The 226476-nt window shown below is 70.8% G+C and carries 199 protein-coding genes, 1 tRNA gene and 6 pseudogenes (1 of these 206 only partly in view); 113 read left to right on the top strand and 93 right to left on the bottom strand.

Going from position 1 to position 226476, the window contains the following annotated elements:
- Window positions 1-1206 carry the 5' portion of a 30S ribosomal protein S1 gene (rpsA, locus tag MFF21_RS08520; protein ID WP_238310717.1) on the bottom strand. Its footprint begins 510 nt before the window's first position, so 1206 of the gene's 1716 nt are visible here — the first part of the coding sequence; the start codon lies at window positions 1204-1206; its stop codon lies off the left edge, out of view.
- A gap of 360 nt (window positions 1207-1566) precedes the next feature.
- Between rpsA and MFF21_RS08515 the strand changes: the two genes are divergently transcribed.
- On the top strand, window positions 1567-2478 hold the full coding sequence (locus tag MFF21_RS08515; protein ID WP_238310716.1) for a UDP-3-O-acyl-N-acetylglucosamine deacetylase: 912 nt from the start codon (window positions 1567-1569) through the stop codon (window positions 2476-2478).
- A gap of 16 nt (window positions 2479-2494) precedes the next feature.
- Here MFF21_RS08515 and MFF21_RS08510 read toward each other — a convergent pair whose 3' ends face one another.
- From MFF21_RS08510 to MFF21_RS08495, 4 genes are all read right to left on the bottom strand, one after another.
- On the bottom strand, window positions 2495-3049 hold the full coding sequence (locus MFF21_RS08510; protein WP_238310715.1) for a cupin domain-containing protein: 555 nt from the start codon (window positions 3047-3049) through the stop codon (window positions 2495-2497).
- Between the two features lie 88 nt (window positions 3050-3137).
- Window positions 3138-4094 (bottom strand): ABC transporter substrate-binding protein, encoded by a 957-nt coding sequence (locus MFF21_RS08505; protein ID WP_238310714.1) that lies wholly within the window; start codon window positions 4092-4094, stop codon window positions 3138-3140.
- Window positions 4094-5197 carry an LLM class flavin-dependent oxidoreductase gene (locus tag MFF21_RS08500; protein WP_238310713.1) on the bottom strand — a complete coding sequence of 368 codons (1104 nt, stop codon included), beginning with the start codon at window positions 5195-5197 and terminating at the stop codon, window positions 4094-4096. The genes MFF21_RS08505 and MFF21_RS08500 overlap by 1 nt, the downstream gene beginning before the upstream one ends.
- 9 nt (window positions 5198-5206) lie before the next feature.
- Window positions 5207-6358 (bottom strand): acyl-CoA dehydrogenase family protein, encoded by a 1152-nt coding sequence (locus tag MFF21_RS08495; protein WP_238310712.1) that lies wholly within the window; start codon window positions 6356-6358, stop codon window positions 5207-5209.
- A gap of 302 nt (window positions 6359-6660) precedes the next feature.
- Here MFF21_RS08495 and MFF21_RS08490 point away from each other — a divergent pair, with 302 nt between their 5' ends.
- Window positions 6661-8055: an FAD/NAD(P)-binding protein gene (locus MFF21_RS08490; protein ID WP_238310711.1), complete on the top strand. Its 1395-nt coding sequence runs from the start codon at window positions 6661-6663 to the stop codon at window positions 8053-8055.
- 15 nt (window positions 8056-8070) lie between these two features.
- Here the strand turns inward: MFF21_RS08490 and MFF21_RS08485 are convergent, their stop codons facing one another.
- On the bottom strand, window positions 8071-8754 hold the full coding sequence (locus tag MFF21_RS08485; protein ID WP_238310710.1) for a GntR family transcriptional regulator: 684 nt from the start codon (window positions 8752-8754) through the stop codon (window positions 8071-8073).
- A gap of 257 nt (window positions 8755-9011) precedes the next feature.
- On the opposite strand from MFF21_RS08485, the gene dctP reads away from it, so the two are divergent.
- The 3 genes from dctP to MFF21_RS08470 are packed head-to-tail and all read left to right on the top strand — an operon-like array spanning window position 9012 to window position 12063.
- Window positions 9012-10034, top strand: coding sequence for a TRAP transporter substrate-binding protein DctP (dctP, locus tag MFF21_RS08480; protein ID WP_238310709.1), 1023 nt, complete (start codon window positions 9012-9014; stop codon window positions 10032-10034).
- A complete protein-coding gene (locus tag MFF21_RS08475) occupies window positions 10031-10714 on the top strand; it encodes a TRAP transporter small permease (protein ID WP_238310708.1) in 684 nt (227 codons plus the stop codon). The genes dctP and MFF21_RS08475 overlap by 4 nt, the downstream gene beginning before the upstream one ends.
- Entirely contained in the window at window positions 10711-12063 is a 1353-nt protein-coding gene (locus MFF21_RS08470) for a TRAP transporter large permease (RefSeq protein ID WP_238310707.1), read from the top strand. The genes MFF21_RS08475 and MFF21_RS08470 overlap by 4 nt, the downstream gene beginning before the upstream one ends.
- Window positions 12064-12146: 83 nt before the next feature.
- Here the strand turns inward: MFF21_RS08470 and madM are convergent, their stop codons facing one another.
- Together madM and madL are read right to left on the bottom strand one after the other, a co-directional pair.
- Entirely contained in the window at window positions 12147-12914 is a 768-nt protein-coding gene (gene madM / locus MFF21_RS08465) for a malonate transporter subunit MadM (protein WP_238310915.1), read from the bottom strand.
- Between the two features lie 17 nt (window positions 12915-12931).
- On the bottom strand, window positions 12932-13399 hold the full coding sequence (gene madL / locus MFF21_RS08460) for a malonate transporter subunit MadL (RefSeq protein ID WP_238310706.1): 468 nt from the start codon (window positions 13397-13399) through the stop codon (window positions 12932-12934).
- Window positions 13400-13643: 244 nt separating this feature from the next.
- Here madL and mdcA point away from each other — a divergent pair, with 244 nt between their 5' ends.
- The 8 genes from mdcA (at window position 13644) to MFF21_RS08420 (ending at window position 22558) form a co-directional block, all read left to right on the top strand.
- Window positions 13644-15290 carry a malonate decarboxylase subunit alpha gene (gene mdcA / locus MFF21_RS08455; protein ID WP_238310705.1) on the top strand — a complete coding sequence of 549 codons (1647 nt, stop codon included), beginning with the start codon at window positions 13644-13646 and terminating at the stop codon, window positions 15288-15290.
- A gap of 52 nt (window positions 15291-15342) precedes the next feature.
- Entirely contained in the window at window positions 15343-15651 is a 309-nt protein-coding gene (gene mdcC, locus MFF21_RS08450) for a malonate decarboxylase acyl carrier protein (protein ID WP_238310704.1), read from the top strand.
- Between the two features lies 1 nt (window position 15652).
- Window positions 15653-16570 carry a biotin-independent malonate decarboxylase subunit beta gene (locus MFF21_RS08445; protein WP_238310703.1) on the top strand — a complete coding sequence of 306 codons (918 nt, stop codon included), beginning with the start codon at window positions 15653-15655 and terminating at the stop codon, window positions 16568-16570.
- Window positions 16557-17273, top strand: coding sequence for a biotin-independent malonate decarboxylase subunit gamma (gene mdcE / locus MFF21_RS08440; protein WP_238310702.1), 717 nt, complete (start codon window positions 16557-16559; stop codon window positions 17271-17273). Before MFF21_RS08445 ends, mdcE begins: the two co-directional genes overlap by 14 nt.
- Entirely contained in the window at window positions 17266-17937 is a 672-nt protein-coding gene (gene mdcG, locus MFF21_RS08435; RefSeq protein WP_238310701.1) for a malonate decarboxylase holo-[acyl-carrier-protein] synthase, read from the top strand. Before mdcE ends, mdcG begins: the two co-directional genes overlap by 8 nt.
- Complete coding sequence (gene mdcB, locus MFF21_RS08430) at window positions 17934-18803, top strand: triphosphoribosyl-dephospho-CoA synthase MdcB (protein ID WP_238310700.1); 870 nt, start codon at window positions 17934-17936, stop codon at window positions 18801-18803. Before mdcG ends, mdcB begins: the two co-directional genes overlap by 4 nt.
- A complete protein-coding gene (locus MFF21_RS08425) occupies window positions 18800-19735 on the top strand; it encodes an acyltransferase domain-containing protein (protein ID WP_238310699.1) in 936 nt (311 codons plus the stop codon). Before mdcB ends, MFF21_RS08425 begins: the two co-directional genes overlap by 4 nt.
- A 291-nt stretch (window positions 19736-20026) precedes the next feature.
- Window positions 20027-22558 (top strand): TonB-dependent receptor family protein, encoded by a 2532-nt coding sequence (locus tag MFF21_RS08420; protein WP_238310698.1) that lies wholly within the window; start codon window positions 20027-20029, stop codon window positions 22556-22558.
- A gap of 236 nt (window positions 22559-22794) precedes the next feature.
- On the opposite strand, the gene hfq is transcribed toward MFF21_RS08420, so the two are convergent.
- From hfq to dusB, 7 genes are all read right to left on the bottom strand, one after another.
- Complete coding sequence (gene hfq / locus MFF21_RS08415; protein ID WP_003600267.1) at window positions 22795-23049, bottom strand: RNA chaperone Hfq; 255 nt, start codon at window positions 23047-23049, stop codon at window positions 22795-22797.
- A gap of 185 nt (window positions 23050-23234) precedes the next feature.
- Window positions 23235-24605 carry a nitrogen assimilation response regulator NtrX gene (ntrX, locus tag MFF21_RS08410; protein WP_238310697.1) on the bottom strand — a complete coding sequence of 457 codons (1371 nt, stop codon included), beginning with the start codon at window positions 24603-24605 and terminating at the stop codon, window positions 23235-23237.
- Complete coding sequence (locus MFF21_RS08405) at window positions 24602-26956, bottom strand: sensor histidine kinase NtrY-like (RefSeq protein ID WP_238310696.1); 2355 nt, start codon at window positions 26954-26956, stop codon at window positions 24602-24604. The genes ntrX and MFF21_RS08405 overlap by 4 nt, the downstream gene beginning before the upstream one ends.
- Before the next feature lie 75 nt (window positions 26957-27031).
- Window positions 27032-28672, bottom strand: coding sequence for a DEAD/DEAH box helicase (locus MFF21_RS08400; protein WP_238310695.1), 1641 nt, complete (start codon window positions 28670-28672; stop codon window positions 27032-27034).
- A 78-nt stretch (window positions 28673-28750) separates the two neighbouring features.
- Window positions 28751-30214, bottom strand: coding sequence for a nitrogen regulation protein NR(I) (ntrC, locus tag MFF21_RS08395; protein WP_238310694.1), 1464 nt, complete (start codon window positions 30212-30214; stop codon window positions 28751-28753).
- A 25-nt stretch (window positions 30215-30239) separates the two neighbouring features.
- Window positions 30240-31379, bottom strand: coding sequence for a two-component system sensor histidine kinase NtrB (locus MFF21_RS08390; RefSeq protein WP_238310693.1), 1140 nt, complete (start codon window positions 31377-31379; stop codon window positions 30240-30242).
- The gene (gene dusB, locus MFF21_RS08385; RefSeq protein WP_238310692.1) at window positions 31376-32449 is read right to left on the bottom strand and encodes a tRNA dihydrouridine synthase DusB; all 1074 of its coding nucleotides are present in this window, start codon (window positions 32447-32449) and stop codon (window positions 31376-31378) included. Before dusB ends, MFF21_RS08390 begins: the two co-directional genes overlap by 4 nt.
- A 127-nt stretch (window positions 32450-32576) precedes the next feature.
- Between dusB and MFF21_RS08380 the strand changes: the two genes are divergently transcribed.
- Together MFF21_RS08380 and MFF21_RS08375 are read left to right on the top strand one after the other, a co-directional pair.
- Window positions 32577-33872 carry a bifunctional 2-C-methyl-D-erythritol 4-phosphate cytidylyltransferase/2-C-methyl-D-erythritol 2,4-cyclodiphosphate synthase gene (locus MFF21_RS08380; RefSeq protein WP_238310691.1) on the top strand — a complete coding sequence of 432 codons (1296 nt, stop codon included), beginning with the start codon at window positions 32577-32579 and terminating at the stop codon, window positions 33870-33872.
- Window positions 33869-34375: a CinA family protein gene (locus tag MFF21_RS08375; RefSeq protein WP_238310690.1), complete on the top strand. Its 507-nt coding sequence runs from the start codon at window positions 33869-33871 to the stop codon at window positions 34373-34375. The genes MFF21_RS08380 and MFF21_RS08375 overlap by 4 nt, the downstream gene beginning before the upstream one ends.
- Window positions 34376-34414: 39 nt before the next feature.
- On the opposite strand, the gene aqpZ is transcribed toward MFF21_RS08375, so the two are convergent.
- Window positions 34415-35149 carry an aquaporin Z gene (gene aqpZ, locus MFF21_RS08370; protein WP_238310689.1) on the bottom strand — a complete coding sequence of 245 codons (735 nt, stop codon included), beginning with the start codon at window positions 35147-35149 and terminating at the stop codon, window positions 34415-34417.
- 367 nt (window positions 35150-35516) lie between these two features.
- Between aqpZ and MFF21_RS08365 the strand changes: the two genes are divergently transcribed.
- Window positions 35517-36035: a DapH/DapD/GlmU-related protein gene (locus MFF21_RS08365; protein ID WP_238310688.1), complete on the top strand. Its 519-nt coding sequence runs from the start codon at window positions 35517-35519 to the stop codon at window positions 36033-36035.
- A 120-nt stretch (window positions 36036-36155) separates the two neighbouring features.
- On the opposite strand, the gene MFF21_RS08360 is transcribed toward MFF21_RS08365, so the two are convergent.
- From MFF21_RS08360 to MFF21_RS08350, 3 genes are all read right to left on the bottom strand, one after another.
- Window positions 36156-36614 (bottom strand): type II toxin-antitoxin system RatA family toxin, encoded by a 459-nt coding sequence (locus tag MFF21_RS08360; protein ID WP_238310687.1) that lies wholly within the window; start codon window positions 36612-36614, stop codon window positions 36156-36158.
- Window positions 36615-36620: 6 nt separating this feature from the next.
- On the bottom strand, window positions 36621-37622 hold the full coding sequence (gene lipA, locus MFF21_RS08355; protein ID WP_238310686.1) for a lipoyl synthase: 1002 nt from the start codon (window positions 37620-37622) through the stop codon (window positions 36621-36623).
- A 132-nt stretch (window positions 37623-37754) separates the two neighbouring features.
- Window positions 37755-38552: a cell wall hydrolase gene (locus tag MFF21_RS08350; protein ID WP_238310685.1), complete on the bottom strand. Its 798-nt coding sequence runs from the start codon at window positions 38550-38552 to the stop codon at window positions 37755-37757.
- Between the two features lie 265 nt (window positions 38553-38817).
- Here MFF21_RS08350 and MFF21_RS08345 point away from each other — a divergent pair, with 265 nt between their 5' ends.
- A complete protein-coding gene (locus tag MFF21_RS08345) occupies window positions 38818-39024 on the top strand; it encodes a hypothetical protein (RefSeq protein WP_238310684.1) in 207 nt (68 codons plus the stop codon).
- 100 nt (window positions 39025-39124) lie between these two features.
- Here the strand turns inward: MFF21_RS08345 and glyA are convergent, their stop codons facing one another.
- Window positions 39125-40429, bottom strand: a complete 1305-nt coding sequence (gene glyA, locus MFF21_RS08340; RefSeq protein WP_238310683.1) for a serine hydroxymethyltransferase — start codon at window positions 40427-40429, stop codon at window positions 39125-39127.
- Between the two features lie 348 nt (window positions 40430-40777).
- Between glyA and MFF21_RS08335 the strand changes: the two genes are divergently transcribed.
- Window positions 40778-42124 carry an L-serine ammonia-lyase gene (locus MFF21_RS08335; RefSeq protein WP_238310682.1) on the top strand — a complete coding sequence of 449 codons (1347 nt, stop codon included), beginning with the start codon at window positions 40778-40780 and terminating at the stop codon, window positions 42122-42124.
- A 55-nt stretch (window positions 42125-42179) separates the two neighbouring features.
- On the opposite strand, the gene MFF21_RS08330 is transcribed toward MFF21_RS08335, so the two are convergent.
- The 5 genes from MFF21_RS08330 to MFF21_RS08310 all read right to left on the bottom strand — a co-directional run bounded on the left by MFF21_RS08330 (window position 42180) and on the right by MFF21_RS08310 (window position 48855).
- Window positions 42180-42272 (bottom strand) — tRNA-Sec (locus MFF21_RS08330).
- Window positions 42273-42342: 70 nt separating this feature from the next.
- Complete coding sequence (gene selA / locus MFF21_RS08325; RefSeq protein WP_238310681.1) at window positions 42343-43743, bottom strand: L-seryl-tRNA(Sec) selenium transferase; 1401 nt, start codon at window positions 43741-43743, stop codon at window positions 42343-42345.
- 79 nt (window positions 43744-43822) lie between these two features.
- Window positions 43823-44737 (bottom strand): MBL fold metallo-hydrolase, encoded by a 915-nt coding sequence (locus tag MFF21_RS08320; RefSeq protein WP_238310680.1) that lies wholly within the window; start codon window positions 44735-44737, stop codon window positions 43823-43825.
- 198 nt (window positions 44738-44935) lie between these two features.
- On the bottom strand, window positions 44936-46126 hold the full coding sequence (locus MFF21_RS08315) for a L,D-transpeptidase family protein (protein ID WP_238310679.1): 1191 nt from the start codon (window positions 46124-46126) through the stop codon (window positions 44936-44938).
- Window positions 46127-46251: 125 nt separating this feature from the next.
- A complete protein-coding gene (locus tag MFF21_RS08310) occupies window positions 46252-48855 on the bottom strand; it encodes an ABC transporter ATP-binding protein (RefSeq protein WP_238310678.1) in 2604 nt (867 codons plus the stop codon).
- A gap of 317 nt (window positions 48856-49172) precedes the next feature.
- Between MFF21_RS08310 and MFF21_RS08305 the strand changes: the two genes are divergently transcribed.
- From MFF21_RS08305 to MFF21_RS08285, 5 genes and pseudogenes are all read left to right on the top strand, one after another.
- Complete coding sequence (locus MFF21_RS08305) at window positions 49173-50282, top strand: hypothetical protein (protein ID WP_238310677.1); 1110 nt, start codon at window positions 49173-49175, stop codon at window positions 50280-50282.
- Between the two features lie 146 nt (window positions 50283-50428).
- A complete protein-coding gene (locus tag MFF21_RS08300) occupies window positions 50429-51271 on the top strand; it encodes a class II glutamine amidotransferase (RefSeq protein ID WP_238310676.1) in 843 nt (280 codons plus the stop codon).
- Window positions 51272-51404: 133 nt separating this feature from the next.
- Complete coding sequence (locus tag MFF21_RS08295; protein WP_238310675.1) at window positions 51405-52145, top strand: sigma-70 family RNA polymerase sigma factor; 741 nt, start codon at window positions 51405-51407, stop codon at window positions 52143-52145.
- A 255-nt stretch (window positions 52146-52400) separates the two neighbouring features.
- Window positions 52401-52814: a DUF1236 domain-containing protein gene (locus tag MFF21_RS08290; protein ID WP_238310674.1), complete on the top strand. Its 414-nt coding sequence runs from the start codon at window positions 52401-52403 to the stop codon at window positions 52812-52814.
- A 251-nt stretch (window positions 52815-53065) separates the two neighbouring features.
- Window positions 53066-53338 (top strand): annotated as a pseudogene (locus tag MFF21_RS08285) (hypothetical protein); the annotation flags it as partial.
- A 37-nt stretch (window positions 53339-53375) separates the two neighbouring features.
- Here MFF21_RS08285 and mscL read toward each other — a convergent pair.
- The 3 genes from mscL to MFF21_RS08270 form a co-directional block, all read right to left on the bottom strand.
- On the bottom strand, window positions 53376-53801 hold the full coding sequence (mscL, locus tag MFF21_RS08280) for a large conductance mechanosensitive channel protein MscL (RefSeq protein WP_238310673.1): 426 nt from the start codon (window positions 53799-53801) through the stop codon (window positions 53376-53378).
- A gap of 134 nt (window positions 53802-53935) precedes the next feature.
- Complete coding sequence (locus tag MFF21_RS08275; protein ID WP_238310672.1) at window positions 53936-54478, bottom strand: diguanylate cyclase; 543 nt, start codon at window positions 54476-54478, stop codon at window positions 53936-53938.
- Between the two features lie 547 nt (window positions 54479-55025).
- On the bottom strand, window positions 55026-56342 hold the full coding sequence (locus MFF21_RS08270; RefSeq protein WP_373324963.1) for a L,D-transpeptidase family protein: 1317 nt from the start codon (window positions 56340-56342) through the stop codon (window positions 55026-55028).
- 278 nt (window positions 56343-56620) lie between these two features.
- Between MFF21_RS08270 and MFF21_RS08265 the strand changes: the two genes are divergently transcribed.
- From MFF21_RS08265 to MFF21_RS08245, 5 genes are all read left to right on the top strand, one after another.
- Window positions 56621-56992, top strand: coding sequence for a hypothetical protein (locus MFF21_RS08265; protein ID WP_238310671.1), 372 nt, complete (start codon window positions 56621-56623; stop codon window positions 56990-56992).
- A 44-nt stretch (window positions 56993-57036) separates the two neighbouring features.
- Window positions 57037-58023 (top strand): copper chaperone PCu(A)C domain-containing protein, encoded by a 987-nt coding sequence (locus MFF21_RS08260; protein WP_238310670.1) that lies wholly within the window; start codon window positions 57037-57039, stop codon window positions 58021-58023.
- A gap of 90 nt (window positions 58024-58113) precedes the next feature.
- A complete protein-coding gene (locus MFF21_RS08255) occupies window positions 58114-59115 on the top strand; it encodes an alginate O-acetyltransferase AlgX-related protein (protein ID WP_238310669.1) in 1002 nt (333 codons plus the stop codon).
- A gap of 203 nt (window positions 59116-59318) precedes the next feature.
- Window positions 59319-61178: an ATP-binding protein gene (locus tag MFF21_RS08250; RefSeq protein WP_373324961.1), complete on the top strand. Its 1860-nt coding sequence runs from the start codon at window positions 59319-59321 to the stop codon at window positions 61176-61178.
- Window positions 61179-61202: 24 nt separating this feature from the next.
- On the top strand, window positions 61203-62918 hold the full coding sequence (locus tag MFF21_RS08245; protein WP_238310668.1) for a putative bifunctional diguanylate cyclase/phosphodiesterase: 1716 nt from the start codon (window positions 61203-61205) through the stop codon (window positions 62916-62918).
- 10 nt (window positions 62919-62928) lie between these two features.
- On the opposite strand, the gene MFF21_RS08240 is transcribed toward MFF21_RS08245, so the two are convergent.
- The 3 genes and pseudogenes from MFF21_RS08240 to MFF21_RS08230 all read right to left on the bottom strand — a co-directional run.
- A complete protein-coding gene (locus MFF21_RS08240) occupies window positions 62929-65349 on the bottom strand; it encodes a penicillin-binding protein 1A (RefSeq protein ID WP_238310667.1) in 2421 nt (806 codons plus the stop codon).
- A gap of 162 nt (window positions 65350-65511) precedes the next feature.
- The gene (locus MFF21_RS08235) at window positions 65512-66801 is read right to left on the bottom strand and encodes an N-acetylmuramoyl-L-alanine amidase (RefSeq protein WP_238310666.1); all 1290 of its coding nucleotides are present in this window, start codon (window positions 66799-66801) and stop codon (window positions 65512-65514) included.
- A 112-nt stretch (window positions 66802-66913) separates the two neighbouring features.
- Window positions 66914-67102, bottom strand: a pseudogene (locus MFF21_RS08230) (chromate transporter); the annotation flags it as partial.
- A 565-nt stretch (window positions 67103-67667) separates the two neighbouring features.
- On the opposite strand from MFF21_RS08230, the gene MFF21_RS08225 reads away from it, so the two are divergent.
- Together MFF21_RS08225 and MFF21_RS08220 are read left to right on the top strand one after the other, a co-directional pair.
- Window positions 67668-70625, top strand: coding sequence for an Rne/Rng family ribonuclease (locus tag MFF21_RS08225; RefSeq protein WP_238310665.1), 2958 nt, complete (start codon window positions 67668-67670; stop codon window positions 70623-70625).
- A 410-nt stretch (window positions 70626-71035) separates the two neighbouring features.
- A complete protein-coding gene (locus tag MFF21_RS08220; RefSeq protein WP_238310664.1) occupies window positions 71036-72334 on the top strand; it encodes a methyl-accepting chemotaxis protein in 1299 nt (432 codons plus the stop codon).
- Window positions 72335-72396: 62 nt separating this feature from the next.
- Here the strand turns inward: MFF21_RS08220 and MFF21_RS08215 are convergent, their stop codons facing one another.
- Window positions 72397-73503, bottom strand: coding sequence for a pyridoxal phosphate-dependent aminotransferase (locus MFF21_RS08215; protein WP_238310912.1), 1107 nt, complete (start codon window positions 73501-73503; stop codon window positions 72397-72399).
- A 288-nt stretch (window positions 73504-73791) separates the two neighbouring features.
- Between MFF21_RS08215 and MFF21_RS08210 the strand changes: the two genes are divergently transcribed.
- The 6 genes from MFF21_RS08210 to MFF21_RS08185 all read left to right on the top strand — a co-directional run bounded on the left by MFF21_RS08210 (window position 73792) and on the right by MFF21_RS08185 (window position 80709).
- Window positions 73792-74598, top strand: coding sequence for a DsbA family protein (locus tag MFF21_RS08210; RefSeq protein WP_238310663.1), 807 nt, complete (start codon window positions 73792-73794; stop codon window positions 74596-74598).
- A 107-nt stretch (window positions 74599-74705) separates the two neighbouring features.
- Entirely contained in the window at window positions 74706-75176 is a 471-nt protein-coding gene (gene aroQ, locus MFF21_RS08205; protein WP_238310662.1) for a type II 3-dehydroquinate dehydratase, read from the top strand.
- A 7-nt stretch (window positions 75177-75183) separates the two neighbouring features.
- The gene (gene accB, locus MFF21_RS08200; RefSeq protein ID WP_238310661.1) at window positions 75184-75660 is read left to right on the top strand and encodes an acetyl-CoA carboxylase biotin carboxyl carrier protein; all 477 of its coding nucleotides are present in this window, start codon (window positions 75184-75186) and stop codon (window positions 75658-75660) included.
- Between the two features lie 10 nt (window positions 75661-75670).
- Window positions 75671-77023 carry an acetyl-CoA carboxylase biotin carboxylase subunit gene (gene accC / locus MFF21_RS08195; protein ID WP_238310660.1) on the top strand — a complete coding sequence of 451 codons (1353 nt, stop codon included), beginning with the start codon at window positions 75671-75673 and terminating at the stop codon, window positions 77021-77023.
- Window positions 77024-77386: 363 nt separating this feature from the next.
- Window positions 77387-79516, top strand: coding sequence for a carbohydrate porin (locus MFF21_RS08190; RefSeq protein WP_238310911.1), 2130 nt, complete (start codon window positions 77387-77389; stop codon window positions 79514-79516).
- Window positions 79517-79650: 134 nt separating this feature from the next.
- On the top strand, window positions 79651-80709 hold the full coding sequence (locus tag MFF21_RS08185; RefSeq protein ID WP_238310659.1) for a GGDEF domain-containing protein: 1059 nt from the start codon (window positions 79651-79653) through the stop codon (window positions 80707-80709).
- A gap of 85 nt (window positions 80710-80794) precedes the next feature.
- Here the strand turns inward: MFF21_RS08185 and MFF21_RS08180 are convergent, their stop codons facing one another.
- The gene (locus MFF21_RS08180; protein WP_238310658.1) at window positions 80795-81175 is read right to left on the bottom strand and encodes a HesB/IscA family protein; all 381 of its coding nucleotides are present in this window, start codon (window positions 81173-81175) and stop codon (window positions 80795-80797) included.
- A 179-nt stretch (window positions 81176-81354) separates the two neighbouring features.
- Here MFF21_RS08180 and MFF21_RS08175 point away from each other — a divergent pair, with 179 nt between their 5' ends.
- Window positions 81355-81924, top strand: a complete 570-nt coding sequence (locus tag MFF21_RS08175) for a Uma2 family endonuclease (RefSeq protein ID WP_238310657.1) — start codon at window positions 81355-81357, stop codon at window positions 81922-81924.
- Window positions 81925-81928: 4 nt separating this feature from the next.
- Here the strand turns inward: MFF21_RS08175 and MFF21_RS08170 are convergent, their stop codons facing one another.
- From MFF21_RS08170 to MFF21_RS08140, 7 genes are all read right to left on the bottom strand, one after another.
- The gene (locus MFF21_RS08170) at window positions 81929-82312 is read right to left on the bottom strand and encodes an SUF system Fe-S cluster assembly protein (protein WP_238310656.1); all 384 of its coding nucleotides are present in this window, start codon (window positions 82310-82312) and stop codon (window positions 81929-81931) included.
- 56 nt (window positions 82313-82368) lie between these two features.
- Complete coding sequence (locus MFF21_RS08165; RefSeq protein WP_238310655.1) at window positions 82369-83613, bottom strand: cysteine desulfurase; 1245 nt, start codon at window positions 83611-83613, stop codon at window positions 82369-82371.
- The gene (locus MFF21_RS08160; RefSeq protein ID WP_238310654.1) at window positions 83610-84065 is read right to left on the bottom strand and encodes an endonuclease domain-containing protein; all 456 of its coding nucleotides are present in this window, start codon (window positions 84063-84065) and stop codon (window positions 83610-83612) included. Before MFF21_RS08160 ends, MFF21_RS08165 begins: the two co-directional genes overlap by 4 nt.
- Window positions 84066-84229: 164 nt before the next feature.
- Entirely contained in the window at window positions 84230-85552 is a 1323-nt protein-coding gene (locus MFF21_RS08155; RefSeq protein ID WP_238310653.1) for a SufB/SufD family protein, read from the bottom strand.
- Window positions 85552-86304: a Fe-S cluster assembly ATPase SufC gene (sufC, locus tag MFF21_RS08150; protein WP_238310652.1), complete on the bottom strand. Its 753-nt coding sequence runs from the start codon at window positions 86302-86304 to the stop codon at window positions 85552-85554. The genes MFF21_RS08155 and sufC overlap by 1 nt, the downstream gene beginning before the upstream one ends.
- A 219-nt stretch (window positions 86305-86523) precedes the next feature.
- Window positions 86524-87993 carry a Fe-S cluster assembly protein SufB gene (sufB, locus tag MFF21_RS08145; protein ID WP_238310651.1) on the bottom strand — a complete coding sequence of 490 codons (1470 nt, stop codon included), beginning with the start codon at window positions 87991-87993 and terminating at the stop codon, window positions 86524-86526.
- Window positions 87994-88064: 71 nt separating this feature from the next.
- Window positions 88065-89237 carry a cysteine desulfurase family protein gene (locus MFF21_RS08140; protein WP_238310650.1) on the bottom strand — a complete coding sequence of 391 codons (1173 nt, stop codon included), beginning with the start codon at window positions 89235-89237 and terminating at the stop codon, window positions 88065-88067.
- A 296-nt stretch (window positions 89238-89533) separates the two neighbouring features.
- Here MFF21_RS08140 and MFF21_RS08135 point away from each other — a divergent pair, with 296 nt between their 5' ends.
- Window positions 89534-90190 (top strand): alpha/beta hydrolase, encoded by a 657-nt coding sequence (locus MFF21_RS08135; protein WP_238310649.1) that lies wholly within the window; start codon window positions 89534-89536, stop codon window positions 90188-90190.
- Window positions 90191-90281: 91 nt separating this feature from the next.
- Here the strand turns inward: MFF21_RS08135 and MFF21_RS08130 are convergent, their stop codons facing one another.
- A complete protein-coding gene (locus MFF21_RS08130; RefSeq protein ID WP_238310910.1) occupies window positions 90282-92111 on the bottom strand; it encodes a tetratricopeptide repeat protein in 1830 nt (609 codons plus the stop codon).
- Between the two features lie 481 nt (window positions 92112-92592).
- On the opposite strand from MFF21_RS08130, the gene MFF21_RS08125 reads away from it, so the two are divergent.
- Complete coding sequence (locus MFF21_RS08125; RefSeq protein ID WP_238310648.1) at window positions 92593-94281, top strand: methyl-accepting chemotaxis protein; 1689 nt, start codon at window positions 92593-92595, stop codon at window positions 94279-94281.
- 84 nt (window positions 94282-94365) lie between these two features.
- Here MFF21_RS08125 and MFF21_RS08120 read toward each other — a convergent pair whose 3' ends face one another.
- Complete coding sequence (locus MFF21_RS08120) at window positions 94366-96039, bottom strand: electron transfer flavoprotein-ubiquinone oxidoreductase (RefSeq protein WP_238310647.1); 1674 nt, start codon at window positions 96037-96039, stop codon at window positions 94366-94368.
- A gap of 197 nt (window positions 96040-96236) precedes the next feature.
- Here MFF21_RS08120 and MFF21_RS08115 point away from each other — a divergent pair, with 197 nt between their 5' ends.
- From MFF21_RS08115 to MFF21_RS08100, 4 genes are all read left to right on the top strand, one after another.
- Window positions 96237-96704: an NUDIX hydrolase gene (locus tag MFF21_RS08115; protein WP_238310646.1), complete on the top strand. Its 468-nt coding sequence runs from the start codon at window positions 96237-96239 to the stop codon at window positions 96702-96704.
- Complete coding sequence (locus tag MFF21_RS08110) at window positions 96701-97585, top strand: uracil-DNA glycosylase (protein WP_373324959.1); 885 nt, start codon at window positions 96701-96703, stop codon at window positions 97583-97585. Before MFF21_RS08115 ends, MFF21_RS08110 begins: the two co-directional genes overlap by 4 nt.
- Window positions 97586-97699: 114 nt before the next feature.
- Window positions 97700-98605, top strand: a complete 906-nt coding sequence (gene ypfJ / locus MFF21_RS08105; protein WP_238310644.1) for a KPN_02809 family neutral zinc metallopeptidase — start codon at window positions 97700-97702, stop codon at window positions 98603-98605.
- Between the two features lie 95 nt (window positions 98606-98700).
- Entirely contained in the window at window positions 98701-100026 is a 1326-nt protein-coding gene (locus tag MFF21_RS08100; protein ID WP_238310643.1) for an O-antigen ligase family protein, read from the top strand.
- Between the two features lie 3 nt (window positions 100027-100029).
- On the opposite strand, the gene MFF21_RS08095 is transcribed toward MFF21_RS08100, so the two are convergent.
- Window positions 100030-100452 carry an acyl-CoA thioesterase gene (locus MFF21_RS08095; protein WP_238310642.1) on the bottom strand — a complete coding sequence of 141 codons (423 nt, stop codon included), beginning with the start codon at window positions 100450-100452 and terminating at the stop codon, window positions 100030-100032.
- 228 nt (window positions 100453-100680) lie between these two features.
- On the opposite strand from MFF21_RS08095, the gene MFF21_RS08090 reads away from it, so the two are divergent.
- The 14 genes from MFF21_RS08090 to MFF21_RS08030 all read left to right on the top strand — a co-directional run bounded on the left by MFF21_RS08090 (window position 100681) and on the right by MFF21_RS08030 (window position 115241).
- Window positions 100681-101343, top strand: a complete 663-nt coding sequence (locus tag MFF21_RS08090) for a transglutaminase-like cysteine peptidase (protein WP_238310641.1) — start codon at window positions 100681-100683, stop codon at window positions 101341-101343.
- Window positions 101344-101486: 143 nt separating this feature from the next.
- Window positions 101487-101822: a hypothetical protein gene (locus MFF21_RS08085; RefSeq protein ID WP_238310640.1), complete on the top strand. Its 336-nt coding sequence runs from the start codon at window positions 101487-101489 to the stop codon at window positions 101820-101822.
- A gap of 351 nt (window positions 101823-102173) precedes the next feature.
- A complete protein-coding gene (locus tag MFF21_RS08080) occupies window positions 102174-102941 on the top strand; it encodes a Bax inhibitor-1/YccA family protein (protein ID WP_238310639.1) in 768 nt (255 codons plus the stop codon).
- A 206-nt stretch (window positions 102942-103147) separates the two neighbouring features.
- Window positions 103148-104743 carry a S10 family peptidase gene (locus MFF21_RS08075; RefSeq protein ID WP_238310638.1) on the top strand — a complete coding sequence of 532 codons (1596 nt, stop codon included), beginning with the start codon at window positions 103148-103150 and terminating at the stop codon, window positions 104741-104743.
- A gap of 65 nt (window positions 104744-104808) precedes the next feature.
- Window positions 104809-105135 (top strand): hypothetical protein, encoded by a 327-nt coding sequence (locus tag MFF21_RS08070; protein ID WP_238310909.1) that lies wholly within the window; start codon window positions 104809-104811, stop codon window positions 105133-105135.
- 75 nt (window positions 105136-105210) lie between these two features.
- Complete coding sequence (locus MFF21_RS08065; protein WP_373324957.1) at window positions 105211-105777, top strand: DUF4142 domain-containing protein; 567 nt, start codon at window positions 105211-105213, stop codon at window positions 105775-105777.
- Between the two features lie 165 nt (window positions 105778-105942).
- On the top strand, window positions 105943-107064 hold the full coding sequence (locus MFF21_RS08060; RefSeq protein ID WP_238310637.1) for a carboxylate-amine ligase: 1122 nt from the start codon (window positions 105943-105945) through the stop codon (window positions 107062-107064).
- Between the two features lie 545 nt (window positions 107065-107609).
- Window positions 107610-108467, top strand: a complete 858-nt coding sequence (locus tag MFF21_RS08055; protein WP_238310636.1) for an FAD binding domain-containing protein — start codon at window positions 107610-107612, stop codon at window positions 108465-108467.
- A gap of 12 nt (window positions 108468-108479) precedes the next feature.
- Window positions 108480-109022, top strand: a complete 543-nt coding sequence (locus tag MFF21_RS08050; RefSeq protein ID WP_238310635.1) for a (2Fe-2S)-binding protein — start codon at window positions 108480-108482, stop codon at window positions 109020-109022.
- Window positions 109023-109024: 2 nt separating this feature from the next.
- Window positions 109025-111412: an aerobic carbon-monoxide dehydrogenase large subunit gene (gene cutA, locus MFF21_RS08045; protein ID WP_238310634.1), complete on the top strand. Its 2388-nt coding sequence runs from the start codon at window positions 109025-109027 to the stop codon at window positions 111410-111412.
- A gap of 204 nt (window positions 111413-111616) precedes the next feature.
- The gene (locus MFF21_RS08040) at window positions 111617-112702 is read left to right on the top strand and encodes a BMP family ABC transporter substrate-binding protein (RefSeq protein ID WP_238310632.1); all 1086 of its coding nucleotides are present in this window, start codon (window positions 111617-111619) and stop codon (window positions 112700-112702) included.
- A gap of 76 nt (window positions 112703-112778) precedes the next feature.
- The gene (locus MFF21_RS23970; RefSeq protein ID WP_283206512.1) at window positions 112779-112910 is read left to right on the top strand and encodes a hypothetical protein; all 132 of its coding nucleotides are present in this window, start codon (window positions 112779-112781) and stop codon (window positions 112908-112910) included.
- Between the two features lie 389 nt (window positions 112911-113299).
- Window positions 113300-114199 carry a hypothetical protein gene (locus MFF21_RS08035; protein WP_238310631.1) on the top strand — a complete coding sequence of 300 codons (900 nt, stop codon included), beginning with the start codon at window positions 113300-113302 and terminating at the stop codon, window positions 114197-114199.
- Window positions 114200-114383: 184 nt separating this feature from the next.
- Complete coding sequence (locus MFF21_RS08030; protein WP_238310630.1) at window positions 114384-115241, top strand: IclR family transcriptional regulator; 858 nt, start codon at window positions 114384-114386, stop codon at window positions 115239-115241.
- Between the two features lie 116 nt (window positions 115242-115357).
- Here MFF21_RS08030 and MFF21_RS08025 read toward each other — a convergent pair whose 3' ends face one another.
- The 5 genes from MFF21_RS08025 to MFF21_RS08005 form a co-directional block, all read right to left on the bottom strand.
- Window positions 115358-116173 carry a creatininase family protein gene (locus tag MFF21_RS08025; protein WP_238310629.1) on the bottom strand — a complete coding sequence of 272 codons (816 nt, stop codon included), beginning with the start codon at window positions 116171-116173 and terminating at the stop codon, window positions 115358-115360.
- Window positions 116166-116768 carry an SRPBCC family protein gene (locus tag MFF21_RS08020; RefSeq protein ID WP_238310628.1) on the bottom strand — a complete coding sequence of 201 codons (603 nt, stop codon included), beginning with the start codon at window positions 116766-116768 and terminating at the stop codon, window positions 116166-116168. Before MFF21_RS08020 ends, MFF21_RS08025 begins: the two co-directional genes overlap by 8 nt.
- 75 nt (window positions 116769-116843) lie before the next feature.
- Window positions 116844-118736 carry a hydantoinase B/oxoprolinase family protein gene (locus MFF21_RS08015; RefSeq protein ID WP_238310627.1) on the bottom strand — a complete coding sequence of 631 codons (1893 nt, stop codon included), beginning with the start codon at window positions 118734-118736 and terminating at the stop codon, window positions 116844-116846.
- A gap of 11 nt (window positions 118737-118747) precedes the next feature.
- On the bottom strand, window positions 118748-120799 hold the full coding sequence (locus MFF21_RS08010; RefSeq protein WP_238310626.1) for a hydantoinase/oxoprolinase family protein: 2052 nt from the start codon (window positions 120797-120799) through the stop codon (window positions 118748-118750).
- Between the two features lie 260 nt (window positions 120800-121059).
- Complete coding sequence (locus tag MFF21_RS08005) at window positions 121060-121245, bottom strand: hypothetical protein (protein ID WP_238310625.1); 186 nt, start codon at window positions 121243-121245, stop codon at window positions 121060-121062.
- Between the two features lie 249 nt (window positions 121246-121494).
- Between MFF21_RS08005 and MFF21_RS08000 the strand changes: the two genes are divergently transcribed.
- The 5 genes from MFF21_RS08000 to MFF21_RS07980 all read left to right on the top strand — a co-directional run bounded on the left by MFF21_RS08000 (window position 121495) and on the right by MFF21_RS07980 (window position 126853).
- Window positions 121495-123696, top strand: coding sequence for a transglycosylase domain-containing protein (locus tag MFF21_RS08000; protein ID WP_238310624.1), 2202 nt, complete (start codon window positions 121495-121497; stop codon window positions 123694-123696).
- A 238-nt stretch (window positions 123697-123934) separates the two neighbouring features.
- A complete protein-coding gene (locus MFF21_RS07995) occupies window positions 123935-125038 on the top strand; it encodes an adenylate/guanylate cyclase domain-containing protein (protein ID WP_238310623.1) in 1104 nt (367 codons plus the stop codon).
- A 66-nt stretch (window positions 125039-125104) separates the two neighbouring features.
- Window positions 125105-125326, top strand: coding sequence for a hypothetical protein (locus tag MFF21_RS07990; RefSeq protein WP_238310622.1), 222 nt, complete (start codon window positions 125105-125107; stop codon window positions 125324-125326).
- 146 nt (window positions 125327-125472) lie between these two features.
- Entirely contained in the window at window positions 125473-126372 is a 900-nt protein-coding gene (locus MFF21_RS07985) for a ParA family protein (protein WP_238310621.1), read from the top strand.
- Window positions 126362-126853: a hypothetical protein gene (locus MFF21_RS07980; protein WP_238310620.1), complete on the top strand. Its 492-nt coding sequence runs from the start codon at window positions 126362-126364 to the stop codon at window positions 126851-126853. Before MFF21_RS07985 ends, MFF21_RS07980 begins: the two co-directional genes overlap by 11 nt.
- A gap of 170 nt (window positions 126854-127023) precedes the next feature.
- Here MFF21_RS07980 and groL read toward each other — a convergent pair whose 3' ends face one another.
- Window positions 127024-128664: a chaperonin GroEL gene (groL, locus tag MFF21_RS07975; RefSeq protein ID WP_238310619.1), complete on the bottom strand. Its 1641-nt coding sequence runs from the start codon at window positions 128662-128664 to the stop codon at window positions 127024-127026.
- A gap of 79 nt (window positions 128665-128743) precedes the next feature.
- Window positions 128744-129034 carry a co-chaperone GroES gene (gene groES / locus MFF21_RS07970; protein WP_012457015.1) on the bottom strand — a complete coding sequence of 97 codons (291 nt, stop codon included), beginning with the start codon at window positions 129032-129034 and terminating at the stop codon, window positions 128744-128746.
- A gap of 220 nt (window positions 129035-129254) precedes the next feature.
- Between groES and MFF21_RS07965 the strand changes: the two genes are divergently transcribed.
- Window positions 129255-130259: a magnesium transporter CorA family protein gene (locus MFF21_RS07965; protein WP_238310618.1), complete on the top strand. Its 1005-nt coding sequence runs from the start codon at window positions 129255-129257 to the stop codon at window positions 130257-130259.
- Between the two features lie 118 nt (window positions 130260-130377).
- The gene (locus MFF21_RS07960; protein WP_238310907.1) at window positions 130378-131709 is read left to right on the top strand and encodes a Gfo/Idh/MocA family protein; all 1332 of its coding nucleotides are present in this window, start codon (window positions 130378-130380) and stop codon (window positions 131707-131709) included.
- Window positions 131710-131724: 15 nt separating this feature from the next.
- Here MFF21_RS07960 and MFF21_RS07955 read toward each other — a convergent pair whose 3' ends face one another.
- Together MFF21_RS07955 and MFF21_RS07950 are read right to left on the bottom strand one after the other, a co-directional pair.
- On the bottom strand, window positions 131725-131868 hold the full coding sequence (locus MFF21_RS07955; protein ID WP_238310617.1) for a hypothetical protein: 144 nt from the start codon (window positions 131866-131868) through the stop codon (window positions 131725-131727).
- A 157-nt stretch (window positions 131869-132025) separates the two neighbouring features.
- Window positions 132026-132352, bottom strand: coding sequence for an ACR/YggU family protein (locus tag MFF21_RS07950; RefSeq protein ID WP_238310616.1), 327 nt, complete (start codon window positions 132350-132352; stop codon window positions 132026-132028).
- A gap of 138 nt (window positions 132353-132490) precedes the next feature.
- On the opposite strand from MFF21_RS07950, the pseudogene MFF21_RS07945 reads away from it, so the two are divergent.
- Window positions 132491-133857 (top strand): annotated as a pseudogene (locus MFF21_RS07945) (cytochrome P450).
- An 87-nt stretch (window positions 133858-133944) separates the two neighbouring features.
- On the opposite strand, the gene minE reads toward MFF21_RS07945, so the two are convergent.
- The 3 genes from minE to minC (MFF21_RS07930) are packed head-to-tail and all read right to left on the bottom strand — an operon-like array spanning window position 133945 to window position 135722.
- Window positions 133945-134217, bottom strand: coding sequence for a cell division topological specificity factor MinE (gene minE / locus MFF21_RS07940; RefSeq protein ID WP_238310615.1), 273 nt, complete (start codon window positions 134215-134217; stop codon window positions 133945-133947).
- Window positions 134214-135029, bottom strand: a complete 816-nt coding sequence (minD, locus tag MFF21_RS07935) for a septum site-determining protein MinD (protein WP_238310614.1) — start codon at window positions 135027-135029, stop codon at window positions 134214-134216. The genes minE and minD overlap by 4 nt, the downstream gene beginning before the upstream one ends.
- A 12-nt stretch (window positions 135030-135041) precedes the next feature.
- Window positions 135042-135722: a septum site-determining protein MinC gene (gene minC / locus MFF21_RS07930; RefSeq protein WP_238310613.1), complete on the bottom strand. Its 681-nt coding sequence runs from the start codon at window positions 135720-135722 to the stop codon at window positions 135042-135044.
- Between the two features lie 408 nt (window positions 135723-136130).
- Between minC (MFF21_RS07930) and MFF21_RS07925 the strand changes: the two genes are divergently transcribed.
- Complete coding sequence (locus tag MFF21_RS07925) at window positions 136131-136331, top strand: hypothetical protein (RefSeq protein WP_238310612.1); 201 nt, start codon at window positions 136131-136133, stop codon at window positions 136329-136331.
- The gene (locus MFF21_RS07920; protein ID WP_238310611.1) at window positions 136328-136522 is read left to right on the top strand and encodes a hypothetical protein; all 195 of its coding nucleotides are present in this window, start codon (window positions 136328-136330) and stop codon (window positions 136520-136522) included. Before MFF21_RS07925 ends, MFF21_RS07920 begins: the two co-directional genes overlap by 4 nt.
- A 30-nt stretch (window positions 136523-136552) precedes the next feature.
- On the opposite strand, the gene minC (MFF21_RS07915) is transcribed toward MFF21_RS07920, so the two are convergent.
- Window positions 136553-137224, bottom strand: coding sequence for a septum site-determining protein MinC (minC, locus tag MFF21_RS07915; protein ID WP_238310906.1), 672 nt, complete (start codon window positions 137222-137224; stop codon window positions 136553-136555).
- A gap of 325 nt (window positions 137225-137549) precedes the next feature.
- Between minC (MFF21_RS07915) and MFF21_RS07910 the strand changes: the two genes are divergently transcribed.
- The 3 genes from MFF21_RS07910 (at window position 137550) to typA (ending at window position 140439) form a co-directional block, all read left to right on the top strand.
- Complete coding sequence (locus tag MFF21_RS07910; RefSeq protein ID WP_373324955.1) at window positions 137550-137915, top strand: antitoxin Xre/MbcA/ParS toxin-binding domain-containing protein; 366 nt, start codon at window positions 137550-137552, stop codon at window positions 137913-137915.
- Window positions 137881-138420: an RES family NAD+ phosphorylase gene (locus MFF21_RS07905; RefSeq protein WP_373324972.1), complete on the top strand. Its 540-nt coding sequence runs from the start codon at window positions 137881-137883 to the stop codon at window positions 138418-138420. Before MFF21_RS07910 ends, MFF21_RS07905 begins: the two co-directional genes overlap by 35 nt.
- Before the next feature lie 192 nt (window positions 138421-138612).
- On the top strand, window positions 138613-140439 hold the full coding sequence (gene typA, locus MFF21_RS07900) for a translational GTPase TypA (protein ID WP_238310608.1): 1827 nt from the start codon (window positions 138613-138615) through the stop codon (window positions 140437-140439).
- Between the two features lie 73 nt (window positions 140440-140512).
- Here typA and MFF21_RS07895 read toward each other — a convergent pair whose 3' ends face one another.
- Entirely contained in the window at window positions 140513-140734 is a 222-nt protein-coding gene (locus MFF21_RS07895) for a hypothetical protein (RefSeq protein WP_238310607.1), read from the bottom strand.
- A gap of 432 nt (window positions 140735-141166) precedes the next feature.
- Here MFF21_RS07895 and MFF21_RS07890 point away from each other — a divergent pair, with 432 nt between their 5' ends.
- Window positions 141167-141739, top strand: coding sequence for a fasciclin domain-containing protein (locus MFF21_RS07890; RefSeq protein WP_238310606.1), 573 nt, complete (start codon window positions 141167-141169; stop codon window positions 141737-141739).
- A 79-nt stretch (window positions 141740-141818) separates the two neighbouring features.
- Here the strand turns inward: MFF21_RS07890 and MFF21_RS07885 are convergent, their stop codons facing one another.
- Both MFF21_RS07885 and MFF21_RS07880 read right to left on the bottom strand, forming a co-directional pair.
- Window positions 141819-142514 (bottom strand): anti-sigma factor, encoded by a 696-nt coding sequence (locus MFF21_RS07885; protein ID WP_238310605.1) that lies wholly within the window; start codon window positions 142512-142514, stop codon window positions 141819-141821.
- Window positions 142511-143062: a sigma-70 family RNA polymerase sigma factor gene (locus tag MFF21_RS07880; RefSeq protein WP_238310604.1), complete on the bottom strand. Its 552-nt coding sequence runs from the start codon at window positions 143060-143062 to the stop codon at window positions 142511-142513. The genes MFF21_RS07885 and MFF21_RS07880 overlap by 4 nt, the downstream gene beginning before the upstream one ends.
- 407 nt (window positions 143063-143469) lie before the next feature.
- Between MFF21_RS07880 and MFF21_RS07875 the strand changes: the two genes are divergently transcribed.
- Window positions 143470-144444, top strand: a complete 975-nt coding sequence (locus MFF21_RS07875; RefSeq protein WP_238310603.1) for a S1C family serine protease — start codon at window positions 143470-143472, stop codon at window positions 144442-144444.
- Window positions 144445-144475: 31 nt separating this feature from the next.
- Complete coding sequence (gene trmFO, locus MFF21_RS07870; protein WP_238310602.1) at window positions 144476-145894, top strand: methylenetetrahydrofolate--tRNA-(uracil(54)-C(5))-methyltransferase (FADH(2)-oxidizing) TrmFO; 1419 nt, start codon at window positions 144476-144478, stop codon at window positions 145892-145894.
- 6 nt (window positions 145895-145900) lie between these two features.
- On the opposite strand, the gene MFF21_RS07865 is transcribed toward trmFO, so the two are convergent.
- The 7 genes from MFF21_RS07865 to yajC all read right to left on the bottom strand — a co-directional run bounded on the left by MFF21_RS07865 (window position 145901) and on the right by yajC (window position 152948).
- Entirely contained in the window at window positions 145901-146443 is a 543-nt protein-coding gene (locus MFF21_RS07865) for a GNAT family N-acetyltransferase (RefSeq protein ID WP_238310601.1), read from the bottom strand.
- A gap of 133 nt (window positions 146444-146576) precedes the next feature.
- Complete coding sequence (locus tag MFF21_RS07860; RefSeq protein ID WP_238310600.1) at window positions 146577-148319, bottom strand: L-lactate permease; 1743 nt, start codon at window positions 148317-148319, stop codon at window positions 146577-146579.
- A gap of 201 nt (window positions 148320-148520) precedes the next feature.
- Window positions 148521-149405 (bottom strand): phytoene/squalene synthase family protein, encoded by an 885-nt coding sequence (locus tag MFF21_RS07855; RefSeq protein ID WP_238310599.1) that lies wholly within the window; start codon window positions 149403-149405, stop codon window positions 148521-148523.
- A 10-nt stretch (window positions 149406-149415) separates the two neighbouring features.
- Window positions 149416-149802: an Mth938-like domain-containing protein gene (locus MFF21_RS07850; protein WP_238310598.1), complete on the bottom strand. Its 387-nt coding sequence runs from the start codon at window positions 149800-149802 to the stop codon at window positions 149416-149418.
- A 117-nt stretch (window positions 149803-149919) separates the two neighbouring features.
- Window positions 149920-150858, bottom strand: a complete 939-nt coding sequence (gene secF, locus MFF21_RS07845; RefSeq protein WP_238310597.1) for a protein translocase subunit SecF — start codon at window positions 150856-150858, stop codon at window positions 149920-149922.
- 85 nt (window positions 150859-150943) lie between these two features.
- Window positions 150944-152545, bottom strand: a complete 1602-nt coding sequence (gene secD, locus MFF21_RS07840) for a protein translocase subunit SecD (protein ID WP_238310596.1) — start codon at window positions 152543-152545, stop codon at window positions 150944-150946.
- A 67-nt stretch (window positions 152546-152612) separates the two neighbouring features.
- On the bottom strand, window positions 152613-152948 hold the full coding sequence (yajC, locus tag MFF21_RS07835; RefSeq protein ID WP_238310595.1) for a preprotein translocase subunit YajC: 336 nt from the start codon (window positions 152946-152948) through the stop codon (window positions 152613-152615).
- 205 nt (window positions 152949-153153) lie between these two features.
- Here yajC and MFF21_RS07830 point away from each other — a divergent pair, with 205 nt between their 5' ends.
- Window positions 153154-154026 carry an ATP-binding protein gene (locus MFF21_RS07830; RefSeq protein WP_238310594.1) on the top strand — a complete coding sequence of 291 codons (873 nt, stop codon included), beginning with the start codon at window positions 153154-153156 and terminating at the stop codon, window positions 154024-154026.
- A gap of 33 nt (window positions 154027-154059) precedes the next feature.
- Window positions 154060-154569 (top strand): YidB family protein, encoded by a 510-nt coding sequence (locus MFF21_RS07825; protein ID WP_373324954.1) that lies wholly within the window; start codon window positions 154060-154062, stop codon window positions 154567-154569.
- A gap of 70 nt (window positions 154570-154639) precedes the next feature.
- Here MFF21_RS07825 and MFF21_RS07820 read toward each other — a convergent pair whose 3' ends face one another.
- Together MFF21_RS07820 and MFF21_RS07815 are read right to left on the bottom strand one after the other, a co-directional pair.
- Complete coding sequence (locus MFF21_RS07820) at window positions 154640-155896, bottom strand: murein hydrolase activator EnvC family protein (protein WP_238310592.1); 1257 nt, start codon at window positions 155894-155896, stop codon at window positions 154640-154642.
- A 186-nt stretch (window positions 155897-156082) separates the two neighbouring features.
- Window positions 156083-156739 carry a protein-L-isoaspartate O-methyltransferase family protein gene (locus MFF21_RS07815; RefSeq protein WP_238310591.1) on the bottom strand — a complete coding sequence of 219 codons (657 nt, stop codon included), beginning with the start codon at window positions 156737-156739 and terminating at the stop codon, window positions 156083-156085.
- Window positions 156740-156933: 194 nt separating this feature from the next.
- Between MFF21_RS07815 and MFF21_RS07810 the strand changes: the two genes are divergently transcribed.
- Window positions 156934-157149 carry a hypothetical protein gene (locus MFF21_RS07810; RefSeq protein WP_238310590.1) on the top strand — a complete coding sequence of 72 codons (216 nt, stop codon included), beginning with the start codon at window positions 156934-156936 and terminating at the stop codon, window positions 157147-157149.
- A 19-nt stretch (window positions 157150-157168) separates the two neighbouring features.
- Here the strand turns inward: MFF21_RS07810 and cutA (MFF21_RS07805) are convergent, their stop codons facing one another.
- Entirely contained in the window at window positions 157169-157489 is a 321-nt protein-coding gene (gene cutA, locus MFF21_RS07805) for a divalent-cation tolerance protein CutA (protein WP_238310589.1), read from the bottom strand.
- Between the two features lie 117 nt (window positions 157490-157606).
- Here cutA (MFF21_RS07805) and MFF21_RS07800 point away from each other — a divergent pair, with 117 nt between their 5' ends.
- Window positions 157607-158374: an NAD kinase gene (locus tag MFF21_RS07800; protein WP_238310588.1), complete on the top strand. Its 768-nt coding sequence runs from the start codon at window positions 157607-157609 to the stop codon at window positions 158372-158374.
- A 10-nt stretch (window positions 158375-158384) separates the two neighbouring features.
- Here the strand turns inward: MFF21_RS07800 and MFF21_RS07795 are convergent, their stop codons facing one another.
- Window positions 158385-160013 (bottom strand): DUF2336 domain-containing protein, encoded by a 1629-nt coding sequence (locus tag MFF21_RS07795; protein WP_238310587.1) that lies wholly within the window; start codon window positions 160011-160013, stop codon window positions 158385-158387.
- Complete coding sequence (locus MFF21_RS07790; RefSeq protein WP_238310586.1) at window positions 160010-161146, bottom strand: transglycosylase SLT domain-containing protein; 1137 nt, start codon at window positions 161144-161146, stop codon at window positions 160010-160012. The genes MFF21_RS07795 and MFF21_RS07790 overlap by 4 nt, the downstream gene beginning before the upstream one ends.
- 128 nt (window positions 161147-161274) lie before the next feature.
- Here MFF21_RS07790 and MFF21_RS07785 point away from each other — a divergent pair, with 128 nt between their 5' ends.
- Complete coding sequence (locus tag MFF21_RS07785; RefSeq protein WP_238310585.1) at window positions 161275-161931, top strand: aldolase/citrate lyase family protein; 657 nt, start codon at window positions 161275-161277, stop codon at window positions 161929-161931.
- A gap of 189 nt (window positions 161932-162120) precedes the next feature.
- Here the strand turns inward: MFF21_RS07785 and MFF21_RS07780 are convergent, their stop codons facing one another.
- From MFF21_RS07780 to MFF21_RS07770, 3 genes are all read right to left on the bottom strand, one after another.
- On the bottom strand, window positions 162121-163812 hold the full coding sequence (locus tag MFF21_RS07780) for a methyl-accepting chemotaxis protein (protein WP_238310584.1): 1692 nt from the start codon (window positions 163810-163812) through the stop codon (window positions 162121-162123).
- A 349-nt stretch (window positions 163813-164161) separates the two neighbouring features.
- On the bottom strand, window positions 164162-164770 hold the full coding sequence (locus MFF21_RS07775) for a flavin reductase family protein (RefSeq protein ID WP_238310583.1): 609 nt from the start codon (window positions 164768-164770) through the stop codon (window positions 164162-164164).
- Window positions 164771-164791: 21 nt separating this feature from the next.
- Window positions 164792-165355, bottom strand: a complete 564-nt coding sequence (locus MFF21_RS07770) for a nitroreductase family protein (protein WP_238310582.1) — start codon at window positions 165353-165355, stop codon at window positions 164792-164794.
- Window positions 165356-165528: 173 nt separating this feature from the next.
- Here MFF21_RS07770 and MFF21_RS07765 point away from each other — a divergent pair, with 173 nt between their 5' ends.
- Window positions 165529-166497, top strand: a complete 969-nt coding sequence (locus MFF21_RS07765; RefSeq protein ID WP_238310581.1) for an RgsD C-terminal domain-containing protein — start codon at window positions 165529-165531, stop codon at window positions 166495-166497.
- 8 nt (window positions 166498-166505) lie between these two features.
- Window positions 166506-166913, top strand: coding sequence for a hypothetical protein (locus tag MFF21_RS07760; RefSeq protein WP_238310580.1), 408 nt, complete (start codon window positions 166506-166508; stop codon window positions 166911-166913).
- Here the strand turns inward: MFF21_RS07760 and MFF21_RS07755 are convergent.
- Together MFF21_RS07755 and MFF21_RS23965 are read right to left on the bottom strand one after the other, a co-directional pair.
- Window positions 166879-167787: a DMT family transporter gene (locus MFF21_RS07755; RefSeq protein WP_238310579.1), complete on the bottom strand. Its 909-nt coding sequence runs from the start codon at window positions 167785-167787 to the stop codon at window positions 166879-166881. The genes MFF21_RS07760 and MFF21_RS07755 overlap by 35 nt on opposite strands.
- A 26-nt stretch (window positions 167788-167813) precedes the next feature.
- Entirely contained in the window at window positions 167814-167939 is a 126-nt protein-coding gene (locus MFF21_RS23965) for a hypothetical protein (RefSeq protein ID WP_276518048.1), read from the bottom strand.
- Window positions 167940-168062: 123 nt separating this feature from the next.
- Between MFF21_RS23965 and MFF21_RS07750 the strand changes: the two genes are divergently transcribed.
- Entirely contained in the window at window positions 168063-169547 is a 1485-nt protein-coding gene (locus MFF21_RS07750) for an aminotransferase-like domain-containing protein (protein ID WP_238310578.1), read from the top strand.
- Window positions 169548-169563: 16 nt separating this feature from the next.
- On the opposite strand, the gene thrS is transcribed toward MFF21_RS07750, so the two are convergent.
- From thrS to MFF21_RS07720, 6 genes are all read right to left on the bottom strand, one after another.
- Window positions 169564-171591, bottom strand: a complete 2028-nt coding sequence (gene thrS, locus MFF21_RS07745) for a threonine--tRNA ligase (protein ID WP_238310577.1) — start codon at window positions 171589-171591, stop codon at window positions 169564-169566.
- Between the two features lie 177 nt (window positions 171592-171768).
- A complete protein-coding gene (locus tag MFF21_RS07740) occupies window positions 171769-172875 on the bottom strand; it encodes a DUF4167 domain-containing protein (RefSeq protein WP_238310576.1) in 1107 nt (368 codons plus the stop codon).
- Between the two features lie 430 nt (window positions 172876-173305).
- Window positions 173306-174196, bottom strand: a complete 891-nt coding sequence (gene prmC / locus MFF21_RS07735; RefSeq protein ID WP_238310575.1) for a peptide chain release factor N(5)-glutamine methyltransferase — start codon at window positions 174194-174196, stop codon at window positions 173306-173308.
- Window positions 174197-174209: 13 nt separating this feature from the next.
- Entirely contained in the window at window positions 174210-175295 is a 1086-nt protein-coding gene (gene prfA / locus MFF21_RS07730) for a peptide chain release factor 1 (RefSeq protein WP_238310574.1), read from the bottom strand.
- A 122-nt stretch (window positions 175296-175417) separates the two neighbouring features.
- Window positions 175418-177682 carry a phosphoenolpyruvate--protein phosphotransferase gene (gene ptsP / locus MFF21_RS07725; protein ID WP_238310573.1) on the bottom strand — a complete coding sequence of 755 codons (2265 nt, stop codon included), beginning with the start codon at window positions 177680-177682 and terminating at the stop codon, window positions 175418-175420.
- Between the two features lie 73 nt (window positions 177683-177755).
- Entirely contained in the window at window positions 177756-178991 is a 1236-nt protein-coding gene (locus MFF21_RS07720; RefSeq protein ID WP_238310572.1) for an aspartate kinase, read from the bottom strand.
- A gap of 178 nt (window positions 178992-179169) precedes the next feature.
- On the opposite strand from MFF21_RS07720, the gene ubiG reads away from it, so the two are divergent.
- The 3 genes from ubiG (at window position 179170) to MFF21_RS07705 (ending at window position 181600) form a co-directional block, all read left to right on the top strand.
- Window positions 179170-179904, top strand: a complete 735-nt coding sequence (gene ubiG / locus MFF21_RS07715) for a bifunctional 2-polyprenyl-6-hydroxyphenol methylase/3-demethylubiquinol 3-O-methyltransferase UbiG (protein WP_238310571.1) — start codon at window positions 179170-179172, stop codon at window positions 179902-179904.
- Between the two features lie 65 nt (window positions 179905-179969).
- The gene (locus MFF21_RS07710; RefSeq protein WP_238310570.1) at window positions 179970-180542 is read left to right on the top strand and encodes a YbhB/YbcL family Raf kinase inhibitor-like protein; all 573 of its coding nucleotides are present in this window, start codon (window positions 179970-179972) and stop codon (window positions 180540-180542) included.
- A gap of 77 nt (window positions 180543-180619) precedes the next feature.
- Complete coding sequence (locus tag MFF21_RS07705; protein WP_238310569.1) at window positions 180620-181600, top strand: NADPH:quinone oxidoreductase family protein; 981 nt, start codon at window positions 180620-180622, stop codon at window positions 181598-181600.
- Here the strand turns inward: MFF21_RS07705 and ruvC are convergent, their stop codons facing one another.
- A complete protein-coding gene (gene ruvC / locus MFF21_RS07700) occupies window positions 181601-182173 on the bottom strand; it encodes a crossover junction endodeoxyribonuclease RuvC (protein ID WP_238310568.1) in 573 nt (190 codons plus the stop codon). It abuts the gene before it with no gap.
- A 168-nt stretch (window positions 182174-182341) separates the two neighbouring features.
- Window positions 182342-182806: a DUF2852 domain-containing protein gene (locus tag MFF21_RS07695; protein WP_238310567.1), complete on the bottom strand. Its 465-nt coding sequence runs from the start codon at window positions 182804-182806 to the stop codon at window positions 182342-182344.
- Between the two features lie 270 nt (window positions 182807-183076).
- On the opposite strand from MFF21_RS07695, the gene MFF21_RS07690 reads away from it, so the two are divergent.
- Window positions 183077-183427, top strand: a complete 351-nt coding sequence (locus tag MFF21_RS07690; protein ID WP_238310566.1) for a DUF6883 domain-containing protein — start codon at window positions 183077-183079, stop codon at window positions 183425-183427.
- A 52-nt stretch (window positions 183428-183479) separates the two neighbouring features.
- On the opposite strand, the gene MFF21_RS07685 is transcribed toward MFF21_RS07690, so the two are convergent.
- Window positions 183480-184142, bottom strand: coding sequence for a TetR/AcrR family transcriptional regulator (locus MFF21_RS07685; RefSeq protein ID WP_238310565.1), 663 nt, complete (start codon window positions 184140-184142; stop codon window positions 183480-183482).
- A 208-nt stretch (window positions 184143-184350) separates the two neighbouring features.
- Here MFF21_RS07685 and zigA point away from each other — a divergent pair, with 208 nt between their 5' ends.
- Both zigA and MFF21_RS07675 read left to right on the top strand, forming a co-directional pair.
- Window positions 184351-185571, top strand: coding sequence for a zinc metallochaperone GTPase ZigA (zigA, locus tag MFF21_RS07680; RefSeq protein WP_238310564.1), 1221 nt, complete (start codon window positions 184351-184353; stop codon window positions 185569-185571).
- A complete protein-coding gene (locus MFF21_RS07675) occupies window positions 185568-185870 on the top strand; it encodes a hypothetical protein (RefSeq protein WP_238310563.1) in 303 nt (100 codons plus the stop codon). The genes zigA and MFF21_RS07675 overlap by 4 nt, the downstream gene beginning before the upstream one ends.
- A gap of 9 nt (window positions 185871-185879) precedes the next feature.
- On the opposite strand, the gene glpK is transcribed toward MFF21_RS07675, so the two are convergent.
- The 3 genes from glpK to MFF21_RS07660 are packed head-to-tail and all read right to left on the bottom strand — an operon-like array spanning window position 185880 to window position 189670.
- On the bottom strand, window positions 185880-187382 hold the full coding sequence (glpK, locus tag MFF21_RS07670; RefSeq protein WP_238310562.1) for a glycerol kinase GlpK: 1503 nt from the start codon (window positions 187380-187382) through the stop codon (window positions 185880-185882).
- Window positions 187383-187427: 45 nt separating this feature from the next.
- Window positions 187428-188930 (bottom strand): glycerol-3-phosphate dehydrogenase, encoded by a 1503-nt coding sequence (glpD, locus tag MFF21_RS07665; protein ID WP_238310561.1) that lies wholly within the window; start codon window positions 188928-188930, stop codon window positions 187428-187430.
- A 26-nt stretch (window positions 188931-188956) separates the two neighbouring features.
- Window positions 188957-189670: a sulfate transporter family protein gene (locus MFF21_RS07660; RefSeq protein ID WP_238310560.1), complete on the bottom strand. Its 714-nt coding sequence runs from the start codon at window positions 189668-189670 to the stop codon at window positions 188957-188959.
- Between the two features lie 135 nt (window positions 189671-189805).
- Between MFF21_RS07660 and MFF21_RS07655 the strand changes: the two genes are divergently transcribed.
- The 3 genes from MFF21_RS07655 to MFF21_RS07645 all read left to right on the top strand — a co-directional run bounded on the left by MFF21_RS07655 (window position 189806) and on the right by MFF21_RS07645 (window position 192897).
- Window positions 189806-190747: a Kelch repeat-containing protein gene (locus MFF21_RS07655; RefSeq protein WP_238310559.1), complete on the top strand. Its 942-nt coding sequence runs from the start codon at window positions 189806-189808 to the stop codon at window positions 190745-190747.
- A 94-nt stretch (window positions 190748-190841) separates the two neighbouring features.
- Entirely contained in the window at window positions 190842-192170 is a 1329-nt protein-coding gene (locus MFF21_RS07650) for a flavin monoamine oxidase family protein (RefSeq protein WP_238310558.1), read from the top strand.
- A gap of 91 nt (window positions 192171-192261) precedes the next feature.
- Complete coding sequence (locus MFF21_RS07645; protein WP_238310904.1) at window positions 192262-192897, top strand: Crp/Fnr family transcriptional regulator; 636 nt, start codon at window positions 192262-192264, stop codon at window positions 192895-192897.
- Window positions 192898-192969: 72 nt separating this feature from the next.
- On the opposite strand, the gene MFF21_RS07640 is transcribed toward MFF21_RS07645, so the two are convergent.
- The 3 genes from MFF21_RS07640 to MFF21_RS07630 form a co-directional block, all read right to left on the bottom strand.
- A complete protein-coding gene (locus MFF21_RS07640) occupies window positions 192970-193392 on the bottom strand; it encodes a cupin domain-containing protein (RefSeq protein WP_238310557.1) in 423 nt (140 codons plus the stop codon).
- Between the two features lie 90 nt (window positions 193393-193482).
- Complete coding sequence (locus tag MFF21_RS07635) at window positions 193483-194646, bottom strand: complex I NDUFA9 subunit family protein (RefSeq protein WP_238310556.1); 1164 nt, start codon at window positions 194644-194646, stop codon at window positions 193483-193485.
- A 79-nt stretch (window positions 194647-194725) separates the two neighbouring features.
- A complete protein-coding gene (locus tag MFF21_RS07630; RefSeq protein WP_238310555.1) occupies window positions 194726-195454 on the bottom strand; it encodes an esterase/lipase family protein in 729 nt (242 codons plus the stop codon).
- Between the two features lie 83 nt (window positions 195455-195537).
- Between MFF21_RS07630 and MFF21_RS07625 the strand changes: the two genes are divergently transcribed.
- From MFF21_RS07625 to MFF21_RS07605, 4 genes and pseudogenes are all read left to right on the top strand, one after another.
- On the top strand, window positions 195538-196770 hold the full coding sequence (locus tag MFF21_RS07625) for an MFS transporter (RefSeq protein WP_238310554.1): 1233 nt from the start codon (window positions 195538-195540) through the stop codon (window positions 196768-196770).
- 234 nt (window positions 196771-197004) lie between these two features.
- Window positions 197005-197112 (top strand): annotated as a pseudogene (locus MFF21_RS07615) (type II toxin-antitoxin system PemK/MazF family toxin); the annotation flags it as partial.
- Window positions 197113-197213: 101 nt separating this feature from the next.
- Window positions 197214-199427, top strand: a complete 2214-nt coding sequence (locus MFF21_RS07610; RefSeq protein WP_238310552.1) for a primosomal protein N' — start codon at window positions 197214-197216, stop codon at window positions 199425-199427.
- A gap of 55 nt (window positions 199428-199482) precedes the next feature.
- Entirely contained in the window at window positions 199483-199842 is a 360-nt protein-coding gene (locus MFF21_RS07605; protein ID WP_238310551.1) for a SpoIIAA family protein, read from the top strand.
- Between the two features lie 33 nt (window positions 199843-199875).
- Here MFF21_RS07605 and MFF21_RS07600 read toward each other — a convergent pair whose 3' ends face one another.
- Window positions 199876-200271: a hypothetical protein gene (locus MFF21_RS07600; protein WP_238310550.1), complete on the bottom strand. Its 396-nt coding sequence runs from the start codon at window positions 200269-200271 to the stop codon at window positions 199876-199878.
- A gap of 422 nt (window positions 200272-200693) precedes the next feature.
- Between MFF21_RS07600 and MFF21_RS07595 the strand changes: the two genes are divergently transcribed.
- The 19 genes and pseudogenes from MFF21_RS07595 to MFF21_RS07505 all read left to right on the top strand — a co-directional run bounded on the left by MFF21_RS07595 (window position 200694) and on the right by MFF21_RS07505 (window position 225496).
- Window positions 200694-201587, top strand: a complete 894-nt coding sequence (locus MFF21_RS07595; protein WP_238310549.1) for an SMP-30/gluconolactonase/LRE family protein — start codon at window positions 200694-200696, stop codon at window positions 201585-201587.
- A gap of 55 nt (window positions 201588-201642) precedes the next feature.
- Window positions 201643-201935, top strand: a pseudogene (locus tag MFF21_RS07590) (trehalase-like domain-containing protein); the annotation flags it as partial.
- Window positions 201936-202706: 771 nt separating this feature from the next.
- A complete protein-coding gene (locus MFF21_RS07585; RefSeq protein WP_238310548.1) occupies window positions 202707-207677 on the top strand; it encodes a glycosyltransferase in 4971 nt (1656 codons plus the stop codon).
- A 731-nt stretch (window positions 207678-208408) separates the two neighbouring features.
- Window positions 208409-209146, top strand: a complete 738-nt coding sequence (locus MFF21_RS07580; protein ID WP_238310547.1) for a hypothetical protein — start codon at window positions 208409-208411, stop codon at window positions 209144-209146.
- A complete protein-coding gene (locus MFF21_RS07575; protein ID WP_238310546.1) occupies window positions 209115-211181 on the top strand; it encodes a glycosyltransferase family 4 protein in 2067 nt (688 codons plus the stop codon). Before MFF21_RS07580 ends, MFF21_RS07575 begins: the two co-directional genes overlap by 32 nt.
- A 39-nt stretch (window positions 211182-211220) precedes the next feature.
- Window positions 211221-212204: a GDP-mannose 4,6-dehydratase gene (gene gmd / locus MFF21_RS07570; protein ID WP_238310545.1), complete on the top strand. Its 984-nt coding sequence runs from the start codon at window positions 211221-211223 to the stop codon at window positions 212202-212204.
- A gap of 16 nt (window positions 212205-212220) precedes the next feature.
- A complete protein-coding gene (locus tag MFF21_RS07565; RefSeq protein ID WP_283206511.1) occupies window positions 212221-213204 on the top strand; it encodes a GDP-mannose 4,6-dehydratase in 984 nt (327 codons plus the stop codon).
- 415 nt (window positions 213205-213619) lie between these two features.
- Window positions 213620-214279 (top strand): cytochrome c3 family protein, encoded by a 660-nt coding sequence (locus tag MFF21_RS07560; protein ID WP_238310543.1) that lies wholly within the window; start codon window positions 213620-213622, stop codon window positions 214277-214279.
- On the top strand, window positions 214267-217086 hold the full coding sequence (locus MFF21_RS07555; RefSeq protein WP_238310542.1) for a 4Fe-4S dicluster domain-containing protein: 2820 nt from the start codon (window positions 214267-214269) through the stop codon (window positions 217084-217086). The genes MFF21_RS07560 and MFF21_RS07555 overlap by 13 nt, the downstream gene beginning before the upstream one ends.
- Complete coding sequence (gene nrfD, locus MFF21_RS07550; protein ID WP_238310541.1) at window positions 217083-218441, top strand: NrfD/PsrC family molybdoenzyme membrane anchor subunit; 1359 nt, start codon at window positions 217083-217085, stop codon at window positions 218439-218441. Before MFF21_RS07555 ends, nrfD begins: the two co-directional genes overlap by 4 nt.
- Window positions 218438-218953, top strand: a complete 516-nt coding sequence (locus tag MFF21_RS07545) for a DUF3341 domain-containing protein (RefSeq protein WP_238310540.1) — start codon at window positions 218438-218440, stop codon at window positions 218951-218953. The genes nrfD and MFF21_RS07545 overlap by 4 nt, the downstream gene beginning before the upstream one ends.
- Window positions 218950-219483: a c-type cytochrome gene (locus MFF21_RS07540; RefSeq protein WP_238310539.1), complete on the top strand. Its 534-nt coding sequence runs from the start codon at window positions 218950-218952 to the stop codon at window positions 219481-219483. Before MFF21_RS07545 ends, MFF21_RS07540 begins: the two co-directional genes overlap by 4 nt.
- The gene (locus MFF21_RS07535; protein ID WP_238310538.1) at window positions 219480-220436 is read left to right on the top strand and encodes a hypothetical protein; all 957 of its coding nucleotides are present in this window, start codon (window positions 219480-219482) and stop codon (window positions 220434-220436) included. Before MFF21_RS07540 ends, MFF21_RS07535 begins: the two co-directional genes overlap by 4 nt.
- Window positions 220429-220932 carry a hypothetical protein gene (locus MFF21_RS07530; RefSeq protein ID WP_238310537.1) on the top strand — a complete coding sequence of 168 codons (504 nt, stop codon included), beginning with the start codon at window positions 220429-220431 and terminating at the stop codon, window positions 220930-220932. Before MFF21_RS07535 ends, MFF21_RS07530 begins: the two co-directional genes overlap by 8 nt.
- Entirely contained in the window at window positions 220929-222002 is a 1074-nt protein-coding gene (coxB, locus tag MFF21_RS07525; RefSeq protein ID WP_238310536.1) for a cytochrome c oxidase subunit II, read from the top strand. Before MFF21_RS07530 ends, coxB begins: the two co-directional genes overlap by 4 nt.
- A 109-nt stretch (window positions 222003-222111) precedes the next feature.
- Window positions 222112-223809, top strand: coding sequence for a cytochrome c oxidase subunit I (gene ctaD / locus MFF21_RS07520; protein WP_238310535.1), 1698 nt, complete (start codon window positions 222112-222114; stop codon window positions 223807-223809).
- Complete coding sequence (locus MFF21_RS07515) at window positions 223806-224474, top strand: cytochrome c oxidase subunit 3 (protein ID WP_238310534.1); 669 nt, start codon at window positions 223806-223808, stop codon at window positions 224472-224474. The genes ctaD and MFF21_RS07515 overlap by 4 nt, the downstream gene beginning before the upstream one ends.
- On the top strand, window positions 224471-224773 hold the full coding sequence (locus MFF21_RS07510; RefSeq protein ID WP_238310533.1) for a cytochrome C oxidase subunit IV family protein: 303 nt from the start codon (window positions 224471-224473) through the stop codon (window positions 224771-224773). The genes MFF21_RS07515 and MFF21_RS07510 overlap by 4 nt, the downstream gene beginning before the upstream one ends.
- 96 nt (window positions 224774-224869) lie before the next feature.
- Entirely contained in the window at window positions 224870-225496 is a 627-nt protein-coding gene (locus MFF21_RS07505; RefSeq protein ID WP_238310532.1) for a hypothetical protein, read from the top strand.
- 92 nt (window positions 225497-225588) lie between these two features.
- On the opposite strand, the pseudogene MFF21_RS07500 reads toward MFF21_RS07505, so the two are convergent.
- Window positions 225589-226343: pseudogene (locus MFF21_RS07500) on the bottom strand (IS5 family transposase).
- Between the last annotated feature and the right edge of the window lie 133 nt (window positions 226344-226476).

Genomic DNA, 226476 nt, shown 5'->3' with positions numbered 1-226476 from the left:
CATGCCGTCGACATCGCCCTCGAGGCCGATGAACAGGCCGAACTCGGTCTTGTTCTTGACCTCGCCCTCGACCTCGGAGCCGACCGGGTGCTTCTCGGCGAAGGCATCCCAGGGGTTCTGCAGGGTCTGCTTGAGGCCGAGCGAGATGCGGCGCTTGACCGGATCGACTTCCAGGATCTGCACCTCGACCTCCTGGGAGGTGGAGACGATCTTGCCCGGATGGACGTTCTTCTTGGTCCAGCTCATCTCGGAGACGTGGATCAGGCCCTCGATCCCCGGCTCCAGCTCCACGAAGGCGCCGTAATCGGTGATGTTGGTCACGCGGCCCTTGAGCTTGGCGCCCTCGGGGTAGCGCTGGGCGATGCCCTCCCACGGATCGGCCAGCAGCTGCTTGATGCCGAGCGAGATGCGGTGGGTCTCGTGGTTGATCTTGATGATCTTGACCTTGACCGTCTGGCCGATGGTCACGACCTCGGACGGATGGTTCACGCGGCGCCACGCCATGTCGGTGACGTGCAGCAGGCCGTCGATGCCGCCGAGGTCCACGAACGCACCGTACTCGGTGATGTTCTTGACCACGCCGTCGATGACCTGGCCCTCTTCGAGGTTGGCCACCAGCTCGGAGCGCTGCTCGGCGCGGCTCTCCTCGAGCACGGTCCGGCGCGAGACGACGATGTTGCCGCGGCGGCGATCCATCTTGAGGATCTGGAAGGGCTGCGGGGTGCCGAGCAGCGGGGTCACGTCCCGCACCGGGCGGATGTCCACCTGGGAGCGCGGCAGGAACGCCACGGCGCCGTCGAGATCGACGGTGTAGCCGCCCTTGACCTGGTTGAAGATGGTGCCGGTGACGCGCTCGTTGGCCTCGAAGGCCTTCTCGAGCTTCACCCAGCTCTCCTCGCGGCGGGCCTTGTCGCGCGAGATGACGGCTTCGCCGAGCGCGTTCTCGATGCGGTCGACATAGACCTCGACCTCATCGCCGACCTTGAGCTCGCCTTCGCGGCCCGGGCCGGTGAATTCCTTGAGGGCGACGCGGCCCTCCGTCTTGGCGCCGATATCGATGACGGCGACGTCCTTCTCGATCCCGACGACGGTGCCCTTGACGACCGAGCCCTCGGTGATCTCGTGCTGGAGGAAGGACTCCTCGAGCAGCGCCGCGAAATCCTCGCGGCTCGGCGCGCCGTCGCGCACGTTCAGACCAGCTGACATTCTCTCTCCTGAAAGGCCTCTCCTCGAGGCCGGCGCCGGCGGTTCGCGTTGCGGACCGCCCTCTCCACCGCCGCCCGGGGGATGTGCTCCCATCCAGGCTCACCCCCGCATCCGGGGGGCCGACGCATGTGACACGATGGTCGAGGGCTCTTCTCGCGCCAGCCGGGATGCACGACCCGCAGGATGACGCAACAAGCGAGCGTGCCATAACCGATTGTGCCGATTGAAGCAACGCTGCGCTGCAGCGCTCGCCTCGGCCTGCGTCTTCCGCTATCGCCTCGTCCGTCCCGAAAGCCGGCCCTCCCCCGTCGGGACGAGGCTCCCGGGCCGGCCGGGCCCCCTCCCCCGGTGCGACCGCCCATGACCCCAGACTCAGGCTCCGCATCCCCGGCGGCGTCCCGGACGACCGCCCAGGCGACCTCTCAGGCGACCCTGGCGCGGCCCTTCGCCCTGTCGGGCCGGGGCCTGCATACCGGCGCCCGCGCCACGGTGCGGGTCTCCCCGGCGCCGGCGGGCCACGGCATCCTGTTCCGCCGCCAATTGAAGGGCGGGCGCAGCGCCGAGGTGCCGGCCCTGTGGCCTTTCCGGGTGTCGCAGCCGCTCTGCACCGCGATCCAGCGCGACGGCGTCCTCGTGCGCACGATCGAGCACCTGATGGCCTCGCTCAGCGCGCTCCGGATCGACAACGCCCTCGTCGAGATCGACGCGGAGGAACTGCCGATCTTCGACGGCAGCGCCGTGCCCTGGTGCACGGCGATCCGGGAGGCCGGCCGGGTGGCCCAGGAGGCGCCGCGGCGCCGGATCCGCGTGCGGCGCCCCGTCGCCGTCGCGGACGGGCGGCGGCGCCTGAGCATCGCTCCCGGCGAGGGCCTGTTCGTGAGCGGCCACGTCGCCCTCGCCCATTTCGGGCCGCTCGACTGGGCCGGCCCCGTCACGCCGGAGAGTTTCGTGGCCGAGCTCGCGCCCTCGCGCAGCTTCGGCCGCTACCTGCGGGCCATGGCCGGGCGCGCCTACGGCACGGTGACGCGAAAACCCTTCCTGCGGGGCTGCGGCCCGCATTCCGCGGCGCTGCTGCTGCGCGGCCGCGTCATCGGCGGGATGCGGCTGCCGGCCGAGCCGGTGCGCCACCGCCTCCTCGGCGTGGTCGGCGACCTGGCGCTGGCCGGCCACCCGATCGAGGGCCGGGTCGAGGCCGCCCATACCGGCCACGAGCTCAACCACGCCCTCCTGGCCAAGCTGATGGCCGACGAGGGCGCCTGGGAGCTGGTCTGAGGCCGGCTCCGTCCGATCAGGGGTGCCGGTGGATCGGGTCGACCCAGTAGACCGATTCCGGCCGCTCCACCGGATCGACATCGGGCAGGTTCACCACCACCGCCTCGTTGTCCGAGCGCACCAGCACGCAATGCAGGGGCTCGTCGGTGGAGGCGTTGATCTCCTGGTGGGGCACGTAGGGCGGCACGAAGATGAAGTCGCCCGGCCCCGCCTCGGCCACGTATTCGAGGCGGTCGCCCCAGCGCATCCGGGCCTTGCCCGACACGATGTAGATCACGCTCTCCAGGGCGCCGTGATGGTGCACGCCGGTCTTGGCGTCGGGCTCGATCGCCACCGTGCCGGCCCAGATCTTCTGGGCGCCGACCCGGGCGGCGTTGATCGCCGCCTGCCGGTACATGCCCGGGGTCTGGGCGGTGTTGGGGTCGAGCTTGTCCCCGGGGATCACGCGCACGCCGTCATGCTTCCAGCGCCCGGCCTCGGCCCCGTGGTCGTGGTGCCCATGCGCATGGCCGTGCTCATGCCCGTGGTCCGGGTCGTGCGGGTGGGCGTGATCGCCGTCGACGTCGTGCATCGCGAAACATCCTCGTGCGGGCGCATCGATCGAGGCGGCACTGGACACCGCCGCCGGGCAAAAGTCGATGCGGGGTGAAGGCAAGCCCTCAGCGCGTGGCCGGCTCGGGCTTCAGGTCCTGCGCGCTCAGGAGCGCGGCGTCGAAGATCGCCGCCGCCTGGGGCGCCCGCGCCTTCGGGATCAGGCCGTTGCGGACATAGAGGTCGATGGTGCGCTGCTCGTCGGCGATCACCTCGGCGTCGATCGGCACGGCGCGGTACTGCGCCCGGCCGAACCAGCGCAGGGGCACCGCCTCGGGCAGGCCGATCAGCCTCGACCAGACCGCGGCATAGGGCTTCGGGTCGGCGAGCGCCCAGTCCCGGGCCCGGGCGAGGCGGCGCCCGAAATCGGCGAGCAGGGCGCGCTTGGCCTTGAGCGCCCCGTCATGGGCCACGGCGAAGCTGAGGCCGGGGGTGATGCCGTTGCCGTCGCGCACCACGCGGGCGAGGCCGGCGAGCTCGGCGGTCGAGGTGTAGGGCTCCCAGGTCGCCCAGGCATCGACCCCGCCCGAGGCGAGGGCGATCTTGGCATCCGCCGGCGGCAGGAAGGAGAGGGTCACGCTGTCGGCGGGCAGGCCGGCCTCCTCCAGGGCGGCGAGGACGATCTGGTGGCCGATCGAGCCGCGATTGGTGGCGATCCGCTTGCCCTTGAGGTCGGCGACGCCGCGGATCGGCGAATCCGGCGGGACCAGGATGGCGAGGCCGTCCTGCCGGTTGCGATAGGCGGCGAAGGCCTTGAGCGGCACGCCCGCGGCGGCGGCGAAGGTGAAGGGCGCGTCCCCCACCCCGCCCGCGTCGATCGCCCCCGCATTGAGGGCTTCGAGCAGCGGGGCGGCGGCGGGGAACTCGCTCCATTCGAGCCGGTAGGGCAGGCCGTCGAGGACGCCCGCCGCCTCCATCAGGGCGCGGGCATTGCCCCGCTGGTCGCCGACCCGGAGGACGTCCTCGGCGCGGGCGGGTCCGGCCGCCAGCAGCAGCGCCAGGGCGAGGAGGGACATGAGGCGCATCAGGCGGCGTCCGCGGTCGCGCCCCGGCGGGCGAGCAGGGCCTTGAAGGCGGGGATCAGGGTGCGGCCGTAATCCAGCGCGTCCTCCAGCGGGTCGAAGCCGCGGATCAGGAAGGTGCGCACCCCGAGATCGTGATAGTCGAGCAGCGCCTCCGCGACCTGTTCCGGCGTGCCGACCAGCGCGGTCGAGTTGCCCGAGGCGCCGGTCTCGGCGGCGATCGCCGTGTAGAGGCGCTTGTCGAGGCGCGACCCCTGGGCCGCCGCCTCGAGCAGGCGGCGCGAGCCCTCGTTCTCCGGCCGGGCCGCCGGGCCGAGCCCCCGCGCCGCCCGCAGGGCGCGGGTGCGCGCCAGGATCGCCTCCGCCCGCGCCCAAGCCGCGGCCTCGGTCTCCGCCAGGATCGGCCGGAACGAGAGGCTGAAGCGAGGCCGCCGCCCGTGCGGGGCCGCCGCCGCCCGCACCCGGGCGATCAGTTCGCGGACCTGCGCCAGGGTCTCGCCCCAGAGGGCGTAGGTGTCGGCGTGCCGCCCGGCGATCTCCAGGGCCGCCGGCGAGGCGCCGCCGAAATAGACGGGGATGCCGTCCGGATGCACCGGCTTCACCTCGGAGAAGCCGCCCGCGATCCGGTAGTGCCGGCCGGCATAGTCGAAGGGCTCCGCTGCGCTCCAGACCCGGCGGGCGATGTCGAGGAACTCGCCCGTGCGGGCGTAGCGTTCGTCCTTGGTCAGGTGGTCGCCGTCCCGGGCAAGATCGCGGTCGTCGCCGCCGCTGATCGCGTGGAGGGCGACGCGCCCGCCGGTGAGCTGGTCCAGGGTCGCGAACTGGCGCGCCGCGACGGTCGGGGCGGTGAAGCCGGTCCGGTGGGCGATCATCAGGCCGATGCGCTCCGTCACCGCGGCGATCTGCGCGGAGAGCAGCAGGGCGTCGGGGGCGTCGGCGTAGAAGGCGACGAGGATGCGGTCGAAGCCGCCCCATTCATGGGCCTGGGCGAGGAGCCTGAGATAGTCGCGGTCGATCGCCGGCCCGTCCGGCGGATGCGTCTCCGAGACGTAGCGCGGGGCGGCGAAGCCGATGAACTCGATGGCGTCGGGCGGGAGCAGGGGCATGGCGGCCTCCTATCGTGCGGCGGGAGCGAGGGCGGCGCGCCCGGCCTGGACGCGGACGGCATCGCCCTGCGGCCAGTGGATGCGGGCGCAGAGCACGTCGCGCAGGTGGCGTTCGAGGGGGTTCTTCCGGGACAGGCCCGGATTGCCGGCGAATTCCGCCGCCCGCTGCACCACGGCGATGGCGTTCTCGCTGGCCGTGACCTTCACGAAGCCGGATTCCTCGGGCGTCGGCGGCGTGCCGGCATCGACCGCGGCGGAGAGGCCGGCAACGAGGCGCGCATTGACGAAGAGCAGCCGCTCGTTCTCCCCGGCGGCCTCCTGGAAGCGCGGCAGGCTCGCCAGCGGCGCGCCGAGGCTGCCCGGGGCGCGCGCGCGCAGGAAGCCGAGGAACCAGGCCTGGGCGGCGCGGGCGACCCCGTCATAGACGGCGGCCAGGAGGGCGGCGTTCCAGGCCTGCTGCGCGGCGGCCGGCGCCCGCCAGCCCTCCGGCGCGCGCAGGTCGACGGCATGGTCGGCGGGCAGCGCGACGTTCTCCAGCACCACGTCGTGGCTGCCGCTCGCCCGCAGACCGAGATGGTCCCAGGTCTCCTCGATCCGCACGCCCGGCGCGGCGAGCGGCACCAGGAAGTTGCCGAGCCGCGGCTCGGCCTCGTCGGTGCGGGCGAAGACGAGGCCGTAGGCGAGCCCCGGGCTCCCGGTGGAGTAGATCTTGCGGCCCGACAGCGACCAGCCGCCGGGCACGCGCCGCGCCACGGTCTCCGGCAGGCCGCCCCGGGCCGGCGTGCCGAGCTCCGGCTCGACCCGGAGTGCGTTGATCAGCGCCCCCTCCTCCACCGCGGCGCGGCCCACGGCGTCGGCGAGGGGCCGGGGCCAGGATTCCGCCCCGTGGATCAGGCCGTGCTGGATGAACTGCATCGCCAGGACGAGGCCGGTCGAGGGATCGCCCCGGGCGATGGTGCCGACCACCCGCGCCGCCTCGCCGAGGCCCGCCCCCGCCCCGCCGAGGCGGCGCGGCACGGTGAGCCCCGGGAGCCCGGCCGCGCGCAGGGCGGCCAGGTTCTCGTGGGAGAAGCGGCCCGTACGGTCGGCCTCCCCGGCGCGGGCGGCGAAGGCGCGGGCGAGGGTCTCGGCGGGGTCGGCGAGGGGCGGGACGGCGTTCATCGGGCGCGACGAGGCGGCCTCTGGCGAGGGGATCGGGGACGGCGCAGATGCTCCGGCCAGAGGCGGCCAGGGTCAAGAGAAGTGTTCTTTTTAGTGGACGAATTTCAGAGAAGGTTTTCTACGACCACGCGCGTTTACAGAGAAATTCCTTCGTCTTTCAGAATGTGGTTGTCTTTCCGAAGGGTTTGCACGGAAGCGATCGGACGGTTCTTGTTCGATTTATAGAACGGCGTTACGGTTGAGGGATGGGTCGGGGCCGTCGCGCCGCCGGCCGTTCGTCTGACGTGAGGATGGTTGTCGAGATGACCGCGAAGGAGCGCGCGCTCCCCATCGCCGTGATTGGGGCGGGGTTCAGTGGCACCATGGCCGCGATCCACCTGCTCGAGGCCCTGCCCCGGGACCGCCCGGTGCTGCTCTGCGAGCGCGCCGGCACCTTCGGCCGCGGCCTCGCCTACGGCACGCAGGCCCCGGCCCATCTCCTCAACCTGCGCGCCGCCAACATGAGCGCCTATCCGGACCGGCCGCGGCATTTCGAGGAATGGCTGGCGGCACTGGCCGCGGGGCCGGACGCGGAGGACGCCGCGACCGTGCAGGCGACGCCGGCCGGCACCTTCGCCCCGCGCGGGCTCTACGGCCGCTACCTGACCGAGCTGCTGCGGCGGGCGGTGACGGAGGACGGGGCGCCCCGGCTCCATCTCGTCAACGACGCGGTGGTCGATCTCGCCCCGGCGTCCCACGGCTACGATCTGCGCACCGAGGGCGGCCAGGTCCACAAAGTCGCCGGGGCGGTGCTCGCCATGGGCAATCTCGCCGGCTCCGGCGGCCCGGAGAGCCGGCATCGGGCCGATCCCTGGGATCCGGAGAGCTTCGGCCGCCTGCATCCCGAGCGCCCGGTCCTGATCGTCGGCACCAGCCTGACCATGGTCGACGCGGTGGCGACCTTGCGCGGGCGCGGCTTTCCCGGCCCGGTCGTGGCCCTCTCCCGCCGGGGGCTGCTGCCGAACGTCCACGCCCCCGCCGCCCCCTGGCCGGTGCCGAATCTCGGGGCGCGCGACCTCGCCTCCCTCACCCGCCTGACCCGGCGGATCCGGGCCGAGGTGGCGCAGGCCCGCGCCGCGGGGCTCGACTGGCGCGGCGTGATCGATTCCCTGCGCCCCGTGACCGACTTCGTCTGGCGCAGCCTGCCCCCGGTGGAGCGGGCCCGCTTCCTGCGCCACCTCCGCCCCTTCTGGGACGTGCACCGCCACCGCATCGCCCCGCCCGCGGCGGAGGCGATCGCCCGGGAGGTCGCGGCCGGGCGCCTCAGCGTGCGGGCGGGCCGGATCCTGTCGATCCGCGACGCGGCGGACGAGGCCGTGGTGACCCTGCAGCCGCGGGGCCGGGCCGGCACGGAGGAGCTCGCGGTCCAGAGCATCCTCGACGCCACCGGCTTCGGCCGGATCGGGCAGACGCAGGACGTGCTGCTGCGCCGTCTCATCGCCCGCGGCCTGGTACGGCCCGGCCCGTTCGACCTCGGCCTCGACGCCTCGCCGGATTTCGCCGCCCTCGGGACCCGCTCGGCCCGGCGGCTCTGGACGCTGGGGCCGCTCCTGCGCGGCGTGCTGTGGGAATGCATCGCCGTGCCCGACATCCGCAACGAGGCGGCCGACCTCGCCGGTCTGGTCGCCGCCGAGTTGCGGCCGGTGCGGGCGGCCTGAGCCGCCGCCGTCCCGTCAGACCTCCGGCAGCGAGCCGGTATGCTCGGCGATGTAGCGGCCGAGGGCGCTGGCGGCGTTGAGCATGTGGGCGCGCATGCGCCGCGCCGCCCGCTCGCCGTCGCCCTCCGCCATCGCCGCCAGGATCTCGCCGTGCTCGGCCCTCGAGATGTGGATGCGGCCGTCCTGGCGCAGCTGCGTCCGCCGGAAGGCCGAGAGCCGGGAGCGGATGCCGAGCGCCTGTTCCGCCAGGAAGCCGTTATGCGTCGCCTTGTAGAGCGTCGCGTGGAAGGTGAGGTTGAAGGCGTCGTAGGCGTCGTAATCGCCCGCCGCGACCAGGGCGGCCGAGGATTCGTGCAATTCGATCAGGCGGCTGCGCTCCAGCACCGTCATGCGGTGGGTGGCGAGCCGGGTGCACATCGCCTCGATCTCGGCGGTGGTCTCGAACATCTCGGCGATGCGCTCCGGCGTCATCCGCGTGACGACGGCGCCCTTGCGCGGGCGCAGCTCCACCAGCCCGCTATAGGCGAGCTGGCGCAACGCCTCCCGCACGGGCGTGCGCGAGGCGCCGTAGCGGTCGCCGAGCTCCTGCTCGTCGAGCGCCGTGCCGGCGGCGAGGCTGCCCGAGGCGATGGCGTCGGTCAGCGCATTGCGGATCCGGTCCGAGAGGAGCTCGCGCTCCTCGACCCCCTGCTCCTCCATCGCGTCTCCTCCCCGGCGTCCCGCCGCGAAATCAGCGGCCGGCGCCCTCCAACGTCAAGCTTGCTGCGGGCCGCCGGTCGTGCCCGCGGCCGCGGAACGGCGGGGCGGGGACGAGAACCGGATACGGAATCGCGCCTGATCGGTTTTCGCGTATACGATAATGAAAAATGATGCTTGAAAAAATACGAAACTGCGAAAAAATGCGAGAACCGAATCAATTTTCAGCGCGCAGACGCTGATATTCGGGAGGAGACGCTATGTTGATCCACCGCCGCCACCTTCTCGCGGCCGGTCTGGCCGCCCCTGCCCTGCTCAAGCTGGGCCTCGGCTCCGCCCGCGCGGCGACCACGCTGAAGATCTCGCACCAGTTTCCCGGCGGCTCGGCCGAGGAGGGCGATTTCCGCGACCGCATGTGCCGGAAATTCGCCGCCGCCCTCAAGGAGCGCTCCGGCGGCGCCCTCGACCTGCAGGTCTATCCCGGCTCCTCGCTGATGAAGACCAACGCGCAGTTCAGCGCCATCCGCAAGGGCGCCCTCGACATGACGCTCTACCCCTCGCCCTATGCCGGCGGCGAGGTGCCGGAGATGAATATCGGGCTGATGCCGGCCCTCGTCCCCTCCTACGCCCAGGCGGTGGCCTGGAAGAATGCGCCGGTGGGCCGCAAGCTGGTCGAGATCCTCGACGCCAAGGGCGTCATCCTGGTCTCCTGGGTCTGGCAGGCCGGCGGCGTGGCGAGCCGCGAGCGCCCGCTGCTCACCCCGGACGACGCCAAGGGCATGAAGGTCCGCGGCGGCTCCCGCGAGATGGACCTGATGATGAAGCAGGCCGGCGCGGCGACCCTCTCCCTGCCCTCCAACGAATCCTACGCCGCCATGCAGACCGGCGCCTGCGACGCGGTGCTGACCTCCTCCACCAGCCTGATCTCGTTCCGCCTGGAGGAGATCTCGAAGGCCCTGACCTCGGGGCGGGAGCGCTCCTACTGGTTCATGCTCGAGCCGATCATGATGTCGAAGATCGTGTTCTCCGGCCTGCCCAAGGACCAGCAGGACCTGATCATGGCGGTGGGCGCGGAGCTGGAGCCCTTCGGCCAGGACGGGGCCAAGGCCGACGACAGCAAGGTCGAGGAGGTGTTCGCCAAGGCCGGGGCCAAGGTCGTGCACATGGACGAGGCGACGCTGGGCAAATGGCGCGACATCGCCCGCGAGACCGCCTGGAAGGACTTCGCCAACAAGAACGCGAGCTGCGCCGAGCTCCTGAAACTCGCGGAGAAGGTCGCGTGAGCCACGCCTTCGATGCGGCCTCGGCCGCCGCCGAGCGGCCCGCGGCCGAGGTGCCGCGGATCCCCGGCCCCCTCGGCGTGATCGACCGGGCCACCCGCCGGCTCAACCACGCCATCCTGGTCTGCGGCGGCCTCGCCCTCGTCGGGGCCTGCCTCGTGCTCAGCTACTCGGTGCTGATCCGCTACGTCCTGCACGAGCCGACCGAGTGGCAGGACGAGACGGCGGTGTTCCTGATCGTGGGCGCGACCTTCCTCTCGGCGGCCGGGGTCCAGGCCAAGCGCGGGCACGTCGCCATCGAGGCGCTGACCGGGCTGCTGCCGGCCGCCGCCAACCGGATCCGGCTGCTCCTGGTCGACCTGGTCAGCCTCGCCTTCGTGGCCTTCTTCGCCTGGAAGAGCTGGAGCCTGTTCCACGAGGCCTGGGTCGACGGCCAGATCTCGCAATCGACCTGGGGGCCGCCGCTCTTCATTCCCTATCTGCTGATGGCGGCGGGCATGACCCTGCTCGGCCTGCAATTCGTCCTGCAGATCGCCGAGGCCCTGCTCTACGGGCCGGCCAGCGCCGGCCGGGCGCAGCCGAAGATCGGCATGGGCGCCGATCTCAACACGAACCGCGACGACGTCGCCCCCCTCGATCCCCACGCGCCCCCTTCGGCCCGCACCCCGGGAGCACCTCGATGAGCACCGCCGCGATCGGCTTCCTCTATGCCGGGGCGACGCTCACGGCGATGCTGTCGGGCATCCCCATCGCCTTTGCGCTCGGCTTCGTGGCGCTCGCCTTCATGTATGCGTTCATGCCCGCCGCCTCCCTCGATACGGTGGCGCAGAACGTCTACGAGGAGATGGCCTCGATCACCCTGCTCTCGATCCCGCTTTTCATCCTGAAGGGCGCCGCGATCGGGCGGAGCCGGGCCGGCCAGGACCTCTACTCGGCCATGCATGCCTGGATGCACCGCATCCCGGGGGGCCTCGGCATCGCCAACGTCTTCGCCTGCGCCCTGTTCGCGGCCATGGCGGGCTCCTCGCCGGCCACCTGCTCGGCCATCGGCTCGGCCGGCATCCCGGAGATGCGCAAGCGCGGCTACTCGCCGGGCTTCGCCGCCGGCATCATCGCGGCGGGCGGGACGCTGGGCATCCTGCTGCCGCCCTCGATCACCATGATCCTCTACGCGGTCGCGGCCGAGCAGTCGCTGGGGCGCCTGTTCCTCGCCGGAATCGGGCCGGGCTTCCTGCTGGTGGCGCTCTTCGCCGGCTGGTCGGTGTTCCGCTTCCGCTCGGAATTCGCGGCGGCCAAGCGGGCCTATGAGCGGGACGGCACGCAGCACCCGATCCTGAAGGAGGAGGCCTACAGCATGCGGGAGCGTTTCTCGACGCTGCCGCGGGTGCTGCCCTTCGTGATCCTGCTCACCGGCGTCATGGTCGCGCTCTATGGCGGTTACGCCACCCCGTCCGAGACGGCGGGCCTCGGCGGCCTCCTCGCCCTGGCGCTCATCGCGGTCATCTACGGTGTCTGGCGCTTCCGCGACCTCGACCCGATCCTGACCGCGACGCTCAGGGAATCGACCATGCTGATGCTGATCATCGGCATGTCGCTCCTCTACGCCTACGTGATGAGCTACCTCCACATCAGCCAGGCGGCGGCCCAGGCCATCGTGGCGATGCAGCTCTCGCCCTGGCTGCTCCTCGCCACCATCCTGGCGCTGGTGATCGCCCTGGGCTTCTTCCTGCCGCCGGTCTCGATCATCCTGATGACGGCGCCGATCATCCTGCCGCCGCTCAAGGCCGCCGGGTTCGACCTCGTCTGGTTCGGCGTGGTGATGACGATCACCATGGAGATGGGCCTGATCCACCCGCCGGTGGGGCTCAACATCTTCGTCATCAAGAACATCGCCCCGGACATCCCGCTCAAGGACATCATCTGGGGCACCCTGCCCTTCGTGATCCTGATGGGGATCGCGATCGTGCTGCTCTGCCTGGTGCCGGGCATCGCCCTCTGGCTGCCCGACCAGCTCCTGCCCTCGACCCGCTGAGCCGGACCGCGATGACGACGCCCCGCCGCGCCCCGATCCGATCGGAGGCGCGGCGGGTTTTTTCGGGTCCGCCGGGCGCGCCCTCAGCCCCCGACCAGGGCGCGCACCGTCAGGAAGAAGAGCGAGGGGCCGACGAGGCAGCCGATGCCGGTGTGGAAGGTGGCGGTGAGCGCCCCGTAGGGCACGAGCCGCGGGTCGGTGGCCGCGAGCCCGCCGGCCACCCCGCTCACCGTGCCCATCAGCCCACCATAGGCCATGGCCGAGCGCGGGTTGTCGAGGCCGATGAGGCGGGCGACCAGCGGCGTGCCGACCATCACCATCACCGCCTTGGTGACGCCGGTGGCGATGGAGAGCGCCATCACCGTCGAATCCGCCCCGATCGCCGCGCCGGTGACCGGGCCGACGATGTAGGTGACCGCGCCTGCGCCGATCGTCGTGATCGAGACCGCGTCGTGATAGCCGAAGGCGACCGCCGTGAGCGCCCCGACCACGAAGGGCAGCAGCGTGCCCAGCGCCAGGGCGAGGACGCCGAGCAGGCCGGCGCGGCGCGCCTCGACCACGTCCACCTCGAAGGCGGTGGCCACGATGGCGAAGTCGCGCAGCATCGCCCCGCCCATCAGGCCGATCCCGGCCAGGGCCGGGAGGTCGGCGACGCCCTTCTTGCCGCCCGTCTGGAGGCCGGCGAAATAGGCCAGGACCAGCCCGAGCACGATGGCGATGGCCGAGCCGTGCACCCGGCCCGCGGTGAGCCGCCTGGCGAGAACGTTCGAGAACAGCATCAGCGCGCCGACGACGGCGAAGGCCGCCACCAGGCTCTGCTCGACGAAGACGTGCTCGATGCCGTGCCAGATCGAAAGGTCCATGGCGCTCACCCCCTGCGGTCGTTGGCGATGACGGGGCCGGCGGCCGGAGCCGGCTCCGGCTCGCCGCCGATTACGGCGCCGCCGTGCCGGGCCTCGGCGCTCCAGCGGTCGTCCTCGGGCCGGCGCCCGATCCGGCTGATCAGGGCGACGCAGGCGAAGCACAGCACCAGCGAGCCCGTGGCGGCGATGATCACGATCGGGCCGCCGCTCACCGCGGCGACCACGTTCTGCTGCGCGGCCATCGCCACGACGATGGGGATGTACATGCTGGCCCAGAACTCGACGCCGGTGACGACGCCCTTGCCGAGACGGTCGTGCGTCTTGAGCCAGACCCGGGCGGCGATGAGCAGGATCATGGCCAGGCCGACGCCGCCGACATTGGCCTTCACGTGGAGCGCGGCCCCGAGCAGGTCGCCGAGATACACGCCGATCAGCGTGCAGGCCGCGAGCAGGGCGACACCGAGGATGGTCATGCCCGGCCCCCCCGCGCGGGGACGGCCCGCGCATCGGCGACAGGCTGGCGGAGAGGGGGCGCTGCGGCAGGGCGCATCGGACGATTCCTTCCTGTTTCGCCGTTATGGATCGGCTTCGTTGTCAGTATGCAGAATATTGACAAATCCGCAAACAAGAATACCAGTATCGGTCATGATGGCGATAACGGATACGTGATCTGCCATTCTCCGCCGATGCGGATACGGACGGGCGAAGGAAGCTTCCATGAGCGACTGGCGCGGGGAGAAACGGGCCCGGGAGGAGCGGATCGCGGCGGGCCGCCCCCACGCGACGGGCAAGGTCGTGGCCGCCGGGGCCGTGATCGACCTGCTCGAAGCGGTGCTGCGCCCCGGCGACCGGGTCTGCCTGGAGGGCGACAACCAGAAGCAGGCGGATTGCCTCGCCCGCGGGCTGGCGGCCTGCGACCCGGCCAAGATCCACGACCTGCACATGGTCCAGTCGGGCATCGTGCTGCCCGAGCATCTCGACGTGTTCGAGACGGGCATCGCCCGGCGCCTCGACTATTCCTATTCCGGCCCCCAGGGCGGGCGGATCGCGAGGATGCTCTATGGCGGGCAGATCGAGCTCGGCGCGGTGCACACCTATCTGGAGCTCTTCGCCCGCTACTTCGTCGACCTGACGCCCAACGTCGCCCTGATCGCCGGCGTCTCCGCCGACCGGGAGGGCAACCTGTATACGGGGCCGAATACCGAGGACACGCCGACGGTGGTGGAGGCGACCGCCTTCAAGAACGGCGTCGTGATCGCGCAGGTCAACGAGATCGTCGAGCGCGTGCCCCGGGTCGACATCCCCGGCGACCGGGTCGACTTCGTGGTCGCGGCCGACAAGCCCTTCTACGTGGAGCCGCTCTTCACCCGCGATCCCGCGGCGATGACCGAGACGCAGATCCTGATGGCCATGATGGCGATCAAGGGGATCTACGCCGAATACGGCATCCGCCGGCTCAACCACGGCATCGGCTTCGGCACGGCGGCGATCGAATTGCTGCTGCCGACCTATGGCGAGCGCCTCGGCCTGAAGGGAAAGATCGCCACCCACTGGGCGCTCAACCCGCACCCGACCCTGATCCCGGCGATCGAATCGGGCTGGGTCTCCCAGGTGCATTGCTTCGGCTCGGAAGTCGGCATGGACCGCTACATCCGCGAGCGGCCGGACGTGTTCTTCACCGGGGCGGACGGGTCCCTGCGCTCGAACCGCGCCTTCTGCCAGACCGCCGGCCTCTATGCCTGCGACCTCTTCATCGGCTCGACCCTGCAGATCGACCTGATGGGCCATTCCTCCACCGTCACGCAGAACCGGGTGGCCGGCTTCGGCGGCGCGCCGAACATGGGCTCGGACCCGCATGGCCGCCGCCATCCCTCCGACACCTGGATGAAGGCGGGCCGCGAGGCGCAGGGTGGCGGCGACCCGCTGCTGATGCGCGGGCGCAAGCTCGTGGTGCAGCTGGTCGAGACCTTCGGCGACAAGCTGGTCCCGACCTTCGTCGAGCGCCTCGACGCGATGGAGCTCGCGAAGAAGACCGGGCTCGAGCTCGCCCCCGTCATGGTCTATGCCGACGACGTCACCCACATCGTCACCGAGGAGGGCATCGCCAACCTCCTGCTCTGCCGCGACGCGGGCGAGCGCGAGCAGGCGATCCGCGGGGTGGCGGGCTATACCGAGATCGGCCGGGGCCGCGACCGGGCCAAGGTCGAGGCGCTGCGGTCCCGCGGCATCGTGCGCCGGCCGGAGGATCTCGGCATCGAGCCCCTCGACGCCGACCGCTCCCTGCTCGCCGCCAAGTCGATCAAGGACCTCGTGCACTGGTCGGGCGGCCTCTACGACCCGCCCGCGAAGTTCCGGAACTGGTGAGCCCGCCGCCTCCCCGTGCGGGGGAGGCGCGCCGGTCCCCGCGGAGATCCCCATGGAATCCCTGACCTTCCGCCACACCACGAAGACGCCGCTGCCCGGCTCGGTGCCGCACGCCATCACCGGCGTGGTCGCCTCCGGCAATCTGGAGATCCTGCTGGAGCGGGTGCTGCCGCCCGATGCCTGCGAGGTCGTGATCGAGACCCCGATCGCCGGCTACGGCGCGGTCTGGGAGGCGGTGGTGGCCGATTTCGTGGCCCGGACCCAGCCCGGCGGCCTGCGCATCAGCATCAATGACGGGGGCGCGCGCCCCGACACCGTGTCCCTGCGCCTGCTCCAGGGCGCCCGGCTGATGGAGGCCTGACATGGCCGCGAGCACCGATCCGAGCGCCCTGAGCTGGTACGAGGCGAGCGCCCGCCAGCGCGTCGCGGCGCTCACCGATCCCGGCAGCTTCGCCGAGATCCTCGGGCCGACCGAGCGGCGCATGAGCCCGCACCTGCCCCTCTTCGACCTGCCGCGGGCCTTCGACGACGGCATCGTGGTCGGCCGCGCCGCCCTCGCCGGCAAGCCGGTCCTCGTCGCCGCGCAGGAGGGCCGCTTCATGGGCGGCGCCTTCGGCGAGGTGCACGGCGCCAAGCTGATCGGGCTTCTCCGCGCGGCGTTGAGCGTGAAGCCCGCCGCCGTGCTGATCCTGTTCGACACCGGCGGCGTGCGCCTGCAGGAGGCCAATGCCGGCGAGACCGCCATTGCCGAGGCCATGCGGGCGATCGTGGCGGTGCGCGCCGCCGGCATCCCGGTGATCGGCCTGATCGGCGGCCGCGCCGGCTGCTACGGCGGCGGCGGCCTCATCGCCGGGACCTGCTCGCGGCTCGCCGTCTCCGAGAGCGGGCGCATCTCGGTCTCCGGGCCGGAGGTGATCGAGACCAACAGGGGCGCCGAGGAGTTCGATTCCCGCGACCGGGCGCTGGTCTGGCGCACCATGGGCGGCAAGCACCGCCGTCTCATCGGCGGGGCCGACGCCTTCGCCGAGGACAGCGTCGCCGCCTTCCGCGCCGCCGCCCTCGATCTGATCGCCCGCGCCCCCGCCTTCGACCTCGACACGCTGGAGGCCGAGCAGGCGCGGCTCGAAGCCCGGGTGGCGCGCTTCGGCGATTGCCGCGACGCCACGGAGGTCTGGGCGCGCCTCGGCGTCAACGATCCCGATGCCGTGCCGGCCATGACCGCAGCCGCCTTCGCGCAGACCGTGGCCCGCGTGCAGGAGGCCGACCATGACGCTCGCTGAGATCCTCGCGGCCCTCTTTCCCGAGGGCCATGCGGTGGTGGTCGCGGACGGCCTCGTCACGGGCCGCGGGCCCTTCGACGGGGCCGAGGCTGTGATCGTCGGCATCGACGGCGACACGCCCCTGGGCGTCGAGGGCGCGCTGGCGCTCTCCCGCGCCGTGCTCGACGCGGTGCGGGCCGGGGGCGGCGCGCCGATCCTGGTTCTGGTCGATTCCGACAGCCAGCGCATGAGCCGGCGCGACGAGCTGCTCGGCCTCAACGAATGCCTCGCCCATCTCGCCAAGGCGCTGCTGCTGGCCGACCGCTCCGGCCATCCGACCTTCGGCCTGATCTATGGCCACTCGGCCGCCGGCGCCTTCATCGCCACCGCCCTGGCCACCCGCGTGCTCGCCGCCCTGCCCGGGGCCAATCCGAGCGTGATGGATCTGCCTTCCGTCGCCCGGGTCACCAAGCTGCCGCTGGAGACGCTGGAGAACATGGCGAAGTCGACCCCGGTCTTCGCGCCGGGCCTCGACAACATGGTCGCCACCGGTGCCGTGCATGCGGTGCTCGATCCCGGCCAGCCCCTGGCGCCGCAGATCCGCACCCTGCTCGCGGATCTGCCCCGGGACGACATCCGCGACCGGCTCGGGGCCGAGCGGGGCGGGCGCCCCGTGGCGGAGGCGGTCGCCGCGCAGGTGGCGCGCGAGGCGCGGGGTGGCTGAGGCGCCGGCCTGCCGGCGCCACGACCTGGTCCGGGTCGTGCCGGCGGCCTGGGACGACCTCCTGCGCGCCCGGCCCGATCTCCACGGATCGGACCTCCTCGCCGGATGGGCGGAAGCGGGGCATCCGCTGATCGTGCGGCGCTACCATCCCGGCGAGGCGCGGGACGCGGTGCCCCTCGGCCTGCCGCTGCCTCCGTCCGCGGGCAAGCGCCGGATCGGCCTCGCCCTGCCGGTGGCGGTTCTGGCGCCCTGCCCGGCCCCGGAGCTCGCGGGGGTGACGGAGGTGGCGCCGGCCGCCTGGCGGGGCGCGCTCGCGGATCTCCTGCGGCTCGGCGAGCGCTTCGGGTTGAGGCCGCGCCCCTTCGGCAGCCTGCTCTGGCAGGCCCTGACTGGCCTGCCCTATCTGAGCGACGCCTCGGATCTCGACCTGCTCTGGCCCGTTTCCGGCCCGGTGCCGCCGGGCTTCCTCGCCGGCCTGTCCGCTTTGGCCGAGACGGCGCCGATGCGCCTCGACGGCGAGATCGTCTTCCCGGACGGCGCCGGGGTGCAGTGGCGCGAGCTTCTCCCGGGCACCGGCGAGGCGATCCTCAAATTCCTCGACCGGCTGGAACTGAGGCGTGTCGACGCCCTGCTGGCCACCGCCTCGGAGGAGCGGGCGGCATGAATGCGGCCCTCCCCCTCCGTTCTGTCCCTCCCCGCCCCCTGCCCTGCCGGGCAGAGGCCATCGCGGCGCAGGCGGTGGCGGCCTTGCGGCTCGAAGTCGCCACCTATCCGAAGCCCGGCCTCGTCAGCCACGTCGACAGCGGCAGCCACGACGACATGGACGCGGCGACCTTCGCCGCGAGCGCGGCGGCGTTGGAACCCTTCTTCGCGGATCTGGCCCGGGCCGGCGCGGAGGGGCGCGACATGGACCATCTGCGCGGAATCGGGCTCGCGGCGGAGGCCGCCATGCGGGCGGCGACGGGGGGCGTGAACACCCATCGCGGCGCGATCTTCGGCCTCGGCCTCCTCGTCTCCGCCGCCGGGGCGCTCGGGGCCGGGGCGAAGCCGCTCCCGCCGGGGTCGCTCGGGGCGCATGTCCGGGCGCGGCACGCGAAAAAGATCCTCGACGGGCCGGTGCTGCTGCATGCGCCGGGGGCCCGGGCGCGGCGGCGCCACGGCGTCGGCGGCGCGCCGGCGGAGGCGGCGGCGGGCTTTCCGACGCTCTATCGCGTCGGCCTGCCGGCCCTGCGGCGCGGCGCGCGGCTGCGGCCCGGCGACGCCGAGGCGGCCCGGGTCGAGGCCTGCCTCGCCCTGGTCGCGGCCCTGGAGGACACCAACCTGCTCCATCGCGGGGGCGCGGACGGCTATCGCTTCGCCCGGGCCGCGGCGGCCGCCTTCCTCGCCGGCGGCGGGGTGGGGCAGGCCGGCTGGCGCGGGGCGGCGGAAATGCTGCACCATGCCTTCGTCGCCCGCCGGCTGAGCCCGGGCGGGGCGGCGGACCTGCTGGCGATGAGCCTGTTCGTGCAGGGCCTCGAGGCCGCGGCATGACCCTGGCCGTGCTGCTCTCGGGCCAGGGCGGCCAGCATCCGGGCATGTTCGACCTCACGGCGGACCTGCCGGCGGCGCAGGCGGTGTTCCAGGCGGCCCGGCCGCTCCTCGGCGGCACCGACCCGCGCGACCTGGTGAAGGCCGCCGGCGCCGACCTGCATGGCAACCGCACCGGCCAGATCCTGTGCTGCGTCGCGGCGCTTGCCGGCTGGGCGCTGGTCGCCTCCGCGAAGCCCGGCCGCGCGGTGGTGGCCGGCTACAGCATCGGCGATCTCGCCGCCTGGGGCGTCGCCGGGCGGCTGGCGCCGGAGGATATCCTGCGCCTCGCGGCCGCCCGGGCCGAGGCGATGGATGCGGCCTCCGGCGAAGGCTTCGGCCTCGCGGGCATCCGCGGCCTCCGGCTCGACGCCCTCGAAGCTCTGGCGGCCCGGCATGGCGGCCATCTCGCGATCCGGAACGCAATCGACAGTGGTGTCGTCGGCGGGGCCCGGGCGGCCCTCGAAACGCTCTGCACGGAGGCGATCCAGGCCGGGGCGCAGCGCGCCGTGGTGCTGCCGGTGCACACCCCCTCGCACACGCCCCGGCTCGCGGCGGCGGCGGACGCGTTCCGCGCGGCGCTCGCGGAGGCGACGCCGCTGCGGCCGCCGCCGGGGGCGCCGCGGCTGATCGCCGGGCTCGACGGAGCGGCGGTGTTCGATGCCGCGGCCGGGCGGGACAAGCTCGCGGACCAGATCGCCCGGACCATCGACTGGGCGGCCTGCCTCGACGCCTGCCGGGAATTCGGCGCCGAGACGGTGCTCGAGCTGGGGCCGGGCCACGCCCTGGCGACCATGGCCCGGGATGCCCTCCCCGGCGCCCAGGTCCACGCCCTCGACGACTTCCGTTCCGCGGAGGGCCTCGTCCGCTGGGTCGCGGGCCGGGCGCAGGCCTGACCCACCGGAGATCCGGCGCCCGGCTTCGCAGGGGCAAGGGCCGGTGTTTCAACCCTCACACGAGATTGCCGAATGATCCCGAAATCCTTGCCGTATGCTCCCGTATGCCCTTGATATCTATGGCATAAATGTGACTTGACCGCCACGCGCGCGGACAACCTTCGCCGCGCCCGGCCGCGGAGGCCGAAATCCAAGCGTGACCATATTGTGCCGCACGGCCGAGTTGCGTCAGACAGGCCGAGGACAGCCGGAACAACAACGGCAACAACGAATCTCTTGGGTCGGGAATCTATGCGCGCGCTCCGTCGCAGCCTCATCGCCTCCGTTGCGCTCGTGCCGGGGGCTGCCCTGGCGCAGCCGGCCACAACGCTCGACGAGATCAGCGTCGTCGCGACCACCCCGGTCGGCGTGGCCGGCGCCGGCCTCGGGCCGCGCCTGGCGTCCGCCACCCAGCTCCCCACGGTGGCCGAGCCGCGGCTGCGCGGGGGCGCCCAGCCGCTCTACAAGATCCCGAGCACCGTCGAGACGGTGACGGCGGCCGATCTGGAGTTCGACCGGGCCACCTTCAACACCATCGAGACGCTCGGCCGGCGCGTGCCCGGCCTCAACCTCTCGGACTCGCAGGGCAACAACAACCGCATCGACATCAACTATCGCGGCTTCCAGGCCTCGCCGGTCACCGGCGTGCCGCAGGGGCTGGCCGTCTACCAGAACGGCGTGCGCATCAACGAGGCCTTCGGCGACACGGTCAATCTCGACCTGATCCCGCAGGTCGCGATCCAGCGCATCGACGTCGTCACCGGCAACCCGGTCTTCGGCCTCAACGCCCTGGGCGGCGCCATCAACATCCAGATGAAGAACGGCTTCACCTGGCAGGGCACCGAGATCTCGGCCCTGGGCGGCTCGGACGGCCGCATCGCCGGCTCGCTCCAGTACGGCACCATGATCGGCCCGTGGAGCTTCTACTTCGCCGGCGAGGGCCTGAACGACCGCGGCTGGCGCTACCAGAGCCCGAGCACGATCGGCCGCGTCTATGCCGATCTCGGCTACCGGACGCTCGACTCCGAGTTCCACCTCGTCGGCCAGCTCGCGCGTACCTATTTCGGCGCCGCCGCGGCCACGCCGGTCGACTTCACGCATACCGACGACCGGGCGATCTTCACCTACCCGCAGACCACCACCACGCAGCTGGGCACGATCCAGCTCACCGGCCGCGTCGACATCTCCCCGACCTGGGATCTCGCCGGCAACGCCTATTTCCGCCGCTTCAGCCAGAACTACGTCGACGGCAACGACGGCAACTTCGAGAATTGCAGCACGCGTTCGAGCTTCCGCGGGCGCCTCTGCTTCGAGGATGACGGCTTCGCCCCGGCCCCGGGCCAGTCGCAGCTCGACTTCCGGAACCAGTTCCTGATGCTCGGCCGCGGCACCGCCGCCAACGGCATCCCGTTCACGGCGGGCGTGCCCTACGGCACCATCGACATCACCAAGACCGAGGCGACCGGCTATGGCGGCTCGCTCCAGGCGGCCAACCGCGACAAGGTCTTCGGCTTCAACAACAGCTTCGTGGTCGGCGGCTCGATCGACGTCGCCAATTACAGCTTCAAGTCGTCGAGCACCCTCGGGGTGATCAATCCCGACCTGGCGGTGACCACCGATCCGAACAACCCCTATTACGGGTTCGTCCCGGGGCTGGGCACGCAGTTCCTGCGGACCGCCGCCGCCCTCGGCATCGCGCCGAGCTCGGTCCAGGGCTCCAACCTCTATATGGGCCTCTACACCTCCGACACGATCGACCTGACGGACGCCCTCTCGCTCACCGCCGGGGCGCGCCTCAACTTCGCGCGCATCTCCAGCGAGGATCAGACCGGCTTCTCGCCGGACGTGACGGGCACGCATTACTTCAACAAGATCAACCCGCTCGCGGGCCTGACCTACCGCTTCGCCCCCGAGCTGGCGCTCTACGGCGGCTATTCCGAATCGAACCGCGCCCCGACCCCGCTGGAGCTCGCCTGCGCCAATCCCGACCGGCCCTGCCTGCTGCCGAACTCCCTGGTCGCCGATCCGCCGCTCAAGCAGGTCACCGCCCAGACCTACGAGGTCGGCTTCCGCGGCTCGCTGGCGAACTTCTACGACGGCGGCCTGGTGAACTATAAGATCGGCGCCTTCCGCACCGACCTGACCAACGACATCCTGCAGCTCGCCACCCCCGGCAACGCGGCCCGCGGCTACTTCGTCAACGTTCCCGCCACCCGCCGCCAGGGGGTCGAGGTCAGCGCCGAGTACGTGTCCGACTGGCTGACGGTCTACGCGAACTACGCGCTGATCGATGCCACCTTCCGGTTCAACGGCACGCTCTCCTCGCCGAACAACCCGCTCTCGGACGACGGCGCCATCTTCGTCGTGCCGGGCAACAAGGTGCCGCTGATCCCGGATCACCAGTTCAAGGTCGGCTTCGACGTCGAGGTGCTGCCGCATTGGCGCGTCGGCATGGCCCTCCAGGCCTTCTCCTCGGCCTATTACCGGGGCGACGAGTCGAACCTGAACCCCAAGCTGCCCGCCTATTACGTGCTGAACCTGAACACGAGCTACCAGGTCAACAAGAACCTCCAGCTGTTCGGCTACGTGACCAACCTGACCAACAACCGCTACGCGACGTTCGGCACCTTCGCCGAGGCCGGTGCAGTGGCCGGCAACTACGTGATCAACGACCCGCGCACCACGACGCTGGCGCAGCCGCTCTCGGTCTATGGCGGCTTCCGCTACGCCTTCGACGTGCCGCCGCCCGCCCCGCCGGTGGAGCCGCTGGTCCGCAAGTTCTGAGAAACGGGCGCCGGCGAACCCGGCGCCTGCCACGACCCTCCGCCCGCGCGGCTCGTCTGATGGCGGGCCGCGCGTTTGCGTTTCGAGGGGGCTTCGGGTGGCGCGGCGCGTGACGGGCGGGATGGCCGCGCCGGGGGGGCGCTCGCCCGCCCGCAAAGTTTCGCCGCCGCACCTTCCCGGAGAGAGGGTGCTGGCGGCGTGTTTTCAGGTCCGGCGATATGCGCCCGGCGGGCGCCTCAGGCCTTCTCGGGGGCGGTCTCGTCCGGCTCGAAGAGCTGAACCGGATGGCCCGGCATGATTGTCGAGATCGCGTGCTTGTAGACGAGCTGCGAATGGCCGTCCCGGCGCAAAAGCACGCAGAAGTTGTCGAACCAGGTCACAACGCCCTGGAGCTTAACGCCGTTGACGAGGAAGATCGTCAGCGGGATCTTGTTCTTGCGAACATGGTTCAGGAACGTGTCCTGCAGGTTCTGAGCGCGTTCGCCCGCCATTTCTTGTTATCCTTGCACCAGCCGCCCGCCGGATCTGGCGGGTTCTTGTCGATGGCGTTTCGAAGTCCCGTGTCCGCACCGTTTCGTCGGGCGTGACTCCCCAGCCGTCGACATTACACGGCGAAGCCCCGCGCGATGCAAGAGCCCGGCCGTGACGCTTCGGCCCGGCTCTCGCCGATTCTTCCTCAGGAGCCGATGCCGAGGGACTTCAGCTTCCTGTGGAGGGCGGAGCGCTCCATGCCGATGAACTCGGCCGTGCGGGAGATGTTGCCGGAGAAGCGGGCGATCTGCGCGATCAGGTACTCGCGCTCGAAGATCTCCCGGGCCTCGCGGAGCGCCAGGCTCATCAGCTTCTCGCCGCCCGCGCCGGTCGGCGTGGTCGGAACCAGCGCGCCGATCTCGGTCGGCAGCATCTCCGAGGTGACCTCCTGCTCCGGGTCGGTCTGGGTCAGGATCATCAGCCGCTCGACGTTGTTGCGCAGCTGGCGGACGTTGCCGGGCCAGTCGTGCGACTGGAGCACCGCCATGGCGTCCTCGGCGATGCGCCGCCGCGGCAGGCCCGTGGCCGCCGAGATCTGGTCCATGAAGAAGGCGAGCAGCTCCGGCACGTCCTCCCGGCGCTCGGCCAGGGAGGGCACGCGGATCGGCACCACCGAGAGGCGGTGGAACAGGTCCTCGCGGAAGCGGCCGCCGGCGATCTCCTCCGCGAGGTCGCGGGAGGAGGAGGAGATGATGCGCACGTCCACATGCACCCGCGTGGTGCCGCCGACGCGCTGGAAGTTCTGGTCGACGAGGACGCGCAGGATCCGGCTCTGCGTCTCCCGCGGCATGTCCGCGACCTCGTCGATGTAGAGGGTGCCGCCATGGGCCTCCTCCAGGGCGCCGACCCGGCGGGCCCGGCCCTCCCCGGCCTCGACGCCGAACAGCTCCGCCTCCATCGTCTCCGGCGTGATCGTCGCCGCGTTGATGACGACGAAGGGGCCGCTCGCCCGGGCGGAGGCGGCGTGCAGGGTGCGCGCGGACAGCTCCTTGCCCGAGCCCGGCGCGCCCGAGACCATGACGCGGGCATTGGTCGGGGCCACCCGCTCGATGGTCTGGCGCAGCTGGTTCATGGCCACGGAACCGCCGACGAGGCGGCTCGCCTGACCGGAGCGGGTCTTGAGGTCGCGCACCTCGCGCTTGAGGCGGGAGGCCTCCAGCGCCCGCTCGGCCACCAGGATCAGCCGGTCGGCCTTGAACGGCTTCTCGATGAAGTCGTAGGCGCCTGCCTTGATGGCCGAGACCGCGGTCTCGATGTTGCCGTGGCCGGAGATCATCACCACCGGCAGGTCCGGATGGCCCGCCTTGATCAGGTCGAGCACCTGCAGGCCGTCGAGGCGCGAGCCCTGCAGCCAGATGTCGAGGAAGACGAGATGCGGCCGTCGCGACTCGATCGCCGCCAGCGCCTCGTCCGAGCCGCTGGCCGTGCGGCAGCGATGGCCCTCGTCGTCGAGGATGCCGGCCACGAGGTCGCGGATGTCCGCCTCGTCGTCGACGATGAGGATATCGGCGCTCATGGCTGCATCTCCGCGACGCGTGGCGAACCCATGCTCTCGCTCTCCCTGTCCTTGTCCGTCGTATTCTTGTCGAGCGAGGCGGCGGCCGCTTTGGCCTCCGCCGCCGGGGCATGCCCGATCTCGCGCGGAACCCGCATGCGAACCTGTCCCCCCCGTCCTTCAGGGTTGTCGTTCAACTCGATGCCGCCGCCGTGCTCTTCGAGCACCTTGCTGACGATGGCGAGGCCGAGGCCCGTACCGCCTTCGCGCGTCGTCATATAGGGCTCCAGCAGGCGCTGACGCCCTTCCTGGGGAAATCCCTTGCCGTTGTCGGTGACTTCGATCACCGCGAAGTCGCCATCGACGAGAAGCCGGAGGGCGACGCGGCCCTTCTCGCCGCTTTCCGCGAGCAGGGCCTCCACGGCCTGCACCGCCTCGACGGCGTTCTTCAGAATGTTGGTGAGCGCCTGGCTGAGCAGCCGCACGTCGAAGGCCGCCTCGACCTTTTCCGCGCCCTCCGGCCCCTCCGACGAGAACGGGAAGTCCAGCTCGGGATGCGCCATGCGGAGCATGAACAGGTTCTGCTTGGCGATCTCGGTGAGGTCCTGGCGCGTGATCGCCGGCTTGGGCATGCGCGCGAAGGACGAGAACTCGTCGACCATGCGCTTGATCTCGTCGACCTGGCGCACGATCGTCGCCGTGCACTGATCGAAGACTTCCTTGTCCGCGGTGATGACCTTCCCGTACTTGCGCCGGATCCGCTCGGCCGAGAGCTGGATCGGGGTGAGCGGGTTCTTGATCTCGTGGGCGATGCGGCGGGCCACGTCCGCCCAGGCGGAGGTGCGCTGGGCCGAGACGAGGTCGGTGATGTCGTCCAGCGTCACCACGAAGCCGCGGGCGGCCCCCTGCGCCTGCTCGCTCGTCACCCGCACGGCGATGGTGCGTTCGCGCCCGCCCCGGGTCAGCTGGATCTGCTGCTGGAGCGCGCGCTGGCGCCCCTCCCCCTCCGGCAGCAGCGGCGCGAGCTCCGGCACCGCGGCGGTGAGCGGCATGCCGACGAGCGTCTCGGAGGCGAGCCCGAGGGTCCGCTCGGCGGAGGGGTTGGCGATGGTGATGAGGCCGCCGGCATCCACGCCGATCACCCCCGGCGAGACGCCGGAGAGCACGGCCTCCGTGAAGCGGCGGCGGCGGTCGATCAGCTCGCTCGCGGCGGTGAGGCCGTCATGCTGGCGGCGCAGCTCCTGCGTCATCTTGTTGAAGCTCTCGCCGAGATGGGCGAGGTCGCCATCCGTCTTCCGGGCCGGGACCTGGGCGTAGAAGTTGCCCGAGGCGACCTGGTCGGCGGCGTTGATCAGGCGGCGGATCGGGGCGACGAAGCGGTTGGCGAAGTTGAGCCCGAACCAGACCGCCGAGAGCAGGGCGATCAGCGAGATCAGCACGAAGACCGAGGCGAAGGCGATCTGGATCGAGCGGCGCAGGGAATCGTAGGTCAGGTACTCGGCCGCCGCCGCCCGCGACACGCCGGGGAAGTCGATGGCGAGCTGGCTCACCTCCCGCTGCACCAGCAGCACGGCGTTGTCGTAGGCCGGCATGCGCAGCAGGGCGGCGAAGACCCGGCCCTCGGTCGGCAGCAGGCAGATCGGGTCGCTCGACTTCGCCGCATCCTCGAAGGCCGCCGCCGAGGGCAGCCGCGTCTGCTTGAGGACGTCGATATTGGCCCGCGCCACCACCTCGTTGGGGCCGCGCATGATCTTGGCGATGGGCAGGCCCAGGGCCGTGGCGCGGGTGGTGAGGAAGTTCTCGAACCAGTCCCGGTTCACGTCGAAATTCGGCCGCGCCCGCGTCAGGTCGTCCGTGAGGATGCGGATCTCCCGGGCGAGGGACTGGCACTGGTTCTCCTGATAGGCGTCGGCCACCTCCACGGATTTCAGCACCACGTCGCGCACCCGGTCGGTGAAGCCGAGGGACAGGCCCCGGTCGATCGTCACCGAGGCGACGATGGCGAGCAGGATGGTCGGCAGGATCGCGATTAGGCTGAACAGGCCGACGATGCGGCTGTGCAGCCGCGCCACCGTGGCATTGGCCTTGCGGGCATGCAGGAAGACCCGCGCCTCCCAGGCGATCACCACGACCAGCCCGAGCACCACGGCGGCGTTGATGGCGAGCAGGGTGACGCCCATGGTCGGCGTCGGCGTCACCTTGATGAGGCCGGCCAGGATCAGGAAGGTGATCGTGGCCGAGACCAGCGCCATGCCGACCATCGCCGCACCGGCCCAGCCCGGGCCGCGCGGGTTGGGGCGCGTCGTGGCCGTGGCGCCCGGCCCCTGCGGGCCGGAGGCGGTCGGCTCCTTGTTCTGTTCTTGCGACGGCATGGCTGATGCGGGGCCACAACAGTGTGGCGAAATTAATACGAATCCGGTCGCGGGGGCTCCGGAGCGGCGGTCCTGTCAGGCGGCGAGGCCGCCCCAGCGGCGCAGGTCGCGGAAGCGGCGGCCATCGGCGAAGCGGACGGTGACGCTCTCCGAGAGCCGGCCGGCCGCGGCGATCTGCAGGGCGGCGGGGCGCTCGAGTTCGTCGAAGCGGGCCAGCGCGTCGGATACGCGCATCGGCACCGGCTCGGCGCCGCCGAAGGCCCGCCACCATTGCACCGCCTTCTCCCTGGCATGGCCCGAATGCTCAAGCCCGATCTCGATCCGGCAGCCGCCGCTCCGCCAGCGGAACACGGCTTCCAGACGGTCGGGCCCGCTGCCCCCGGGGCCGTGGGCGAGGTGCCAGGATTCGACGGGCCACCAGGGCGCGGCCGTCTCCGACAGGATCGGCAGGGCGTCCTCCGCGCTCGCCTCGTGGGGCGGCGCCCCGTCCTCCTCGGCTTCCGGCTCGACCCAGCAGGCCTCGCAGGTGCTGGCATTCAGCGCGATCAGGGCGCCGCAGCCGGGGCAGGGCTTGGCCCGGCTCAGGCCCGGCGCGGCGGCCCCCAGGGTGACGGAGCGGGCGGTCACCGCGTCCACCGGGCCGTGCATGCGCACGAGCCCGGCATAGTCGAGCACGATCGCGTCGGCCTTGCCGGGCGCGCGGCGCAGGGCGCGGCCGACCTGCTGCACGTAGAGGCCGGCGGATTGGGTCGGGCGCAGCAGGGCGACCAGATCGACCTCCGGCACGTTGAAGCCGGTGGTGAGCACCCCGACGGAGGCGAGGCAGCGGATCCGGCCGGCCCGGAAGGCCGCGACGACGCGGTCGCGCTCCCGCCGGTTCATGTCCCCGGTCACGGTCTCGCAGGAAAAGCCCTCCGCCCGCACCGCGTCGCGCACGGCGGCGGCATGGGCGAGCCCCGCGCAGAAGGCGAGCCAGGCCCGCCGCTCCCGGCCGTATTCCGCCATCTCCGCGACCGCGGCCCGGGTGACCCAGTCCTTGTTGACCGCGGCCTCCAGCGCCGAGGGCACGTAGTCGCCCCCGCGCTTGGGCACGCCGGTCACGTCGAGGGCAGTCGCCGTCGCCTTGCAGACGAGGGGCGCGAGATAGCCCTGGTGGATCAGGTCGCCGACCGCGGCCTCGTACACGATCCGCTCGAAGAGCTTCCCCTCCCCCTCGTCGAGCCGGCCGGAATCGAGGCGGTAGGGCGTGGCGGTGAAGCCGACGACGCGCAGCGCCGGGTTGCGCCGCCGGGCCGCGGCGAGGAAGCGGCCGTAGCCGGTCTCGGCCGAGCGCGGCACCAGATGGGCCTCGTCGATGATGACGGCGTCGAAGGGCGCGAGCGTCTCCATCCGGTCGCGCACCGACTGGATGGAGCAGACCAGGATCTGGGCCTGCCCCTCGCGCCGTCCGAGGCCGGCGGAATAGATGCCCGCCGGGGCGTGGGGCCAATAGGCCATGAGCTCGGCGTGGTTCTGCGCGACGAGCTCGCGCACATGGGTGACGACGCAGAGCCGCGCATCCGGCGCGCCCTCCAGCCATTCCCGGATCAGGGCGGCGATGACCAGGGCCTTGCCGGCCCCGGTCGGCAGCACGACGAGTCCCGGTCCCCCGCCCTCGGACCAGTGCCGGTCGAGGGCGTCCAGGGCGGCGCGCTGATAGTCACGGAGGCGGAGCATGGGCCGCGCCTCTAGCGCGGCCGGGGCGAGGAGAACAGAGGGGGATCGGAGGAGGCTGGGATCCCTCCCCCGTCGCGGTCAGCGGGAGGTGCGGAAGACCTGCAGGTCGAGGTCGCGCACCTTCTTGCGCAGGGTGTTGCGGTTGACCCCGAGCAGCTCCGCGGCGCGGATCTGGTTGCCGCGGGTGGCGGCCAGGGCCGCGCCGATCAGCGGGCCTTCGATCTCCCGCAGGATCCGGTGATAGAGGCCGGGCGGCGGCAGGGTGTCCCGGTAGCCCGAGAAATAATCGGCGAGGTGACGCTCGACGGCGCCCGACAGGGTCTCGCTCTCCCCCCCGGCCTTGCGGCCCCCCGCCGCCGTGGCGGCCTGGGGCTGGGCCAGCGGCAGGGTGTCGAGTTCCGCCTCGATGACCGGGCCGGTGATGGTCTCCTGCGGATAGAGCGCCGCGAGCCGCCGCACCAGGTTCTCGAGCTCGCGTACGTTGCCGGGCCAGCGGTAGCGCTTCAGCCGCTCCATGGCGTCGCCGTCGAGGGTCTTGCGGGTCAGGCCCTCGCGCTCGACCAGCACGAAGAAGTGGCGCACCAGGTCGGGCACGTCCTCGGCCCGCTCGCGCAGGGCCGGCAGGCGCAGGGGCACCACGTTGAGGCGGAAGAACAGGTCCTCGCGGAAGATGCCCTGCTGGATCGAGACCCGTAGGTCCTTGTTGGTCGCCGCGATGATGCGGACATTGGTCTTGATCGGCACGCGGCCGCCGACGGTGGTGTACTCGCCCTGCTGCAGCACGCGCAGGAGGCGGGTCTGCGCCTCCATCGGCATGTCGCCGATCTCGTCGAGGAAGAGCGTCCCGCCCTCCGCCTGCTCGAAGCGGCCGGCCGAGCGCTGGAGCGCGCCGGTGAAGGCGCCCTTCTCGTGGCCGAACAGCTCCGATTCGATCAGGTCGCGGGGGATCGCGGCCATGTTGACCGGCACGAAGGGGCCGGAGCGGCGGCGGCCGTAATCGTGCAGCGCGCGGGCCACCAGCTCCTTGCCGGTGCCGGATTCGCCGGTGATCATCACGGTGAGGTCGGTCGGCATCAGCCGGGCCAGCGCCCGGTAGATTTCCTGCATGGCCGGCGAGCGGCCGACCAGGGGGATGTCCTCGTTCTCCGGGCCGGCGCCGGGCGGGGGGGCGCCGCGGGGGCGGGAGAGGGCGCGGCCGACGATCGCCGTCAGCTCCTTCAGGTCGAAGGGCTTGGGCAGGTACTCGTAGGCGCCCCGCTCCGAGGCGCGGATCGCGGTCATGAAGGTGTTCTGCGCGCTCATCACGATGATCGGCAGCTCCGGCCGCACCCGCTTGATGCGGGGCAGCAGGTCGAACACGTTCTCGTCGGGCATCATCACGTCGGTGATGACGAGGTCCCCCTCTCCCTGCGCGACCCAGCGCCAGAGCGTGGCGCAGTTGCCGGTGGAGCGGACCTCGTAGCCCGCTCGCGAGAGGGCCTGATTGAGGACCGTGCGGATCGCGGCGTCGTCGTCCGCGACGATGATGTGGCCGTTCGGCATGACGCTTGACTCGGGGCTCCGGGGATCACGGATCCACGCTGGACTCGCGCCCGTCTCGGGCGCTCGACATGGGCAGGAGGATGCGGAAGGCGGTTCGGCGGGGGGCGGGATCGCATTCGACGATCCCGCCGTGGTCGCCGACGATCTTGGCCACCAAAGCAAGACCGAGGCCGGTCCCCTGTGCCTTGGTGGTGACGAAGGGGTCGAACAGGTCCGGCAGCAGATCGGGCGGGATGCCCGGGCCGTTGTCCCGCACCGCCACCTCGATCGGCAGGCTGACGCGCTCGCGCGAGCCGGGCACCTGCAGGCGCAGGCCCGTGCGGAAGGCCGTCGAGAGGGTGATCTCGCCGTCGACCGCGTCCGCGCCGATCGCTTCGGTGGCGTTCTTCACGAGGTTGAGAATCACCTGGATCAGCTGGTCGCGGTTGCCGAGCACCGGCGGCAGGGAGGGATCGTAGTTCTCGACGAAGCGGATGTGACGGGCGAAGCCCGACTGGGCCGAGCGCTTCACCTGGTCGAGCACCCCGTGCACGTTGACCGCCCCGCGCTCGACCGGGCGCTCCTCGCCGAACAGCTCCATGCGCTCGACGATGCGCACGATCCGGTCGGATTCGTCGCAGATCAGCCGGGTGAGGATGCGGTCCTCCTCCTCGCCGGACTGCTCGAGGAGCTGGGCGGCGCCGCGGATGCCGGCGAGCGGGTTCTTGATCTCGTGGGCCAGCATGGCGCCGAGGGCGATCATCGAGCGGGCCGCGCCGCGATGGGTGAGCTGCCGGTTCATCTTGTCGGCGATGGTGCGCTCCTGGAGCATCAGCACCACCGATTCGTCCTCGTCCCGCAGGGGGGTGGCGAAGACGTCGACGCTGCGCTCCTGGCCGGAGCGCGGCTGGGTCAGCTCGACCCGGTACTCCGCCACGCTGGAGCGGCGGCGGCGCACCTCGGCGACCAGGGCGATGATCGGCGAGGAGAAGGGGATGATGTCGCGCAGGCGTCCCCGCCGCATCAGCCGGGCCGAGGCGTCGAAGAACAGCTCCGCGGCGTGGTTGACCCGCAGGATGCGCTCGTCCGGGCCGATGGTGAGCACCGGCAGCGGCAGCGCGTTGAGCACGGCTTCCGCCGCGGGCTGGTCGCCCCAGGGGGGCGCCCCCTCGTCCGTCTCGTTCATGCGGCCTCGACGAGCGGCGTGCCGGCCGCGGTTTCGGCCCGGCCGTGCCGGGGTTCCAGGAAGGCGCGCCGCAGGAGCGCGCGGGCGAGCGCCGGATCGGTGGTGGTGAGGAGCCGCTGCCGCTCCTCGGGCGCCAGGGCGCCGGGGCCGGCCGCCTCGACATAGGCGGCCAGATGCTTGCGGGCGTGGCGCACGCCCATGGCGGCCCCGTAGAGGGCGATCAGCCCCTCGTAATGCTCGGTGGCGAGATCCGCCCGCTCGGCCCGGGACAGGACCCGCTCCGGCCGGCCGGCCAGGGCGTCGGCGAGGGCCCCGACGAGCCAGGGGCGGCCCACGGCGGCCCGGCCGACCATCACCCCGGCCGCGCCGGAGGCGGCGAGGCAGGCGCGGGCTTCCGCGGTCGCGCCGATATCGCCGTTGGCGAAGACGGGGATGCGCACGGCCTCGACCACGGCGCGGATCGCGCCCCAATCGGCCCGGCCCTTGTAGAATTGCTGGCGGGTGCGGCCATGGACGGTGACCGCGTTCAGGCCCAGGCCCTCGGCCCGGCGGGCGAGCGCGGGGGCGTTGAGGCTGGCCTGGTCCCAGCCCAGCCGCATCTTCACCGTGACGGGCACGTTGACAGCCGCCCGCACGGCGGCGAGGAGACGCGCCGCGTGGTCGAGGTCGCGCATCAGGGCCGAGCCCGCCTCCCCGCCGGTGACGGTCTTGGCCGGGCAGCCCATGTTGATGTCGATCACGTCGGCGCCGTTGTCGACCGCCAGCCGGGCGGCCTGTGCCATCGGCTCGGGGGCGCAGCCGGCGAGCTGGACGATGTGGGGGAAGACCCCGGCGCCCTCCGCCCGCAGCCGCGATTCCGCCTCGCCGCGGGCGAACTCGGCCGCGGCCACCATCTCGGAGACCACGGCGCTCGCCCCGAGGCGGCGGGCGATGCGCCGCATGTGCAGGTCGGTGACGCCCGAGAGCGGGGCGAGCAGGACGACCGGCGCGGCGCCAGGCGCCGCATCCGGGCTCGCCCCCTCGGCCCGTCCCGCGCCCCCGACGACGCTCAAATAATGGTCAGCGATCATTCTGCACAATAAATAGCCAAAGCGGAGCCGGACGCAAGCGCTTCGTTCGTTTGCCTTCGCGTCATCCCGAGCCTAAGAGCGCGGCACCTGGACCGTCCCTGTTATTTTTGCAATTCGAGGCTTCGTCATGTCCGAGCGCGCCGCGAGGCCGGAGATTGCCGCGGTGGTGGTGGCGGCGGGCAAGGGCGTGCGCATCGGCGGCGACGTGCCCAAGCAGTATCGCCGGGTCGGCGGCCGGGCCGTGCTGACGCGGACGCTGGCGGCTCTGGCCCGGCATCCGGGCATCGCCCGGATCCAGCCGGTGATCGCGCCGGACGCCGCCGCCTTCTACGCGGAATGCCTGGAGGATCTCGATTCGGCCGCCCGCGGGAAGCTCGCGGAGCCGGTGCCCGGCGGCGCCACGCGCCAGGGCTCGGTCCGGGCCGGGCTGGAGGCGCTGGCCGCGGCGGGCGCCCCGGATCTCGTGCTCGTGCACGACGCCGCCCGCCCCTATGTCGACGAGGCCCTGATCGACCGGGCCGTGGCGGCGGGACGCGATCACGGCGCCGCGGTGCCGGGCGTGGCCGTCTCGGACACGATCAAGCTCGTGGAGGACGTGGCGCCGGGCATCGGCCGCGTCCACGAGACGCCGGCCCGGGAGCGGCTGCGCGCGGTGCAGACCCCGCAGAGCTTCCGCTTCGCCCCCCTGATCGAGGCCCATCGCCGGGCGCAGGCCGAGGGCCATGACGGCTTCACCGATGACGGGGCGCTGGCGGAATGGGCCGGCCTGCCGGTGGTCGTGTTCGAGGGGGATGCCCGCAACCGCAAGATCACCCAGGCCGCGGACCTGATCGACGCGGACCGGACTTTCTCCGGCCCCGCCGGCGGGGTATCTGATACGGCGATGACTGCTTACGTGACCCGCCTCGGCACCGGCTTCGACGTCCACGCCTTCACGGAGGGCGACCATGTCTGGCTCGGCGGCGTGAGGATTCCCGCCGATCGCGGCGTGCTCGCCCATTCCGACGGGGATGTGGCGCTCCACGCCCTGACCGACGCCCTGCTCGGCGCCATCGCCGACGGCGATATCGGCACCCATTTCCCGCCCTCCGACGAGAAATGGCGCGGCGCCGCCTCCGACCAGTTCCTGGCCCATGCCTGCTCGCTGGTGCGGGCCCGCGGCGGCAAGATCGACCATCTCGACATCACCGTGCTCGCCGAGGCGCCGCGCATCGGCCAGCACCGGGAGGCGATCCGCGCCCGCATCGCCGCGATCGCCGGTGTGCCGCTCACCGCGGTCTCGATCAAGGCGACCACCACGGAGAAGCTCGGCTTCGTCGGCCGGGCCGAGGGGCTCGCCGCCCAGGCCGCCGCCACTGTGCGCCTGCCGGAGGAATGCCCGCCCCTCGACGACGCGGCGGAGACGGCCGCGCGCCGCGCGTGATCGCCGACGCCGCCCTACTCGCCCGCGCCGAGGCGCTGGTGCGGGCCTACGGGGCGGCGGGAAAGACGCTCGCGACGGCGGAATCCTGCACGGGCGGCCTCGTGGCCGGGCTGATCACCGCCGTGCCGGGTTCCTCCGCCGTGCTGGAGCGCGGCTTCGTCACCTATTCGAACGAAGCCAAGGCCGAATCGATCGGCGTGCCGATGGCGCTCATCGTGGCCCATGGCGCGGTGAGCGAGCCCGTGGCCCGCGCCATGGCGGAGGGGGCGCTCGCCGCCTCCCGCGCCGATCTCGCGGTCGCGGTCACCGGCATTGCCGGCCCGGGCGGGGGCAGCACGGAGAAGCCGGTCGGCCTCGTGCATTTCGGGCTCGCCGTCCGGGACGGGACGACGCGCCACGTGGCGCGCCGGTTCGGGGATCCCGGGCGCGGCGAGATCCGCCGGCTCTCGGTCGAGCAGGCGCTGGCGCTGCTCGAGGACGCCCTCGCCGGCGAGGGCGCCTGACCCGCGCTCCGGTCGCAAGGTCAGGCGCGGGACATCCTCTCAGACGGCGTGCTCCTTGATCGGGGCTTCGAGGGCGATGGCCGGCTCGTAGAGCCACTTGGCCAGGGCCCCCGCGACGACCGCGCCGAGGATCGGGGCGAGCCAGAACAGCCAGAGCTGCACAACGTACTCTCCTCCGGCAAAGAAGGCCGTCCCGGTGCTGCGGGCCGGATTGACCGAGGTGTTGGTGACCGGGATCGAGATCAGGTGGATCAGCACCAGGGCGAAGCCGATGGGAATGCCGGCAAAGCCCACCGCCGCCCCCTTCGAGGTCGTCCCGATGATGATGAACAGGAAGAAGAAGGTCAGCAGGAACTCGGTCAGGAAGCAGGCCGCCAGCTCGTACTGGCCGGGGCTCAGGGCGCCGTAGCCGTTCGAGGCGAAGCCGTTGGGCTGCCAGCCCGCCTTCCCGGAGGCGATCAGGAAGAGGATGCCGGCGCCGAGAATCGCGCCGAGGACCTGCGCGACGATGTAGGGCAGGACGTGCCGGTTGGCGCAGCGGCCCGCGGACCACAGCCCCAGCGTGACCGCGGGATTGAAGTGTCCGCCGGAGATGTGGCCCACGGCATAGGCCATGGTCAGGACGGTCAGGCCGAAGGCCAGGGCGACGCCGAGAAATCCGATGCCGAGGGTCGGGTAGGCGGCCGACAGGACGGCGGCGCCACAGCCGCCGAAGGTCAGCCAGAAGGTTCCGAAGAACTCGGCTGCGGCCCGTTTCTGCGTATCGTGATCCATGATGGCCTCCAACTCTTGTCAGGTGCGTCGTCGGGGCGCGCCAGTTCTTGGAGGAAGAGCCTTCGGGCGGACGAAATCAAGGTCCTTGCAGACCATCGCCGATGCGGAGCGGTCGCCCGGTTTCCGTCCGGCGGCGCGCCCCGCGAAGCCCCGGCAGCTCCTGCGAACGCATGGGCGATGGCATGGGGAGGAAGGTAGGTCCTTGATCGCACAATACTTCTGGTTTTCCGGCGTGATTTTTGCTGATAAAAAGCGAGGACTCCAAGGCATTCGCGCGTACGCAACCGAGGCTATTATGCTTTTTTAAATACAACTATAGATTATGTTCGCTGCTAGAGGGCATTTGATCATGAGACCAGCTTTCGAGATGCTGAAATATCTTCTGGTCTGTGTGGCTAATGCCATCCCGCGCTTTCATGCGCTGGATTATATGCGTGTGTTCCTCTACCGGCTGGCCGGGTTGTCGATCGATCGGGAGACGCGCATTTCCGGCCCGTTGATCCTCGAATTCAGCTTCAGGCGGCCAACGCTGCGGCAAATCGCAATCGGCAGGGATTGCTTCATCGGGTATCACTGCCGCATATCTGCCTCGAAGGCGCAGGTGTTCATCGGAAATCGATGCAATATCGGGCCCAATGTCTCGATCGATACGGCCGGGCATTGGTTCAATCACGAGCTCAATAAAAGAAATTCCTATCACAAGCCGGTCACGATCTCCGACAACGTCTGGATCGGGGCCGGATGCAAGATCCTTCCCGGCGTGTCCATCGGAGAGAATTCGGTGATCGGTGCCGGCTCGGTCGTCGCCAAGGACATCGAGAGCAACGTGCTCGCGGCCGGCGTTCCCGCCAAGCGCATCAAGGTTCTGGAAGAATTCGCGGTTTAGGCCCCGGCGGTCGAAGGGCCGGAGGCCGGGCCATCGCCGCGGCAGGTCGACCCCGATGGATGCGCTGAGGCTGCGCCTCGCGCCGTGGTCCTCGCCCCTTCCGGCGAGGGGCAGGAGGCCTCAGGCCGGCACGCCGTACATGCGGTCGGCGCGGCTCTCGAAGGCGTCGGTGAACTTGCGGAACGCCTTGTCGAACATCTTCCCCATCAGGAGCCCGAGGGCGAAGCTCTTGAACTCGTAGGTGATGAAGAAGTCGATGTCGCAGCCGCCCTTGGCCCCGGGGCGGAAGCCCCAGCGATTCTCGAGATGCCGGAACGGCCCGTCGATATACTCGGCGGTGATCTTCAGGTTGGCCCGGTCGAGGGTGACCCGGGTGGTGAAGCGCTCGCGGATCGCCTTGTAGCCGACGCCCATCTCGGCGACCGCCACCTGCGTCCCGTTCGGCCCCTCCTGCCGGCGCAGCACGCGCAGGGATTCGCAGAGCGGCAGGAATTCCGGATAGCGCTCGATATCCGCGACCAGATCGTACATCTGCTCGGGCGTGTGGCGGACGTGCTTGGTGATGCGGAAGGACGGCATCGGGGTTCAGGCGCCTGCGAGGGGCGCGGCCCCGTGCTTGGCGAGGCGCGCCGCCTGCAGGCGGGCGAAATCCTCGCCCGCATGGTGCGACGAGCGGGTCAGGGGCGTCGCCGAGACCAGGAGGAAGCCCTTGGCATAGGCGGTCGTCTCGTAGGCCTTGAACTCGTCGGGCGGCACGAAGCGCACGACCTCGTGGTGCTTGCGGGTCGGCTGCAGGTACTGACCGATGGTCAGGAAGTCCACATCCGCCGAGCGCAGATCATCCATGAGTTGCACGACCTCGTTCCGCTCCTCGCCGAGACCGACCATGATGCCGGACTTGGTGAAGATGGTCGGATCGAGCTCCTTCACCCGCTGCAGGAGCCGCACGGAGTGGAAGTAGCGGGCCCCCGGCCGCACGGTGACGTACTTGCCCGGCACCGTCTCCAGGTTGTGGTTGAACACGTCGGGCCGCGCCTCGACCACCCGCTCCAGGGCGCCCTTCTTGCGCAGGAAGTCGGGGGTCAGGATCTCGACCGTGGTGCCGGGGCTCGTCGCGCGGATCGCGCGGATGGTGCGGAAGAAATGCTCCGCGCCGCCATCGGCCAGGTCGTCCCGGTCGACGGAGGTGACGACGACGTGGTGCAGGCCGAGCTTGGCCACGGCGTCGGCGACCTTCTGCGGCTCGTCGCCATCGAGCCCCTCGGGCAGGCCGGTGCGCACGTTGCAGAAGGCGCAGGCCCGCGTGCAGGTGTCGCCCATGATCATGAAGGTGGCGTGCCGCTTCTCCCAGCACTCGCCGATATTCGGGCAGCCCGCCTCCTCGCAGACCGTGACGAGCTTGTTCGCGCGCACGATCTCCTTGGTCTCGGCCCAGAGCTTCGAGCCCGGCGCCTTCACCCGGATCCAGTCCGGCTTGCGCTGGATCGGCGTGTCGGGGCGGTGCGCCTTCTCCGGATGACGCGGCCGCGCCGCCTCCGGCAGCCGGGTGCGGGTGTCGTTGTTGAGGAGGTCGAGGACGACGGCCATGGCTCTCGGGGCGCTCAGGCGGGGCGATCCGCGCCAGCCAGCACGAACCGGATCGGTCACCCTTGACTTAAGGCGCCCGGCGCCGGCCCGCAAACCCGCGCGGGGAACGGCCGCGACAGAACGCGGCCGCCGTCAGCCCCACTGCTCGTCGGCGACGCGGCAGATGTTGCGGGCGGGGTCGACCGTGGCGTGCCGGGCGTGGGCGCTGCCGGGCGCGGAGGCGTAGCGCGTGGGCACGCGGGCGGGCAGCGCCGGGGCCTGCGCGACCGCGACCGGCGCGGCCACCGGGGCGAGGCCGGGGGCCTTCGGGGTGCTCGGCACGAGGGCCGCGTCGGAGAGCGCGGCGACCTGGAGCGGCACCAGGGAGCCGGTGGCGGTGCGCACCACGGCATGGGGGATGGGGGCGGGCAGGTAACCCTCGCGGTCGCTCTTCTCGTAGAAGGCGTTGCCGCCGGCCTGCGCCACGTAATGCATGTTGTCGTAGGGGTAGCTGCGCCCGGCGGTGTGGAAGTGCAGGGCCTGGCCGACGCCGGAATGGCGCTGGCCGGAGAGCAGCGCGTCGGCCACCTTCTCGATGCGCGGACGGTCCTGGTCGCGGACCGCGCGGTTGAGCACGCCGGTGGCGAACTGGCGCTTCTGGCCGACCACCTCGCAGACGCTGCCCGGATATTTCGGCGAATCGAGGCGGTTCATCACCACCGTGCCGACGGCGAGCAGGCCCTCTTCGTCGCTCCGGTTCGATTCGAAGTACATCGCCCGGGCGAGGCACTCCTTATCCGCCCTGGTCGGCGCGGCGACGACCTTGGCGTTGGGGGCGATGGAGCCGGTGGTCATCTCCTGCGGGCGCAGAACGCCGCATCCGCCGAGTCCGGGGCCCGCCGTCAGCGTGGCCAGGACGATGCCGGTTTGGATGCGTCGGTCGAACCGCATGCAGGCTCCTCAGCGATTGTCCCGGGACGGCCCCGGAACCCCAGGGTGCAACGGCTAAGGTCGAAGCGCAAAGGAACCGTTAAGCCTGACCTTCGATTCCAAAATGTGTGTGACTTTTCGCACACGGTCCCGGCCGCGCGCCCGAGGGGTCAACCGGTGAGGGCGGTCGACCCCCGAAAAACACCGGTCTGCCGGATCCGTGGGACGGACTTCCGGGTTCCTTCGAACGGCGCCGTCCTTCGGCGCAGGCGGGAAGGGAGCGGTCATGTCGGACAGCACGGCGATGATGGACGAACGTCTGCGCGACGAGGCCTCCAAGGCCGGGCGCGAGGCGCTGGAAGCGGCCCTTCAGCGCTTCAGCCGCGAGGAGCGCGAGGCCTTCTGGAACGCCATCGGCCTCTATTACTCGGGCCGCCGCCACCCGGGCGCCGGCGAGAGGCCGGCCGAGAGCGTGGCGGTGGTGGCCGCCTGATCCCCGGATCGATGGCGGCCCTGCGATTCCGGTTCCGAAACGGCGAAGGCCGCGGGTCCTGCGATCCGCGGCCTTCGCGCGTTGGCTTGTGAGGTCGGGCTCAGCCGTAGACCGGGAAGCGGTCGGTCAGCGCGTGGACCTGCTCCTTGACCTTGGCCTCGATCGCGGCGTCGCCGCCCTCGCCCTTCTCGGCCAGCCCGTTCAGCACCTCGACGATGAAGCCGCCGACCTGCTTGAACTCGGCCACGCCGAAGCCGCGGGTGGTGCTCGCCGGGGTGCCCAGGCGGATGCCCGAGGTGATGGTCGGCTTCTGCGGGTCGAAGGGCACGCCGTTCTTGTTGCAGGTGATGTGGGCGCGCGACAGCGCGGCCTCGGCCGCCTTGCCGGTCAGGCCCTTCCGCTGCAGGTCGACCAGCATCAGGTGGTTGTCGGTGCCGCCCGAGGTGATGTCGTAGCCGCCCGAGATGATGGTGTCGGCGAGCGCCTTGGCGTTGTCGATCACCTGCTTGGCGTAGACCTTGAACTCCGGCGTCAGGGCCTCGCCGAAGGCCACGGCCTTGGCGGCGATGACGTGCATGAGCGGGCCGCCCTGCAGGCCGGGGAAGATCGCCGAGTTGAACTTCTTGGCCAGCGCCTCGTCGTTCGTGAGGATCATGCCGCCGCGCGGGCCGCGCAGGGTCTTGTGCGTCGTCGTGGTGGCGACGTGGGCATGGGGGAACGGCGAGGGATGCAGGCCCGCCGCGACGAGGCCGGCGAAGTGGGCCATGTCGACGAAGAAGTAGGCGCCGACGGAATCGGCGATCTCACGGAACTTGGCGAAGTCCCAGTGGCGCGGATAGCCCGAGCCGCCGGCGATGATCACCTTCGGCTTGTGCTCCTGGGCGAGGCGCTCGACCTGCTCCATGTCGATGCGCTGGTCCTCCCGGCGCACGGTGTAGGAGACCGGCTTGAACCACTTGCCCGAGACGTTCGGCGGGGCGCCGTGGGTGAGGTGGCCACCGGCGGCGAGGTCGAGGCCGAGGAAGGTGTCGCCGGGCTGCATCAGGGCCATGAACACGCCCTGGTTGGCCTGGGAGCCGGAATTCGGCTGCACGTTGGCGAACTCGCAGCCGAACAGCCGCTTGGCGCGGTCGATGGCGAGGTTCTCGGCGATGTCCACGAACTGGCAGCCGCCGTAGTAGCGCCGGCCCGGATAGCCTTCGGCGTACTTGTTGGTGAGCACCGAACCCTGGGCTTCCAGCACCGCGCGGGAGACGATGTTCTCCGAGGCGATCAGCTCGATCTCGTGCTGCTGCCGGCCGAGCTCCTGCTCCAGCGCCTTGGCGAGCTCGGGATCGGTCTCGGTGACGTGGGCGGAGAAGAAGCGGTTGGTGGCGGAATGGGCGGTGGCGGTGCCGGCGCTCATGGGATGGGCCTCATTGGTCTGTTTATACGGGCTGACGCACCCGTTCGGTCCCGTCGGCGTATACGGGGGGCGTTCCGCGCGAGTCGTACACGCTCGCGGGAGACAGGCCAACCGCATGTGATTTTGGGCTTGTATTCAAAAAAATTCAGGTACTAGGCAGAGGCCGCCCCGGCCTCGGCCCGCCGAAACCCTTGGTCCGGGCCCGGTTCCTGCGTTCCGCCCCGATCGGGAGCGCGCCTTGCGGGTACCCCGGCTGCGGGGATCTCGAAGGGGCGTTCGCCGGTCGTCGCGTCGCAGGGCCGCATCCCGCGGCTCTGAATCCGTCCGTTCGAAAGCGCGTTCTACCCGATGATCAGCACGTTCGATCTGTTCAAGATCGGGATCGGCCCGTCGAGCTCGCACACCGTCGGGCCCATGGTCGCCGCGCGCCGGTTCCGCGAGGCGATCCTCGCGCGCGGCGGCGTCGCCCGCGTGAGCGCGGAGATCCACGGGTCCCTCGCCTGGACCGGGCGCGGCCACGGCACCGACGTGGCGATCCTCCTGGGGCTGCTCGGCCACGATCCGGCGACGATCGACCCGGACCTGACCACCCCGCTCGCCGCCGATCTGCGACGCACCGGCGATCTCGGCATTCCCGGCCTCGTCTTCGACGCCGAGCGCGATCTCGTCTTCAACTACAGCGAGGTGCTGCCGCTCCATACCAACGGCATGCGCTTCCGCGCCTACGACGCGGCGGGGGCGCTTCTGGAGGAGCAGGTCCGCTACTCGATCGGGGGCGGCTTCGTCGTCGCCGACACCGCCGCCGCGGACGCGCCGGCGGTGGTGCCGGACTTCGCCTTCGGCTCCGCCCGCGAGCTCCTCGACCTGACGCTCCGCACGGGGCTCACCATCCCGCAGATCCAGTTCGCCAACGAGCTGAGCCTGCGCAGCTCCCCCGAGATCGAGGCGGGGCTCGACGCGATCCGCGACGCGATGTTCGCCTGCATCGAGCGCGGCCTGCGGATGGAGGGCGAGCTGCCCGGCGGCCTGAAGGTGCGGCGGAGGGCCCGGCGCCTGCACGAGTCCCTCGAGGCGGCGAAGCTCTCGAACAGCCGCCCCGCCCACGAGATCATGGACTGGATCAGCCTGTTCGCCCTCGCCGTGAACGAGGAGAATGCCTCAGGCGGCCGGGTGGTGACCGCGCCGACCAACGGCGCGGCCGGCATCATCCCGGCGGTGCTGCGCTACGCCCGCGACTTCTGCCCCGGCTGGAGCGATGCCCGCGGCCGGGACTTCCTGCTCACCGCGGCGGCGATCGGCAGCCTCATCAAGGCCCGCGCCTCGATCTCGGGGGCCGAGGTCGGCTGCCAGGGCGAGGTCGGCTCGGCCGCCGCCATGGCCGCGGCCGGCCTCACCGCGGCGCTGGGGGGCTCGGCCTTCCAGATCGAGAATGCCGCCGAGATCGCCATGGAGCACCATCTCGGCATGACCTGCGACCCGATCGCCGGACTGGTCCAGGTGCCCTGCATCGAGCGCAACGCCTTCGGGGCCAACAAGGCGGTGGTGGCGGCCTCCCTGGCGCTGCGCGGGGACGGCGAGCACCGGGTGACCCTCGACGAGGTCATCGAGACCATGCGTCAGACCGGCCTCGACATGCAGTCGAAGTACAAGGAGACCTCGCTCGGCGGCCTCGCGGTCAACGTCGCGGCCTGCTGACGGCCTCTGTTCCGAGGGCGGGGGAAATCCTGCCGAGGGGGCCGTGGCGGGACCCTGGCGGAAGCGGATGGGAATCGAACCCACCCAACGCTGTTGGCGTTGCGCTGGTTTTGAAGACCAGGGGGGCCACCAGACCCCGTTCGCCTCCGCCGCCGGTGATAGCAAAGGCCGGCGGCCCGCAACAGATCCCCGGGCTGCGGCACGATTTCTTCCCGCGATCAGGCGTTCAGCGCGTCGAGGGAGGCGAGGAGGCCGGCCTCGTCCTCGAGCGTCCGCAGGTCGAGGCGCAGGGCTCCCTCGCTGATCCGGCCGATCACCGGCACGGGCAGGGCGCGCAGGGCGGCGGCCATGCGCTTGAGCCAGGCCCCCTCACCCTTGCGGCCCGACCCCTCCGGCGGGCGCAGGGCCAGGCAGGCGCTGGGCAGGGTCTCGACCGGCAGCGCCCCGGAGCCGATCTGGCTCATGCAGGGCTCGACGCCGATCGCGGCCCGGCCGGCGAGCCTCGCGGCGATTTCCGGCGCGAGCCGCTCCGCCTGGGCGAGGATGGCCGCCCGCTCGCGGGTGAGCAGGCGCAGGGCCGGCAGGCGCTCGTGCAGGCGCTCGGGATGCAGGTAGAGCCGCAGCACCGCGGCGAGCGCCGCATAGGTCATCTTGTCGACCCGGAGCGCGCGCTTGAGCGGGTTCTTGCGCACCTTGGCGACGAGATCGGCCCGCCCGGCCACGATCCCGCATTGCACGGCGCCGAGGAGCTTGTCCCCGGAGAAGGTGACGAGGTCGGAATGCGCCAGCACCGCGCGTACCGTCGGCTCGGGGGGCAGGCCGTAGGCGGAAAAGTCGATCAGGTTGCCGCTGCCGAGATCGACGGCGAAGGGCACGCCCCGCTCCGCGCAGAGCGTCGCCAGGGCCGCCTCCTCCACTTCTGCGGTGAAGCCGTGGATGGCGTAGTTGCTCTGATGCACCTTCATGACGAGGCCGGTCCGTTCGCCGATCGCCTCCGCATAGTCCTTGAGATGCGTGCGGTTGGTGGTGCCGACCTCCCGCAGCCGGCAGCCGGCCCGGGCCATCACGTCGGGCACCCGGAAGGAGCCGCCGATCTCGACGAGTTCGCCCCGGGACACGATCACCTCTTTGCGCAGGGCGAGGGCGTTGAGGACGAGGAGCACGGCGGCGGCGTTGTTGTTGACGACGACGGCGGCTTCGGCGCCGGTCAGGCGGCAGATCAGCGCCTCGACATGGTCGTCGCGCTCGCCGCGCTCGCCCCGGGCCAGGTCGAATTCGAGGTTCGAGGCCTGCAGCATCACCGCCGCGACCGCCTCCGCCGCCTCCGGCGGCAGGGGGGCGCGGCCGAGATTGGTGTGCAGCACCGTTCCCGTGAGGTTGAAGACCGGGCGCAGCGAGGGCGCGTTCTCGGCTTCGAGGAGCCCCTGCGCCCGGGCGAGCAGGGGAGCGGCCTCCGCGGCCGGCGCCGCCCTGCCCTCCCGGATCGCGGCGAGCACCGCCCGCAGGGCATGGGTGAGCGCCTGGCGGCCGTAGCGCTCGGCCAGGGGCGCGGCGGCCTCGGTGAGGAGCCGCTCGACGGAGGGCGGGCGGAGGGGGCGGGGCGGCGCGGGCGCGGTCATGGCCGCGATCTAGGGCATCGGCGCGGGAAGGGGGACCGGCTTGTCGGGGCAAGCCGGTGCGGAACGCGCTTCCCGGGCCTCAGGCGCTGTGGGCGAGGGTCAGCTGCGGGCGCAGGGCACGGCTGGCGGCGGGGGCGGCCCGGCTGGCGCCGAGCTCGACGCATTGCCGCTCCCGGGCGATGAAGGCGGTCGGCATGGCCGCCTGCATCTCGGCCTCGACCGCGCGCAGCTGCGCGTCGCTGTGGGCCGGGTGGAGGTGGATGATCGCGAGCGCCTTCGCGTCGGCGGCCTTGGCGAGCTCCACGCCCTTCTGCCAGGTGGAGTGACCCCAGCCGCAGCAGCGGGGATACTCGCTCTCGGTGAACATGCCGTCATAGACGAGGAGGTCCGCCCCCTCGACGAAGGCGCGCAGGCTCGGATCCGGCCAGGGGTCGGTGTGCTCGATGTCGCTGATGACGCAGAGGCGCTTGCCCGCATGCTCGAAGCGGTAGCCGACCGAGCCCTGCGGATGGTTCAGCAGGATGGTGTCGACCCGCGACCCGTCCGCGAAGACCAGGGGCTCGCCGGCCTTGAAGCCGTGATGCTCGAGGCGGCAGGGCAGCACGTCGAGGGTGATCGGGAAGAGCGGCGGCGCGAACATGCGGCCGAGCGCCTCGCCGGCGCAGGCGCCGTCGAGATTGCCGCAATAGGTGCGGATGGTGCGGCCCGCATCGAAGACGGCCGGCTTGAAGAAGGGCAGGCCGGCGGTGTGATCGAGATGCAGGTGGCTGAACAGCAGGTCGATGTCCTGCGGCAGCGGCCCGGTGCATTCCCGGCCGAAGGCGCCCAGCCCCGAGCCCGCATCGAGCACGAACAGGCGCTCGCCGCAGCGGATCTCCAGGCAGGGGGTGTTGCCGCCGAACTCGACGGTGTCCGGACCGCTGACCGGCGTGGAGCCGCGCACGCCCCAGAAACGAAGGACAAGGGCGTCGTCCGAAGAAGGGTGAGAAACCATATCCGATACCAGTCGCCCGGCCGCGAGGCCGCGAGCGTTCTTCGTGTCGCGCCGGTGTCGTCGCATCTCAACAGGAATGCGGTTCGACAAGGTAACGGGCGCGAAGTGTACAGTGAGGATGTGGGAGCCGCCTATGCCCGTTCGTGTGCGTGCACGCACACGGCGTTTTGAAGGCAGGGCCCTGGAACCGGACGCATCTCACCGTTGCGCCACCTGCGCGACATGCGGGGCCGCCTCGATCGGCTCGAAGGCGGGGGCGTCGTTGTCCAGGCTGGCGCGCAGGATCCGCGGCCAGGATTCGGCATAGCGCGTGGCCAGGGGGGCGAAGGCCGGGGCCGGCGCCTCCCAAGCCGAGACGAAGCCGGCGATTCGAGTGGCCTGCGCGGAGAGCGGGCTGCCGGGTGCGATCGCCGCCGCCCAGACCGCCTCGGGCAGGGGCGCCGGCGGGGCCGGCCGGCGCCTAGCCGGGATCACGATCACCTCCTGGCCGGCATAGGCGAGCGCTTCCGGGCGGCTGATGTCGCCGACGGGCACGCCCCTGGCGATCAGCGAGGCCCAGAACGGATGCTGCCCGCCATCGGAATAGGTGGTGCGCACGGCCGCCGAGCCGTCCTCGACGAGGCTCGCGATCTTCGCCTCCTCGCTCTTGTGGTGGGCGACGGCCTCCGCTTCCTTGGCCGGATCCTTCGAGGGGGCGAAGGCGTAGCGGCCGGCCGCCACGCTCACCACCGGCTCCTCGCCCGTGGCCTCGAAGCGGTCCGAGCCTTCCTTGAGCTGGCGCCAGAAGCCGATGTTGGGATCGGTGCGGTAGCGGGCCATGTTGGCCGCGCTCATGCGGAAGGGAAAGGACTGGAACTGGAAGGCGGTCTGCCCGCCGGCGAAGGCGTCCCGGGCGATGGCGAACAACTCGCCGGCGACCTTGTCGGTCATGGCGAAGCAGCCCATCGACGAGCAGATGCCGTGCACCATCACCGCCGAGCCGGTGCCGCCATGGGCCCTGTCGTAGGCGTTGGGATAGCCGATGTCGAAGGAGAGATAGTAGCGGGAATGCGGGTTCATCTGGCTTTTGGCCACGGTGTAGAACCCTTCCGGCGTCTGCCGGTCGCCCGAGCGGGTCTTGGGGCCGAGCTGCCCCGACCAGCGGCAGATCGGATAGGTCTTCACGTGGACGAAGCGGCCATTGCCGGCCTTCTTCCAGACCTCGATCTCCGATTCCTTCTTGTAGGCGCGCAGGAGCAGCGGCGCCGCCGGCGTCGTGTCCCTGGCCGCCATCAGGGCGAGGGTCGGGCCGGGAATCGGGGCGAGCGCCTTGTCGGGCTCGGCGCGGGCCGGAAGCGCCCCGGCGAGGAGGATCGCCAAGACGGAGAAGGCGACAAACCGAGGGAGCATGCACCGCCCGGATACAGAACGGCCCTGCGCCGAATCGCAGGGCCGGCCGCCGCACGGCGGAAGATTGACCGGATGCTCCTGCTTTTGGGCGGTTTTGAGAAGAGGGCCGGCGAAGGACAGGCCCCTCAGCCGGCTTCCGCCATGGCCGCCTCCGCCGCGTCCGGCACCAGCGCGTTGCGCTCCACCCGCAGCACGGCGTCGAAGGGGGCGCCGGTCTCCAGGCTCGCGGCATCCGGCAGGCAGACGATCAGGCCGAGCCCGGCCCGCAGGGCGCGCAGCCGCGCGATCCGGTCGCGGATCTCCTCGGCGTTGCGCGCGTCGAGGCTCAGGCCCACCACCAGGATGTCCGGCCGGCGCACGAGGCAGCGCACCAGGTCGATCGCCACGCGCTCCCGGGGGCCCAGCGTCCCCTCGCCCGCCGAGGCGCGGCCGCCCGGGCCGGTGCCCGTCGCACCGGGATCGACCCGGGTCGCGAGCCCGAGCCGGTAGACGGTGGGCTCCAGCCCCTGCTCGGCCAGCACCCGGCGCACCAGGGCGCGCACCCGCTGCTCGGCCCCCGCCTCGCCTTGGGTCACGCGACCGAACAGCAGGTTGTCCTCCAGGCTCGCCGCCGCCGTGAGCCGCGCGGGATCGTAGAACTCGACCTTGGCCCGGAAGCGCGGCGGCAGCAGAGCGGCGAAGGAGCGGCGGGCGGCCACGATGCGCTCCTCCAGCGCCTCGTCGATCAGGCCGAAGCGGTGGCGGGTCTCGCTGTAGCGCAGGGCGAGCCCGATCAGCCGCTCGCGGTCGCGCTGGCCCGCGGGGCCGCGCCGCCAGGAGCGGGCATCGGGCTGGCGGGCCACGAGATCCTCGAAGAAGCCGCGTTCCTGCGCCGGGAACAGGGAGAAGGCGTCGAAGAGAGGATGGTCGTCCGGCAGGTCGGCGAAGATCTCGACGGTGGAGCGGGCGACCTGCAGGCCGATCTCGGCCATGGGCGCGGTCAGCCCCTCCGCCTCCAGCACCGCGCGCAGATAGGGATGGGCGGCGAGGTTCGCTTGCGCGAAGGCGGGGCCGAGGGCTTCGCCGAAGAGGATGTTCTCGCCGACATTGGCCTGCCGGTTGTAGCGAGCCGGATCAAAGGGTTCGACGAGACGCGCCATGCCCTCGGCTTCGAGGCGGTCGCGCACGGCTTGGCGGGCGGCCACGATCGCCGCCGCGGCTGCCGGCTCGTCCTCGGGATCGATCGGCGCCTCCAGGCCGCGGGCATAGACGAAGGCGTCGAGCCCGGTGAGCTTCAGGATGGCGATGCGGTCGGCGAGCCCCGAGGCCTCGCGGTCGCCGCTGCGGGCGCCGTAGAGCAGGTTCTGGCGCAGCGTCCCCTCGATCAGGATCGCCTCCTGCCCGGCGAAGGCGATGCGGCGGGCCCGCTCCGCCGGGTCGAGGCTGCGCAGGTCGATGCCGCCGTAGGAGACGGTGCCCGCGGTCGGCTCGATCTGCCCGGCGAGCACCGCCGCCAGCGCCCGGGCGCCCCCGCCCCGGCTGCCGACGATGGCGACATGGGCGGGCATCGGCAGCGTGGCGTCGATCCCGGCCAGCCGCTCGCCGCTGCCGGGATCGTAGGCGCCGACACCGGCGGCGGTGAGGCTGCCCGTCTTCGGGAAGGGAGCGGTGCGCCGCCCGTTCATGGGCAGGCGGCGGGTCTCGAGCCCGTCGAGGATGCGGGCGATGGCCGTCAGCAGGGGCGCGGCCTCCCGGCGGGCGAGCCAGAGGCGGAGCGCCAGGGCGAGGAGCGCGGCGGCGATGGCCGCGGCGCCCGCCGCCGCGGCGAGCTCCCCGGGGAGCACCGCCTCGCCCTGGCCCGAGGCATCCTCCCGCCAGAGGGCGGTGGCCACGAGGATCGCCGGCAGGAGGACGACCAGGGCGAGCGCCGGGGCGCGGGCATAGGCCAGCCCGGCCTCCGCCCGCTCCACCGTGGCCCGGTCGGCCAGCGCCCGCAGGCCGAGGCGGCGGCGCTCGAAGGCGGCCGCGCCGTGGGCCCGCACCGCCGGCATGCGCCGGATCAGGTCGCCGAGCCCCTCCTCCGCCGCCTGCGCCTCCCGGCGGCGCAGGGCGCCCCGCGCCCCGGCCCGGCGCAGAACCAGGATGCGCGCCAGCCCCGCCGCGAGGAGGGCGGCGAAGACCACCGGCACCAGCCGGGGCGCGGCGAGCTCGCCCAGCACCACGGCCAGCGTCAGCCCGGCCAGCGACATCGCCGGCAGCAGGATCCCGACCGCCGCGATCCCGCCCATGGCGGCGAGCGCCCGGCCGACGAGGTCGGGCAGCGCCCGCACGTCCTCCCGCGCCGCCGCCGGCGAGCGCAGGATCGCCTCCGCCGCCTTGGCGCGCAGGCGCAGGGTGGCCCGGGTCTGGGCCTCGAAGCAGAGCAGGGAGACGAACCAGCCGAGCCCGGCCACGGCGATCGCCGTGCCTGCGATCCCGCCGAGCGCCGCGAGCTGCAGGTCGGACGGGCTGAGCAGGACGCCGTCGAACAGGGTGAGCCGGCGCTCGGCAAAGCCCTCGGGCAGCGGCAGGACGAGCTTCAGGAAGGCGAGCCGGCCCGTGCCGTCCTGGGTCAGGGCGTCGACGAGGTCGCGCAGGCAGAACAGGGCGAGGGCCGCGAGCGGCCCGCCGAGGCCGACGGAGAGCCCGACCGCGGCCGCGTGATGCGCCGGCGCGGCGCGCCAGGCGAAGAGGGCCGGGTCACGTTCCATGGTGGGCCGGTCCGGTCGGCCGGGCGGGGCGATGGCCAGTCATGCGGGGCCGGCCTTAGACGATCGGCCGAGCCCCGTGAAGCGCGTCCCGGCACATGCCGGACGCCCGGGCCGAATGGCCCGCCCGCTCTGGATCGCGCGGCCGTGACAGGCTACCGCTCGTCGGCCGGAGGCCGCGCGGGCCGTCCGGGACCCGCGACGGATCGGAACCGAGGGTTGGGAAGCCCGGTCGCATCGATGTTGCCCCCGCTCTCGCCTCTCATCGCCTGTCCCGGCCGGGGATCCGGCCCGGACCCCTCGTTCGGGGAGCGGATGCCATGAGCCGGCCCCGCGACGCCCGCGGCTTCTTCCTCGATCCGGCCCGGCTGCCCGCCGTCGCCCTCGTCTTCGGGGTGGGCGCCCTGGCCGCGGTCTTCCTCGGGCTCGGGATCCAGCGGGCGGCGATCGCCTATCTCGGCGCTTGGGCCTGCCTGCTGGCGCTGCCGGTCGGGGCGCTGCCCGTCGTCGTCATGATCGAGCGGCTCGACCTGTGGCGGCCGCAGCCGGAGACGGCCCTGCTCGAGACCCTGCGCGGCCTGCTCACGGCGATGCCGGTGGTGGCCCTGCTGGCGCTGCCGGTGCTGATCGCCTCGCCCCTCCTCTATCCCTGGGCGCGGGGCGCCATGCCGGAGACGGTGCCGGGCTGGTACGCGCCGCCCTTCGTCCTCCTGCGGGTGCTCCTCGTCTTCTCGGTCTGGACGGTTCTCGCCTTCGTCTTCGCCAAGCGGGCGGATGCGCCCTTCGGCCGCGGCGGCGGCCTGGACGATGCCCGCGCCGCGATCGGCCTCGGCCTGCACCTCGCCGCGGGGACCCTGGTGGCGGGCGACCTCATCCTCTCGGTCTCGGCCCGGTCCCACGGCCTGCTCTCGGGCCTGCTGCTGATGGCGGCCTGGAGCAGCGTGGCGCTGGCGGCGGCGATCGTCGTCGCGCCGCCCGATGTCGGCCCGTCCCGGCGGCGGCACAACCGGCTCACCCCCCTCGTGGTGCTGCTCGGCGTCTGGGCCCTCCTGCATGCCGTCCAGTACCTGCTGGCGGGCGACCGGCCCGGGGACACCGCCTGGTATCTCGCCCGGATCGGCTCGGCGGGTTTGGCCTGGAGCGTGTTCTCCGGGCTTCTGGTTCTGATGGGCGCCGTGCTGACCCTGGCGCCGGGGGAGAACCGCACCCGGCTGTTCGCCGCCTTCGTGCTCCTCGCCCATGCCCTGGAGATGTTCTGGTTCGTCACCCCGTCGCTCCGCGGCAGCTTCCGCCTCACCCTCGGGGACCTGCTCGTGCTCGCCGGTCTGTCGAGCCTAGCCCTCGGCCTGACTCTCGTCGGACGCCGGCTCCTGCCCGCCCGGGCGCCGGACCCGCGCGAGGCCCCCCGGCCCCGCCGGCGCGGCCCCTAGGGACGGCGCCCGACCGCGCCGGGCCGGCGGTCCCTGGATGCGCGGGCGCGGGACGCCCGCGGAACTGGTTTCCCGCCGGAGCCTTGGCTATCGTCCCCGCCCCTCTCCACCCTCCCCGCGACACCCGCAGCCTTCAGAAGATCCCGATGTGCGAACTGCTCGGCATGAGCGCGAACGTGCCCACCGACATCCGCTTCTCCTTCGCGGCGCTCGCCCGGCGCGGCGGCGAGACCGGGCCGCATGCCGATGGCTGGGGCATCACCTTCTACGAGGGCCATGGCAGCCGCTCGTTCCACGACGCGGAGCCGAGCGCGAAATCGGAACTCGCCAAACTCCTGCGCAACTACCCGATCAAGAGCCTCATCGTGGTCGCGCATGTGCGCAAGGCCAATCGCGGCCGGGTGAGCCTGGAGAACACCCATCCCTTCAGCCGCGAGCTCTGGGGCCGGCCCTGGACCTTCGCCCATAACGGCCAGCTCAAGGGCGTGAAGAAGCTGCCCCTCGGGCGGTTCGAGCCCATCGGCACCACGGACAGCGAGCACGCCTTCTGCTGGATGCTCTCGCAGCTCCAGGCGCGCTGGCCGCGCCGGCCGCGGGCCGCCCAGATCGAGGCGGCGGTGGCGGACATGGCCCGCGCGCTCGGGGCGATGGGGGTGTTCAACATGCTGCTCTCGGACGGCGCCACCCTCTACGCGCATTGCGGCAAGCGCCTGTGCTACCTCACCCGCCGGGCCCCCTTCGGCACGGCCACCCTGATCGACGAGGATTGGCGGGTCGATTTCGCCCAGGAGACCACGGAGACCGACGTGGTCACCGTGATCGCGACCCGGGCGCTCACCCGGGACGAGACCTGGACGGAGCTCGCCCGCGGCGACACCCTGGTTCTCACCGAGGGGGCGGTGCGCCTGCTGCCCGCCGAGGCCGCGCCCCGGCTCCGGGCGGCCCCGCCCCCCTGCGACGGATCGTCGGCGCGCCCTGGACAAGTGTGACGCAGAATACAAGCTTGTCCTTAATTCGCGGGCTCGGGATGCACCGCCGGACACGATGCGCTACAACACAAATCAATTGTGTCCGCGCCCCATGCCCGGCGTGCCATTGATCGACGAACCGTTCAGAGCCGTCATGCGCAACGATACCGACGCCACGCTGGCCCGTCCCCCGGATGCCGAGGGGGGCCGCCCCGGCCTCACCGCCAATATCCGCACCCATCTCGGCGACCATCTGCGCACGGTCTACGAGACGCTGGGCACGGACGAGAGCGCCACGGCCCGTTTCGCCGAGCTGATCGAGAAGCTCGAGGCCGCGCTGCGGGCGGAGGGACAGCGGGTCGATCCCGATTTCCGCAACGGCCTGCTCGCCGCCGTTCCGTCCCTGCGCGCCTTCGCCCTGTCGCTGACCTCGAACCCCGCCCGCTCCGACGACCTCGTGCAGGACACGCTGCTGAAGGGCTGGCAGCACCGTGCCCGCTTCCAGCCCGGCACCAACCTGAATGCCTGGCTGTTCACGATCCTGCGCAACATCTTCTACTCGGATCACCGCAAGCGCGTGCGCGAGGTCGAGGACCAGGACGGCTCCTACGCCGCCCGGCTGGCCACCGCCCCGCATCAGGGCGACCGGCTCGACGTGGAGGACCTGCAATCCGCCCTCGCCAAGCTGCCGCCGGACCAGCGCGAGGCCCTGGTGCTCGTGGGGGCCGAGGGCGTCTCCTACGAGGAGGCGGCGACCATCATGGGGTGCAAGGTCGGCACGGTGAAGAGCCGCGTCAGCCGCGCCCGCGGCCGCCTCGCCGAGCTGCTGGGCTACGACGAGGAGGACCTCGCCTCCGACCGCTTCATCCAGTCGGCCATGCCGAAGGAGGCGTGAGCCTCCGGGCCTTCCTCCCAAGTCCGGAGGGCGGCCCCTTGGAATGGAGTTTCGAACGGCCGCGCCGTCATGCCGGCCGTTCGCTGTTTTCCGAAAAGATTCTTTTGCCACGACGCCGCTGCGGGGATCGGCCGCGCTTTCTCATCTTTTTTCGCATCCCTTTCCGGACCTCGGGCGTTACCGCGCCGAACCCCACCGTGCCGCGCGGCGTCTTGCCGGCACCTTGGACGACACGAGATCAAGGAGATGCGCTCCATGAAGATGAAGACCCTTCTCGCGGCTTCGGCCCTCGCCCTCGCCCTGCCGATGACCGCCCAGGCTCAGGGCACCCTGCGCGGTGCCGAACAGGGCGCCCGGGACGGCGCGGATGCGGCCGGCCCGGTGGGTGCGATCGTCGGCGGTGCCGTCGGCGCGGCGACGGGTACGGTCGGCGGCATTCTCGGCGTCGACGACCGTCCCCGCTTCCGCTCCTACGTGCGCGAGCGCAACGTCCGCTCCTACGACTATGACGGCCGCGTCGCCGTCGGCTCGACCCTGCCCGATTCCGGCGTGACCTATTACGACGTGCCCTCCGAGTACCGCGTCGCCCGCGGCACCCGCTACACTGTGGTCAACGACCGCCCGGTTCTGGTGGACGGCCGTCACCGCATCATCGAGGTGATCGAGTAAGTCTCGCGCCCTCCCGGCCGGTCTTCGGGCCGGCCCTTTTGGAAAGCCCCGGCCCCGCGCCGGGGCTTTTTCGTTGCGGGTGCCGCGCCGCACGGAAAACCTCGCGCTGTCGCGGCACGTGTTCGTGGCGGCCGGTCTTCGGCGCAGCTAGTGTTCACCGAAGGACATTTCTCGCGGATCCTGCGAAACGCATCGCGGGGTAAGGCCGTTGAAAGGTCCGGAAGGATGACCGCGATCACGAGACTTCTGCCATGACCAGCAGCGACCCGAACTTCGACCCGGATCACCGGCAGGACACCACCCTTCCCGAGCCCGTGCGCGATCATCTCGGCCAGCAACTGCGCGCCGTCTATCCCGTGGCCTCGCAGCAGCCGAAATTCCTCGGCGACGAGGAGACCGTGCCCGAGGTCTTCGTGCCGCAGCTCGAACGGCTGGAGACCCGGCTCAAGACCCACGAGGAGGGCACCGAGGCGGTGGGCCAGGCCCTCGACCGGATCCTCGACGCCTTCGGGGTCGCCCAGGAGACGGCCCCGAAGGCGGGGACGACCCCGCCGGGGCAGCCTACGCCGCGGGCCGCTTCGCCAGGAGATCCCGGATCTCCGTGAGCAGCTTCACGTCCGGCGGGACCTCGGCGGGGACGGGCTTGGCCTCCTCCTTCGACTTCAGCGTGTTCATCGCCCGGATCACCAGGAAGAGCACGAAGGCGACGATGGTGAAGTTGACGGCGAGCGTCAGGAACTGGCCATAGCCGACCACGGCGCCCTGCTTCTTGGCATCCGCATAGGCGAGCCCGGTCTGAACCTTGGACGAGAGCGGGATGTAGTAGTTCGAGAAGTCGAGGCCGCCGGTGACCGCGCCGATAATCGGCATGATCACGTCCTGAACCAGGGAATTGACGATCGCGCCGAAGGCGGCGCCGATGATCACGCCGACCGCGAGGTCGACGACATTGCCCCTCAGGGCGAATTTCTTGAATTCCTCCAGCATCCCCGCCTCTCCGATCCCCCCTCGACTCGATGAGGCGGATGGTGGCGGCGGCGGAAAGCCGGCGCAATCCTTCCGTGTGCCGCGCCGCCGCGCCTGTCCACGGCCAATTGCTTGGGGGGCGTGTCGGCGTTCGCTCAGTGCAGCCCGGGCCGTTGCCGGAGGGCCGCCCGCTCGCGCTCCCGCTCGATCTCGATCCGCAGCATGTCGACCAGGACCTTCAGGCGGAAGCCGCCGGCCTGCGCGAAGGTCTGCCGCAGCAGGGCGCAGAGCTCGCCGGCCGTCTCCAGGGGATCGCTCGTCCGCGGCTCGACCACGCCGAGGGGATTCTCGGTGATGTCGAGGAGGGTGCCGAAGCCGCGCAGGGAGCCGTCCGCCTGGCGGGCGACCTGGCCCCGGTCGAGCAGCCGCCGCACCGCCCCGCAGGGAAGCGCCACGCGGAAGGAGAGCGAGAAGTCGCCGCCCTCCCGGCCGGCCGCCAGGATCGCCGGGACGATCCGGTCCCGGTCGGCGGGATGCACGCGGACGATGGAGGCCTCGAGGGGCAGCGAGCGGCCGGCCAGGGCCGCATCCCCCATCAGCAGCGCCGCCGCCCCGTCGTCGAGCACCACCTCGCCCGCGCTCACGTTCCAGTCCCAGGTGCCGACGAAGCCGGCCGCGGTCAGGGCCGCGGAGAGCATGGTTCGGGGGGGAGCGCTGGATGACGGCATGGTTTCAAGAGACCCCTCTCCTGACGATGCAATCAAGGGTAGTGCATTGCTGGCGAACGGCAATATCGCCACCGCTGCGGGAAACAGGGTTGACGACTCCGCGTGTATACACGGCGGGAATTGCTTGCCCGCGTCTCCTTCGGGAAGGTGATGTCAGGTTCGTCCGGTAAACGGCCGGCCGTGTTCTCTCATCCGCCCCAGCATTGGCGGGGATCATCGGCGATCCGGATAGAAAACAGCCGGCCTCTTGTCGGCGCGCCCTGCTCAGAGCGGCCAGTCGCTCGCCGCATCGAAGGCGATCCGGGCCACCAGGGCCGCCACCACGATCGCCAGGATCAGGGAGGGCATGCCCCGGTCGTTCTCGGGAAGGCGCTTGCGCAATCTGCTCTCCGGCGTCGGGGTCTACGGGAATCAACGTGCCGCACGCCCCCCTGATCCCGGTCCCGAGGCACGAAAAAGGCGGCGGGATCGCTCCCGCCGCCCGAAACGCCGTGCCGGACGAGACCGGGTGCCGTGCTCAGTTCTCGCCGTCCTCGAACTGCTCGAAGCGCTCGGGCTGGGTCGCGGCGGCGCTCGCCACCGGGGTCGGCGCCTCGATGGTCGAGGGCACGTTCACGCCGTCGCGCTTGTAGATGTCGTCGCGGAACTGCACCGTGCCGTCCGGGGTCGCCCAGGCGGTGATGTAGGTCCAGTAGACCGGCACGGGCTGGGCGAGGGTCGCGTCGATGCGCTGGCCGCTCTCCACCGCCTGCTCGACGCGGTTGCGGTCCCAGCCGGGCGTGTCCTTGAGCAGCCAGGTGATGTATTCGCGCACGTTCTGCACGCGCACGCAGCCCGAGGAGATGAAGCGGAAGTCGTCGCCGAACACGCCGCGGGAATTCGTGTCGTGCATGAACACGCCGTAGGGGTTCGGGATGTTGATGCGCACGACGCCCATCGAGTTGAAGTCGGCGCCCGAATCCTGGCGGTACATGTACCGGGTGCCCTCGTCCGAGAACCAGTTCACGGACTTGGGCGAGATCTCCTGACCATTGGCGAAGATGCGGATCTTGTTGTCCGTGAGGTAGTTCGGATCCTTCTGCATCTTCGGGATGAGGTCCTTCTTCACGATGGAAGCCGGGACCGTCCAGGTCGGATTGAAATTGATCTGCGTCGCCTTGGTGTTCATGATCGGCGACTGGCGGTCGATCTTGCCGACGCCCGCGGCGTGCAGCGTCACCACCTGGCCGTTCTCCACCGTCTGCACCAGGGCGGCGGGGATGTTGGTGATGACGAAGCGCTGGCCGAGATTGCCCGAATAGGAGCGCAGGCGGATCACGTTGGTCTCGAGCTGGCGCAGGCGCACATCGGCCGGCACGTTCATGGCCGCCTGGGTGGCCGGGCTCATCTGGCCGGTCTGGGACAGGCCGTGGCGGGCCTGGAAGCGCTTCACGCCGGCCGCGACGTAGGAATCGTAGATGCCCGACTCGCCCGCCGTGGCGTCGAGGTCGCCGGTGACGATCAGGCGCTGGCGCACGGCGGCCACCGCCGGGCCCTTGGCGCCGATGCGCAGGCGGTCCGCGCCGGTGACCGGGCGCCAGCCGCCCCGGGCGACGATGTCGCGGTAGCGCTGCGCCATCGCCTCCGTCGCCTCGATGGTCTGGGGCGAGAGGATCGGGGTCGAGGAGCGGTGCACCTGCATGGTCGCCGGCGAGGCGTAGTCCTGCGCCCACTCCGCCTGCGCGTAGCCGGGATCGCGCGCCAGCGCCGGGGCGGTCATCAGCGTCGCGCCGGCAAGCGCGAGGGCGAGCACGCGATTCTTGGAAGAGCGGGGGGGGAGCGCCTGGTGCAGCATCGATCCGTTGCTCTGAAAACAGGGGGCGGTCGGACGGGGCCGATACAGTCCTCGGCCAATCCACATGTCGCCGTTGTTGCGGTCTGCGGTTAAGAAGCCATGTCCTTCCGGGCCATATTGTGGCGTGGGCGTGTTCCAGCGCACGCGATGACGGGCGGGGTCCCCGTCCCCGCGCCGGATGCGGCCGGAGCGCCACAGGCGCGGGGCCTCCCGCTGTACCTCCGGAGGCGCGGGAAGCCGCTTCCCCTCGCCCGGCGGGCGCTCTAAGGCTCGCAGCCATGGCGAGGCGGAACCAGGGCGGTCGAAGCGGCGCGCAGGGCCTGCGCGGCCCCGTCGCCGTGCTCGCGCTCTACGCCCTGGTGCTCCAGGGGCTGCTCGGCGGCATCGCCGCGCTTCCGCTCGCCGCGAAGGCGGCGATGCTCTGCGCACCGGCCGCGCCGGTCGAGGTGCCGGACGGGCGGGGCGCCCCCCATCAGCATGCCGGCTGCTGCAGCCTCGCCGCGCCGTCCCCGGCCGGCCCGCCCCCCGCCCCGCCGGATGCGGCCCGGCTTCTGGCCGCGCGTCCTGTCGACTGGGACCGGGCCGCCGCCCCGGCCGTTCCCCCCTCGCCCGTCACCCGCGCCAGGGCCCGCGCGCCGCCGGACGCTTGAGCCGATCGCCCTCCCCCCGATCCCTCACGTCACGGAAACCTTCGATGACCCATTTCGCCACCCGGGCCTCCCTCGGCCTCGCGCTCGGCCTCACCGTCGGCCTGTCCGCTTCCGCCGCCTCGGCCCATGCCGTGCTCGAGCGCAAGGAGGCCTCCCCCAACGCGTCCTATCGCGGCGTCGTCCAGATCATGCATGGCTGCGACGGCAAGCCGACCACCCGGGTCAGCGTCACCATCCCGGAGGGGGTGATCGGCGCCAAGCCCATGCCCAAGCCCGGCTGGACGCTGGCCACCCGCACCGGGGCCTATGCCAAGAGCTACCCGTCCTTCCACGGCATGGTTTCCGAGGGCGTGAAGACGATCACCTGGAGCGGCGGCAGCCTGCCCGACGACCAGGTCGACGAGTTCACCTTCTTCGCCCGCGTCTCCGACGCCTTCGCCCCCGGTGCCACGGTCTATTTCCCCATCGAGCAGGATTGCGCGGAGGGCGGCGGCTACCGCTGGAGCGAGATCCCGGCCGAGGGCCAGGACGCCCATGCCCTGAAATCGCCGGCGCCGGCCGTGCGCATCGTCGCCGCCGCCCAGAAGGGGGCGCCCGCGGCGGCCGCTCCGGCGGTGAAGGCCGGCTCTCTGTCGATCGAGGCGCCGTGGCTGCGGGCGACGCCGGGCGGCGCGAAGGTCGCGGGCGGCTACGTCACGGTCCGCAACACCGGCACCGAGCCCGATACCCTGACCGGGGCCTCGATCCCGCAGGCCGGACGGGCGGAGATCCACACCATGTCGACCGAGGGCGGCGTGATGAAGATGGCGCCGGTGGAGGGCGGTCTCGCCCTCGCCCCCGGGGCGAGCGTGGCCCTGGCGCCGGGGGGGCTCCACCTGATGTTCCTCGATCTGAAGCAGGGGCTGAAGGCGGGCGAGACGGTGTCGGGCACCCTCACCTTCGCCAAGGCCGGCACCGTGCCGGTCACCTTCACCGTCGCCCCCATCGGCGCACAGGCGCCGGCCGGGGCCGAGCAGGGCCACCAGCACTGAGGCCTTCCCCGGTCGCGGTGCGGCCGAGCCCGGCGCCGGGCCGAGGCCCCAGGCCGGTGCCAGGACGGCGCGGGGGCGATAAGACGGCGCATGACCGCGCCCTCGCCGCCCCCGCCGGACGATCCCCTCGAAGCCCATCCGGATGTGCATGCCGGACGGGACGGCTGGCTGTTCCTCACCGGGGGCAGCAACCGCGTCCTCGAGCAGTTCGGCCCCGACGGCTTTCCCCGGGCGCGGCTCTGGGAATGGCGGCGCCGGCTCGTCGAGCGCGTCCGGCTCTGCGCCGCGCTCGGCATCCGCTACGCCCATGCGGTGGCGCCGGAGAAGCTGACGGTTCTGCCCGAGTTGACGGCGGGGCTGCCCTACGATCCGAGGCGCGCGCCGGTGCGGCGCCTCGCCCGCTGGCTGCACCTGTCCCCGGCCCGCGGGGCCTGGATTGACCTCCTCGGCGCCCTGCGGGCGGCCCGCTCCGGCCCCGACCTCTATCTGCGGACCGACACGCACTGGACCTTCGCCGGCTGCGAGGTCGCCTACGAGGCGATCCTGCGCCATCTCGGCGTCCCGCCCCGGCGCGACATCGCGCGGCGGCGCATCCCCGAATCCGTCCCCCATTTCGCCGGGGATCTCGGATCGAAATTCTCCCGGCCCCGTGCCGAGACGGCGCTCGGCACCCGCTTCGTCTCGCAGGCCCGGCGCGTCCACGCCAACGCCTTCCTGCTCGGCTTCGAGGCGAGCGGTGCGGTGCGTGACGCCCATCTCGGGGCGCTGGCCGTGTTCCGCAACGAGGATCCTGCGGCCGACCCGCGCCGCCTGGTGCTGTTCGGCGATTCCTATTGCCAGCACAGCGCGATGAGCCCGGTCGCGACCCTGACCCCTTTCCTCGCCGACAGCTTCCGCGAGGTGCATTTCCTGTGGTCGCCCAGCATCGACTGGGATTACGTGCGCGCGGTGCGGCCCGACTTCGTGATCGGCGAGATCGCGGAGCGTTTCATGATCGAGGTGCCGCCCCGGAACGCGCCCATCGAGCGGCTCGCGGCGATGGCGGCGGCCCGCAAGGCCGAGGAGGCGGCAGGACGCGTCCTGCCCGTCTGAAGGCGCGATCGGCGGTATTTCAGTCATCCTGACCGGTTGTGAAGCAAATTGCGCGCGAAACGACTTGCGACGTCAATTGTGCCGACCTTGTTTTGTCTGTTTTCGGAAAGCGTTTACGATCTTCCTTCGCTCCGGCTTAAGGCGCCTCTGCCAGCCTCCTGACATTCGATGTGGACGTCGGTCGGGGGACCTTGACGATGCCGTTGGGCGAGACATTGCCGGACCCGGCCTTTCAGGCGGCTTCGATCGGGAGCGTGATCTCGATCAAGGGCTCGGCGGTGACGGTGGCGATCGGCATCGACGGGCGCCCGGGCGCGCCTCGGGTCACGGTCGGCAGCTTCGTGGGCGTGTGCGCCGGCTCGGCCTATCTCGTCGGCATCGTCACCACGCTCGCCGCCGAGCTTGCGGCGGGCACCGCCCGGAGCCGCGCCGAGCTCGATCTTCTCGGCGAGATCGTTCCCACGGAGGCGGGCGAGACCGCCTTCCGGCGCGGGATCGCCTGCCATCCCGCGATCGGCGACCGGGTCGAGCCGCTCCCGGCCGCCTTCCTGCGCCTCGTCTTCCAGCCCGCCGTGGCCGGCACCGTGCCGATCGGCACCCTCTACCAGGATGCCGGCATGCCGGCCTGTGTCACGATCGACGACCTGCTCTCGAAGCATTTCGCGGTGCTCGGCACCACCGGCGTCGGCAAGTCCAGCGGCGTCGCGGTGATCGTCGAGGAGATCCTGAAGGCACGCGCGGATATCCGCATCTTCCTGCTCGACGTGCACAACGAATATGCCCGCTGCTTCGGCGAGCGGGCGAGCGTGATCAGTCCGCGCACCCTCAAGCTGCCCTTCTGGCTGTTCAACCTGGAGGAGACGGTCGACGTCATCTATGGCGGCCGCCCGCCGGTGGAGGACGAGATCGAGATCCTGGCCGAGCTGATCCCCCTCGCGAAGGCCAAATACGCCCAGTACAAGGACGCGCCCGAGCGCGGCCTGATGAAGCGCGGCGTCGCCCGGGGCGGGGGCTACACCGTCGACACGCCGGTGCCCTACCTCCTCCAGGACCTGATCGCGCTCATCGACGAGCGGATGGGCCGCCTGGAGAACCGCAACTCGCGGATGCACTACCACCGGCTGATCGGCCGCATCGAGACGATCCGCAACGACCCCCGCTACGGCTTCATGTTCGAGAACGCCAATGTCGGCGGCGACATGATGGGGGAACTCCTCGCCCACCTGTTCCGGCTGGAGCCGGAAGGCCGGCCGATGACGATCATGCAGCTCGCCGGCCTGCCGGTGGAGGTGGTCGACGCGGTGGTCTGCGTGCTCTGCCGCCTGGCCTTCGAGTTCGGCCTCTGGAGCGAGGGGGCAGTGCCGCTGCTCTTCGTCTGCGAGGAGGCCCATCGCTACGCCTCGGCCGACCGCTCGGTGGGCTTCACCCCGACCCGCCGGGCGCTGTCGCGCATCGCCCGGGAGGGCCGCAAGCACGGCGTCTTCCTCGGGCTCGTCACCCAGCGCCCGGCCGAGCTCGACCCGACCATCATCTCCCAGTGCAGCACGCTCTTCGCGATGCGCATGTCGAACGAGCGCGACCAGGCCTTCCTCGCCGCCGCTGTCTCGGACGCGACCAACCTGCTCTCCTTCGTGCCGTTGCTGGCCACCGGGGAGGTCATCGCCTTCGGCGAGGGCGTGCCGCTGCCGGCGCGGATGAAGTTCCGGGAGCTGCCCCAGGAGCGCAGGCCCAAGAGCGACACCCTGGGGCGCAGCGACGAACTGGACGGCGTCTCGAACGCCGCCTTCGTCGGCGCCGTGGTCGAGCGCTGGCGCGGGGCGACCATGAGCAAGGGCCCCGTGGAGGCCGAGGCGCCGGCGCAGCGGCTCCTGCGCGAGCCCCTGGCCGGCGCGGCGCCGGTCGCCCCGGCCGAGGTGCCGGGCAGCGCCGCCGCCCTCGACCAGGCCCATCGCCGTCTGCTGCGGCGGCCCCTCGACGCCCCGGCCTCCGCCGAGGCGCCGCAGCCGGCCGCCACCGATATCCGGGCCGAATTACGGGCTGCCGGTTCGCTCTGGCAGCGTTGAGGGCGCGCCCAGGTGGAGGCGGCGATGGACCAGGACCGGAGAGAGCCGGGGCGGGCGGCCCCGGCGGCGCGCCACCGGCACAGCCTGCTCGAAGCGACGATCCAGGCGCTTCCCTTCGGCGTCTCCGTCCATGACGGGCTGGGCCGCTGCATCCTGGCCAACGTCGCGGCGCAGGGCTATGCCGCGGACGGCCGGCTCGATCTCCCGGGCTCGCCCCTGGCCGGCCCGGGCGAGGAGGGCACGGCCTCCGCCCCCCTCCTGCACCGGGCCGGCGAGCGGACCCTCGAGACCCGCATCCACCCCCTGGCGCTGCCGGACGAGACCCTCGCCCTCGTCACCGTCGCCGACGTGACCGAGCAGCACGTGATCCAGCGCGACCTGCTGCAGCGCGCCTATATCGATTCCCTGACCGGGCTGCCGAACCGCAGCCTGCTGGAGCAGAGCGTCCAGGACCTGATCGCCTCGACGCCTCCCGGCGGCGCCTTCGCCCTGGCCTTCATCGATCTCGACAACTTCAAGCACATCAACGACTATTACAGCCACGCCGCGGGCGACGCGCTGCTCACCAAGGTGGCGGCCCGCATCGCCGGCTCCCTGCGGCCGACCGACATGCTCGCCCGCGTCGGCGGCGACGAGTTCGTGCTGCTCCTCTCCCCGGTTCTCGACGGCGAGACCACCCGCGCCTTCGTGGTGGACATGGCCGAGCGGCTGAAGCAGCCCTTCTTCATCGACGATCACGAGATCTTCGCCTCGGCCTCGATCGGCGTGAGCCTCTATCCCGCCAACGGCATGACCTACGACGTGCTGCGCCGGCAGGCCGACAGCGCGATGTACCGGGTGAAGGGCGGGGTGAAGGGCGGCGTCAGCGTCTTCGAGGAGACGATGGGTCATGCCGCGACCGAGCGCATGGCGGTGGAGCAGCGCCTGCGGCTCGCCATCCGCGACCATTGCTTTTGCTGCGCCTACCAGCCCAAGGTCGATATCCGCACCAAGCGCGTCCACGGCGTCGAGGTGCTCCTGCGCTGGCGCGACGAGCACGGGATGATCCAGGCGCCGGGCGACTTCGTCGGGCTCGCCGCGGAGCTGGGGCTCATCAACGACATCACCTTCCAGGTGCTCGCCGAGACCGTCCATTCCCTGCCCGACATCGACGACGTCTTCGGCCCCGACATCACCATCAGCCTCAACATCGCGGCCCAGCAGGCCTGCGACATCGCCTTCATGGATTCCTTCATCGACGCGGTGGCCGAGACGGGCTGCCCGGAGCGCTTCATCCTGGAGCTGACCGAGGAGGCCTTCTTCACCAAGGGCCGGTTCCAGGCCGAGGTGCTGCCGCGGATCCGGAAGATCGGCGCCAAGGTCTCGATCGACGATTTCGGGGTCGGCTATTCCTCCCTCGCCGCCCTCGCCGAGATCACGGCGGACGAGATCAAGATCGACCGCTCCTTCATCACGGACATCCACAAACGGCCGCGCAGCCAGATCGTGCTGAAGGCGATCGAATCCCTCGGCCAGGCGCTCGGCATGTCGGTGGTGGCGGAGGGCGTCGAGACCTTCGAGGAGGTCGTCTACCTGCAGGGGGCGACCCAGATCCGCTGCGCCCAGGGCTTCTACTTCGCGCGGCCCCTGCTCATCGAGCAGATCCGCGGCGAGGAGGGCCGGCCCGCGCCCGCCCGCGACGGCCTCGGCCACCGCGCCACGGAAGAGGCCCGCCGCCACGTCGTCGGGCGGCGGGCCTGATCGCCCGTCCTCAGTAGACGCCGCCGGCCTGGGCGGCGGCCGGTGCCTCCGGCGGCACCTCGCCCGGCGGCGGCGCGGCCGGCGCGACATAGGCGTCGGGCGGAGCGGTGCCCGGCTTGAAGGCCTCCAGGATCGTGCCCGCGCCCTCGCCCGAGCCGGCCCGGCTGCCCGAGGCGACGTTGACGCGGATCAGCTTGATCCCCGGGGGCACGCGGAAGGGCGTCGGCGGCTTGTCCTTGAGCGCGACCTTCAGGAAGTCGAGCGCGATCGGCGCGGCGAGGCCGCCGCCGGTGGCGCGGTCGCCCAGCGACTTCGGCTTGTCGAAGCCGAGATAGACGCCCACCGCGAGATCCGGCGAGAAGCCCACGAACCAGGCGTCCTTGGCGTCGTTCGTGGTGCCGGTCTTGCCGGCCAGCGGCTTGCCGATCTGCTTCAGGATGGTGGCGGTGCCGCGCTGGACCACGCCCTCCATGATCGAGACCATCTGGTAGGCGGTGAGCGGGTCGAGCACCTGCTCGGACTCGTCCACGAGCTTGGGCTCGTCCTGGCCCGACCACTTCTCCGCGTCGCAGCCGATGCATTTGCGGTTGTCGTGGCGGTAGATCGTCTCGCCGGTCCGGTCCTGGATGCGGTCGATCAGGGTCGGGCGGATGCGGCGCCCGCCATTGGCGAGCATCGAATAGGCGGTGACCATGCGCATCACCGTGGTCTCGCCGGCGCCGAGCGACATCGGCAGCACCGGCAGCAGGTCGTCGTAGACGCCGAAGCGGCGGGCATATTCGGCGATGAGCGGCATGCCGATATCCTTGGCGAGCCGCACGGTCATCAGGTTCTTCGAGTGCTCGATGCCGTAGCGCAGGGTATGCGGGCCGCCGGACTTGCCGTCGTAGTTCGAGGGCGACCACGCCTCCTGGCCCGGGCCGGCCTCGATGGTGATCGGCGAATCCTGCACGATCGAGGAGGGCGTGTAGCCGTTGTCGAGCGCCGCCGAGTAGACGATCGGCTTGAAGGAGGAGCCCGGCTGGCGCATCGCCTGCGTCGCGCGGTTGAACTCGGACTCGTCGTAGGAGAAGCCGCCGACCATGGCGTGCACGCGGCCCGTATAGGGATCCATCGCGACGATGGCGCCGGAGATCTCGGGCTTCTGGCGCAGGCGGTAGCTGCTGCGGCCGGGCTCGATCGCCTCGACATAGATCACGTCGCCGACCTTGAGGGCGGAGGCGACCGGGCGGCCGGTCCACTTCACGCCGTCCGGGCCGATCGTGCCGGTCTCGCGCTCCTTGGAGATGCCGCCGGCCTCGCGGCGGGGCTGCAGCCCGATCTGCGCGCTGCCGCCGGTGATGCCGAGCACCACGGCGACGCGCCAGGGGGCGATGTCGCCGAGCGCCGGCACCTCGGAGACGGCGAGCCCCCAGTCGCGCCCGGTCAGGTCGACCTTGTGGTCGGCCCCGCGCCAGCCATGGGACTGGTCGTAGCGCACGAGGCCGTCGATCAGGGCCTTGCGCGCCCAGGCCTGCATCTTCGGGTCGAGGGTGGCGCGCACCGAGAGGCCGCCCTCGTAGAGCTTGGTCTCGCCGTAGCGCTCGGAGATCTCGCGGCGGACCTCCTCCGTGAAGTAGTTGGCGACGGAGCCGTTGGGGAAGGCGACCCGCGGGTTGACGCCCAGGGGCTGCTTCTTGGCCTCGGCCGCCTCCTCCTGCGTGATGTACCCGTTCTGGGCCATCAGGCCGATGATCTCGTTGCGGCGCGCGAGCGCCTGCTGGGTGCGCCGGTAGGGGTGGTAGTTGTTCGGGCCCTTGGGCAGCGCGGCGAGATAGGCCGCCTCGTTGATCGTCAGCTCGTGGACGGACTTGCCGAAATAGTCGAGCGCCGCGGCGGCGACGCCGTGCAGGTTGCGCCCCGGGACGATGGTGCCGAGGAAGATCTCGTTCAGGTAGAGCTCGAGGATCTTGTCCTTGGAATAGGCCGCCTCGATGCGCAGGGCGATCAGGGCTTCCTTGATCTTGCGGTCGTAGGTCTGCTCGCTGGAGAGCAGGAAGTTCTTGGCGACCTGCTGCGTGATGGTCGAGGCGCCCTGCTTCTTGCCGCTCTGGGCGTTGGTCAGCACCGCGCGGACGATGCCTTCGGGGTCGATGCCGCCGTGCTTGTAGAAGTTCTTGTCCTCCGCCGAGAGGAAGGCGGCGACCACGATCTTCGGCATGGCCTGGATCGGCAGGTAGAGCCGGCGCTCATGGGCGTATTCGGCCAGCAGCGAGCCGTCGGCGGCGTGGACGCGGGTCATCACCGGCGGCTCGTAATTGGCGAGCGCCGCGTGGTCGGGCAGGTCCCGGCTGTACTTCCAGTAGAAGAACGCGCCCACGGCCGCGGCGATGCAGAACAGCACCGCCCCGATCGAGAACAGGAATCCGAAGAACCGCAGGATGAATCGCATCCGGTGAACCGTCCGTCGCTTGTCCGCTGCGGGGCCGACCGCGCCGGGCCGGCGAAAACCGGCCGTGGATCGGGCTCTCGGCAATCCCCTCGCGGACCGCCGCCGGGAAGCGGCGGCGACGACCGGGCGGGGCCCTTTCACGGTCCCCGTATCACACCTGTTCTATGGTGAAACTGGGGCGATGCGGCCGGCATTGGTCGCCTCGGCCCGGCGCGAGGCCTGGGGGCCGGGCCGCGACAGGGTGGCGCGCCCGGAGAAGAACTGGTCCACCGCCTTGGCCATGGAGCCGGTGACGCTGGCCCGCCAGCTCTCCGATTGCAGCTTCTCGAGGTCGCTCTTGCTCGAGAGATAGCCGAGCTCGACCAGCACGGAGGGCACGTCCGGCGAGCGCAGCACCACGAAGCCCGCCTCGCGATGGGGCTTGCTGCTCATCTCCATCACCGGGGCCATCTCCCCCATCAGGCGCCGGGCGACATTGCCGGAGAAGGTCCGGGTCTCGCGCAGGGTGAGCTCCTGCAGGATGTCGGTCACGTCCCCCGGGCCCGTGCCGGAATCGGTGCCGGCGGAGGCGTCGGCCTTGTTCTCGCGCTCGGCCAGCCGGGCGGAGGCCGCGTCGGTCGCCTTCTCGGAGCCCGTATAGATCGTGGCCCCCTTCACCTGGGGGGCGGAGGAGATCGAATCGGCGTGGATCGACACGAACAGGTCGGCCTTGGCCTCCCGGGCGATGCGCACCCGCTCGGCAAGCGGCACGAACACGTCGCGGTCGCGGGTCATGCGGATGCGGTAGCGGCCCGAGGCGCCGAGCTGCGCGGCCAGTGCCTGGGCGAAGCCGAACACGATGTCCTTCTCGAAGGCGCCGGTGGCGGCGATCGCCCCGGGATCGGTGCCGCCATGGCCGGCATCGATCACGATGAGCGGGCGGCCGTCCCCGGTCTCGGGGGCCACGGCGGCCCGCGCGGAGGGCGCGGGATCGCTCGCCACGGCGGCCTTGCGGAAGACCTCGCGCTCGACCCGCTTGAAGGTGAGGCTGAGGAGCACCGCTCCGTCGGGCTTGCGCGTCTCCGTCTCGATCCGGTCGACGATCGCCGGCCCGGCGAGATCGACCACGATCCGCGAGCGGCCCGGCGCGAACAGGCCGTAGCGGTAGGAGGCGACGAGCCCGTCGCGCTTGCGCCCGACTTCGGGGGGAAGCTGGAAATTGACTTCCGGCAGGTCGATCACGGCCCGGTCCGGCCGTTCCATCACGAAGGCCCGCGGCTCGACGGGCTGCGACAGGGTGAGGGTGAGCTTCGTGGTCGGACCCTGCGAGGCGAGCTCCGCGCCGATCGCGACGGCGCGCAGCGTGTCCTGCGCGCCGGCGCCGCCGGAGGCGCAGAGGGGCCCCACGAGCGCCAGCGCCCCCAACAGGAGGGCGGCGCGAAGGGAGCGGGCGAGGCGAGAGCGTGGCTGCATCGTTCGGCGACGTGTCCCGGTCCTTCCGATAGGGGATACGGCCAGGATGGTTAACCGTTCCTCACCCCCGCCCGGGCGATCCGTCCGGCGTTGTTGTCTCGGGGTGACAGGGCTCCCCGATCCAGCGCCGCTCCTCCACCAGGATGCGGTGCATCACCGCGATCTGTCCCGCCGGCCCGCCGAAGCTGAGGAGCGCGATCCGCGCCCAGACCCGCGCGGCCTCCGCGAAGCCGACGCCGTGCTCCGGGCCGGACGGGAAGGGGTGGGTGCATGGGCGGCACGGCAGGCTCGGCCCGGACATCCCCGGCCGGCCTGCCTCTTTGCCGAGCAAGGAAAGCTTGCAATATCCCGGTGTCGGTCTGTAATGATAGGGACCCCATTTCGAAGCACGCGCATTTCGCGGCTTCGGGAGGCCCGGGTCCGCCTCGAAGCGCCCTCCTCGCTCCTTCATCAGCAGCGTCCGACGGCGCTTCCCGGCATCCGGGCGGGTGTCGGCGATGCGTCCTTTTTTCGGGCGCGGCGCCCAGTATCGATTCGGGCCCGAAACGGCCCCCTGTTTCGCGAGGCCGGACAAACGATGGGAGGACGCACAGCAACGGCTGCCGCTGCTCGTGCCTCAACCGTGCGTGTCACCACGTGCGCGGCGCTTCGCGCCGCTCCTTCCGTCGTCCCGGCCAGTTTCAACCCCAGGCGCGCCGATGCCCGGCGCCGTACGGCGGTTGACGGCAATCCCCTCCCCTCCTCCCCCGCGGCCTCGGCGACGAGGCCGGCACGGGCGTTCCTCCGCAGGGCCTCGAGGCCCGGAGATGCGCCGCCGGGGCGCGGCTCAAGGTGTGCGACGTCGGCCGCCATGTCGAAAGTTCGTCATGGCCAACAACAAGATGCTCATCGATGCGACGCATCCGGAGGAGACCCGGGTCGTCACGGTCCACGGTTCTAGGGTCGAGGAGTTCGACTTCGAGGCCGCCAACCGCCGGCCTCTGCGTGGCAACATCTATCTCGCCAAGGTGACGCGGGTGGAGCCTTCGCTCCAGGCTGCCTTCGTGGAGTATGGCGGCAACCGCCACGGCTTCCTCGCCTTCAACGAGATCCACCCCGACTACTACCAGATCCCGATGGCCGACCGCCTCGCCCTGATCGAGGCGGAGGCGCGCGAGGAGGCGGAGCACAACGAACGCGAGGAGCGCCGCTCGCGGGGCCGGCGGTCGCGCGGCCGCCGGGCCGAGGTCGCCTCCGCCCGCTCCGACGAGACCGTGAGCGCCAGCGACGCGGCCGAGGACACGGTCGAGGCCGCCGCCGAGACCACCGCCGAGATCACGGTGGACGTGGCCGCGGAGGGCACGCCCGTCGCGTCGGCCGCGCCCGACGAGGCGGCCGTTCCCGCCGAATCCGAAGCGGCCGAGGCCGGCGAGACCGCCGCGGCGCTTCCGGAATCCGTGATCCCGCCCGCCCCCGAGCCGGCGCCCGCCGTGTCCGACGCGCCGGAGAGCCCCGCGGGCGAGACGTCCGCCGAGGCGGCGCCCGAGCCGGTGGTCGCTGCCGCCGAGGAGAGCGTCGCCGAGGAGACCGCCTCCGAAGAGACCGCTTCCGAGGGCGAGGACTCCGACGAGGACGCCTCCGACGAGGACGACGAAGAGGACGAGGACGAGTCGGATGACGAATCCGACGAGGAGTCCGACGACGAGGACGATGAGGACTCCGACGACGAGGAGTCCGAGGACGAGGACGGCGAGCCCAAGATCGCCCAGGTCGGCGGCGCGGGCGACGCGCTTGCCGAGATCCCGGAGCGTCCCCGCCCCTATCGCCGCCACTACAAGATCCAGGAGGTGATCAAGCGCCGCCAGATCATCCTCGTCCAGGTCGTCAAGGAGGAGCGCGGCACCAAGGGCGCGGCGCTGACCACCTATCTGTCGCTCGCCGGCCGCTACTCCGTGCTGATGCCGAACACCGGCCGCGGCGGCGGCATCTCCCGCAAGATCACCTCCGCCGCCGACCGCAAGCGCCTGAAGGAGGTCGTGGCCGATCTCGACGTGCCGGAGGGGATGGGCGTCATCCTGCGCACGGCGGGCGCCTCGCGCACCAAGCCGGAGATCAAGCGCGACTTCGAGTACCTGATGCGCCTGTGGGAATCGGTGCGCGAGCTGACCCTCGCCTCCACCGCCCCGGCGCTGGTCTACGAGGAGGGCTCGCTGATCAAGCGGGCGATCCGCGACCTCTACAACAAGGACATCGACGAGGTCCTCGTCTCTGGCCCCGACGCCTATCGCGAGGCCAAGGACTTCATGCGGATGCTGATGCCGCAGCAATCCAAGGTCGTGAAGCCCTATACCGAGCAGACGCCGATCTTCGCCCGCCACGGCGTCGAGCAGCAGCTCGACGCGATGTTCTCGACCCACGTGGCGCTGAAATCCGGCGGCTACCTCGTCATCAATCCGACCGAGGCGCTCGTCTCGATCGACGTGAATTCGGGACGCGCCACCCGTGAGCACGACATCGAGGACACGGCGCTGAAGACGAACCTGGAGGCGGCCGAGGAGGTCGCCCGGCAGGTGCGCCTGCGCGATCTCGCCGGCCTCGTCGTGATCGACTTCATCGACATGGAGGAGAAGCGCAACAACCGGGCGGTGGAGAAGCGCCTCAACGAGGCCCTCAAGAACGACCGGGCCCGCATCCAGGTCGGCCGGATCTCGCCCTTCGGCCTCCTCGAGATGAGCCGCCAGCGCATCCGCACCGGCGTGCTCGAATCCTCGTCGATCCCCTGCGCCCATTGCGGCGGCTCGGGCTTCGTGCGCGCGACCTCCTCGGTGGCGCTGCACATCCTGCGCTCGATCGAGGAGGCTTTGCTCAAGTCCTCGACCCACAACCTGATCCTGCGCACCCGCACCGAGGTGGCGCTCTACATCCTCAACCAGAAGCGGGCGCATCTGCGCGATCTGGAGCTGCGCTTCGGCGTCAGCATCACGATCGCCGCCGACGAGCGGCTCGCCGCCACCGCCGCCTTCCAGCTCGATCGCGGCGAGCTCGCGGTCCGCGACGCGGCGCCGGCCACCGGCGTGCGCGCGGCGGTGGTCTCCCCGGTCTACGAGCTCGAGGAGGAGGCCGAGGACGAGGAGAGCGCCGAGGGCGAGGTCGAGGCCGGCGAGGACGAGGAGGGCGCCGAGGCGCGCGACACCGCATCCAACGACGAGGGCAACCGCCGTCGCCGTCGCCGTCGCCGCCGTCGCGGGGGCCGTGCCGGCCAGGACGACGGGCCGCGTGCCGAGGGCCAGGACGACGGAGAGTCCGACGAGGAGGACGGCCAGGAGGAGCCTCAGGACGCTCGTTCCGACGAGCTCCGGGACGAGGAGGGCGGCGAGTCCGCCGGCACCTCCGGGGAGGAGGCCGACGAACCGGCCGCGCAGGCCGAGGCCGGCGGCAACGGCGAGGGCGGCAATGGCCGCCGCCGGCGGCGCGGTCGCCGGGGCGGCCGGGGCCGGGAGCGCGGCGAGCGCGAATCCCAGGACGGGGCCGAGGGCGACGAGGCGGCCGCTGCCCTGTCGGCGGAGGAGCCGGTCGAGGCCGCGGCGATCGAGGCGGTTGCTGCCGATCTCGGCACCACGGATCCCGACACGGCCGGCCAGACGGCGGTCGAGCGGCCGGTCGCCGAGGCCGAGGTTGCCGCGGTGGTCGCGCCGCCGGCCGCGGATGCGGAGCCCGAGAAGGCCGAGCCCGCGCCCGAACCGGCCCCCGAGCCGGTCGCGGTGGTGCTCACCCCAGCCGATCCCAACCGTCCCAAGCGGGCCGGCTGGTGGTCCCGCACCAAGGCGGCGCTGACGGGCGAGTAAGGCGCTCTTCGCGCCCGCGACATCTCGGGTGTTCGAGGTGTCGCGGGCGCTCGGGCCGAAGGCCGCGAACGGTCCCGCGGCGCGCGGCGGGCTCCGCGCCCGTTCGCCGACCTCCCGACAGGTCTTCGGGCGGTCGCGCGCCCACCTCCTCGCGCGATGCGTCTGTCTCGGCATCGCGCCGCAGCGATCCCCGCGCCGGGGCGCTCGACTTGCACCTACAAGTCATTTGAAACTGTTCTGGCAGCTTAACCGGGAATTTAGCAATGCTTGGCATTGTCTGAAATCAGACGTGCCCATTTAGGATTGCCATTTCTGTCCTAGGGGGGCGTCGGACAGATCATGGAGCGCGGCCGAAGCCCGGGCATATCGGGACTGGCACGCGGCCCATACTCGGATGGAGTCGCCCTTCGATGCTTCGCCTGTTCCGTCCCAAACAGGCCGCCCCGTCCATGCAGGACGTGGCCGCACTGCCGGAAGCCGTCGCCGCCGCCCCGCCTCCCGTCGCGCTTCCTGTTGCCGCGGAATCGAGCGCCCGGGAGATCGAACGGCTGCGCCGTCAGGCCGCGATCTCGGCCGAAGCCTCCGAGGCCGGCATGGCGATCGGCTGGATCACCCACGACGCCGCCCAGATCGCCGATCAGGCCCGCACCATCGCCGCGGCCGGCGAGGAGGTCTCCGCCTCGACCGGCGAGATCGCCCAGCGCTCGCAATCCGCCGCGGTCACCGCGGAGCGGGCGCGCAGCGGCATCTCCGAATGCGTCGCCGACATGGCGATGGCCAGCGAGCGCATGAAGGGCATCGAGGTGAGCGCCGGTGAGATTGCCGCCTGCCTCGCGGCTTTCGAGCGCGCCGCCTCCCAGATCGAGGAGATGGCCACGGCGATCGCCGGCATCTCCGCCCAGACCAACCTGCTCGCCCTCAACGCCACCATCGAGGCCGCCCGCGCGGGCGAGGCCGGCCGCGGCTTCGCCGTCGTCGCGGGCGAGGTGAAGGCCCTCTCCGGCCAGACCGCCAAGGCGACCGACGAGATCCGCGGCCGGCTCGCCGGCCTGCGCGGCGAGCTCAGCGCCATGCAATCCGCCGTGGGGCAGACCCGCGAAGCGGTCGCCGCCGGCGCCGGCGCCATGGCCCGGGCCAATGCCCGGGTCGAGGCGGAGAGCCTGGCGGTCGCCGAATCCGCGGGCGAGATGCGCGCCCTCGCCGACGTGATGGAGCAGCAGAAGCTCGCCGTCGCCGAGATCTCGTCGAGCGTCGAGCGCATCGCCACCGGCACGGACAAGGCCCGCGGCGAGATCGCCGACGCGATCGGCCGCCTCACCACGCTGGAGACGATGAGCCTCGACGCCTTGTCCAAGGGTGTCGAGGCGGGGCTGCCCGGCGCCCGTCTCGCCCGGCTGCCCGCCGATCTCGGCGCCTGGCGCCGCCACATGGCCGCCGTCCTGGTCGGGCTCAAGCCGGCGAACGCCTCCGCCGCGGTCTGCCCCGGCGGCGAGGCCGGGCTGGAGGAGAGCCTGCGCCGGATCGTGGCCGCGGCCGCGAAATCCGCCGCCGCCACGGTCGAGCAGGTCAAGGCGTCCGACTGGGGGGCGGCCACCGAGTCCTTCCGCGCCTTCGAGGCCGCGGCCAAGGAGGCCGCGACCCTCGCCGGGGCGACGGCCCCCAAGGGCTTGGCGCCCGAGACTCTGGCGCCCGAGACCCTGGCCGCCTGATCCGCGACCGGCGAGAGAACACGGCGCCCCCTTCGCCGCGGCGAAGGGGGCGTTTCGCGTTGTTAGCGCAGCCAGTCCCGCAGGCGCCGCACCGCCTCCTCGCATTCGGCCGTCGCGCCGGCGAAGGAGAACCGGACGTGGTGGTGGCCCTCGTCGGGGTCGAAATCGAGGCCCGGGGTGGCGGCCACCCCCGCCTCGTCCAGCATCCGCCGGCAGAAGGCGCGGGCGTCGTTGGTGAGCCGCCCGACATCGGCATAGAGATAGAAGGCCCCGTCGACGGGGTGCACCTCGCCGAGGCCGATCGCGGGCAGCGCGTCGAGGAGGAGCGCCCGGTTGCGCGCGTAGCCGTCCCGGATCGCGTGGGTCTCGTCGAGGGCGTCGAAGGCCGCCAGAGCCGCGACCTGCGAGAGATAGGGCGCGGAGATGTAGAGGTTCTGGGCGAGCCGCTCGACCGGGCGCACGAGCTCTTCCGGCACGACCATCCAGCCGATGCGCCAGCCGGTCATGCAGTAGAATTTCGAGAACGAGTTGATGATGACGGCGCGCGGGTCGAATTGCAGCGCGGTCGCCGTCGGCACCCCGTAGCTGAGCCCGTGATAGATCTCGTCGGAGACGAAGGGCAGGCCGAGATCGGCCGCGGTGACGCAGAGCTCCGCCAGCCGGGCCGGATCGATCACGGTTCCCGAAGGATTGGCCGGGCTCATCACCAGCACGCCGGAGAGCGGGTTCTCCGCATGGGCCGCGCGGATCAGGTCGCCCGTCGGCGCGAAGCGGTCGGCCCTGCGCAGCACCAGGGGTGCGGGCACGAGGTCGAGGGCGGTGAGGATGTTGCGGTAGGCGGGATAGCCCGGCTGCGGCACGCCCACCCGCGCCCCGGCCTCGAACAGGGCGAGGAAGGCGAGCACGAAGCCCGCCGAGGAGCCCGTCGTCACCACCACCCGCTCCGGGGCGACCGCGACGCCGTAGGTCTCGGCGTAGTGGCGGCCGATGCGCTCCCGCAGGGCCGGCAGGCCGAGGGCTTCCGTATAGGGCATGCGCCCGTCGGCGAGGGCGGCCTGGGCGGCGGCGATGACCGGCCGCGGGGCCGGGGCCGAGGGCTGGCCCACCTCCATATGCACCACGTCGACGCCGCTGCGCCGCTTGGCGGCGGCCGCCGCCATCACGTCCATGGCGAGGAAGGGCGCCACCGCCGCCGCGCGCCGGGAGATGGCGAGGGCCGGGCGGTCGAGGGTCGGGTCGCAGCGCACGCTGTCGGGCTCCGTGGGAAGGCGGCCGGGGAAGGAGGCCAGAGGCGCGGCCTAGCGCCGATGGGGCCGGGGCTCAATTCCCGTCGCGCCGAAACCGGGCCGCCGGAATTTGCCGCCCGCCGCGAAAACGCCTAACCCCGTGCCTACACGATGAGTCAGGGCCGCCCCGCGTTTCGCGAGAAGGGCCGCCCGGCGCTTCCGAGGACATCGATGCCCCTGTTCCGCTCCGTCTCCGCCCTCGCGCTGCTCGCCGTCCTCGGCGTTTCCGCGCCCGCCGCCGCGCAGGAACCCGCCCAGACCGCCGCGCAGGCGGCCCAGGAGAGCGCGCCCTTCACGGACGCGCAGCGCAAGGCGATCGAGGCGATCGTCAAGGACTACCTCGTCAAGAACCCGGAAGTGCTGCAGGAGGCGATCGCCGAGGGCGAGCGCCGCGCGCAGGAGACGCAGCGCCTCGCCCAGGCCGCCGCCATCAAGGAGGCGCGGGAGGCCCTGACCAACTCGCCCAACGGCGTGATCGCGGGCAATCTCAACGGCGACGTCACCTTGGTCGAGTTCTTCGACTACAATTGCGGCTATTGCCGGAAGGCCTTCTTCGACCTCCAGGCGCTGATGAAGTCCGACCCGAAGCTGCGCGTCGTGCTGAAGGATTTCCCCGTGCTCGGCGCGGAATCCCTCGAGGCGAGCAAGCTGGCGCTCGCCGCCAAGCTGCAGCTCAAGGGCGACAGGATGTTCGACTTCCACGGCAAGCTCCTGGAGAGCAAGGGCCGCGTGAACGGGGAGCGGGCGCTCGCCCTCGCCAAGGAATTCGGCCTCGACCTGGAGAAGCTGAAGAAGGACGCGCAGGGCCCCGAGGTGAAGGCGGCGCTCGCCGAGAACATGGGCCTCGGCGACAAGCTCGGCCTCTCGGGCACCCCGGCCTTCATCGTCGGCGAGGAGATCCTGCCCGGTGCGGTCGGCCTGGAGCCGATGAAGAAGACCGTCAACGACGTGCGCCAGTGCGGCCACGCCAGCTGCTGAGGATCCGGGCGGGCGACTTGTCGCGGGCTTCGCCGGTCGTCTAAGACCGCGGCTCGCCAGGGGGCATGCCCGCCTCCGCACGAACCGGAGCCTTCGAACCCGGTCCCATGATCGCCATTCACGTTCTCAACGGGCCGAACCTCAACCTTCTCGGGCGCCGCGAGCCCGGGATCTACGGGTCCGCGACCCTCGCCGATATCGAGCGGGAGCTGCGCGGCCGGGCCGGGGGGCTCGGCGTGGCCCTGAGCTTCCGCCAGAGCAACCACGAGGGCGAGCTCGTCACCTGGGTTCAGGAGGCGGGCGCGGCCGGCGCTGGCGTGCTCCTCAATGCGGGCGCCTATACCCACACCTCCATCGCGCTCCGCGACGCGATCGCCGGGGCCGGGGTCACCGCCGTCGAGATCCACCTCTCGAACGTGCATGCCCGGGAATCCTTCCGCCACGTCTCGATGATCGCCCCGGTCTGTGCCGGGGTTGTCTGCGGGTTCGGCGCCTACAGCTACGTGGCCGGGCTCGACGCCCTGACCCATCTCCTGCGCGGGCGCGCCGCGCCCCGATCCACTTCCCAAGAACGCTAAAGAGCCGATGGCCAAGAACGACCCCTTCGATCCCGAGCTCGTGCGCGAGCTCGCCAAGATGATCGCCGAGACGGGCCTGAGCGAGATCGAGGTCGAGAAGGGCGACCTGCGCATCCGCGTCGCCCGCACGCCGGAGCCGGTCTCGGTGCAGGTGGCGAACGCGGTGCCCGCCCCCGTCCTCGCCGCCGCGGCCCCCGTCGCCGCGCCCGCCCCGGCGCCGGCCGTGCCGGCCAAGGCCGGGGCCGGCCATCCGGGCGCCGTGCCCTCCCCCATGGTCGGCACCGCCTATCGCCGCCCCTCGCCCGACGCCAAGCCCTTCGTCGAGATCGGCGCCAAGGTGCAGGCCGGCGACAAGCTCCTGCTCGTCGAGGCGATGAAGACGTTCAACGAGATCGTGGCGCCGCGGGCCGGCACCGTCACCGCGATCTTCATCGAAGACGGGCAGCCGGTCGAGTACGGCGAGCCCCTCCTCGTCCTCGAGTGACCGGCGGCCGATGTTCGACAAGATCCTGATCGCCAATCGCGGCGAGATCGCCCTGCGCATCCTCCGGGCCGCCAAGGAGCTCGGCATCGCCACGGTCGCCGTGCATTCGACGGCCGATGCCGATGCGATGCATGTGCGGCTCGCCGACGAGAGCGTCTGCATCGGGCCGCCCGCCGCGCGCGACAGCTACCTCAACATCCCGTCGATCATCGCGGCCTGCGAGATCACGGGCGCCGACGCGGTGCATCCCGGCTACGGCTTCCTCTCGGAGAATGCCCGCTTCGCCGAGGTGCTGGCGCATCACAATATCGGCTTCATCGGCCCCAAGGCCGAGCATATCCGGGTGATGGGCGACAAGATCGAGGCCAAGCGCACCGCCAAGCGCCTCGGCATTCCCTGCGTGCCGGGCTCGGAAGGCGGCGTCACCGATGTCGAGGAGGCCAAGAAGGTCGCCGCCGAGATCGGCTATCCGGTCCTCGTCAAGGCGGCCTCCGGCGGCGGCGGCCGCGGCATGAAGGTGGCCCGCACCGAGGCCGACCTGGAGCAGGCCCTGGGCATGGCCCGCACCGAGGCCAAGGCCGCCTTCGGCGACGACGCGGTCTATCTGGAGAAGTATCTGGAGAAGCCCCGCCACATCGAGGTGCAGATCCTCGGCGACGGCCAGGGCAACGCCGTGCATCTCGCCGAGCGCGACTGCTCCCTGCAGCGGCGCCACCAGAAGGTCTGGGAGGAGGGCGGCTCCCCCGTCCTCAACGAGGCGATGCGCGCCGAGATCGGCGGCGTCTGCGCCCATGCCATGCGCGAGCTCGGCTATCTCGGCGCCGGCACCATCGAGTTCCTCTACGAGGACGGGCGCTTCTACTTCATCGAGATGAACACCCGCATCCAGGTGGAGCACCCCGTCACCGAGATGATCACCGGGATCGACCTCGTGAACGAGCAGATCCGGGTCGCGGCCGGGGGCGGCCTCTCCGTCGGCCAGGACGACATCAAGGTCGAGGGCCACGCCATCGAGTGCCGGATCAATGCCGAGCATCCGGCGACCTTCCGGCCCTCGCCCGGCACCATCACCTATTACCATCCGCCGGGCGGCCTCGGGGTGCGCGTCGATTCCGCCGCCTTCCAGGGCTACCGGATCCCGCCGAACTACGATTCCCTCATCGGCAAGCTGATCGTGCATGGCCGCACCCGCAACGAGTGCCTGATGCGGCTGCGGCGGGCGCTGGACGAGTTCGTGGTCGACGGCGTCGACACCACCCTCCCCCTGTTCCGGACCCTGGTGCGCAACCAGGACGTTCTGAACGGGGCCTACGACATCCACTGGCTCGAGGGCTTCCTGGAGCGCGAAGCGGCCGGGGCCTGAGGCCGCTGGCCGGGATCGCCGACATCGTTGAGGCGGTGAAAGAGCTTTCCCGCCCAATCGCCTGATCTTCCTCTGACCTTTTCAGGTTGCGACGCCGCCGATCCTCCGGGTCGGACGGCCTGTCCCCATGCCTGGAGCAGGCCGCCGCCCGGTCCGATGCGACCTTCGGGCGACACTCTCCCACCGCCGCGCACCCGGTCCGACATGGATGATGGCGCTGTCATCGCATTGTCGGCAAACACCGTTGTGGTCGCAACGGAGCGCGCGGTGGCCGAGCGATAATAAGACAATTGTATGATTTATAGCTTGTGCTATGTCTGACGGCGGTTACGCGCGAACGGACGAGTCTTGAGGGTGGCGGGCATGGTCATGGCCGGAGGCGGGCAGCGGGCGGCACGGGACAGGAGGCGCGCCCGCCCCCTTTCTCTCCCCCTCCCCCTGCTTCTCGTCGCCGTCTCCGCGCCGGCCCTCGCGGCCGACCCCGCCGCGGTGAAGGCGCCGGACTTCGTGGACTGGTCGGGTGGCTATGCCGGGATCGAGGGAAGCGCCGGCGCGTCCTTCGGGGCCTTCGGCTTCGGGCCGACGCGGGTCGGCGGTCGGAGCGTGGGCGCTTTCCGGACGGGGGATTCCACCGGCAGCGCCGATCTCGGCCGGGATGCGACCACGGCGGTGGGCGGGGGCTTCGCCGGCTGGAACTGGCAGACGGGCCCCTATGTCTACGGCCTGGAAGCGGATCTCGTCGGCACCAACCTGAAGCGCGCCGTCTCCTCCGCGGTCCCCGGCCTCGGCTACGAGGATCTCGGCACGGCCTTCCCGGTCATCCGCGAGAAGACCGACCTGATCGGCGCGGCGCGCCTGCGGCTCGGCTACGCCTTCGGTGCCAATCTGGTCTATGCCACGGCCGGCCTCGCCGCGGCGAACGGCCGGGTGCTCGCCACCTATCCGGATCTCGCCGGGGGCACGGTGGCGACGCCCTCCCGCGACGTGTCCTATCTCGGCTTCACCCTGGGCGCGGGCGTGCAGTTCGCGGTCTCGCCGCACCTCTCCCTCGGGGTCGATTACCGCTACAGCGATCTCGGCGCGAGCGGGCGCTTCGATCTGGGCGTGCTGCCGGGCGCCGCCGGCGGCCCGATCTCGACCCGCAGCCACTTCGTCTCGAACGAGATGATGGCGCGCATCATCTGGCATCCCGAGGCTCTGGCGCTGCCCGCCGACGAGCCCGTCGATGCGTCCCCCGGCAGCGAGCGGCGCTTCTCGCTTCATGGGCAGGTCACCTTCGTCAACCAGGGCGTCAGTGGCTTCCGGGAGGCTTATCGCGGTCCCAACAGCCTGATCCCCGACCAGGCCCAGGCGACCACCACCGGCACGGCCTTCCTCGGGCTGAAGCTGTGGGAGGGGACGGAACTCTACTACAACCCGGAATTCAGCCAGGGCTTCGGCCTGTCGCGGACGCTGGGCGTGGCCGGCTTCGTCAACGGCGAGGCGCAGAAGGCGGGCGCGCCCTTCCCGAAGCTGCGCTCCAACCGCTACTTCCTCCGCCAGACCTTCGGCCTCGGCGGCGGCACCGAGGAGGTGCCGGACGCGCCGAATTCCATCGCGGGCAGCCGCGACGTCGAGCGCATCACCGTGGTGTTCGGCAAGTTCGCCCTCGGCGATTTCTTCGACGGCAATGCCTATGCCCACGACCCCCGGGTCGATTTCATGAACTGGGGCCTGTGGGGCTCGGCGGCCTACGACTTCCCGGCCAACCTCCCCGGCTACACGCAGGGGCTGATGGTGGAATACAACCGCGCCGAATTCGCCCTGCGCGCCGCCTATACCCAGGTGCCGAAAGAGCCCTCCAGCGACGTGCTCGACCCGCGGGTCTTCGAGCGGGCCGGCACCACGGTGGAATTCGAGGAGCGTCACACCCTTCCCGTGCTGGAGCAGCCCGGCAAGCTGCGCGTCGGCGTCTTCTCCAATGTCGGCAACACCGCCGATTATCGGCAGGTCGTGGCGCTGACGCAGGCCGGCCTGTTCGCCGACATCAACGACGCCGCGGCGGCCACCCGCGCCCCCCGGCGCAAGAGCGGCGTCTATCTCAACCTCGAACAGGCGCTCACCGCCGATCTCGGGCTGTTCGCCCGGGCGAGCTGGGGCGACGGCCGCAGCGAGAACCTGTCCTTCACCGATGTCGATTCCTCGGTCTCCGGCGGCCTGTCGCTGCGCGGCACGGCCTGGGGGCGCCCCTCCGATACGATCGGCATCGGCGCCTCGCAGAACGGCCTCTCCCCCGCCCACCGCGCATTCTTCGCCCATGGCGGCCTCGGCCTCCTCATCGGCGACGGGCGGCTGACCTACGCGCCGGAGCGGGCCGTCGAGGTCTACTACGCCCTGAGCCTGACCAAGGCCGTCACGCTGAGCCTCGACTACCAGCATGTCGAGAACCCCGCCTATAACCGCGACCGGGGTCCCGCCGACTTCCTGGGCACGCGCCTGCACGCAGACTTTTAGGCGGCCCTGGTCCCTTCGGTACGGTAAAGTCCTCAAGAGCGGGGGACGAACTTAACGCAACATCCACACTCGCTGTTCCATTGTTTCCCGGGGGCAGCGAGGGGCTTCCTCGTGGTGGATGCGGATAAAGCCGGATGAGCGAGGCACCCGTTGATCGTGACCGCAGCTTTGCGCTGGGGCAGCGCAGCTTCGAGCTGATGCGCGACTACGGGGCTTCGGCCTCGCCCCGGGCCTACTCCGTCTGGTACGCCTATGTGGCGGGCACGCATCCCCTGATGAACGATGCGATCAAGCGGCTGACCACGCAGAACGGCAGCCTCAGCGACGCCGATGTCGATCAGCTGTTCCAGGACTTCCTGGGGGGCCGTCGCATGGCCGGGGAGGCGGACCGCACCTCCGCCAGCCTGATCGCCGAGGTCGAGGGGATCATGGAGATGATCGATCTCTCCCTCGGCGCCACGGCGCAATACGGCGAGTCCCTGCGCGTGCTCTCCCATGACCTCGCCGGGGCCGCGACCAACCGCAACCGCCTGCGCGAGATCGTGGCGACGCTCATCGCCGATACCCGCGACGTGGCGGCGAGCAACCGGACCCTCGAGGCGCGCATGCGCGAGAGCCGCAAGGAGGTCGAGTCCCTGCGCGAGACCCTCGCGGTGGCGCGGATCGAGAGCCTGACGGATCCGCTGACCGGGCTCGGCAACCGCAAGGCCTTCGAGGAGGCGCTGCAGCGGGACATCGACGCCGCGCCCCCCGGCCGGCCGGTGAGCCTGATCGTGATCGACATCGATTTCTTCAAGCGCTTCAACGACCATTACGGTCACCTGACCGGAGACCAGGTGCTCCGTCTGGTCGCCATCGTGATGCGCGAGCATGTGCGCTCGCCCAAGGCCACCCTCGCCCGGTTCGGCGGCGAGGAATTCGGCGTGGTGCTGCCGGAGACGGACCGGGCCGCGGCCCGCGAGATCGCCGAGAAGGTGCGCAGCAGCGTCATGGGCCGCGAACTCGTGAAGCGCTCCACCGGCGAGTCGCTCGGCAAGGTCACGATCTCCCTGGGCATCGCCCAGCGCCAGACCGAGGACAATTCCGTTTCCCTGCTGGAGCGGGCGGATACCTGCCTCTTCGCCGCCAAGCGCGCCGGCCGCAACCGGGCGATCGACGACAGCCAGAAGCAGGAACTGTCGGCCGTCGCCTGAGCGTGGGCCGGGCGTCTCGGCCCGGACAGTCCCGTGAGATCGAAGCCCGCCCTCGTCCGGGGCGGGCTTTGTCTCGTTCGTGGCGTCAGGCGGCGCCGGCCGCGGACAGGCGGTCGGGCGTGGCCGGGGTGATGGCGACGGATTCGCCGCAGCCGCAGGCCGAGGTCTGGTTCGGGTTGTTGAACACGAACTGCGCCGAGAGCTTGTCGGTCTTGAAGTCCATCTCGGTCCCGAGCAGGAACAGCACTGCCTTGGGATCGATGAACACGGTCACGCCGCGGTCCTCGACCATGTCCTCGCCGGCTTTCCGCGCTTCGGCATATTCCATCGTGTAGGACATGCCGGCGCAGCCGCCGTTCTTCACGCCGACCCGCAATCCCGCGATCGGCCGGTCGGCCTCCGCCATGATCGCCTTGATCCGCTCCGCTGCCCGGTCGGTCAGCGAGATCACCTTGAAACCTGACATCGTGGTCGCTCTCCTGCAGCCGGGTTCAAGGCCCGGGCGGGTGAGGGTTTTCGGATCCCGAAGAGATAAGCACTCCCGGGGCGGGGGTCCACCGGGAGACCCGGTGCGCCGACCGATTGCAGCCGTGCTATGCTGAATCGGTGACGGGGCGAGCGATGGCCGAACCTGCAAGGCGGCGGATGACGCCGGAAGAGTTCTTCGCGTGGCAATCCACCCAGGACGGGCTCTACGAGCTCGTCGATGGCGTGCCTGTGCCGCATGTGAAGATGATGGCCGGGGCAAGCGCCCAGCACGACCGCACGGTCGTCAACATCATCATCAGCCTCGGTGTCCAGTTGCGCGGAAGCGGCTGTCGCCCGACCACCGACGATCTGGCGCTGCGCACCGGCATCGCCACGATCCGCCGTCCCGACGTCACCGTGGAATGCGGCGACCTCGTCCGCGATAGCTACGAGAGCCGCTTGCCGCGCCTCGTGGTCGAGGTGCTGTCGCCCTCCACCACCAATATCGACCGCTTCCGCAAGCTCGACGAGTACCGGCGCCATCCGAGCCTCGCTTCCATCCTCCTCGTCGAGACGCGCTTCCCGAGTGCCGTGCTCTATCGACGCGCGGGGGAGGGCTGGGCGGAAGAGAGCTTCGAAGCGCTCGACGCCGTGATCGACCTGCCTGCCATCGGCGCACGGCTTGCGCTCACCGACATCTACGAGGATGTCGGCTTCGAGCCGGGGCGCGCGATCCCGACGCGGTGACGCGCTACCACATGTCGAGGGCGATGCGGGCCTCGTCGGACATGCGGCTCTGGTCCCACGGCGGGTCGAACACCATCGTGACCTGGCAGGACTGCACGCCCGGCACCGCGGCCACCGCATTCTCGACCCAGCCCGGCATCTCGCCGGCCACGGGGCAACCCGGGGCGGTGAGCGTCATGTCGATCAGCACCCGGCGGTCGTCCTCGATCTGCACCCGGTAGATCAGGCCGAGCTCGTAGATGTCGGCGGGGATCTCGGGGTCGTAGACCGTCTTGAGGGCGGCGACGATCTCGTCGGTCAGACGGTCGATCTCCTCGGCCGGGATCGCCGCGGCGGCCGCGAGGGCGGGGGCGTGGGTGCCGCCGGTGATGGTGGCGTCGGTGCTCATCGGTTCTCTCCTCCGGCCGCCGCCCGTTCGGGGCGGGGCCGAAATATGAAGGACGTCTAGGCGAACAGCATCTCGGCCCGGGTCAGGGCTTCGGCGAGCGCGTCGATCTCGTCGGTCGTATTATACAGGCCGAACGAAGCGCGACAGGTCGAGGTGACGCCGAAGCGGGCGAGAAGCGGCATCGCGCAATGGGTGCCGGCCCGCACGGCCACGCCCTGCCGGTCGATGATGGTGGCCACGTCGTGGGCGTGGGCGTTCTTCATCTCGAAGGCGATGACGCCGCCCTTGTCCCGGGCCGTGCCGATCAGCCGCAGCGCGTTCATGGCGCCGAGCCGCTCCTGGGCATAGGCGGTCAGCATGGACTCGTGCGCAGCGATCTTGTCGCGGCCGAGCTTCATCATGAATTCGAGCGCGGCGCCGAGGCCGACCGCCTCGACGATGGCCGGCGTGCCCGCCTCGAAGCGGTGGGGCGGGTCGTTGTAGGTGATCGCGTCCTGGCTGACCGTCCGGATCATCTCGCCGCCGCCCTGGTAGGGAGGCAGCCGCTCCAGCCACTCCTTCTTGCCGTAGAGCACGCCGATCCCGGTCGGCCCGTAGACCTTGTGGCCGGTGAAGACGAAGAAGTCGCAATCGAGCGCCTGCACGTCGATCGGACGGTGGACCGCGCTCTGCGCCCCGTCGAGCAGCACCGGCACGCCGTGGGCATGGGCGATGCGCACGATCTCCTCACCGGGCGTCACCGTGCCGAGCACGTTCGACATATGGCTGATCGCCACCATCTTGGTGCGGGGCGAGAACAGCTTCTCGTAGTCCTCGACCAGGAAGTTGCCGTCGTCGTCGACCGGCGCCCACTTGATGACCGCCCCGCGCCGCTCGCGCAGAAAATGCCAGGGCACGATGTTGGAGTGATGCTCCATGATCGAGAGGATGATCTCGTCCCCCTCCCCGATCAGCCCGGCCCAGCCCATGGACGAGGCGACGAGGTTGTAGGCCTCGGTGGCGTTGCGGGTGAAGATGATCTCGTCCGTCGAGCGGGCATTGAGGAACTGGCGCGTGGTCTCGCGGGCGCCCTCGAAGCCTTCGGTGGCGGCATTGGCCATGTAGTGCAGGCCGCGATGCACGTTGGCGTAGCCGGTCTGCATGCAGGAGACCATGGCGTCGATCACCGCTTTCGGCTTCTGCGCCGAGGCGGCGTTGTCGAGATAGACCAGCCGCTTGCCGTAGACCTTCTCCGACAGGATCGGGAATTCGGCCCGGATCGCCTCGACGTCGTAGGGCGTGGCGGGGACGGGTGCGTTCATGAAAGGGCGCTCGCGCGTCGTATCCCTCCCCCCTCTGCGGGGGAGGGTGCCTCGCGGAGCGAGGCGGGAGAGGGGAAACCCCGGTCATCGATGGCCGCGCCGACGGCGTCCATCACCGCACCGAGATGGCTCAGAACGAGGTCGGTGGAGAAGCGCAGCACGAGGAAGCCCTGACCTGTCAGCCAGGCATCACGAGCCGCGTCGCGCCGGCGGCGATCTTCAGCCTCATGCACGGGACCGTCGATCTCGACGATCAGACGCGCCGAGGCGCAGAAGAAATCGGCGATGAAAGGGGCTATCGGCACTTGGCGTTTGAACTTGGCGCCACGGAAGCGCCCGCCGCGCACCTGCACCCAGAACAGGGCCTCGGCACGCGGCATGTCCCTGCGCTGCGCACGGGCAAAGCCGCGCAGGCGGGGCGAGACCTCGTTGAGCTTGGGACGCGTATCCATGATCCGCTTCCGTTTCCGCAAAACCCCTCTCCCCTCCGCGGGAGAGGGTGGCCCCGAAGGGGGTCGGGAGAGGGGAGCGCCACTTCCGGAAGGATCTGAGCCCGCCCCTCTCCCGCCTGCTCCGCAGGCACCCTCCCCCGCAGAGGGGGGAGGGTTTCGATGCCCTACCCCCGTGCCGCCAGCCAGGCCTCGATCCCGCCGATCAGCGCGTCCCGCGCGCCCTCATGCGTGACCGTCTCCACCGCCTCGCCGACGAAGGCCTGGACCAACAGGCTCTCGGCGGTGGCACGCGGCAGGCCGCGGGCCATCAGGTAGAACAGCAGGTCCTCGTCCGGCGCGCCGCAGGTGGCGCCATGGCCGCAGGCGACGTCGTCGGCGAAGATCTCCAGCTCCGGCTTGTTCATCATCTGACCGTCGTCGGTCAGGAGCAGGCAGTCGGATTTCATCTTGCCGTCGGTCTGCTGCGCGACCTGCCGGACGATGATCTTGCCCTGGAACACGCCGGTGGAATCGCCGTCGATCACCGTCTTGAACATCTCGCGGCCGACGCCGCCCGTCGCCGCATGGTCGGCGAGCAGGGTCGAATCCGCGAGCTGGTCGTGGCCGAGCAGCGCCGCGCCGTTGACCACGGCATTGGCGTCCTCGCCCGCGACATGCAGGTAGATCTGGTGACGCGAGAGCTTGGCCCCGGTGACGAGGTTGACGGTCTCGAGCTGGGCCCGGGCGTCGAGCCGCACCGAGAGCGTCGAGAGGGCGATGGCCCCGTCGCCTTCCCGGTTCAGGCGGGTATGGCGGAAGGCGGCGTCCGCGCCGATGCGCACGTCGAGGGCGTCGTTGGGCTGATAGGTCAGCCCGGCCGGCCCCTCGTGGCTCTCCAGCAGGAAGACCTCCGCGCCGGCACCGATATCGACCAGCACGCGGGTGGCGGTCGAGAAGGCGGTCTCGCCGGTGCCGATGAAGCGCAGGTGCAGCGGCGTCGCGGGCTTGGCCCCGGCGGCCACCGAGATCAGCGCGCCATCGGCCAGGAAGGCGGTGTTGAGCTGGTAGATCGGGTTCTCCCGCACCTGCTCGACGGGGGCCAGCAGCGTCAGGCGGGCATCGCCCTCGGCCAAAGCCGCGTTGAGCGGCGTGACGGTGACGCCCTCCGGCACCCGGTCGAGATCCGACAGGGCGGCGACGAGATGGCCGTTGACGAAGGTGAGGCGGGCGGCCTCGACCTCGGCGAAGCCCTTGGCCCCGGCGACAGCGGCCCGTGCGGCATCCTCAGACGGCGCCTCGGCGGGCGGGGCGGCCTCGGTGATGGCGGCGCGCAGGTCCGTGTACTTGAACGCCTCGACCCGGCGGCTCGGCAGGCCGGTCGCCTCGAAGAAGCGGAACGCCTCCTCGCGGCTGATGGCCTGCTCGCTGGCGAAGCTTTTGCGCGCGGACTCGAAGAGCTTGGAGAGCCCGGCCTCTGCGGGGGAGCGGAGATTGGTGACGTCGGCCATCACGCAGCCTCGCTCGCGCGGTACTCGGCGTAGCCGGAGGCCTCGAGTTCGAGCGCCAGCTCCTTGCCGCCGGTCTTCACGATCTGGCCCTTCGACATGACGTGCACGGTGTCGGGCACGATGTGGTTGAGGAGCCGCTGGTAGTGGGTGATGACGAGGAAGGAACGGCCCTGCGCCCGCAGGGCATTCACGCCCTCGGAGACGATGCGCAGGGCATCGATGTCGAGGCCGGAATCGGTCTCGTCGAGCACGCAGAACTTCGGCTGCAAGAGCGCCATCTGGAGGATCTCCATGCGCTTCTTCTCGCCGCCGGAGAAGCCGACGTTCAGGGCGCGCTTGAGCATCTCCTTGTTGATCTCGAGCTTGTCGGCGGCCGCGTTCACGGCGCGGATGAAGTCGGGGGTCGAGAGCTCGTCCTCGCCGCGGGCCTTGCGCTGGGCGTTCAGGCAGGCCTTCAGGAAGGTCATGGTGCCGACGCCCGGGATCTCCAGCGGGTACTGGAAGGCGAGGAACACGCCGGCCGCGGCGCGCTCGTCGGGCGCCATCTCGAGGAGGTTCTGCCCGTCGAGCAGGATCTCGCCGTCGAGGAGCTCGTAATCCTCCTTGCCGGCGATGACGTAGGAGAGCGTCGACTTGCCCGAGCCGTTCGGGCCCATAATCGCGGCGACCTCGCCGTCGTTCACGGTGAGGTTCAGGCCGTTGAGGATGCGGTTGTCCTCGATCTGCACGACGAGGTTCTTGATCTCAAGCATTGATCGGTCGTCCTGTTCAAATCTGATCGACCCTCCCCCTTTGCGGGGGAGGGTGGCCCCTGCGTCAGCAGGGGTCGGGAGAGGGGTGCGCCGTGTCCGGAAAGGTCGCGACCGGTGCCGCATCCGGCACCGTCGCGCTGCCCCTCTCCCGCCTCGCATTCGCTCGGCACCCTCCCCCGCAGAGGGGGGAGGGAGAAGACGGCGCACTTTCGAGTGCCGTCAGCCCACCGAGCCTTCGAGGCTGATCGAGATCAGCTTCTGGGCCTCCACCGCGAACTCCATCGGCAGCTGCTGCAGCACGTCGCGGACGAAGCCGTTGACGATGAGGGCGGTCGCCTCCTCCTCGGAGAGGCCGCGCTGCTGGCAGTAGAACTTCTGGTCCTCGGAGATCTTCGAGGTGGTGGCCTCGTGCTCGAAGACGGCGGAGGCGTTCTTCGACTCGATGTAGGGCACGGTGTGTGCCCCGCACTGGTCGCCGATCAGGAGCGAGTCGCAGTTGGTGAAGTTGCGCGCACCCTTGGCCTTCTTGTGGGCCGAGACGAGGCCGCGATAGGTGTTCTGCGAGCGGCCCGCGGAAATCCCCTTCGAGATGATCCGGCTGGTCGTGTTCTTGCCGAGATGGATCATCTTGGTGCCGGAATCGACCTGCTGCATGCCGTTCGACACCGCGATCGAGTAGAACTCGCCGCGGGAATCGTCGCCGCGCAGAATGCAGGACGGATACTTCCAGGTGATGGCCGAGCCGGTCTCGACCTGCGTCCAGGAGATCTTCGAGCGGGCGCCGCGGCAATCGCCGCGCTTGGTCACGAAGTTGTAGATGCCGCCCTTGCCCTCGTTGTCGCCGGGGTACCAGTTCTGGACGGTCGAGTACTTGATCTCGGCATCCTCCAGGGCGACGAGTTCGACCACCGCGGCGTGGAGCTGGTTGTCGTCGCGCTTCGGGGCGGTGCAGCCCTCGAGATACGAGACGTAGGAGCCCTTGTCGGCGATGATGAGCGTGCGCTCGAACTGGCCGGTATCGCGCTCGTTGATGCGGAAGTAGGTCGACAGCTCCATCGGGCAGCGCACGCCCGGCGGGATGTAGACGAACGACCCGTCGGAGAAGACGGCCGAGTTCAGGGTCGCGAAGAAGTTGTCCGTCACCGGCACGACCGAGCCGAGATAGGTCTTCACCAGGTCCGGATATTCGCGGATGGCCTCGGAGATCGGCATGAAGATCACGCCGGCCTTCTCGAGCTCCTTCTTGAAGGTGGTCGCCACCGAGACCGAGTCGAACACCGCGTCGACCGCGACGCGGCGCTCGGGGGCGATGCCCTCCAGCACCTCGACCTCGCGCAGCGGGATGCCGAGCTTCTCGTAGGTCTTGAGGATCTCGGGATCGATCTCGTCGAGGGACTGGGCCGCCTTACGCTTCGGGGCCGCGTAATAGTAGATCTGGTTGTAATCGACCTTGTCGTAGGACACGCGGGCCCATTCCGGCTCCTTCATGGTGAGCCAGCGCTTGTAGGCATCGAGCCGCCATTCCAGCATCCATTCCGGCTCGTTCTTCTTGGCCGAGATGAAGCGGATCACGTCCTCGGAGAGGCCCTTCTCGGACTTCTCCATCTCGATCGTGGTCTCGAAGCCGTACTTGTACTGGTCGAGGTCGATCGAACGGACCCGATCGATGGTCTCCTGCACTGCAGGCATTCCGCGTCTCCTACCGACTCCGGTGTCAAGGACCGGGGGATCTCACTGAGATGGCTCGGGCGGCGCGGCGCTCAGGCCGCCCGTCCTCGCCGTTGATATAAGGGTGCGAGCACCCGTTCGCAGGCTGCGAGGAAGCGCCGCGCGTCGTCCTCCGTGCTATTCCAGCCGAAACTCACCCGCAGGGCCCCCGCCGCCAGGGCCGGATCGACCCCCATCGCCGCGAGGACCGGCGAGCGGGCGACCTTGCCCGAGGCGCAGGCCGAACCCGACGAGACCGCGACGCCCGCGAGGTCGAGGGCGATGAGGGCGGTCGCGGCCTCCAGCCCCGGCACCGCGAAGGCCAGGGTGTTGGGAAGCCGGGAAGCCCCCTCGCCGAACACCACCACGTCAGGGGCCAGCGCGCGGACCCCCGTCAGGGTTCCCTCCCGCAGGCCGGCGAGCCGTTCGGCTTCCGCCGGGAGAGCGGCGCGCGCCAGCTCGGCGGCGCGGCCCATCCCGACGATGCCGGGCAGGTTCTCGGTGCCGCAGCGCAGCCGCTGCTCCTGGCCGCCCCCGCGCAGGAAGGCGCCCTCCAGCTCCACGCCCTCGGCGAGGGCGAAGGCGCCGACGCCCTTCGGCGCCGCGAATTTGTGCCCGGAGATCGAGAGCGCGTCGAGCCCGAGGGCGCCCATGTCCAGGGCGATCTTGCCCGCCGCCTGCACGGCGTCGCTATGCACCAGGGCCTGGCCGTGGGCGCGGGCGAGGCGGACGATCTCGGCCAGGGGCTGCACCACACCGGTCTCGTTGTTGGCCGCATGCACGGAGATGAGCACGCCCTCGCCCGAGAGCGCGTCGAGACGCTCCGCCAGAGCCGCCAGGGAGACCACGCCCTTCGCATCCACGGGCAGCACCTCGACCGCCTCGGCGGGGAAGCGGTGGCCCGCGGTGACGCAGGGATGCTCGGTCGCCGAGATCAGAAGCCGCGTCGGGGCGGCTCGTCCCGAGCGGCGCAGGGCACCGGACAGGAGCGTGTTGGCCGCCTCCGTGCCGCCGCTGGTGAAGACGATGCGGGCCCCCTGCCCGCCCACCAGCCGCGCGATCTGCTCGCGGGCGGCCTCGATCGTCGCCCGGGCCGCCCGGCCCTCCGTGTGGATCGAGGAGGGATTGCCCGGCAGCGTGAGCGCCCGCGCGACCGCATCCGCCACCTCCGGCCGGACCGGGGATGTCGCATTGTGGTCGAGATAGCTGCGTTCTTCTGAACCCATGGTGGAATCCTTGCTCATCCTTCGCCGCCGCATCTCCCTGCTCGGGGGCGTGTCTTCGGGCCGCTCCACATCTCGAAATTCTTGCTTTTGCCCCCGGCCCTCGTGCTAAGGGCCGGGTTCGACCCGTCTTCACCGGCTGTCCGGCGGTGTTCACGAGCTAGTTTAGAATTAGTCTAATCGACTAGAACTATTCTAAGCGTGCTTTTAGGAGGCTGCCGGGACGAGTCAAGGCATCCCGCCGCGATCTCCCGAGGGCGCTGCGCCGGCGCGGGGCGATCCGATCTCTTGAGGAACCCATGCCCGAAGTCATCTTCTCCGGTCCCGCCGGCCGCCTCGAGGGGCGCTACCAGGCGCCCAAGAAGAAGGGCGCGCCGATCGCCATCGTGCTGCACCCGCACCCCCAGTTCGGGGGTACGATGAACAATCAAATTGTGTACAATCTTTTCTATACTTTCGCCAATCGCGGCTTCGCAGCCCTGCGTTTCAATTTTCGCGGGGTCGGCCGCAGCCAGGGCGCCTTCGACCATGGCTCGGGCGAGCTGTCGGACGCGGCGGCCGCCCTCGACTGGGTGCAGGCGGTGAACCCGGAGGCGAAGTCCTGCTGGATCGCCGGCGTCTCCTTCGGCGCCTGGATCGGCATGCAGCTGCTGATGCGCCGCCCGGAGATCGAGGGCTTTATCTCGATCGCGGCCATGGCCAACCGCTACGACTTCACCTTCCTCGCCCCCTGCCCGTCCTCGGGCCTGTTCGTGCACGGTTCCGAGGACCGGGTCGCCCCGGCCCGCGAGGTGATGCCGGTGATCGAGAAGGTGAAGACGCAGAAGGGCGTCATCATCGAGCACCAGATGGTCGACGGCGCCAACCACTTCTTCGACGGCAAGGTCGACGAGCTGACCAAGACCGTCGACACCTATCTCGACAAGCGCCTCGGCAAGCGGGAGGAGGCGGCCTGAGCGCCGCCGCACGCTCGCCGAACGCGAGAAAGGGCGCCGATCCGGCCGGATCGGCGCCCTTTCTCGTTGGGGCGGGACCCGTGTGGCCGGGCTAGCCGCCCGGCTTCTTGTCGGCGGCGCCCGGGGGCTCGTTCGGGGCCGGGGCGCCCTTGGGCAGCTCGGGATTCTTCGGATCGTGCGGCGCGGCGACCGGGGCCGCCAGGGTCTCCGGCGGGGCGGCCGGATTCTCCGCGGTCTCGGTGGGCTTGGGCAGCTCCGGCAGGCCGTCCTTCAGCTTGGCGTTGATCTTGGCGAGATCGTCGGGCTCGGGGTTCAGGTCCTTGGCGTGCTGCCACTGGAACTTGCCCTCGAGCCGGCGGCCGGTGCGCCAATAGGCGTCGCCGAGATGGTCGTTGATGGTCGGGTCGCCGGGCTTGAGCTCGACGGCCTTCTCCAGCTCGCGCACGGCGTCGTCCCAGCGGCCGAGCCGGAAATAGGCCCAGCCCAGGCTGTCGATGATCATGCCGTCGCGGGGCGAGAGATCGACGGCCTGGCGCAGCATCTTGAAGGCGTCGTCGACGTTCATCGAACGGTCGACCCAGGAATAGGCGAGGTAGTTCAGCACCTGCGCCTTGGCGTTGGGCTGGGTCGGCGGCACCAGGGACAGGGCCTTCTTCAGGTCCGCCTCGGCCTTGTCCCACGCGCCGGCGCGCTCGTAGGCGGTGCCGCGGAAGTAGAACAGCGTCCAGTAATTGCCCTCCTCCGCCGGCTTCACCCGCTCGATCGCCTGGGTGTAGGTGGCGGCGGCCTCCTTGTACTGCTTGCGCGAGCGCTGGACGTTGCCGAGGGCGGAGATCACGTCGATGTTGTCGGGATAGGTCTTGAGGGCGGCGTCGAGATGCTGGATCGCCTCGTCGCCCTTGCCCATCTGCTCCAGGTTGAGCCCGATCTGCACTTCGGCATTGAGCTTCAGCGGCGAGGCGGCCGGGATCTGGGCATAGGCCTCGTTGGAGCGCTCGGCCTGCTTCATCCGGTCAAGGGTGTCGGCCAGCGTCAGCCGGGCGATGGCGTGCTCGGGGGCGAGGTAGAGGGCGAGCCGCAGGTAGACCACCGCCGGCAGCTCGTCGCCCTGGGTCGAGCCGGCCGAGCCGAGGCCGTAGAGCACCTCCGCGGCCCCTTCCTGGGCCGAGTTGATGAGCTGGCCGAGGGGCTTGCCGCTCTTCAGCTTGTCCAGCGCGTCGGCCACGATCGGGTGGCGCGGCAGCACCTGCTCGAAGGTGCTGTAGGCATCGATGGCGAGGTCGGTGCGCCCGGCCGCCGCCTCGAAGCGGGCATAGCCGTCGACGATGCGCAAGGTATTGTGATCGGCGTCGTAGGCCGCCTTGAGCCGGCGCTCGGCTTCCGCCTTGTCGCCGACGAGGTTGGCGATCAGCCCGGCATGGTAGTCCCGGAAGACGTTGAAGTAGCGCTCGCCCTTGAGGCGGTTGATCGTCTCCAGCGCCCGCTTGCCGTCGCCGGCCCCGGCATAGGCCCAGGCGGTCAGCAGCGTCGCGGTCAGGTCGGCGGCCGCGCCCCGGCCGGAGCGGGCGAAGCTCTGGCGGGCGGCCGGGTACTGCCCGGCCTTGAGCTGGCGCACGCCGAGGGCGAGCTGGGCGAGGCCGTTCGAGCCTTCCCGGGTGGCGAGGCGCTCGGCCGAGCGGAACGCGTCGGTCATGGCGCCGTCGGCGAGCAGCGAGACGAAGGCGCGCTCCAGCAGCTCGGCGTTGCGCGGGTCGCCCTTCACCGCCTCGCGGTAGAAGCTCGCGGCGGCGGCCGTGTCCTTCGAGGCGCCGGCGATGTAGGCGGAGAGGAAGTTGCCCTCGAGCGACTCTGCCGGTTCGAATTCCGAGAGCGGGGCGGATTCCCGCGGCTGCATCGCCGAGGCGGCGGGGCTCGCCAGCATGGTCCCGGCCAGCAGAAGGGCGAGCGCCGCAGGGCGGCGGCGGGTGGCGTTTCCGTATTGGGTCACCAGGCACGGCTCCTTGGCGGCGGCCGGATTTGTGAGGCCGGCGCCGTTGTGGCGCGGGACACTGAACCCTTCACGCCATGACCGCAAGGCGAAAGGATGGCGCGGGGGACGGCCGTGGCGGGGTGCCGCGTGCGCGTCCTCGGGGGCTCGTCCGAGACCGCTGCGAGGGCGGAGGGGGCCGGACGGGCGGTCGGGACGCGACGCCTTTCCGCGCCGGTTACTCGCCTTTTGATTGCTGTTTTTATAGTAACGCAATCTAAGGATATGCTGCCGTTCCAGAAATTTTGCCGCAGGTTGAACAGGTTTTGATGATATTCATCTCGTAATAATGAATGACTGATTGGGTCCGACGCGAGCAACCCAGCGTGCCAGCCCCCTGAACGGGTGGTTGGCCGCTCTCAAGTCGGAGCCGGACGTGCCGCGTTACAGCGATCTGCCGATTTTCGTGAAGGTGAGCGGGGCGCTCGCCGTCCTTGCCCTGGTCAGCCTCCTGACATCGGGCCTGTCATGGTCCAACCTGAACAGGATCGAGGCCACGGCGGAGGCCACCGCCCATAGCCACGCCGTCATGGCCGATGCCCAGCGCCTCGTCGAGGCGATGGTCAACCAGGAGACCGGGGTCCGCGGCTACCTGATCGCCGGGGAGGACGCGTTCCTCGCCCCCTATCGCGGCGGCCGGGAAACCTTCGAGACGACCTTCGCCCATCTGCAGGGCCTGATCGCCGACAATCCGGGGCAGCAGAAGCGCCTGACCGCGCTCGGCGAGGCGGCCTCCCGCTGGCGCAAGGACGTGGCGGAGCGCGAGATCGCCCTCATGCGCGACCCGGAGACGCGTGAGCAGGGCCGGGCGATCGAGGCCTCCGGCGCCGGCAAGAGCGCCATGGACGCCCTCCGCGCCCAGGCCGCCGAGATCGTCTCGATCGAGAAGGGGCTGCTCGACGAGCGCGCCGCGGCGGCGGCGGCGGCCGGGAACGCGTTCCGCCTGGTCTGCATCGGCGGCCTCCTGGCCATGATCGTCGCCTCGCTCGCCACCCTCGCCCTCCTCCATGCCGGCGTGGTGAAGCCGATCCGCGCGATGACGGGCTCCATGGGCCGCCTCGCGCAGGGCGATGCCACGGTCGCGGTGCCGGGGCTCGGGCGCCGCGACGAGGTCGGCGGGATGGCCGGCGCCGTGCAGGTCTTCAAGGACAACCTGATCCGGACCCGGGCGCTGGAGGCGGAGACGGCCGAGGCACGCCTCGCCGCGGAGGAGCAGCGCAAGACCGGCATGCGCCAGATGGCGGACGCCTTCGAGCGGGCCGTGGGCGGCATCGTCGAGACCGTGGCCGCCGCCGCGACGGAGATGCGGGCGACCGCCGAGGGGATGACGACGCTGGCCACCCGGTCCGTGGGCGAAACCAACGCCGTGGCCGGCGCGGCGCAGGAGGCCTCCAACCATGTCGGCGCCGTGGCCGCGGCGGCCGAGGAACTCGGCGTCTCGGTGCAGGAGATCGCCCGCCGGGTCGGCGACTCGGCCGAGATGGCGCAGGGCGCGGTGAACGAGGCGAGCGCCACCGCTGGGCTGGTGCAGGAGCTGTCGGAGGCGGCGGCCCGGATCGGCGACGTGGTCGGCATGATCTCGCAGATCGCCAGCCAGACGAACCTCCTGGCGCTGAACGCCACCATTGAGGCGGCCCGGGCCGGCGAGGCGGGGCGCGGCTTCGCGGTGGTCGCCGCGGAGGTGAAAGAACTCGCGAGCCAGACGGCCCGGGCGACCGACGAGATCTCCGGCCAGATCGCGCGCATCCAGGGCTCGACCCAGCAGGCGGTGGCGGCGATCCAGGGCATCGGCGGCCGCATCCGCGAGATCAACGAGGTCGCGAGCTCCATCGCCGCGGCCGTGGAGGAGCAGGGCACGGCGACCCAGGAGATCGTCCGCAGCGTCGCCGAGGCCGCGCAGGGGACGGGCGCCGTCACCGGCCGCATCGCGGGCGTGGCCGAGGCGGCCGAGGAGACCGGCAATGCGGCCTCCCAGGTGCTCACCTCGGCGGGCGAGCTGTCGCAGCAATCCGAGCATCTCGGCAGCGAGGTCGCCCGCTTCCTCGCCACCGTGCGGGCCGCCTGAGGCCGCCCGCGCCCCTCGCGAGGCTTGAAAACCAGAAGGCCCGGGGCATGCCCCGGGCCTTCGCGCTTCCGTGAACCGGCGGTCTCAGAGGTTCGTATAGTTTGGTCCGCCCGGGCCCTCGGGGGTGACCCAGGTGATGTTCTGGTTGGGATCTTTGATGTCGCAGGTCTTGCAGTGGACGCAGTTCTGCGCGTTGATCTGGTAGCGCAGGCCATCGCGGGCGGAGGCATCCTCCACCCATTCGTAGACGCCGGCCGGGCAGTAGCGGCCGGAGGGGCCGCCATAGACGTCGTGCTCGGAGCGCTTCTGGAGCTCGCTGTCCGTCACCTTGAGGTGAGGCGGCTGGTCCTCCTCGTGGTTGGTGTTCGAGAGGTAGACCGAGGAGAGCCGGTCGAAGGTGAGCTTGCCGTCGGGCTTCGGGTAGGTGATCGGCGTCACCTCGGAGAGCGGCTTCAGGCAGGCATGGTCCGGCTTGCCGTGCTTGAGGGTGCCGAACAAAGAGGTGTCCGCGAGGGCATTGGTCCACATGTCGAGGCCGCCGAGCCCGACCCCGGCCAGGGTGCCGTATTTCGACCAGAGCGGCTTGACGTTGCGCACCGGCTTGAGGTCGCGCCCGATCGCGCTGCCGCGCCAGCCCTCCTCGTAGGCGGTCAGCTCGTCGCCCTGACGGCCCGCCGCGATCGCCGCGAAGATGGCGTCGGCCGCCTGGATGCCGGACAGGATCGCGTTGTGCGAGCCCTTGATGCGCGGCACGTTCACGAAGCCGGCCGAGTCGCCGACCAGGCAGCCGCCGGGGAAGACGAGTTTGGGCACCGATTGCCAGCCGCCTTCCATGATGGCGCGCGCGCCGTAGCCGATGCGCTTGGCCCCCTCGAAGGTCTCGCGGATCATCGGGTGGGTCTTGAAGCGCTGGAACTCCTCGAACGGCGACAGGGTCGGGTTCTCGTAGTTCAGGTGCGTGACGAAGCCGACCGAGAGCAGGTTGTCGTCGAAATGGTAGAGCCAGGAGCCGCCGCCGGCCTTGTTGGGCAGGGGCCAGCCCATGGTGTGCTGGACGAGGCCCGGCTCGAACTTCGCATCGCTGAGCTGCCAGAGCTCCTTGATGCCGATGCCGTATTTCTGGTGGTCGCTGTGGCGGTTGAGCTGGAAGCGCTCGATCAGGGTCTTGGTGAGCGAGCCGCGGGCGCCCTCGCCGAAGACCGTGTATTTGGCGCGCAGCTCCATGCCGCGGGTGAAATCGGCGCGCGGCGCACCGTCGCGGCCGATGCCGAGATCGCCGGTGGCGATGCCGGTCACGGCGCCGTGCGCGTCGTAGAGCACCTCGGAGGCCGGGAAGCCGGGATAGATCTCGACGCCGAGGCCCTCGGCCTTTGCGCCGAGCCACTTCACCGTGTTGGAGAGCGAGCCGACGAAGTTGCCGTGGTTCGACAGGAGCTTGGGAAAGAACAGGTTCGGCAGGCGGACGCCGCTGTTCTTGGTGAGGTAGAGGAACTCGTCACGCTCCACCGCGGTCTTGAGCGGGCGTTCGGGATCCGTGCGCCAGTCGGGCAGCAGGGCGTCGAGGCCGATCGGGTCGACCACGGCGCCCGACAGGATATGCGCGCCGACCTCGCCGCCCTTCTCCACCACGACGACGGAGATCTCCTCGCCCTTCTCCGCGGAGAGCTGCTTGAGGCGGATCGCGGCGGCGAGGCCCGCGGGCCCCGCACCCACCACCACCACGTCGAAATCCATCCCCTCGCGATCCGGCAACGCCATCCTCGATCCTCCTGAGCCGTGCGGCGTCCCCCGTCGCGTCGGCGCGTTCGTGTTATTGAAGTCTCTCAACCGATTCCAAATTAGGAAGGCAAGCCGTCCTTGCTAGAATGGCACAGCCCTAGCCACAGGACTCCCTTGCCCGCAACCGGACCGAACCGGCGCTGTTTCCGGCGCGCCCGTCCGGTTAAGGTCGCCCCATGAACGTGCCGGCGGCCCCCCTCCCTTCCCCTTCGCCCTCCCCCGTCATCCGGATCGCCGCGGCCCTCCTGTCCGATGCGGAGGGCCGGGTGCTGCTCGTGCGCAAGCGCGGCACGGAGGCCTTCATGCAGCCGGGCGGCAAGATCGAACCCGGCGAGGCGCCGCGCGCCGCCCTGCGGCGGGAGCTGTCCGAGGAACTCGGGCTCGCCGTCGACGCGCAGGCGGCGGTCTTCCTCGGACGCTTCCGGGCGGAGGCCGCCAACGAGCCCGGCCATGTCGTCGAGGCAGAGATCTTCCGCCTGTCGGTGGCGGGTCCGGTGGCGCCGGCCGCCGAGATCGCGGAGATCGCCTGGATCGACGCGGCCGCGCCGGGCGCCCTCCCCCTGGCGCCCCTCACCCGCGACCATGTGCTGCCGCTCCATGCCGGCGCGGGGACGTTGTCCACAGGCGTCAGCGACGCCACATGACAATCATGAGCCCCGCGAGCCAGGACAGGGACGCGCAGATCGCGCTCCTCGACTTCGACGTCGAGGCCGGCGTCGATCTCGCCCTCGACGAGACCCCGCATGACCGCTTCGCCGAGGCCGATGCCCCGGCCCCGGACGCGCGGCGGCCGTCTCTTTCGCCGCCGCCGCTTTTGTCCCCCCTGCCCCGGCGAGAGCTGCCGTCGCGGAGCCCGGAGGCGCCGCGTCCGGCTGCGCCCGCCCGCACCTATGGCGGGGCCGCCGCGGCGGCCCCGGGCGAGGCCGCGGTCGATGCCCGCGCCAAGGCGGCCGAGGCGGAGTCGCTGGAGGCTTTGGAGGCCTTGCTGCGCGGCTTCGAAGGCTGCGGCCTCCGCTTCACGGCCAAGAACCTCGTCTTCGCCGACGGCAATCCCCAGGCCCGGGTGATGTTCGTCGGCGAGGCGCCCGGCGCCGACGAGGACCGCATCGGCAAGCCCTTCATGGGCCGCTCCGGCAAGCTCCTCGACCGGATGATGGCGGCGATCGGCCTCGATCGCTCGGGCGCCTATGTCGCCAACATCGTGCCCTGGCGGCCCCCGGGCAACCGCAACCCGACCCCGCAGGAGGTCTCGATCTGCAGGCCCTTCATCGAGCGCCAGATCACCCTCGTCGATCCCGACATCCTGGTCTGCCTCGGAGCCCCGGCCACGCAGACGCTGACGGGCACGAAGGACGGCATCCTGAAAGCGCGGGGGCGGTTCTATCCCTATCGCCTCGGCGACGGGCGCGAGATCCGGGCGCTCGCCACGCTCCACCCGGCCTATCTCCTGCGCCAGCCGGTGCAGAAGCGCCTCGCCTGGCGCGACTTCCGGGCACTGAAGGCCGCCCTCGACACGCGGGCTTGACCGGAGGCGCTCGATCCGGCCCAAGCGGAACGGTATCCCGGACAGGATCATTCTCATTCCGGCACCGGCGCGCGTCTCGCGGCGCCGGGGACCGGGCGACACGGGTGGCGGGCGATGCGTTGGGAAGACTTCCGCAGTTCGGAGAACGTCGAGGATCGCCGCGGTGAGGGCGGCGGAGGCGGCTTCGGCTTTCCCGGGGGCGGGGCCGGCGGCCTCGGCATCGGCACGATCGTCGTGCTGCTGCTCATCTCCTGGGTGACCGGCATCAACCCGGCCATCCTGATCGGCGGGGCCGAGCACATGAGCGGCGGTCGTCCGCGCGAGGAGCGGGTCGATCCCGAGACCCAGGCCCGGCGCCGCCAAGCCCCGACCGACCAGGCCGGCCAGTTCGCCTCCAAGATCCTCGGCAACACGGAGGATGTCTGGAGCACGGTGCTGCCGAACCAGACCGGGCGGCAATACACCCCGACGACCATGGTGCTCTATCAGGGCGGCACCCGCTCGGGCTGCGGCTCGGCCCAGGCGGCGATGGGGCCGTTCTACTGCCCGCTCGACAAGAAGGTCTATCTCGACACGAGCTTCTTCAAGGAGATGCAGACCAAGTTCGGCGTGAAGGGCGACTTCGCCTATGCCTACGTCATCGCCCACGAGGTCGGCCACCACGTGCAGGACGTGCTCGGCATCCTCGGCAAGGTGCAGGGCCGTCAGCAGGCCGCGAGCAGCAAGACGGAGGCGAACCGCCTCTCCGTGCGCGTGGAGCTGATGGCCGATTGCCTCGCCGGCGTCTGGGCCAAGAACTCCAACGACCGCTGGAACGCTCTCGACCAGAGCGACATCCAGGAGGCGCTCAACGCGGCGAGCGCTATCGGCGACGACAAGCTGCAGGAGCAGGCCCAGGGCTACGCCGTGCCCGACAGCTTCACCCACGGCTCCTCCGAGCAGCGGATGCGCTGGTTCATGACCGGCTACAAGAGCGGCCAGACCAAATCCTGCGACACCTTCCGCGCCGCGGCGAACTGAGCGCCCGGCATCGCCGCGCCATCGGCCGGATTTCGATAAGCCGTTAGCACCTGCCATGCGAGGATGGGCGGATCTTCGCCGCCCGCCCGGATCCCATGGCCGATTCCTTCGCGATGCTCTCCGGCCTGCTGCGCCCCGCTTCGGCGGGCGTGCCGGGCCGGGCCGTGCCGGTCTGGGCCGCCAACGCCCTCATCGCGGCGACGCTGCTCCTGTGCACGGTGCACACCACCCCCTTCGTGGATCTGAGCTCCCCGGCCACGATCGAGGTCTGGGAGGGCGGCAACCTCCTCACCCAGATCGCCTATAGCGCCCTCTTCCTGGCCGCCCTTGCCCTGGTGGCCCGGATCGGCATCGCCCGGCTGAAGCCCCTTGCCGGGCCGCTCGAGGCCCTGCTCGTCGCCTGGATCGGCGTCTCGACGCTCCTCGCCCAGGCCCCGGCGAACTCGATGCGTCGGCTGGCGCTCACCTTCATCTGTATCTTCCTCGCGGCGGCCCTGCTGCTCGTCGCGCGCTCGGTGCGGCAGTTCGCGCGCAGCCTCGCGCTCACGGCGCTCGGCGTGCTGGTGCTGTCCTACCTCTCGGTCGTGGTGGCGCCGCGCTACGCCATGCACACCACCCTCGACCTCAAGGAGCCGGATCTCGCCGGCAACTGGCGGGGCCCTTTCAATCACAAGAACGAGGCCGGCGCGATCATGGTGCTGTTCGTGTTCGTCGGGCTGCTCGCCTGGAACACCGGCCAGCGGCTCCTCGGGGGCGCCGTCGCCGGGCTCGCCGCCCTCTTCCTGGTCTTCACCCATTCCAAGACCGCAACCGCGCTGCTGCCGCTGATCCTCCTCCAGATCTGGCTCGCCCAGCGTTTCCGCGGGAGTCTCTGGCGCGGGCTCGTGCTGCTCGGGCCGGTGGCGCTGCTCGGCCTCGTCTCCCTCGGCTCCTTCTTCTTCCGGCCGCTGCAGGAGCTGATCGCCGGCGCCCTCACCGATACGAGCTTCACCGGCCGCACCGAGATCTGGGAATTCGCCCTCGACAACATCCTCAAGCACCCGGTCGCGGGCTGGGGCTATGGCGGGTTCTGGCGCACGGAGGAGACGCAATACGGCAGCTGGGGCACGCAGACCTGGCTCGCTGAGACCTCCCAGGCCCACAACGCCTATCTCGACACGGCCCTGTTCATGGGCCTGCCGGGCCTCGCCCTGACGCTCCTCGTCTTCGTGGCCCGTCCCCTACGCGACCTCCAGCGGGCGGAGGGCGGGCGCCGGATGGACCCGGCCACGGTCTTCTTCGTCAGCCTCTGGCTCTACGCCCTGATGACGGGCTTCTTCGAATCCGTGTTCTACGAGGGCAACAGCGCGATCTTCCTGCTCTTCGTCCTCGCCCTGTTCGGCTTGCGCTTCCGCACCCTGGCCCCGGCGGTGGCGCGCTGAGGATCACGCCTCCGGCACCGGCCGGGGCCGCCGGTCCGGGCCGATGGCGACGAAGGTGAACAGGCCCTCCGTCACCTTCATGGTGGTCTCGCTCTCGCGCTCCCGCCGCCAGACCTCGACCTGGATGCGGATCGAGGTGTGGCCGACCTTCACGATCCAGGCATAGAGGCTGACCTCGTCGCCCACGAAGACTGGATGGTGGAAGGTCATCGCCTCCACCGAGATCGTGGCGCAGCGGCCCCGCGCCCGGCGGGCGGCGACGTTGCCGGCGGCGAGATCCATCTGCGCCATCAGCCAGCCGCCGAAGATGTCGCCGGCCGGGTTGGTATCGGCCGGCATGGCGATGGTGCGGATCACCGGCGCCCCGCGGTCGCTCGGCTGGCCAGGGACGCCCGGCATCGTCTCGACGGTCACGGTTTCGGTCATGGCCTCGCTCGCGCGGCAGTTCCTGGCGCGGCCAAGCATGCCACGTTCGTGCCGTCGCCGCTTCGTTCCGGGACCGCGGAGCGGGACGAAAGGCTCCTGTCTGAAGCCTCTCCGGAGGGAATCGCTCGAATCCTAAAAATGCCGTTAACCGAATTTTAACCTCGCGATTGCCGGTCGGCGACGCCCGTGCGAGCTTCCTAAACGAAAGCTTAACGGTGAGTACGGGTCATGCGTGACGGGTTCTCCAAGCGGGTCGGCGGCGCGGGCAGGGCCCGGCTCCGGGTGCTCGCCGCGGGCCTCGCCCTGGTCCTTGCCGCCGCGGCCCCCGCCGCCGCCCAGACGCTCGCCGCCCTGCCGAACCGGTCCCCGTCCACCGCCACCGTGACCGGCCCGGCCAAGCCCATCGCCGCCTGGGCCACCTTCTGCGAAAATTATCCGGCCGAATGCGCCCTCGACCGCAGCGAGCCGGCCCGCATCGCCCTCTCGAACGCGACCTGGCAGACGATCAACGCGGTCAACAAGCGGGTCAACAAGTCCATCCGCGCGGTCACCGACCTCGACCATTGGGGCTCGGCCGACCGCTGGGACCTCGCCGAGGACGGCATGGGCGATTGCGAGGACTTCCAGCTGCTCAAGCGCCGCCTGCTGGCCGAGGCCGGGCTGCCGCGGCGGGCCATGCGCATGACCGTGGTGGTCGACGAGAAGGGCGAGGGCCACGCCGTCCTCACGATCCTGACCGACCGCGGTGACCTGATCCTCGACAACAAGACCAACGCCGTCCTGCCCTGGCGCCAGACCGGCTACGTCTTCGTCAAGCGCGAGAGCCAGGACGCCGTCGCCTGGGTCGCCCTCGGCCGCGATCCCGATCCGGCCACCACCGCGAACCGCTGACCGCGCCTGTCCCGCGGCGGGACGGCCCCTCTGCCGGCGGTTAGCGCCCCGTTAAGGCGTCTTGCGCGAAGGTTGACGGAACGTTTCTCGGATTATCGCTTTTCGAGAAATATCTCTCCGGCCAAAGCCTTCGCGCGAGCCCGATGCCGTTCTCCCTCCCCCGCACCGCGCTGATCGCCCTCGCTCTCCTGGCGGCCCCGGCCGCCCGGGCCGAAGGTCCTGCCGGTGCCGCGGGCCAGAGTCATGCCGCCTGGCAGAGCTGCCTGCGCGAGGCCTATGGCCTGAAGGCCGCCCTCTCCGGCAAGACGCTCGCGGCCGATGCCGCCCTGCGCGAGTGCCGCGACCGGGAGAACGCCTATCTCGCCGCCCTCTCCACCTCCCCGCTCCTCGACGACGAGGACGTCGCCCGTGTCCGCCCGGCGCTGGTCGCCCGCGCCCGGATCTGGCTGATGGGCCGCGCACCCACCCGCCAGCTCTGAGGCGGGACGGCGCCACGATCCTCCCGGAAGTCGCCCGTCGGCAGGGTCGCCCTGCCGGGCCGGTGCACGCGGACCGTGCGCCGGCTTTGCCGTTGCCCGCAGCGGCGGAATGGTTTCCAAAAGTTCACGCGGGCGTCACAACGCCGACACGCAAGATTTAATCCCGCGTTTTCTGATAAAATTCCATGTGCTCGACGGCACTTGGATTCGTCGAGGCAAGCTCGGCCGGCCTCTTGTTTATGACGGGCCGACAGAACATATTTCGCGGCGAGGCATCCGCGAGATGCCCGAGGTTTCGCGTGAACCTCGCGTTTCAAGTCCACGCTGAGAGAGGCTCCCGGGGGAACTCCCATGGCATTCGAGAATAGCCCGTTCCGCTACGGCGCCCAGCCGCAGGGTTACGCGGGCACCCAGGTCGAGGTCGACCAGGGCCTGCGCTCCTTCATGCTCGGCGTCTACAACAACATGACCGTCGGCCTCGGCATCTCGGGGCTGGTCGCGCTCGGCCTCAACATGCTGTCGGTCGCGGCCTATCAGGGCACGCGGCCGATCCTCACCCCCTTCGGGCAGGCGCTCTACACGAGCCCGCTGAAGTGGGTGCTGATGCTGGCGCCGCTCGCCTTCATCTTCGTGTTCTCCTTCCGCATGGACCGGATGTCGTCGGCCTCGGCCCGCACGATGTTCTGGGCCTTCGCGGCGGTGATGGGCGCCTCGATGTCCACCCTCCTGCTCGTCTTCACGGGCGCGAGCGTGGTGCGGGTGTTCTTCATCACGGCGGCCACCTTCGGGGCGCTCAGCCTGTACGGCTACACCACGAAGCGCAGCCTGTCGGGGATGGGCTCGTTCCTGATCATGGGCGTGATCGGCCTGATCATCGCCTCGCTGGTCAACATCTTCCTCGCCTCGAGCGCGCTCCAGTTCGCGATCTCGGTGCTCGGCGTCCTGATCTTCGCGGGCCTCACCGCCTACGACACGCAGAAGCTGAAGGAGATGTATCTCTACAGCGGCCTCGACGCCGAGGGCGCGGCCAAGATGTCGGTGAACGGCGCCCTGACGCTGTATCTCGACTTCATCAACATGTTCCAGTTCCTGCTCTCGCTGCTCGGCGACCGCCGCTAAGCCCGAGCACGAAGGAACCACGAGAAGCCCCGGCTCCGCCGGGGCTTTTTGTTTTAGCGGTGCTCGTGCGGGCGCAAGGCCGCATCGCCCCGCCCTGCCCCGGCTGCTAGGGTCCCGGCCTGTCGTGCTTTCCGACGCGGTGGCTCCGGTGCGTCGAATGACGGCGCTTCCTGACAGACATCGCGAGCCGCCGGAGAACGGAAACGATGAATCGCCTCCTCATCGGGCTCACCGCCCTCGCCATCGGGCTCGCTCCCCTCGGGGCCGGCGCGCAGCAGGGGGCGCCCCATGGCGGCGCGCAGGAATCCGGGCGGAAGGCCCCCGAGCGGCGGCCCGAGGGGCGCAAGCTTCCCGCGGATGCGGTCACCCAGCACAGCCTTGTCCTGCCGGAGGGCCGCAAGCTCGATTTCACGGCCACCGCCGGCAGTCTCGCCCTCGTGGACGAGAGCGGGGCGCTGCAGGCCGAGATCGCCTTCACCGCCTTTACCCGGGGCAAGCCGGAGGAGGCCGCGTCCCGGCCCGTCACCTTCGCGGTGAACGGGGGGCCGGGGGCGTCCTCGGCCTATCTCAATATCGGCGCCATCGGCCCCTGGCGCCTGCCGCTGGACGGGGCGAGCATCAGCCCCTCGCAGCCGATCGCCCTGCAGCCGAACCCGGCGACCTGGCTCGACGTCACCGACCTCGTCTTCATCGATCCCGTCGGCACCGGCTATAGCCGCGCCGCCGGGGACGACGCCAAGAAGTACTGGAGCGTCGATGCGGACGCCTCGGTGCTGGCCGCGGCCATCGCCCGCTATCTGCGTCAGAACGACCGGCTCGCCTCGCCGAAATTCTTCGTCGGCGAGAGCTATGGCGGCTTCCGAGGGCCGCTGATCGCCCAGAAGCTGCAGGGCGATGTCGGCATCGGCCTGTCCGGGCTGGTCCTCGTCTCCCCGGTGCTCGACTTCGCCTGGCTGCAATCGGCCCGGACCACGCCCTGGGGCTTCGTGACCCGCCTGCCCTCCCTCGCCGCCGCCGGGCTCGAACGCGCGGGCCGGCTGCCGACCCGGGAGCTGATGGCCGATGCGGAAGCCTATGCCGCCGGCGGCTACCTCGCCGATCTCCTGAAGGGGCCGAACGACCGGGCGGCGGTGGGCCGGCTCACGGAGCGCGTCTCGGCCCTGACCGGGCTCGATCCCGAGACCGTGCGGCGGCAGGCCGGGCGGCCCACGGCGGCGAGCTACCAGCGCGAGATCGGCCGAGAGGCGGGCCGCGTCGCCTCGGCCTACGACACCGGCGTCACCGGCTGGGACCCGGACCCGACCGCCCCGCATTCCGGCTTCGAGGACCCGCTGCTCACCGCCATGCAGGCGCCGCTCACCAGCGCCATGGTCGATCTCACCACCCGCCTCCTGAACTGGCGCGTCAACGACCTGCGCTACGAGCTCCTGAGCAACACCGTGAACCGCGGCTGGTCCTGGGGCTCGGGCCGGTCCGCCCCGGAGGCGATGGGCGCCCTCAAGGACGTGATGGCCCTCGACGGGAATTTGCGCATCCTCGTGGCCCACGGCTACACGGATCTCGTGACGCCCTACTTCGCCTCCAAGCTGCTGATCGATCAGGTGCCCCTGCGCGATGCGGGGGCGCGCCTGTCGCTCAAGGTCTATCCCGGCGGCCACATGTTCTATTCCCGGCCGGAGGCGCGCATGGCCTTCCACGACGACGTCGCCGCGATGTTCGCCGCCGCCCTGCGCGGCCGCACGGAGGGCAGCGCCCCGTCCTCGACGGTCCGCGAGCGTCCGATGGAGAACCCGACCCCGTGATCTGCCTGTCCGCGTCTGCCCGGTTCCTGCTTCTCGCGCTCGTCGGCGGCTCCCTGGCCGGCTGCATGGAGTCCGGCCGGCCCCCGGCCCCGCCGCCGGTGGCGGCCGTCGCCCCGGCTCCCCGGGTGCAAGCCCCCGTGGCGCCGACCTTTTCCGGGCCGGTCCTCGACGGCAGCGGCACCTGCACCGGACCCGTGCCGGGTGGTGCCGCGGCGATCGAGCCGGGGATCGGCGAATGCGAGCTCGTCCGTCTCAAGGGCAAGCCGCCGACCGACGTGCTGGTGGGCGAGGGTCGTGCCGGCCGCGAGGTGCAGGTGCTCTACACCGAGCCCGGCGCCAAGGAGCTCTATTTCTTCGTCAACAACCGCCTCGACCGCATCGTGAAGTCCTGAGGCGGCCCGCGCTGGCGCGCCCGGCGCGGAACCGCGCCTCCCTCCTCTGGTTGCCGAAGGAAGGAGGAGCGAACCATGATCAGCCCAGGCAGGACCGGAATCGGGACGGGACTCGTCACCGGGATGGGGCTCGCCGCCCTGTGCCTTGCGCTGGCGGGGCCGGTTGCGGCCCAGTCCGTCGGCGAGAAGACCGGCGTCAATTCGGTGCTCGGGGTCAGCCCCTCGACCCAGGATTTCGTGACCCAGGCCGTGATCAGCGACCTGTTCGAGAAGCAATCGAGCCAGCTCGCCGAGGAGCGCGGCGACGACAAGACCAAGGCCTTCGCCCGGAAGATGATCGCCGATCACGGCACCACCACCGACGGCCTCAAGGCCCTGGTCGATGGCGGCAAGGTCAAGGCCGACTGGCCGACGGCCCTCGACAGCAGCCACCAGAGCAAGCTCGACACGCTCAAGGGCCTCAAGGGCGACGACTTCGTGAAGCAGTACCGCTCGGACCAGGTCACGGCCCACAAGAACGCCGTCGACCTCTACAAGCGCTACGCCGATGGCGGCGACAATCCCGATCTGAAGGCCTTCGCCGCCAAGATGAAGCCGACCCTCGACGCGCATCTCAAGCTCGCCGAAGAGCTCCCGAAGTAGCGCCCCGGGGCGCCGCCGCGGGCGCTTAGGACCCCTTGCGGCGGCCCCCCCCGATCCACCCTTTTCCCGTGTCACGGCCGTGCGGCGTCCCGCGCGGCCAAAGTCTTGCCTGTCCCTTCGCTGCCCCGCGCGCGGAAAAAGACGGGGAGCCGCCAGGACGAACCAATGGCCCACGCCTACCGCTTCGGGATCGAGGAAGAGCTCTTTCTCGCGAGCACCCGGTCCCGCTCCGCCCCGCGCGAGGTGCCCAGGGATTTCCACGACGAGGCCCGGCGCCGGCTCGAGGCGGTGGAGCGAGAGATGCTCCAGAGCCAGATCGAGATCTGCACGCCGCCCTCCGCGAGCTTCTCCGAGGCCCGGGAGCGTCTGACCGCCCTGCGCTCCGGCCTCGCCGGGGTGGCGCGGGACTACGGGCTCAAGGTCTTCGCCGCCGGCACGCATCCGACCGCGCTCTGGTCGGAGCAGAAGCCGACCCGCAAGGCGCGCTACCGCAAGATGATCGAGGACCTCCAGATCGTCGGGCGACGCTCCGTGGTCTGCGGGCTGCACGTCCATGTCGAGGTGCCCCGGCCCGAGGCGCGCATCGACCTGATGCGGCGGCTCCTGCCCTTCCTGCCGCTGCTTCTGGCCCTCTCCACCTCCTCGCCCTTCTGGGAGCGGGAGCGCACCGGCCTCGCCGGCTACCGGGCCCGGGTCTATGCGGAGCTGCCTCGCACCGGCCTGCCGGAGCTGTTCGAGGACATGGCCGATTACGAGCGCTACGTCGCCGCCATGACCCAGGCGAAGGCGGTGGAGGACGCCACCTTCTTCTGGTGGCACATCCGTCCCTCGATCCGCTATCCGACCCTGGAATTGCGGGTGGCCGACAGCTGCACCCGCCTGTCCGACAGCCTCGCCGTCGCGGCCCTGTTCCGCTGCCTCGTGCGCCTGGTCGAGCGCCGGCCCGAGATCCACGCCCACATGACCGGCGCCTCCCGCGGCTTCGTGATGGAGAATCTCTGGCGGGCCGAGCGCGAGGGCGTCCATGCCAGCCTGATCGACGAGACTTCCGCGAGTGCGGTGCCGGTCCGCAAGGCGGTGGACGCCCTGCTCGATCTCGTGGCCGAGGACGCGGCGGCCCTGGGATGCGAATCGGAGGTCGCCCATGCCCGGCACATCGCCCGGGACGGCACGAGCGCCGATCGCCAACTCGCCGTGCACGAGGCGGCGCTCGCGGCGGGCAAGAGCCCCCGCGTGGCGCTGAGCGCGGTGATCGACTGGCTCGCCGAGGCGACAAAGGCGGGCTGAGGCAGCGACCGTCGCAGCCGTTGCGAGCGCAACGGGCAGGCTGCGGAAATTTCAGTCGTGGATGCCGCGCGCCTCGCCGGGAGCGGGCCGCATGCCGCCCGGTCCGGTCCCTCGGCTGCCGCTTCGTCGCGCGAGGCCGGGCGGAGCGTGAGCCAGCGGGAAGCCGGGGAAAAGCGAGTCGGTCCCGCTCTTGCTAGAGCTCCCTTCGCCGAAGGGCAGACCGGTTCGGCGCGAGCGATGGCCGTTCCGATCGGCCGCCTCGGCCGGGAATGCCGCGGGCCGCTCCAGCCTCGGGGCCTCGCGCCGCGCTGGGTGCCCGCAGAGAAAAATCCCTTCCTCGAAGTACTGGAGAGATTGACAGGGCAAAGTGGTAACGTATCCTAATCGAGGATATCATATCCACTATACGGATAAACAAATGAGCAGCGATGCCGCCGTTTTGGGCATCCTGCTCGTTTGTGGGCGATGCGGTTCCGGGCATCGGGCTTCCATGCGAAAGCTTGCGAAGACTGTCCGCTCATGCCGCGAGAAGACCGGAACAGGCCATGAAACCGTCTCTGTTCGCATATGACGCGCCGCGGACGCTCGACGAGGCGATCGCCCTGCTGGCCGGGGATCCCGGCGCGATGGTGCTGGCCGGCGGCCAGAGCCTCGTCCCGGCGATGAACCTGCGGCTCGCCGCCCCCGGCCGCCTCGTCGACATCCAGCATGTCGAGGGCCTGCGGGGGATCACGGTGGGCGAGGGCCGGATCACGGTCCGCGCCATGGTGCGCCACCGGGAGCTGGAGCTCAGCGCCGAGGCGCATCGGGCGAACCCGCTCATCCGCGCGGTGATGGCCCATGTCGCCCATATCCCGATCCGCAACCGCGGCACCGTGGTGGGCAGCCTCTGCCACGCCGATGCCGCCGCCGAGATGCCGATGCTGCTGCTGCTCACCGATGGCAGCGTGGTCGCGCAGGGGCCGGAAGGACGGCGCGAGATCGCGGCGCGGGACTTCTTCGCGTTCCACATGACCACGTCCCGCCGCCAGGACGAGATCGTCACGGAGGCGCGCTTCCCGGTCCTGCCCGAGGGGGCCGGCTGGGCCTTCGAGGAATTCGCCCGCCGCCGGGGCGACTACGCGGTCGCCGCGGTCGGCGCGGTGATCCGGCGCGGCACGGTCCGCCACGCGGTCTCCCTCGCCGCCTGCGGCATCGCCGCCCGCCCCGTTCGCCTGGAGGCGGCGGAAGCGCTCCTGTCGGACAGCGACCTCTCCGAGGGTGCGATCCGCGCCGCGGCCGAGGCGGCCAAGGCGGCGGTCACCGCCCCCGACGATCTCCACGCCACAACGGGATACCGCCGCCACCTCCTCGCCGGCCTCGTCCGGCGGGCCGTGGCGGGCGCCCTCTCCCGCGCTTCCTGAGGCACGATTCCCATGTCCCGCGCAAAGGCCCGGCGCCAGTTTCCCGTCACCTCGGACGATCCCACGATCCGCGTCGCCCTCACCGTCAACGGCGAGGCGGTCGAGCGCGAGGTCAGCCTGCGCATGCTGCTCTCGGATTTCCTGCGGCACGAGCTCGGCCTCACCGGCACCCATGTCGGCTGCGAGCACGGCGTCTGCGGCGCCTGCACGGTGATGATCGACGGCAAGTCCGCCCGCTCCTGCCTCACCCTGGCGGTGCAGGCCAACGGGACGGAGCTGCGCACCATCGAATCGGTCGCCGCCGAGGACGGCACCCTGCACCCGCTGCAGGAGGCCTTCCGCGACTGCCACGCCCTGCAATGCGGCTACTGCACACCGGGCTTCATCATGAACATCCTGAGCCACTTCGAATCCGGGCAGCCGGTCGACCTCTCCGAGGAGGGCATCCGGGACGTGCTCTCCGGCAATCTCTGCCGCTGCACCGGCTACCAGACCATCGTCGCCGCCTATCGCCAGGCGGCCGAGCGCCTCGCGGTCCGCCGAGGGGAAGCCTGATCATGTCGACCCGCACCTTCGGTTCCCGGATCAAGCGCAACATCGATCCCAAGCTCCTGCGCGGCGAAGGCTCCTTCGTCGACGACATTCCGCTCGCCCATCCGCTGCACGTCGCTTTCGTGCGCAGCCCCTTCGCCCGGGCGAAGATCCTGTCGGTCGACACGGCGGAGGCGAAGGCCATGCCGGGCGTCTGCGCGGTCTATACCTGCGACGACATCGGCGCCCTCGATCTGGAGCTGCCGCAGCTCATCCCGCATCCCTCGATGATGGATCCGCGCACGCAGCGGCCGCTCGCCCGGGAGGACGTGTTCCATGTCGGCCAGCCGGTGGCGATGGTGGTGGCCGTCGACCGCTACACGGCGGAGGACGCCGCCACCCTGGTCTGGGTCGAGTACGACCCGCTGCCCGTCGAGCTCGATCTGGAGCGGGCGGTGGCGGACGGGGCGCCGCTGGTCCATGCCGGGCACCCCAACAATGTCGCCGCCGATTTTCGCCAGATCTGCGGGGACCCGGCCACGGCTTTCGCGCAGGCGGAGCACGTCACCCGCATCCGCGTGCAGGTCGACCGCTCCACCGCCGCGCCGATGGAATGCCGCGCCGTGGCCGCGGTCCATGACCCGGTCACCGGCGAGCTGACGGTCTGGGACGGCACCCAGGCGCCGATCTCCGTGCGCGGGGCGCTGGCCTCGATCCTCGGGATCGACGAGGACAAGGTCCGGGTCATCGCCCCCGATGTCGGCGGCGGCTTCGGCCAGAAGGTCTACCAGTTCTATCCCGACGAGCTGCTGGTGCCGATGGCCGCGCGCCAGCTCGGCCGCCCGGTCAAGTATATCGAGGACCGGCGCGAGAACTTCATCGGCTCCTCGCAGGAGCGCACGCAGATCCACGAGATCGAATTGTTCGCCCGCAAGGACGGCACGATCCTCGGCCTGCGCGACGTCTTCCTGCACGATACCGGGGCCTTCATCCCCTACGGCATCGCGATCCCCCAGGTCGCCTCGACCTCGATCGCTGGCCCCTACCGGATCCCGAACATCGACGTGGCCTTCCGCTGCGTCTACACGCCGACGGTCCCGGTCACGCCCTATCGCGGCTGCGGCCGGCCCCAGGCGAACTTCGCCATCGAGCGGGCGATCGACCAGCTCGCCGACGAACTCGGCCTCGACCGCTTCGAGGTGCGCCGCCGCAACCTCGTCGCCGACCACGAATTCCCGGTGCTGCGCGAGGGCCTGCTCTTCGCCGACGGCCTGCCGGTCAGCCTCGACAGCGGCCAGTATCACCGGGCGCTCGCCATGCTGGAGGAGCGGCTCGACGCCAAAGCCTTTCCGGCGGAGCAGGAGCGGGCGCGGGCCCAGGGTCGCTATCTCGGCCTGGGCCTCGCCTTCTATGTCGAGGGCACCGGCCTCGGCCCTTACGAGGGCGGCCATGTCCGCATCCAGCCGATCACCGGCAAGGTCTCCGTCAATACCGGTCTGACCTCGCAGGGGCAGGGGCACGACACCGTCTTCGCCCAGATCGTGGCCGACCAGCTCGGCGTCGCCGTCGAGGACGTGATCGTCGTGGAGGGCGACACCAAGGCCTATGACTGGGGGGTGGCCACTTTCGCGAGCCGGGCGGCGGTGGTCTCCGGCAACGCCATCCACCAATCGGCGGCGATCGTGCGGGCCAAGACCATCGAGGCCGCCGCCAACATGCTGGAGGTCGACCGCGAGGACATCGACCTGCGCGACGGCGCCGCCTGGGCGCGGGGCACCAACCGCAGCGTGTCGCTGGCGGCGATCGCCACGGCGACCAATCCCCTGCGCTACGCCTTCAACGAGGCAGCCAAGGCGGCGACCCAGTTCGCCCCGGCGAGCCGACACGACGGCCCGGCCCTCCGCCCGGGCGAGCATCCGGGCCTGGAGGCGACGGACTATTACAGCCCGCCCTGCGCCACCTGGGCCTACGGCGTCCATGGCGGCCTCTTCGAGGTCGATCCCGAGACCTGCGCGGTGAAGGTGCTGCGCTACGTCTGCGTCCACGATTGCGGCACCATGATCAACCCGACCATCGTCGAGGGCCAGGTCATGGGCGGCATCGCCCAGGGCTTCGGCGGTGCCCTCTACGAGCGCATCGAGTTCGATGCGGAGGGTAACCCGGTCAACGCCAACTTCGTCGACTTCCTGGTGCCCTACGCCACGGAGGTGCCGCCGGTGGAGATCCTGCATCTCGAGACGCCCTCCCCCCTCAACCCGCTCGGCGTGAAGGGCGTGGGCGAGGCGGGCTGCATCCCGGTCGGTTCGGTGGTCGCCTCCGCCATCGAGGACGCGCTGCGGCCCCTCGGGGCCGGGCCGTTCCGGCACGTGCCGATCACGCCGAGCATGATCCACGCCGCCCTCGCCGGCGCGTGAGCGCGGCCCTCGGATCCGGAGCGGAGCCGGCCCGCGGCACGATGCCGGGCGGGCATCGCCCGCCGCCCAGACGGCATTGGGTCCCCGTGCGGGGGGGCGATAGGCTGGCCTGGGATTCCGGCACGCTGCCGAACAATCGGCCGCGTCCGCCCATCGAAGAACAGGGTCCGACCCACGGCCGGCGAGGACAAGGGGACACATCACATGATCCGACGCGTTGCCGCCTGCGCGGCCCTCGGCCTGGCTGTTGCCGGCCAAGCCCCGGCCGCCTCCGCCGCCCCGTTCAAGCTCGAGGGCGAGCCCAAGGTCGCCATGATCCTGTTCGGGCCCAAGAACGACGGCGGCTGGTCCCAGGCCATGGACGAGGCCCGGCAGCGCACGGAGAAGGCCCTCGGCATCACGATCCCGGTGGTGGAGAACATCCAGGAGACCGCGACCTCGATCCGGCCGGCCGCCGAGCTGTTCATCAAGCGCGGCTACAACATCATCATCGGCACCGCCTATGCCTTCTCCGACACCTTCAAGGAGCTGTCGGAGAAGTATCCGAAGGTCGCCTTCGTGAACGGTTCGGGCACGACCACCGGCCCCAACCTCGAATCCTTCTACGGCCGCACCTACGAGACGCATTACCTCTGCGGCATGGCCGCCGGCGCGGCCTCCAAGAGCGGCAAGATCGGCTTCGTCGCCGCCAACCCGTTCGGCATCGTCAACTGGACGATCAATGCCTACGAACTCGGTGCCCGGCTGACGAACCCCAACGCCGTCACGACCGCGGTCTATACCGGCGCCTGGAAGGATCCGGTGAAGGAGCGGGCCGCCGCCGCGGCCCTGATCGGCCAGGGCATGGATGCGATCGGCCAGCATGTCGACACGCCGACCCCGCAGATCGTGGCCCAGGAGAAGGGCATCTTCGCCACCGGCCATCACCGCGACATGCGCGAATTCGCGCCGACGGCGACCCAGTGCTCCTCGGTCTGGTACTGGGAGCGCTACTTCGTGCCCACGATCGAGAAGATCAAAGCCGGCACCTGGGAGCCGCGCCCCTTCGGCGCCTTCCTGTCCATCAAGGAGGGCGGTCCGGACATCGCCTGCTGCGGCCCGGCCGTGCCCAAGGCGGCGGTCGACAGGATCATGGCGGAGCGTCAGGCGCTCATCGACGGCAAGCAGATCTTCGCCGGCCCCCTCAAGGATCGGGACGGTGTCGAGCGGGTGCCTGAGGGCAAGGTTCTCAGCGATGCCGAGCTCTGGAAGATGGACTGGTTCCTCCCCGGCGTCGTCACCCAGCGCTGATCCCTCCGCCCGCGCCGCCGGCCCTGCCGGCGGCGCTCCCTGCCCTTTGTTTCTTGGACGGATTTCGGTGTTTTCGATGCGCGGTTCGTCTGGGGCGTCGCCCGCTCTCTGCCTGACGGGAGTGCCGAAGTCGTTCGACGGCTTCGCGATCTGCGCCGGTGTCGAGTATCGGCTCGCCCAGTCCTTCACCGTCGGCTACGGCTTCTGAAGGACGACGCGCCGGCACGGGACATGCACCAGCGTCCATCTGCGCCGAACCCCGAAAGACAGGATTGATGCCGGAGCGGCATTAGTCCCCGGGGGCCTCGGAGGCTAGGGTGCCAAATTGCAGACCAGAGCACCGGCGACCGGAAATAACGGCCGGTTGCAACCATTATATCTCGATAGATTGTGCACAATCTTTCAGTGATATTTGTGCAACGATCGCTTTAATCGATGTTGCTCTTCGAGATGTTCGGGAACTCATCGTTGACTGATCTTTGGAGTCGGAAAATAGTTCTCTGGCATTAGCCGAGGGGACTGCCCAACATGTCAGCTCATCTTTTCGTATCAAAGTTTGTATCTTTCGTCGCGGCTGCTACCTGCGCGTGTGCTGCCATGGCCGCGGACCTGCCGAAGAAGGAGGCTCCGCCCGCGCCGGCCGCCGCCCCGTCCTTCTTCCTCTTCTCCGACACCCAGGTGAGCTACTTCTACCTGGCGGATGCGCGCGAGCCGGGCGTCACCGGCGGCCGGGCCGGCAATTCCCTCGCGGGCCGCTCGATCCCGAAGAACGTGCTCAACATCTCGCACGCCGATGCCTGGGCCTACGGCACCAACTTCTTCTCCCTCGACATCCTGCAGTCCGGCTCGCAGGATCCCGCCGGCACCGGCGCTCCGCGTTTCGCCCTCTACGATTACGGCGCGACGGAAGCCTACGGCCTCTACCGCGGCACGCTCGGCGGCAACGAGGTCTTCAACACCAAGGCCTTCAGCGTTCCCGGCGTTCTCAAGAACATCTCGCTCGGCTACGGCTTCGACGCCAACACCAAGAACACCCAGTTCGGTCCGGAAGTCCGTAAGCTGCTCGCCGGCGCGGTCTTCTCCTTCGACGTGCCCGCCGGTTTCATGAACCTCGGCGTGTATGTCCAGAAGGAGTGGAATCGCAACGGCATCGTGGCCGAGCCCTTCCGCAGCGTCGAGTTCGACGCGGTGCCGCATTTCGAGCTGGTCTACAACTTCCCGCTGGCCTTCACCGGTCTGCCGCTCAGCCTCGCCGGCTTCAACAACGTCAACCTGCCCAAGGGCAAGGACGGCTTCGGGGCCAAGACCGAGCTCGAGTTCCTGTCGCGCACCAACCTCGTGCTCGACGTGGGCAAGCTCGTCTGGGGCCAGCCCGGCAAGCTCGATGCCTTCGTCGGCTTCCAGTACTGGATGAACAAGTTCGGCACCAACCAGAACAACGTCCCGGGCGCCGAAGAAAAGACCTTCCTCGCCGGCGTCTCCGTGCACATCTTCTGAGACGGCGCGGACTTCACCGCACACCCCACCGGCCCTGGCTCCCAGCCAGGGCCGAACGCATGGCGCGGATCCGGGCACCGGAACGGATCCGTCGCAGGAAATCCGCCGGCGCGACCTTCACGGCCGTATCCGTTTGTCGGATACAGATCTCGCGGACGCGATCGCACGCGGCGTGAAGGATCCCATGACGGCACAGAGCAAGCAGCGGGGGCGCAAGGCCGCCGCGGATCAGGCTGCGTCCGAGGCGCCGGCCCCGAAGGGCGCCCTCCCCTCGGCCATCGATCCCGGCTCCCTGCGCGGCATGGACCGCTCCTTCGCCGTGCTGGAGCTGCTCGCCCAGGCGCCGGCCCGTGTCGTCGACGTCACCCGGGCCCTCGATCTGCCCTGGGCCACCGTCCACCGCACGATCGTCCAGCTCGAGAAGGCGCAGTTCCTGCGCCGCGATCCCGAAACCAGCCGCTACCAGATCGGACCGCGGCTCTGGCATATCGGCTCGGCCTACCTGTCGAATCACCGGGTGCTGACGGCGGCGACGCCCTACCTCGCCAAGCTCTCCGAGCTGGACGGAATCGCCCTGCAGGTGGTCGAGCGGATCGGCTGGCAATCGGTGGTGATCTACTCGCACCAGCATGTCGATGAGGACATCACCAAGGCGCATTACGGCTATCACTTCCCGCTGCACTGCGCCTCGAAGGGGCATGTGCTGCTGGCCAATGAGCCGCCCGCCTTCATCGACGCCTATCTCGCCCGCCCCCTTGAGCGCCTGACGCCGGAGACGGTGACGGATCCCGTGGCAGTGCGGGCGATCCTGGAGGAGGTGCGGGCCTCGGATTTCGCCCTCACCGTCGGCGACGTTCAGCTCTTCGCCGCCTCGATGGCGGCGCCGATCCGCGACGCGACGGGACAGACCGTGGCCGCGCTCTGCTTCGTCTTCCGCAAGAATCTCCTGAAGAGCGACGCGCGCCGGGAGACCCTGCGCGAGCAGATCGGGCATGCCGCCCACTCGATCTCCCTCGACCTCGGCTGGCGCCACGGCCGCTGAGGCCAAGGGCGACTCGGGAAGCGCCCGACCGTTCCGATCAACCCGAAACGCAGCCGGCCCGGGACGTGGGCACGTCCCGGGCCGGGTTTCGGGTCGGTTGCGGAGGCGCGGCGCGGTCAGCGCCGCTCCTCGTAGGAGCCCCGCAGGGTGCGGAAGGTCTCTTCCAGCACCTGGACCACGGTGTCGATGAAGACTTGGCCGGCCTCCGCCGTGGCGCAGGACGGGTCGCCGAAGATCGCGGCATGGCCGGCGGCGGGGCGCGGCCGGCGCATATAGGTGCGCACCGGCTCCGTCGGCGCCACGAGGTCCCAGCCGACCGGGCCGTAATGGGCGCCCTCCAGCCGATCCATCTTCACGAGTTCGGGCCGCGTGGCGAGCTGGAAGCCGGTCTCGAACTCGCAGCCATGCCCCATGCCGCCCGGCACCGATTGGCGCAGGGCGTGGATCCTCTCCGCCGCCGGCTCCCAGTAGCTCACGGCGGAGACCTTGAAGCTGTGGGCCGCGTCGAGCTCGTCGACGAGGTGGCGGGCGACGGCGTCGTTGGCGGTGCCGTTCGGGCGGTTGCCGTTGAGGAGGATCAGGTGCTCGAAGCCCTGCCGGACCAGGGCCGCGCCGATCTCGAACAGCATGGCTTGGTAGGTCGGAATCGAGAGCGAGATCGTGCCGGGGAAGAACTCGAAGGTCTTGGAGATGCCGTAGGCGACGGGGGGCGCCACCAGGGCGTCGATCCGCTGGGCCAGCAGCCAGGCGATGTGCTCGACCTGATGCGTGTCCGTGTCGGTGGGCATGTGGGGGCCGTGCGCCTCGGTGGCGCCGGTGGGCAGGATCACGGCGCGCTTCTGCGCGATCGCCTCCGCGATCTCCATCTGCGTCATGAAGGACATGCGCCGTTCCCCGCCGGCGGCGGGGGCGGTGGAGGCGGGATCAGCCATGGGTCGATTCCTTCTGCCGTTTCCTGAACAGGGACGCGATCAGCCGGACGAGCAGGCCCAGCACGCTGATCTGCGTGGTTTGCGTAGACGGTGCCGCCGCAGGTGGCTGGGGGGATGACGCGGCGGCACCGTCACTCACGGCCGGGGCGGCCGCGAGCCGAGATTCGACGTTCTTCACGAATTGCCCGATCAGCACGGAGGCGGTCTCGTTGACGAGGCCGGTGCGGCCGAACTGGGCGATGGGGCCGGCGAGCTGCACGTCCGCGTCGATGTCGACGCGGGTGGCGCTGCCGCCGAGATCGGTCAGGCGATAGTCGAGGGCGAGCTTGGAGCGGCTGCCGCCGCGCTTGTCGGTGCCCCGGCCCTCGGCATGCCCGCTATGGGTGGCGGGATCCGTCGTCACCGTGGCCTCCCCGTCGAAGGAGGCCCCGAACGGCCCGAGCTTGATGCCGACCTTGCCGGCATAGACGCCGTTGCCCTTGTCCTCGGTCAGCTCGGCGCCCGGCATGCAGAGCGCGACCGCCGGGATGTCTTGGAACAGGTCCCAGACGGCCGGCAGCGGCCGCGGCACCTCGAAGGATTGGGTGATCTTCATGGTCTCGCGCCCCAGAGACGTCGGAGGGAGAAGTCGGTGGGCGCCGCGTCCGGGCCGGCCGCGGCGCCTGGGTTCCTACCGCACCGGCCGGGCGTGCCAGCCCTCGTCCGGATCGGGCAGCCCCTCCGGCCGGGTGATCCGGCCGGCCGCCTTGAGGGCGGCGAAATAGGGGCCGCGGTCGAACATGGCCGGCGTGCCGCGCTCCTTGGCGAGGCGAGCCCGCAGGGCCTCCGTGCCGGCGAGGTCGGCTGTCCATGTGCGGCCGGCGCGCGTCAGCACCACGCCGTAATCGTGCCGGGCCGAGGCCTCCGAGACGAGGCCGCATTGCACGTCGGCCACCACCCGCTCCACCGGCCGCGCCAGGGGATCGCCCCAGCCGCCGCCGCCGGTCGTGACGATGCGGATCACCGAGCCCGGCGCGACCGTGACCGTGTCGCTCATGCCGGGATGCACCGTCTCGCGGTTCTCGCCATCGATCACCGAGACCTGGTAGTTCTCGCCGGCCTTGCCGCCGTTGACGCCGTAGCAGCCGAGCAGGGAGCGGTCGGCGTTGGAGATCAGGCGGCATTCCTGCAGGGCGCGGATGCGCTTGTCGTAACCGAAGCCGCCGCGGTGATAGCCGGGGCCGCCGGAGCCCTGCTTGAGGCCGAGCTCCTCCACCAGGATCGGGTAGCGGGTCTCGGAGAACTCCGCCGGCAGGTTCTTGGAGTTCGGCACGATGTGCACGACATCCGAGCCGTCCGCCCAGGGGCGCCCGGGGCTGCCGCCTCCCAACACCTCGCGGAACAGGTAGAAGTCCTCCTGCGTCTTGCCGCCGGTGACGCCCCAGATGCGGATGGTCTCGTGGTCGGCCGGCATCTTGCCCCCCGTCGCCTTGGACAGGCAGGCGGCGAACGAGCCCAGCGTGCGCAGCATCAGGAAGAAGCGCATGCCGGTGGGCTTGCCGAAGGTCGGGGTGATCAGCGTGCCCTTCTTCGGGAAGACCACGTCGATGACGTCGAGCACGCCCTCGTTCGAGTCGATCTCGGCGGCCCGCTCCGGGGAGCTCGCGAGCGAGCGCAGCGTCGGGGCGAGCCACTTGCGGAAGTAGCGGCCCTCCGCCTCGTCGAGCGCCCAGTTGATCGGGCCCTTGGCCTCCGGGTCGGTGCCGGTGAAGTCGAGGACGATCTTGTCCGGGGTCTTGATCATCGTCACGCGCAGGGCGTGGAGCTTGTCCTTCTCGACGCCGTCGTTCTCGATGAAGTCCTCGAAGGTGTACTCGCCGTCGGCGATCTTCGGCAGGATCTCCCGGCGGAAGATCTCGGCGGTGTTCTTCAGGATCTGGTCGAAGGCGGCCTCCAGCGTGTCGGCGCCGTAGCGCTCGGCCAGGGCCACGACCCGGCGGGAGCCGAGCTTGGCCGCGCCGATCTCCGCGTCGAGATCGCCGGCGAGGTGCTCGGACAGGCGGGAATTGCGCACGATGATGCGGAAGGCCGCCTCGTTGCGCTTGCCCTTCTCGTAGAGCTTGATCGGGGGGATCATCACGCCCTCCATCCACGAATCCGTTGCGTGGACGGGCAGGCTGCCCGGCACGGCGCCGCCGATGTCGTCGTGGTGGCCGAAGACCTGGCTGAAGCCGATCAGCCGCTCGCCGAGGAAGATCGGCACCGTGGTGCAGAGATCCGGCACGTGGCCGATGCCGCCGCAGGAATTGTAGGGATCGTTCCAGAAGAACACGTCCCCGGGATGGATGTCGTCGGCGCCGAAATATTCGAAGACCGGCTCGACGATGGCCGAGTAGGAGCGGCCGGTGAGCTTGCGGCCCTTGGCGTCGAACAGCGCGACCCGGTAGTCGTGCTGGTCGCGGATCATCGGCGAGCGGGCGGTGCGCTCCACCGCCGCCTCGATCTCGAGTTCGGCCGCGCGGATGGTGCCGTGGATGACCTCGAGCTCGATCGGGCCGAGGGTGGTGCGGGTCTCTTGCGTCATGGTCGCCTCCCTCACAGGCTCTTCTCGAGGATCAGGTTGCCGTAGGCGTCCGCGCGGACGCGCCAGCTCGTCGGCACCACGACCGTCGAGCCGTATTCCTCGACGATGGCCGGGCCGGCGACCGTCTGCGCGACGGCGAGCTCGGTGCGGCGGTAGAGCGGGCAGTCGATCCAGCCGGTCTGGCGCCAATAGGCGCGGCGGGTGGCGAAGGGCGCAGCCGGCTCCCGCGCGACGGTGTCGGCGGCGATGCTCGGCCGGCTCTGCTCGCCCACGGCCTGGATGCGCAGGTTGACGAGCTCGACGTCCTGCTTGCCCTCGTAGTGGAAGCCGAAGGTCTGGTCGTGGACGCGGTGGAAGTCCGACCAGAGGTGGTCGAGGATCGCCTCGTCGGAGAGGCCGGCGGGGATCGCCACCTGCACCTCGTGGCCCTCGCCGAAGTAGCGCACGTCGGCGATGCGGCGGATCTCGATGCGCTCGGCCGGGATGCCCTCCGCCTCGATATCGGCGAGGCCGGTGGCGGCGAGCTCGTTCCAGGCGGTGAGGATCTCGGCCCCGTCGACGGTCGATTGCTGGCGCACCAGGGTGCGGATGTAGTCGCGCCGCACGTCGGAGACGTGCAGGCCGAAGGCGCAGAGATTGCCGGGGTTCGGCGGCGAGATCACCGTGCGGATGTCGAGGAAGTCGGCGACCTCCGTGGCGAACAGGCCGCCGGCGCCGCCGAAGGCGACCATGGCATAGGCGCCGGGATCGCGGCCGCGGGTCGTGGTGACCTGGCGGATGCCGAAGACCTGGTTGACGGCGGCGATCTCCAGGGCGCCGGCGGCGACCTCCTCGGCGGACATGCCGAAGCTCTCGCCGAGTTCCGCATAGGCCTTGCGCGCGGCCCCGTCGTCGAGGCGGATCGCGCCGCCGATCAGCGAGGCGGGCAGGCGGCCCAGCGTGATCGCCGCGTCGGTGACGGTGGGCTTGGTGCCGCCGCGGCCGTAGCAGATCGGGCCGGGATCGGCGCCGGCGCTGCGCGGGCCGACCTTGAGCTGGCCGTAGGGGTCGGTCCAGGCGATGGAGCCGCCGCCCGCGCCGACCGTGACGATGTCGAGCATCGGCGTCTTGACCGGGTAGCTCTCGACCATCGAGGACGAGGTGTACATCGGGGTGTAGTCCTCGATGATCGCCACGTCCGTGGAGGTGCCGCCGACATCCACCGTGAGGATGTCCTTGTAGCCGGCGAGCCGCGCCATGTGGATCGAGCCGAGCAGGCCCGCGGCCGGGCCCGAGAGCAGCATGGTCACCGGCTTCTCGCCGGCGGTCGAATGCTTCACCACGCCGCCGTTCGACTGCATGATCAGGAACGGGATGTCGCCGGACTTGGCGCGGATCGCGTCGGCGGCGTTCTGCAGGTAGGTCTTGCAATAGGGCTTCACGAGCACGTCGATCAGCGTCGTCATCGCCCGCTCGTATTCGCGGTATTCGGGCAGCACCACCGAGGAGAGCGAGACGAAGACGTCGGGGAACTCGGCGCGGATCAGCGCGCCGATGCGCTGCTCGTGCGCGCCGTTGGCATAGGCGTGGAGCAGGCAGACGCCGATGCAGCGCACGCCGTCCTCGACGAGCTCGCGCACCGCCTGAAGGGTCGCCGCCTCGTCGAGGGGCTCGATCTCGCGTCCCTCGAAGGTCAGGCGGCCGGGCACCTCGCGCACGAGGTGGAGCGGCACCAGACGCGGCGGCTTCACCCAGAAGAACGAGTTGCCGTAGCCGTCCGGCACCGATTGCCGGGCGATCTCGATCATGTGGCGGAAGCCGCGGGTCACGATCAGGCCGAGGCCGGCGAATTTGTGCTCCAGCACCGCGTTCGTCGCCACGGTCGAGCCGTGCAGCAGCATGCGCAGGTCGGCATCCGTGCCGCCGGCTTCGGCGAGCACCGTCCGCACGCCCTCGATCAGCCCGATGCTCGGGTCGGAGGGCGTCGACGGCGTCTTCACCGCCGTGATCCGCCCCGTGGTGTCGTCGATGGCGACGACGTCGGTGAAGGTGCCCCCGGTGTCGATGGCGATCTGCAGGCCCATGCCGCTGACTTTCTATCCGATATATGGATACAATGTCCAAATAATGCATATGAATGCGCAGCGCGGCAAGCGCTCCGCCTGCTGAAATTTCCGACGCGGGGCCCGGGGAAATGATGCGGATTTGATCAGACGGGCGGCGAGCGAAGCACTCTTCGAGGCTTCTGGCCGACCGAAGCGGGGCAAGGGGATGTGCTCGACCGAAGCCCGCGGTCGCTTATCGTCTCACCAGCGCCTGTTCCGTGGCCGAAGGCCGGCGCGACTCACGGCAGGGGCATGCCGATCCCGGACGTTGCGCCGGCCCCGTGACCGCTGCTGTTCATGGAACCCGTGACGGTCGCGGCGATCCCGTCGCCCTCCGTCGTGCCGGTTGGCCGAATCGCGCGTTCCAGCGCCCTCACCTGCCGCTGCCAGAGCCAGATCCGCAACCTGTCGAGCCATCGATGCATGGTCGGTCTCCGCGAGGGGACATCCCATCAACGCTCAAGCTCGGAGAGGCGATCCCGTCGTGATCCTGTCGCGAGCCCACGGCGATGCGGGTGCGGACCCGCACGGGCGGCCGAATCTAAGGCTATGTTTTTGCTGACGAAAAGAAAATCGCTGGTTAATTGTTCGTAAACCCGCCGCATTTACGGTGCCGATGCGGGTCTCTCCGCCGCGCGGTCGCGCCGGGGAGGCTTTCGGATCTGACGGGACGCATGGCGGACGGACGCGGACGGACGAGACGGGGTGAGCCGAATTTCGACGCGCCCGAAGGCCGCGTCGATCCCGGCAGCCTCGATCTGCGCCTCACCCGCGCCGAACGGGCGGGGGGCGGCGTGGCAAAGCGCGGAGCGGGTTCGGAACCCAAGCCGGCCGGCCGGCGGACATCCGGCGGCGGCCGGGGCGCGCCGGCCCGCAAGAAGAGCCGCCGCGGCGGCTCCTTCCTGGGCCGGGCGGTCTACGGCCTGGTCGTGCTCGGCCTGTGGTGCGTGATCGGGATCGCGGGCCTCGTCGCCTACCATGCCTCGCAGCTGCCGCCGATCGATCAGATCGCGGTGCCCAAGCGCCCGCCCAACATCGCGATCCTGGCGAGCGACGGCTCGCTGCTCGCCAATCGCGGCGAGACCGGCGGCCGGGTCGTCTCGATCAAGGAATTGCCGCCCTATCTGCCGCGCGCCTTCGTGGCGATCGAGGACCGGCGCTTCTATGACCATTTCGGCGTCGACCCCGTGGGCATCGCCCGGGCGGTGGTGCAGAACCTGACCCGCCGCGGCGTCTCGCAGGGCGGCTCGACCCTGACCCAGCAGCTCGCCAAGAACCTCTTCCTGACGCCGGAGCGCTCTGCTTCGCGCAAGATCCAGGAAGCGATCCTGGCCCTGTGGCTGGAGCACAAATATTCGAAGGACGAGATCCTCGAACTCTATCTCAACCGGGTCTATTTCGGCGCCGGCGCCTACGGCGTCGAGGCCGCGGCCCAGCGCTATTTCGGCAAGCCCGCCAAGAACGTGACCCTCGCCGAGGCCGCGATGCTGGGCGGCCTCGTCCAGGCCCCCTCCCGCCTCGCCCCGAACCGCAACCTGAAGGCCGCCCAGGCCCGCGCGGCCCAGGTGCTCGCGGCCATGGAGGAGCTCGGCTTCGCCAAGGCGCCGGACGTGAAGGTCGCCCTGGCCCAGCCGGCCCGGCTCGCCTCGACCCGCGGCGGCGGCTCCTCGAACTACGTCGCCGATCTGGTGATGGACGTCCTCGACGATTTCCTGCCGAAATTCGAGGACGACATCGTGGTCTCCACCACGGTCGATTCCGCGATGCAGGGCGTGGCCGAGAAGGCCCTGGTCGACGAATTGAACACCAAGGGCGTCCGTTACAATGTCGGCCAGGGGGCGCTGGTCTCGATGCGGCCGGACGGAGCGATCCGCGCGCTGATCGGCGGCAGGGACTACGCCCAGAGCCAGTTCAACCGGGCGACGACGGCCAAGCGCCAGCCCGGCTCCTCCTTCAAGCCCTTCGTCTATCTGACGGCGGTCGAGCACGGGCTGACCCCGGACACCCTGCGCGACGACGCGCCGATCCGGCTCGGCAACTGGAGCCCGGAGAACTATTCCCACGATTACCGCGGGGCCGTGACCCTGCGCGAAGCGCTGGCCCTGTCGCTCAACACGGTGGCGGTGCGCCTCGGCCAGGAGGTCGGCCCCAAGGCGGTGGCGCAGACGGCCCAGCGCCTCGGCATCGCCTCGCCGCTCCAGGCCAACGGCTCCATCGCCCTCGGCACCTCCGAGGTGACGCCGATGGAGATGGTCGGCGCCTATTGCGCCTTCGCCAATGGCGGCACCGGGGTGATCCCCTACGTCATCGCCAGCATCAAGGGCGCCAACGGCAAGGTGCTCTACAAGCGCGGCGAGGGTGGGCTCGGCCGGGTGATCGACCCGAACGCGGTCGGCATGATGAACGCGATGATGCACGACGTCTTCACGATCGGCACGGCGCGCAAGGGCGACATCCCGGGCTGGGAACTGGCCGGTAAGACCGGCACCAGCCAGGATTACCGCGACGCCTGGTTCATCGGCTATTCGGGCTCCCTGGTGACGGGGATCTGGCTCGGCAACGACGACGGCGAGCCGACCAAGAAGGCCTCCGGCGGCAACCTGCCGGTGGAGATCTGGAAGACCTACATGACCGTGGCCCTGCGCGGCGAGAAGCCGGTGCCGCTGCCCGGCCTCAACCGCTGGCGCGCCCGCCCCGAGAGCCCGGTCGCCGCCCGCGACGGCGCCTCCCCCGGCGGCCTAATCGGGACGCTCCTGGGCGAGCCGGAGCAGACCGCCTCCGCGCCGCGCCCGTCCGCTCGTGTCGAGGCCCAGGCCCGGGGGCCGAGCCGCGACGACCGCAACTTTCTGGAGAAGCTCTTCGGCGTCGGCGAGTGAGCGCGCGGATCCGGCCCCTGACGCGGCGCGGCGCCCGGTCCGGGCGGTTTCCGGGCCGACCGGGGCCGCTTCGCCCTATTGGCGCCATCATGCGGGCATGAGCCTGGGCCCGACGCCGGCTCCGCCGCGCGGATCCGCGAGAGGGAGCCCCGTGCCAGCCCCCCTGCCCCATCGACGGCCCGATCCGGCGCGCCGCGGCTGCGCCGGCGCCTTCGGCCGCGCCCGGAGGCGTCCCTAGATGCTGCCGCAGCACCGCTGGTTCTGGGTCCTGATCCTGCTCGCCTGCGCCGTGGCGGGGCTGATCTACAACGTGATCTTCGCCGCCGGCGCCTCGCCGCTGGCGGGCCTGACCTATGGCCTGTTCATGGGCGGGGCGGCGCTGGCCTTCGAGCGCGGCCTCGTGCTCGCCGGGCTGCAGGCGCGGATCCGGCGGCTGCCGGCGGGGCTCTACGTGCCCGCGGCCGAACTCGCCTACATGGCCATGATCGTCGTCGGCAACTCGATCGGCGGCGTCGTGGTCTGGGCCTTCGGCATGACCCAGGACCCCTTCCTCGAATCCATCCGCATGACGCCGCGGGTGCTGGCCTATGCCCTGGCCGTCTCCGCCCTGCTCGTCTTCGTGATCCGCATGCGCGACCTGATCGGCGGCGAGGTCTTCGTGAACTTCCTGATCGGCCGCTATCACCGCCCGGTGGAGGAGGAGCGCATCTTCCTCTTCCTCGACGTGGTCGGCTCCACCGCCTTCGCCGAGACCCATGGCGACCTGCGGGCCCAGGAATATCTGAGCGCGGTCTTCGCCACCCTCGCCGAGCCGGTGCGGCGCTACCAGGGCTCGACCGACGACTATATCGGCGACATGGCCATGATCACCTGGCCGATGGCCCGGGGCCTGAAGGAGGCCCGCTGCGTCGCCTGCCTGTTCGCCGTGCGCGACCGCCTCGCCGCGGAGGCGCCGGCCTGGCAGGCCCGCTTCGGCACGGTGCCGCGCCTGCGCGCGGCGCTGCATGGCGGCTCGGTGGTGACGGCGGAAGTCGGGGTCGACCGGCACAAGATCGCCTATTTCGGCGACGCGGTGAACGTGACCTCGCGAGTCGAGTCCCTGTGCCGGCCCCTCGGCGTCGACGTGCTGATCTCCGATGACCTCCTCGCCCGGCTGCCGCGCCTGCCCGAGGGCGTCACCGCCCGCTCCCTCGGGGCGCATGCCCTGCGCGGCCGGGGCCGGCGCCTCTTGGTCTCGACCCTAGAGCGCAGCGACCAGGTCGCGGAGGCGATGGCCGGCGCTGCGATCGCCGCCGACCCGCCTGCCGCCGCCCGCCCGCGGGCTGTGGCCGGAGGACGCTGAGCCGGGGCGAACGGCGATGCCCTCCCCGCGTTGACCCCGGCATCGAGCGCGGAGGCCGGAGGGGGCATGGCGGAGGGCGTGAAACCGGCGAGGGAGCCGCCGCGCAGGACCTGGCGGACGCCCCTGCGTCTCGCCCTGCGCTTCGGGCCGCCGCTCCTCGGCCTCGTGATCGTGTTCCGCTGCATCGTCGCCTCGATCGGCGGGGAGATCAGCCAGCCCGGCTTCGCCCTCGGCATCGCCCTGATCGCGGCGGGTTTCGTCTCCCGGCTCGTCCCGCCCGGACCGTGATCGGACGCCCGGCCGCAAATGGTGTCTTCACCTCGGTGAAGCGCGGCGATTGACGGCGCCCTCGAATCGAGCCTTTCAGCGGGGGCCGGTGCCGGGATCCTGCCGATGGAGCGTGCGGCCGGGCCGGGCGAGGAGTGGGAGGAGCGGTGACGGGCAAGCTGATCGCGGTCGCCAACATGAAGGGCGGCGTCGGCAAGACCACGACCGTGGTGATGCTGGCCGAGGCCCTCGCCGCGGATGGCGCCCGCGTGCTGGTGGCGGATTTCGATCCCCAGGCGAGCGTCTCCGTCTGCCTGGCTGGCGACCGGCTGCTCGCCGACATGATCGGCAAGGGGCGCACCCTCGAGGCCTATCTCGCCCTCAAGCTGATTGCCCGTCACAAGCCCGACCTGCGGGCGCGGGTGCAGCCGGGCGTGAGCCTGACCATGCACCGGAACGCGCCGCTCACCCTGTCCCTGCTGCCCTCCGGCCCGCATTTGCGCATGATCGAGCGCGAGATCGTCTACGAGTTGACGGCGCAGAAATACTCGATGCACGAGATCGAGAGCCGGCTGTGGAAGATCTTCCACGACGACTTCGTCCCCCTGACCCAGGACTACGATTACGTCTTCTTCGACTGCGCGCCGGGCATCTCCCCGATGACCGAGGTCGCGGTGCGGGCCGCCGATCTCGTGCTCGTCACCTCGATCCCCGATTTCCTGTCGACCTACGGCCTCAATGCCTTCGTCGAGACGGTCTGGCGGCGCAGCAGCCGCGAAGCCAGCCAGATCGCGCCGCGGGGGAGGCCGCATGTCCTCGTCACCCGCTATCAGGCCCATGTCCGCCAGCACCAGCAGACCCTGGCGCGGCTGGAGGCGGAAGCGGCCGCCCCGGATGCGGGCTTCCGGCTCCTGTCCACGCGCATCCCCCAGGCGGCTGCCCTGGCCGATGCCCTGCTGCCGAGCGAGGACGCGCCGCCGACCTTTTCGGGCAAGTACGGTGCTTACGTCTCGACGGTGCTCGTCCCCCTCGTCGAGGAAGTGAAGGGAATCCTCCATGGCGCTTGATGTCGACGGCTACGCGGTGCTGCAGGCGATGGGCGCCGCGCCCGAGGCCTTCCCCGATATCCAGGCCGAGGTGCCCCGGCTCGCCCGCACCCTCGTCGTGAAGCAGCTGAAGGTCCGCAGCCTGAAGGTGGCCGGCCTGCGCCTGATCCGCGACGTGGTCGGCATGGAGAATTTTGCGCTGATCGCGGACGGGATGAGCGATGCCGAGGTGAAGAGCCTCGTCACGCGGCTCGACCCGCATCACCCGAGCCTCCGGGAGGCGACGCCGACCTGGTTCCGGCGCCGTCTGACCGCGCTCGCGGCGGGCGACGCCCCGATCCGCAAGGGCGAGACCCCGCCCGCCAAGCCCGCCCCCGAGCCCCAGGCCGAGCGGGCTCTGGCGAGCCGCCCCTTCGCCGCGACCTGGGACGGCAAGGACCACGACGCTCCGGCGGAGAAGAAATCCGAGAAGAAGGGCAAGAAGGACAAGAAGAAGGGGTGAGGGTCGGATCGGCCGCTTCGGCGTCGCGCTCGTCCTTGCCGGCGGGAGCGGCGCCGACCGAGTCGATCGACCGAGCAGCCCCCTCCGAACCTCCTGCGCGTCACCCCGCACCCACGAAAAAGGGGCCGCCTCGCGGCGACCCCTCTTCCGTCTCGTGCGGGTGGCTGGACTTAGAAGTCCATGCCGCCCATGCCGCCGCCCGGCATGGCCGGAGCGGGGCTGTCCTTCTTCGGAGCGTCGGCGACCATGGCTTCCGTGGTCACCAGCAGGCCGGCCACCGAGGCGGCGTCCTGCAGGGCGGTGCGCACCACCTTGGCCGGGTCGACGATGCCGGCCTGGATCATGTCGACATACTCTTCGGTCTGGGCGTTGAAGCCGTAGGTCTCCGAGGAGGTGTTGTCGGTGATCTTGCCGACCACGATCGAGCCCTCGACGCCCGCGTTCTGGGCGATCTGGCGGATCGGGGCCTCAAGGGCCTTCAGGACGATCTTGATGCCGGCCTGGACGTCCGGAACGTCGGAGGTCAGCTCGGCGACCGCCTTCTTGGCGCGCAGCAGGGCCGTGCCGCCGCCGGGGACGATGCCCTCTTCCACCGCAGCGCGGGTGGCGTTGAGCGCGTCGTCCACGCGGTCCTTCTTCTCCTTGACCTCGACCTCGGTCGCGCCGCCGACGCGGATCACCGCGACGCCGCCGGCGAGCTTGGCCAGGCGCTCCTGGAGCTTCTCACGGTCGTAGTCCGAGGTGGTCTCCTCGATCTGCGCCTTGATCTGGCCGACGCGGGCCTCGATGTCGGCCTTCTCGCCGAGACCGTCGATGATCGTGGTGTTCTCCTTCTCGATGCGCACGCGCTTGGCGCGGCCGAGCATGGGGAGCGTCACGTTCTCGAGCTTGATGCCGAGATCCTCGGCGATCATCTGGCCCTTGGTCAGGATCGCGATGTCCTCGAGCATGGCCTTGCGGCGGTCGCCGAAGCCCGGCGCCTTGACGGCCGCGACCTTGAGGCCGCCGCGGAGCTTGTTGACGACGAGGGTGGCCAGAGCCTCGCCCTCGATGTCCTCGGCGATGATGACGAGCGGCTTGCCGGTCTGCACCACGGCCTCGAGCACCGGCAGCATGGCCTGGAGCGAGGAGAGCTTCTTCTCGTGGATGAGGATGTAGGGATCCTCGAGCTCGGCGATCATCTTCTCCGCATTCGTGATGAAGTACGGGGAGAGGTAGCCGCGGTCGAACTGCATGCCCTCGACGACGTCGAGCTCGGTCTCGGCGGTCTTGGCCTCCTCGACGGTGATGACGCCCTCGTTGCCCACCTTCTGCATGGCGTGGGCGATCATCTCGCCGATCTCCTTGTCGCCGTTGGCGGAGATCGTGCCGACCTGGGCGACCTCGTCGGAGGTCGAGACCTTCTTGGCGCGGGCGGTGATGTCCTTCACCGCGGCGGCCGTGGCGAGGTCGATGCCGCGCTTCAGGTCCATCGGGTTGATGCCGGCGGCGACGAACTTGGCGCCCTCGCGGACGATCGCCTGGGCGAGCACGGTCGCGGTGGTGGTGCCGTCACCGGCAATGTCGTTGGTCTTCGAGGCCACTTCGCGCACCATCTGGGCGCCCATGTTCTCGAACTTGTCGGCGAGCTCGATCTCCTTGGCGACGGTGACGCCGTCCTTGGTGATGCGGGGGGCGCCGAAGCTCTTCTCGATCACGACGTTGCGACCCTTCGGGCCGAGCGTCACCTTGACGGCATCCGCGAGGATGTCGACGCCGCGGAGCATCTTGTCGCGGGCGTCGGCCGAGAAACGGACGTCTTTCGCTGCCATTGTACTACCTCTGCAGTTCGTGGGAGCCCCAAGGCGGCCGGAGCGGCGCCTCGAAGGGCGGGGAAGGGTTCGGGGGGCCTTAGGCGGCGACCACACCCATGATGTCGGACTCCTTCATGATGAGGAGATCCTGGCCGTCGATCTTCACCTCGGTGCCGGACCACTTGCCGAACAGCACGCGGTCACCGACCTTGACGTCGAGCGCGTTCACGCGGCCCTGCTCGTCCCGGGCGCCCGGGCCGACGGCGACGATCTCGCCCTCCTGCGGCTTCTCCTTGGCGGTATCGGGGATGATGATGCCGCCCTTCGTCTTCTCTTCGCTCTCGATGCGACGGACGACGACGCGGTCGTGCAGCGGACGGAACTTCATGAGCTGCCCTCTTGCTTCGAATTCTCGAATGGTCTTGATGCGGCGGGGACCGCGTCCCGACCTTGTCGCTAGCAACCTGTTAGCACTCTCGTGCGTCGAGTGCTAACGACGGCGGCGAGATAGGCTCGGGCGCGCGCCGAGTCAAGCTGCCGCAGCAGGCGGCCTGCACGAATTCGCTCTTCTCGGCGCCGCCCTTCTCGCAAAAGAGTCTCCTCCCGCGATGATCAGCCTCCAGGGACCGCAGGGCGCCGTCGATACCGCCTGCCTGGAGGGGCAGGGTCCCCTTGACCCGGCGACCGTCTGGATCGATCTCGACGACCCCTCCGCCGAGGAGGCCGCTGCGGTGGAGCGGGGCACCGGCCTGCGCGTGCCCTCCCGGGCCGCCCTGAGCGAGGTCGAATCCTCCAGCCGCCTGCGCCGCAACCGCAACGGCCTGTCCCTCTCGACGCCGATGGTGACCTTCGACCGGGCGGATTTTTCCCTGAAGCCCCTCGGCTTCGTGCTCACCAGGGAGCACCTGCTCACCGTCCGCTTCCACGACCTGCGCGCCTTCGCGACGGTGAAGAAGCGCATCGCCGAGCAGGACGACAAGGCGACCACCAGCACCCAGGTGTTCCTGTTGCTCGTCGAGGAGCTGGTCGACAGCCTCGCCGACGCCCTGGAGGAGATGTCGGCCGATCTCGATGCCCTCTCGACCCGGATCTTCGACTTCGACGTGAGCGCCCGGCCCGGGGCGCGCAAGGACGACGCCACCGCGCCCAAGCGCCGCGACCTGGCGCTGCGCCGGCTGCTGCGCTCCATCGGGAGACAGGGCAAGGCCCTGGCCAAGGTCCGGGCCAGCCTGCTCGGCCTCGGCCGGATCGTGCCCTTCGTGAAGGACGAATGCGGCGAGCTGCTCCATGCCGAGGAGAAGCCGCGCTTCGACACCCTGTCCCGGGACATCGCCTCCCTCGACGAGTTCGAGACCCGGCTCTCGGAGACGCTGCAGTTCCAGCTCGATGCCGCCCTCGGCCTCATCAACATCGAGCAGAACAACGCCTTCCGCATCCTCACCGTGGTCTCGGTGGTGGGCGTGCCCCCGACCCTGATCGCCTCAATGTACGGCATGAACTTCAAGAACATGCCCGAGCTGAGCTGGACCTACGGCTACCCCTACGGCCTCGCGCTGATCGCGATCTCGGCGCTGATCCCGCTGATCTTCTTCCGGGTGAAGGGCTGGATCTGACGCTCCTCGACTCCGGCGGGTGCGGCAGCGGGCCTCGCGCGCCGGGCCGGAACGCCGGCCCCTCCCTGCCGTTCCCGGGCATCCCCGGAACGGCAGAGATATGGGTGTGGCAGGGCTGATGAGCGACGAGCGCAAGCAAGGCGAGGCGGCCTATCGCCCCTCGCGGAGGAATCTTCTGGCGGCCGGCGGGGCGACCCTGTCCGGCGCCGCGCTCGCCGCGACCGCCGCCGCGGCGCAGGCACAGGATGGGGCGCTCGGCCCGGCGGTGCCGGCCGATACCGGCGCGGTCCAGGGCGGCCGGGTCGTGTTCCCGAACTGGCGCGGCCAGGGGGACGCGCCCCCTCCCCCGCCGCCCGCGCCCCTGCCCCCGGAGAAGCGGGTCGGCTTCGCCGTCGTCGGCCTCGGCCGCCTGAGCCTGGAGGAGATCCTGCCGGCCTTCGGCGAGGCGAAGATGGCGCGCCCCGTCGCCCTGGTCTCGGGCTCGCCGGACAAGGCGAAGCTCGTCGCCGCGCAATACGGCATCGCCGCCGAGGCGATCTACGGCTACGGCGACTGGGACCGCCTGAAGGCGAACCCGGCGGTGCAGGCGGTCTACGTGGTGACGCCGAACGCGCTCCACCGGGAGCACGTCGTGGCGGCGGCGGGGGCGGGCAAGCACGTGCTCTGCGAGAAGCCGATGGCGACGAGCCCGGACGAGGCCCGGGCCATGATCGAGGCCTGTGCCCAGGCCAAGGTCAAGCTGATGATCGCCTATCGCTGCCAGTACGAGCCCAACAACCGCGAGGTGACGAAGATCGCCCGTTCCGGGAGCCTCGGCCGCCTGCGCCTGATCCAGGCCTTCAACGGCCAGACCTCGGGCCTGCCCGAGCAGTGGCGGCTCCGCAAGGCCCTGGCCGGCGGCGGAGCGCTCCCCGATATCGGCCTCTACTGCCTCAACGGGGTGCGGGCCCTGACCGGCGAGGAGCCGGTCTCGGTGACGGCGCAGGTCCATTCGACGCCCGACAGCCCGCTCTTCCGGGAGGTGGAGGAGAGCGTCGTCTTCACCCTCACCTTCCCCTCCGGCGTCATCGCCCAGTGCGGCACGAGCTACGGCGTGCACGAGAGCCGGCGGCTCGATGTCCATACCGAGGGCGGGGCCCTCACCCTCGAGAACGCCTTCGCCTATCGCGGCCAGCGCCTGATGATCGCCCATCGCGAGGGGACGCGGGTGCAGAAGGACGAGCCGGTAATCCCGCCGAAGAACCAGTTCGCTCTGGAGCTCGACCACATGGCCGAGTGCATCCTGAAGGACCGCCGCCCCCGCACCCCGGGCGAGGAGGGCCTGCAGGACCAGATCCTGATGGCGGCGATCTACGAGGCGGCCCGCAGCCGCGCCCCCGTCACGGTCGGCCCCCTGCCCGGCACCGGCATGGGCGCCGACGCTACCCGCGGGCCGGCCCTCGACGGCTGAGGCCCCGATTGCGCCCTACCCCCAGCGCACGAAGCCTGCGACCAGGAGGATGGCGAGCACCGCCAGGATCCAGACATGGCCCGAGCCGACGGCGTAGAGCACGAGGGCCAGGAACACGGCGGTGATGCCGAGCAGGACGGCGACGGCGACCGGGTTCACGCCCGCCCGCTCCCGCCCGCGGCGCCCGCGCCTGCCTGTTCGATCCGCCCCATCGCTCCCCCCGACTCCGCCGGGGCGCTTGCCATGGCCGCCGATCGGACTTCAACCCGTTGCGGGTCCGTCCGATCCCTTTCGCGTGAGGGCGGAGCCCGTCCTGTCAGGCTTTCGCCAGGAGCGCCTCCAGCCGCGCGGCCAGAGCGGCGCCGTCGCCGGCGAGATGGAGGCGCTTCAGCCGGGAGGTCTCGCCGGAGAGGAAGCGGATCCCGGCCCGGCGCAGGTCGAGCGTTTCCGCGAGGAAGGCGAGGAGGGCCGCGTTGGCCGCGCCCTCCACCGGCGGGGCCGCGAGCCGGATGCCGAGCACCGGCCGCCCGTCCGCGCCGATATTCACACCGTCGAGGCCGTTGCGGGAGGCGCGCGGGGTCAGGCGGACCGTGAGGCGCAGGCCGTCGGCCTCGATCGTATAGGGGTGGGCGGGCTCGGCCATGTCGTCCGGGGTCGGTTCGGGGGCGGTTGTCAGCGGCGGTTCGCGCCCTGCCCTTTAACACGCGTTTACACGGCGGGCCGCCGCCGCATCACCGGAATGTCGGATGTCCGCCCCCGGCCGATGGGATAGGAACCGGGCATGGATGCCCTCGCTCTGCCCGTCTTCCCGCGGCTGGTGCCGCCGGTGCCGACACCTCCGGCGCGGGAGCTCTCGACCTGGCGCTTCGTGCGGGCGATGCGCATCAACGGCATCGGCTGCTGGCCGCACAGGCCTACGAGGCGCCGTATCTGCGCCGCCGCATCCTGGGGCGCACCCGCCTGACGATCAGCGATCCGGAGGCGGTGCGCCGGGTGCTCGTCGAGAACCTCGAGAACTACGTGCGCACGGCGATCACCGTGCGGATGCTGCGCCCGCTCCTGGGCGACGGGCTGCTGATCAGCGAGGGCGCGGCCTGGCGCCACCAGCGGCGCACCCTGAGCCCCGCCTTCACGCCCCGGGCGGTGGACCTGCTCATGCCCCACATCCTCTCGGCCACCGACGCGGCCCTGGACGCGCTCGCCGCCCCGGCCGAGGCCGGTCCGGTCGATCTCTTCGCTGCGCTCCAGCACCTCGCCCTGGAGATCGCCGGCCGCACCATGTTCTCCCTCGGCATGGGCCGGCATGGCCCGGCGCTCCGGCACCACGTCGTCGCCTATGCGGAGAAGCTCGGGCGCCCGCACGCCCTCGACGCGCTGCTGCCCCTGTCCTGGCGCACGCCCCTCGACCGGGCGCGGGCCCGGTTCCGCCGGGACTGGACGGGGTTCCTCGACGGGGTGATCGCCGAGCGGGCGGAACGGGGCGGCGGGGGCGCCCGCGACCTGCTCGACCTGCTCCAGGCGGCCCGCGATCCCGAGACCGGCGAGGGCTTCTCCGCCGAGGCCCTGCGCGACCAGGTCGCGACGATGATCCTGGCCGGCCACGAGACCACGGCGGTGACGCTGCTCTGGGCCTGCGTGCTGCTTGCCGATGCGCCGGAGATCCAGGAGGCGGTGTTCGCGGAGGGCCGCGCCGCCGGCACCGGCTCGGCCCAGGCCCTGCCCCTCACCCGGGCGGTGATCGAGGAGACCCTGCGGCTCTATCCGCCGGCCTTCGTGCTGGCGCGCAGGGCGCTCGCCGCCGACACCCTGTGCGGGCAGAGGGTCGCCCCCGGCGAGATCGTGGTGATCTCGCCCTGGCTGCTCCACCGCCATCGCGGGCTCTGGACCGATCCGGACGCCTTCGATCCCGGCCGCTTCCTGCCGGGCGCGGCGCCGGTGCGGCGCTTCGCCTACCTGCCCTTCGGGGCCGGCCCACGGGTCTGCATCGGGGCGCAATTCGCCCTGGCGGAAGCCGTGCTGGCCCTGGCGCGGCTCGTCGGCCGGTTCCGCCTCGATCGCGCCCAGGCACGCCCGGTGCTGCCGGCCGCGATCGTGACGACGCAGCCGGACCACGCCCCCGCCTTCCGCCTCGCGCCCCGGGCGGGGTGAGGCCCCGCGCGGCCGTGTGCGGTCAGGCCGAACGGAAACCGGGGCGGCCGCCTCTCGGCGATCGCCCCGGTTCCGGTGGGTGTCCGATCAACCCGCCGCCCGCTTGAGCGGTGCGGCCTCGACCGGGATCTCGATATCGACCCCGAGGGTCGAGACGCCCTGGCCGCGCTCGAGCTTGATCTGAACCTTGTCGCGCTCGACCGCGACGTGCTTGGCGATCACGGCGAGGATCTCCTCGCGCAGGGTGATCACCAGATCCGGGCGCCCGCTCTCCGCCCGCTCGTGGGCGAGGATGAGCTGAAGGCGCTCGCGCGCGACCGCGCTGGACGCGCGGGGCTTGAGGAAGGTCAAGACACTCATGCGGCCCTCCGAGTGAACAGCTTGTTGATCAGGGACTTGCGATCCGAGGGGATCGCCATCGGCACGGTCTCGCCCTTCAGGCGGCGCACGGCGTCGATATAGGCGCGGGCCGGGGCGGAGAGCGGGTTGTTGAGGGTCACCGGGCAGCCGACATTGGAGGCGCGCAGGACCTCGAGGCTCTCCGGGATGATGGCGAGCAGCGGGATCGACAGGATCTCGAGCACGTCCTCGACCTTCAGCATGTCGCCGCGATCGGCCCGGGCCGGGTCGAAGCGGGTCAGGATCAGGTGCTTCTCGATGGTGTCGCCCTTCTCGGCGCGCACGGTCTTGGAATCGAGGAGGCCGATGATCCGGTCGGAATCCCGCACCGAGGAGACCTCGGGGTTGGTCACCACCACGGCGACGTCGGCGTGGCGCATGGCGAGCTGGGCGCCGCGCTCGATGCCGGCGGGGCTGTCGCAGACGATCCAGTCGAACTTCTCGCGCAGCTCGTCCATCACCTTGGCCACGCCCTCGTCGGTGAGCGCGTCCTTGTCCCGGGTCTGGGAGGCGGGGAGCAGGGAGAGGTTGTCGAGGCGCTTGTCGCGGATCAGCGCCTGGGGAAGCTTGGCGTCGCCGTTGGTGACGTTGATGAGGTCGTAGACTACGCGCCGCTCGGCGCCCATCACCAGGTCGAGGTTGCGCAGGCCGACGTCGAAATCGACCACGCAGACCTTCTCGCCGGCCTGGGCCAGCGCCGCGCCGAGCGCGGCCGTGGTGGTGGTCTTGCCGACGCCGCCCTTGCCGGACGTGACACAAAGAACCTTGGCCATTCTCGTTTCCCCTTAACCCAAGGCTGCGATTCTGATGGCGCCGCCGTCGTTCCAGATCTGGACCGCTTGGCCGCGCAGGTGGGTGCCCATGTCCTCGGCCGTGCGGACGAGGCGGTCGATGCCGAGAAGCTCGGGCTCGAACTTGCGGCAGTAGATGCGTGCGCGCGGGTTGCGGGCGGCGCCCGCGATGGCCCGGCCGCGCAGGGCGCCATAGACGTGGATGGAGCCGCCCGCGAGGATCTCGGCGCCGGAGGACACCGAGCCCATCACCGTCACGTCCCCGTCCGGATGGACGATGGTCTGGCCGGAGCGCACCGATCCCTCGATGGTGAGGGAGGTCAGCGCGGGCTTCTCGGGCTCGGTCGGCACCTCCAGCACCGCGCCAGCATGGCCGCCAGCCAGAAGCGGCAGGCCGGCTTCGCCGAGCGCCGCATCCGCGCCCTGAAGGCCGAGGATGCGGACGTTGCGGGTGGCGAGATCCGCGATGAGGCCCGCCAGGATCTCCTTCTCCGGCCGCAGGGCCGCGAGGTCGAGGATCACCGCCTTGCCGTCGAGCAGGGTCGGCGAACGCTTCAGGGCGCCGTCGAGACCGGCGAGCCAGTCCTCGAGCGGGGCCTCCGGCGCCAGCACGGCCGCCCGGAAGGTGCGGCCCCGCAGGCTGAAGGTCCGGGGTTGTGGAGCGGTGCTGGTCACGGGCGTTTACGTTTCCTTACCGATGCTCCCATTGATGGCCGGGATGGTTACCGGGCGGTTAATTTTCCGCGGGCGCCCGGCAAAATTTGCCGGGACACATTCCGGCGGTGCTTCGGGCTGCCGGAGAAAAGCTTGCTCAGGCAAGGATTTGGCCCCCGGTGCGGGCGGCGGCGAACCTTAATCCGGCCCGGGATCGCAGGATCCCTGGATCCCGTGACGTCGGCGAATCGGCGATCCGGCCTCAGGATCTCGCCGAGATCGGTCATGGAAGACGCGGCGAAGATCCTGTGCGCGGGAGCGTATTCGCCGGGGCGAGGGCGACCTGGGCGAAGCAATTTTCCAGGACAGAGCGAGCCGAAATCAGTCCGGACCCTCGGCGCTGCCGCGAAAAGATGCTAGCGCGGCCGCATGCCGATCTGGGCCAAACTCCTCATCGTGCTCGGGGCCGCCCTCTTCGTGACGGGCGGCGGCTGGGTCTTCGAGATCCGGCTCTCGGCTGTCCATGGCTGGCTGCTCGAGCGCATCGGCCATACGGGCATGCGCCTCGTGATTGGAGCGATGGTCCTGGTCGGGGCCTGGGCCCTCTGGAACGAGATGGAGGACCGATGACGCGGCCCCTCGCCGTCTCGCTGCTCGCCCTCGCCCTCTATCTCGGCATCTGGGACTGCCTGCTCACGCTCGGCCTCTCGACCCTCCACGGGTGGCTGCGCGATCTCCTTGGCCAGACCGGCCTCTGGATCGCGATCGTGGCCACGACGCTGGGCGCGGGCTGGGTCGTGTGGGACGAGCGGGAGGAGTGATCCCGCGGGCCGTCGACCCGGAAGACGGCCTCAGTCGACGGGCAGGAGGATCATCGAATCGCCGTCGAGCCGGGCCTGCACCGCCTGGCCCCGCAGCTGGCCGCCGAGATCGTCGGCGGTCTTGTAGAGCCCGTCGATGGCGATGAGCTCCGGCTCGAACTTGCGGGCCAGGATGCGCGCATTGGGATCGCCCACCGCCCCGGCGATGGCCCGGCCCCGCAGGCTGCCATAGACGTGGATGGAGCCGCCCGCGATCACCTCCGAGCCGGAGGCGACGGAGCCGAGCACGGTCACGTCCCCGTCGAGATGCTGGATCACCTGGCCCGAGCGCACGGGCGCGTCGATCACGAAGGAGCGGTGGCGCGGCGCGGCCTGGGGAAGCGGCACGGGCGCCGGCGCCGCAGCGGCAGTGGCCGGCAGCGCGGGCTCGGGCGGGACGATGTCCTCCACCGGCTTGCCCCCGGCGAGCGGGGGCGGAAAACCGGGGCCGAGGGAGGTCGGGCCGATCCCCTCGATGCCGAGGATGGTGATGGAGCGCTGGTTGAGCGCCGCGCAGAGGTCGAGCAGGTCCGAGCGGTCGAAGCGCAGGCCGGTCACGTCGAGGATGATGGCGCGCACCGTGAAGAAGGCGGGGGCGCGCTCCTTCAGGGCGTCGAGCTCGGCGAGCCACAGGTCGATCGGCGGCACGGGGGCCAGCACCATCGCCAGGAAGGAACGGCCGCGGAAGCGGATCGGGGGACGGGCGGCGGTCACGGAAAATCTGGCCCTGTCGCTGGCGATGACATGTGCGGAGCCGTCGGCCTTCGCCGACGCCACCCCGCGTATCCCACGATCACCTCAGCGGCGAGGCCGTCAACACCTCATCCCGTTCCGCGTGTGGAGGGCGCCTCTGCGCGAGCCCGGCGGCGCGGGGAGGTCGCCGGACCGCGTCCACCGCTTGCCGGACCGGCAGGGCTTGCATAATCTGAGCACTGTCAGGATCAGGATGCGACCAATTCCTGCCCCGCCCGTTCAGCAGGATATGCCGATGAGCGCCCTGCCCTCCGTCGCCACCCTCTTCCGCGAGGCCGATGCGCCCTATCTTTCGCCGCGCCGGGTGGCGGAGGGGCTCGGTCTCACGCTGACCGAGCTCGCGCGGCTCGCCGGCATCTCGCGCAACACGCTGACGGCTTCCCGCGGAACGCGCTCCGTCGAGGGAGCCCTGAGCCCCATCGTGCGCATCATCGCCATGGCCGCGGAGATGACCGGCGACGAGATGCGGGCGGCGATCTGGTTCAAGCACCAGCCGATCCCGGGCTGGGCCGGCAAGACGGCCTACGACCTCGTGCGCGAGCACAAGGCGGATAAGGTCATCGCCTATCTCGAAGCGGTGCGCGCCGGCGTCTATGCCTGAGCCGGGAAGCCGGCTCGTCCTCTGGCGCGCCTACGTTCCCCGCTGGGCGCACGATCCTCTGTCCGGGGCCGGGGCGGCTCGCTTCGGCGGACGCTGGAACAGGATCGGGCAGCCCTGCCTCTACGCAGCCCGCGAGTTGTCGACGGCCTGGGCGGAATACAATCAGGGTTTCGTGCAGCATCCCGCCACCATCGCGCAGCTCATCCTCAAAGGGGCTCGTCTGGCCGATCTGACCGCGCCGGACGGCCTGCGGGGGCTCGGCCTGCCCGACGACCTGCACCGGGCGGAGTGGCGCGCGGATCTCGACGCGGGACGGCTGCCAGAGACGCATCGCGCGGCCGAACGGCTCCTTGAGGCGGGTTTCCACGGCCTGATCTATCCCTCCTTCATGTCCCGCGGCGGCACCTGCATCGCCCTGTGGCGCTGGAATGGCGAGGAGGGTCCGCGCCTGTCCGTCATCGACCCGGAGGGCCGCCTCCCAAAGACCGACGCGCCCTGGTTGTGAGGGCGGGCGCCGTCCCGCCCCCTGCCCGACGCGCCCCCTACCCCGCGCGCGGCGAATGACGGACGGCTTGCGGGAACAGGCCCTTCCCTTTATTGCGACGCGACACTGCCAGATTCCCGCCAGCCCGCCGTCGACGGTCGCGTCTGCCGCGCTCCGCCACGAGACGGGCTCGCCATGCTTCGAGAACCCCCGATGAAGCTGCGCAACATCGCCATCATCGCCCACGTCGACCACGGCAAGACCACGCTCGTCGACAAGCTGCTCCAGCAATCCGGCACCTTCCGCGAGAACCAGCGCGTGGAAGAGCGGGCGATGGACTCGAACGACCTCGAGAAGGAGCGTGGCATCACCATCCTGGCCAAGGCGACGTCGGTCGTCTGGAAGGACACCCGCATCAACATCGTGGACACCCCCGGCCACGCCGATTTCGGCGGCGAGGTCGAGCGCATCCTCTCGATGGTCGACGGCGTGATCGTGCTGGTCGACGCCGCCGAGGGCCCGATGCCGCAGACCAAGTTCGTGGTCTCGAAGGCGCTCAAGATCGGCCTGCGCCCGATCGTGGCGGTCAACAAGGTCGACCGGCCGGATGCCCGCATCAACGAGGTGGTCAACGAGGTCTTCGACCTCTTCGCCGCCCTCGACGCCACCGACGAGCAGCTCGACTTCCCGATCCTCTACGGCTCGGGCCGCAACGGCTGGATGGCGACCTCGCCGGAGGGCGATCCCTCCGAAGGTCTCGCCCCGCTCTTCGACCTGGTGCTGGAGCACGTGCCGCAGGCCAAGACCGAGGAAGGCGCCTTCTGCATGCTCGGCACGCTGCTGGAGGCCAACCCGTTCCTCGGCCGCATCATCACCGGCCGCATCGCCTCCGGCACCGTGAAGCCCAACCAGTCGATCAAGGTGCTCGACCGCGAGGGCAAGGTGGTCGAGACCGGCCGCGTCTCCAAGATCCTCGCCTTCCGCGGCCTGGAGCGCCAGCCGATCGAGGTCGGCGAGGCGGGCGACATCGTCTCCATCGCCGGCCTCCTGAAGGGCACGGTGGCCGATACCTTCTGCGACCCCTCCGTCAACACCCCGATCCAGGCGCAGCCGATCGACCCGCCCACCGTGACGATGTCCTTCATCGTCAACGATTCGCCGCTCGCCGGCACCGAGGGCGACAAGGTCACGAGCCGCATGATCCGCGACCGCCTGTTCAAGGAGGCCGAGGGCAACGTCACGCTGAAGATCGAGGAAGCCGCCGACAAGGACTCGTTCTACGTCTCCGGCCGCGGCGAGCTGCAGCTCTCGATCCTGATCGAGACCATGCGCCGCGAGGGCTTCGAGATCGCGGTGTCGCGTCCCCGCGTCGTCTTCGAGAAGGACGAGAACGGTGGTGTGCTGGAGCCCATCGAGGAGGTCGTGATCGACGTCGACGAGGAGCATTCCGGCGTCGTCGTGCAGAAGATGTCCGAGCGCAAGGCCGAGATGCTGGAGATGCGGCCCTCGGGCGGCGACCGCCTGCGCCTGGTCTTCCATGCTCCGACCCGCGGCCTGATCGGCTACCAGGGCGAGTTGATGACCGACACCCGCGGCACGGCGATCATGAACCGGCTGTTCAAGGCCTACGAGCCCTACAAGGGCGAGATGCCGGGCCGCCGCAACGGGGTGCTGATCTCCAACGACCAGGGCGAGGCCGTAGCCTATGCCATGTGGAACCTGGAGGACCGCGGCCCGATGATGATCGAGCCCGGCTGGAAGGTCTATCAAGGCATGATCGTCGGCGAGCACAACCGCGAGAACGATCTCGAGGTGAACGTGCTCAAGGGCAAGAAGCTCACCAACATCCGCACCACCTCCAAGGACGAGGCGGTGCGCCTGACCCCGCCGATCCGCATGACGCTCGAGCGCTCGCTGGCCTGGATCCAGGACGACGAGCTGGTCGAGGTGACTCCGAAGTCGATCCGCCTGCGCAAGGCCGTGCTCGACCCGAACGATCGCAAGCGCGCCGAGCGGGCCAAGGAAGCGCTTTCCGCCTGAGGCGAGCCGCCTCGGACGGGAATTTTGACGGGGCCGCTCCGATGGGGGCGGCCCTTTTCGTTCGCCTGGCGGGTCAGGCGCCGGCGCCCCGCCGCCGAGGCAGGGCTGCACAGCCGAGGTCGCGCAGGGCGGCCGGCGCGAAGGCGAGGCCCGGCATCAGCAGGGGACCGACCATCAGGATCCAGTAGGTGTCGTCGGGCCGGCCGACGAGCATGAAGGCGCAGAGATAGCCGCCGACGACGAGGGGGCCGGCCTGCGCCTCGACGAGGCTGAGCGTCGGGAGCCGCACGGTCACGAAGGGGCGCAGCGGGTAGTCCCGGGCCCGGTGCTCGGCGACGGCCGCGGCGTAGTAGCCGTCGCCGGCCGCGATGCGCGCCGCGATCGCCTGGTAGAGGGCAGCGTCGCCTTCCGCGGCCAGCGGATTCCCGCTCGCTGCCGGCGGCGCAGCGGGCGCGGGGACCGGCCGTGGGGTCGTCGATCCCGTCAGGATCCCGGCGGCGACGAGCAGGGCGAGGGCGGCCAGCAGCGCCCGGGCCTGCCGGGGAGCGGTCGGGAGAGGCTCCGAAGCCTCGCAGGGGCGCGTTAAGAAGACCGCCCATGGGCCCGCGAACGCCCCGGCCCGGCTCCAGCGCGATTATTCTACGCGCGCCGCGAAACTTCCGTTCCGACCCTGCCGTATCCCGCTCACGCCCCGCCATCGAGGGCGCGAAACGTTCAAGGATACGCCATGTTCAACCTCAGCCGGCCGCTTGCGCAGCGGGCCGCAACCCTCGCGCTCGCCTTCACGCTGGGCGCCGCCGTGCCTGCCGCAGCGCTCGCCAAGAACCCGATGGTCGGCGGCGCGCCGATGTATGCCTCGAAGACCATCGTCGAGAACGCGGTGAACTCGAAGGACCACACCACGCTGGTCGCCGCCGTGAAGGCCGCGGGCCTCGTCGACACCCTGTCCGGCCCCGGGCCGTTCACGGTGTTCGCCCCCACCAATGCCGCCTTCGCCAAGCTGCCCCCGGGCACGGTGGAGACGCTGGTGCAGCCGGCCAACAAGGCGACGCTCACCGCGATCCTGACCTACCACGTCGTCCCCGGCACCTACACCGCCAAGGACCTGATGGCCCTCGCGAAGCAGGGCGGCGGCGAGGCCCAGCTCAAGACGGCGCAGGGCGAGCCCCTCACCGTCACGACCAAGGGCAAGAAGGTCTACGTGACCGACGCCAAGGGCAACACCGCCACCGTGACCATTGCCAACGTGATGCAGTCGAACGGCGTCATCCACGTCATCAACGGCGTGCTGCAGCCCTGATCCGGGCGGGCGCGAGAAAGACGCAAGAACAGCCCCGGCTCACGAGAGCCGGGGTTTTTCATGCTTCCTGAGGGGCGCGCTACTCGCGGATCAGCTTGCCCGTGTAGATCACCTGCCCCGTCGGCTGGCCCGTGGGCGAGCCGCCCGGGGGCTCGACGGAGACGGCGATGACGCCCTCCCCGCGGGCGGTGGCCTCCTCCGGCAGGGTGATGCGGCTGGCGCGCTCGCCGAGCAGGCCGAGGGTCTTGGGCGCCTTGCCCGTCCCGACATACCAGAGCTCGAGGCTGCGGCCGGCCGGAGCCTGGGCGGCCACGGGGCGGACCTGGGCGGTGCCCGCCCGGGTGTCCACGCTGACGATCAGGGCCGGCAGGTCGCCGCCGCTCGTCACGACCGCGACGTAGCGGGAGTCGGGGGCCGGCGCCCGCAGGCCTGCGGCGACGAACAGGGCGAGTCCGGCCGCGACGAGGCCCGCCCCCGCGGTCGCGAGGCGCCAGCGCCGGAGCTGGGCGGAGAGGGCCGCCACGCGGTTGTCGTTGGCCGCCTCCGCCGGGGAGAGCCGGCGGGCGATGGCCTCCCAGGCGCCGGCCGGCGGCGCGACCGGGGGCACGCAGAGCGCCAGCGGCGCGAGCCGCCGTTCCCAATCCGCGACCCGGGCCGCGAGCCCGGGATCGGCGGCGAGGTCGCGGGCGAAGGCGGCGCGGGTTTCGGCGGGCAGCGTGCCGAGCACGTATTCCGCGGCACGCAGGTCCGGATCGTCGGGATGCTGGGCGCTCATGCCCGCGCCTCCAGGCAGCCTTTGAGGCTGGCGAGCGCCCGGTGCAGCCAGGTCTTGATCGTGTTCACGGGCCGGTCATGGATCTGGGCCAGTTCCTCCCGCGACAGGCCCTCGCAATAGGCCCGCACCACGCAGTCGCGATGGGCCGGGTCGAGTTGGCCCAGGCAATGCTGCAGGGCGTCCCGGTTCAGGAACGCGCCCGCCGCGTCGCTCGGATCGACGAGCCGCTCGAAGAAATCCTCGCCATCCTCGCTCACCGGCCCCTGGACCTCGCCCTTGCGCCGGATGACGTCGATCGCGCGGTGCCGCGCGACGGCGCAGAGCCAGGGGAGCGGCGGCCCCGCCTGTGCCGTGTAGGATCCCGCCGAGCGCCAGATCTTCAGGTAAACGTCCTGAAGCACGTCCTCGGCGAGGCTCCTGTCCCGCTGGATACGCAGGATCAGGCCGAAGAGTTTCGGCGCCGTGAGGTCGTAGAGGCTGCGCAGGGCCGCCGCGTCGCCCCCGGCGATCTGGGCGAGCAGCCGGCGGAGGGTCTCGTCCTCACGCAAGGCATGGCTCCCCGGCTGCGGCCCTGCGTGACATGGCGTGACGCCCCCCGATCCTTCGTTCGCGAGCCAGCCCGGTCGCCTCGCGAGGGCCGCCTCTCCTGTCTCGTCGCACCGCTTTTCCCTGCCGCCGGGCCGAGGTCCGGTCCGGCGATGAGCGCTTGCGCGAGAACGTTGCGCACAACCCTATCCGAGACCGGGCGCCTACGCCACGCCGAGGATCCCGCTGCCCCCAGAGGAGCTTCTCAGGAAGGCCGGGAAGGATCGAAGGCCCCCTGCGAGCTTGCGGCCCGTGACGATCCCGCCCGAACGCAGCCTGTCGCGTCGCGAGAGGCTGTCGCGAGGCGGGCCGGGTTCCTAGGTTAGGGGATGTCGGGCGATCCGCCCCGCGCCGAATCATCGAGAGCCGGATGAGCGTCCACGGCGATTTCAAGATTCCCGCCTCCGCCCAGCCCAAGCCGGGCGATTACGCTTACGATCTCGACCGGGCGCTCGCGGCGATGGTCTCCCTTTCGACGCGGGTGCCGCTCGAGGCCTTCACCGCCGAGACGCTGGGCACCGAGCGGGCCGGCAACGGCGTGGTGATCCGCGAGGACGGCCTCGTGCTCACCATCGGCTATCTCGTCATGGAGGCGGACACCGTCTGGCTGACCACCCATGACGGCCGCTCCGTGCCGGCGCATGTCGTCGGCTACGACGCGGTCACGGGTTTCGGCCTCGTGCAAGCTTTGGGCGATCTCGACCTGCCGGCCCTGGCCCTCGGCACGGCCTCCATCCTCAAGACCGGAGACCGGGCTGTGCTCGCCGGTGCGGGCGGGCGCAAGCACAGCGTCGCCGTGGAGCTGATCGGTCGGCAGGAATTCGCGGGCTACTGGGAATACGTGCTCGACGAGGCGCTGTTCACCGCCCCCTGCCATCCGCATTGGGGCGGCACGGGGTTGATCGGGCCCTCGGGCGAGCTCATCGGCATCGGCTCGCTGCAACTTCAGCAGGGCGGCACCGGGCCGGCGCGGGCGATCAACATGGTGGTGCCGATCGACCTGCTGCCGCCGATCCTGGAGGATCTCCAGACCCGCGGGCGCGCCGACCGCCCGCCCCGGCCCTGGCTCGGGCTCTACGCCACCGAGACGGAGGACGGCGTGGTGGTGATGGGGCTGACCGACGACGGGCCGGCCGAGAGCGCGGATCTGCGCCCGGGCGATATCCTCGCCGCGGTGGCGAACGAGCCGGTGCGCGACCTCGCCGGCTTCTTCCGGCAGGTCTGGGCCCTGGGCGATGCCGGCATCCGGGTGCCGCTGACCCTCCGCCGGGACGGCAGAACGCTCACGGTCTCGGTCACCTCGGTCGACCGCGAGGCCTTCCTGGTGCGGCCTCCGCTGCATTGATCGCAGGCCGGCGCAGGTCTATCCCGCGGCGATGAGTGACACTCCTATCCACGTCGTCGGCGGCGGTCTCGCCGGCTCCGAAGCCGCCTGGCAGATCGCGGAAGGCGGCCGCCGAGTCGTGCTCCACGAGATGCGGCCCGTCCGCGGTACCGACGCCCACCAGACCGACGGGCTCGCCGAGCTGGTCTGCTCCAATTCCTTCCGCTCGGACGACGCCAACGGCAACGCCGTCGGCCTGCTGCACCAGGAGATGCGGACTCTCGGCTCGCTGATCCTGCGCGCGGCCGATGCCCATCAAGTGCCCGCGGGCGGCGCGCTTGCCGTCGACCGGGAGGGCTTCGCCCGGGCCGTGACCGCGGCGCTGGAAGCCCATCCCAACGTGACGATCCAGCGCGAGGAGGTGGCGGGGCTACCCCCGGAAAGCTGGGGGCCGACCATCCTGGCCACCGGCCCCCTCACCTCCCCGGCCCTGGCCGAGGCGATCCGCGCCCTGACGGGGGCGGAATCCCTGGCCTTCTTCGATGCCATCGCCCCGATCGTGCACCGCGAGTCGATCGACATGGGCAAGGCCTGGTTCCAGTCGCGCTACGACAAGGCCGGGCCGGGGGGCACCGGGGCGGATTACCTCAACTGCCCGATGGACAAGGAGCAGTACGAGGCCTTCGTGCGGGCCCTGATCGAGGGCGAGAAGACCGTCTTCAAGGACTGGGAGGCCTCGACCCCCTATTTCGACGGCTGCCTGCCGATCGAGGTGATGGCCGAGCGCGGGCCGGAGACCCTGCGCCACGGGCCGATGAAGCCGGTCGGGCTCACAAACCCGCACAACCCGACCGTCAAGGCTTACGCCATCGTGCAACTGCGCCAGGACAACGCGCTGGGCACCCTGTTCAACATGGTCGGCTTCCAGACCAAGCTCCGTCATGCGGAGCAGGTCCGGGTCTTCCGCACGATCCCGGGCCTGGAGAACGCGGAGTTCGCCCGCCTCGGCGGCCTGCACCGCAACACCTATCTCGACAGCCCCCAGCTGCTCGACGCGACCCTGCGCCTGAAGGTGCGGCCGTCCCTGCGCTTCGCCGGCCAGATCACCGGCTGCGAGGGCTATGTGGAGAGCGCGGCGGTGGGGCTGATGGCCGGCCGCTTCGCCCTCGCCGAGGCGGAGGGCCGCGCGCTTGCGCCCCTGCCCGCCACCACGGCCCTCGGCGCCCTGATCGGCCACATCACCGGCGGGCATATCGCGGCCGAGGACGAGGGCGCCCCCCGTTCCTTCCAGCCGATGAACGTGAATTTCGGCCTGTTCCCGCCCCTGGAGCGGCTGCCGCGCAACGAAACCGGCAAGCGCCTGCGCGGCCCCGAGAAGGCGGCCCTGAAGAAGAAGGCGCTTACCGACCGGGCGCGGGCCGACCTCGCCGCCTGGATCGCCGGGGAGACGCCGCGGGCGGCGGCGGAGTAGTCCCCCTCACGGCCCCCGCCAGACGAAGACCCGCCGGCCCGGCCGGTGGCCGTCCTCGCCGGTATCCTCGAAGCCGAGCTTGCGCAGGAGGCCGCTCGAAGCCTCGTTCTGCGGGCGGCATTCGGCGACGAGCAGGCGGCGGGGATAGGCGCGCGCGAGCGTCCGCACGACGGCGCCGACCGCTTCCGCCGCATAGCCGCGCCCCCGTGCCGCGCCGCCCATCCAATAGCCGATCTCCACAGCCGCACTCGCCCGCAGATGGGTGCCGACCACGCCGAGCAGGGCCGGGTCCTCGCGTCCGCGCACGCCGAGGAAGACGTCGCGGCCCCGCTGCCCGCTGCCGATCAGGCTGCGGGCATCCTCGATCCGGAAGCGGTCGGGCAGGAAATCCACGGCGGCGGTGATGGCCGGATCGTCGGTGAGCGCCTGGAGGGCGGCGGCATCCTCGGGCACGAGCGGGGCGATGCGCAGGCGGTCGGTCTCGATCGCGGGCAGCCTGTCAAGGCGGTCCCGGCGCGGGCCGAGGCGGAGGGAGGCGAGGAGGCCCATGGGGAGAGAACTGGGCTCGGGGGATCCTACGGAAAGATACGTCCGAGCCGGATTTTCCATCCACCCGGAACGAGAAAACCCCGCACCGGAGGCCGGTGCGGGGTCTCGTCTTTTCGGTGTTCGCCGGGGAGGCTCAGTGGGCGGGAGCCGCTACGGTGGCCGGCGGGTGGATCACCATGTCCGTGAAGGGCGGCACATAGGCCTGGAGCATGACCAGCAGGCCGACGAGGCAGGCCAGCGCGATCGAGTGCCAGAACACGAAGCGCAGGATCTTGCCCTCCTGGCCGAAATAGCCGGTGGCGGTGGAGGCCACGACGATCGACTGGGCGTCGATCATCTTGCCCATGACGCCGCCCGAGGAGTTCGCCGAGGCCATCAGGATGCCGGACAGGCCGAGCTGCTCGGAGGTGATCCGCTGCAGGCCGCCGAACAGCACGTTGGAGGCGGTGTCCGAGCCCGTGAGCGCGACGCCGAGCCAGCCGAGCAGGGTGCCGAAGAACGGGTAGAGGATGCCCGTTCCCGCGAAGGCGAGACCCAGGGTGGCGTCCACGCCCGCGTAGCGGGTGAGCACGCCCAGTGCCAGCATCGCCGAGATGGTGATGAGCGAGTAGCGCAGCACCCAGATCGTCTCGAAATAGGCGGTGATCAGGCGCAGGGGCGAGAAGCGCATGATCAGGCCGGAGATGATCGCGGCGAAGAGCACGCCCGTGCCGGTGTAGGACATGTAGGTGAACAGGAAGGTCGCGGCCTCGGGGATCGGCTTGGCCACCACCGGGGGCACCTTCAGGATCACGTTGTGCAGGCCCGGCACCTCGTATTTCCAGGTGAAGATCGGGTTCACGACGCTCTTGAACCAGCCGGTGCCCCAGATCGCCACGACGATCGAGAGGATGATCCACGGCACCCAGGCCATGACGATCTCGGAGGAGGAGGCGGTGCGGCCGCCGACATGGGCCTTCGGCAGGTCGCCGGGCACGCCGGCGCCGAGGGCCACCGGGCGGGGGGAGCCGTAGCCAATCGAGGGATCGTGGCCGCGCAGCGCCGGGGAGGTCCAGATCTGGGCGGGCTGCCAGATCTTCAGGAAGGCGACGAGGCAGCCCATCGAGACCAGCGAGGCGCCGATATCGACGATCCAGGGATTCACGTAGTTCGAGATCAGGAACTGGGCCGCCGCGAAGGAGGCGCCGCAGACGAGGATCGGCGGCCAGATCTTGATCATGCCGCGGAAGCCCGCGAACACCCAGATCAGCCAGAACGGCACCAGCAGCGAGAAGAAGGGCAGCTGACGGCCGATCATGGCGCCGAGGATGTAGGGGTCGTAGCCCGTCACCGAGGCCAGGCCCTGGATCGGGGCGCCGAGCGCGCCGTAGGCGACGGGCGCCGTGTTGGCGATGAGCGAGAGCCCCGAGGCTGCGAGCGGCGAGAAGCCGAGGCCGATCAGGATGGCGCCGGTGACGGCGACCGGGGTGCCGAAGCCGCCCGCGCCCTCGAAGAAGGCGCCGAAGGCGAAGGCCACCAGCAGGAGCTGGATGCGCCGGTCCTCGGTGATGCCGGCGACCGATTGCTGGAGGATCGCGAACCAGCCCTTCTCCACCGTCAGCCGGTAGAGGAAGATGACGTTGAGGATGATCCAGCCGATAGGGAAGAAGCCCGTGACCATGCCGAGGATCGAGGCGCGGAGCGCGAGGTCGGTCGGCATGCCGAAGGCGACGATCGCCACCAGGAGCGCGATGCCGAGGGACAGGACGGCGGCGAGATGGGCCTTGACCTTGCCGCTTGCGATCATGCCCAGCAGGGCGATGACGGGCAGCGACGCCGCGAAGGTCGAGAGTATCTGGTTCCCGAACGGGTCGTAGACCTGATTCCAGGTTTGCATGGGCGTCGCGCTCCTCCGGATCGGTACGATCTTGCCGCCGTACCGATCCGATCCTGCTAGCAGAGCCGTGGGACCCGCTCAACGGAGCGTGATAATGCATTCATAAGGTGTGGCTTTTCTGCGTGGATGACGGCACGCCCCCATACGTGGGCCGCCTCTTGCGAGATCCGGTCGACTGCTCCGTTCGGATGCGGCCCGGGCTCAGCCGAAGCTCCGGGCGCCGCGCCACAACCGCCACAACCGCTTCCAGCGCGGGATCTCGATCAGGGTGTTGAGCGGGTCGTAGCCCGGCCGCTCCATCGCGGAGAGAACGGTCTCGACCAGGGCGGTGGGCAGGTAGGCCGGCCGGGCGGCGGGCGAGATCGTGTTGCGGGCGGCCTCGTAGGCCGCGAGGTGCCGGCGCGCCAGGGCCCGCAGGGCGGCGCAGGTCCGGTCGAGTCCGGGGCCGCCCCGGCCGGTCACGATGTCCTCCCGGGTGACGCCGTTCTCCCGCAGCAGGTCGGCCGGCAGGTAGACCTGGCCCTGACGGGCATGCCAGGGCAGCGCCCGCAGGAGCCCGGCGACGCCGTAGGCGACCCCGGCATGGCCCGCGGCCGCCGCGCCCCCCGGCTCCCCGCCCTCGGCCAGCACGAGGCTGCCGAGGCGGACCAGGGAGGAGGCGGTCTCCCCGCAATAGCCTTCGAGGTCGTTCACCCGCGGCATCGGGTCGTCGTAGAGGTCGAAGACCCGGGCGTCGATCAGGTCGACGAAGGGCTGGCGGCCGAGACGACGCGTGACGATGGCGTCGTCGAGGGCGGCGGCGACGGGGTTGGCCTTCACGTCTCCCCGCGCCTCGCCCTGGAGGGCGTCGCGCCACCATTGCAGCCGGATCTCGCCGGCCATCGGGTTCGAGGCGGCGTCCCGCACCCGGGCGATGGTCAGGCTGAAGGCGTAGAGGGCGAAGAGATGCGGCCGGAAGGCGGCCGGCGCGAACAGCGTGGCGAAGTAGCGGTCGGGATCGCCCTCGCGCACGAGACTTTCGCAATGCTGGAAGGCGAAGGCTAGGCCTTCGCGGGCGCTTGCCGGATTGCTGGTGACGTCGCTCACGCGGCCCCGCTCAGGCGACGGCGATTAGCGCGGCCGCGACCTTGCGGTTCTCGGCCACGAGGATGTTGTAGGTGCGCGCCGCCGCTCCCGTCTGCATCACGTCGAGGCCGATCCCGGCGGCTTTCAGGCGCTGGCGCAGGGCGGCCGGCAGCGGCAGGATCTCGGCGCCCGTGCCGATGAGCAGGAGGTCGATCGCCTCGTGCTCGGCGAGCACCGGGGCGAGGCTCGCCGCGTCGATGGCCGCGGCCGCGATCGGGTCCCAGGCGTGGATCCCCGAGGGCAGCGCCAGGATCGAGCCGCGATGGGACATCTCGGCGAAGCGGAAGCCGCCGTCGCCATAGGCGTCGATCCCGTACCGCCCCGGCACGAATCCGTCGTGAAGCCGGCCTTCCGGCATCCGGTGCTCTCCCTGGCCTGTCCTCTCCCGCATGATCCCTGAAACCGCATCCGGGACGGGAAGGTCCTTGTCGTGGCCTCGCCCCGAAAGCCGGCGGGCGCCTTTCGGGGCGAGGCGCTATTCGGCGGCCTGGGGCACCCCCTCGCGCTGCGAGGCTTTCGCCCCCGACAGCATCAGGCCGAGATAGATCAGCGACGGGGTCGAGACGAAGATCGCCGAGTAGGTGCAGATCACGACGCCGGCGAGCATCACCACGGCGAAACCGTTGATTGCCTCGCCGCCGAACAGCACCAGGGCGAGCAGGGAGAGGAAGGCGGAGGTCGCCGTCATCACCGTGCGCGACATGGTGGAGTTGATCGAGAGGTTGAGCAGGTCGACCGTGGGGATGGACTTGTAGCGGCGCATCAACTCGCGGGTCCGGTCGAACACCACCACCGTCTCGTTGAGCGAGTAGCCGACGATGGTCAGGATCGCGGCGATCGAGGTCATGTTGAACTCGATCCGGGTGAGGATGAAGACGCCCACGGTGAGCACGATGTCGTGCAAGGTGCCGATGATGGCGCCGAGCGCCAGCTCCCGCTCGAAGCGGAACCAGAGATAGAGCAGCACCGCCACGACGGAGAGGACGACGCCGACCGTGCCGGACTGGACGAGCTCGCCGGAGACGCGCGGGCCCACGGTCTCGGTGCGGCGGAACTCGTAATCCTTGTCGAAGGCCGCGTGGGCCTTGTTCATCACCGCGGTCTGACCCTGCTCGCCGGCCTGGAGCGGCAGACGCACCAGCACGGTGCCCTGGTTGCCGAGCTCCTGCACCTCCGCCTCGCCGAAGCCGAAACCGTTGGCGGTGTGGCGGATCGCGGCGACGTCGGCCGCGCCGGACTTCGCCTGCAGCTCGACCAGGGTGCCGCCCTTGAAGTCGATGCCGAAATTCAGCCCGATCGTCAGGAACAGTACCACGGTCGCGAGCGACATCGCCGCCGAGAGCGGGAAGGTGAAGCGCCGGAACCGCATGAAGTCGAAATGCGATTCGTCGGGCCAGAGGCGAAGCAGGCGCATGGTCGGTCTCGAAGCGGGAGCGGTGCCGGGCACCTCTCGGAAACGGCGTCGCCGCCCGCCACGATCCGGCGGGCGTCGTCTGTCGTCAGAACGGAAGGGTCTTGGGCCGGAAGGTCGTATACCACACGGCGATCATCATGCGGGTCAGGGTCACCGCGGTGATGACGGTGGTGAGGATGCCGAGGATGAACACCACGGCGAAGCCCTTCACCGGGCCGGAGCCCATGAAGAACAGGATCAGGGCGGCGATCGCCATGGTCGAGTTCGAGTCGATGATGGTGGCGAAGGCCCGGTCGAAGCCGGCCTGCAGCGCCGAGACCAGGGAACGCCCGGCCCGCTGCTCCTCGCGCATGCGCTCGTAGATCAGCACGTTCGAGTCGACCGCCGTGCCGATGGTGAGCACGATGCCGGCGATTCCAGGCAGGGTCATCGTGGCCTCCAGCACCGACATCAGGCCGAGGATCAGGCCGACATGCACCATCAGCGCGATGTTGGCGATGAAGCCGAAGGTGCCGTAGGTCGCGAACATGAAGATCACGACGAGGATGGCGGCGACGATGGTCGCCTTCTTGCCGGCCTCGATCGAGTCGTTGCCGAGCCCCGGGCCGACGACGCGCCGCTCGACCACGGTGAACTTGGCCGGCAGGGCGCCCGCCCGCAGCAGCACCGCGAGGTCGTTGGCCTGCTGGACGGTGAAGTTGCCGGTGATCTGTCCCGAACCGCCGGTGATCGCCGAGCGGATCACGGGGGCGGAGACCACCTCGTTGTCGAGCACGATGGCCATGCGGCGGCCGACATTCTCGCTGGTGGCCTGGCCGAAGCGCTGGGCGCCGCGCAGGTTGAACTTGAAGCTCACCATCGGCTCGTGGCTCTGCTGGTCGAAGGCCGGTTGCGCGTCGGTGAGGTCGCCGCCATCGGCCATGACCCGGCGCTCGACCGGGACCTTGGCGCCCTTCTCGTCCTTCGAGGGCAGCAGGTCGACATCGCCCGAGGGGCTGTCGGCGAGCATGCGGAATTCGAGTTTGGCGGTCTTGCCGAGCAGCTCCTCCAGACGCTGCGGATCCTGCAGGCCGGGCACCTGGATCAGGATGCGGTCGGCGCCCTGCTGCTGGATCGAAGGCTCCAGCGTGCCGGTCTGGTCGATGCGGCGGCGGATGACCTCGATGCCCTGGCTCACGGCGCGGCGGGTGCGCTCGGTGATGCCGGCATCGGTGTAGGCGAGCTGGATCAGCCCATCGGGCTGCTCGTTGACCTCGACAGTGGAGACGCCGGTGGCCGAGAGGCTCTGGATCGGTTGCGAGAGCTCGCGCAGCTTCGGCATGACCTTGGCACGGGCGGCCGCATCGGCGATGCGCACCTGGACGCCGCGCTTCAGTACCTGGATGCCGCCATCGGCGCGGACGTTCTCCTGCTGCAGGATGCGGCGGACATCGTCACGCAGGCCCTTGGCCATGGAGCCGACGAGCTCGTTCTGGTCGACCTCGAGCAGAAGCTGCGAGCCGCCCTGCAGGTCGAGGCCGAGCACGATCGCCCGGTTCGGGACGATCCAGTGCGGCACCCAGGCGGGCAAAGCCGCCATGAAGTGCTTGCGCTGGTCGGCCGAGAAGAAGCTCGGCACGGCCAGGCTGAGGCCGATCAGGATCGCCAGCAGCGTCGTGACGATCTTGGTTCTGGAGAAGCGCAGCATCCGCCCGGTCCGACTCTTTTTCTTGTGCGGATGCCGTGCCTTGGCCCGGCATCCTCATCCGGCCTGTTCAGGCCGCCTTGACCGGTGCGCCCTTGACGCGGACCTCGGAGATCATGCTCCGCACGACCTTCACGCGCACGTTCGGGGCGATCTCGACCTCGATCTCGGAGGCGTCGTCCGCCACCTTGGTCACGCGGCCGACGATCCCGCCATTGGTGACGACGGTGTCCTCCCGGCGCACGTTCTTGATCATGGTCTGGTGGTCCTTGAGCTTGCGCTGCTGCGGGCGCAGGATCAGGAAATACATGATCACGAAGATGAGGACGAAGGGCACCAGCTGAATGGCGATCTCGGCGCCGCCGCCGGTGGAACCGGCCCCTTGCGCGAAGGCGGGGGTAATCAACGCTGGAACTCCTGATGGTCGGACAGGCGGCCTGAGCTGCACCACGGATGGCGGGGCCTGTCGAAAAGCGCGCGGACTATAGCCACGGGCTTCCCGAAAGCAACGTCACGCAACCGCGTGCTGCGGGCGGGCTTCTCCCCGGCCGCGGCGCGATCGGCTAAGGACGCCCGCACGAACGAACCCCCTCCTCGAATCCGGAGCCGCCATGACGGCCGAGCCGACCCTGTCCGCCCTGATGCCCCTGCTGGAGCGGATCGCCACTGCCCTGGAGCGGGCCGCCCCGTCTGCCCTGCCGCCGGTGGATACGACCACGGCCGATGCCTTCCTGTGGGGGGCGGAGCGGCGCCTGATCCCGGTGCCGCGGGTCAACCGGGTCGAGATCGGGCTGCTCACCGGCATCGACCGGGCGCGCGACCAGCTCTTCGACAACACCGCGCGCTTCGCCCGCGGCCTGCCCGCCAACAACGCCCTGCTCTGGGGCGCGCGGGGCATGGGCAAGTCCTCGCTGGTCAAGGCGATCCATGCCGAGATCAACGCGAAAGGCGGCGCGGCGCGTCCGATGAAGCTCGTCGAGATCCACCGGGAGGACATCGAGGCCCTGCCCGACCTGATGGCGCTCCTGCGCGCCGACCCGCACCGCTGGATCGTGTTCTGCGACGATCTTTCCTTCGATGCCGACGACACCTCCTACAAGTCGCTGAAGACGGCCCTCGACGGCGGCATCGAGGGGCGGCCGGAGAACGTCCTGTTCTACGCGACCTCGAACCGCCGGCATCTCCTCGCCCGGGAGATGGTCGAGAACGAGCGCTCCACCGCGATCAATCCCGGCGAGGCGGTGGAGGAGAAGGTCTCGCTCTCCGACCGCTTCGGACTCTGGCTCGGCTTTCACAAGTGCAGCCAGGACGAATATCTCGCGATGATCCGCGCCTATGCGGAGCGGTTCCGGCTCGACGTTCCGGCCGAGCAGTTGCGGGCGGAGGCGCTCGAATGGGCGACCACCCGCGGTGCGCGCTCCGGTCGCACCGCCGTCCAGTTCATCCAGGATCTCGCCGGCCGGCTCGGCAAGACGCTGGATTGAGGCGCGGGATCGGGGCGCCGGACGGGCTCGGAGGTGGGATCGAAGGCGCGTGCGCCGGGTTGCCCCTGGGCCGCGGGCGTCCGGCGTGAAGCGCGGGCTTGCCGTCTGCTGCAGTGCCGTCGTCTACTGCCCCGCCGATGCCGCGGCGCGCCATGGGCGGCGTCGGGGGGAGGAAGCGCAATGAGCCTGTTCGACAGCATCAAGAGCTCGCTGAGCGGATCGCTCGGGCAGGCGGCCGCCGCCGCCCTGCCGCAGATCATCGAGACGGTGCTTCCCGGCGGCCTTCAGGGCCTGCTCGACCGGCTCCAGCAATCCGGCCACGCGGCCCAGGTCAATTCCTGGCTCGGCCGCGGGCCCAACGAGCCGATCACCACGGGCGACCTGCGCCGGGTGATCGGCGACGACCATGTCCGCATGATCGCCGAGAAGCTTGGCCTGCCGCCGGACCAGGTTCTCGCCACCCTGTCCAAGCTGCTGCCGGAGGCGGTGGACCGGCAGAGCCCGAACGGCACGCTCCAGAGCCCGCCGCCGCGGGACGCCTGACGCGACCGCGTCGAACGAAAGCGGCGGCCCCTCCCGGAGCCGCCGCCTGAAGCCAGATTGTTTCGCGCGTTCAGTTCGAGGCGAGGTGCGGGATCGGGTCGACCGGGGTCGCGCCCTTCCGGATCTCGAAGTGGAGCTGGGGCGAGGTGACGTTGCCGGTGGCGCCGGACTTGGCGATCACCTGGCCGCGCTTAACCTTCTCGCCCGGCCGCACGTCGAGCTCGCCGTTATGGGCGTAGGCCGAGACGTAGCCGTTGCTGTGCCGCACCAGCACGAGCTTGCCGTAGCCCTTCACGTCGGAGCCGGCATAGGCGACGGTGCCGTCCTCGGCGGCCTTGACGGGCGTGCCCTCGGGCACGGCAATGTTGATTCCCTCGTTCCCGCCCGAGCCGTAGCCGGTGATGACCCGGCCACGGGCCGGCCAGCGGAAGGCCTCTGCCTCGGCCGCCGCGGGCACGTTCGCCGGATCGGCGCTCGCGACCTTGACCGGAGCGGCAGCCTCCTTCGGCGCCTCCTTGGCGGGGGCGGGCTCCTTGGCCGCGACCTTGGCGCTCTCCTTCGCCTTCGCGCTCTCCTTGGCGGCGGCCTTCGCCGCAGCCTCGGCCGCCTTGGCCTCGGCGACGCGCTTGGCGGCCTGCTCGGAGGCGGTCTTGGCCGCCTCGGCCTTGGCGAGGCGCGCCTTCTCCGCCGCCTTGGCCGCGGCGTCGGCCTTCTCGGTCGGCTTCCTGTCGTCGGCCTTCTTCTCGGCGGTCTGGCCGGGGCGGATATGCTTCTTCTTCGCCTCGGCCTCGGCGAGCTTCTTGGCTTCCGCGGCCTTCTCGGCGGCCTTTTCCGCCGCCTTGCGGGCCTCGGCGGCTTTCTCTGCCTCGCGCTTGGCTTCGGCCGCCTTCTCGGCGGCCTTCTTCTCGGCCGCCTTGTCCACCGCCTTGGGACCGGGGGCGAATTGCAGCTTCGGCGCGGCCGGCGCGGTGCGGGGCGTCATGGCCGGGGCGAGGCGGCCCGCATCGGGATTGAGGCCCGAGACGGCGCCGGTCACCGGCTCGGTCGAGGCCACACGGGGCGGAGGGGCGATCGGGAGCGGGCGGGAGGTCATGGCCGGGGCGGTGCCACCGGGCGCGCCGAGCGCCTCCGAGCGGATCCGCGGCGTGCGGATGGCGGGGGCCGGCGCGAGGTCCCCGCCATCCTCCGGCAGGCTGCCCGTGGCGGACGGCTCGCTGGAGGTGAACGGATTGGTGAAGGGATCCGAGAGGCGCGAAGCGTCCGACGAGCAGGCCGCGGCGCTCCCTCCGATGATTCCGATGAGGGCGAAGCGCGACAGCGTCCTCATCCCCCGACCAGCCCCGCGAATCCGCATCGACGCACCCGTTTGCCTGACGCAACTTGATAGGGGCATTCAAACGGGATTCAGGTTAAGCAACCGTTCCCGTTCACCACGTTCGAAGCGCAATCGGAAGGTTATCGAACGGGTTCGATGCAACGTGTTGCTGGGGACACGTTGCGCGGGACAGGCCGCTCAGGACATGCGGGCGCGGCCCGGGGTGAGCGGCGGCAAGCGCAGGGATGCGCCCGATTGCGTCGCCCCGTCAGGGCCAATGATGGCGAGGCGGCCGCCCTCCGGTCCCGGCAGGGCGCAGACGAGACGCCCGCCCGGGGTGAGGGCTGCGGTGAGCCCGGCGGGAAGGGCGGCGAGCAGCCCGTTGACCAGGATGCGGTCGTAGCGCCCCTCCCCCGCGACCCCGTCGGCGAGCCCGTCCGCGGTCTCAAGGACGGCATTCCGGATCCCCGCCGCGTGCAGGTTGTCCCGCGCCGCCCGGGTCAGGGTGGCGTAGCGATCCAGGCTGTGGAGTTGGCCAGCCCCGAGCCGGGCGAGCAGCGCGGTGACGTAGCCCGAGCCCGTGCCGACCTCGAGGACGCGCGCGCCCGGCGTCAGCGCCAGGGCCGCGAGCATCGCCCCGACCTGGCGCGGCGCGGTCATGGTCTGCCCGCAGGCCAGCGGCAGCGCGATGTCCCTGCGGGCATGAGACCGCAGGGGCGCGGGCGCGAAGCCTTCCCGTGGCACCTGCTCCATGGCGCGCAGCACGGCGGTGTCGCGCAGGCCCCGCTCCCGCAGGGACAGCACGAACGCCGCGTTGCCCACCGCCTCGGTCAGATCCTCGTCGCCCTCAGGCATGATGCGTTCCGTGTCCCGAAGGCTGAATGTCGCCGCCGCGCCTGTGCCGAATCAGCACGCTCCCTGGCGGGACGCCAGCGGGTTTTCCCCAGCCGTCGCCGGATGGAGCCCCGTTGCCGACAAGTCGAGTGAAAGAATTAACCCCATGGTCCGGCTCGTCGTGCTGCGATTTCCCTTTGCAGGAGGAGCGGACCATGACCATCGGTTCCCTCAATTCCCTCGGCCCGGTGCGGGCCGCGGAGCTCGGCCTGTCCCTGCGCAACGATGCCGCTGCGCGGCACGCGCCCCCGGAGACTGTGACGGTCGAGGTCGTGCGTCCCGTCGATCCCGCCACCAAGCTGAGGGCGGATGCGGACGTGATGCGCAGCGAACCCGTGACGGAGCGGCGGCTCATCGACATCAAGGTGTGAGCGGGCGATCCCGAACGGCTCACGCCCCCGTCTCGGCCAGGATCCAGGCCGCGGTATCCGGATCGGCCTCGTCGACCGGCAGGTGGAGGATGATCGGCGTCTCGTAGGGGTGGCGCGCCTTCAGCGCCGCGGCCAGCGCGGTCCCCTGACCGTCCCGGGTCTTGAGGATCGCCACCACCTCCGCGCCCCGCTCGACCGCGCCCTTCCAGGCATAGACCGAGCGCATCCCCGGCAGCACGTTCACGCAGGCGGCGAGCCTGTCCCGCACCAGGGACTCGCCGACCGCCAGCGCAGTCTCGGCGTCCGCAAAGGTCGTATAGACGAGGAGCATGCGCTCCATGCTATGGCTCCTTGATCGAAAGGCCGCGGGCGGCGTCTCTCGTGAATGAGCCCTGCCCCGGCACCCGCGTCAACGCGGCGGCCAAAGCGGCGGCAGAGGGACGAGGCGAGAGAGCGGATGCCGCGTTTCCATCGGATCGCCTTCGTGGCGAGCCCTACCCGCGAGTCGCGGGAGGCCGCGGCGGCCCTGATGCGCCGCTATGACCATGTGACGCCGGAGGATGCGGACGTCGTCGTGGCCCTCGGCGGCGACGGCGTGATGCTGCAGGTCCTCCACCGCATGATGGACAGCGGAAAGCCGATCTACGGCATGAACCGCGGGACCGTCGGCTTCCTGATGAACGATTTCCGGGAGGAGGGCCTGATCGAGCGCCTGGAACAGGCCCAGCGCAGCGTCATTCATCCCTTGAGCATGGTCGCCATCGACACGGAGGGGCGCCGCCATACGGCGCGGGCGATCAATGAGGTCTACATGCTGCGCCAGACGCACCAGACGGCGAAGCTGCGGATCCTCGTCGACGGCAAGGTGCGCCTGCCCGAGCTGATCGCGGACGGGGTGCTCGCCGCGACGCCGGCGGGCTCGACCGCCTACAACCTCTCCGTGGGGGGGCCGATCCTGCCGCTCAACGCGCATCTGCTGGCGCTGACCCCGATCTCGGCCTTCCGACCCCGGCGCTGGCACGGGGCGCTGCTGCCCCACCACGCGCAGATCCGAATCGAGGTGATCGAGCCGGAGCACCGGCCCGTCTCGGCGGTGGCCGACCACACCGAGTTCCGCCGAGTCTGCAGCGTCGACACCTCCCTCGACCGCACCACCGAGCTCGTGCTGCTCCACGATCCCGGCCACGGCCTCGACGAGCGGATCCTGCGCGAGCAGTTCGGCTGATGCCGGGCGGTCAGGCGGCGAGGCGCGGCCGGCCCTCGGCGTAGCTGCGCACCAGTTCCTCCGGGATCATGCTGGCGGCGAGCGCCAGGGCGACCGCCCGGGGGCGCGCCCGCGGCGGCTCCGGCACAACTTCCGGCACAATCTCCAAGACGGCGGAAGCGGTTACGGGCTCGGCGCTGACGGCGACGGCCGCGTTGCGCGAGGCCATGAAGCTCTCCATCAGCGCGCCCGAGAGATCGTCGAGCACCCTCTGCGTGGCGGCGGCGCTGCGGCGCTGCTGCTCCGCCTGATAGCTGGCCACGATCGCCTCGGGCAGCTCGTCGAGGATCGCATCGAAGCGCAGGTCGATCACCTCGCCCGCCACGGGCAGGATCCGGTCGCTGGGGCGCGGCGCCGCGGGCCAGGGGCCGTCGGCCGCCTCGGTCCGGTCGGCCGACAGGACCATCGGCGCGCCGGCCTCGGGCGCCCCAAGGGCGAGCGGCTCCTCCGCGCCGTCCTGTCTGGTCGCGGTGGGGAGGGGGGATTGTTCGCGGGCTTCGTCGCGGGCGGCCTCCGCCTCGAAGCGGGCGAGCAGCGCCAGGAGGCTGCGCGCTTCCGCGAAGGGCAGGGCTTCGCAGGCGCTCAGGGCCCGCTCGATCATCCGCCGGGCGAGACGCGCCCCCTCGCAGGCCTCCTGCCCCGTCGCCGCCGCGCGCCAAGCCTCGAGGGCGGCCTGGATCGGCCCGAGCAGGATCGGCGGCAGGCCGGCCTTGCGGTGCAGGCTGGCGAAGCCGCCGCTGCGGGGCTCGAGCAGGAGCCCGGCGACCCGGGCGCGGGACAGGCCGGAGAGCTCGGCGAGCGCGGCCTCGGCGAAGGGCATGCGCAGGGACAGCATCGCCCGCAGGATCAGCCCGGCGGTGAGCTGGCCCTCCTTGCGCAGATGGGCCACGAGCCGGGCGAGCCCGCTCTCCCCGGTCTCGTCGCCCAGCGCCAGGGCGGCGCGGTCGCGCGCCTCACGGGTGACGCGGGCGCTGCGCTCCGGGCTGAGCCAGCCGCATTCGCGGCCATAGGCGGAGAGGGAGTCGGCCACCCGCACGGCCACGGCGTGGCGCACCTCGATCGGCAGGTCGGGCCGGGCGAGCAGGGCCTCGCGCAGGCCGGCATCCGCCCCGTGGCGCTCGACGATGCGCAGGAGCGCCGCGGTGCCGATCTCGGCGGCGTGGTTGCGGGCGAGCACGGTGAGGGATTCGAGCCCCGCCACCTCGGCCAGGGCGGCGGCGACGGGCTTGGACAGGTCGCCCCGCCCGGCAATGGCGCTGCGGATCGTCTCGCAGCCCATGGCGGCGCAGTCGACGAGATCGGCATCCATCAGCACCGGCGAGCGGGCGAGGACCAGGCAGGCGATGTCCGGCTGGTCGGAGGCCAGTGCCACGATGAGCGGCCGCGGCGCCGTCTCCGCCCCGGCACAGGCCTCGGCCAGGGCCCGGCGCACCTGGTCGGAGGGATCGTCGAGGAGGGCGAGCAGGGTGGTCTTGGTCTCCCAGGCCGCATCCGGCCCGAGGGCGCCGTGCAGGTAGGAGCGGGCGAGCGCCGCCGCGGCCTCCGCGCGCCGCTCGGCGCTCTGGTACTGGGGGGCGAGGAGGCGCTGGCGGATCGTCATGGGCCGTTCCGGAGCTTGTAGGAGGAGACGTCGAACAGGGCGGCGTTGGTGGCGATGGCGCCGGGCGGGGCCGGCGTCGCGGCCCGGGCGGCGAGCGCCGCCGCGGGCGCCGTCGGGGTGAGCCCCTCCGGCCGCCGCGGCGGCAGGGGGATCAGGATGGGGGCGCCGTCCGCGGGCGCCGCCGCCGCGGCGGGCGCGGTCGTCGCCGTCGCCTCGGCCGGCCCCGTGCTGGCCTCGCCCTCCTCGGAGCGCGGGAACCAGGTCGGTGCGGCGGGGGCGGCCGGCAGGGCCGGGTTGCGGCTCTGCCAGAGCTTGGCCACCCCGTCGGAGATCGCCCCCTGGCGCCGGTCGGTCTGGAACAGGGCGCGGATGCCGCCTTCGAGGGAGGCATAGGCGGTGGGCACGCCCGCGCCCGTCGCCGTGTCGGGGCCGGTGACCGGGCTCGTCACCCCGGCGGTGGCGTTGGCGAGCGTCGCGTAGAGCTCGGCCGCGCCCCGGGGGCGGCCGCTGCGGTCGTAGAACAGGCTGCGGTTGGAGGCGGCGGCCTCCGGCAGGTCGAGGGCGGCGGCCCGCTCGGGCACCGCCTGGGCATCGGCGATCAGGGTGGCCGCGCCCTTCGCCCCGAGGACATGGGCGGCGTAGAGGTCGCCGCTCGTCGGCTCGCGGCCCAGCGCGTCGAGCAGGGCCTCGCGGTTCTTCTGGGTGAGCGCCCCGGCCATGGTCGCCGAGACCTTGGGGTCGCGGCGCAGGTCGAGGATCGCCTGCCGGGTGGTCGGGTCGGACACCGTGTAAGTGCCGTCGGATCGCGCGGTGATGGCGTCGGCATAGCTGCCGAGCCCGAGCTTCGGCCCGGCATTCTTCATCACGCCGAGCCAGGTCTGCTCGATGAACTGAAACAGGCCGGTGGCCGAGGAGGTCGCGGCCTTGGCGGCGGGATTGAGGCTCGACTCGCGCTGTGCCGTGGCGAGGAGGTAATCGAAGCCGACGCCGGTGTTCTGCGCCCCGTCGCGGATCGCGGCGAGCACCGTGCCGTCGGCCGCGCCGGTGGACGCACTGGCCGCGCGGCCGGTCCCGGCGCTGGCGCCGGCGTCGCGTTGGGCCGTGGCCGGGGAGGTGTTGGTGAACAGGAACATCGAGGGTCCGCCGCGGGGACCGCGCCCGATCCCGCCGGAGACGACATTCCTGCGATCATGGTAAAGGAAGATTGAAGATTTTGGATCCGGAAGATGTCCCGTTTCCGCGCAGGCCCCTCCCCCGCCCGATGCGCCGCTACCTGAGCCTCCCGGCGGCGGTTTTCGCCCCGCCGCGGCCGGGTCCCGCGGGCAGGGCCGACGCCCTCCTCCTCGACGTTTCGGCCCGCGCCCCGGCGGATCTGCCCGCGCTGAAGGCCCGCCTCTGCGCCCGGCCGCCGGGCGGCCCCGCCCTGTTCCTCCGGCTCGGCGGGCTGGACGACCCGGAGCTCGGCCCCCGCCTCGACGCCCTGATGCCGGCGGCCCCCGAGGGGCTGGTGCTGCCCGGCCTGCGGCGGGGGGCCGACCTCGCCGATCTCGGCAGCCGCCTCGCGGTGGCCGAGGCCGAGCACGGCCGGCCCGACGGGGCCACGCGGATCCTGGGCTGGCTCGACAACGCCGCCGGCCTCCTCGCCGCCGGTCCCCTCGCCGGGGCGAGCCCGCGTCTGTGCGCCCTCGCCTGGGACCCGGCCGCCCTGGCCGCCGAGCTCGGCGCCGCGCCCTGCGATACGGCCGGCGCCCTGATCCCGCCCCTCGCTCAGGCCCGCGCCCTGCTGCGCCTCGCCGCCGCGGCGGCGGGCGTGGAGGCGGTGGATGTGGGAGACGACGGGACGGCCTTTTGGGCGGCGGCGCGCCGGGACGGGTTTGGGGCGGGGTGCGTGCGTGTAGGCGGTGGGGCTGACGCATGAATGGCGTCGGCGCGGCCGGTTTTTTTGTCCCGAGCAATCGAGTGGGAAGGCTGTGGAGGCCGGGTGCGCGTACTGAGGGTCGTTTCGGGTAGAATTTGGCCCGTCCGCTTCTGCTACCTGTCGGGGCAGAAGCGGACGCCTGATCGATGATCAAGTCCTATTGTACTTGCTGAAAGCGGTGGGGCGAAGTCAGGCCGCTCTGACAGTGGCGAGGAAGTGGGCGACCTCCGCACCGAGATGCTCGGACTGGCGCGACAGCTCGGAGGCGGCCGAGAGCACCTGGTTCGCGGCCGCGCCGGTCTCCTCCGAGGCCTGGGCCACGCCGGCGATGTTGCTGGTCACCTCGCCCGTGCCCTGGGCGGCCTGGCTCACGTTCCGGACGATCTCCTGCGTGGCCGCTCCCTGCTGCTCCACCGCCGCGGCGATCGAGGTGGCCACGGTGTCGATCTCGCGGATCCGGCCCGTGATGCCGCCGATCGCCGTCACGGCCTGATCGGTGACGCCCTGCACCTCGCCGATCTGACGGGCGATCTCTTCGGTCGCCTTCGCGGTCTGGTTGGCGAGTTCCTTGACCTCGGCGGCCACCACCGCGAAGCCGCGACCCGCCTCCCCGGCGCGGGCCGCCTCGATGGTGGCGTTGAGGGCGAGGAGGTTGGTCTGCCCGGCGATCGAGGAGATCATGCCGACCATGTCGCCGATCCGGGCCGCGGTCTGGCTCAGCGCCTGGACGAGGTCGGCGGTCTGATCGGCCGCGCCGACGGCCGACTGGGCGAGGCGGGCGGAGCCGGCGACCTGCCGGCCGATCTCCTGCACGGAGGAGCCCAGCTCCTCGGCGGCGGAGGCCACGGTCTGGACGTTGGAGGCGGCCTCCTCGGCGGCGGCGGCCACGGTGGTGGATTGCGAGGCCGTCTCGGTCGCGGTGGCGGTCATGGTGCTGGCGGTCGCCTGCAGCTCGGTGGCCGAGGACGACACCCGGGTGACGATGCCGCCCACGGCCCGCTCGAAGCCGTCGGCGAGCTCGATCATCGTGCGCTTGCGCTCGGCCTGGGCGGCCTCGTCGGTGCGCCGCTTCGTCTCGGCCTCCTCGGCGGCCTTGCGGGCGACCATGGCCTTGATGCCCTCCACCGCCCGGCCGACCGCACCGATCTCGTCGCCGCGCGCGGCTTCGGGGATCGCGGCATCGATCTCGCCGCGGGACATCCGCTGCAGGACCTCCACCAGCCTGCCGAGCGGGCGCGTGATGCCGATGACGGTCACGAAGGCCGCGGCGACAAGCCCGGCGGCCAGTCCGAGTGCGCTGAACAGGATCAGGCTGTGGCGCGTGGCATTGGTGCGATCAGTCAGCTCGGCCGAACCCTTGTCCAGGGCCTTGCGGATGTCGTCCCCGAGTTGGTTGCCCTCCTGCACCATGGTGGAGAAGATCGGGTCGATGGCGTGATGCACGAGGGCGATGGCCTCGGCGTTCCGATTGGCCGTGCCGAGCCGGCGCACCTCGGTCGCCTCCTGGATGAACAGGTCGATGCGCTTGGTCTGAGCCTTGATCCGGTCGGCAAATTGGGGGACCCGCTCCTGCCACTCGGCGAGCACCGTCCTCAGGGTGGGGACCGCTGCCTTGAAGCCTTCGTTGGCCGCCTCGATCTGGACCTCCTCCGTCTCGCCGATGATGCGGTAGATCCAGTAATTCATCTCGAACATGAGCCGGTTCACGCGGCGCGCATTGGCGACGGCCTTGGCGTCGTGCTCGATGAACGAGCGGTAGGTCTCGTCGATCTCGGTCATTCGCGATTGTGCGAACCAGACGCAACCTCCAATTACAAGACCAATTAGAACAACAACTGCAGACAGTTTTATCAGAAGCTTGAGGTTTGCGAGTAGTGACATCGTTTTGTCCCCATTTTTCTTAGGGAACTTTCAGGTCATACTATGAAAATTGACTTAAGTTATTTACGAGATAAAACAGAAAAAGCCGCTGGAAAAACCCGTTCTCGAGATTTCGTGATAGCGTCGGGTCGCGAGATTGGGCCGGCTGTTCAGCTGTGCGAAGAGCGCGCTCGGCAGACGATCCCTCCAGGCCGGACCGACTCTTCGGGCGATAGTCTTGAGATGTCGGAGGTCGCGCCTGGGGCCTCCCCTGCCCGGTGGGGCGCTGCGGCGGGAGCGAGGGCGACGCCTTCTGCGGCCAGGGCCGGAGGGCGCGGACCTTCAGGATCGGCGGGACGCGGGACGTCCGTCAGCTGCCGCCCTTCGGCCGGCGCAGTTCGAAGCGGTTCTCCGGCTCCGTGGTGAAGTAGTCGAAATAGCCCGCCCGCAGGATCGGGCGCATGGCGCCGGTATCGACCCGGCCGTCGACGACGAAGCGGTCGTCGACATAGAGGCTGACCACCTGCCCGATCACCAGGAAGTTTTCCGCCTCGCCGCCGCCCAGGGGCACCAGCGGCACGGTCTGGAGCCATTTGCACTCGATCGCCGCGGGCGATTCCGCCACGCGGGGCGGGCGCACCTTGCGCGAGGGAGCGGGGGTGAGGCCGGCGAAGCCGAATTCGCTGTCGCCGCGGGCCAGGGGCGCGGAGGTGGCGTTCACCTGCGCGCGCAGGTCGTGGGTGGCGAGGCTGCAGACGAACTCGCCCCCCTCCTCCGCGAAGGTCATCGCATCCTTGCGGCCGGCGGAGCCGAAGGCGACCATGTCGGGATCGCCCGCGATGGCGTTGAAGAAGGAATAGGGCGCGAGGTTCACCCGCCCCTGCCGGTCCATGGCGCTGATCCAGCCGATCGGCCGGGGCGCGACGATCGCCTTGAACGGGTTGTGCGGCAGGCTGCGGGTCTCGGGATCGTAGTGCATCGGGCCGCCCTCTTCATGACGTCAGAGCCGGGTGACGATCTCGGCGAGGTCCGGGCGGGGCCGGTCGCTCGGGATCTCCCGCGGATGCCCGATATGGATGAAGCCCGCGATCTTTTCCGAGGGTCCGAGGCCCAGCGCGTCGAGCACCCGCCGGTCATAGGCGAACCACTCGGTGAGCCAGGAGGTGGCATAGCCCGCCGCATTGGCCGCGACGACGAGGTTCATGCAGACCGCGCCCGCCGAGAGCACCTGCTCCCATTCCGGGATCTTCACATGCGGGCCCGCCCGGGAGACCACGGCGACCACCACGGGGGCATGGGCGAGGCGCTTGCGCTCCTGGTCGAGCCGGGCCGGGTCGGCCTGCGGGAAGTCCGCCGCGTGGATCGCCGCCAGCTGCGCGCCGATGCGGTGGCGGGCCTCGCCCTCGATCACGAGGAAGCGCCAGGGGGCGAGCTTGCCGTGGTCGGGCACGCGGGCGGCGATGGCGAGGAGGCCGTCGAGGGTCTCGCGGGAGGGGCCCTCCCCTTCGAGGAGCGGGGGCGGCACCGAGCGGCGGCGGCGGAGCAGGTCGAGGGTCTCGGTCATGAATCACCCGTGCGCGGCGGACGAGGGAGGCGTCCGATGGACGCGGATGCCACGAGATGCGACGATCCGCGATCATGCCCCCGCCTTCGGCCATGCCGCCGCCACGCTCCGGTTGCAAGGCCGGAGCGGCGGCCGTAGGGCCGCAGCGTGCGGCAAGGCGAGGCGCGAGGACCATGACGAGGGCTGTCACCGCCGGGGGCTCGACCGGCCTGCGGGCCGTTCCCTTGGCCGTTTCCTTGGCCGTTCTAGGGCTCGCCGCCGCGGGCCTTCCCGCCGCCGCGCAGCCGCCGGACCCCTTCTCCGGCCAGGTCTCGACGCCGATCGGCCCCGCCCTGCCCACCCCCTCCGTGACGGGGCCAAACCTGCCGCCGACCCCGGCGGAGAACGCCACCGACCTCTACCTCTCCTCGGTCTTCTCCGGCAGCGGCCAGCCGATCCGTTCCGGATTGGCCTGGCGCGTCTTCGAGGATCGCGGCGACGACGGCCGGCCGGCGGTGGTCGCCCGCTCGAACGAGGCGAACCCCACCTTCCACCTGCCCCCCGGCGCCTATCTCGCCACGGTGACCTACGGCTATGCCAGCGCCACCAAGCGCGTCGCCCTCTCCGGCACGCCGGTGAGCGAGCAGCTGCGGGTCAGCGCCGGGGCGCTCAAGCTCTACGGCGCGGTCGGCGACCAGAAGATCCCGCCGGCCCAGATCGCCTTCTCGGTCTTCGTGCCCATCGGCACCAACATGGAGGGCCGGCTCGTGCGCGAGGGCGTGAAGGCGGGCGAGCTGGTGCGCCTGCCGGAGGGCACTTACCACGTCGTCTCCACCTACGGGGAATCGAACGCGATCCAGCGGGCGGATCTCCGGGTCGAGAACGGCAAGGTCACCGACGCGACCCTGAACCACCGCGCCGCCACCGTGACCCTCAAGCTCGTGGCCGCGCCGGGCGCGGAGGCCTTCGCCGGCACCGCCTTCAGCGTGCTGACGCCGGGTGGCGACACCATCCGCGAGGCGATCGGCGCCTTCCCCTCCGTGACGCTGGCGGAGGGCGACTACGTGCTGATCGCCCGCCATGACGGGCAGGTCTATACCCGCGAGTTCAAGGTCGAGAGCGGCATGGACCGGGACATCGAGGTGGTGGCCAAGGGATCATGAGAGCGGTCATGAGAGCGACGGCCAGGGGCCGGCGCGGCGGGCTGGCCCTCCTGCTCCTCCTCGCCGCGGCGCCCGCGTCCCGCGCCCAGAGCGTGACCGACGGCTCCGAGGCGGCGCTCGGCGCCGAGACCGCCGGCGCGGTGCTCGCCCTGATCGGCAGGGCCCTGCCCAGGGGCGAGGCCGGCCGCGTCTCCGGCCTGCGGCGGGGCCGGGCGGGTGCCCTGTGCGGGGCGATCGACCGGCCCAACCGCATGGGCACCTATACGGGCGATCGCGGCTTCGTGGCCGACCTGGCGGCGGGCTTCGCCGGGCTGCTGCCCGAGGGGCCGGAGCTGCGCAACCCGGCGAGCCCCGACCAGTACCGGGCGATGGAGCGCGCCCTCAGCCTCTATCGGGCGAATTGCGTGCAGGGCTGAGCGCGCTCCGCCGTGCCGCGGCGACGCAGGCGACGACGGCGGCCGCCGCGGCGAACATCGCCGGTTCGAGCCGCTCTCCGAGGATCAGGGCGGCCGCGACGAGCCCGAGGAAGGGCTGGAGCAGCTGCAACTGACCGATCGCGGCGATGCCGCCCCGCGCCAGCGCCCGGTACCAGAACACGAAGCCGATCAGCATGCTGAACAGGGCGACATAGGCGAGGCCGAGGAGCGCCGAGGCCGGCGCTTCGGCGGGGGCGGCCGGCCACCACAGCATCATCAGCGGCAGGCTGAGCGGCAGGGACAGCACCAGCGCCCAGGCGATGACCTGCCAGCCGCCGAGGCGCCGGGCCAGCCGCCCGCCCTCGGCATAGCCGAGCCCGCAGACCAGAATGGCCGCGAGCATCAGACCGTCCCCGGCCAGCGACGCGGTGCCGAGGCCGCGGGCCGCGAAGGCCACGGTGACGGCGCTGCCGAGCAGGGAGAACAGCCAGAAGCGCCTTCCCGGCCGCTCGCCCGCGCGCAGGGCCCCGAACAGGGCGGTGGCCAGCGGCAGCAGGCCGACGAAGACCGTGGCATGGGCCGCCCCGACCCGCTGCAGGGCGAGCGCCGTGAGGAAGGGAAAGCCGATCACCACGCCGAGCGCCACGAGGGCGAGCGACGCGAGGTCGCCGGCCCGGGGCCGGCGCCGGTCGGCCGCCGCCAAAGCGAGGCCGGCCGCCAGCCCCGCGAGCGCCGCCCGGGCCGCGGTGAGGAAGAAGGCTTCGAAGCCGCCGAGCGCCAGCCGCGTGGCGACGAGCGAGCCGCTGAAGATCGCGATTCCGGCGAGACCGTCGCGCCAGGGGCCGAGGCCGGTCTCGACGTCGCGGGTCAGCACGGGCGTGGCCGCCGCCAGCCCCCGCATCAGGCGAAGGGCAGGATCAGCGGCAGGGCGAGGCCGAGGCCCGCGGCGACGATCGCCGCGTCGCTGAGGCGGCGGGCGAGCCACCCCGTCCTTCCGTTCCGTTCGATGTGCTCCGTCCTGCGCATGGGTCCGCTCCGTCTCGATGCTGGCCGCATCCTCCCGCGGCGGCGGCTTTCACGACAGGGACGGTTGCAGTACGATTTCGCCGAACTGTCCGGGACGAGAACCAGTACAGTCGGAGCCCCGCCATGGACCAGCCGATCCCGGAGCGCCTGCGGCCGGAGGAGGGCCTCACCCGCGTCGAGGCGGTGATGGCCGCCATCGAGGCCCGCATCAGCGGGCGCGCCCTCTCGCCCGGCGCCAAGCTGCCCTCGATCCGGGGCCTGGCCGAGAGCATGGGCGTCTCGAAATCCACCGTGGTCGAGGCCTATGACCGCCTGCTCGCCCAGGGCAGCATCGTCTCGCGCCCCGGCTCCGGCTTCTATGTGGCGAGCCGGGCGCAGCCGCTCTGCCTCGCCTCGATCGGGCCGCGCCTCGACCGGGAGGTCGATCCGCTCTGGATCGCCCGGCAATCCCTGGAGGCGGGCGCCGCGATGCTGAAGCCCGGCTGCGGCTGGCTGCCCCCGGACTGGATGCCCGACGCGGATCTGCGCCGGGCCCTGCGCCAGGTCGGCCGCGAGCGCGGCTCGGGCCTGACCGATTACGACGCGCCCCAGGGTCTTCCGCCCCTGCGCCAGCACCTGGCGCTGCGCCTGTCCGAGCGGGGCATCCCGGCCCATCCCGACCAGATCGTGCTCACCGATTCGACGACGCAGGCCCTCGACCTGATCGGCCGCTTCCTGCTCGATCCCGGCGACACCGTGCTGGTGGACGATCCCTGCTACTTCAACTTCCACGCCCTGTTGCGGGCGCATCGGGTCAAGGTGGTGGGCGTGCCCTTCGGGGCGGGTGGGCCGGATCTCGCCGCCCTGGAACAGACGCTGGCCGCGCATCGCCCGCGCTTCTACCTGACCAATTCCGGCCTCCATAACCCGACCGGCGCCTCCCTGACCCCGGCGGCGGTCCATCGCGTCCTCAAGCTCGCCGAGGCCCACGACACCCTGATCGTCGAGGACGACGTCTATGCCGATTTCGAGACCGAGCCGGGGCCGCGGCTCGCCGGCTTCGACGGGCTGGAACGGGTGATCCATATCGGCGGCTTCTCGAAGACGCTCTCGGCCGCGGCCCGCATCGGCGTGATCGCCCTGCGGCCGGACTGGGTCGAGCGGCTCGTCGATCTCAAGCTCGCGGTGAGCCTCAGCAGCGGACGGCTCAACGCCGCCCTGATCCACCGCTTCCTCGCCGACGGCCATTACCGGCACCATCTCGACGCGATCCGGGCGCGGCTGGCCGAGGCCCGCGGCCGGGCCGTGGCCCGCCTCACGGAAGCGGGCCTCAGCGTGCCCCTGGTGCCGAAGGCCGGCATGTTCGTCTGGGCGAAGCTGCCGGAGGGGCTCGACGCCGCCGCGATCTCCCGCCGGGCCCTCGCCCGCGGTGTGGTGCTGGCGCCGGGCAACGTGTTCAGCCTGAGCCAGGGCGCGGCCGACCACCTGCGCTTCAACGTGGCCCAATGCGCCGACCCGCGGGTGTTTTCCGAGTTGGAGCGGGCGATGGCGGGGGGAGGCCCGGCTGATCGGAACGGGTCGAGCCGGTCCGCTCCTATCTCCACGCGGGGGATAGGAGACGAAGTCTGATCGACCGAACCCCGCCTCAGGGCGCGGCGTGCTCCCCGTGATGGGAATCGAGCACCGCCTCCTCGGAGGGCACGGCGTCGAGGATCGCCTCCGCCCGGCGCAGATCCGGGGAGGTCGCCTCCTCCACGAAGGCGTCGCGGGCCGCCGTGAGGGACAGGGTCGTGGTCTTCTGGCTGCCGAGGCGGCGGATCGAGACCGTGCGCTCCTCCGCCTCGCGGCGGCCGAGCGCCAGCAGCACCGGCACCTTGGCCAGCGAATGCTCGCGGACCTTGTAATTGATCTTCTCGTTGCGCAGGTCCGCCTCGACCCGCAGGCCGGCGCGTTCCAGCGTGCGCACCACCTCGCGGGCGTAGTCGTCCGCCTCGTGGGTGATGGTGGCGACCACCACCTGGACCGGCGCCAGCCAGAGCGGGAAATGCCCGGCGAAATGCTCGATCAGGATGCCGGTGAAGCGCTCCATCGAGCCGCAGATGGCGCGGTGGACCATCACCGGCGGCTTCTTCTGGCTGTCGGCATCGACATAGAAGGCGCCGAACCGCTCCGGCAGGTTGAAATCGACCTGCGTGGTGCCGCATTGCCAGTCGCGGCCGATGGCGTCGCGCAGCACGTACTCGAATTTCGGGCCGTAGAAGGCGCCCTCGCCGGGATTGATCGCGGTCTTGATGCGTCCGCCGGACTGCTCCTCGATCTGGGCGAGGACGCGGGTCATCACGTCTTCCGCGTGGTCCCACAGGGCGTCCGAGCCGACGCGCTTCTCGGGCCGCGTCGAGAGCTTCACCAGGATCTCGTCGAAGCCGAAATCGCTGTAGGTCGAGAGGATCAGGTCGTTGATCTTCAGGCATTCCTCGGCGAGCTGGTCCTCGGTGCAGAAGATGTGCGCGTCGTCCTGGGTGAAGCCGCGCACCCGCATCAGCCCGTGCATGGCGCCCGACGGCTCGTAGCGGTGGACCGCGCCGAATTCCGCCATGCGCAGAGGAAGATCGCGGTAGGACTTCAGACCATGCTTGAAGATCTGCACGTGGCCCGGGCAGTTCATCGGCTTGAGGGCGAAGACGCGTTTGTCCTCGGCCTCCTCGCCGGCCGACTGGGCCGCGAACATGTTCTCGCGGTACCAGCCCCAATGGCCCGAGGTCTCCCACAGGGCCTTGTCGAGGATCTGCGGCGCATTCACCTCGGCATAGTCGCCCTTCAGGCGCCGGCGCATATAGGCGATCAGGTTCTGGAACACGCTCCAGCCCTTGGCGTGCCAGAAGACGACGCCCGGCCCCTCCTCCTGGAAGTGGAACAGGTCCATCTCCCGGCCGAGCCGGCGGTGGTCGCGGCGCTCGGCCTCCTCCAGGCGGTGGAGATAGGCGTCGAGGTCCTCCTTCGTGGCCCAGGCCGTGCCGTAGATGCGGGTCAGCATCGGGTTGTTGGCATCGCCCCGCCAATAGGCGCCGGCGACCTTCATCAGCTTGAAGGCCGTGCCGACCTTGCCCGTGGAGGTCATGTGCGGGCCGCGGCAGAGGTCGAACCAGTCGCCCTGGCGGTAGATCTTCAGATCCTCGCCCGCGGGAATCGCGTCGACGAGCTCGACCTTGTAGGCCTCGCCCTTGTCGGCGAAGAGCCGGCGCACGTCGTCGCGCGCCCAGACCTCCTTGGTGAAGGGGGCGTCGCGGGCGATGATCTCGCGCATCTTCGCCTCGATCGCCGGGAAGTCCTCCGGCGTGAAGGGCTCGTCCCGGGCGAAGTCGTAATAGAACCCGTTCTCGATCACCGGGCCGATCGTCACCTGCGTGCCGGGCCAGAGCGCCTGCACGGCCTCCGCCAGCACGTGCGCGCAATCGTGGCGGATCAGCTCGAGGGCGCGCGGGTCGTCGCGGCCGAGGAACTCGATGGCCGCGTCCCGGGTGATCGGATCGTCGAGGTCGTGCACCGTGCCGTCGAGGGCCATGGCGACGGTGCGCTTGGCGAGCGACTTGGCGATGCCCTCCACCACGGTCCGGCCGGTCACCCCCGCGTCGTAGCTGCGGGCATTGCCGTCGGGAAAGGTCAGGATGGGCATCGTCGTGCTCCTTGCTCACTCCTGCGAACGAGGCAGGTAAGCGGGTGTCGGGGAGGTTGGCCCGCGCGGGGCGGCGGCGGTTTAGACCGAATCCGCGCGGGAAGGAACGTGTCCCGCGCAAACGAAAGGGCCGCCCCCTCGCGGAGGCGGCCCCGGATTCGCGGGTGAGGGCGCCGGTTACTCGGCGGCGGACGCGTCCGCGGGGGCGTCCGACCCCTCCTCGGCCGCCTTGTAGCGGGTGCGGCGGCGGCGCGGCTTCGGCGCGGGTGCCTCTTCGGCGGCGGCGGGCGGCGCCGCCTCGGGCGCGGCGGCTTCGCGCTTCTCCTCGACGGGGGCCTCCGCGACCGGAGCCGCCGGCTGCGGATTGCGGGTTGCCGTCATCAGGAAGGCCGGCAGGGCGTTGCTGTCCTCGGCCACGGCCGCGACCGGCTCGGGGCGCTTGCGCTCGCGGCGCGCGGGCGCCGGGGCGCCCTCGGCGCGGGCCGGCGCCTCGCTGCGCGGGGCCTCCCGGGGCGCCTCGTTCCGGACGTAGTCGCCGCGGCCGTTCTCGGCGCGGGCGGCCTCGCGCGGCTCGCGGCGCGGCTGGTCCTGCCGCGGGTAGTCCTGGCGATCCTGCCGGTCCTGCCGCTCCGGCCGGCCTTCGCCGCGGTTGTAGTCCTGGCGGTTCTGGTCGCGGCCCTGGTCGCCGCGCTCCCCGCGGAACTCCTGCCGCGGCTGCTCGCCCCGGTTGTAGTCCTGGCGGTAATCCTGGCGCGGGCCGTCGAAGCGCGGGTTGCGCTCGTTCCGGTTCTGGAAGCGGTCGCGGCGGTCGTCCCGCCGGTCGTCGCGGCGCTCCGGCCGGTCCTGTCGATCCTGGCGGCCGTCGTTGCGGGCCTGCCGGTTCTCGAAATCGTGCCGCTCGTAGGGCTGCGGGGCCTGGCCGGGATCGGCGTAGTCGTCGTTGCCGTACTGGCCGTAGCCCTGGCGGCCCTGCTCGCCCTGGCCGTTGCCCTGCATCTCCTCGTCGCCCTCCTCGTCCTCGTCGAAGCCGTGGCGGGCATAGCCCTGCGCGGTCTGCGGACGGTTCTGGTCCTGGGCGCTGGTGATGATGCGGAAATAGTGCTCGCCGTGCTGGAAGTAGTTCTCGGCGGCGACCGGATCGCCGCTCGCCAGCGCGTCGCGGGCGAGTTGGGCGTACTTGTCGGCGATGTGCTGGGCCGTGCCGCGGATCTTCACATCGGGGCCGTTGGATTCGTAGGACCGGGTCAGCGGATTGGGGCCCTTCGGCCGGTTGCGGCCGCGCATCCGTCTATTCTGGTTTGGTCTCATCGGTCTCGAATGACCCTCACTCGTCTCGAGAAGCGTGGTGCAAGGGCGGCCTTCCAGACCGCATCGGCGGCCGGGCGCTCGTCCATCGTCGATCGTTCAGCGGTGTGCGCGACGTCGTTCCATCCGGTCTGCGCCTCGACCCGCTGGTGAAGGGCGGGCGGTCAGGCACGTAGGACTGTCAGGTTCGGAACCAGCGGGCCGGATCGCGGACAATCGCGCTCGAACACCCGACGGCTGAGGAGACCCAACGAACGGGGAGGATCAGCTTTCCTTGACCCTACCGCGACCCGACTTAACGGACCGTTCGCAGTCTGCTGTCCTCTAGTTAGTCGCTGGGCGACCTCGCAACAAGCTTTTTTTCCATTTCCCGAGCGCGAAAGCTGTGCGCTCGGGGCTTTGCCGGGGCTTATCTGGCCGCCGAGGATGGCCGAAGCATGACGACCCGGCGATGCCCGGCGAGGTCGCGCACCACATCGCCCTCCGGCAGGCCGCTCGCCGCGCCGAGCGCCAGCACGGCGTCGGCCTGGTCGTACCCGACCTCGAACAGCACGGCGCCCCCGGGCGCGAGCAGGCCCGGGCGGCGGGCGCAGGCCCCCAGGATGGCGCGGTAGGCGTCGAGCCCGTCCGCGCCCCCGTCGAGGGCGGCCAGGGGATCGTGGCCGCGCACCTCCCAGGACAGCCCGGGAATCGCGCCCGCGGCGATGTAGGGCGGGTTCGAGACGATCAGGTCGAAGGGGCCGGCGACCGGCGCGCACCAATCCCCGCGCAGGAACAGGGCGCGCCCGGCCACGCCGTTGGCGACGGCGTTCCCCCGCGCGGCGCGCAGCGCCCCCTCGGAGCGGTCGAGGCCGAGGCCCATCGCCGCCGGCCGCTCGTGCAGCAGGGCGATCAGGATGCAGCCCGAGCCGGTGCCGAGATCGAGGAGGCGCAGGGGCGCGTCCCGCTCCGGCGCGCAAGCGAGGGCGGCCTCGACCAGCGTCTCGGTGTCGGGCCGGGGCACCAGGGTCTCGGGGGAGAGGGCGAAGGGCAGGCCCCAGAACTCCCAGGCGCCGAGGATGCGGGCCACCGGCTCCCCGGACAGCCGCCGGGCGACGGCGATGGTGAGGGCACGCGCGCCCTCCTCGCCCAGGGGCGCCTCGCCCCGGAGCGCCAGGTCGGTCATGGTCAGGCCGAGGGTGTGGAGCAGGAGGAAGCGGGCATCCGAGCGCGCCTCCCCGATCCCGGCCTCCGCGAACAGGCGCTGGGCGGTGCGCAGGGCGTCCCGGCGCGGCTCTCCGGGGGCGAAATCCGGGCTCATCGCGCCTGGCGGGTCACGCCATTCCCTCCGCGGCCAGCAGCTCCGCCTGATGCTCGGTGACGAGGGCGTCGATCACTTCGTCGAGGGCGGTCCCGGCCATCACCTCCTCGAGCTTGTAGAGGGTCAGGTTGATGCGGTGGTCGGTCACCCGGCCCTGGGGGAAGTTGTAGGTGCGGATGCGCTCCGAGCGGTCGCCGGAGCCGACCTGGGCCCTGCGGTCGGCGGCGCGGACGGAATCCTTGGCGTTGCGCTCGGCGTCGAACAGCTTCGCCCGCAGGAGCGACATGGCCCGGGCGCGGTTCTTGTGCTGGGAGCGCTCCTCCTGGACGAAGACCACGACGCCGCTCGGCACGTGGGTGATGCGGATCGCCGATTCCGTCTTGTTGACGTGCTGGCCGCCAGCACCCTGGGCCCGCATGGTGTCGATCTTCAGGTCGGCCTCGTTGATGACGATGTCGACCTCCTCCGCCTCGGGCAGCACGGCCACGGTGGCGGCGGAGGTGTGGATGCGTCCCTGCGTCTCCGTCTCGGGCACCCGCTGGACGCGATGCGCCCCGCTCTCGAACTTGAGGCGGGAAAAGACGCCCCTCCCCTTCACCTCGGCCACGACCTCGCGGAAGCCGCCGACGGTGCCCTCGCTCTCGGACATCACCTCGACCTTCCAGCCCTTCGACTCGGCGTATTTGGCGTACATCCGGAAGAGGTCGCCGGCGAAGAGGGCGGCCTCGTCGCCGCCGGTGCCGGCGCGGATCTCGAGGATCGCGCTCTTCTCGTCGGCGGCGTCCTTGGGCAGCAGCATCAGCTGCAGGGCGCGGTGGGCCTGCTCCAGGGCGGCCTCGGCCTCGGGCTTCTCGTCGGCGGCGAGCGCCCGCATCTCGGGATCGCCCCCGGCCTCGTCGATCAGCGCCTCGATGCCGGCGAGGTTCTCGGCGGCGGCACGGTAGGCGCGGATCGCCGCGACCACGCCGTCGAGCTCGGCGAGCTCGCGGGACAGGGCGACGACGCTCTCGGAATCGGTGGCGCCCGAGGCGAGGGTGGCGGTGGCGATGTCGTGCCGCGCCAGGATGGCGTCGAGGCGCTCTGGAGGAAGGGGGGTCATCGCCCGGTCGGTACTCGCAACGTGATCGCAGGGGAAGCCGGCCACACCGCGGAGCGGGGCCGCCGGCCTCTCGGCCGCGGGCCGCCTTCACGGGCGCGGGACGGCAAGGGCTTCGAGAACAGCTAGATAGGCACGCCGTTGGCCTTCGCGAAGGCGGTGAGCGCGGGGCGCAGGGAGGCGCCGTCGGTCGCCTTCTTCAACTCCTCGTCGATGACGTCGGCGACGGCCTTGGCCTCGATCGAGAGCACCATGGCCTTCACCGGACCGATCGCGGCCGGCGACATCGAGAGATTGCGGAAGCCGAGCCCGATCAGGGCCATGGCCTCCAGGGGCCGGCCGCCGATCTCGCCGCAGACCGTGACCGGGCAGCCGACCGCGGCGGCGCGCTCGGCGATCAGCCGGAAGGCCCGCATCGCCGCGCCGCAGAGCGGGTCGAAGCGGTCGGCCACGCGCCGGTTCTCCCGGTCGACGGCGAAGAGGAACTGCATCAGGTCGTTGGAGCCGACCGAGAGGAAATCCGCCTCGCGGGCGATCTCGTCGATCTGGAACAGCAGCGAGGGCACCTCGATCATGGCGCCGAGCTGGCAGTCGCTCGGCAGCACGTAGCCGTGGCGGCGCAGATGCGCCTTCTCGCGCTCGACGATCTCCCGGGCCCGGGTGAATTCCTCCACGGTCGCCACCATGGGGAACATGATCTTGAGCGGGCGGCCGGCCGCGGCCTTGAGGAGGGCGCGCAGCTGCACCCGCAGCAGGGCGGGCCGGTCGAGGCCGATGCGGATCGCCCGCCAGCCCAGGGCCGGGTTCTCTTCCTCCAGCGCCGGCATGTAGGGGAGGATCTTGTCGCCGCCGATGTCCAGGGTGCGGATGGTGACCGGCAGGTCCCCAGTCGCGGCGAAAACCTGCTCGTAGAGCGTCTGCTGCTCGGCGGCCGAGGGCATGCGCTCGGCGACCATGAATTGCAGCTCCGTGCGGAACAGGCCGATACCCTCCGCCCCGGTCTCGTGCAGATGGGTCAGGTCGACGAGGAGCCCGGCATTGAGGTTGAGGCCGACCCGCACGCCGTCGCGGGTCTGGGCCGGGACCGAGCGCAGGGCGCGGTACTGCTCCTGCCGCCGGGCGCGCAGGCGCACCATCTCGGCATAGGAGGCCTCGACCTCCGGCGTCGGGCGGACTTGGATCTCCCCGGTCACGCCGTCGACGATGATGGCGTCGCCGGAATCGCAGAGCGCCGTGGCGTTGGCGATCTCCCCCACCGCCGGGATGCCCAGCGCCCGGGCCACGATGGCGATGTGGCTGGTCGGGCCGCCCTCCTCCAGCACCACGCCGCGCAGGCGGGCGCGGTCGTAGTCGAGGAGCGCGGCCGGCCCCATGGAGCGGGCGACCAGGATCGCGTTTTCCGGCATCGCGCCGGCGGCGCCCCCGCCCTCCTGCCCGACGAGGCGGCGCAGCAGGCGGTTGGCGAGGTCGTCGAGGTCGTGCAGGCGGTCGCGCAGATAGGGATCGCTCTGGCGCAGCATGCGGGCGCGGTTGTCCGACTGGACGCGCTCGACCGCGGCCTCGGCGGTCAGGCCCGACTGCACCGCCTCGCGCATCCGGCGCAGCCAGCCCTTGTCGTGGGCGAACATGCGCACGGTTTCGAGCACCTCCCGGGATTCCCCCGAGCCGACGCCGTCGCCGTTCTCCACCAGCGCGTCGATCGCCGAGCGCACCTCCTCGATCGCCGCTTCCAGGCGCTCGACCTCGCGCTCCACGTTCTCGGCGATCAGCGTCTTCACGACGATGCGCGGTTCGTGCAGCACCACGTGGCCGAGCCCGATGCCGTCGGCCAAGGCCACGCCGCGCTGGCTCACCGGGCGCCGCGCCGCCGAGCCGGCGCCGGGGGCCAGCGCCTGCAGCTCGCCCGAGGCGATCATCTCCGAGAGCACCATGGCGGTGGTCTGGAGCGCCTCGATCTCCTCCTCGGAATAGACGCGGTAGGTCTTGTTCTGGACGACGAGCACGCCGAGCGTGTTGCCCGCCCGCAGGAGCGGCACGCCGAGGAAGGCGTGGTAGATCTCCTCGCCCGTCTCCGGCCGGTAGGAGAAGTCCGGGTGCGACTGGGCGTCGGAGAGGGAGAGCGGCTCGGCGGTGCGGGCGATCAGGCCGACGAGGCCCTCATCCGCCCGCATGCGCGTGAGATGCACCGCCTCGCGGTTGAGGCCCTCGGTGGCGAAGAGTTCGAGCGTCTGGTCGTCGCGCAGCACATAGACCGAGCAGACCTCGGCGATCACGTTCGCCGCGATCAGGACGACGATGCGGTCGAGACGCTGCTGCGGGCTGACCGGCTCCGCCATCGCTTCGCGAAGGCGGCGCAGCAGCAGGCGCGGGCCTCCGGGCGCAGCGGGCATCTGTGGTCCATCCGGGACGGCCTACGCAACCCTCGCGTGTACTCAGACGAGGGATGACGTGCGGCGGGAACGGTCAGGCCTGGTCGAGGCCGTATAGCGAGTGGAGCGTGCGAACGGCAAGCTCCGTGTAGGCGGCGTCGATCAGCACGGAGAACTTGATCTCCGAGGTCGTGATCGCGCGGATGTTGATGCCCTTCTGGGCGAGCGCCCGGAAGGCCTTGGCCGCCACGCCCGCATGCGAGCGCATGCCGACGCCGATCGCCGAGACCTTCACCACGTCGGTGGCGCCCTCGATCTGGCCGAACTGGATGATGTCGTGCTGGGCGTCGAGGATGGCGCGGGAGCGCTCGTAATCGGCCGCCGGCACGGTGAAGGTCATGTCCGTGGTCGACTGGTCGCCGGACACGGTCTGGATGATCATGTCGACGTTGATGTTGGCATCCGCCAGCGGGCCGAAGATCGCCGCGGCGATGCCGGGGCTGTCCTTCACGGAGCGGAGCGTGATCTGCGCCTCGTCCTTCGAGAAGGCGATCCCGGTGATGATCTGCTGTTCCACGATTTGATCCTCGTCGCAGATGAGGGTGCCCGGCCGCGCGGCATCGGGGGGATCGAAGGAGGAGCGCACGGTCGTCGGCACCCGGTGGACCATGGCGAGCTCCACGGAGCGGACCTGGAGCACCTTGGCGCCCAGCGAGGCCATCTCCAGCATCTCCTCGAAGGTCACGCGCTCCATGCGCTTTGCCTTCGGCACCACCCGCGGATCCGTGGTGTAGACGCCGTCCACGTCCGTGTAGATGTCGCAGCGCTCCGCGCCGATGGCGGCGGCGATGGCGACGGCGCTCGTGTCCGAGCCGCCGCGACCCAGCGTCGCGATCCGGCCGGTGGGCAGGTGCACGCCCTGGAAGCCGGAGATCACCGCGACCTCGCCCCGGGCGAAGCCCTCGTCGAGATTCTTCGGGTCGATCGCCGCGATGCGGGCCGAGCCGTGGGCGTCGGAGGTCTCGATCGGGATCTGCCAGCCCTGCCAGGAGCGGGCCTTGATGCCGTCCTTCTGCAGGGCGATGGCGAGCAGCCCCGAGGTCACCTGCTCGCCCGAGGCGACGACCGTGTCGTACTCGGCCTCGTCGTAGAGGGCGTTGGCGTCCTTGACCCAGCCGACCAGCTCGTTGGTCTTGCCGGACATGGCCGAGACCACCACCGCCACCTCGTAGCCGGCCGCGACCTCGCGGGCGACGTGGCGCGCCACGTTGCGGATGCGGTCGACGTTCGCGACGGAGGTGCCGCCGAATTTCATCACCAAACGGGGCATGTCGCGTCCGCGTCGCTATCCGTCTCGCACCGTCGAAGGTCGACGCCGCCGGGCCTGTGGGACCGGAATGCAGCGTCTGTACCGGGGAGGTGCCCGGCGGGTACAAGGGCGCCTCGGACGTGTCAATGCGAGGGCCGGGGCCGGTTCAGGTGCCCGGGGCGGATGAGGGTTGCGGCGGATGGGTGCCTCGGTCGACCAGGAAGAGGTGGCGCGCTTCGAGGCGATCGCGCGGGATTGGTGGGACGAGGCCGGCCCGATGCGGGTGCTGCACCGCTTCAACCCCGTGCGCCTCGCCTATATCCGCGACGCGGCCTGCGCCCGTTTCGGGCGCGATCCGAGGGCGCCCCTCCCCCTCCAGGGCCTGAGCCTCGTGGATGTCGGCTGCGGCGGCGGCGTGCTCTCCGAGCCCCTGGCCCGGCTCGGCGCGACGGTGACGGGCCTCGACCCGGCCGCCACCAATATCGAGGTCGCCCGCGCCCATGCCGAGGCCGAGGGGGTGACCGTCGATTACCGGGGACAGACCATCGAGTCGGTGGTGGCGGCCGGCGAGCGCTTCGACATCGTGCTCGCCATGGAGGTGGTGGAGCACGTCGTCGACATGCCGGCCTTCGTGGGCGCTGCCTGCGCCGCGGTGAAGCCCGGCGGCCTGTTCTTCTCCGCCACCCTCAACCGGACCCTGCGCTCCTTCGCCCTGGCCATCGTCGGGGCGGAATATCTGCTGCGCTGGCTGCCCAAGGGCACCCATGACTGGGAAAAATTCGTCACGCCCGACGAGCTGCGCCGGGCGGTGGAAGCCGGGGGGCTCACCGTCACCGACACGACCGGGGTTGTCTACAACCCCCTCAACGACGGCTGGCGCCGGAGCCGGGACACGGGCGTGAACTACATGATTGCGGCCGAACGCCCCGCCTGAGGCCCGCCCGCGAACCCGCCCGCCGCGGCGCCGTTGCTCCCTCGACCGGAACGAGGGAGGCGCGGATGCTCGAGAAACTGCCCCATGCCGTGGGCGAGGCCCTGACCGGCGTGAAGGCGGGCGCCGACAAGGCCGCCTTCCACGCCGCCTTCCCCGAGGTGCCGGCCACGATCGGCGTCGGCAGCCCGGCCTTCGCCGACGGCGCGCCGATCCCGGCCCGCTTCACCGCGGACGGCGAGGGCCTGTCCCCGCCGCTCGCTATCACGAATCTCCCGAGGGAGGCCGCGGCCCTGGTGCTCCTCGTCGAGGATCCCGACGCGCCGGCGATCAACCCCCTCGTCCATCTGATCGCCTGGAACCTGCCGCCCCTGACCGAGACGATCGCCGAGGGCGAATTCCCCGGCCCGGCGGGGCCGGGCAAGCGGCACGATCTCGGCCGCAACTCCTTCCAGAAGGAGGCCTGGCTGCCGCCGGATCCGCCTCCCGGCCATGGCCCGCACCGCTACCTGTTCCAGGTCTTCGCGCTGGCCCGCACCGCCGGCCTCCCCGCCTCCCCCGGCCGCGGCGCGCTGCTGGAGGCGATGGCGGGCAACGTGATCGCCCGGGGGCTGCTCACCGGCACCTATGAGAGGTCCTGACGGTCCCCTCCCCGTCCTTCGTCGGCCTTGCGTCCCGCCATCGCCTGCAGGCATGACCGCCTGAAGGAGGAGACGGCATGAAGGCGTTGATGTGCACGCGGCTCGGCGGGCCGGAGGAGCTGTCGATCGAGACCCTGCCCGATCCTGTGCCCGGCCCCGGGGAGGCCCTGGTGCGGGTGCGGGTCGCGGCGCTCAACTTCTTCGACACGCTGATCATCGCCGGCCGCTACCAGGTGAAGCCGGAGCTGCCCTTCTCGCCCGGCGGCGAGGCCTGCGGCGTGGTCGAGGCCCTGGGTCCCGGCGCGCAGGGCGTGCGGGTCGGCGATCGGGTGATCGTGCATGCGAGCCACGATACGGCCCGGGAACGCGTCACCGTTCCGGCCGAACGGCTGACGCCGGTGCCCGATGCGCTCAGCGACGAGAAGGCGGCCGGCCTCACCATCACCTACGGCACCACCCTGCACGCCCTGGCCGACCGCGCCCGGATGCGGCCCGGCGAGACGCTGGCCGTGCTCGGCGCCTCCGGCGGCGTTGGGCTCGCCGCGGTCGAGATCGGCAAGATCATGGGCGCACGGGTCATCGCCTGCGCCTCCTCCCCGGCCAAGCTCGACATCGCCCGGGCGCACGGAGCCGACGAGGGCGTCGACTACAAGGCGGAGAACCTGCGCGAGGCCCTGCGCCGCCTCGGCGGCGAGAGCGGCATCGACGTGATCTACGATGCGGTGGGCGGCGACGACGCGGAGGCCGCGCTCCGCTCCCTCGGCTGGAAGGGGCGCTACCTCGTGATCGGCTTCGCCGCCGGCGCGATTCCGAAATTTCCCCTCAACGTGATCATGCTCAAGGGCATCGACGTGCAGGGGGTGCATTGGGGTGCCTTCGTCCAGCGCGAGCCGGAGCGGCACCGGTCGAACCAGGCGCAGCTCGTGGCCTGGGCGGCGGAGGGCAAGCTGCGGGCGACGGTGCACGGCGTGCTGCCGCTCGCCGACTACGCGGAGGCCCTGGGCCTCCTCACGCGGCGCGAGGCGGTGGGCAAGGTGCTCCTGCGGGTGAGCGACTGATCAGCCGCCCTGCCGCGCCAGGGCCGCGGCGATGCGGGCGGCCGCCGGCCCCTCGTAGCCCGCGGCGGCGCCGTGGCGGGACTTCAGGCGCTGATGGCCCCGGTGATGGGCGTGGGTGACGGCGATGGCGAGGGCATCCGCCGCGTCGGCGAGGCGGAACTCGGCCTTGGGCAGCAGGAACTTCACCATCGCCTGGATCTGTCCCTTGTCGGCATGGCCCGAGCCCGCCACCGACTTCTTGATGAGGTTGGCCGCGTATTCCGAGACCGGCAGGCCCGCGAGCGCCGGCACCAGCAGGGCGATGGCGCGGGCATGGCCGAGCTTCAGCGTCGCCTGCGCGTCCTTGTTGACGAAGGTCTCCTCTACCGCGACCTCGTCCGGCGCATGCGCCTCGACGATGCGGGTGATGCCCTCGTGCAGCTCGCGCAGGCGCAGGGCCAGCGGCAGGTCCCCGTCGGAGGTGACGACGCCGCAGGCCAGATAGGCGAGCTTGGTGCCCTTGGCGGTGATGAGGCCCCAGCCGGTCCGGCGCAGGCCCGGATCGATGCCGAGGATGCGGATTTCCTGCGTCACGGCCCTCGGCCCTTCCTCGTCCCGGTCGGAAGCGACCGCACCCCTCTCGTCTGTACGAAACGTACCGTGAACGAAGGGTTGCCGCAAACGAAACGGCAACGCCTCCCCGGACGGGTCCGGAGAGGCGTCGCTGTCTGACGGATGCCGTTCCGCGCCGGGACGGCCGGATCAGGCGTCGATGGTCGGGCCGCTGCCTTCGTTGCCGCGGCGCTTGGCCATGAAGGCGTCGAACTGCTCGCGGTCCTTGGCCCGCTTCAGTTCCTCGACGAACTCGGCGAAGGCACGGCTCTCCTCCGCGAGCGCCCGGCGACGGGCCTCGAGGCGCTCGAGCTCGGCCTTGCGGTATTCGTCGAAGGCCCAGTTGCCGGTGGGGCCGGCATTCCGGGCGGCCTCGAAGGCCTGGGCGAAACGGGAAGCGCCGTTGCCGGCCGCGCCCCAGGAGCCCGTGCGGGCGAAGTCCCGTATCTGGTCGAGGGCCGGGTAGCCCGCGATCTTCCAGGCGACATAGGCGACCGCGAGCGGCCAGGCGTAGATGAACCCGACGACGATCGTGGCGATCTCGAGGGAACGGCGCGGGAAGGGGCCGCCGCGACTGCGGCACGCGCCCCATGGAGAGGTGGTGGACGTGTTCACGGCTTGAAGGCTCCGATGTGAATGTGAACGACATTCACATGCGGGGCCGTTTCCCCGCTTTCAAGGGTGGGGGGCTCGTGTTTTTCGGGCGGGGCGTCGCCGGAGCTTCCGTTCGGCGACCGCGTCGCTGAACGAATTCGGGATCTTGCCCGTGGATGCGGGCAGGCGCACAGTCGCGCGATGCCGGAGCGAACGTTCTCATTGGTGGTTGACCGTCGCCCTGCCGCGGAGCGCGCGCCGGGCCGCCCGCTCTTTCGCGAGCTGGACCGCGTGCGCGCGCTCGTCGATGTGCAGGGCGAGGACGGCGAAGTCGTGCCCGCCGGCAGCACAAGAACCGTCGTCGCCGTCTGGCGCGGCGGCCTGGGCTTCGACGTGGAATTCGTGCGCCCGGTCGAGGCCCTGGCCCTGTGCGCGCCGCAAGCGCTCGCGGCCCATCCGACTCCGCACACGCTGACCCGCGCCTATCCGACGCCGTTTGGGCACCGCTACCATTTCGAGGGGCCGCTCCCGTGCCCAGATGGTTCGGTCGCGAATGTCCGGACCGTCTGGCAGGTCGATGCCGATTCGGGCCCCCACCCCGCCCGTTTCATCACGCTGAAGCCGCTCCCGCGATCCCGTTAGACGGCTCGCACCTGCGATCCGGTCGCGCGCGCGGTGCTGTCCTGCCGAAGGATCAGGCCGCCGGCGGTGCAGGGCTCTCCGCTCCGGGCGGTGCGCGGCGATGGCCCGCCGCTCCCCCCGCCCCGTGCACCAGCGCCAGCACACCGGCCCGGAGCAGCTCGTACTTGTCGGGGCCGCCCTTCGGCAGGCGGCCGGCGGCGGCGAGCGTGGCGAGGCCGTGCGAGAGCGCCCAGACTTCGAGGGCCACGAAGCGGGGATCGACCCCGCCGAAGCCCTCGGGGAAGGTGCTGCGCAGGGCGTCGACCAGGAGATCGAAGGGGTTCGGCCGCTCCCCTGCCGGGGCGGCGGCGAGGCTGCGGGTGTCGAAGATCGCCGCGTAGTAGCCCGGCTCCTCCTCCGCGAAGGCGAGATAGGCCTCGCCCATGCGGGTGAAGCGCTCCAGCGGCGTGCCGCGGCCCGAGACGGCCCGGGCGAGGCGGTCGGCGAGGTCGGCGAAGCCGCGGCCGGCAACCTCCTCCAGCAGAGCCTCACGGCCCCGGAAATGGCGGTAGAGGGCGGCCGGCGTCACGCCGACGAGGCGGGCTGCGTCGACCAGGGTGAAGCCGCCGACCCCGCGCTCGGCGATGAAGCGGCGCGCAGCCTCGATCAGCGCCTCCTTGAGGTTGCCGTGATGGTAGCCGCGCCGATCGCACGGTCCCTCGCGCCAGGGTCGCACGTCCTCGTCCTCGTTCTGCCCCGTCTCGTCTACGCGCCGGGAAGCCGGCCGGTTTCCGGGACGCGGCGGCGTTTTCGGACGGTTCGGCGGCGAAGTCGACCCTTGCCAGGCCGCGCCCCGCCGTTTTCGGGAGACCGCGGCTTGACAGGTGAGTGCCTTGGCAATGTTATAAAGTTACATCACTTAGCGAGAACCGATCCCGACACCCATGCCCGCTCCCGACAAGCGCCTTCCCGTCACCGTCCTGTCCGGCTTCCTCGGGGCCGGCAAGACGACGCTCCTCAACCATGTGCTCAACAACCGCGAGGGCCGGCGCGTCGCGGTGATCGTCAACGACATGAGCGAGGTGAACATCGACGCCGACCTGGTGCGCGAGGGCGGCGCCAACCTGTCCCGCACCGACGAGACGCTCGTGGAGATGACCAATGGCTGCATCTGCTGCACCCTGCGCGACGACCTGCTCGCCGAGGTGCGCCGGCTCGCCGAGGAAGGTCGCTTCGACACGCTGCTGATCGAGGGCACCGGCATCGCCGAGCCGCTGCCCATTGCCTCGACCTTCTCCTTCCGCGACGAGGAGGACCGCTCCCTCTCCGACATCGCCCGGCTCGACACGATGGTGACCGTGGTCGACGCGGTGAACCTGCTCAAGGATTACGGCTCGAACGACTTCCTGCGCGAGCGCGGCGAGACCGCGGGGGAGCAGGACGAGCGCACCCTGGTCGATCTCCTCGTCGAGCAGATCGAGTTCGCCGACGTGGTGGTGATCAACAAGGCCGGCGATGTCAGCCCCGAGCAGCTCTCCCTGGTGCGCTCGGTGGTGCGGGGCCTGAACGGCGACGCGCGCGTCATCGAGACCTCCCACGGGCAGGTCGCCATCGCCGACATCCTCGAGACCGGGCTGTTCGACGAGGAGAAGGCGCAGGAGCACCCGCTCTGGTTCAAGGAGCTCTACGGCGCCCACGAGCACGTGCCGGAGACGGAGGAATACGGGATCTCCTCCTTCGTCTACCGGGCCCGCCGGCCCTTCGACCCGGAAAAGTTCTCGGCCTTCGTGAACGCGACCTGGCCGGGGCTGATCCGGGCCAAGGGGCATTTCTGGCTGGCCACGCGCCCGGACTGGGTCGGGGAGTTCTCGCTGGCCGGCGCGGTGGCGCGGGTCGGCGCCATGGGCTTCTGGTGGGCCGCCGTGCCCAAGGCGCGCTGGCCGGAGGAAGGCATCTTCCGCGAGAAGCTTCATTCGGTCTGGAGCGAGGTCTGGGGCGACCGGCGCCAGGAGCTGGTCTTCATCGGGCGGGACATGGACCGGGCGGCGATCACCGCCGCGCTCGAGGCCTGCCTCGTCGGCCCGGTCGCGCCGAAGCGCTTCGACCCGGCGGCCTATCGCGGCCTGCCCGATCCCTTCCCCGCCTGGCGCCGCGCAGCGGCGTGAGCGGGTTCCTCAGCCTCGGGGCCTGGCGCGCCCGCAGCGCCGGGCGGGCGGCCGAGGCCGCGCGGGTGAAGGCGCTGCTCGCCCCCCTCCTCGCCCTCGGGCCGGAGGACGCCCTCTCGGTCAGCGAGATCGCCTGCGCCGAGCCCGGCTGCCCGGATGTGGAGACGGTGGTTCTGGTGATGCGCTTGCACGAGCCGACCCGGGCGATCCGCGTCCGGCATCCCCTCGGCGCGATCGGGCCGGAGGAATGCCGCGCGGTCGCGGCGGAGGAGGCGCTGCAGCGCGCGCCCCTCCCCTGAGCGGGGCCGTCAGACCTCGTCCGCCCAGTCGAAGGAGCGTCTGACCGCCCGGTCCCAGCCGGCGCGCAGGCGGCGGCGCTCCTCCTGCGCCATGCCGGGCGCCCAGCGCCGTTCGACGCTCCAGTTGCGCACGAGGTCGTCGAGGCCCTTCCAGGTGCCGGTGGCGAGCCCCGCGGCATAGGCGGCCCCGAGCGCCGTGGTCTCGCTCACCTTCGGCCGCACCACGGCGACGCCGAGGATGTCGGACTGGAACTGCATCAGCGCGTCGTTGACGACCATGCCGCCATCGGCGCGCAGCTCCGTCACGGGGATCCCGGAATCCGCCGCCATCGCCTCCAGCACCTCGTGGGTCTGGAAGGCCGTCGCCTCCAGGCAAGCTCGGGCGATGTGCCCGCGATGGGCGTAGCGGGTGAGCCCGATGATCAGCCCCCGGGCGCTCTCGCACCAATGCGGCGCGTAGAGGCCGGAAAAGGCCGGCACGAAATAGACGCCGCCATTGTCCGTGACCGAGGCGGCCAGCCGCTCGATCTCCGCGCTCTCGCGGATCAGGCCGAGATTGTCGCGCAGCCACTGCACCAGGGCGCCTGTGATCGCGATGGAGCCTTCGAGGGCGTAGACCGGATCCTGCCCGTCGAGCTTGTAGCCGACGGTCGTGACCAGCCCGGCCTTGGAGGGCACGGGCGCCGTGCCCGTGTTCATGAGGGCGAAGCAGCCGGTGCCGTAGGTGTTCTTGGCCTCGCCCGGGCGGAAGCAGGTCTGCCCGAACAGGGCGGCCTGCTGGTCGCCGAGGATGCCCGCGATCGGCACGCCGGGGAACGGCGTGGTCGTCTCGCCGAGCCAGCCGCTCGAGGGCACGATCTCCGGCAGCATCGCCTCCGGGATGCCGAAGGCGTCGAGCATGCCCGCATCCCAGGCGAGCCGGTCGAGGGCCATGAGCTGCGTGCGGCTGGCATTGGTCACGTCGGTGAGGTGGCGCCCGCCCTCCGGGCCGCCGGTGAGATTCCAGACCAGCCAGGAATCGATCGTGCCGAACAGGACCTCGCCGGCCTCCGCCCGTTCGCGGGCGCCCTCCACGTGGTCGAGGAGCCAGCGCAGCTTGAGCCCGGAGAAGTAGCTCGCCAGGGGCAGGCCGGTCACCGCCCGGAAGCGGTCGCGCCCGCCCTCCCGGGCGAAGGCGGCGACCAGCCGGTCGTTGCGGGTGTCCTGCCAGACCAGGGCGTTGTGCAGGGGCTTTCCCGTGCGCCGGTCCCAGATCAGCGTGGTCTCGCGCTGGTTGGTGATGCCGATCGCGGCGAGGTCGGCGGGGGCGAGGCCGCCCTCCTCCAGGGCCTGCCCCATCACCTGGACGGTCTTGCGCCAGATCTCCTGCGGGTCGTGCTCGACATGGCCGGGGGCCGGGTAGATCTGCGCATGCTCTTCCTGGGCCCGCGCCACCACGCGCCCCTCCCGGTCGAACACCATGAAGCGGGTGCTGGTGGTGCCCTGGTCGATCGCCCCGACGTAACGGCCCATGGCGTCTCCTCCTTCCGACCTGCCCTGTCTCGCCCGGATCGCCGCTCAGGCCGGGGCCGGTTCCGCCGCGAGATGGGATTCCAGCCGCGCCCGGCTCCCGGCGCCGGTGCGCAGGCCGAGCTTGGAGCGGCGCCAGAGGATGTCCTCGGCTGTGCGCGCCCATTCGTGGCGGCGCAGGTATTCGACCTCCGCCGCGCTCAGGCCGCCGTCGAAGGCCGCGCCGAGGTCGGCGAGCGAACGGGCGGAGCCGAGGATGCGCCGCGCGCGGCTGCCATAGGCGCGGGCGAGGCGGCGGGCGGTCTCCTCTGGCAGGAAGGGATAGTCCCGCCGCAGCCCGGCCAGGAAGGTCTCGAAATCCGTGCCGAGGTCGCCCCCCGGCAGGGGCGCCGTCGCGGTCCAGGCCGGGGCGAGGCCGGGCAGGTGGGGTTCGAGCTTCGCGAGGGCGTGCTCGGCGAGCCGGCGATAGGTCGTGATCTTGCCGCCGAAGACCGAGAGCACCGGCAGGCGGCCGTCCCGGTCGGAGAGGTCGAGCACGTAGTCCCGCGTCACCGTGGAGGCGTCGGCCGCCGCGTCGTCGTAGAGCGGGCGCAGGCCCGAATAGCTCCAGACCACGTCCTCCGGCCGGACCTGCCGGGCGAAGGAGCGGTCGATGCAGGCGCAGAGATAGGCCGTCTCCTCCGGGGCGATCGCCACCGGGCCGGGGGCGCCGTCATGGGCGACGTCGGTGGTGCCGATCAGGGTGAAGTCGCGCTCGTAGGGGATCGCGAAGACGATGCGCCGGTCCGGCTGCTGCAGGATGTAGGCGTGGTCGCCCGCGTAGAGGCGGGGCACGACGATGTGGCTGCCCTTGATCAGGCGCAGATGCGCGCGGCTGGCGAGGGCGAGGGTCTCCTGCAGGAGGTCGCCGACCCAGGGCCCCGCGGCGTTGACGAGGATGCGCGCCCGCACGGGGCGGGTCTGCCCGGTTGCCGCGTCGTGCAGCTCCGCGGCCCAGGCCCCCGCCTCCCGCCTTGCCGCGACGAGGCGGGTGCGGGTGCGGATGTCGGCGCCGCGCTCCGCGGCATCGACGGCGTTGAGGGCGACGAGGCGGGAATCCTCGACCCAGCAATCCGAATAGACGAAGCCGCGGGTCAGCCGCTCCTGGAGCGGCGCGCCGTAGGGCGAGCCGCGCAGGCCGACGGCCTGGGAGCCCGGCAGGGAGCCGAGCTTGGCGAGATGGTCGTAGAGGAAGAGCCCGATCCGCAGCATCCAGGCCGGGCGCAGGCCGCGGTCATGCGGCAGCACGAAGCGCAGCGGCCAGATGATGTGCGGGGCGAGCCGCATCAGCCGCTCGCGCTCGGCCAGGGCCTCGCGCACCAGCCGGAACTCGTACTGCTCCAGGTAGCGCAGGCCGCCATGGATCAGCTTGGTGCTCGCGGAGGAGGTGGAGCCGGCGAGGTCCCCCTGCTCGCAGAGCAGGACCTTCACTCCCCGCCCGGCGGCGTCGCGGGCGATGCCGGTGCCGTTGATGCCGCCGCCGATCACGAGGAGGTCGAAGGTTTCGCCCACCGTTCGCCCCTCCCCGCCCGGGCCGCTCAGCGCAGCCGCTCCGGCGTCGCCCCCGCGGGCAGCGCCTTGCGGCTCAGGCCCTTGTGCAGATGGACCATGAGGGCCACCCCGAACAGGGGCGTGGCGAGATTGACGATCGGCACCACCATCAGCCCGGCGAGCAGGCAGCCGGCCAGCATCACCGTGATGCCGAATTGCTCGCGCATGGCCCGCGCCTCCGGCAGCGGCCGGAACCGGCTGGCGGCGAGCTCGAAATACTCGCGGCCGAGCAGGTAGGCATTGGCGCCGAAGAAGGCGATCAGGTTCACGCCCGGCACGAAGACGAGGATCAGGGCCACAAGGTTCACGACCAGGGCGAGGCCGGCGAAGCGCAGGGCCGAGAACATCGCCGCGCCGAAGGGCAGGGCCCGGCCCGTGGGCTCCCCGGGGAAATCCGCCCGCTCCACGATCTCGGCGGCGTCGTCGAGGAAGAAACCCGCCACCAGGATCGAGACCGCCGGCATCACGTAGGCGAGCGCCACGAACAAACCGGCGCCGGCCAGGAAGAAGGCCAGCGTGTCGAGGAAGGGATAATCCGCGGAGATGTGATGGCTCGACTGGAACCACTGGATCGCGCGGGTGAGGGCGAACCAGACGGCGACGAGCAGCCCCAGCGTCAGGGCCAGGGACTTGAGCAGGATCGCCCGCAGGCCCGGCGACAGCACCTGCCGCAGGGCCGCGGCGGCGGCTTTGAACAGCATCGCGTCACCGGCAGTTCGTGGTCGCTTCCTCGGGCCGAGGTTTTGGCCGCAGAGGCCCGCGGGCGCAACCCCGGGGCGCGTTGTCGATTGGTCCGGTGTCATCCTGTCCGCAAGCCGTGTCGCCGGGAAGAGCCCATGCGCCGCCGTCTCCGCCTCCTGCTGGTCCTCGTGGGGCTTCCGCTCGTGGGGCTCCCGGCCGAGGCGGAGCCCAGCGGCTGGAGCCGGGGCGCGCCGGCCCCGGCGCCCCGCTCCGAGGTCGCCGTGGCGGCCCTCGACGGCAAGGCCTATCTCGTGGGCGACTACAACGGCGCCACGGGCCTCCTGATCTACGACTCCGCCGCCGACAGCTGGCGCGAGGGCGCGCCCTTTCCCCATCCCGTCCACCACGCCATGGCGGCGGGTTTCGGCGGGAAGCTCTACGTCTTCGGCGGCTACGTGAACGGCTGGGAGGCTAGCCCCGAGGTCTGGGCCTACGATCCGGAGCGCAACGCCTGGGAAAGGCGGGCGGACCTGCCGACCCCGCGGGCAGCGGGGGGCGCGGTGCTTCTCGGCGAGGGCATCCACGTCATCGGCGGCAGCGTCTCGGGCCGGAAGAACGATCCCGCTCACGAGGTCTACGATCCGGCGAGCGACCGCTGGAGCCGGGCCGCGCCGCTCCGGACGCCCCGCGACCACCTCGCCGTGCAGGCGGTGGACGGCAGGATCCTCGCCCTGGCCGGCCGGCGGGACGGCGACCCGGCCGGCAATCTCGCCACGACCGAGAGCTACGATCCCAAGGCCGATTCCTGGAGCGAGGCCGCGCCCCTGCCGACCCCCCGCAGCGGCGTCGCCTCGGCCGTGCTCGACGGCAAGGTTTTCGTGCTCGGCGGCGAATCGCGCGAGCAGACCTATGGCGCGGTCGAGGCCTTCTCCCCGAGGACCGGCCGCTGGGAGCGCTTCGCGCCCCTGCCGACGCCCCGCCACGGCTTCGGGGCGCTGGTCTATGACGGCAGGATCGTCACCCTCACCGGCAGCCCGAAGCCCGGCGGCGACCGTTCGAACCTCGTCGAGCGCTTCGACCCCTCGGCCGCGCCCTGACCCGGGCTGCCCCGACACGCGCCTGTCGCCGAAACGCGCTTGCTGCTAGGCCGACCCGGCCCGGCGGCTGCCCCCTTCCTTCGACCCCGCGACGATGCAGACTGCCCTCCCGGCTCACACCCGTTTCCGCCCGAGCACGCGGCCGCGCCTCGCGGCCCTGCCCGCCGCCCCCGAGGTGATCGTCCTCGGCGCCGGGGCGGCGGGCATCGCCGCGGCTAGGACGCTGATCGCCCGCGGGATCGCGGTGGCTTTGCTCGAGGCGCGGGACCGGGTCGGCGGTCGGGCGGTGACCACGACCCTGCGTGGCCACGCGATCGATCTCGGCGCCCATTGGCTGCATGCCGGGCCGGTGAACCCGCTCGTCGCCCTCGGGCTCGCCCGCGGCGAGCCCCTGCGCAAGGCGCCCCAGGACAGCCACCTCGTGGTCGGGCGGCGCTTCGGGCGCCCGGCGGAGCAGGCCGCCTTCGGCCGCGCCTTCGACCGCGCCGACCGGGCGATGACGCAAGGGGCCACCGCGCCCGGGCCGGACCGGCCGGCCGATGCCGCCGTGCCCCCCGTGCTCGGCCCCTGGCGCGACCGGATCGACCTCGTCCACGCCCTCGTCTCCGGCCGGCCCCTGCGTGAGGTCTCGCTGCAGGACTGGCCGAGCATGGAATATGGCGACAACTACTTCCTCGCCGGGGGCTACGGCGCCTATCTCGCCCGCCTCGCCCATGGCCTGCCCATCGCCTTGAGGGCGGAGGCGACCCGGGTCTCCTGGTCGGGCGGAGGCGTCGCCGTCGAGACTGCGGACGGGGCGACGCTTCGGGCCAGGGCCCTGATCGTGACCCTGCCGGTGATGGTGCTGCGGGCGAGCGTGGTCTTCGAGCCGAGCCTGCCGGACGGCCCGCGCGCCGCGATCGACGGCTTCCGCCCCGGGATCTACGAGCACGCGGTGCTGCACTGGCCCTCCGCGCCCTTCCGGGGCCGCGACCGTCTGGCCAGCGTGGTCGGGGGGCGCCACCGGCCGCCGGGGCTGCTCACCCGGATCGACGGCACGCCCTTCCACTATTTCGAGCTCGACGCCGCCTGTGCCGAGGCCGTCGACGCCCTGCGCGCCGGGCCCGACGCGACCCGCCGCCTCGCCCGCAACGTGATGGCGGCGCATCTCGGCCACGGCGCGATCCGTGACCTCGCCGTGCCGGCGGTGACGGAATGGCGGGCCGATCCCTGGTCCCGCGGCTCCTGGGCGGTGCCGCCCCCGGGCCATGCCGGCGCGCGCCTGCGCCTGCACGCGCCCGTGGGCGAACGGATCTGGTTCGCGGGCGAGGCCCTGTCCCGGGAGCAATGGGGCACGGTCGGAGGCGCCTATGCCGAGGGCGAGCGGGCCGCCGCCGCGGTGGCGGCACTCCTGCGCGGCGGACCCACCCTGGGAGACGGCTGAGCTCGCCCGGGCATCGACAGTGCTGTCCATCCGTGTTGTCTGCCCGGCGGACCGGGCGGGGGCCGGATGAGGGGCCGCGATGATCTGGACGATGAACTGGGTGGAGACGATCGGCTATGTCGGCACGGCGCTGACCATCGCCTCCTCGGCGATGAGCACGATGATCCCCCTGCGCGTGGTGGCGATCCTCGCGAGCGTCGCCATGATCACCTACGGCTTCCTCACGGACAGCATGCCGGTGGTGATCACCGAGGCGATCCAGATCCCCTTCAACACCTTCCGGCTCTGGCAGATGGTGCGGCTGGTGCGCGACGTGGAGAAGGCGGCCGCCGGCGACCTTTCCATGGACTGGCTCGCCGCCTTCGGCACGGTGAAGCGCTTCAAGGCCGGGGAGACGCTGTTCCGGAAGGGCGATCCGGCCGCGGAGATGTTCACCATCCAGAGCGGGCGCTTCCGCATCCCCGAGGTCGGGGTGGAACTCGGGGCCGGCGGGGTGGTGGGCGAGCTCGGCCTGCTCTCGCCGGGCAACCTGCGCACGGGTTCGCTGGTCTGCGTCGAGGCGGGCAAGGCGCTGTGCCTGCCCTATTCCGAGGTCAAGCAGCTCTACTACCAGAACCCGGAATTCGGCTTCTACTTCCTCAAGCTGACGAGCGACCGCCTCTTCCAGAGCGCCGCCGCGCAGAAGGGGGCGGAGGAGAAGCCGGTCACGGCGTCGGAGCTGATCTGACCCGAGAGCATCGCCCCGAACGGTGCTGTCCGGCCTCTCGAAGAAGGCGATGCGGAAACGGAGCCGCCCGCCTCAATCCGTCTGCCGCATGAAGCTGTCCGGCGTGCCGGTGCCGTCCTCGACGAACTGGATGTCGCGGGGGCCGCGGCGCGGGGTGTCGACGGAGAGGAACACCATCGGCTCCTCCAGGATCTCGGGCACCGAATGCACCACGCCGCGCTTGAAGAACACGAGCCGGCCCGGCCCCACCTCCACCGGCGCCTCGTCCCCGAACTTCATCAGGCAGCGTCCGGACAGGGCGTAGAGATACTCGTCGCAGGTGGTGTGGTAATGCGGCGGCGTCGGCTTGTAGACCCGGAAGACCCGGGCGCTCGCTGCCTCGTCGTCGGTGAAGCGGTGATCGGCGACCATGGTCGTGGCGGCCTCCGGCAGGCCGGCCACCGCCTCGGCGACGTCGAACACGGCATGTCCCGCCGTCTCGCCCGGCCCACTCATCGTCTCGCTCCCGAAAGGTCTCTTCGCGCGCGCATCATGCGCCCGCCGCGCGCCCCTGCCCAGGCCCCCGGCGCGGCAGGGCGCATCGTGTCAGCCGCGCGTGCCCCAGCGGGCGCCCATCTGGCTCGGCCGGGTCGCGTTGGGGCCGATGGCCGGGCCGCTGGCGCGGCCGGGGCGGTGCTGGGATTCCGGCGCCAGCGGCTCTGAGGCGAGGGTATCCGGGACCGCGGCCTCGGACGGATTGCCCCGGCCCTCCGCGAACTGGCCCGCCTTGCGGAAGGTCCATAGATAGCCCGGCACCACCGCCTCGACCGCCGTCGGCACGATGCCGAGGCTCTCGATGGTGCGGCCCTCCGCCTTGGCCTTGTCCGAGACCACGTTGTCGAGCTGCAGCATCGTCACCTGGTCGCGGGTGAGCTTGAAATCGGCCGGCAGCAGGCCGAGGGCCAGGGTGTCGACGATCTCGAGCACCCGCGCCTGGAGGCGGGCCGCCCTCTCCGGCAGGGGGAGGACGATGCGGCGGCGCATGGTCACTTCCAGCATGTAGCGGATCAGGTGCTCCAGCGACGCCACTTCGGGGCCGCCGAGTTCGTAGACCGTGCCGGCCTTGGCCTCCCCGTCGACGGCGCGGGCGATCGCCTCGGCGACGTCGCCCACGAAGACCGGCTGCATCTTCGTCTCCGCGCCCGCGAGCGGCAGCACCGGCAGCATCGTGCCGAGCTTGGCGAAGCGATTGAAGAAGCTGTCCCCCGGGCCGAACACCAGGGAGGGCCGGAAGATCACCGCCTCGGGCCGCGCGGCCAGCACCTCGGCCTCGCCGAGCGCCTTGGAGCGGAGATAGAGGGAGGCGGAGTTCGCGTCGGCGCCGAGCGCCGAGACATGCACCATGCGCGCGCCGATGGCGGCCGCGGCCCGGGCGATCTCGCCGGCGCCCTGGGTCTGCACCCGGTCGAAGCTCTGGCCGCCGCTCTGCTGCAGGATGCCGACGAGGTTGATCACCACGTCCGAATGCTCGACCGCCCGGCGGATCGATTCGGGATAGCGCAGGTTGGCCTGCACCGCGACGATCTGGCCGACCTTGCCGAGGGGCTGCAGGAACAGGGCGAGATCCGGCCGGCGCACGGCGACGCGGATCCGGTAGCCGCGCTTGGCCAGCGCCCGCACCACGTGGCGCCCGAGGAAGCCGGAGCCGCCGAAAATCGTGACGAGCTGCGATTCAGGCCGGGTGGGGGGAAGGATGTCGGTGTTGGTCATCGCCGTCTCGAACCCGCCCGCTGCTTGGCACTTCCGCGACCGGAAATCCGCACCGGGCTCCTCACAAGCACGGCGCTACTTAGAACAGTTTCGCTGTGGAGGCAGCCGCTTTCGTCGCGCAAATCGCCCGGGATGTCAGCGGCGTCTCGGACGTGAAGCGGCCCTCGCACAGGAATTGGAGGGTTTCCGCCATGACGCGGCGGTTCCACATCATGGTCGCGTGCGTGGTGTGCAGGGTGAGGTGATCGGCCATGCCCGCCAGGCGGGTCCGCGCCACCGTGACCCGGCCGTCATTCGGCCCTTCGAGGAACAGCCGGGAGGCGACCGGGTCCGAGCTTCGGTCGCCGGCGATGACGCCCAGGGGATAATCGACCGGGCCGAGAAGCCGCTCCAGAGCCGCGCTGCGCCGCGTCGTCAGCTGTGCCCCGGCCGGGCCGAAGACGCGGCGATAGAGCGCGAGCCGATGGAGCGCGTCCGCGACCTCGCTGCCGCCGTTGGGCGGGCCCAGCATGACCACGCGCCCGAGGCGCGGCGGGCGGTGGCGGGTGATCAGGGCGCGCGCGAGCAGGCCGCCCATGGAATGGGTCACGAAATGGAGGCGGTCGAGGGGCGCGGCGAAGGCCGCGACCTGGGGAGCGACAGCCTCCACGAGGTCCTCGAGCGCGGCGTGCCGGGCTGGATAGCCGAGGTTGAGGGTCGCGTAGCCGGCCGCCCGCAGCCGGCGCGCCATCGGCGCCATGGAGGCCGCGCGCCGCGCGATGCCGTGGAGCAGGACGACGCCCTCCCGCGCTGGGGTCTGGCTCCACATGGCGCGTCCCGGCCCGGCTTTCCTTCGGCTGCAACCGCGCGCAGTCTCCGCATCGGAGGGAGCGGCGCCGTGCGCCCGAGCACATGGCCTCTGGAGGATCCTTGGCGGAGGGCAGGCGCATCGGCGGACGGACCGGCAGGGGGCTGCCGGGCTTCCTGCTCCTGTTCGCCGCGCTCTATGGCGCCTACGGCGCGCTCTCGCCCTTCCTGCCGGCCTTCCTTCGGGCGCGCGGCCTGTCGCCCGCGTCCATCGCGGACCTGCTCGCGGCGGCGATGCTGGTGCGTCTCGTGGCCGGCCCGCTCGCCGGGCGGATTGCCGATCGCAGGGGCGCCGCGCGGCCGCTGCTCGCCCTCGCCCTGGTGCTGTCGGGGAGTTTCGGCTTCGGCTTCCTCGCGGGGCACGGATTCGGGCTGCTCCTCGCCCTCGCCCTGCTGCAGGCGGTCGCGACGGCTCCGGTCGCGCCCCTGGCCGATGCCCTGGCCCTGCCCGCCGCCGCAGGCGGGCGTGCCTTCGAATATGGCTGGGTGCGGGCCGCGGGCTCGGCGGCCTTCATCCTGGCGAGCGCCGGGGCCGGCCGGCTTGTGGAGGGACACGGCCACGAAGCGGCCCTGGTCGCCAGCGGTGCCCTCTTCCTGCTCGCCGCCCTGGCCGCCCTGCGCCTGCCCGTGGTGCAGGCCTCCCGACCGGAATCCAGGCCCGCGAAGGACGGCGTCCGGGCATTGCTCGCGCTTCCCCGGTTCCGCCGCACCGTGCTCGCGGCCGCCCTGGTGATCGGCGCGCATGCCCTGCACGATGCCTTCGCGGTGATCGTCTGGGCGGAGCAGGGCATCGCCGCCGGGGCGGCGGGCCTGCTCTGGGCGGAATCGGTGGCGGCGGAGGTGGCGGTCTTCTTGTGGCTCGGGCCGTGGCTGCTCGGCCGGCTCGGGCCCCCGCGCGTCCTGGCGCTCGCGGCGCTGGCCGGTGCCCTGCGCTGGGCGGTCCAGGCGGAGACCGCCGCCCTGCCGGTCCTCGCCGCGATCCAGCTCCTGCACGGGCTGACCTTCGCCGCGCTCCACCTCGCTTGCCTCGCCCTGATCGAAGCTGACGTGCCGGCGACGTTGCGGGCCACGGCGCTCGCCGTCTATGGCACCCTGGGTCTGGGCCTCGCCTCGGCCCTGGTGACGCTCGCCGCCGGCCGGCTCTACGCCGCCTTCGGCGCCCAGGCCTTCCTGGCGATGAGCGCCCTCAGCCTCGCGGCCGTGCCTCTGGCCTTGTCTCTCCGAGGCGGCCACGGGGCTTCCCGGCCCGGCCAAGCCCGGCTCCCGTGGCTGCCTTGACGCCTGTCGCCCCTTCAGATCTCTCCTCGGCTCTGTCACATGTAACGCAGCGTGAGGGAGGACAGACATGCCGTCATCCGTCGGCGAGCGCGTCCGCACGCGCCGGGAGGCCCTTCGAGCCGCCGGATTGCGGCCGATCCCGAACTCGGCGGGTTCATGGATGCCGCCCTCGCCGATCTCGACGCCGAGGATGAGGCGTGAGGCGGGGCGACCTCGTCACGGTCGCGATGCCCGGCGATGTCGGTGAGGCGCGACAGGCTCGGCCCTGTCTTCGGCCGGCTCGACGACGCGACCATGCTCGCGGTGACGCGGTCGCTGGCGGTGTTCCTGGGCGTGGTCTGATTCCGATCCGCTTCCCAGGCCCGGACCAAGGTCGCGATCGGTGGTCGCGTTCGGCCTCCGCGGGACATATATAGAACAAAACGGTCCGTTTCCCTGAGCCGATGCCGCAGACCGCCGAGATCCTGATCCCCCTCGCCCTCGACACCGCCTATAGCTACGCGGTGCCGGCGGGGCTGACCCTCGCCGAGGGCGACGTCGTGCAGGTGCCCCTCGGGCCGCGCGAGACCATCGGCGTGGTCTGGGGGATCGAGGAGCGGGCCTCGGGCGGCAACCTGCGCCCGGTGACCGGTCGCCTCGACGTGCCGCCGCTCTCCGCCTCCCTGAGGACGCTCGTCGACTGGCTCGCCCGCTACACCCTGGCGCCGAAGGGCTCGGCCCTGGCCATGGCTCTTCGCCTGCCCGACGAAGCCGCGATGCGCGAGACCGTCCGCGTCGGCGTGCGGGCCTCCGGCCAACCCCCTGCCCGGGCCACCGCCGCCCGGAGCAAGGTGATGGCGGTCGCCGCCGACGGCCGCGTGCGGGGCAAGAGCGTGCTCGCCAAGGAGGCCGGCGTCTCCCTGAGCGTCGTCGACGGGCTGATCGACGACGGCGCCCTGGAGACGGTGGCCCTCGCCCCGGAGCCCGTCGCCCTGCCCCCGGATCCGGATCATCCCCGGGTGCCCCTCTCCGAGGCCCAGGCCGAGGCGGCCGCCGAGCTGGGCGCGCATCTGTCCCCGCCGCCCCCCGCGCTGCCGGCGTCCGCCCCCGTGGAGGGGATGGCGTCCTCCGATGCCGCGACTCTCCTCCTCGAAGGCGTCACCGGCTCGGGCAAGACGGAGGTCTATTTCGAGGCGGTGGCCGAATGCGTGCGCCGCGGGCGCCAGGCCCTGGTGCTGATGCCGGAGATCGCGCTGACCGCGCAGTTCCTCGACCGCTTCGCGGCCCGCTTCGGCGTGCGGCCGGCGACCTGGCATTCCGGCATCGGCGGCAAAAGGCGCGAGCGCATCCGCGCGGGCGTGGCGGCGGGCGAGATCGCGGTGGTGGTCGGCGCCCGCTCGGCCCTGTTCCTGCCCTTCGCGACGCTCGGCCTCATCGTGGTCGATGAGGAGCACGAGACCGCCTACAAGCAGGAGGACGGCGTCCATTACCACGCCCGGGACATGGCCGTGGTGCGGGGCAAGATCGAGGGCTGCCCGGTGGTGCTCGCCTCCGCCACCCCCTCCATCGAGAGCCGGGTGAACGCGGAGCGCGGCCGCTACCGCCGCATCGTCCTGCCCGAGCGCTTCGGCGGCCGGCGCCTGCCCGACATCACCGCCATCGACCTGCGCCTCGACAAGCCGGAGCGCGGGCGCTTCCTGTCCCCGCCCCTCGTCAACGCGGTGAAGACCACGCTGGCGGCCGGCGAGCAGGCGCTCCTCTTCCTCAACCGGCGCGGCTATGCCCCCCTCACCCTGTGCCGGGCCTGCGGCCACCGCTACCAGTGCCGCAACTGCTCGACCTGGCTGGTGGAGCACCGCTTCCGCCGGGCGCTGGTCTGCCACCATTGCGGCTATGCCGAGCGCAAGCCGGAGGCCTGCGTCGAATGCGGCGCCTTCGACCACTTGACCCCCTGCGGGCCGGGGGTCGAGCGCATCGCCGAGGAGGTGAGCGAATTGTTCCCGGACCAGCGGGTCATCGTGCTCTCCAGCGACTTTCCCGGCGGTGCCGAGCGGTTGCGCCAAGAACTGGAGGCGGTGGCGGCGGGCGAATGCGACATCGTGGTCGGCACGCAACTCGTCGCCAAGGGCCACAACTTCCCGCATCTGACGCTGGTCGGCGTGCTCGACGCCGATATCGGGCTCGCCACCGGCGATCCCCGGGCGGCGGAGCGAACCTTCCAGCTCCTGCAGCAGGTCACTGGCCGGGCCGGGCGCGGCGAGCGGCCGGGGCGCGCCCTGGTCCAGACCTATCAGCCGAACCACCCGGTCATCGCCGCCCTGCTCTCGGGGGATGCCGAGCGCTTCTACGAGGAAGAGATCGCCGCCCGCGAGGCGGCGGGGCTGCCGCCCTTCGGGCGCTTGGCGGCGCTGATCGTCTCGGCCAACGAGCGCGAGGCGGCGGAGGCGTATGGCCAGGCCCTGGCCCGCGCCGCCGATCCGCCGGAGGGGGTGATGGTGCTGGGGCCTGCCGAGGCGCCCCTCGCCCTGGTGCGTGGGCGCTACCGCTTCCGCCTGCTTGTCAAGACCGAGCGGGGCATCGACATCCAGAGCTATCTGCGGGACTGGCTCGCCCGGGCGCCCAAACCGCGCGGAAACGTGAAGGTCGCGATCGACGTGGACCCGCAAAGTTTCCTATAGTCCTGCGCGGATCCGCTTGGGGGCGCGTCGCCCCGCGAGTCGAGGAGCGCGCACCTTGCTGAGCTACGACAAAAAGCCCGATTCCAACGTCGCCGAGATCGTGGTCGACGGGAAGATCACCGACGAGGAGATGAACGCGGCCATCGCCAAGATGAAGGCCGATCTCGATGCCGGCGGGAAGCTGCGGCTCCTGGAGGATGTGCGCGCCTTCGAGGGCATGGAGCCCGCCGCCTTCTTCAAGGACGTGCGCTTCGGCCTGGCGCTGATGAAGGGGATTAGCCACGTCGCCCTGGTCACGGACGCGTCCTGGCTGCGCATCCTCGCCGAGAGCTTCGGCCGGCTCTCCCCCGCCGAGATCAAGGTATTCGACCGCGCCCGCATCGAGGAAGCGCGGAGCTGGCTCGCCACGGCGTGAGCCCGAAGGAGCGGGCCTCGCGCCCGCTCGCTCTTATTCGGCCTGGGCGGTCCGCACGGTGCTGCGCCGCGCCGTCCAATGGCCCGAGCACAGGGCGGAGACCCGCCAGGTGCCGGCGCCCGAGCGGGCCTGGAGGCGGCCCGAGGCGCTGCCGCTGGCCGCCGCGGTTGCGACGTTGAGGCCGACGCTGCCATCGGCGCCGACCCGGCCCGTCACCGTGGCGCCGCTGCTGGCGGCCCGGGAGACCGGACGCACCTGCCCGTCCTGCACAGTGAGGGAATAGCTGTAGCGGGTATCGCACAGGCCGCTCTCGGTCACGAGCTCCACCGACCAGGTGCCGTCATAGGTCCCCTCCCCCGCCGTTGCGGGGACAGCCGCGGCCGCCGCGAGACCGGCGGAGAGGGCGAGCTGGGCGATGAGCTTCGGCATGGATCCCCTTGCGCAGGATGCGACGAACCGCCGACGGCGGCGCCGTCGTCCCGCGAATCGTCCGTGGATGAGAGGCGTCCTTCTCGCCGGGAGAAGGGGCAAGAATAAGACCAGAGCCAAGCTTGACCGGCTTTCATCCGCGAAAGTCGATGCAAAGAACCGGCCACGCTTGAACAGCCTGCCGAGGAAAGGCCACAGGACTGCTGAACGCAAGGTGACGCTCTTGATGAAGCCCTTGCCGGCGGACGCTGTGCCTTGAGCCGCGGCCGGCCGCGATGCTGCTGGCGGGGATGATCGATCAGAATATCGGGATGAAGAACCGACGATATGCGTGGTGCAGAACCTCACCCGACAGGCCAGGGACTTTGGAACTTTGACGGTCATCGGGCGTCGACGGGCTTTGCTGCCAGGGAAGTCTTGTTTTGACGCAGATCACCTCGGCCCGTATCCTTGAGGCGCCCCGCTGTCATCTCGGCGAAGGGCCGAGCTACGATCCGGAGACCGGCACGGCCTGGTGGGTCGACATCCTCGAGGACCGCCTGTTCGAGATCTCTCTGCGGGAGGGCGGCGGCCCGGCCCGGGTCCATAAGTTGCCGATCACCGCGAGCGGCGTCGCCGCAATCGATTCCGGGCGCCAGCTGCTCGCGGCGGCGGACGGGCTCTACCTGCGCAGCCTCGCGGATGGGCGCCTGAGCCTCTACTGCCCCCTGGAGGCGGAGGAGTCCGCGACCCGCTCCAATGACGGGCGCGTCCATCCCTGCGGCGCCCTCTGGATCGGCACCATGGGGCGTGGGGCGGAGCCTGGCCGCGGCGCGCTCTATCACGTCGCCGGCACCCGGGTGACGCGGCTCTACGCGAACCTCACCATCCCCAACGGCATCGCCTTCGCGCCGGACGGCGCCACCGGCTATTTCGTGGACACGGACGAGGGCGTCCTTCACCGCGTCGCCCTCGACCCCGCCACCGGCCTGCCCGTTGCCGCGCCCGAGACGCATTACGACCATCGCGGCGGCGAAGGCGGCATCGACGGGGCTGCCGTGGATGCGGAGGGGCTGATCTGGACCGCCCGCTTCGGCGCCGGCTGCCTCGACGCCTACAGCCCGGCGGGGAACCGGGTGCGCAGCCTCCCCGTCCCGGTCCGGCAGCCGACCTGCCCGACCTTCGCCGGGGCGGATCTCGACCGGCTGCTGGTGACGAGCGCCTACGAGGGCATGGACGCGGCCGCCCGCGCCGCCGATCCGGAGCACGGGCGCACGCTTCTGGTGGAGATCGGCGTGCGCGGCCTGCTCGAACCCGCCTTCCGCCTCGCTGCCTGAGCGCCCCGCCTTCGCCGCCCATTCCACCCGAACCACGGCGCCCGGAAGGAGTCCCATGCCCCGTTCCGAGACCGAGCGCCCCTACCCGCCGATCGAGGCCTATGCTCTCTGAGCAATTGCGAGGGCTGCGCCCTGGTCGCCCGGGATGGCGCGATCGACTGGGCCTGCCTGGAGCGCTTCGATGCCGATCCGGCCTTCTCGCGCCTGCTCGACCGGCGGCGCGGGGACTTCTTCACGATCCGCCCGGCCAAGCGTTTCGAGACGGTGCGGCAATACCTGAGCCGCAGCAACATCCTGGAGACGACCTTCCCCACGGAGCACGGCTTCGTCATCCTGCACGACTTCATGGCAATTTTCTGAAATTATATTGCTATTTCCTGTGTTTGATTTTTTCTTGATTTGCGAATGTTTCATGAATATTTCCGGCTCCCCCTGTGCCTGGCTCTATTTCGGAGGAAGAAAGACAAATTCTCGTAAGGGGCAATCAAAGAATATTGAAAACATAAAATGCTGTTTCTGCGACATCGCGGCCAAAGCACGTGAATTTCCGGGGTGTCGAGGCCCGATTGCATCGGTCAAGGCGCGATCAAGGCTTGATTCGACGTATGCCGCATCCTGCCAACTCTTCGCTTGGTAGAGTAGAATCTTTCCAATGCAACCAGAGCGCTTGCCGCCGGCGAGGGGCTGGTCCATCATGGCGCGTCGTCACAGCGCAGGTCGGGGGATGGCGCCGAGCTTCAGTCGCAGCGAACCGATGCCGGAAGGGCTCTGATCAGAGCGCCCGCCAAGTGCGTCGCGCCCTCCCCCTCCGACGATCGGCAGGTCCGTGCAGGATCCTGTCAGTGGCGACGGTCGGCATCCCGGATGACGTTTTTCTCACGGCCGCATGGCTGTGTAAAGGATTGGTAATTGATGCCGAAAGAAAGTGTTCATATTGTTCTTTCTGATCGCGGATGGATACTTGAAAAGCTGGCGAAAGAAATCAGCGATCGCTATGATTATGTGACATACGATACGAACTCCAATCCTGAAAGTGCAATTCAGTATTATATTACGTATGGCTGCAGGACGGGGCGCGTTTCCGCGATCGAAGCGGCCCTGTTCACGCATCAGGAAGAGGTGTCCTCGGCGAAGGAGCGCTTCGTCCGCATGGCCGGCGAGATCGACGTGGCCATCGCGATGTCGCATGCGACCGGACGAATCCTGAGGGAGAACGGCGTCGATTGCCATGTGATCTCGCCCGGCGTCGATCTCGACCGCTTCGTACCGCGCATCAAGATCGGCGTCGTCGGCCGCACCTATCATACCGGCCGGAAGGGCGAGGCCCTCGTCGCCGCGGTGCAGGACGTCCCGGACATCGAGTGGCACTTCACCGGCGACGGCTGGCCGGGGCCGGCCGAGCACATCAGCGAGGAACGGCTGCCCGAGTTCTACCGGTCGATGGACTACATCCTGGTGCCCGCGACGATCGAGGGCGGCCCGATGTGCGTTCTCGAAGCCCTGGCCTGCGGCGTGCCGATCATCGGTTCGGATGTGGGCTGGGTTTCGGAATATCCCCATCTCGCATTCGAGAAGGGCGATGCCGCGTCCCTGCGCGCGGTCCTCAACGGCATCCGGGCGGAACGCTTCCGGTTGCGGGAGGCCGTCGCCGCCCGGACCTGGGACGACTGGGCGGACCGGCACCACGCTCTGTTCAGCGATCTGTTCCGGCGCGTCCCCGACCGGACGGCGACGACGGTGTCGGCGCCGAGACACGTCAAGCGGGCGGCGCTCGTTCTGCACGGCGTCGAGCGCGCGGCCCTGGGCGGCCCGTCCGTGCGCGTGCCGGAGACGGCGCGGGTCCTCGCCTGCGAGGGCATCCGGGCCGAGGTGCACTGGTCCAACGCCCCCGATCTCGCCGATGTCGATGTCGTTCACGGCTTCAACATCTGGACCACGGGGACGGCGGTCGGCTTGGCCCGCCGTGTCCGGCGGCACGACCGGCCGTTCGTGTTCTCGCCGATCCTCCTCGAATTGCGCGACCGGGACCATTGGGCCATCGACATTCCCAATGTCTTCCGGCGCAGCAGCAGCGTCGCGGAGGTCGACGGCCTCCTCGATGCCCTGCGCGAGAAATACGCCTGGCTCGCGCAGCGGGGAGCCCTGCCCGAGCCGAGCCCGGACTATGCCGAGCGGCTGCGCGAGATCGGCGCCCTGTCGGACGGGTTCATCTTCCTCAGCGAGAAGGAGAAGGCCCTGTCGGCGGCGTTCGGGACGCTGCCGCCGGTCCATCGCGTCGTCCGCAATCCGGTCGATGCCGAAAAGTTCGCCTCCGGCGACCCGGCGCTCTTCCGGGAGGAGTTCGGGCTCGAGGACTACGTCCTCACCATCGGCCGCATCGAGAGCCGCAAGAACCAACTCCTGCTCGCCTATGCGCTGAACGGCACGGGCATTCCCCTCGTCATCGTCGGCCACAGCGTGGAGCCGGATTACGAGGCCCTGGTGCGCAAGGTCGCCGGCGACAACGTCGTCTTCGCGGGCCGGATGGAGCCCGGCTCGCCGCGTCTCCTCTCGGCCCTGGCGGGCGCGCGCGTCTTCACGCTGCCCAGCTTCTGCGAGGGCGCGCCGCTCGCCGCCCTCGAAGCGGGTGCGGCCGGCGCGAACATGGTCCTCAGCGGCCGGTCCGGCGAGAGCGAGTATTTCGGCGCCTTCGCGCGCTACTGCGACCCCACCGATCCCCGTTCGATCAAGGCGGCGATCCTCGAGGCCTGGGCGAACCCCTTCTCCGAGGAGCAGCGTTCCGCCCTCAAGGCGCATGTCCGGACCGCGTTCTCGTGGGAGCGCTACGCGCGGGAGACGGCCGAGGTCTACGAGGAGGCGGTCCGCCACCATGCCGGCCGCACCGATCGGCGAGAGGAGGCCCTTACCGTCGCGGAGGCCGGACGACCGCCCCAGGAGGTCGTCTTCGACGTCACCACGAATGCGGTGCACGGCGCCCTGAAATCGGGAATCACGCGCGTCGAGCGGGCCCTGGCCCAGGCGCTCGCCAGGACGAGCGTCAAGGTCCGCTTCGTCGCCTGGGCCAGCGGCGGCCAGTTCCAGGAAGTGCCGCCCGACGTCGTCCATTCGGGCACGATCAAGTATTTCCTGGACATGCATTCCGATGACCTGGCGCACGGGACCTTCGCGCCCGGCACGCCCTTCGTGGTCACCGGCAGCGGCTGGATGCAGAACAACGCCTATGCGGAGGGCCTGTCCCAGTTCGCCGGGTTGCATCACCTCAATCTCTGCGTCCTGATCCACGATCTGACGCCGACGCTGTTCCCGTTCTGGTATCAGAAGGGCTACTCGAACAATTTCAACAAGAACTTCACGACCCTGATGCGGTCGGCGGATCATTTCCTGGTCTATTCCGAGAGCACCAAGGCGGATCTCCAGCGGTTCGCGGCCGAATCCGACATCGACCTCGCCGGCATCTCGAAATTCCGCCTGGCCGACGAACTGGACGTCGTCTCGGAGGAGCAGAAGAGCCAGAGCGCCCGCCTCCGGGATGTGTCGAAGGCGTTCGGCAGGACGCCTTTCGTCCTGAGCGTCGGGGCGATCCACGCCCGGAAGAACTACACGCTCCTGAAGGACGTCTGGGTCTCCCTGGCGGGGAAGCTCGGCGAGGCCTGCCCCCATCTGATCATCGTCGGGGGCGTCTCCTGGAACGGCGAGGACACGGCGCGCTCCCTGTCCGAGGATCGGCGGATCGCCCGCTTCGTCCATATCCTCGACGACATAGACGACGCCTCGCTCGACTGGCTGTACGCGAACTGCCTGTTCACGGCCTATCCCTCGCTCTACGAGGGCTGGGGGCTGCCGATCGGCGAGAGTCTCAATTACGGGAAGGTCTGCGTCGCCTCGAACACCTCCTCGATGAGCGAGATCGCGCCGTCCCTGACCGATCTGCTCGACCCGCAGAACCGGCAGGACTGGTTCACGAAGATCCTGTTCTATGCCGGCTCGCGGACGGCCCGTCAGACGCGCGAGGCCCAGATCAAGGCGCAGTACCGGACCACGACCTGGCAGGATTCGGCGAAATCCCTGATCGAGGCCCTGCCGCTTCGTTGCCGCAAGACCGAACGCTTCCGCTACAATCTCGGGGCGGGCGTCTCCCTCGGCGATCTGCGGTCGGCCGTCCTCTACAAGACGGGCGGCTGGCACGGCGCCGAGAAATGGGGGTCCTGGGCCTCGGAGCGGCGCTCCTCGATCCGCCTCGATCTGGTGGCCGAGGATCTCGACGAGGATCTCGTCTTCGCGGCCGTGATCACCTCGGCCGTCAAGAAGCCGCGACTGATGTGCGGGCTGAGCGTCAACGGCGTGCGCGTGGCCGACTGGCACCTGCCGGCCGGCGGCCCGGCGCTGCGCAGCGCCGTCATCCCCCGCAGCGCGATCGGCCCCGAAGGCCGGTTCGCCCTCGATTTCCACTTCGATCATGTGCGCAGTGCCCGGGAGCTCAACCCGGCTTCGCAGGATCTGCGCAATCTCGGTCTCGGTGTCTCCAAGTTCATCCTGCTGCGTCCGAAGGAGCCCCTCAACCTCGCGAAATGGCTGGTGCACGACGAGCAGGCCAGCGACGAGCTCGTGGCGGGACGGTGGCTGACGGGCGGTTCGGAGCTGTTCCGCGCGGGGGTGAAGGCGCCCTTCGCGGTCGATGGGCTCGGCGCGCGCCCCACCTCCGGAATCCTCTCCCTGAGACTGCCCGCCGCGCCCGCGGCAGGCGGCCTCGACGTGACCCTCGTGGTCGCCGCGGAGCCGGCCGGCGGGCCGCCGCTCCGGATCAACGCGGCGGTCAACGGCATCCGCCTCGACCGGGTCGTCCTGTCGGACGACCAGCCGCGGCCCGTGCGTGTCCATGTGCCGGCCAGCGCGTTCCTGACGGGACGCCCGGTGGATCTGCAGCTCTCGCAGGAGGGGGGCGCCGCGAGCCCGTCCTTCGGCCTCCTGGGTCTGCGGATCGACCGGCCGGAGACGCATCCGAGTGCCGGCCCTCCGTTCCTGCCGATGGGGATCAGCGTGTCCCCCGGCAATCCGGCCTATGCCGAGTTCTGGCAGGGGCTGCTTTCGGTGGGCTGGTACGATCCCGAGAAGGTCGGACAATGGTCCATCGCGGGGCTCGGCGTCGCATCCTTCCGGCTGCCGGCCGAGACGAGGGACCGCCTCCTCCGCCTCCGCGCGGCCCGTCTCTCGAGCGGTCCCGCCTCGACCGTCGAGCTGGTCTCCGGAGAGCGTGTGGTGGGCGTTCTCTCCTTTGCGGAGACCGCGGGGCCGCAGGTGGTCAGCGCGGAGGCTTTCGTCGATCTCACCGAGCTCGCCGCGGAGGCTGCGGATGACAGGGCGGTCGAGATCGCCTTCCGTGGCATCCGGCCCGTCTCGCCGCGCAAGCTCGGCCTTTCGGCCGACGACCGCCTGCTCGGCCTCTGCCTGCAGCAGATCGCGACGGTTCATCTCCCGACCCTGACGACCGGCCAGCGCCACGCGGCCGGGGATCACCCGGACACGCCCTTCCAGTTCGCCGGCTGGCACGAGGCCGAGCCGGATGGGCGCTGGACCGCGCAGAGCGCGGCGCAGCTGCTCTTCAGGCTGCCGAACGACCTGCGCGGCGGCGAGGCGTTGGTGCTGCGCCTCGTCATGATCGCGAACGGAGAGCCGCGGCATGTCGCCCTTCTGGCGGAGGGGAAGCCCGTGGCGCAGGCCGATCTGTCGGTCGAAGGCGTCTACGACCTGGTCGTTCCCGTCCGGGATCTCGGCCGGTCCGCCGGCGCCTTCGTGGCCCTGGAGCTCACCGTCGACAGGCTGTTCCGGCCCTCCGAGATCGGGCTCGGTCCCGATGGCCGGCTCCTGGGGTTGATGCTGCACCATGTCGAGATCCGGGACGGCGACACCGAGACGCGAAGCGCCGGCATGCATCTCCTGCCGCCGCCGCCGGCCTTTCAGCCGGACCTGATCGCCGCCGCCGATCCGGCCGAGTGGTCCGCCCTCCCGGTCGAGACGCTGCCGGGCTCGATCGCCGATGTCGGGCTGCGGGCGGCCGCCGATGTGAAGCAGGAAGTCGACGCAGAGACCTGAAACCCGTCGCGGGGCCGCAGGCCGGCCGGATCGAGCGGTGGTCGCAGCCCCCGAGCGGGCCCGCCGCAGCCTGGCTCGCGTGCACAACTACAAAGTGATAGTGCTTGCGTGGTCGCGCCGGATTCTGTCTTGGATTGCGGGAAAATTTCACATTCGAGAAAAGTTCGTGGAATATTCAGTCGCGGATTGTCCGATTGTTCGAGAAAGACGAGACGCTATGGAAGGCTCACGGCGGCGTGAATCCAGATTGCAAACGGGTAAGGTTCCATGTAGCCAAGCGGAATGGCAGAAAATTCGCTGAGAATCTGTCGATATGTTCCCCAGGACGCGGGCGTCTCTGACGCAGGGCGCGTCATTTTCTGGTTTGTTTCTTTCAGTGCGACCGCTGAGGCTCCGGGCAGTGGGACGTCCACTGGTTGTTCTTGCTCGCGCTTGACCTGATGGAAGGCGGGCCTCTCCGCGGCGCATCGGCGTGCGGAGGCGCGCACGCGCCATGGTGATGCGGCTTGCTTCCGGAAGCCGTGCCGCGAGGCGGGTTGTCCTGTTGCCTGACGGAGGAAGAGGCCCGGTGACGCAGATCCCTCCCACGATGGTGCGCGCCGGGTCCGGGGTGCGGCCGCGGCCGGCGTCTCGAGCGAGCGGGCCGAAGCCGTTCGCGCGGCGCGCCGAGGTGGAGGGCGCGACCTTCCAGGCGACGGCGTCAGCGGCGGGTTCGATGGGCGAGAGGTCGCATGGATCTTAGAAGCAATATCGATCGGATCACCGACAATCTCATCGTGGGCTGGGCCTATGACGGCGATAGGCCGGACCTTCCCATCCGGATCGACGCCTATCTGGACGAGCAGAAAGTCGGCGAGACGACCGCGAGCCTCATGCGGGAGGATCTGATCGATGCCGGGCACCCGAGCGGCCATCACGGTTTCGAGCTGCGCGTCCGGCCCGAGACGCGCGGCGAGCTGACGATCATCCTGCGCGAGTCGGAGAGCCGGGACATCGTGGCGACTGTCGCGCTGAAGCTCGATGCCGGCCTCGACCTCGACGCCCCGGTCGAGGAGCCGGTGCAGCGATGGGCCGGGTCCGTCGATCTGTTCGACCGGCAATCCATCGAAGGATGGGCGCTGGACAGGGACTACATCGACATTCCCATCTTCGTGGAAGCCGTGACGAAGACAGGCAAAGAGATCCTGACGATTGCCGACAGGTCGAGAATGGATCTGGCGGACGCTGGATACAGCGATGTCAATCACGGATTCAAATTCGATATTTCTCAATTATCGCAAGAAGACTTTCCGATCGACATCAGATTTGCGGATACAGGTCAGCGCATCAACGCATTCCCGATCGACGCGAATGTCGACAGCCTGCTGGCCAGAGAAAGATTTCCGGAGGGATTTGTGAGGCGGATCCAAAATTTGGCTCGTGAAATCGAGATCCGATATGTGGAAGAATTTAAGAAAGAAAAGCGTTAAAGTCGGGCATGTCGAGGTTTCGATGGCAGCATCCGCTCAATCAAATATCGAAGTCATGTTCGAGGCTGCGGATGCTGCGGCAGATCCGGAAAAGCTTATCAGTAAATACCTCAGGTTCGAGCTGCACAGGCTGACGCGGGATCATTTCAAGGCCGAGATGACCGGGTCGCTGCAGGAGAGGATGCATCTCCTGCTGTGGTACCTGACGGATTACGTCCAGCACCGGAACGCGGAACACAAGATTCCGCTCTCCGCGGATCAGATCGCCTTTCTGAACAAGCCCATGCCGATCGCCGGGGCTTCGCCGGCCGTCACGGTCGCCTTCTGGCATTTCGTGGCGCGGGAGCGACCGACGCATCTTCAATTGGACAACGCGATCACGCTGCGGGAGGCGGTGTACTGGTGGTGCGTCGAGAAGGCGCCGAGCCTCCGGCTCGAAGGTGCGCTCGTCACGCCGGACCAGATCGCGATCCTGAAGGAAACCATACCCGGCCCGGGCGGCGAGTTTCCCCTCAACGGCTTCATGGCGGGCTACTTCGCCCACCATCCGGAACTGCAATCGCTCAACATGGAGCATTCGAGGGACCGCGGGGCGCTGTTCTTCTACCTGATGCTCCTGTCATACAAGACGCCCTATCTTTCCCAGTTCCTTCCCGCGGATGCCGTGCGGAAGATGATGGCCCTCGATCCCGGCGGGACGAGTAAATTCGACAGGATCGTCGCCCGTCAGGTCTATGCGGACCGCTCGAAGACCGAGCAGGCCAGGGCACTGCGGGATAAGGGCGAGCGCCTGCTGAAGAAGAGCGGGTACTGGTACGGGCGCTTCGAGAAGCGCAGGCCGCACGGACATTTCGGCCGCTGCTACGACAACAGGCTGCAGCTCGGTCCGGAGGTCGAGCCGGGTGTCGCCCTGATCGGCCCGATCCACCAGACCTCCGGGCTCGGGCAGGCGACGAGGCTGTCCTACGACATCCTGAGCCGGGCGGAGAGCCATCGTCCGACGGTGCATCCCTTCGCGATGGACAACCCGGCGCCGGTCGGGTTCGCCTCGACGTTCGAGCTCAACGCCTACGACCGGAAGCGTGAGATCAACCTGATCCACCTGAACGCGGAATCGATCCCGCTGGCCTTCGCCTACGAGGACAAAGAGGTCTTTTCCGACAGCTACAACATCGGGTATTTTTTCTGGGAGCTGAACAAGATCCCCAAGTGCCAGCATCTGGCGCTGGAGATGCTCGACGAAATCTGGGTTTCGTCCGAGTACAACAGGGAGATCTACGAGAGCTACACCGGCAAGCCGGTGATCAACGTCGGCATGGCCGTCGAGCCCCTGCCGAGCGTCGGGACCTTCGACCGGGCCACCTACGGGCTCGATCCCGGCTCGTGCATCTTCCTGACGACGTTCGATTCCTTCTCCTTCATCGAACGGAAGAACCCGCTCGCGGTGCTCGAGGCCTTCAGGGCAGCGTTCCCGAACGGGGACGAGAAGGTCCATCTGGTCATCAAAACGCAGAACCGGACCAAGGTCGGGGATCCCCATCAGATCGGTGTCTGGCGGAAGGTCGATCGCTTCGTGCAGGCCGACCCGCGCATGCTCATCATCGATGAGACGCTCACCTATGCCGATCTCCTAGCGCTGAAGGCCGGGTGCGATTGCTACGTCTCCCTGCACCGCTCGGAAGGGTGGGGCTTCGGGATGATCGAGGCGATGCAGCTGGCCAAGCCGGTCATCGCCACGGCCTATTCCGGAAACATGGATTTCTGCCATCAGAACACCGCTTATCTGGTCGATTACCAGCTCATCGGCGTGCAGCCCTCCGAATACATCTTCGTGGAGCGCGGCAGCGTCTGGGCGGATCCCTCGGTGGAGCACGCTGCCGCCCTGATGAAGCAGGTCGCGAGCGATCCGCAGGGCGCGCGGCGCAAGGGCGAGCAGGCCGCCCGGTTCATCGCGGACAACTTCAGTCTGGACCGTATCGCGAAGCGGTACGGCGCGCGGCTGGCGGCTGTCAGAGACCTTCTGAAGAAACGCTGACGATCACCGGCCCTTATCCCACAGCTCAGGAGGAACACCATGACGTCGAAGCGCGCTCTCATCACGGGCATCACGGGCCAGGACGGGGCCTATCTCGCCCAGCTTCTGCTCGGCAAAGGTTACGCCGTCTACGGTATCGCGCGCCGCTCCAGCCATGCCGGCATCTTCGACCATCGCCTGAAATGGCTGGGCATCGAGAAGGACGTCGAGATCATCGACGCCAATCTGGTCGATATCTCCAGCCTCATGCGAGCCTTCACGCAAGCCAAGCCCGACGAGGTCTACAATCTGGCGGCGCAGTCCTTCGTCGCCTCGTCGTGGCAGCAGCCGCTGTTGACCGGCCAGGTCACTGGCATCGGCGCCGTGAACATGCTCGAATCCCTGCGCACCGTCGCGCCCGAGGCGCGCTACTATCAGGCTTCGTCCTCCGAGATGTTCGGCCTGATCCAGGAGCAAGTCCAGAGCGAGGCGACGCCGTTCTATCCGCGCTCCCCCTATGGTGTGGCGAAGTTGTACGCGCATTGGATGACGGTGAACTACCGGGAGAGCTTCAATCTCCACACCTCAAATGGGATCCTGTTCAATCACGAGAGCCCCCTGCGCGGGATCGAGTTCGTCACTCGGAAGGTGACCGATGGTGTCGCGCGCATCAAGCTCGGGCTGGCAACTCAGCTCAAGCTCGGAAACATCGATGCGAAGCGGGATTGGGGCCACGCGAAAGACTACGTACGTGCCATGTGGCTGATGCTCCAGCAAGACGAGCCCGACGACTATGTCGTCGCGACCGGAAAGACGACCACTGTCCGGAATATGTGTGAAATCGCGTTCAAGCACGCCGCCTTGAACATGGACGATCACCTCGTCATAGATAAGGATCTGTTCCGGCCGGCCGAGGTGGACGTCCTGCTGGGCAATCCGGCCAAGGCCCAGGAGGCTCTGGGCTGGAAGCCGGAGATCACCCTGGAGGAGATGATCAAGGAAATGGTGGATGCCGACCTCGCGCGTCTCAGTGCGATCGCATGACGATCCGGGGTGAGGGATGAGGCGTATCGTCGTCACGGGGGCCTCAGGCTTCGTGGGCCGGCATCTGGTGTCGGCCCTCTGCTCCGCCTTGCCGGACGAAGACGTCGTCGTGGGCCTGAGCCGGCAGCTGCCTGGCCCGCAGGAGGGTCGGGCGCGCAGTCATGCGCTCGACCTGACGGATCGCGAGAGGGTCCTCGCCATCATCGAGGACATCCGGCCGACGCATGTCGTCCATCTGGCCGCCCTGTCCTCGGTCAAGCAGGCCGAGACCGAGCGCGTGCGGATGTGGGAGTCGAACACCCTCCCCTTGCTGAACCTTCTGGATGCCGCGCAGCGGGTCGGCTCCTGCGAGGCGTTCCTGTTCGTCAGTTCCAGCGAGGTCTACGGCCGGTCGTTTCTAGCCGGGGTCCCGCTCTCCGAGGAGGCCGTGCCGCAGCCCTCGAACAGCTACGCGAGATCGAAGCTGGTCGGGGAGAGCATCGTTGCCGACGTCCTCTCGAACACGCCCGTCAAATCCCTCGTCATCCGCCCGTTCAACCATATCGGCCCCGGCCAGGACGAGCGGTTCGTGGTGGCCTCGTTCGCGGCCCAGATCGCCCGCATCGAGCGGGGCGCCGCTCCCGTCATCCGCGTCGGCAACCTCGCCTCGGCCCGCGATTTTCTGGATGTGCGTGACGTCGTCGACGCCTATGTCGCCACGATCCTCCACGCCGACCGCATGCCGTCCGGCGCGATCTACAATCTGTGCAGCGGGCGCTCGCGGACCATCTCCGAGATCCTGGATCAGCTTCTGGCGCTCTCGGACACATCCATCACGATCCAGACCGATCCGGACCGTCTGCGGCCGTCGGAGATCGCCGAGGCCGTCGGCGATGGCGCGCTGATCCGGGAGACGCTCGGATGGGCGCCGTCCAGGGCGTGGGACGAGACCCTGCGCTCCATTCTGGACGATGCGCGCCGTCGCGCCGGAGCGCATGCCGGACAACGCGCCCCTTTGTAGCCCGCTGCCTTGGCGCCGAAGGCGCCTGGGTGCGACATCCTCGGGCCAAGCTTGCTGTGATCTTTCCCGGCCGCCGCGGGTTTGCCGGTCGGGTGAGCTGCGCGCGGTCGTGCTGCGGCCTCCCCGGAAGCGGGGTGGAAGAGATGACGCGACACCGGGCCTGACCGAGCTCTGGAATCGGCTTCTCCCAAGGGAAGGCCGATGGTTCGGGCATGGAACGAAGAGAGTCCTCGATCGACGCCGCGCCAGCGACCCTATCGCGGCGTGACCTGTCTTCATGAGAGTATTTGTGGGGAATTATACTAAGTTGTTAAGGCGGGTTTTTGTCTGCGGCAAGACTTGCCGCTGAGAAACCTCGGCCAATATCGCTCTGGAATGACGCAAGGGTGATCGTGGCGAAGGGTTTTCGCGGGGCATGGTGCAGATCTTCCGGCCGGGCGCGGACACCGTTATCCGCCTCGCCCTCGCCGCGCTGGCCACCGCGCCGGTGCTGGGGGTCGGGCTGGCCTATGCCGTGTGGCGCTCGCCCTACGTCACGGCGCAGGATGTGACGCGTGAGCAGCCGGTGCCGTTCAGCCACGAGCACCATGTCGGCGGCCTCGGCATCGATTGCCGCTACTGCCACAGCTCCGTCGAGAAGACGGCCTTCGCCGGCCTTCCGCCGACCGAGACCTGCATGACCTGCCACGCGCAGGAATGGACGAGCGCGCCGATGCTCGCCCCTGTGCGCCAGAGCCTCGCCGAGGGGCGGCCGCTCCGGTGGAACCGGGTCCACAACCTGCCCGCCTATGTCTACTTCAACCATTCGGTGCATGTGGCCAAGGGCGTCGGCTGCACGACCTGCCACGGTCCCGTCCAGACCATGCGGCTGATGCGGCAGGCCGCGCCCCTCACCATGGGCTGGTGCCTCGATTGCCACCGCGACCCGACCCCGAATCTGCGCCCGCACGAGGCGGTGTTCGACGTGGCCTGGCAGCCGCCGGACGACCAGGCGGAGATCGGCGCCCGGCTTGCCCGGGAGCGCCACATCAAGTCCCCCGACCGGCTCAGCGAGTGCTCGATATGCCACCGCTGACGCCCCCGTCCCGCCGCCGGGCGCTGCAACTCCTCGGCGCCGGCATCACCCTGGCCGCGGGCGGCTGCGCGAAGCCCTCCGAAGAGATCGTGCCCTATGTGCGCATGCCGGAGCAGCTCCTCCCCGGCGTGCCCGTGCGCTACGCCACCAGCCTGTCCCTGGGCGGCTGGGCGCGGGGCGTCCATGCCATCGCGGTGGATGGCCGCCCGATCAAGATCGAGGGCAACCCGCTGCACCCGGCGAGCCGCGGCGCTACCGACGTCTTCGCCGAGGCTGCGCTCCTCGACCTCTACGATCCGGACCGCTCGCGCACGGTGACCGAGAAGGTCAACGGCATCGGCTCCTGGGACATATTCGAGCGAGCGCTTGCCGGCCCGCTGGGAACGGTGCGCGCGCAGAAGGGTCGTGGCCTCCATCTCGTGACCGGCCGGGTGACTTCGCCGACGCTCCTCCGGCAGATCGACGCCCTGCTCGGGGCGATGCCGGAGGCGGTCTGGCATGTCCACGAGCCGGTAGAGGCAGGTCATGTCGAAGCCGGCGCCGAGCGCGCCTTCGGCCGGCCCCTGCACGCCCTGCCCCAGCCCGATCAGGCCGAAACCATCCTCTGCGTCGGCGCCGATCCCCTCGGGCCGGGGCCGGACCAGATCCGTTTCGCCTCGGCCTTCGCCGAGCGCCGCCGCGACCCCGCCCGCTTCGGCCGGCTCTACGTGGCCGAAGCCGCGCCGACGCTCACCGGCATCAAGGCGGACGAGCGTCGCGCCGTGCACCCGCTCGACCAGCCCGCACTTCTGGCGGCCATCGCCAACGCCTTCGGTGCCGGCTTGCCTGGGCCTGACCTTCCCGAAGCTCTGCGGGGCTTCGCCAAGGCCGCGGTCGAGGATCTGAAGGGGCCAATGGGCCGCGCCCTGGTCCTCGCCGGCCCGGATCTGCCGGCGGACTGGCACGCTCTCGCCCACTGGATCAACGGACAGCTGAAGGCACCGGTCTCCTATATCGCCTCGCCCGACCGGGCGGCCGGGCGCGCGCCGGCGGATCTGGAGAGCCTCGCCGAGGCGCTGGACCGGCGCGAGGTCGTCTGCCTCGCGATCCTCGGCTGCAATCCGGTGCTGACGGCCCCGGCCGATCTCGACATCGCGGCCCTGATCGGCCGGGCCCGGTTCAGCCTGCATGCGGGCCTGCATGGCGACGAGACCGCCGGTGCGACCCACTGGCACCTGCCGCTCTCGCACGAGCTGGAGAGTTGGGGCGACCTCGCCGCCACCGACGGCACCGTGAGCCTCGTGCAGCCGCTGATCCGACCGCTCTACGACACCCGTGGCTTGCCGGAGATCCTGTCGATGCTGTCCGGGCGCTCGGCGGTGTCGGGCTACGCCCTCGTCCGCGAGACGTGGAAGGATCGCGGCGGCGGGGATTTCGAGGGCTGGTGGCGCAGGAGCCTGCATGACGGCGTCCTCGTTGACGCTGCCGCCGTGTCCGTCGAGGTGCCGGCGCCGCGCCTGCCGCGCCTGCCGCGCCTGCCGGAGATGCCGCGGCCCGGCGGCCTGACCCTCGTTCTGGGGCCGGATCCCTGCCTCTGGGACGGGCGCTACGCCAACAACGCCTGGCTTCAGGAATGCCCCAAGCCGATCGGCAAGCAGGTCTGGGGAAACGCTCTCGCGCTCTCCCGCCGGGAGGCCGAGACGCGCGGGCTCGCGACCGGCGACGTGGTGCGGGTGAGCGCGGGCGGTCGCACGATCGAGGTGCCGGTCGCGATTCAGGCCGGCCTCGCCGAGGGCGTCGCGGCGCTGACCCTGGGTTACGGCCGCAAGCGGGCCGGCGCGATCGGCAACGGCATCGGCACGGATGCCTATGCGCTCGCCACCCTCGGATCGCCGCGGCTGCTGACGGGTGTCCAGCTCGCCGGGACCGGCCGCAGTCAGGAGATCCTGCGCACGCAGGAGGACGTGCGGATCGAGGGGGAGACCGCGAAGCTCTTCCGCCAGATCGATCTGGCCGCGCTCGCGGACGCCGCGCCCATGGGCATCGGCGACGACCGGCCGAGCCTGCTCGAACCTTGGAACGGGGACGCGGACGGCCACGCCTGGGGCATGGTGATCGACACGGCTGCTTGTATCGGCTGCAATGCCTGCGTGCTGGCCTGCCAGTCCGAGAACAACGTCCCCGTGGTCGGCCCGGAGGAGATCGCCCGGGGCCGGATGATGCACTGGCTGCGCGTCGACCTCTACGATGCCGGCCCCTCGGAGGTGCTCGAGGCGGGCTTCCAGCCGGTGCCCTGCATGCATTGCGAGCACGCGCCCTGCGAGCCGGTCTGCCCCGTCGCGGCCTCGGTCCATGACGGCGAGGGCCTCAACCTGCAGGTCTATAATCGCTGCGTCGGCACCCGCTTCTGCGAGGCGAACTGCCCCTACAAGGTCCGCCGCTTCAATTTCTTCGGCTACGCGGACGGGCAGCCCTACGCCAATCTCGGGGCGGAGCCGGTCAAGGCACAGCGCAACCCGAACGTCACCGTGCGCGCCCGCGGCGTGATGGAGAAATGCACCTACTGCGTCCAGCGCATCGCCACGGAGCGCCAGGCCGCCGCGCGCGACGGCCGGGCGATGGGGCCGGTGACCACCGCCTGCCAGGCGGCCTGCCCGACCCGGGCGATCCGCTTCGGCGACCTCGCCCAGCCCGACGACGCGATCGGCGCGATGCGTCGTGACCCGCGCCACTACGCGCTGATGGAGGAGCTGAACACGCGGCCGCGCACGACCTACCTCGCCAATCTCCGCGCCCCGAATCCCCGCCTCAAGGAGGATCGCTCGTGAGCGGGACAGGGCAAAGGCACGCATGGATCGCGCCGGAGCGGCTCGGCTATGCCGAGATCACCGCCGCCGTCGCCGACCCGATCCAGAAGCGGGGGCCCGGCCGGGCCTGGGTCATCGCCTTCCTCGGGGTGCTGCCCCTGGTGCTCCTCACCCTCTTCGCCATCGGCGCCGTGCTCGTCCTTGGCATCGGCCTGTCGGGGGTGAACACCACCGTAGTCTGGGGCTTCTCCATCGCCAACTACGTCTGGTGGATCGGCATCGGCAATGCCGGCACGCTGATCTCCTCGATGCTGCTGCTCACGCGCCAGCACTGGCGCGCCTCGATCAACCGCTTCGCCGAGGCGATGACCCTGTTCGCGGCGGCCATCGCCGGGATCTTCCCGATCATCCATCTCGGGCGGCCGCTCTACGCCTACTGGCTCGCCCCCTACCCGAACACTATGGAACTCTGGCCGCAATGGCGCTCGGCCCTGGTCTGGGACTTCTGGGCGATCCTGAGCTACCTGCTCTTCTCCCTGGTGTTCTGGTTCACGGGCCTGCTGCCCGACCTCGCCACGATGCGCGACCGGGCGCGGAGCCGGGCGGGTCAGGTGATCTACGGGACCCTGGCGCTGGGCTGGCGCGGCTCGGCCCGGCACTGGGCGGTCTACGAGAGCTTCCACAAGACCATGGCGGCGCTCGCCGTGCCGCTGGTCTGCTCGGTGCATTCCATCGTCGGGCTCGATTTCGCCGCGAGCCTGATGCCGGGCTGGCAGGAATCGATCTTCCCGCCCTATTTCGTGGTCGGCGCGATGTATTCGGGCTTCGCCATGGTGGTGGTGCTGGCCATCGCCATCCGCTGGGGCCTGAGCCTGCAGGTGGTGATCACCCCGGCCCATTTCGACGCCATGGCCAAGGTGATGCTGTTCGCCAGCATCGTCATGACCCTCTCCTACGCCACGGAGTGGTTCATGGCCTGGTATGGCGGCGAGCATGCCGACCGCAGGGTCGTCGCCTATTTCTTCACCGGCGACTACCGCTGGCTCTATTACAGCCTGCTGTTCTGCAACTGCCTCGTGCCGCAGGCGCTCTGGTTCGCCCGTGTCCGCCTCAATCTCTGGTCGCTCGCGATCATCGCGGTCTTGATCAATCTCGGGATGTGGCTCGAGCGCATCCTGATCGTCTGGAACACGCTCTCCCGCGGCTATGCCGAAAGCCTGTGGCGGACCTACCATGTCAGCCTCTACGACGTGGCGATCCTGATCGCGCCCCTCGGCCTGTTCGTCTTCGGCTTCCTGGTCCTGGCGCGGATCTTCCCGATCGTCTCGATGCACGAGATCCGGCAGGTCGCCCATGACGAGGGAGCCGCCGCATGAGCCGCCCCCTGCTCGCCGTGTTCGAGACGCCCGAGGCGTTGGTGCAGGCCCTGCGGGTCGCCCGCGCGGACGGCCATCGGGCGCTCGATGCCTTCACGCCCTTCCCCGTGCCCGCATTGACCGAGGCCTTCGCGCCCCCGCGCAACCCCGTGCGGCCGGTCATGGCCATCGCCGGCTTCGGCGCGGCGGCGGCGATGTACGCCCTGCAATGGTATTCCTCGGTGATCGCCTATCCGCTCAATTCGGGCGGGAGGCCCCTCCATTCCTGGCCGGTCTTCCTGCTCGTGCCCTTCGAGGTCGGCGTGCTGGCCGCGGCCTTCGCGGGGTTCGTGGCGATGCTGTGGACCTGCGGCCTGCCCCGGCTGCATCATCCGCTCTTCGCCCTGCCGCAATTCGAGCGGGCGAGCCAGGACCGCTTCCTGCTCCTGGTGGCGCCCCGGGGCGAGGCTGCCCCCCTGCGGCAGCGCCTGGAGCAGGCCGGCGCGACGCTGGTCTCGGAGATGCCGCCATGAGGCGTCTCCGCGCTCTCCCGCCCCTGGTCCTGCCGTTCCTCCTCCTGGCCGCCTGCGGGGACCAGTCCATGCAGACGCAGAGCCGCTACGAGGTCTACGGCAAGGCCCCGCTTTTCCCGGACGGGGCCGAGGCGCGGCGCCCGCCCGAGGGCACGGTGGAGGTCGGGGCGCTCGACCGCGAGGCCGCCTTGAAGGAGCCGCCGCCGGTCGATGCCGCCCTGCTGGCACGCGGCCGGCAGCGCTACGAGGCCTTCTGCACCCCCTGCCACGGGCTGACCGGGCACGGCGACGGCATGGTCGTGCAGCGGGGCTTTCCGGCGCCCCCCTCCTATCACGAGGACCGCCTGCGGGCGGCGCCCGCCCGCTACGTCGTCGACGTGATCACCCGGGGCTACGGCGTGATGTATTCCTACGCCGCCCGGGTCGAGCCGCGGGACCGCTGGGCCATCGCCGCCTATATCCGCGCGCTGCAACTCTCCCAGGGCGCCCGCGTCGCCGAGGTGCCGGGCTTGCGGGAGAAACTGCCGTGACGGAGGCCCTCGCCCGCGGCTGGCTCGTCGCCTGGATCGCCTGGAGCGCGGTCCCGGTCGGCAGCCTCGTGCTCCTCATGATCCACGCCCTCACCGGGGGGCGCTGGGGCGAGACGCTGGCGCCGGTACTGCGGCCGGCCACCGCCCTGGTGCCGCTCGTGGCGCTGGCCTTCCTCGGCATCGCGCTCGGGCTCCCCGCCACCTATCCCTGGGCCGCGGGCGCAGGCGCCAAGCCCGACGTTTTGCAGCTCTACCTCGACCCGACGCTGTTCCTGTTGCGCGCGGCGGTGACCCTCGTCGGGTGGTCGCTGCTGGCCTGGGCGTGCTGGGCGGGCCGCTGCGGCAAGCTCGTCGCCGGCCTGGGCCTGAGCTTCTACGGGCTGACGATCAGCCTCGTCGCCGTCGACTGGATCCTCTCCGTGGAGCCGGGCTTCAATTCCTCGGCTTTCGCGGCGGGCGTCGCACTGCACCAGATCCTCGCCGCCCTCGCCTTCGCCGCCCTGGTCAGCCCGGCCGGGCTCGATGCCCGCGGCGCCTCGGACCTCGCCGGCCTGATGCTCGCGAGCCTGCTCGGCGTCCTCTACCTGGAGCTGATGTCCTTCATCGTCGCCTGGTACGGCGACCTGCCCCCCAAGGCGGCGTGGTATCTGAAACGCGGCGAGAGTCCCTGGGGCGGGATCCTGATCGCGACGCTGCTCGTCGGCGGCGTGCTGCCCTTCGCGATGCTGCTCTTCTCCGCCGTGCGCCGGAGCCCGGCCCTGCTGCGGGCGGTGGGGCTCGTCGTCCTCCTCGGCGTCGCCCTGCATCTCGCCTGGTACGTCCTGCCCGCCTACGGTGCGGGGGCCGGCCCGGCGGCGCTCCTCGCCCTGCCCTTCCTGGCCGTCCTGGCGCTCGTCGCGCACCTGTCCCGGCGGCGTCTCGGCCGGTGCGGGCGGAGGCTCGGCCATGCCTGAGAGCGCACCGGGACAGCTCCACAGGGGCGTCCATGACGAGGTCGTCGGCCACGCCCGGCCCGGCACCGAGCCCCCCGGCATCGCCCTGCGGCCGGTCCTGCTGACGGGCCTGTTCATCGTCGTCTTCACCGCGGCGACGCTCACCGGGATCCGCTTCTATTACCGCTTCCAGGTCCCCGGCCCGCTCGTCGAGACGCCCAAGACCTTCCCGGCGCCCCGGCTGCAGCAGAACCCCGAGGCCGACCTCGCCGCCCTGCTGAAGGAACAACGCGGGCGGCTCGCCGGCTATGCCTGGGTGGACCGCGAGAAGGGCATCGCCTGCATGCCGATCGAGGACGCCATGCGGCAGCTCGCCGGCCGGGGCCAGGCGGCTTACGCCGCGCCCCTCCAGCCCGAGCGGGTGCCCCCGCTCGGCAGCCGCGGCGGCGGCGCGCGCCCGATGCCCTCCCCCGGCGACGGGCCAGCCAGGCCGTCCGGAGTGGGAGGGACGCCGTGATCGCCCTGATCCCCTCCTTCCTGCGGCCCGAGACTGCCTCCCTCCAGGCGGCCAAGGTGGACGCGATCTTCGCGGGGCTGACCCTGATCTCCCTCGCGATCGTGCTCCTCGTCGTCGGGCTCGTCGTCACCTTCGCGATCCGTTTCCGGCGCGGCTCGCCGGCCAAGCGCGGCGAATTGCCGAACATCGTCTCCCGCGAGTTCGAGATCGGCTGGACCGCCGCGACGCTGTTCGTCTTCGTCTTCATCTTCTGGTGGGCCGCCTCGGTCGAGATCGGCGCCTATTCGGCCCCCAAGGACGCCATCGAGATCCACGTCGTCGGCAAACAGTGGATGTGGAAGACGCAAGGGCCGAGCGGCGCCCGCGAGATCAACGAGCTGCACGTGCCCGTCGGCGCCCCGGTGCGCCTCGTCCTGACTTCGCAGGACGTGATCCACTCGTTCTTCGTGCCCGCCTTCCGCCTGAAGCGCGACGCCCTGCCCTATCAGCAGACGGAAGCCTGGTTCCAGGCCACCAAAACCGGCACCTATCACCTGCTCTGCACGGAATTCTGCGGCACCGATCATTCCCGCATGCTCGGCCGCGTGATCGTGATGGAGCCGCAGGATTACGCGAACTGGCTCTCGAACCAGCCGGAGCGGGACGGGCTCGCTGAGAAGGGCGAGCGGCTCTTCACCGAGCGCGGCTGCTCGGGCTGCCACGATGCCGGCTCCAAGGTGCACGCGCCCTCGCTCGCCGGGCTCTGGGGCCAGTCGGTATCCCTCGAGGACGGGCGCACGGTCACCGTCGACGAGGCCTATCTGCGCGATTCCATCCTGCAGCCGGGCCGCGACGTGGTCGCCGGCTACGAGGCGATCATGCCGAGCTTCGAGGGCCGGCTCACCGAGGGGGAGATCCAGGCGCTCGTCGCCTATCTCCGCCTCGGCACCGACACGTTCGACCCGGTCGATGCGCTGAACCTCTCGCCCGCGGAGAACATCTGCGCGCCGGGCCAGACCCCCGCCAACCAGACCCCGCGCAGCCCCGCCATGCTGCCGGGCGCGCCGGCCGATGCGGGAGCGCGGCCGTGACGAATTCGTCGTTTCAGGCGCGATCGATGCCGAGGCACCTGCCCTCCATCCGTCCCCACAGAGGCGGGAGGGGCATGCCGCGACATCCCCGCCACAGGAGTCCGACCCGATGAGCAGCGGCGCCTCCACCGACGCCACGACGCTCGCCAATCCGCGCGAGCTCGACCTGCACCTGCCGGTCAGCTACCTCGCGGACGGGCATTCCCTGCGCTCCTGGCTCTTCACCACCGACCACAAGCGCATCGCCATCCTCTACGCGCTCTCGATCACGTTCTTCTTCTTCGTGGGCGGGGCGGCCGCCACCCTGGTGCGGCTGGAGCTGTTCACGCCGCAGGCCGATCTCGTCGGCGCGGACACCTACAACAAGCTGTTCTCGCTGCACGGCATCGTCATGGTGTGGTTCTTCCTCATCCCGTCGATCCCGACGACGATGGGCAATTTCCTGCTGCCGCTGATGATCGGCGCGCGGGACCTCGCCTTTCCCAAGCTGAACCTGATCAGCTGGTACCTCAACATGGGTGGCGGCCTGCTGACGCTCGCTGCGGTGGTGGCCGGCGGCATCGACACCGGCTGGACCTTCTACGTCCCCTACTCGACGGTGTTCTCCAACTCCTTCGTGGCGCTCGCCGTGCTCGGCGTGTTCGTGTCGGGCTTCTCCAGCATCGCCACGGGCGTGAACTTCATCGCCACGGTCCATTACCTGCGGTTGCCGGGCATGACCTGGTTCCGCCTGCCGCTCTTCGTGTGGTCGATGTACACGACGAGCATCATCTTCGTGCTCGCCACCCCGGTCCTGGCGCTGACTCTGACCCTCGTCATCGCCGAGCGCACCTTCGACCTGCCGATCTTCGATCCGGCTAGAGGGGGCGACCCGATCCTGTTCCAGCACCTGTTCTGGTTCTATTCGCACCCGGCGGTCTACATCATGATCCTGCCGGCCATGGGCGTGATCTCCGAGGTGATCACCTGCTACGCCCGCCGGCGCATCTTCGGCTATTCCTTCATGGTCTACGCCCTGGTGGCGATCGCGGTGATCGGCTTCTTCACCTGGGGCCACCACATGTTCACCTCGGGCATGTCGCCCTTCGCCGCCCTGGTCTTCTCGTTCCTGTCCTTCATCGTAGCCGTGCCCTCGGCCATCAAGGTGTTCAACTGGACCGCCACGCTCTACCGCGGCCAGATCGGCTTCGAATCGCCGATGCTCTACGCCCTGGGCTTCCTCGGCCTGTTCACGGTGGGCGGCCTGACCGGACTGTTCCTGGCCTCCGTGCCGATCGACGTGCACGTGCAGGACACCTACTTCGTGGTGGCGCATTTCCACTACATCATGGTCGGCGCGTCGGTGTCGGCCTATTTCGCGGGCCTGCATTTCTGGTGGCCGAAGGTGACGGGGCGGATGTACCCGGAGGCCTGGGCGCGCTTCGCCGCGATCCTGATGTTCTTCGGCTTCAACCTGACCTTCTTCCCGCAATTCATCGCCGGCTATCTCGGCATGCCGCGGCGCTACCACGTCTATCCGCCGGAATTTCAGGTCTGGAACGTGCTCTCGTCCTCCGGCGCGGCGGTGCTCGCCGTCGCCTACCTGATGCCGCTCGGCTACCTGACCTGGTCGATCTTCTTCGGCACGCGCGCGGTCAACGACCCCTGGAACGCCGCCGGGCTCGAATGGCGCACCACCTCGCCGCCGCCCCGCGGGAATTTCCTGGGGCGCCCGGAGGTGCTGTCGCCGCCCTACAACTATCATCCGGAAGGCGCGACACCCACCGGCGACCAGCCCCGCATGTCGGCGCACGGGTCGCTCACGTGAGCGCGGGGGCGGACAAGCTGCTGCGCGAGCCCTGGGACGAGCTCGCCCTGCCCGAGGCGCAGGCCCTCGCGCGCCAGCGCGCGGGCGCCGCCTTCGGGATCTGGGTGTTCCTCGCGAGCGAGGTGCTGTTCTTCGGGGCGCTGTTCCTGCTCTACGCGGCCCTGCGCCTGGAGCATTCGCAGGCCTTCCTCGCGGCCGCGCGGGAGACCAACCTCGTCTACGGCACGATCAACACCGTTCTCCTCCTCACGAGCGGCCTCGGAGCGGCGGTGGCGGCGCAGGCCGCCGAGGATGGCCGCCTGCGCCGCATGACCCTGTGGTGCCTCGCGGCCACCCTCGCCCTGGGCCTCGCCTTCCTGGTGGTGAAGGGGCTCGAATACCGCGAGGACATCGAGAGGCATCTGGTGCCGGGCGCGCGTTTCGCGCTTCCGGAAGGGCCGGCGCAGCTCTTCTTCGGCTTCTACTGGCTCTCGACCGTCCTCCACGCGATCCATCTCTCGATCGGCCTCGGGCTCCTCGCGCGGCTCCTCTGGAAGGGCGCGCGCGAGCCGGATTTCCTCGTCGGAAATCCCCAAGTCGAGGTGGCGACGCTGTATTGGGGCTTCGTCGACCTGGTCTGGATCTTCCTCTACCCCGTCCTCTACCTCGCGGGGCGGGCCGGATGAGCGCGCCCCGCTCCCTCTCCGCGCGGGCGATCGGACGCCGCGGCCTCGTCGTCTGGGCCTTGCTCCTGGCGCTGCTGGCCCTCGGCCTTCTCGCGGCCCGCCTCCTCCCCGAGCCGCTGGCGGGGGCTGTCCCTTTCGGCATCGCCGCGACGCAAGCGGGACTCGTCGCCGTTCTCTTCATGCGTCTCGGGCGCGCCGACGCCCTGATCCGGCTCGCCGCCGCCTGCGGCCTGTTCTGGCTGGCGATCCTCTTCACTCTGACGCTGGCGGACACGCTGAGCCGCCTCCTCAACACCTGAGCTCGGAACGCATCCCCCGGTGCCGTCCGCCGCCATCGACCGGGGCCGACGAGTGTGGTGGGGTGGGGCTCCGATTCCTCCGCTAGTGAGCCGACGATGCCGTTTCGTTCTGTGGTCCTCTCCTGCGCTTTCGTCGCGCTGGGGATTTCTGCAGTCAGGGCCGAGCCCAGTCCGATGCAGGCCCCCTCCTCCACCGTGGCATGGCACTGCTATCGCAACGACGTGGCGGCCGTGCTCGCGACGGAGAAGCAGGACGCGGTCGGCACCACCTTCCGGGTCCGCCCGCCCACGGCCGCGCTGAAAGCCGATTGCGAGGTCGACCCGCGCGGCACTGACGTGGTCCTGGGTGCGACGGATGACGACGCCTATTACTACATCGCCCTGTTCCGGTCGTTCCTGATCCTCGACAACGGCACCGGGCCCGACCGCGCCCTCGCGATTCACGAGGTTCCCGGAGGACGGAAGCTGCTGGCGACCGGCTATTCCGTGAAGGGAAGCTGCCAGCCCACGGAGGGCTGCATGAGCGACGAGTTCAGCATCGAGGAGCGCGGGCTCACGTTTTGGGGGGAGATCGACGAGAAGCCCACGGCGAAGAACTGTAAAGACTATGCGTCGTTCATGAAGACCACGGGCTCGGCCGCCATCGAGGAAAAGTCGGTCTTCAACTTCGCGACGCGTAAGGTGGAAAGAAGCGGGAAGAAGCGCTGCACCGCTCGGCAGTGAGTCGGGGGCTTCCGGCCCTCGCGCCGGGGACGACGTCCCCGGCGATCCGCGTCCACAGTCGGCGGCGTCCTGGGTCTAGGTAGGGGACTCATTCAGGTCCATGCGATGACACAGGCAACGAGCGCGACGGCGGCCAGATCGTTGCAGGCCAAGCGATCGTAGCGGGTCGCGACGCGCCACCAGTTTTTGAGGTGTCCGAACAAGCGCTCGATCCGATTGCGCCGCCGGTAGGCGATCCGGCTGTGCTTGTAGGGCACCGTCCGGGTGGCCGTGGACGGGATGGTGGCGATCACCCGGTGGCTCTTGAGCCAATCCCTCAAGCTCTGCGCGTCATAGGCCTTGTCGGCAATCAGTCGCTTGGGCGGCACCACAGCGCGCAGCAGAGGCAGCGCCCTGGTGATGTCGGCCACGTTGCCGGGCGTCAGGACGAACGCAACTGGTCGGCCACGACCATCGGCCAAGCAGTGGACTTTGCTCGTGAAGCCGCCGCGCGATCGGCCGATCGCCTGACTCCAGGCCCCCCTTTTCCGCCAGCGGCCGAGCGGTGGGCCTTCACGTGAGACGCGTCGAGTATCAACTCGTCGGGAACGGGGCCTGCGGCTGCGATCTTGGCAAACAGCCGCTGCCAGATCCCGCGCTGAGACCACCTGTTGTAGCGGTTGTAGATCGTCGTGTGTGGGCCGTAGGTGGAGGGCTTGTCCTGCCAGCGGCAGCCGACCTTCAGGACGTGCAGGATACCGCTGATCACCCGCCTGTCGTCGACCCGAGGTTTGCCCGGTTGGCCATGCGGCAGGTGCGGCTCGATCCGCGCCCAGGCCTCATCCGAGAGCCAGAACAACCGTGCCATCGCGATCCTCCTGCGCTGGAAAACCCAAACTCAGGAAGAAAACGCGAGCAGCAACAATTGGTTGTATGAGTCCGCGCCCTAGGTCGTGAACCCATAACGGCTGGCACGGATGAGGCGTGCCGTCGTTAGCCTT

Source organism: Methylobacterium organophilum (assembly GCF_022179465.1).
Taxonomy (GTDB): Bacteria; Pseudomonadota; Alphaproteobacteria; order Rhizobiales; family Beijerinckiaceae; genus Methylobacterium; species Methylobacterium organophilum.
This window is presented reverse-complemented; position numbering and strand designations above follow the sequence as displayed.

Bases quoted from the DNA above. Each gene is read 5' to 3' on its own strand.
- MFF21_RS08515 (WP_238310716.1), top strand. From the start codon at position 1,567: ATGACCCCAGACTCAGGCTCCGCATCCCCGGCGGCGTCCCGGACGACC.
- MFF21_RS08510 (WP_238310715.1), bottom strand. From the start codon at position 3,049: ATGCACGACGTCGACGGCGATCACGCCCACCCGCACGACCCGGACCAC.
- MFF21_RS08505 (WP_238310714.1), bottom strand. From the start codon at position 4,094: ATGCGCCTCATGTCCCTCCTCGCCCTGGCGCTGCTGCTGGCGGCCGGA.
- MFF21_RS08500 (WP_238310713.1), bottom strand. From the start codon at position 5,197: ATGCCCCTGCTCCCGCCCGACGCCATCGAGTTCATCGGCTTCGCCGCC.
- MFF21_RS08495 (WP_238310712.1), bottom strand. From the start codon at position 6,358: ATGAACGCCGTCCCGCCCCTCGCCGACCCCGCCGAGACCCTCGCCCGC.
- MFF21_RS08490 (WP_238310711.1), top strand. From the start codon at position 6,661: ATGACCGCGAAGGAGCGCGCGCTCCCCATCGCCGTGATTGGGGCGGGG.
- MFF21_RS08485 (WP_238310710.1), bottom strand. From the start codon at position 8,754: ATGGAGGAGCAGGGGGTCGAGGAGCGCGAGCTCCTCTCGGACCGGATC.
- dctP (WP_238310709.1), top strand. From the start codon at position 9,012: ATGTTGATCCACCGCCGCCACCTTCTCGCGGCCGGTCTGGCCGCCCCT.
- MFF21_RS08470 (WP_238310707.1), top strand. From the start codon at position 10,711: ATGAGCACCGCCGCGATCGGCTTCCTCTATGCCGGGGCGACGCTCACG.
- madL (WP_238310706.1), bottom strand. From the start codon at position 13,399: ATGACCATCCTCGGTGTCGCCCTGCTCGCGGCCTGCACGCTGATCGGC.
- mdcA (WP_238310705.1), top strand. From the start codon at position 13,644: ATGAGCGACTGGCGCGGGGAGAAACGGGCCCGGGAGGAGCGGATCGCG.
- mdcC (WP_238310704.1), top strand. From the start codon at position 15,343: ATGGAATCCCTGACCTTCCGCCACACCACGAAGACGCCGCTGCCCGGC.
- MFF21_RS08445 (WP_238310703.1), top strand. From the start codon at position 15,653: ATGGCCGCGAGCACCGATCCGAGCGCCCTGAGCTGGTACGAGGCGAGC.
- mdcE (WP_238310702.1), top strand. From the start codon at position 16,557: ATGACGCTCGCTGAGATCCTCGCGGCCCTCTTTCCCGAGGGCCATGCG.
- mdcB (WP_238310700.1), top strand. From the start codon at position 17,934: ATGAATGCGGCCCTCCCCCTCCGTTCTGTCCCTCCCCGCCCCCTGCCC.
- MFF21_RS08425 (WP_238310699.1), top strand. From the start codon at position 18,800: ATGACCCTGGCCGTGCTGCTCTCGGGCCAGGGCGGCCAGCATCCGGGC.
- MFF21_RS08420 (WP_238310698.1), top strand. From the start codon at position 20,027: ATGCGCGCGCTCCGTCGCAGCCTCATCGCCTCCGTTGCGCTCGTGCCG.
- hfq (WP_003600267.1), bottom strand. From the start codon at position 23,049: ATGGCGGGCGAACGCGCTCAGAACCTGCAGGACACGTTCCTGAACCAT.
- ntrX (WP_238310697.1), bottom strand. From the start codon at position 24,605: ATGAGCGCCGATATCCTCATCGTCGACGACGAGGCGGACATCCGCGAC.
- MFF21_RS08405 (WP_238310696.1), bottom strand. From the start codon at position 26,956: ATGCCGTCGCAAGAACAGAACAAGGAGCCGACCGCCTCCGGCCCGCAG.
- MFF21_RS08400 (WP_238310695.1), bottom strand. From the start codon at position 28,672: ATGCTCCGCCTCCGTGACTATCAGCGCGCCGCCCTGGACGCCCTCGAC.
- ntrC (WP_238310694.1), bottom strand. From the start codon at position 30,214: ATGCCGAACGGCCACATCATCGTCGCGGACGACGACGCCGCGATCCGC.
- MFF21_RS08390 (WP_238310693.1), bottom strand. From the start codon at position 31,379: ATGAACGAGACGGACGAGGGGGCGCCCCCCTGGGGCGACCAGCCCGCG.
- dusB (WP_238310692.1), bottom strand. From the start codon at position 32,449: ATGATCGCTGACCATTATTTGAGCGTCGTCGGGGGCGCGGGACGGGCC.
- MFF21_RS08380 (WP_238310691.1), top strand. From the start codon at position 32,577: ATGTCCGAGCGCGCCGCGAGGCCGGAGATTGCCGCGGTGGTGGTGGCG.
- aqpZ (WP_238310689.1), bottom strand. From the start codon at position 35,149: ATGGATCACGATACGCAGAAACGGGCCGCAGCCGAGTTCTTCGGAACC.
- MFF21_RS08365 (WP_238310688.1), top strand. From the start codon at position 35,517: ATGCTGAAATATCTTCTGGTCTGTGTGGCTAATGCCATCCCGCGCTTT.
- MFF21_RS08360 (WP_238310687.1), bottom strand. From the start codon at position 36,614: ATGCCGTCCTTCCGCATCACCAAGCACGTCCGCCACACGCCCGAGCAG.
- lipA (WP_238310686.1), bottom strand. From the start codon at position 37,622: ATGGCCGTCGTCCTCGACCTCCTCAACAACGACACCCGCACCCGGCTG.
- MFF21_RS08350 (WP_238310685.1), bottom strand. From the start codon at position 38,552: ATGCGGTTCGACCGACGCATCCAAACCGGCATCGTCCTGGCCACGCTG.
- MFF21_RS08345 (WP_238310684.1), top strand. From the start codon at position 38,818: ATGTCGGACAGCACGGCGATGATGGACGAACGTCTGCGCGACGAGGCC.
- glyA (WP_238310683.1), bottom strand. From the start codon at position 40,429: ATGAGCGCCGGCACCGCCACCGCCCATTCCGCCACCAACCGCTTCTTC.
- MFF21_RS08335 (WP_238310682.1), top strand. From the start codon at position 40,778: ATGATCAGCACGTTCGATCTGTTCAAGATCGGGATCGGCCCGTCGAGC.
- selA (WP_238310681.1), bottom strand. From the start codon at position 43,743: ATGACCGCGCCCGCGCCGCCCCGCCCCCTCCGCCCGCCCTCCGTCGAG.
- MFF21_RS08320 (WP_238310680.1), bottom strand. From the start codon at position 44,737: ATGGTTTCTCACCCTTCTTCGGACGACGCCCTTGTCCTTCGTTTCTGG.
- MFF21_RS08315 (WP_238310679.1), bottom strand. From the start codon at position 46,126: ATGCTCCCTCGGTTTGTCGCCTTCTCCGTCTTGGCGATCCTCCTCGCC.
- MFF21_RS08310 (WP_238310678.1), bottom strand. From the start codon at position 48,855: ATGGAACGTGACCCGGCCCTCTTCGCCTGGCGCGCCGCGCCGGCGCAT.
- MFF21_RS08305 (WP_238310677.1), top strand. From the start codon at position 49,173: ATGAGCCGGCCCCGCGACGCCCGCGGCTTCTTCCTCGATCCGGCCCGG.
- MFF21_RS08300 (WP_238310676.1), top strand. From the start codon at position 50,429: ATGTGCGAACTGCTCGGCATGAGCGCGAACGTGCCCACCGACATCCGC.
- MFF21_RS08295 (WP_238310675.1), top strand. From the start codon at position 51,405: ATGCGCAACGATACCGACGCCACGCTGGCCCGTCCCCCGGATGCCGAG.
- MFF21_RS08290 (WP_238310674.1), top strand. From the start codon at position 52,401: ATGAAGATGAAGACCCTTCTCGCGGCTTCGGCCCTCGCCCTCGCCCTG.
- mscL (WP_238310673.1), bottom strand. From the start codon at position 53,801: ATGCTGGAGGAATTCAAGAAATTCGCCCTGAGGGGCAATGTCGTCGAC.
- MFF21_RS08275 (WP_238310672.1), bottom strand. From the start codon at position 54,478: ATGCTCTCCGCGGCCCTGACCGCGGCCGGCTTCGTCGGCACCTGGGAC.
- MFF21_RS08270 (WP_373324963.1), bottom strand. From the start codon at position 56,342: ATGCTGCACCAGGCGCTCCCCCCCCGCTCTTCCAAGAATCGCGTGCTC.
- MFF21_RS08265 (WP_238310671.1), top strand. From the start codon at position 56,621: ATGGCGAGGCGGAACCAGGGCGGTCGAAGCGGCGCGCAGGGCCTGCGC.
- MFF21_RS08260 (WP_238310670.1), top strand. From the start codon at position 57,037: ATGACCCATTTCGCCACCCGGGCCTCCCTCGGCCTCGCGCTCGGCCTC.
- MFF21_RS08255 (WP_238310669.1), top strand. From the start codon at position 58,114: ATGACCGCGCCCTCGCCGCCCCCGCCGGACGATCCCCTCGAAGCCCAT.
- MFF21_RS08245 (WP_238310668.1), top strand. From the start codon at position 61,203: ATGGACCAGGACCGGAGAGAGCCGGGGCGGGCGGCCCCGGCGGCGCGC.
- MFF21_RS08240 (WP_238310667.1), bottom strand. From the start codon at position 65,349: ATGCGATTCATCCTGCGGTTCTTCGGATTCCTGTTCTCGATCGGGGCG.
- MFF21_RS08235 (WP_238310666.1), bottom strand. From the start codon at position 66,801: ATGCAGCCACGCTCTCGCCTCGCCCGCTCCCTTCGCGCCGCCCTCCTG.
- MFF21_RS08225 (WP_238310665.1), top strand. From the start codon at position 67,668: ATGGCCAACAACAAGATGCTCATCGATGCGACGCATCCGGAGGAGACC.
- MFF21_RS08220 (WP_238310664.1), top strand. From the start codon at position 71,036: ATGCTTCGCCTGTTCCGTCCCAAACAGGCCGCCCCGTCCATGCAGGAC.
- MFF21_RS08215 (WP_238310912.1), bottom strand. From the start codon at position 73,503: ATGGACGTGATGGCGGCGGCCGCCGCCAAGCGGCGCAGCGGCGTCGAC.
- MFF21_RS08210 (WP_238310663.1), top strand. From the start codon at position 73,792: ATGCCCCTGTTCCGCTCCGTCTCCGCCCTCGCGCTGCTCGCCGTCCTC.
- aroQ (WP_238310662.1), top strand. From the start codon at position 74,706: ATGATCGCCATTCACGTTCTCAACGGGCCGAACCTCAACCTTCTCGGG.
- accB (WP_238310661.1), top strand. From the start codon at position 75,184: ATGGCCAAGAACGACCCCTTCGATCCCGAGCTCGTGCGCGAGCTCGCC.
- accC (WP_238310660.1), top strand. From the start codon at position 75,671: ATGTTCGACAAGATCCTGATCGCCAATCGCGGCGAGATCGCCCTGCGC.
- MFF21_RS08190 (WP_238310911.1), top strand. From the start codon at position 77,387: ATGGTCATGGCCGGAGGCGGGCAGCGGGCGGCACGGGACAGGAGGCGC.
- MFF21_RS08185 (WP_238310659.1), top strand. From the start codon at position 79,651: ATGAGCGAGGCACCCGTTGATCGTGACCGCAGCTTTGCGCTGGGGCAG.
- MFF21_RS08180 (WP_238310658.1), bottom strand. From the start codon at position 81,175: ATGTCAGGTTTCAAGGTGATCTCGCTGACCGACCGGGCAGCGGAGCGG.
- MFF21_RS08175 (WP_238310657.1), top strand. From the start codon at position 81,355: ATGACGCCGGAAGAGTTCTTCGCGTGGCAATCCACCCAGGACGGGCTC.
- MFF21_RS08170 (WP_238310656.1), bottom strand. From the start codon at position 82,312: ATGAGCACCGACGCCACCATCACCGGCGGCACCCACGCCCCCGCCCTC.
- MFF21_RS08165 (WP_238310655.1), bottom strand. From the start codon at position 83,613: ATGAACGCACCCGTCCCCGCCACGCCCTACGACGTCGAGGCGATCCGG.
- MFF21_RS08160 (WP_238310654.1), bottom strand. From the start codon at position 84,065: ATGGATACGCGTCCCAAGCTCAACGAGGTCTCGCCCCGCCTGCGCGGC.
- MFF21_RS08155 (WP_238310653.1), bottom strand. From the start codon at position 85,552: ATGGCCGACGTCACCAATCTCCGCTCCCCCGCAGAGGCCGGGCTCTCC.
- sufC (WP_238310652.1), bottom strand. From the start codon at position 86,304: ATGCTTGAGATCAAGAACCTCGTCGTGCAGATCGAGGACAACCGCATC.
- sufB (WP_238310651.1), bottom strand. From the start codon at position 87,993: ATGCCTGCAGTGCAGGAGACCATCGATCGGGTCCGTTCGATCGACCTC.
- MFF21_RS08140 (WP_238310650.1), bottom strand. From the start codon at position 89,237: ATGGGTTCAGAAGAACGCAGCTATCTCGACCACAATGCGACATCCCCG.
- MFF21_RS08135 (WP_238310649.1), top strand. From the start codon at position 89,534: ATGCCCGAAGTCATCTTCTCCGGTCCCGCCGGCCGCCTCGAGGGGCGC.
- MFF21_RS08130 (WP_238310910.1), bottom strand. From the start codon at position 92,111: ATGCTGGCGAGCCCCGCCGCCTCGGCGATGCAGCCGCGGGAATCCGCC.
- MFF21_RS08120 (WP_238310647.1), bottom strand. From the start codon at position 96,039: ATGGCGTTGCCGGATCGCGAGGGGATGGATTTCGACGTGGTGGTGGTG.
- MFF21_RS08115 (WP_238310646.1), top strand. From the start codon at position 96,237: ATGAACGTGCCGGCGGCCCCCCTCCCTTCCCCTTCGCCCTCCCCCGTC.
- MFF21_RS08110 (WP_373324959.1), top strand. From the start codon at position 96,701: ATGACAATCATGAGCCCCGCGAGCCAGGACAGGGACGCGCAGATCGCG.
- ypfJ (WP_238310644.1), top strand. From the start codon at position 97,700: ATGCGTTGGGAAGACTTCCGCAGTTCGGAGAACGTCGAGGATCGCCGC.
- MFF21_RS08100 (WP_238310643.1), top strand. From the start codon at position 98,701: ATGGCCGATTCCTTCGCGATGCTCTCCGGCCTGCTGCGCCCCGCTTCG.
- MFF21_RS08095 (WP_238310642.1), bottom strand. From the start codon at position 100,452: ATGACCGAAACCGTGACCGTCGAGACGATGCCGGGCGTCCCTGGCCAG.
- MFF21_RS08090 (WP_238310641.1), top strand. From the start codon at position 100,681: ATGCGTGACGGGTTCTCCAAGCGGGTCGGCGGCGCGGGCAGGGCCCGG.
- MFF21_RS08085 (WP_238310640.1), top strand. From the start codon at position 101,487: ATGCCGTTCTCCCTCCCCCGCACCGCGCTGATCGCCCTCGCTCTCCTG.
- MFF21_RS08080 (WP_238310639.1), top strand. From the start codon at position 102,174: ATGGCATTCGAGAATAGCCCGTTCCGCTACGGCGCCCAGCCGCAGGGT.
- MFF21_RS08075 (WP_238310638.1), top strand. From the start codon at position 103,148: ATGAATCGCCTCCTCATCGGGCTCACCGCCCTCGCCATCGGGCTCGCT.
- MFF21_RS08070 (WP_238310909.1), top strand. From the start codon at position 104,809: ATGGAGTCCGGCCGGCCCCCGGCCCCGCCGCCGGTGGCGGCCGTCGCC.
- MFF21_RS08065 (WP_373324957.1), top strand. From the start codon at position 105,211: ATGATCAGCCCAGGCAGGACCGGAATCGGGACGGGACTCGTCACCGGG.
- MFF21_RS08060 (WP_238310637.1), top strand. From the start codon at position 105,943: ATGGCCCACGCCTACCGCTTCGGGATCGAGGAAGAGCTCTTTCTCGCG.
- MFF21_RS08055 (WP_238310636.1), top strand. From the start codon at position 107,610: ATGAAACCGTCTCTGTTCGCATATGACGCGCCGCGGACGCTCGACGAG.
- MFF21_RS08050 (WP_238310635.1), top strand. From the start codon at position 108,480: ATGTCCCGCGCAAAGGCCCGGCGCCAGTTTCCCGTCACCTCGGACGAT.
- cutA (WP_238310634.1), top strand. From the start codon at position 109,025: ATGTCGACCCGCACCTTCGGTTCCCGGATCAAGCGCAACATCGATCCC.
- MFF21_RS08040 (WP_238310632.1), top strand. From the start codon at position 111,617: ATGATCCGACGCGTTGCCGCCTGCGCGGCCCTCGGCCTGGCTGTTGCC.
- MFF21_RS23970 (WP_283206512.1), top strand. From the start codon at position 112,779: ATGCGCGGTTCGTCTGGGGCGTCGCCCGCTCTCTGCCTGACGGGAGTG.
- MFF21_RS08035 (WP_238310631.1), top strand. From the start codon at position 113,300: ATGGCCGCGGACCTGCCGAAGAAGGAGGCTCCGCCCGCGCCGGCCGCC.
- MFF21_RS08030 (WP_238310630.1), top strand. From the start codon at position 114,384: ATGACGGCACAGAGCAAGCAGCGGGGGCGCAAGGCCGCCGCGGATCAG.
- MFF21_RS08025 (WP_238310629.1), bottom strand. From the start codon at position 116,173: ATGGCTGATCCCGCCTCCACCGCCCCCGCCGCCGGCGGGGAACGGCGC.
- MFF21_RS08020 (WP_238310628.1), bottom strand. From the start codon at position 116,768: ATGAAGATCACCCAATCCTTCGAGGTGCCGCGGCCGCTGCCGGCCGTC.
- MFF21_RS08015 (WP_238310627.1), bottom strand. From the start codon at position 118,736: ATGACGCAAGAGACCCGCACCACCCTCGGCCCGATCGAGCTCGAGGTC.
- MFF21_RS08010 (WP_238310626.1), bottom strand. From the start codon at position 120,799: ATGGGCCTGCAGATCGCCATCGACACCGGGGGCACCTTCACCGACGTC.
- MFF21_RS08005 (WP_238310625.1), bottom strand. From the start codon at position 121,245: ATGCATCGATGGCTCGACAGGTTGCGGATCTGGCTCTGGCAGCGGCAG.
- MFF21_RS08000 (WP_238310624.1), top strand. From the start codon at position 121,495: ATGGCGGACGGACGCGGACGGACGAGACGGGGTGAGCCGAATTTCGAC.
- MFF21_RS07995 (WP_238310623.1), top strand. From the start codon at position 123,935: ATGCTGCCGCAGCACCGCTGGTTCTGGGTCCTGATCCTGCTCGCCTGC.
- MFF21_RS07990 (WP_238310622.1), top strand. From the start codon at position 125,105: ATGGCGGAGGGCGTGAAACCGGCGAGGGAGCCGCCGCGCAGGACCTGG.
- MFF21_RS07980 (WP_238310620.1), top strand. From the start codon at position 126,362: ATGGCGCTTGATGTCGACGGCTACGCGGTGCTGCAGGCGATGGGCGCC.
- groL (WP_238310619.1), bottom strand. From the start codon at position 128,664: ATGGCAGCGAAAGACGTCCGTTTCTCGGCCGACGCCCGCGACAAGATG.
- groES (WP_012457015.1), bottom strand. From the start codon at position 129,034: ATGAAGTTCCGTCCGCTGCACGACCGCGTCGTCGTCCGTCGCATCGAG.
- MFF21_RS07965 (WP_238310618.1), top strand. From the start codon at position 129,255: ATGATCAGCCTCCAGGGACCGCAGGGCGCCGTCGATACCGCCTGCCTG.
- MFF21_RS07960 (WP_238310907.1), top strand. From the start codon at position 130,378: ATGAGCGACGAGCGCAAGCAAGGCGAGGCGGCCTATCGCCCCTCGCGG.
- MFF21_RS07950 (WP_238310616.1), bottom strand. From the start codon at position 132,352: ATGGCCGAGCCCGCCCACCCCTATACGATCGAGGCCGACGGCCTGCGC.
- minE (WP_238310615.1), bottom strand. From the start codon at position 134,217: ATGAGTGTCTTGACCTTCCTCAAGCCCCGCGCGTCCAGCGCGGTCGCG.
- minD (WP_238310614.1), bottom strand. From the start codon at position 135,029: ATGGCCAAGGTTCTTTGTGTCACGTCCGGCAAGGGCGGCGTCGGCAAG.
- MFF21_RS07925 (WP_238310612.1), top strand. From the start codon at position 136,131: ATGCCGATCTGGGCCAAACTCCTCATCGTGCTCGGGGCCGCCCTCTTC.
- MFF21_RS07920 (WP_238310611.1), top strand. From the start codon at position 136,328: ATGACGCGGCCCCTCGCCGTCTCGCTGCTCGCCCTCGCCCTCTATCTC.
- minC (WP_238310906.1), bottom strand. From the start codon at position 137,224: ATGGTGCTGGCCCCCGTGCCGCCGATCGACCTGTGGCTCGCCGAGCTC.
- MFF21_RS07910 (WP_373324955.1), top strand. From the start codon at position 137,550: ATGAGCGCCCTGCCCTCCGTCGCCACCCTCTTCCGCGAGGCCGATGCG.
- typA (WP_238310608.1), top strand. From the start codon at position 138,613: ATGAAGCTGCGCAACATCGCCATCATCGCCCACGTCGACCACGGCAAG.
- MFF21_RS07890 (WP_238310606.1), top strand. From the start codon at position 141,167: ATGTTCAACCTCAGCCGGCCGCTTGCGCAGCGGGCCGCAACCCTCGCG.
- MFF21_RS07885 (WP_238310605.1), bottom strand. From the start codon at position 142,514: ATGAGCGCCCAGCATCCCGACGATCCGGACCTGCGTGCCGCGGAATAC.
- MFF21_RS07875 (WP_238310603.1), top strand. From the start codon at position 143,470: ATGAGCGTCCACGGCGATTTCAAGATTCCCGCCTCCGCCCAGCCCAAG.
- trmFO (WP_238310602.1), top strand. From the start codon at position 144,476: ATGAGTGACACTCCTATCCACGTCGTCGGCGGCGGTCTCGCCGGCTCC.
- MFF21_RS07865 (WP_238310601.1), bottom strand. From the start codon at position 146,443: ATGGGCCTCCTCGCCTCCCTCCGCCTCGGCCCGCGCCGGGACCGCCTT.
- MFF21_RS07860 (WP_238310600.1), bottom strand. From the start codon at position 148,319: ATGCAAACCTGGAATCAGGTCTACGACCCGTTCGGGAACCAGATACTC.
- MFF21_RS07850 (WP_238310598.1), bottom strand. From the start codon at position 149,802: ATGCCGGAAGGCCGGCTTCACGACGGATTCGTGCCGGGGCGGTACGGG.
- secF (WP_238310597.1), bottom strand. From the start codon at position 150,858: ATGCGCCTGCTTCGCCTCTGGCCCGACGAATCGCATTTCGACTTCATG.
- secD (WP_238310596.1), bottom strand. From the start codon at position 152,545: ATGCTGCGCTTCTCCAGAACCAAGATCGTCACGACGCTGCTGGCGATC.
- MFF21_RS07830 (WP_238310594.1), top strand. From the start codon at position 153,154: ATGACGGCCGAGCCGACCCTGTCCGCCCTGATGCCCCTGCTGGAGCGG.
- MFF21_RS07820 (WP_238310592.1), bottom strand. From the start codon at position 155,896: ATGAGGACGCTGTCGCGCTTCGCCCTCATCGGAATCATCGGAGGGAGC.
- MFF21_RS07815 (WP_238310591.1), bottom strand. From the start codon at position 156,739: ATGCCTGAGGGCGACGAGGATCTGACCGAGGCGGTGGGCAACGCGGCG.
- MFF21_RS07810 (WP_238310590.1), top strand. From the start codon at position 156,934: ATGACCATCGGTTCCCTCAATTCCCTCGGCCCGGTGCGGGCCGCGGAG.
- cutA (WP_238310589.1), bottom strand. From the start codon at position 157,489: ATGGAGCGCATGCTCCTCGTCTATACGACCTTTGCGGACGCCGAGACT.
- MFF21_RS07800 (WP_238310588.1), top strand. From the start codon at position 157,607: ATGCCGCGTTTCCATCGGATCGCCTTCGTGGCGAGCCCTACCCGCGAG.
- MFF21_RS07795 (WP_238310587.1), bottom strand. From the start codon at position 160,013: ATGACGATCCGCCAGCGCCTCCTCGCCCCCCAGTACCAGAGCGCCGAG.
- MFF21_RS07790 (WP_238310586.1), bottom strand. From the start codon at position 161,146: ATGTTCCTGTTCACCAACACCTCCCCGGCCACGGCCCAACGCGACGCC.
- MFF21_RS07785 (WP_238310585.1), top strand. From the start codon at position 161,275: ATGCGCCGCTACCTGAGCCTCCCGGCGGCGGTTTTCGCCCCGCCGCGG.
- MFF21_RS07780 (WP_238310584.1), bottom strand. From the start codon at position 163,812: ATGTCACTACTCGCAAACCTCAAGCTTCTGATAAAACTGTCTGCAGTT.
- MFF21_RS07775 (WP_238310583.1), bottom strand. From the start codon at position 164,770: ATGCACTACGATCCCGAGACCCGCAGCCTGCCGCACAACCCGTTCAAG.
- MFF21_RS07770 (WP_238310582.1), bottom strand. From the start codon at position 165,355: ATGACCGAGACCCTCGACCTGCTCCGCCGCCGCCGCTCGGTGCCGCCC.
- MFF21_RS07765 (WP_238310581.1), top strand. From the start codon at position 165,529: ATGACGAGGGCTGTCACCGCCGGGGGCTCGACCGGCCTGCGGGCCGTT.
- MFF21_RS07760 (WP_238310580.1), top strand. From the start codon at position 166,506: ATGAGAGCGACGGCCAGGGGCCGGCGCGGCGGGCTGGCCCTCCTGCTC.
- MFF21_RS23965 (WP_276518048.1), bottom strand. From the start codon at position 167,939: ATGCGCAGGACGGAGCACATCGAACGGAACGGAAGGACGGGGTGGCTC.
- MFF21_RS07750 (WP_238310578.1), top strand. From the start codon at position 168,063: ATGGACCAGCCGATCCCGGAGCGCCTGCGGCCGGAGGAGGGCCTCACC.
- thrS (WP_238310577.1), bottom strand. From the start codon at position 171,591: ATGCCCATCCTGACCTTTCCCGACGGCAATGCCCGCAGCTACGACGCG.
- MFF21_RS07740 (WP_238310576.1), bottom strand. From the start codon at position 172,875: ATGCGCGGCCGCAACCGGCCGAAGGGCCCCAATCCGCTGACCCGGTCC.
- prmC (WP_238310575.1), bottom strand. From the start codon at position 174,196: ATGAGCCCGGATTTCGCCCCCGGAGAGCCGCGCCGGGACGCCCTGCGC.
- prfA (WP_238310574.1), bottom strand. From the start codon at position 175,295: ATGACCCCCCTTCCTCCAGAGCGCCTCGACGCCATCCTGGCGCGGCAC.
- ptsP (WP_238310573.1), bottom strand. From the start codon at position 177,682: ATGCCCGCTGCGCCCGGAGGCCCGCGCCTGCTGCTGCGCCGCCTTCGC.
- MFF21_RS07720 (WP_238310572.1), bottom strand. From the start codon at position 178,991: ATGCCCCGTTTGGTGATGAAATTCGGCGGCACCTCCGTCGCGAACGTC.
- ubiG (WP_238310571.1), top strand. From the start codon at position 179,170: ATGGGTGCCTCGGTCGACCAGGAAGAGGTGGCGCGCTTCGAGGCGATC.
- MFF21_RS07710 (WP_238310570.1), top strand. From the start codon at position 179,970: ATGCTCGAGAAACTGCCCCATGCCGTGGGCGAGGCCCTGACCGGCGTG.
- MFF21_RS07705 (WP_238310569.1), top strand. From the start codon at position 180,620: ATGAAGGCGTTGATGTGCACGCGGCTCGGCGGGCCGGAGGAGCTGTCG.
- zigA (WP_238310564.1), top strand. From the start codon at position 184,351: ATGCCCGCTCCCGACAAGCGCCTTCCCGTCACCGTCCTGTCCGGCTTC.
- glpK (WP_238310562.1), bottom strand. From the start codon at position 187,382: ATGGGCCGTTACGTCGGGGCGATCGACCAGGGCACCACCAGCACCCGC.
- MFF21_RS07660 (WP_238310560.1), bottom strand. From the start codon at position 189,670: ATGCTGTTCAAAGCCGCCGCCGCGGCCCTGCGGCAGGTGCTGTCGCCG.
- MFF21_RS07655 (WP_238310559.1), top strand. From the start codon at position 189,806: ATGCGCCGCCGTCTCCGCCTCCTGCTGGTCCTCGTGGGGCTTCCGCTC.
- MFF21_RS07650 (WP_238310558.1), top strand. From the start codon at position 190,842: ATGCAGACTGCCCTCCCGGCTCACACCCGTTTCCGCCCGAGCACGCGG.
- MFF21_RS07645 (WP_238310904.1), top strand. From the start codon at position 192,262: ATGAACTGGGTGGAGACGATCGGCTATGTCGGCACGGCGCTGACCATC.
- MFF21_RS07640 (WP_238310557.1), bottom strand. From the start codon at position 193,392: ATGAGTGGGCCGGGCGAGACGGCGGGACATGCCGTGTTCGACGTCGCC.
- MFF21_RS07635 (WP_238310556.1), bottom strand. From the start codon at position 194,646: ATGACCAACACCGACATCCTTCCCCCCACCCGGCCTGAATCGCAGCTC.
- MFF21_RS07630 (WP_238310555.1), bottom strand. From the start codon at position 195,454: ATGTGGAGCCAGACCCCAGCGCGGGAGGGCGTCGTCCTGCTCCACGGC.
- MFF21_RS07625 (WP_238310554.1), top strand. From the start codon at position 195,538: ATGGCCTCTGGAGGATCCTTGGCGGAGGGCAGGCGCATCGGCGGACGG.
- MFF21_RS07610 (WP_238310552.1), top strand. From the start codon at position 197,214: ATGCCGCAGACCGCCGAGATCCTGATCCCCCTCGCCCTCGACACCGCC.
- MFF21_RS07600 (WP_238310550.1), bottom strand. From the start codon at position 200,271: ATGCCGAAGCTCATCGCCCAGCTCGCCCTCTCCGCCGGTCTCGCGGCG.
- MFF21_RS07580 (WP_238310547.1), top strand. From the start codon at position 208,409: ATGGATCTTAGAAGCAATATCGATCGGATCACCGACAATCTCATCGTG.
- MFF21_RS07575 (WP_238310546.1), top strand. From the start codon at position 209,115: ATGTGGAAGAATTTAAGAAAGAAAAGCGTTAAAGTCGGGCATGTCGAG.
- gmd (WP_238310545.1), top strand. From the start codon at position 211,221: ATGACGTCGAAGCGCGCTCTCATCACGGGCATCACGGGCCAGGACGGG.
- MFF21_RS07565 (WP_283206511.1), top strand. From the start codon at position 212,221: ATGAGGCGTATCGTCGTCACGGGGGCCTCAGGCTTCGTGGGCCGGCAT.
- MFF21_RS07560 (WP_238310543.1), top strand. From the start codon at position 213,620: ATGGTGCAGATCTTCCGGCCGGGCGCGGACACCGTTATCCGCCTCGCC.
- MFF21_RS07555 (WP_238310542.1), top strand. From the start codon at position 214,267: ATGCCACCGCTGACGCCCCCGTCCCGCCGCCGGGCGCTGCAACTCCTC.
- MFF21_RS07545 (WP_238310540.1), top strand. From the start codon at position 218,438: ATGAGCCGCCCCCTGCTCGCCGTGTTCGAGACGCCCGAGGCGTTGGTG.
- MFF21_RS07540 (WP_238310539.1), top strand. From the start codon at position 218,950: ATGAGGCGTCTCCGCGCTCTCCCGCCCCTGGTCCTGCCGTTCCTCCTC.
- MFF21_RS07530 (WP_238310537.1), top strand. From the start codon at position 220,429: ATGCCTGAGAGCGCACCGGGACAGCTCCACAGGGGCGTCCATGACGAG.
- ctaD (WP_238310535.1), top strand. From the start codon at position 222,112: ATGAGCAGCGGCGCCTCCACCGACGCCACGACGCTCGCCAATCCGCGC.
- MFF21_RS07510 (WP_238310533.1), top strand. From the start codon at position 224,471: ATGAGCGCGCCCCGCTCCCTCTCCGCGCGGGCGATCGGACGCCGCGGC.
- MFF21_RS07505 (WP_238310532.1), top strand. From the start codon at position 224,870: ATGCCGTTTCGTTCTGTGGTCCTCTCCTGCGCTTTCGTCGCGCTGGGG.